Source organism: Caulobacter segnis ATCC 21756 (assembly GCF_000092285.1).
Classification (GTDB): Bacteria; Pseudomonadota; Alphaproteobacteria; order Caulobacterales; family Caulobacteraceae; genus Caulobacter; species Caulobacter segnis.
Map to the genome: position 1 here is coordinate 1,169,253 of NC_014100.1, position 224,352 is coordinate 1,393,604.

A 224,352-nucleotide genomic window follows, 5' to 3' on the forward strand; every position below is an offset into this window, starting at 1 on the left:
GGTTCTCGGCCACGCCCAGGCGCACCGTGTGGGCCGAGTTCCAGAACGCGCCATCCAGGGCCGCCACGTCATTGGTCATCAGCGCCGTCTCATAGGCGTCGACCAGGGCCGTCACCTCGGCCAGGACGGCGGGGTCGTTGACGATCATGCGAAGGCTTCCGGCGGATGGGCGGCGACGACGCCGGCGCGCTGCAGGCGCAGGGCCGCGGCGAAGGCCAGGTCCTCGCGCCAGGGCGGGGCGATGATCTGCACGCCGATCGGCAACTGGCCCGGACGGTTCACCGGCGCGGCGACCACCGGCAGGCCGATATAGCTGATCGGCTGGGTGAAGGCGCCGAGGTTCTTGCGGACGGACACCGGAACGCCGTCCATCTCCATGGTCGCCTGGCCGATCGGCGGGGCGGGGCAGACCGAGGCCGGGGCCAGCAGCACGTCGTAGCGCTGGAAGACCTTGGCGACTTCATCGCGGAAAATGGTGCGATAGCGCCGAGCGGCCTCGGCGACGCCTTGCGGCAGCAGGGCGCCGGCCAGCAGGCGGTCGCGCACGGCCGGGTCATAGTCCATGGCGCGGACGGCCAGGTCGTCGTGGTGCAGCTCGCCACCCTCGAAGGCGGTCAGGCAGAAGGCGGCGGCGCGGGCGGCCTGGGCGCCGGACAGGATGACGTCAGTGTCGGCCGATAGCGCCTGGGCGACCCGATCCAGCGCCGCCAGCACGTCCGGGAACGCGCCTTGCTGGAACCAGCCGCCCAGGACGCCGACGCGCAGCGGCTGTTCGGCCAGCGCATCGAGACGGCCGGTCAGCGGCTCGGCCTCGCGCACGCAGATCGGATCGCCCTCGCGATCGGGCCCCTGCAGCACGTCATAGGCCAGGGCCAGCTCCTCGACCGAGCGGGCGAAGGGGCCCACGTGGTCCAGGCTCTCGACGAACGGGAAGACGCCCTGGCGCGACAGGCGGCCGTAGGTGGGCTTCAGGCCGAAGACGCCGCACAGGCCGGCGGGAATGCGGATCGAGCCGTTGGTGTCCGAGCCCAGGGTCAGCGGGACAAGGCCCGCCGCCACGGCCGCCGCCGAGCCGCCGGAAGAGCCGCCCGCGATCCGCGTCGGATCGTGCGGGTTGCGCACCGGGCCGTCGTGGGCGTTCTCGGTGACGAAGCCGTAGGCGAACTCGTCCATGTTCAGCGCGCCGACCAGGATCGCGCCGGCGGCGGTCAGGCGCTGAACCAGGGTGGCGTCGCGCGTCGGCGGGGCGGCTTCACGGCGGATCTTCGAGCCGGCAAGGGTCGGCAGGCTCTCGATGTCGAACAGGTTCTTCACGGCGAACGGCACGCCCGCCAGGGCGCCGAGCGGCTGCCCGGCGGCGCGGGCCGCGTCGACCGCGTCGGCAGCCGCCAGGGCGCGTTCGGCGGACACGGCGGTGAAGGCGTTGAGCGCGCCATCCCGCTTCTCGATCGACGCCAGGGTGGCCTCGGTGATCGCGCGCGCGGTCACGTCGCCGTCGCGGACCTGGGCCGCGATGTCGAAGGCGCTGAGGAAGCTCACGGCTGGAACGGCTCCGGCGCCGCGCCGGCCGCCTCGCCGAGCGCCGCCACGAACAGGCGGGTCTGGGATTGCAGCAGGGCGATATTGTCGATCACGGCGGGCAGGGCCTCGGTCGGAAGCGACAGACCGCGCTCGGCGGCGCGGGCCGTCGTCCAAGGCGCGATTTCGGCCTCGGCAAGGTCGAGGAAGGCCTGTGTTTCCGCGTCGAGCGCCATCCGGCCAAGCTCCATAAGTAAGAAAAAACTTCATACACCCGGGTTCGCCGGGCGCGCCAGTCCCGGCGGCGCCCGCGTCCGCGATCGCCCAAGCCCGCGCCACTTTGGCCCGCGCGTCGCTCGCTGCAAGGGCAGGGCGGCCTGATCTTGCCCGCGCGCGCCTTCGAAACCTTGGGATCGGCCGCGAGCCAGCGCCAGATGAACTTGTAATAGAAGGCTTACTTGATGGCGCATCACCGACTGGCCTCGGCCCCCGACACGATCCGTTTCGGCATGTTCGACGCGGCCTTCGATCCCGTGCTGACGGTGGCGTCGGGCGACAGCGTCACTTTCGAGTGCGTGTCGGGCGGCGTCGAGGTCATGCCGCCGGCCGGCTCGCCCTACGCGGTGCCGCCGGCCCTGCAGGCGATCCATGACAGCAAGCCCGAGCGGATCGGCCCGCACATTCTCACGGGCCCCGTCGCCATCGCCGGCGCCGAGCCCGGCGACACGCTGGAGGTCCGGATCGAGGCCATCGAGCCGAACAACGACTGGGGCTACTGCGCCGTGCGACCGCTGGCCGGCACGATCCCCGAGGACTTCCCCGAGCGCTATGTCAGCCACATCGCCGTCGACCGGACCCGCGGCGTCTGCAAGCCCGAGTGGGGGCCTGAGCTGCCGCTGGCGCCGTTCTTCGGCACCATGGGCGTGGCCCCGCCCGCGCGCTACGGGCGTCTCTCCAGCCGCGAACCGCGCGAGCACGGCGGCAACATGGACAACAAGGAGCTGGTCGCCGGCTCGACCCTCTATCTGCCGGTCTGGGTTCCTGGCGCGAACTTCTCGGTCGGCGACGGCCACGGCCGCCAGGGTGACGGCGAGGTCTGCGTCAACGCGCTGGAGATGGGCCTGACCGGGACCTTCACCTTCGTGCTGCATAGGGCTTCCGACATCGGCGCCTTCGCCTGGCCCCGCGCCGAGACGCCCACGCATTACATCCTGATGGGCTTCAACGAGGATCTCGACCTGGCCATGAAGCAGGCTCTACGGCAGACCATCGACTTCATCACGGCCCGCTCTTCCCTGACCCGCGTGCAGGCCTACCAGTTCTGCTCGCTAGCCGTGGACTTCCGCGTCACCCAGACCGTCAACGGCGAAAAGGGCGTCCATGCGCTGCTGAAGAAGGGGCTGCTGTTCTGAGGGCAATGAGCGCTGCCGCAACCTCTCGTAAGCGTCTACGTTGACCCTCAGCGCGAGGATCGCGCCTTGGGAGGCCAACGCATGAGAATGATCCTGCCCGTGGTGGCGCTACTCGCAGTCGCCGCCTGCTCGCCGTCCGCCGACGACAAGAAGGCCGCCGAGCCGCCGCTGGTCGCCGCGCCGCCCGCGGCCGCCGCGCTCAAGCCGCCCAAGGCCAACATCCCGGCCGGCGACTATGTGCTGGACAAGTCGCACGCCACCCTGGTGTTCCGGGTCAGCCATCTGGGCTTCTCGCACTACACCGCGGCCTTCGCGACCTTCGACGCCAAGCTCCGGTTCGACCAGAACAACGCCGTCGCCAGCGCGGTCGAGGCGACGATCGATCCAAAATCACTGACCCTGCCGTCGCCGCCGGCAGGCTTCCTGGCCGAGCTGATCGGGCCGCAGTGGCTCAACACCGGGACCTATCCGTCCATCACCTTCCGCTCGACCAAGGTCGAGGTCACCGGCCCCGACACCGGCAAGGTCATCGGCGACCTGACGCTGCATGGCGTCACCAAGCCCGTCACCTTGGACGTGACCTACAACGGCGGCTATGTCGGCCATCCGATGGACCCGCACGCGCGCGTTGGCTTCTCGGCCAAGGGCGTCTTCAAGCGCTCGGACTTCGGGATCGCCTATGGCGTTCCAGCGCCCGGTACGACCATGGGCGTCGGCGACGAGGTTGAGGTCCAGATCGAGGCCGAGTTTACGGGGCCGCCGCTGGTCAACGCTCCGCCGACGTCGGCGCCGGCGGCCCAGTAGCTAGCGCGCGCCGCGCGTCAGATAGCCTTCCAGCAGCGCCAGGGCGTGGTCGAGCCGCGCCTTGCGCCACTCGGGCGCGGACATGTCCGTATCCAGCGTCGCCGACAGCGAATAGCCGTTGGCCAGGTGGAAGCGGCTCATGGCCGCGATGGTGACGTAGATCTGCACGGGGTCGAGGTCTGGGCCGAAAACGCCCTGGTCCTGGCCGCTCTTGATCAGGCGCTCGATCGTCCGACGCAGGGGGAAGGCGGTCTCGGTCACCACGCGCGACTGCGAGGCGAACTTGCCGTGTTGCAGGTTCTCGTTGCGCAGCAAGCCCTCGAACTTCGGATTCTTCTCGAAGTAGTCGAAGGTGAAGCGCTGCAGCTCGAGGAAGCCCTCCAGCGGCTTGTCGAAGTCGATCTTCAGCTCGGCCTCGCGCGCCCGCAGGTCCATGTAGGCGCTTTCGAGGACGGCCATGTACAGGCCCTTCTTGTCCCCGAAGTAGTGGTACAGCATCCGGATGTTGCACTTGGCGGCCTTGACGATCTTCTCGATCCGGGCCCCCGCGAAGCCGGCTTGGGCGAACTCCCTGAGGGCCGCGGCGAGGATCGCCTTACGGGTCCGCTCGGCGTTACGCTTGCGCGGAGCGGTCTCGCTCTCGGCCTTGGCGGTGGCATCCAGCACGGCGTCGGTCACGGGGTCTTGGCTCCCTGCTTGATCCAGGCGCCCAGCTGGGCGCGCTCCTCTTCGGTCATGCCGGTCTCGTTGCCAAGGGGCATGCTGGTCGAGAGGACCGCGCGTTCGTTGATTTTCGGTGCGTAGGTCTGGATATGCGCAGGGGTGTCGAACGCCGCGCCCAAAGGTGGGGCGGAAAAGCCGGGATGGGTGGGCGTGGCGGCGTGGCACGCCACGCAATGCTTCTGGATGATTCCCTCGGCCACCGAGAAGGGAACCTCGCCGCTGACCTCGACCTTGTCCTTGGGCTTCATCGAGGCGATCGCCGTGGCGCCGAAGATCAGCAGCGCGCCGACAAACAACAGCTCGTGCCGGATCTTCCCGAAGTGACGCTGGATGAAGAAGTAGCGGATCGCGATCGCGCCGGCGCTGATCAGGGCCAGCAGCAGCCAGGCCTTCGGGTGACCCGAGATCGCCGGATAGTGGTTGCTGATCATGATGAAGATGACCGGCAGGGTCATGTGGGTGTTGTGCACCGACCGCTGCTTGCCCATCGCGCCCAGGCGCGGATCGACGGGGCGGCCGGCCAGCATGTCGGCGACGATCTTGCGCTGGTTGGGGATGATGACCAGGAAGACGTTCCCGACCATGCAGGTGCCGATGATCGCGCCGACGTGGATAAAGGCGCCGCGATCGGAGAACAGCTGGGTCAAGGCCCAGGTCGCGGCGGTCAGGATCGAAAACCAGACCACGCCGAACAGCTTGCCGCTCTTGCCCAGCGGCGAGCGGCACAGGGCTTCGTAGGTCGCCAGACCGCCGAAGATGAAGGCCAGGCCCACGCCGATCGCCTGGGCTTGGGTGAAGGCGTGCTTGGCCGGATCGATCAGATAGACGCCGGCCTGCCAGTAGTAGAGCACCGTCAGCAGCGCGAAGCCCGACAGCCAGGTGGTGTAGGCTTCCCATTTAAACCAGTGCAGGTGCTCGGGCATGTGGGCCGGCGCGACCATGTACTTTTGCGAGTGGTAGAAGCCGCCGCCGTGCACGGCCCACAGCTCGCCCTTCACGCCGTCCTTGGGCGGGTTCGGGTCGCGCAGATTGTTGTCCAACCAGACGAAATAGAAGGATGCGCCGATCCAGGCCACGCCCGCGATCACGTGCAGCCAGCGCAGCGCCATGCCGGCCCATCCAGCGAAATCGTAGTCCATCAGATCTTCACCGCGTCGAGCAGTCTAAGCTTGGAGATCAGGCCGATCTGGGTGATCGCCTCGGCGATCTCGGCCGTCTCGTCGTTGGCTAGCCGCGCCTGCATGGCGGCCAGAATCGAGGCCTTGTCGTTCAGGCGCACGCAGATGATGAACGGGAAGCCGAAGCGCTCCCGATAGGCGGCGTTGAGGTCGTGGAAGCGCGCGAACTCCTCGGGCGTCAGCCGGTCCAAGCCCGCGCTGGCCTGCTCGGCGTTGCTCTCGGCCGTCAGCTGCTTGGCGATCGCCGCCTTGCTGGCCAGTTCCGGGTGCGCGCGGATCAGGGCCAGCTTGTCGGCGCTGGTCGCGGCGTTGAGCACCGCCATCATCGCGTCGTGCAGCGCCTCGACGCTGGCGAAGGGGCGGTCGCTCCAGGCGCGCTCGACCACCCAGGGCGAGAGCTCGAAGGCGAACCCCAGGGCGGTGGTGAAGCCGGTCTGGTTCATGCTGTTCAGCCGAGCCAGGGTCAGGGGCGGGGCGCCGCTCATGTCTTGCTCCCCTCATACGGATGCTCGATAATCCAGTGCCGCGCGATGTCGATGCGCCGGGCCACCCAGACGCGGTCGTGGTTCGTCACGTGCTCCAGGAAACGCCGCAGGGCGCCGATGCGGCCGGGCTTGCCGACCACGCGGCAGTGCAGGCCCACGCTCATCATCTTCGGCGAGGTCTCGCCCTCCAGATAGAGGGCGTCGAAGGCGTCGCGCAGATAGGTGAAGAATTGCTCGCCGGTGTTGAAGCCCTGCGCGGCCGTGAAGCGCATGTCGTTGGCTTCCAGCGTGTAGGGCACGATCAGCTGCGGCCGGCCGTGCTGGTCGTCCCAGTAGGGCAGGTCGTCGGCGTAGCTGTCGGCGTCGTAGACGAAGCCGCCTTCCTGGGCGACCAGCCGCGCGGTGTTGGGGCTGGTGCGGCCCTGGTACCAGCCCAGCGGGCGCTCGCCGGTCAGGCGCGTCTGGATCTCGATGGCCCGCTGGATGTGCTCCAGCTCCTGGTCGGGCGTGAAGTGCTGGTAGTCGATCCAACGATAGCCGTGGCTGGCGATCTCCCAGCCGGACTTCATCATCGCCTCGACGGCGTCGGGATGGCGCTCCATGGCCTGGGCGACGCCGAAGACGGTCAGCGGCAGGCGGAACTCGTCGAAGAGGCGCCGGATGCGCCAGAAGCCGGCGCGCGAACCGTATTCGTAGAGGCTCTCCATCGACATGTGCCGCATGCCCTGGATGGGTTGGGCGCCGACCATCTCCGAGAGGAAGAACTCGCTGACCGGATCGCCGTGCAGGACCGAGCGCTCGGCGCCTTCCTCGTAGTTCAGGACGAACTGCACGGCGACGCGGGCGTGGTTGGGCCATCGCGCGTGCGGCGGATGCTCGCCGTAGCCGATGAGATCGCGGGGGTAGGACGCAGTCATGCCTTCTGCCCCCTCTGGGGGCGGACGACCGCGCGCAGCGCGGTCAGGTGGGGGCGAGTAGGGGGATTTCGCTCAACGCTTGCCCCCTCCGCGCCTTCGGCGCTCCTCCCCCGGAGGGGGAAGAAGGTGTTCGCCAGCCCGCTCATCCGTACACCTTCGCCGCCGCGTCGACGCCGGCGCCGGCCGGGGCGCCGAAGCCTTCCCAGCGCAGCACCGCCTCGAGGGCCGCCAGGGTCTGCAGGACCGCGTGCTTGCGGGCGTTCACGCCCATGGTCCCGATGCGCCAGATCTTGCCGGTCAGGGGACCGAAAGCCGAGCCGATCTCGATCTCGAAGTCAGTGCGCATCCGCGCCTTCACGCGGTCGTAGTCGACGCCTTCGGGGACCCAGACGCCGGTGACGTTGGTCATCTTGTGAGCCTTGTCGCCGTAGATCGACAGGCCCATGGCCTCCAGGCCCGCGGTCATGGCCGCGCCGGCCTTGGCGTGGCGATCGAAGCGCGCCGGCAGCCCTTCCTCCAGCACTAGCCGGGCGCATTCGCGGGCCGCGAACAGCATGGGCGCGCACTCGGTGTGGTGGTTCAGGCGCTTCTCGGACCAGTAGTCCATGATCATGGCCAGGTCGAAGTAGTTCGAGGCGATGCGGCGTCCGTTTCCGGCCGCGCCGCCGGTTCCGGCCAGACCCTTCTCGACGTGACGACGCGAGAAGATGTGCTCGGCGGCCTGGTCGCTGATCGTGATCGGGGCCGAGCCCGACGGGCCGCCCAGACACTTCTGCAGGCCGGCCGTGACGATGTCGGCGCCCCAGGCGTCGACGGGGACGTCCATGCCCGACAGGGTGGCGGTCGCGTCGACATACATCAGCGCCCCGTGCGCGCGGCAGATCGCGCCGATCTGGTCCAGCGGCTGGGCCATGGTGGTCGAGGTGTCGCCATGGACGCAGGCCACCAGCCGCGGCTTCACGCGCTTGACGGCGTCCTCGACGGCCTGCGGATCGACGACGGTTCCCCAGGGGGCCTCGACGAAGGTGACCTTGGCGTCGCAGCGCTCGGCGATCTCGGCCAGCAGCAGACCGAAGCGCCCGGCGTTGACCACCACGACATCATCCCCGGGCTGAAGCGTCGAGACCAAGGCCGCCTCGATGCCGGCGCGCGAGGTGCCGTCGATCGTGAAGGTCCAGCGGTTCTTCGTCTGGAAGACGCCGCGATAGAGGGCCATGACCTCATTCATGTAGCCGGTGAACTCGGGGTCGAACTGGCCCAACAGCTGCACCGACATGGCCCGCAGCACGCGCGGGTGCACGTTGATCGGGCCTGGCCCCATCAGCAGGCGGGCGGGGTGGTCGAGCTCGTGAAAAGTATCGGTCATGCGCGTTCGCGTCGTTCTAGCTTGTCGATGAAGGTGAGCATGGCGCGGGCGGCCAAGGCGCAGTCGGCCTCGGTCACGGCCTCGGCCGGGTTGTGGCTGATCCCGCCCTCGCAGCGGATGAACAGCATGGCGGTGGGGCAGAGATCGGCCATCACCATGGCGTCGTGACCCGCGCCACTGGGCAGGCGACGGGCCGGTAGGGAAAGGTCGCTCAGCGCCTCTTCCAAGATGCCGATCAGCGAAGGATCGCAAGGACTCTCGGCCAGGGCCTGCATCAGGTGGATCTCGGCCTTGAGGTCGCGCGCCGTCGCGATCGCATGGATCTCGGCGCAGATGGCGTCGACGGCCGCGTCGCGCGTCGCCGAGGTCTCGGCGCGGATGTCCATCGAGAACTCGACCGCGCCAGGAATGACGTTAAAGGCGCCGGGCAGGGCGGTGATCCGGCCGACCGTGCCGACCAGGCCGTCGGTCCCGGCGCGGCAGATGCGCTCGAGGGCCAGCAAGCATTCGGCGGCGGCGGGGCCGGGGTCCTTGCGCAGGGCCATCGGCGTCGTGCCCGCGTGGCCGGCCGTCCCGACGATCTTGACCATGATGCGCTTCTGAGCGGCGATGGCGGTGACCACGCCCAGCGCCAGGCCTTCGGCCTCCAGCACCGGGCCCTGTTCGATGTGCGCCTCGAGGAAGGCCAGGACCTCCTCGGGTTTCCTGGCCGCGCTTGCGATCCCGGCCGGATCGCCGCCGAACGCCGCCAGGGCTTCGGCGACGGAGACGCCCTCGGCGTCGCGCATCTCCAGGGCGGAGGCGTCCAGCGTGCCGGCGATCGCGCGGCTGCAGCTCATCGAGGCCGGGAAACGCGAGCCCTCCTCGTCGCCGAACGCGATGACCTCGACCGCGAACGGCAGGCGGCGGCCGGCGCGATGCAGCGCCTCGACCACGTCGATCCCCAGCATGACGCCCAGCGGTCCGTCATAGCGCCCGCCGTTGCGGACGCTGTCGATATGCGAGCCGATAATCAGCGCCTTGGCGCCCGTCGCCTCGCCCTCGTAGCGGCCGATCAGGTTGGCGGCGGCGTCGCGGCGCACGCTCATGCCGGCTTGCCGCATCCAGTCTTCGAGCGCGGACAGGGCGGCGGCGTGGGCGGGGGTCAGGAACCGACGCGTTAGCTGTCCATCGACCTCGCTATAGGGCGGAACGCCCAGCAGGTCGCAGCGCGCCTTGGCCCTCGCGCCGATGTCGAAACCCTCGGTCAAGTCCGCCTTGGCCTCCATCCCTAAGCTCTAGCAGGCTGCGCCCACCGCTTCTTCGCGACAAGCGCTTCCGGCGCGACGATCTCGCCCAGGCGCCCGCGCGCGCGCCATGTCGAGCGAACGGCGCCTCTTCATAAGTCATAATTTGCTTACTTACGGAAGAGCGGCGGCGCTTAGGCCTCGCCGGCCGCCAGGGCCAGGCGGCGACGCGGGAAGGCTTCCGGCAGTTCGTCGCGCAGGAAGGCCATCATCTTCTCGCGCACTTCGCAACGCAGGTCGAAGGTGGTGGGCGCGTTGCGCGCGCTGACCAGGCAGCGCACCTCCATCACCTCGGCGGTCAGGTCGGTGACGGCCAGGTTGACCACCTTGCCGTCCCAGCGAGGCGAGGCCTTGGCGATCTCTTCCAGCTTGGCGCGCAGGCGGTCGACGGGCGCGGCGGGGTCGACATAGAGCATGGCCGTGCCGATCAGGGCCGCGCTCTCGCGAGTCCAGTTCTGGAAAGGGTTCTGGATGAAATAGTTGAGCGGCAGCACCATGCGTCGCCAGTCCCACAGACGCACGACGACATAGGTGGCGTTGATCTCCTCGATGTTCCCCCATTCCTTCTCGACGATGACGGCGTCGTCGATGCGGATCGGCTGGGTGACGGCGATCTGGATGCCGGCGATCAGATTGGTCAGCAGGGGCTGCAGGGCCAGGCCAACGATAATGCTGGCCGCGCCGCCGGCCGCCAGCAGGCTGACACCCCATTGCCGGACGCCCGGGATGGTCATCAACGCCAAGGCCAGGGTGACGATGCCGACGAGGATGGCGACCGCCCGCCGCAGAATCCGCACCTGCGTCACGTGCTTGCGGGCCAGGAGGTTGTCTTCGACGTCGACCTTGAAGCCGCGCAGATAGAGGGCGGCGCCGATGTCCAGGGCGGTCAGGCACATCCAGCCCAGCAGCAGGATGAACAGCACCAGCAACAGGTGTCGCGCGGCGTCGGCTTGGCCGCCGGTGAGCGGCGCGGCCGAGACCGCGGGGCCCAGCGCCGCCACGATGATCGCCAGTCGGGTGGGCCGGCGGGTGCGGGCGATCAGGGCCTGCCAGAAGACCTCGCGTTTGGAGAGGGTTCGCCGGACCAGACCCACCGCAAGCGCGTGGAGCAGGAGGGCCAGCAGCAGGGCGACGGCGATCAGGGTCAGGCTGACGAGCCACGGCGGGGCCCAGCCGGCCATCGCGGCCGACGCCGCGAGCCAGGAGAAGAGGTCTTGCATGCCTGGGCGAACGCGTATCGCCCGGCATGGCTCCCCAATAACTAGCGGGCCAGCACCCAGCGCGCCGCCGCGAAGCCCGCGCTGGCCGAGACGGTGGTGATGAAGGTTCCCCAGGCCATGTCGATCAGGGTGATGGTCGTGGACCACGTCTTCATCGTCGCCTGGTTGGTCAGGTCATAGGTGGCGTAGGCCACGAGGCCGAAAACCGCCGCATGGACCAGCAGACGCCGCCAGCCGCCCTCGCGCAGAGCCGGCAGGACGGCCAGCACGACGATACCCGCCACATAGAGCAGATAGAAGGCGACCGCCGGCGGCAGGGACGGCTTCTCGGCCAGCAGCTCGCCGATACGCGGCTGGTAGACGCGCGGGCTCATCTGAGTCAGCCAGACGGCGTCCAGCGCCAGCATGGTGAGGGCCGTCCCGAGATAGGCGGCGGCGATCTTGATCATTGTCCGCTCTCCTGGGCGACGGGACGCATGCGGTAGTGGCTGACCCCCCATTCCTCGCCACAGCGGTGGCCGAAGAGGCCGGCCGTGGCCAGGAAGAACAGTCGCCAGCGGCGACGCCAGACGCTCGCGTAAGGGCCGTAGACCGAGGCGAGGATCGGATCGATCGTCGCGCGGCGGGCGTCGAAATTCTCCAGCCACTGCCGGGCGGTGCGGGCGTAGTGCTCGCCGTTCCAGCGCCAGTCGATCTCGACCTTGAACAGGTCGGGAAACTGTCGCGGCAGGTCGTGGCTGGGCATGACCCCGCCGCTGAAGAAGTACTGGGCGATCCAGTCCGCCGGATCGTCGACCTCGAAGCGGTAGGGCGTGTTCCTGTGCGTGAACACATGCAGGAACAGCAGGCCGTCGGGCTTCAGCCAGTCGCGCACCCGAGTCAGCAGGGCGCGCCAGTTGGACATGTGCTCGAACATCTCGACCGAGACCACGCGGTCGAAGCGCTGGTCGGTCTGGAAGTCGTTCATGTCGGCGGTGACGACGGTCAGGTTGCCGAGGCCCCGCGCCGCCGCCCGCGCCTCGATGAAGGCGCGTTGCGTCGCCGAGTTCGAGACCGAGGTGATCTGGGCGTTCGGATAGCGCGCGGCCATCCACAGCGACAGCGAGCCCCAGCCGCAGCCCAGCTCCAGGATGGCCTGGCCGTCGCGCAGGTCGGCGTGCTCGGCGGTTTCGCGCAAGGCGGCCGCTTCGCCCTCGGCCAGGGTGGTCGCGCCGGGCGGGTACAGGCCGCTGGAATATTTCAGGTTCGGGCCCAGCACCGCTTCGAAGAACGGCGCGGGCAGTTCGTAGTGCTGGGCGTTGGCGGCGTCGGTGTGGGTCGCGATCGGCCGCGCCTCCATCTCGCGCGCGAAGGCGGCCGAGGCGTTCGAAGGAGCCTTGCCCAGCCGGCGGCGGGCGTCGCCCACCAGGAAGTCGATCGCCGCGCGCGAGACCGCGTCCGGCATGGGCGCGTCCTCGAACGCGTGGATCGCCGCCTTCACCAAGCTCATGGACCCGTTCTCCCTCGCTAGCCTCAACAGCTACGAAGCAAGAACGCCGGTGGATGGGTCCGGGTGGCGATCCTTTGCGCGCGTCTTACGCCCCGCGCCAGGCGTCGAGATCCTTTAGCGCGCGCAGGCTCATCAACCGCTTCTTGGCGCGGCCGCGTTCCTTCAGCGGGATCTTCTTGCCGTCCTCGTCGACCTTCGGCGTTTCGAGCGGCGGCAGCAGGCCGTAGTTGATGTTCATCGGCTGGAAGCTGCCGGGGCCGACGCCCGCGTCCAGATGGCCGCCGGTGATGTGTTCGACCAGAGCGCCCAGGGCGGTGGTCGGCGGCGGCGCGTCGATGGGCGCGCCCTTGCGGTCGGCGGCGGCGAAGCGGCCGGTGAGCAGGCCCATGGCCGCGCTCTCGACATAGCCCTCGACGCCGGTGACTTGGCCGGCGAAGCGCAGGCGCGGCTGGGCCTTCATCCGCAGCGACTTGTCCAGCAGCTTGGGCGAATTGATGAAGGTGTTGCGGTGCAGGCCGCCCAGGCGCGCGAACTGGGCGTTCTCCAGGCCCGGGATCATGCGGAAGGTCTCGGCCTGGACGCCGTGCTTCAGCTTGGTCTGGAAGCCGACCATGTTCCACAGCGTGCCCAGGGCGTTGTCCTGGCGCAGCTGGACGATGGCGTAGGCCTTGACCAGCGGGTCGCGCGGGTTGGTCAAGCCGACGGGCTTCATGGGGCCGTGGCGCAGGGTCTCGCGACCCCGTTCGGCCATCACCTCGATCGGCAGGCAGCCGTCGAAATAGGGGACGTTCTCCCACTCCTTGAACTCGGATTTGGGGCCGGCCAGCAGGGCGTCGATGAAGGCCTCGTACTGGTCCTTGGTCATCGGGCAGTTGATGTAGGCGGCCGCGTCGCCGCCGGGGCCTTCCTTGTCGTAGCGCGACTGGCGCCAGGCGACGTCCATGTTGATCGAGTCGAAGTGGATGATCGGCGCGATGGCGTCGAAGAAGGACAGCTGGCCTTCGCCCGTCAGATCCAGGATCGCCTGAGCCAGGGCGGGCGAGGTGAGCGGGCCGGTGGCGACGACCACATTGTCCCACTCGGCCGGCGGCAGGCCGGCGATCTCCTCGCGGACGATCGTGACCAGCGGGTGCTGGGAAAGACGCCGGGTGACCTCGGCCGAGAATCCGTCGCGATCGACGGCCAGGGCGCCGCCGGCCGGCACCTGGTGCTGGTCGGCGCAGGCCATGATCAGGCTGTCCAGCTTGCGCATCTCGGCGTGCAGCAGGCCCACGGCGTTGAACTGCCAGTCGTCCGAGCGGAAAGAGTTGGAACACACCATCTCGGCCAGGCCGTCGGTCTGGTGGGCGTCGGTGACGACTTTGCCAGTGGCGTCGTCCTTGCGCATCTCGTGCAGGATCACCGGCACGCCGCTCTGGGCGATTTGCCAGGCGGCCTCGGAGCCGGCCAGGCCCCCGCCGACGACGTGCACAGGCTCAAAGGGGACGGGCTGGGAGGTCGAATTCGTGGTCATGGCGCGCCCTATACCCCTGGCTGTCGCTTGGCGAAACCTCGTGTAGGCTGATGGTTCGTGGCGCGTGGTTCGCGCGTGGGCCAGCCCGGGGAGGGGACATGGCGAGATTTGCGGTGGGCGAGGCGGCGACGTCGGGCTTTGGCGTGGTCGTGCGGCATCCCCTGGCCGTGGGCGGGTGGGCCCTGGCCTTGGTGGTCGGCCTGATCATCCCGGCCGTGGTGGGTCTTTTCTGGCTGGGGCCGGACTTCGCGCGCCTGATCCAGCTGGCCATGACCCAGAAGGGCGGCGCACCAGATCCGGAAATGATGAACGAGTTCGTGCGGGCGCAATCGGGGATGACCGCCCTGAACCTGCTTTACTGGCTGTGGTCCTCGTTCGTCCGCGCCGTCCTCTGCGGGGCGGTTTTCCGCGCCGTGCTCATGCCGGAGGCGTCCGCCTGGGCCTTCCTGCGGATCAGCGGGCGCGAGCTGTGGCTCACCTTGCTGTTCGTCGTCGAACAGGTTCTGGCGATGATCGTGGTCTTCATCGTCGCCCTGCTGATCGTCATCCTGACGGCGGTGGTGGCGGTCAGCGGCGGGGATCAGGGAAAGATGACGGCGATCATCGTGGCCTGTTCGGCCACGGCGGTGGCGGCCGGCGTCATGATCTGGGTCGCGCTGCGGCTCTCCCTCGCCGCCCCGATGACCTTCGCCGACGCCCAGTTCCGGCTGTTCGAGTCCTGGACGCTGACGCGCGGCCAGGGCTGGCGGCTGCTGGGCATGACGGTGCTGATCGTCATCTTCATCCTGCTGATGGAGATGCTGGTGGGCGCGGCGGCCTTCGGGGCCATCGTGGCGGCGGGCGGCTCGTTGGAGGTGATCCGGGGGCCGGGCGCGCTGGAGGCCTTCCTGTCCAGACCCCCGATCGCGTTGATCACCGACTTGTGGCCCTGGCTTCTGGGCTTCAGCGCTCTGGCCGCCGTGTTCAGCGCGGTGCTGCAGACGGTGTTCTGGGCGCCATGGGCCACGGCGCACAAGGCCTTGACCGAAGAGGCCTAGCAACGCATCGCCACGGACACGCCAAGCCCTTACATTGTCGGGGACCGCGTTGACTCGCCGGCGGGCGGCGCGGAAGGGAAACTTGATCTGATGACGGACGGATCGGCGAGCGTCGGAGGCTTGCTGAAGGCGGGATTTTCCAGGATGGGCGCCGCTCAGGCCTCGTGCTGGGGGGCTCTGGTCGTGGCGATCGCCCTGACGGTTTCCACGAACATCCTGCCGCCGGGGCTTCGCCTGCCGGCCGTCCTGCTGGCCGCGGTGATCGCCCAAGGCGCGCTGTTCCGCCACGCGTTCGGCCGCGCCTCGGGCCTGAAGGGCTTGCGGTGGGGGCGCGACGAGTGGCGGCTGCTGGGCGCCCATCTGATGGTGCTGGGCCTGTTCCTGCTGATCGGCTCGATCTTGCTGATCGTGATCGGCGCGATCGCCTTGGGCGTCGCCCGGGTCAGCGCGCCTCAGCTGGACGCCAGCTCCGCCCAAGCGTGGCGAGACGCGCTGGCCAACGCCGGTCCGGCCGGCCTCGTCGCCGGCTTGGCGCCGCTGGCGGCGTTGGCGATCCTGATCTGGCTGGGCTTGCGTCTGTCGTTCATGGCGCCGGCCACGGTCGCCGAGTCGGGCGTCCGCGTGCTCAGCGCCTTCCCGCTGACCAGGGGCAAGGTCCCAGCCTTGCTGGTTCCGGGGATCTTGGGGCTGCCGATGGCGGCGAGCCTGATCCATGGCTTCGCGCCGCCACAGGGGGTCGTCTTCACGGCGGGCTCCGCTACGATCGCCTATCTGTTGCTGGCGCCGGCCTGGTCCGGCGCGCTGGCCCATCTCTACCGCCAAAGCGCGGTCACGCAGGACGCCTAGATGTCTGTTCGCCCTACCGACGCGGCTCTCGAAGGCCTTCGCACCATGCGGCGCAAGCCGCTGACGGTGTTGGCCTGGGCGGCGTTCTCGCTGGTCATGCTGCCGATCCTGGGCCTGATCGCCAAGATCGTGCTGGGCGAGGAGGGACGCACCGCCCTGGCCGGCCGGGTCGGCTCGGCCGATCCGCGCGAGCTGCTCGACCTGGTCACCCATCTGGGCGGCGCCATGGTGTTGCTGGTCGCCCTGGCTCTGGTGCTGGGCGCGGTGCTGCAGGCGGCGATCATCCGCTCGGTGCTCGAACCGAGCAACGACCGCCTGGCCTATCTGCGCCTGGGCCGCGAAGAGGTTCAGCTGCTGATCGTGTCGCTGATCACCTGGGCGGCCGCCCTGGGCGTCACGGTCATCCCGTCGGGCGCGGTGGTGTTGGGCGCGGCGCTGCTGTCGGGCGCGGCGGCCGGCTGGTTCGCGACCTTGGGGGCGCTGGCGGTCATCGGCCTGTCGATGTGGGTCGCCGTGCGCCTGTCCCTGCTGGGCCCGCACGCCTTCTCGCACCACCACATCGACGTCCGCGCCGCCTGGATCCAGACCCACGGGCAGTTCCTCCGCCTGCTGGCGATGTTCGGCATGACGATCGTGCTGGGCGCGATCGTCTCGATCATCGGCGCCACGATCTCGGGCGTGCTCGGAAACCTGATGAGCGGCGGCATCGATCCCGCCGACGGCGGCGTCGTCGCCAGCCATCCGGGGCTGATACTGACCCTGCTGGCCAACATGCTGCTGGCCCCGATTTTCCTGACGTTGCAGACGGTGATCCTGGTCTCGGCGCCCGCCAAGGCCTTCGCCCACCTGAACCAGGACGAGATCGAGGCGGGCCTGCACGACTAGCCCCAGGGGCCGGCCCCAATCAGGCCGAGGCGCTGGGCCGCGCCGCCATGCGTTCGCGCCAGGCCAACACGTTTCGCGCCTCGCCGGGCGTGGACAGGCCGATGAAGTCGGCGAAGTCGAGCGTGGTCTGGCCCACGATGTCGGCCATCGTATAGGCCTCGCCGGCCAGGTGCGGGCGCCCGTCCGACAGCTCGCGGTCGAGCCACAACAGGGTCTTGTCGACGGCCTCGCGGTTCGACTCGCCAAACTCGCGGTGCTGCTTCAAGAGATGCGCCGTGAACGGATGAGCATGGCGCCAGAACATGCCGATCGGGACCATCAGGCGCAGCTCGATCCGGCGCGTCCACATCTCGACCTGCGCCTGCTCCAACGGCGAGACGCCGAACAGCGGCGGCGTCGGATGAAGCGCCTCGAAGTAACGGCAGATGGCGACGGTCTCGCTGATCGTGGTCCCGTCGTCGAGCTCCAGCACCGGCACCTGGCCCAGGCTGTTGCGGGCCAGATGCTCGGGCTGGCGATGCCCGCCCTGGCGCAGGCCGATATGGACCTCGGGAACCTTGAGCCCCTTCTCGGCCAGGAAGATCCGCACCCGTCGCGGATTGGGCGCGGGCATGGCCTCGCCATAGAGCTTCATCACGGCCTCCCTCAATCTTGTTTTCAAACGAATGTTAGAGGCGGGCGCGGTGTGATCGCAAGGTCGCGCGAAAAAGCCCTTCTCGGCCCTGTCGAAGCGGCGCGAACCTTGTTAGGGCTAGGGCCAGTCCGCAAAGCAAGAGTACGACATGTCCAGGTTCTCGGCCTCTGACGCCGCCTTCTCCGGTTTTCGACTGGTGCGGGAGAACTTGAAGGCCATCGCCATCTGGGCGGCGGTCATGACCGTGCTGTCGATCATTTCCAACGTGCTGGCGATCCAGTTCTTCGGGCCCAAGCTCGAGGCCCTGATGTCCTACGTTTCCGACAACGCCAATCCTGATCCGGAGGAGTTCTTCCGGCGGGCCGCGGACCTGACGCCGCTGATGCTGTGGTCGCTGCCGTACAGCCTGGTCGTCAACGGCGTGATCTTCGCGGCGCTCAATCGCCTGGTGCTGCGGCCCCAGGACAGCCGTTTCGCCTATCTGCGCCTCGGCAAGCAGGAGCTGCGCCAGGCGGCGGTCTGGGTTCTGACCAGCCTGATCCTGATGGGCGTGCTGTTCGTCGGCTCGCTGGTCTCGGGCTTCCTGGCCGCGCTGGGCGGTCCGACAGGCGCGTTCCTGGGGCTGTTGGGGATGGCCGGCTCGGCCTGCGCGGTCGTCTATCTGGCGGTCCGGCTGTCGTTCGCCCCGGCGGTCACGTTCGAGACCGACAAGGTCACGATCTTCAAATCGCTGCCCGAGACCAAGGGCATCTTCTGGTCGCTGCTCGGCGCCTATCTGCTGGCGGTGGTGATGAGCATCATCGTCGTTCTGCTGATCTGGACGATCGTTTCGGCCGTCGGGCTCATCGCCTCGGGCGACCTGTCGGCGACGGGCAAGATGCTGCGGGCCGACACCAGTTCGCTGCAGGCCTATTTCACCCCGGCCGGCATCGTCCAGGCGCTGTTCTCGGGCCTCATCTCGATCCTGACGACGCTGATTGTCTTCGGCCCCGCGCCGACCATCTATCGCGAGCTGAAGGGCGGCGCGCCCAGCGCGACGCCCGGCGGCGGCTGGTAGGGGCGCGGCGGACAAACCCACGCCTTCCTCGCCCTCGTGGCGAGGACCCATGGCCGGGCAAGGTTCCGTGCATGAGAAAGGGCGCTGCCAGTTTTTGGCGCGCGCCCCCCGCTTCTCGGCACGAGCTGAACCCTGGACCCTAGGCGCAAGGCCTAGGGCGGCGAAGACCGCTTAAGCCCTCTTCGCCGCCTTCTTCAGCTCGGCCACTCGCGCCTTGCGGCGCTCTTCGTGGCGATCCAGCAGCTCCTTCAGGTAGCGGCCGGTCCAGCTGGCCTCGACCTTGGCCACATCCTGGGGCGAGCCGACCGCGACGATCTCACCGCCGCCGTCACCGCCTTCGGGGCCGAAGTCGAGCAGCCAGTCGGCCGTCTTCACGACGTCGAGGTTATGCTCGATGACGACCACGGTGTTGCCCTGGTCGGCCAGCTCGTGCAGCACCTCGAGCAGCTTCTTGGTGTCCTCGAAGTGCAGGCCGGTGGTCGGCTCGTCGAGGATGTACAGCGTGCGACCGGTGGCGCGCCGCGACAGCTCCTTGGACAGCTTCACGCGCTGGGCCTCGCCGCCCGACAAGGTCGTGGCCTGCTGGCCGACCTTGATGTAGCTGAGGCCGACGCGCTTGAGCGTCTCCATCTTGTCGCGGATCGGCGGCACGGCCTTGAAGAAGTCGGCGGCCTCCTCGACGGTCATGTCCAGGACATCGGCGATCGTCTTGCCCTTGAACAGCACGTCCAGGGTCTCGCGGTTGTAGCGCTTGCCCTTGCAGACGTCGCAGGTGACGTAGACGTCCGGCAGGAAGTGCATCTCGATCTTGATGACGCCGTCGCCCTGGCAGGCCTCGCAGCGGCCGCCCTTGACGTTGAAGCTGAAGCGACCGGGGCCATAGCCGCGCGCCTTGCTCTCGGGCAGGCCCGCGAACCAGTCGCGGATCGGGCCGAAGGCGCCGGTATAGGTCGCCGGGTTCGAGCGCGGGGTGCGGCCGATCGGCGACTGGTCGATGTCGATGACCTTGTCGAAGTGCTCCAGCCCCTCGATCCGCTCGTGCGGGGCGGGGGCGTCGCTGGCGTTGTTCAGCCGGCGGGCGGCCGCCTTGTAGAGCGTCTCGATCGTGAAGGTCGACTTGCCGCCGCCCGACACGCCGGTGATGCAGGTGAACGTGCCGACCGGGATCTCCGCCGTGACGCCCTTGAGGTTATTGCCCGTCGCGCCGACGACCTTCAGCACCTTCTTCTTGCTGATCGGACGGCGTTGTTCCGGCACCTCGATCTCGCGCACGCCGGTCAGGTACTGGCCGGTGACGCTGTTGGGGTTGGCCATGATCTGCTCGGGGGTGCCCTGGGCGACGATCTCGCCGCCGTGGACGCCGGCGGCCGGCCCCATGTCGATGACGTAGTCGGCGGTCAGGATCGCCTCTTCGTCGTGCTCGACGACCAGCACCGAGTTGCCGAGGTCCCGCAGGCCCTGCAGCGAGGTCAGCAGACGGGTGTTGTCGCGCTGGTGCAGGCCGATCGACGGCTCGTCCAGCACGTAGAGCACGCCGGTCAGGCCCGAGCCGATCTGGCTGGCCAGGCGGATGCGCTGGCTCTCGCCGCCCGACAGAGTGCCCGAGCCGCGCGAGAGGTTCAGATAGTCCAGGCCCACGTCGACCAGGAACCGCAGGCGATCGTTGATCTCCTTCAGGATCCGCCGGGCGATCTCCATCTGCTTGTCGGTCAGCTTGCCCTCGAGGGCGGTGAACCAGTCGCGGGCCGGGCGGATCGCGAGGTTCGAGACCTCGGCGATGTCCTTGGCGTCGATCTTGACGGCCAGGGCCTCGGGCTTCAGGCGCTTGCCGTGGCAGGTCTCGCACGGGGTGTCGGACTGGTAGCGGCCCAGCTCTTCACGGACCCACGAGCTGTCCGTCTCGCGCCAGCGGCGCTCCAGGTTCGGCAGCACGCCCTCGAAGGGCTTCTCGACCTCGTACTTCCGGGCGTTGTCGTCATAGACGAACTTGATCTTGGTCCCGCGCGAGCCGTTCAGGACCACGTCCTTGGCGTCTGGCGACAGCTTGTGCCACGGCTCGTCCATCGAGAAGCCGTAGTGCCGGGCCAGGGCCTGCAGGGTCTGGGTGTAGAGCGGTGAAGGACCTTTCGCCCAAGGCGCGACGGCGCCCTTGTGCAGGCTCTTATCCTTGTCGGGGATGACGAGGTCGGCGTCGAAGGCCAGCTTCGCGCCCAGGCCGTCGCAGGCCGGGCAGGCGCCCGCCGGATTGTTGAACGAGAACAGCCGCGGCTCGATCTCGGCGATCGTGAAGCCGCTGACCGGGCAGGCGAAGCGTTCCGAGAACAGTATGCGGCGCGGCTCCTTCTCGCCCTCCTCGATGGTGGCGAACTCGGCCACGGCCAGACCGTCGGCCAGGCGCAGGGCCTGTTCGATGGAGTCGGCCAGGCGCTGCTCCATGTCGGGCTTGGTCACCACGCGGTCCACGACCACGTCGATGTCGTGCTTGAACTTCTTGTCGAGCGCCGGGGCGTCCTCGATCGGATAGAACTCGCCGTCGATCTTCAGCCGCTGGAAGCCGGCCTTCTGCCACTCGGCGATCTCCTTCCGGTACTCGCCCTTGCGGTCGCGAACGACGGGGGCCAGCAGGTAGAGGCGCGTGCCTTCGGGCAGGGCGGTGATCTTGTCGACCATCTGGCTGATGGTCTGGCTCTCGATCGGCAGGCCGGTGGCGGGCGAGTAGGGGACCCCGACCCGCGCCCACAGCAGGCGCATGTAGTCGTGGATCTCGGTCACCGTGCCGACGGTCGAGCGCGGATTGCGGCTGGTGGTCTTCTGCTCGATCGAGATCGCGGGCGACAGACCCTCGATCAGGTCGACGTCCGGCTTGCTCATCAGCTCCAGGAACTGGCGCGCGTAGGCCGACAGGCTCTCCACGTAGCGGCGCTGCCCCTCGGCGTAGATCGTGTCGAAAGCGAGCGAAGACTTCCCCGAGCCCGACAGGCCGGTCAGCACGACCAGCTCGCCACGGGGGATGTCGACGCTGACGTCCTTGAGATTGTGCTCACGGGCGCCGCGAACGCGGATGAAGTTCAGTTGCTCGGCCATGTTTTCCGGAACGTTGGGCCGCCCAGTTGGTGGCGGCGCAGCGGCTATATGTAGGGCTCGAACTGCGAATTAACACAAGAACAAGATGCGAACAAATGTCGCGCACGCGAGGCCAAGCTTCTGCTGACAGCGGATGTCAGCAGTGGGGCTGGCCAATAAGGCGCCCTTCGCCATGGGATCGCCGCGAAAGCGACGCCATCGACCCGCGTTCTCCCCGTCAGCTTGGCCGGAGGGGCGGGGATGGCGCGGGGGAAGTGGTCCAGGCGCTGGGTCGCCCTCTCGGGCGGCGTGCTGATCAACGCCCTGATCCTAGGCGCGCTGCTGATGATCGAAGGCTCGCCGCCGCTGGTGGAAGAGGCGCCGGTGATCATCCTGGAGCTTGAACATCCTCGGAAGCGGACCCCGCCGCCGCGGAGCCGCGCGGCGGCTGGCGCGCGGTCGGCGGCGCGAGTGCCCTCAAGGTCTACGGTCTCGGAGGGTGAAGGGCGGCCCGCCGCCGTCGACCCCGCCTTGTCGCCCGCGCTTTCCGTCGATCCCGAGTGGCGCGTCGATCCCGAGGCCGTCGATCGCTGGCGGCTGCTGGAGGGTAATCCGGCCATGGGCGCCGGACGCTTTCGCCGCGCCTGCCTCGGCCAGACCAGCGAGCATATGACGCCGGAGGAGAAGGATGCTTGCCACGAGGCCTGGGGGAAAAGGCCAGACAAGCGCCCGTCGCCGACATTCATCGGCCCGATCGACGAGCGGAAGTGGGAGGTCCACCAGTTCGGCCCCCGAAGGCCATCCACTTCGGCCGACGACAAGCGTCGGCGTCGCGACCTCTGCCGAGCCTACGACCGGATGCGCAAGGCTGATCCGTCGACATTGACCGTGCTACGCCAGGGCGCTTGCCCATGACTTGGGCGTTCGGACTTCCTAAACCCTGTTTGGAAGCGGGTTCTTCAAGGACCGGTGCGCTACAGCTCCATCTTGGGTCGAGTTGTGGCCCGCCGGAGAGGGACTGGAGCCATGGCCAAGAAAGAGGCCGCAAGCGCCAATCAGGAAGCCAAGCACTACGCGTTCAACGCCCTCCGTCCCCCCAAGCCGCGCTCCGTGGTCATCGATGGACTGGTGTTCGTCAGCGGCGTTGGGGCGCTGGTTTGGGTGCTGTGCGGCATGGCGCCCAACTAGAGGCGCTCTCGCCGCGGGGGCGGCGCGATCGGGGTCACGTGATCTGTCCCGCGACACCAGGTCGCGGTCCTGCGGCGGACGCCCTCACGACAGCGATGTTGGAACGACAGACGTCGCCGAACGCCAAAATTATTCGAATGGAATCAAGGCTATAAGCTTTTGATGAGCTCGGCGCCCGGCGAGGAAGAGCGCCTCCGAGGAGTACGGCGTTGACCCAGCCTGGGGGCGTTCGCTTTTGCTCAACCTTCTTTCGAAGCCGCCTGTTCAGCGTGATTTCTGAAAACGTTTGCGATCGGGCCTGGGGTTCGAGGCCGTCGGAAACACGCTCGTCATGTCGCAGGACTCCGCCAAACAAGACGCTAAGCGCGAGGCGTTCAAGGCTCTGAACACCGCCAAGCCGCGTTCGGTCATTATCGATGGGCTGGTGTTCCTGGGCGGCGTCGGGTCGCTGCTCTGGGTCCTGCGCAACATGACGCCCTAGGCTGGCGCCGGCTCAGCTTGCCGAACGCCGGCCGCGGCCGTACTAACCTCGCCATCCCACCGATGGAGGCTCCCATGATCAGCAAGACGGAAGACCGCTTCGTCCTTCCCGTTTCCCTGACCGTGGGGTCGCATGTCCTTCGTCACCCTGGATTCCGTTTCTGCCGCCACGCCTGACGGCCGGCTTCTCTTCGAAAACCTGGATCTTTCCATCGAGGCCGAGCGCATCGGCCTGGTGGGGCGCAACGGCGCGGGCAAATCCACCTTGCTGGCGCTGATCGCCGGCGGCCGTGCGCCCGCTGGTGGAACGATCGCAAGGGCTGGCGCGGTCGCGATGCTGGACCAGTCGCCCGATCTCGCGTCCGCGCGGCTCGTCGACCTGCTGGGCGTCGGCGAAGCGTGGGGCCGACTGGCGCGCATCGAGCGCGGCGAAGGCGACGAGGCCGACCTCGCCGAGGCGGAGTGGGATCTGCCCGCGCGGCTTGAGCAGGCGCTTACCGATGTCGGCTTGAGCGGCCTCGACCTCGAACGGCCAGCGATCGCGCTGTCGGGGGGGCAGGCGACCCGCGCCGGCCTCGCACGCCTGCTGATCGCCCGGCCGGACGTGCTGCTGCTGGACGAGCCGACCAACAATCTCGACGCCGAAGCGCGAGATCTGGTGGGCCGGATCCTGTCGCGCTGGCGCGGCGGGGCGGTGGTGGTCAGCCATGACCGATCCCTGCTGCGCGGCATGGATCGGATCGTCGAGCTCTCAGCCCTGGGCGCGCGGTCCTATGGCGGCGGCTACGACCTCTACGCCGAGCGCAAGGCCCTGGAGGCCGACGCCGCGCGGCGCGATCTCGACCACGCCGAGCGCGAGGTTCGCCGCGTGGCGCGCGAGGCCCAGGTCGCCCGCGAGCGCAAGGACCGCCGCGACGCGAACGGCCGCCGGTTCGCCGACCGGGGCGGGACGCCGAGAATCCTGCTGGGGATGATGGCCGAGCGAGCTGAGACCAGCGGCGCCAAGGAGGGAAAGCTGGCGAGCAAACTGGCGGCCCAGGCCCAAGAAGCCCGGGCCGCCGCCGACGCGCGGGTGGAGCGGGCGCGCGCCTTGGGCTTCGAACTGCCGTCGAGCGGCCTGCCGGATGGCCGCGTGGTCCTGGCGTTCGACGCGGTGCGCTTTGCCTGGCCCGACGGACGGCCTGTGATCGACGATCTTTCCTTCAGGATGATCGGGCCGGAGCGCCTGGCGGTCTCGGGGGCGAACGGCGGCGGCAAGACGACCTTGATCCGCCTGGCGACTGGCCAACTGGCGCCGAGCACGGGGGAGGTTCGGCTGCAGGTTCCAGTCGCCCTGCTGGATCAGCGCGCGGCCCTGCTGCACGACGACCAGACGATCCTGGAGAACTTCCGTCGCCTGAACCCCGGCGCCAGCGTCAACGACGCTCACGCGGCCCTGGCGCGGTTCCTGTTCCGCAACGCCGCCGCCCTGCAGGTCGCCGGTACGCTCAGCGGGGGAGAGCGCCTGCGGGCCGCCCTGGCTTGCGCGCTGTGCGCGGCCACGCCGCCGCAACTGCTGATCCTCGACGAGCCGACCAATCACCTCGATCTGGAGTCCTTGCAGGCGGTCGAGGCGGCGCTGGCCGGCTATGACGGCGCCTTGCTGGTGGTCAGCCACGACGAGGACTTCCTGGCGGCGATCGGTGTCGAGCGGCGGCTTACGCTGAAAAGCCCGTGACGCGCCGCTCAGAGTTCGCTACCTCTATGTGACCGGTAACATTGGGCGCGACCCGATGATCCGAACGCAGGGCGAGGACGAGATGGATGAGCGTCGGGACCACCCGCTGAGGGTGACATTGAGCGAGCTGATGCATCTGCGGGCGTTGCCGTTGGACGGCGCGCCGGTCCGGTTGCGCCAGTGGGTCTTCCTGGTGGAGCCTTCCGATCGTGACGCCGAGGCCGCCTTCGTCGGCCTGTTCGCGCCGGGGCAGGACGCCGCGCTGGGGCGCGCCGTGGTGGTCGGCGAGGACGGCGGCTGGCTCTGGGAGCGGCATCAGGAGTTCTCGACCTGGACCTGGTTCGCCTATGGCGCGCTGGGCGACGCGCTCGGCTTCCAGCCCGAGGCGGACGAGCGCTTCTTCTGGCTGCATGGCGCGCCCGGGCAGGTGTTCCGGGGCGTCGAGATCTCGGTCGGGGCCGCCGGCGAGCCACCGCCCAGCGACGCCGCGCTCAGCCGCCACATCGACCTGCGCCGCTGCGTCTCGTGCGAGGTGTTCGACGGCGCGGCGCGGATCTGGACGGACTTCCGTCTGCGCGAGGGCGGAGCGGGCCGCATCCACGTCCATAACCTGGGCCTGGCCAATGACGAGGTCTCGCGTCTGGTTCAGACGCTGCTCGAGATCGGCAACTACCGGAAGCTGGCCCTTTTGGGCTTCGCGCCAGCCCGCGAGACGCTGGCCTGGCTGGACGGCGCCGAGGCGCGGCTGGCGGCGATCACCGGCGACCTGGCGGCCGGCCAAGACAGCCAGGGCGTACTCGACCACCTCTTGGCGCTGTCCGCCGAGGTCGAGGCCCGCGCGGCGACCAGCCGCTTCCGCCGGGGCGCGACGGAGTCCTACCACCAGCTGACGCTCGACCGGCTGGAGGCCCTGCGCGAGCGGCGGCTGCCGGGCCATTCGACCATGAGCGAGTTCATCGCCCGGCGTCTCCTGCCGGCCATGCGCACGCGGGAGGCGGCGGACCGACGGCTGGACGACCTGTCCCAGCGGGTGGCGCGTTGCGGCGATCTGCTGCGCGCCAAGCTGGGCCTGGCCCAGGACCGCCAGAACCAGGAGACCCTGCGCGGCATGGACGCCAGCCTGCAGCTGCAGACCAAGCTGCAGGGCCTAGTCGAGGGGCTGTCGATCTTCGCCGTCGGCTACTACGTGCTGGGGCTCTTGGGCTACCTGCTGAAGCCCTGGCTGCACGGGTGGCCGGGCGGCGAGTGGGTGTTGGCGGCCCTGGTCCCGCTGGTGCTGATCGCGGTCGCGGCCAGTCTGCATCGCCGCAAGAAGCGCTTGATCGAAGACGAGCGGTCCTAGGCCGCCTATAGGACGGCATGGACCTTGAGGCCTTCATCCAGGCGAACCTGCCCGTCGAGGCTGTCCCGGGCGTTCCGGAGGTCCGCCTTCACCGGGCCGGTCCGCGCAGCGGGCTGATGCGCCTGGCCGACGCCGATCCCGATTTCGGCTCGCCGTACTGGGCGCGATGCTGGGGCGGGGGCCTCGCGCTGGCGCGGCATGTGCTGGACCATCCGCGGAGTGTCGCCGGCAAGCGCGTGCTGGATCTCGGCGCCGGCTCTGGGCTGGTCGCGATCGCGGCGATGAAGGCCGGGGCGGCGCAGGCGCAGGCCGTCGATGTCGACCTCTACGCGGTCGCCGCCACCCGCCTCAACGCCCAGGCCAATGAGGTTGTCGTGGAAGCGCGGCTGGCGGACCTGACCCAAGGCGCGCCGCCGGCCGATATCGACCTGATGCTGGTCGGGGATCTCTTCTACGACGTCGACTTGGCCCGCAGCATCCTGCCGTTCCTGGAGCGCTGCGTGGCGGCGGGCGTGGCGGTGCTGATCGGCGATCCCTGGCGGGCGTCCCTGCCGACGGAGCGCCTGACCGTCGTGGCTCGGTATCCGGTCGCCGATTTCGGCGATCCCGGCGGCGTGCTGCGCGACGCCGCCGTCTTCTCGCTTCTGGCCTAGGCCCGACGGTTCAGGGTGATCGCCGCGCCCATGGCCGGACGGTCGTTGACCATGCCGCCGGCGCCGTAGGTGGTGGCCGGAGCGGCGCGCTGGTTGGCGATCTCCTCGGCCACGGCGCGAACCAGGCCTTCGGTGACGGTGCGGGCGGCCTCGACCGCGCGCGCCTGACGGGCGAGGACGGCGTCAAAGGCCTCGGTGGCGCGCTTCAGGCGCTGGCGCAGTTCCAGGCGGGCGGACTCGATCAGGACGACGTTGGCGCGCACGCGCATCGACTCGTGACGGTAGACATTGGCCAGCTTGGCGGTTTCTTCGACATATCGCGCGGCCTCATGCGGGCGGCGGTTTTCGAAGGCCTGGGCTTCCTTGGCGATCAGGTCGGTGAGGCGCTCGGTCAGCAGGATCAGCTGGTTGACGCGATCGTCGGCGTCGATGGCGGCGATGGCCATGGCGGTTACTCCTTGAGACCTTGAAGCTTCAGCATTTCGCGTTCGACGGTGGGGGCCAGGCCGATCCCGCCCGCCCGGGTCACCTGCTTGGCCATCGCTTCGGCCATGACCGACTTGAACATCTCCTCGCCCTGGCCGCCGCCGAACGGCTCGGAGGTCTTCACGCCCTCGAACATCTGCTGCATCATCACCGACAGGAACGAGGCCTCGAAGTTCTGGGCCGTCTCCTTGATCTTGCCGCGCTTGGCCAGCTCGGCGGACGAGGCGGCCGTCGACTTGGCGGCGGCGGAAAGCGTGGCGACGTCGGGCGTGACGGACGACAGGGAGAAGGCGCTCATCACATGACCTCGATATCGGCTTGCAGGGCCCCGGCGGCCTTCACGGCCTGCAGGATCGAGATCATGTCGCGCGGCGTGACGCCTAGGGCGTTCAGGCCGCCGACCAGGCTCTTCAGCGAGGGCGAACCGCCCAGGGTGATCAGCTTCTTGCCCTTTTCTTCCTCGACGCTGACGGCCGACTGCGGCACGACGGCGGTCTGGCCCTGGCTGAACGGCGCGGGTTGGCTGACCGCGGGGCTTTCCTGGACCGTGATCGTCAGGTTGCCCTGGGCGATCGCCACCTGGCTGATGCGGACGTCGTCGCCCATGACGATGACGCCGGCGACTTCGTCGATCACCACCTTGGCTGGGAAGTCGGGCTCGACTTCAAGGTTCTCGATGTTGGTCACGAAGCTGATCATGTCCATGCCGGGCGGGGCGCGGACGGCGACGATGGTCGGGTTCTGCGCCTGAGCGCAGTTGGGGAACTTCTTGTTGACGGCGTCGGCGATCCGGCGAGCGGTCGTGAAGTCCGGATTGCGCAGGGTCATGCGCAGGATGTCCATGTTGACCATCTGGAAGCCGGTCTCGCGCTCGATGATGCCGCCCGAAGCGATGCGACCCGCGGTCGGCACGCCCTTGGTGACCGAGCTGCCCGAGGCGCCGCCCGCCGAGACCGAGCCGGTCTGCACCGTGCCTTGGGCGACCGCGTAGGTCTGGCCGTCCGCGCCTTGCAGGCTGGTGACCAGCAGGGTGCCGCCCAGCAGGCTCTTGGCGTCGCCCAGGGCCGAGACGGTGACGTCCAGCTTCGAGCCGGCGGCCGAGAAGGGCGGCAGGCTGGCCGTCACCATGACGGTGGCGGTGTTCTTGGTGTTCAGGGTCGCGTCGCGGACGTTGACGCCCTGGCGCTCCAGCATCGCCTCGAGGCTCTGCTTGGTCATCGGCGCGTTGCGCAGGGAGTCGCCGCTGCCGTTCAGGCCGACGACGACGCCGTAGCCGACGAGCTGGTTTTCGCGGACGCCCTCGAAGGCGACGATGTCCTTGATGCGCGACTTGGCGAAGGCCGGCGCCGCCACGAGGGCGGAGGCGGCGACCAGGGCGGTCAGAACCGGGCGAAGAACGGTGCGAAAGAATGAACGCGGCATGGCAGTCCCGTTGCGGGGAGACGTCCCCGGGCCCCTCCATGCCAGAACCGGGCCAGTTTCAAGGTGTTGTGACTCAAGGGATTCTTGGCGCGGGCGAGGTCCAGCCGGCGCCTCGCGGCAGATTCTGCCCGGCATTAACCATACTTCAAGCGCGCAAACCGACTATGATTGTGCGACGAGACAAGTGACTCGCGTGTCTGAGCTTTTGGAGCTTGTCGGATGAAGGTTTCCAGCACGGGGGGCGTGGGTGCGACGGGTCCGTCGCGGGCCAAGTCCTCTGGCGGCGCTTCGAGCTTCTCCCTGCCATCGGTCAACGCCGCCAGCGGCGCGGCCAGCACCGCCTCGGTGGGCGGGCTGGCGGGCGTGGGTTCGGTCGACGCGCTCCTGGCGCTGCAGGCCGCCGGCGCGGTCGGCGATCCGCTTGAGCGCAAGAAGCGCGCGGTGCGCCGCGCCGACCACATCCTCGATATCCTGGGCGAGGTGCGGATCGCGCTGATCGACGGCGACATCTCGCACGCGACGCTGAACAACCTCCAGCGCGCGATCCGCGAGCAGCGGGACAAGACCGACGACCCGCGACTCGAGGGCGTGCTCAACGAGATCGAGACCCGCGCCGCCGTCGAGCTGGCCAAGCTCCAGGTCAGGGGCGGCTGAGATGGCGGGGGCCGGGCGCGCAAATGATCGGCGGTCCCGCAGCGCTTGTCGTTCCCGCGCGTTTTACATCTGTCCATGCCGTCGTTCGGCGCGTTCGCGGGAAGGGTTTTTCGCCCTTCATGCGAGGTTCATTGAACGCGGCTCACCTTTTGGTATAAGCACCCGGCCTTTAAGGGCTGAGTTCATTGGGGCGTGAGGCGTTAATGCAGACGGCCACTGTTCTAGTCGAGAAGTCCGATTACCGTCCTTCCGAGGACGAACCGTTCATGAATGACCGGCAGCTTGAGTATTTCAAGAACAAGTTGCTGGCCTGGAAGGAAGAGATCCTCCGCGAATCTCGCGAGACGGTGACCCATCTCCAGAAGGAAACCGAGAACCACGCCGATCTCGCCGATCGCGCGTCCTCGGAAACTGACCGAGCCCTTGAGCTCCGCACCCGCGACCGCCAACGAAAGCTGATCTCCAAGATCGACCAGGCCTTGCGCCGAGTCGAAGACGGCTCCTATGGCTACTGCGAGGAGACCGGCGAGCCGATCGGCCTCGCCCGCCTGGAAGCCCGTCCGACGGCGACCATGAGCGTGGAAGCCCAGGAGCGTCACGAGCGCCGCGAACGCGTCCACCGCGACGACTAAGCGCCCGCTTCGGCGACTATGTGTTTTCGAGCGGCCTCGGGGGAGACCCCGGGGCCGCTTTTGTTTGGTGGGCGGAAGGTCAGCTTTCGACCCCGAATAGACGATGGGAAGGTCCGCTATCTGGCGACCGCCGCCGTGTTTTCTAGTATCGGTGTAGTCTCCGAACTCAGGGCGGGAGTTCACCGGGACCGATAATTGCTCGCGGTGGCAATCTAAGGGTCTGGATTGGCGCCTGTGCCGATGGCTGCGCGCGAGCCTTCTCTAATACGGCTACGCTCTACTTGCGTACCGCGCGCGCCTCGGTTCCGTTAACGTAAAAGATCATCGCTTTAGCTGGCTCTGGTCCCGCGTCAAAGGTGATCCGCGCATCGACACCATGGATGTAGAAGCGGTCCAGGGCCTCAGCGAGGATGTTGGCGGGCGGAGCGCCATCGACTTCCAGCAAGATACCGTCCTCGTCTTCACCGACGGTAACCTTGCGACCATCCGATAGAACATAGATTCCGAAGTAGCGTTGGGTCTGCTCGCGCGTCAGGTTGATCGGCGAAGGATGTCTAATGGGCTGTGCGCGCGGGAGCAGGAATGGAACGGCCGCCGGCATCGCAAGCGGATAGTACGAGATATGGGTCTCGTCTTCGAAGGGCTTGGTCTTCAGTATCAGGCGCTCTGGCGCGCTCGATAGCGCGGCTGAGATCTTCTCCCCGCCGTCGACCATGTAGGCCTCTTCCTTGGCGCCCCAGGTGACGAACACCTTGCGGCCCGGCGCTCGGGCGGCGACGGTCTTTAAGCGATCGACCACGGTCGGGTCGGCCCAAAGGGAGGGGCTGGCGATCAGATAGCCGGAAAACGCTTCGGGATTGTCGGCCAGCATGTTCGCTGTGAAGATCCCCGATAGCGAATGACCAAACAGCACTGCGGATTTGGGGTCGAGCGGATAGCGCGTCTCCATGAGAGGCTTGAGCTCCTCAAGAAGGAAGGCCCTGAACATTGCTCCGCCGCCGCCCTTGGCGATCGTGCCGTCCGGGCGGGTTCCGGGCGCGAACAGAAGATCACGCTCGCGAGTGGACGGACTGCCGGGCGGATAGCCAATGGCAATCACATAGGCCGGAGCCATTGTGCCGGCGCCACCCAACAACCACCCCGTAGGTCCGGCGATGTCGTACCCGCCGTCCAACACATAAATAGCTGGGGCGGTCTGGCCCGGCAGGATCGGCGGCGTGCCGGGCGCGGTAATCTGGACCTGGAAGTCGCGGCCCGCCCGCTCGGAGTGCACAATCAATTGCACCGCGCGCCTCTGCGGCGCAGGGCCCTCGGAAACAACCTTGAGAGTGGGCGCACCTGCGAGGGCGGGGAAAGCAAGCGCAAGGGCGACGAGAGTAACTAGGCCGTTTCGGATGCTCATTTCTGACCTTTAGGCTGCCAACACGCACACTGGATTACAGATGTAATTCAATGTCAACCGCGCCTTGCATCTCTCTCGATAAGCAATCGCCGTGTAGTTCGTGGATGATGGTTCGATGACCCCTAACCACCCATAGCCGACCTCGATCAACCAATGACGGATCGGCCTACCACAGCGTCTTGGCCGCCCGCTCGGCCCAGCCCGCGTCATAGGCCTCGCCGCCGACCTCGCCGGCGGTGAAGGCCGCCAGCATGGCGCCGGGGGAGGGCAGGGTCTTCGGGTCGATCTGGCTCTCGGCCTTCCAGAGGCCCGAGCGCACGATGGCCCGGGCGCATTGGAAATAGGCCTCCTCGACGGTGATGATCGTGACGGTGCGCGGCGGCTTGCCATCGACGGCGAAGCTTTCGAGCAGGTCGGGATCGGCGCTCAGCCTGGCGCGGCCATTGACGCGGAAGGTCGTGCCCGAGCCGGGGATCAGGAACAGCAGCGCCACGCGCGGGTCGCGGACGATGTTGCGCAGGGTGTCGAGGCGGTTGTTGCCGCGTCGGTCGGGCAGCATCAGGGTCTTGGGATCGGCGATGCGGACGAAGCCGGGCAGGTCGCCGCGCGGGCTGCAGTCCAGGCCTTCCGGACCCACGGTGGCCAGGGCGACGAACGGCGAGGCCTGGATCAGGGCCGCGTAGTGCGGGGTGACATGGTCGCTGACCTTGACGGTCGAGGCCGGCAGAGGCTCGGGCTGATACAGCGCCTCCAAGGCCTCGATCGTGGTGATGTCCATCGCGCGTCCTCCCCGGTCAGACCTTACGGGCGGTGCGGGCGAGCGGCAAATCAGCGCGTGAAGGCGCGGGCGCAGGCTTCGGCCAGATGGCGCGGGGAAATGGGCTTGTCGACAATCGGCTTGAAGCGACCGCGCAACTGGTCGGCGTTACCGGTGACATAGACGACCGGGATATGGCCGAGCTGGCTTTGGATCGCCTCGACCGCCTCGACGCCGGTCCCGCCGACAATACGATAGTCCGCGGTGATCAAGTCCGGAGGATGAGCGACCGCCATGGCCAAGGCGTCGGCCGGACTATCGGCGATGTCGAAACTGGTGAAGCCTTGCTCGGCAAGAAGAGCCTCAACCTCGAAGGCCACGAGGATTTCATCCTCGATGATCAATACATGTCGGGCCTTTGCGTGCACGGTCATTGCCGCTGCTTTCTATCGAGTCCCACGACATATCAATGACGACCCGCCCTCGCGCGCCAGTCGCGTTTTCGTGATCGCGAATAACGCAGGAGTTGAGTGACTTCCAGCCCGAGGCTGCGCGCGCGGACAAACCGCGCTATGGAACGCCAAACAGATAAGATCCGCAGGAGCGCCTTCGTCGATGTCCCAGCCCTTGATCCTGACCGAGAAGCGCGGCCACGTCGCCATTCTCACCCTGAACCGTCCCGACGCGATGAACGCCCTGGGCGCGCCGGGCGACGGCGACCAGGTGGCGGCGGCCTGCGAGGCGATCAACGACGACCAGGAGATCCGCTGCGTGATCCTGACGGGCGCGGGCAAGGCCTTCTCGGCCGGCGGCGACGTCAAGGCGATGAAGGCCCGCGAGGGCGCCTTCGCCGGCAACGGCGTGGCCGTGCGCGACGGCTATCGCAAGAACATCCATCGCATCGTGCGGGCCATCTACGGCCTGGAGGTCCCCTCGATCGCGGCGGTCAATGGCGCGGCGATCGGCTTGGGCTGCGACGTGGCCTGCATGACCGACATCCGCATCGCCGCCGACACAGCCAAGTTCGGCGTCACCTTCCTGAAGCTGGGTTTGATCCCCGGTGACGGCGGCGCCTGGCTGATGCCGCGCACGATCGGGATGAGCCGCGCGGCCGAGCTCTTGTTCACCGGCGATGTGATCGACGCGGCCAAGGCGGCCGAGTGGGGGCTGGTCAGCAAGGCCGTGCCGGCCGCGACCCTGATGGACGAGGCCATGGCCCTGGCCGAGCGGATCGCCCAGCAGCCGCCGCACGCCCTGCGCATGGCCAAGAGTCTGCTCAAGCACGGCCAGACCGCCAGCTACGACACCCTGATGGAGATGAGCGCCGCCGCCCAGGCCATCGCTCACCACACGCAGGACCACATGGAAGGCGTCGAGGCGATCCTCGAAAAGCGCGCGCCTCAGTTCAAGGGCGCTTGAGCATGGGCAAGGAAGCTAGCGGCGTCTGGGGCCAGCTCTCCGAAGGCGAGAGCGAGGGCAAGTTGTTGTGGGAGCCGCCGAAGCTGATCTTCCGCGGCGCCTATCGCGGCATCTACCAGGGCCACGCCCTGAAGAACGTCCGGACCGAGGGCGACGATCTGGTGCTCAGCGACGGCACGCGCTTCACGCTGGAGCCCGGCCAGGCCGAAAAGTGGGTCCACGCCATCCTCAATCCCCCGTCGCGCCTCGACAAGCTGGGCGTGAAGCCGGGCATGACGGTGGTGATCGACGGCGTCGAGGACGAGGCGTTCCTCGAGGAGCTGGGCGCGCGCGTCGAGCCGGTCGAGGCCGAGGAGGGGATCGACATCCTGTTCCTGGCCGCCGAGGACCTGGCCGACCTCGACCGTATGGACGACTGGAAGGGCGCGCTGGCCGACAAGGGCGCGATCTGGGTGGTCGCCCAGAAGGGCAAGGGCGCGCCGCTGAAGGACGTCGAAATCCTGGAGGCCGTGCGTGGGCTGGGCTTCACGGACACCAAGGTGTGCGCGTTCTCGCGGACCCATACGGCGCTGCGGTTCGTGAAGCGCAAGGGCGGGTAGGGCCGTTCATCGCGCGGCGGCGGGCGGACGGTTGGGGTGTCGATCTCAACGTCCGCTTTCGACCCAGAGCGGACCGTTCAAACGTCCGCTATCAGGCGCATGAGTCTAAGACCGCCCACGGCAGAGGCGCCAAGCATGATGCTCGGCCGTAGGGCGATCACCCCGCCTAGCCGCCCTGGACCACTTCCGGCAGCGACTTGCCGTCGACGCCATGGCCTCGCCGCGAGCCGCAGGCATAGGTGGCGATCGCTCGAGCTCGCGCATCGGTACGCCTCACGGCCTCGTTGCTAGTGCGGACATAGGCGAAGTTCCGGTCATACTGTCTCGTGAGCACGATCTGCTCGCCGGTCTTCGAGCAATTGATCCGGGACGTGATCTCGGTGTAGTCCGACTTGTCATCCGGCCAGACGAAGTACTGAAGCTCGACCTTGTCGCCGACCCGATTGATCGAGTTGAGGTTCACTGCGACGGTCTGGCGGACGCCGGGGGCTGGGCCGCCGAGGCGGACGGCGTCGCCGCCCGTCATCCAGGCTTCCGGCGGATAGGCTCCGCCGTCGCGCTTGCTGCTGGCCGGCGCCTGCTGCGGGAGGGGCTTCACCTGGAGGAGCCCCCAGTTCTGCTTCGGCCATTCCTGCGCGAAGGCTGGAGCGGCGAACGAGAGCACAGCCATCAAGACGACGAGCAATTTCATGCGGAGCTCTTTCCTCAAGCGTGACGAGAAGCCTATTCCTGCCACCTGAGGTAATCAACGGCTCCGTGGCGTCACCGCCTGAACGCGGTGCCGACGGCCGATCCCACAGGGACTGAGGTCCGACAACCACCCATCACGGACCATTGGCGCTTCCGCTTCCTTCGCTCGCCGGTAGCGAACGCCCTCATTCCAGGGCGGGAACGAGCGCGTGTTGCGAGGCCGCCAGCAGTCGCTTCCGTTCGGCCTCGCCGCGGTACAGGAAGTCATACGGCAGGCCCAGCCGGACGCTGGCCTGGCAGGGCGGCGAGGTCTTGATCGCGATCCGGTCGGCCAGCTTGCCGGCGGCCTTCAGCGCCAGGCCATCAGCCAGCGTCAGGTCATAGTCGCGCCCGAGCGACAGCTTGCGCCGCACCATCGGCGGCAGCAGCGAGACCGAGGCTCGCGCCAGGGCGCGATGCAGGATCTTCGGGGCCGCCGGCGCGGCCTTGCCCGACTGGATGATCCCCAAGAACTCTTCGACGATCGGGTGGGGCTCGAAACGCGGCGCGAGCTTTTCCATCATCGCCATGAAGTCCGCCTGGGAGCTCGGCGAATAGCGCACGCCGTAGAGCCGGGCGATCGGGTGAGCCTCGCGGTAGAACTGCGTCTTCTCGGCCTCGCTCAGCGGCGTGACGAAGCGGTCATAGGCGTTCAGGAAGCCATAGGCGGCCGTGGCGCTGACCCAGTCCAGCAGTTCGGGATCCAGCGCGCGATAGGCCTCGCCCTTCGGCGTGTCGCCGGACACCCGCGCGTGCATGTTGGTCACGCCCTGGATGACCCGTCGCGCCGCGGCCTGCGGGCCGTAGACCCCGACCATGGCGGCGATCCCGGTGCGCTTGGAGCGTCCGATCGGATCGGCCTTGTAGGTCGAGTGGTCCCAGACGCCCGAGCGGATCCGGGCGTCGGCGAATTCCAGCAGCACGGCCGCGACGCCGCCGACCGCCAGGGCGATGGGGTTCTTGTAGACGCGCCAATGGACCGAGCTTGGCTCCAGATAGGCGGGCGCGCCCGGCGGGTTGGCGTAGTCGATCTTCCAGCCCAGGTACGAGGATGGTTCGGCCATGCGCGATCTCCTTCAAGGAAGAACGTCGGCGTGGGCGATCATCGCCGCAACCTGTCAGATCCGATAGGGAAACTAGGCTGCGGCCTTCAGGGTTGCGGCGCCGGCGCCCGTCTTGCGGCCGAATTCCATGATCCCGTCGTCGACCTTGCCAAAGCGCAGGGTCATCAGGTCGAGGGCGTAGTTCTGATGCGCCTTCCACGGCGCCTTGGGGCCCTGCTTGGGGAACATGCCGATGGAGCGCGTCACATAGCCGGACGAGAAGTCCAGCCAGGGGGCGATGGCCATGTTCGGGTCGTCGACCCGCGGCACGCAGTAGTCCGCATGCGTGCGGTCCAGATGCTTGAGCAGGCGGCAGACATACTCGCTGGTCAGGTCCGCCTTCAGCGTCCAGCTGGCGTTGGTGTAGCCGAACGCGGACGCGAGGTTGGGCGCGTCGCTGAACATCATGCCCTTGTAGCTGAACGCCTTGGAAAGCTCGGCGACCTTGCCGTCGACCACGACCTCCATGCCCCCCAGCAGTTGCAGCTGCAGGCCCGTGGCGGTGACGACGACGTCGGCCTTCAGGGTCTTGCCGGACTTCAGAAGGATCCCGTCCTCGGTGAAGGTCTCGATCTGGTCGGTGACGACCGAGCTCTGGCCAGCCTTGATCGAGTCGAAGAGGTCGGCGTCCGGCACCAGGCACAGGCGCTGGTCCCAGGGATTGTACTTGGGCGTGAAGTGGGTGGCGATGTCGTAGTCGGGGCCCAGGTGGTCGCGGACCAGGTCCAGCAGCCGTTCCTTCATCTTCTCCGGCCGCTTGCGGGCCAGGTTGAAGAACAAGAGCTGCATCAGGACGTTCTTCCAGCGCGTGAGGCCGTAGGCGGTCATGGCGGGCAGCTTGGTCCGCAGCCAGTTGGCCAGGCCGTCCTCGGCCGGGCGCGAGACCACGTAGGTCGGCGAGCGCTGCAGCATCACGACGTGCGCGGCGGTCTTGGCCATCTCCGGCACCAGGGTCACGGCGGTGGCGCCGCTGCCGATCACCACGACCTGCTTGTCGGCGTAGTCGAGATCCTCGGGCCAATGCTGCGGGTGGACGATGCGGCCCTTGAAGCGCTCGGTCCCCGCGAAGTCCGGCGTATAGCCCGCCGAGTAGCGGTAGTAGCCCGAGCACATGTAGAGGAAGCCGCAGCTGAACGTGACGATCTGGCCGTCGTGCTCGGCCTCGACGGTCCAGGTGGCGGTCTCGGTGGACCAGCTGGCCCGCTTGACCTTGTGCTGGAAGCGGATGTGGCGGTCGACGTCGTTCTCGCGCGCGGTCTCGCGGACATAGTTCAGGATCGAGGGGCCGTCGGCGATCGCCTTGGCCGCCTTCCACGGCTTGAAGCTGTAGCCAAGCGTGTACATGTCGCTGTCGGAGCGGATGCCGGGATAGCGGAACAGGTCCCAGGTGCCGCCGATCGCCTCGCGCCCTTCCAGGATCGCGAAGGTCTTGCCCGGGCAGTGCTTGCGCAGGTGGTAGGCCGCGCCGATCCCCGAGAGGCCGGCGCCGACGATCAGCACATCCACGTGTTCCATCAGATTTCCGCCCCGCTTCGACGCCCGACGGTTGATCCGCCGTGGCGATAGGTGAACATTGTTCAGGAACAAAACGACCGTTTTGACCGAACGTCAACCGCGATAGCGCCCCAACATGAGCGTCGCGCGGGTTTTGATTGCGGACGGAGGCGGCGAAGGCTTAAGCGGTAGTCCTATGTCTCTTCGCGACTTCGGTGTTCTGGTCCTGATCTGCCTGGCTTGGGCCGGCAGCAACATCGTCTCGAAGCTGGTCGTGGCGCACTGGGGCGTGCCGCCGCTTTATTACGCGGCCGTGCGCTTCGCGCTGGTCGCGGCGATCACCCTGCCTTGGCTGCTTCCCGCGCCGAGGCCCACCTGGCGAATGGTGCTGGTGGGCCTGCTGATGGGCGGCGGCAATTTCGCGCTGCTGTTCATGGGGCTGACGACCGCATCGCCCTCGGCGGCGGCGGTGGTGATCCAGCTGGGCGTGCCGTTCACGACGGTGCTGTCGGTGCTGATGCTGGGCGAGCGCATCCGCTGGCGGCGGGGACTGGGCATCGCGCTCACCCTGCTGGGCGCGGTGGTGGTGATGTGGAGCCCGCATGGCTTCGAGCTCTCGCCGGGTCTCTGGCTGATCGTCGCGGCCGCGTTCACCGGCTCGCTGGGCGCGGTGATGATGAAGCAGATCGAGGGCGTCAAACCGCTGCAGTTCCAGGCTTGGGTCGGCTTTTCGTCCTTGTGGCCGCTTGGGCTGATGAGCGCGCTGTTGGAGCCGGGGCAGGTCGCCGCGGGCCTCCACGCCGGCTGGCCGTTCCTGGGCGCGGTGGTGTTTTCGGCCCTGGTGGTTTCGGTCCTGGCCCATACGGCCTATTACGGGCTGATCCAGCGCTACGAGGCCAACCTGATCGCGCCGCTGACCCTTATGACGCCGCTCTTCACGATCGGCATGGGCGTGGTGGTCACCCATGACCACTTCGATCTGCGGATGGGGATCGGCGCGGCCCTGGCGTTGCTCGGCGTTCTGATCATCGCGCTTCGGCGGAATCAGGTCATGCCGCTGTTGATGTCGATCCGGAACCGCGTCCAATGAGCCTGTCCCTTATCGAGGCCCCGTCGCCCAACTTCGACGCCCGCAAGGCGGTGCCGGACATGATCGTCCTGCACTATACGGGCATGGAGACCGGCGAGGGCGCGATCGAGCGGCTGCGCGATCCCGAGGCCAAGGTCTCGGCGCACTACTGCGTCGAGGAAGACGGCCGGATTTTTCGCCTTGTCCCCGAGGAACGGCGCGCCTGGCACGCCGGCGCGGCCTTCTGGAAGGGCGTCAAGGACATCAACTCGGCGTCGATCGGCGTCGAGATCGTCAATCCCGGCCACGAGTTCGGCTATCGTCCGTTCCCCGAGGCCCAGATCGCATCGGTGATCAACCTGCTGGCCGACGTGCGCTCGCGCTGGATGATCCCCGACAGCCGCATCCTCGGGCACTCCGACGTCGCGCCCGCCCGCAAGGTCGATCCGGGCGAGCTCTTCCCGTGGAAGCGCCTGGCCGAGAGCGGCCACGGCCTGTGGATCGAGCCGCCGCCGTCGCCCGGCGCGCCGCTGGGCCAGGGCGAGGAGGGGACCGGCGTCTTCGCGCTGCAGGCGGGTCTGACGCGCCTCGGCTTCGACTGCGCCCCGACCGGCAAGTACGACGAATGGACCACGACCGTGGTCGCCGCCTTCCAGCGCCACTGGCTGCAGAGCCGCTTCGACGGCATCGCCGATGGGGAGACCCGGGCGCGCCTGGTCGGCCTGCTGCGCGCGGCGGCCGACTGATGCATCCGGTGCCGGCTTTCCACGTCGAGGATCGCGCGGTCCTGCTGGACTTCCTGCGCGCCCATCCGTTCGTCACCATCGCCGCCAGCGTCGGCGGCCGGCCGATGGTCTCCCAGTCGCCGGTGGTGATCCGCGAGCTGGACGGCGAGATCGCGCTCGACTTCCACCTGTCGCGCGGGAACGTCCTGACGCCGCACCTGACGCAGGGCTTCCGCGCGGTGATCCTGGCCACCGGCCTCGACGCCTATGTCAGCCCCGACTGGTACGAGAGCCCCGACCAGGTCCCGACCTGGAACTACCAGTCGCTCGAGGCCGAGGGCTCGGTCGCGCCGCTGAACGAGGCCGAGCTGATCGCCTTGCTCGACGACCTGTCGGCCCAGGAAGAGGCGCGGCTTCTGCCCAAGAAGCCGTGGACCCGGGACAAGATGAAGGCCGGCAAGTTCGAGGCCCTGCTGCGCGGCATCATGGGCGGGCGCTTGTTCGTCGAACGCCTGGAGGGGACCTTCAAGCTCTCGCAGAACAAGAGCGACGCGGACCGCCTGGGCGCGGCGAACGGGCTGGGCGATCATCCGATCGCCAAGCTGATGCGGGATCTACCCTAAACCCTCCCCCTCTTGGGGGCGTTGGAGCGCCCCCTCCGTCTCGTCGCGTATCAGCGCCGATCCACCTCCCCCGCGATGCGAGGGAGGATGAGCGGCGTCCTCCTCACCCGTGCAACGGGGGAGGTGGCGCGGCGCGAAGCGCCGTGACGGAGGGGGCGCTCGGCGGTGCGGGTCCCCCACCCTGAGAGGATGTTTGTTGACGTTTGGAAGACACCCCGTCAAACACCGTCCCGGACCAGATGGTCGGGCGGTCGCGTCGTCTTCGGACGCCGAGGAAAGTCCGGGCTCCACGGTGACAAGGCGGTGGGTAACGCCCACCGGGAGCGATCCTAGGGATAGCGCCACAGAAAGCAAACCGCCTTCCTTTCGAGGACGGTAAGGGTGAAAGGGTGGGGTAAGAGCCCACCGCGGACCTGGTGACAGGGACGGCATGGCAAGCCCCGCCTGGAGCAAGACCGAATAGGGACCCCGCGCCGACCTCGCGTCGGATAGGCCGTCACTGGCCGAGAGGGTCCGGGTAGGTCGCGAGAGCCGTCCAGCAATGGCCGGCCTAGAGGAATGATCGTCGCCGTCTCTTCCTTTTTCGGAAGGGGGAGGCGGAACAGAACCCGGCTTACAGATCATCTGGTCCATTTTCACGGAGGCGGGAGCGCCCCCTCCGTCTCGCCGCGCATCGCGGCGATCCACCTCCCCCGCCAGCGGGGGAGGATGAGCGGCTTCCTCCTCACCCGTGCAACGGGGGAGGTGGCGCGCGGCGCAGCCGCGTGGCGGAGGGGGCGCTCTTCCTGCCTCACAACGGGCTCAACTGACGCCGCGCGGGCCGTCCACTGAACAGTTCTGTGTATGTTCTGTTGATTAACTTCCTCGCCCAGTGGAGCGGTGGTCGGACACCTTTGAAATCTCGATGAAATGGCATTCGGTGTCATTGTGTCCCAATTCATCCCATGTTAACCCAATTGCGTCGGGGCGATGTGGCGGGTCGCCGACCGACGTGGATCTGGCGGGGTTCAGCTTCGTGTTTCTCTCGACCTTCGAGAAACAGCTCGACAGCAAGCGGCGCATCGTTGTGCCGCAGGAATTCCGCGCGGCCGTGTCCGGCCTGTTCGACGGCATTTTCTGCTTTCCCTCGATCGAGGCCGACTGCTTGGAGGCGGGCGGCAAGGCCCTGTTCGACCGCTACACCGGCGTGATCGAGGAGCTGCCGTTCGGCGATCCGATCCGTTCGGCGCTGGAAACCAGCGTCCTGGGCGGCATGGCCAAGCTGTCGTTTGATACGGCTGGTCGCATTACCTTGCCCGACCATTTGTGCGAAATGTGCGGCCTCACGGATTGGGTCGCTGTCGTCGGTATGGGTGAGCGTTTTCAGATTTGGTCCCGCGAGGCCTTCCAGGCCCATCGCGCGACGCAGCGCGACATGGCGCGCGAAGGCCTGGCCGCTCTGCGCGCCCAGCAGCGGGCCGCCCGCCTGGGCGTCGTGTCGTGAGCGCCGCGCCGCACATCTCGGTCCTGCTCGATGAGGTGGTCGAGGCGCTGGGCGCCGGCCCAGGCGACGTCGTCGTGGACGGCACCTTCGGCGCGGGCGGCTATACGCGCGCGGTGCTGGCTACCGGCGCCAGCGTCATCGGCTTCGACCGCGACCCGACCGTCCAGCGCTTCACCGAGGGCCTGCCCGCCGACCGCTTCCGCCTGATCCAGGCGCGCTTCTCCGAGATGCTCGACGAGCTGGGCCCGGAGTCGGTCGATGGCGTGATGCTGGATCTGGGCGTCTCGTCGATGCAGCTGGACCAGGCCGAGCGCGGCTTTTCCTTCATGCGCGACGGGCCGCTGGACATGCGGATGGGCGATACGGGGCCGACCGCCGCCGATCTCGTGAACACCCTGGATCACGCCGAGCTTGCCAGGATCCTCTACGTCTATGGCGAGGAACACGCCTCGCGCCGCATCGCCAGCTTCATCCTCCGCCGTCGCGAAGAGCGCCCGTTCGAGCGCACCCTGGACCTGGCCGAGGTGATCGAGCGGGCCGTCGGCGGCCGCAAGGGCGCGAAGGTTCACCCGGCCACGCGCTCGTTTCAGGGCCTGCGCATCGCGGTCAATGACGAGCTGGGCGAGCTGGAGGCGGGCCTCGCCGCCGCCGAGAGAGTGCTCAAGCCGGGCGGCCGCTTGGTCGTCGTGACCTTCCACTCGCTGGAGGACCGGATCGTCAAGGCGTTCCTGGCCGAGCGCGCGGGCCGCACGCCCGGCGGTTCGCGCCACGCGCCGCCGGTGCAGGCGGGCGCCCAGCCCAGCTTCCAGCTGATCTCGAACAAGGCGATCGCGCCGGGCGAGGCCGAGCTGGCCGCCAATCCGCGCGCGCGCTCGTCCAAGCTGCGCGCGGCCGTGCGCACGGAAGCTCCCGTCTGGGAGGCCGCCGCATGAGCTTCATGGAGCTCTTCAATCGCCGGGTGCGCGGCTTTCGGGTCGTCGAGGTCGTCGGTCTCGGCATCCTGCTGAGCCTGGTGACGGGCGTCTATCTGGCCAAGACCTTCGCCGGCCGCGAGCGCCAGGAGATCGCCCGCATCGAGCAGGAGATCCAGGAAGAGGCGGTCCGCAAGCGTCTGCTCGAGGCCGAGGTCGCCCACCTGGAGCAGCCGCGCCGCATCGAGCAGCTGGCGCAGATGATGCAGCTGCAGCCCATCGCGGCCGATCACGAGATCACCGAGGACGCGCTGATCGACGTCGCGCGTCGCCGCGAACTGCCGCGCGCGCCGGTCACGGCCGCGCCCGAGGCGACCGACGCCCTGGCGGCCGATGCGCCCGAGCCGCTGCCGGACGACGCGCCGCCGCCGCCTCCGCCGGGAGGTCCGCAATGAGCCTCTCCAACCTCGGACCCGGCGGTTTCCATTCCCCCGCCTGGCGGTGGCTGGTCGAGCGTGTCTGGCGTCTGGAGCATGCGTTCGAGCGCTCGCGCGCGGCGGCCAAGCCGCAGGACGACACCCGCATCCGCATCTTCCTGGTGATGGTGTTCTTCGGGCTGTGCTTCGTGGGCGTGGCGCTGGGCGCCGGCTGGTCGGCGCTGTTCTCCAACGCGGGGCGTGGCAACGGCTATCTGCAAGGCGCGGAGGGCGCGCGGGGCGATCTGGTCGATCGCAACGGTAAGCTGCTGGCCGTCGACCTTGCCCACTACGCCCTCTATGTCGACCCGCGCGAGGTCTGGGACGCCAAGGAAACCCGCCGGGCGTTGGGCCGCGCCCTGCCGCAGGTGCCGGCCAAGCGCCTGGACAAGATCGTGTTTCGGCGACCACCGCACCTTCGTCGTCGGCGGTCTGACGCCGGACGAGAAGGACGCCATCTTCAACCTCGGCCTGCCCGGCATTTCGTTCGAGGAGCAGGAGCGGCGGATGTATCCGCTGGGCCCGACGGCCGCGCATCTGGTCGGTTTCGTCGACAGCGGCGGCAAGGGTCTGGCCGGCGCCGAGCGCGCCCTGGACGATCCGATCCGCAAGGCCGTGGGCGGCGAGAGCGGTCCGGTCCGGCTGTCGATCGACGTGCGCGTGCAGGCCGCGCTCGAGGACGAACTGCGCAAGGCCGCCGCCGAATTCACGCCCAAGGGCGCCGTTGGCCTGGTGACCAACGTCCAGACCGGCGAGATCCTGGGTCTGGCCAGCCTGCCTGACTTCGACGCCAACAAGGCCGGCCAGGCGACCGACGCCGAGCGCCTGAACCGCGCCGCCGCTTCGGTCTACGAGATGGGCTCGACCTTCAAGGCGTTCACGGTCGCGATCGGCCTGGACACCGGCGTGGCGACCCCGGCCTCGACCTTCGACGCGCGCGAGCCGTTCAAGCTGGGCTACCGCACGATCCACGACTACCACGCCGCCAAGGCGATCCTGACCCTGGTCGAGGTGTTCAAGCACTCGTCGAACATCGGCACGGCCATGCTGGCCGAGAAGATCGGCGGCGAGCGGCTGTCGCGCTACTTCACGGCCCTGGGCCTGACCAAGCCGGCCCAGGTCGAGCTGATGGAGTCGGCCCGTCCGCTGACGCCGCGCAAGTGGGACATGGACGCGGTGGCCTCCACCTCGTTTGGCCACGGCATGAACGTCAGCCCGCTGGCCCTGGCCCAGGCGATGGGCGCCCTGCTGAACGGCGGCAAGATGCTGCCCCTGACCATCAAGAAGATGCCCGACGGCGTACGTCCGGAGGGCAAGCGTGTGCTCTCGGAGGCCACCTCGGCCGAGATGCTGAAGATCATGCGCGCCAACGTCATTCCGGGCGAAGGCGGCAGCGGCGGCAAGGCCGATGTGCCCGGCCTGTCGGTCGGCGGCAAGACCGGCACCGGCGAGAAGTACGACCCCTCGATCCGCGGCTACAACCACCAACGCCAGGTCTCGTCGTTCGCGGCGGTGTTCCCGACCGAGGGGCCGCTGGAGGGCGACCGCTACTTCGTCCTGATCCTGATGGACGAGCCGCACGGGACGGCCGCCTCGGCGGGCTTCTCGACCGGCGGCTGGGTCGGCGCGCCACCGGCCGGCAAGGTCATCGACCGCATCGCGCCGTTCCTCGGCGTGCAGAGAAAGCCCGAGCTGGTCACGATCGCCAGCCAACCCAAGAACGCCGCTCCGGAGGCGGGCCTATGACCAAGCGCTTGTCGGACCTGTTCAATCGTCCTTTCGCGAATGACTCGGTGATCGCCGGCGTCACCGCCGACAGCCGCAAGGTCACCGCCGGCTGGCTGTTCGCCGCCCTGCCGGGGACCAAGGTCGACGGCCGCGACTTCGCCGAGGGCGCGGTCGCCAAGGGCGCCGCCGCCATCCTGGCGCCCGAGGGCGGTCTCGAAGGGCTGGGCGTTCCAGTGGTGCGCTCGGAAGACGCCCGTCGCGCCTACGCCCTGGCCTCGGCCGCTTTCTGGGGCAAGCAGCCGGCCATGTGCGTCGCCGTCACCGGCACCAACGGCAAGACCTCGGTCGCCGGCTTCTGCCGCCAGATCTTTGCCCAGCTGGGCCACAAGGCCGCCAGCATGGGCACCCTGGGCGTGGTGGTCAGCGAGGCGGGCCAGCCCGACCAGCAGCTGACCCCGCCGGGCCTGACCACGCCGGACGCCGGCGACGTCGCCGAGATGATCGCGCGTTTGGCCGACATGGGCGTCACCCACCTGGCGCTGGAGGCCAGCTCGCACGGCGTCGATCAGCGCCGCGTCGACGGCGTGAAGCTGAAGGCCGCCGCCTTCACCAACTTCACCCAGGACCACCTCGACTATCACGGCTCGATGGAGGCCTACCGCGCCGCCAAGCTGCGCCTGTTCGACACCCTGACGCCCGCGGGCGCGACGGCGGTGCTGAACGCCGACAGCGAGGCCTTCCCGACCTTCGCCTCGACCGCCGTGACCTCGGGCCAGAGCGTGTTCTCGGTCGGCGAGGACGGGCAGGGGCTGCGTCTGATCTCGCGGACGCCGACGCCGGCCGGCCAGGATCTGGTGGTCGAGGCGCAAGGCCGGACCTACGACATCCGCCTGCCGCTGGCCGGCGCCTTCCAGGCCTCGAACGTGCTGGTCGCGGCCGGCCTGTGCGTCGCCGCCGGCGAGGACGTTGGCAAGGTGCTGAAGGCCCTGGAGAACCTCGAGGGCGCCGCCGGGCGTCTTCAACGTGTCGGCCGTGGGCCGCATGGGGGCGAGGCCTATGTCGACTACGCCCACACGCCCGACGGCCTGCAGACGGTGCTCGAAGCCCTGCGCCCGCACACGCGCGGCAAGCTGATCGCCGTCTTCGGTGCGGGCGGCGATCGCGACCGGGGCAAGCGTCCCCTGATGGGCGCGATCGGCGCGAAGCTCGCGGACATCGCCATCGTCACCGACGACAATCCGCGCTCGGAAGATCCGGCCTCGATCCGCGCCGCCATTCTCGAAGCCGCCCCCGGCGCGCGCGAGATCGGCGACCGTCGCGCCGCCATCCGCGCGGCCGTCGACCTGCTGGCCGAGGGCGATGTCCTGGTCGTCGCCGGCAAGGGCCACGAGCAGGGCCAGATCGTCGCCGGAGTCGTCCATCCGTTCGACGACGTCGCCGAGACCCTCGCGGCCCTGGAGGGCGTCGATGCCTGAGGCTCTCTGGACCGCTGACGAGATCGCCCAGGCGGTCGGCGGCCAGGTCGCCGGCGACTTCGCCGCGACCGGCGTCTCGATCGACACCCGCTCGGTGGAGCAGGGCGACCTGTTCGTGCCGCTGGTCGGCGCGCGCGACGGCCATGACTTCGTTCCGCAAGCCGTGGCCAACGGCGCCGCCGGCGTCCTGGCGGCCCAGCCGGTGGACGCCCCGGCGGTGATGGTCGAGGACACCTTCAAGGCGCTGGAAGCCCTGGGCGTCGCCGCTCGCGAGCGCGCGCCCCGGTGCAAGCGCGGCGCGGTGACCGGCTCGGTCGGCAAGACCAGCGTCACCCGCGCGGTCGAGGCGGGCCTGCGCCTGGCCGGCAAGGCTCATGCCTCGGTGAAGAGCTACAACAACCATATCGGCGTGCCGCTCACCCTGGCCCGCATGCCGCGCGACACCGAGCGGGCGGTGTTCGAGATCGGCATGAACCACGCCGACGAGATCACGCCCTTGTCGAGCTTCGTCCAGCCGCACGCGGTGGCGATCACCACCGTCGGCCCGGTGCACATCGAGAACTTCCCGGACGGCGAGGCGGGCGTCGCCCGCGCCAAGGCCGAGATCTTCGCGGGCCTCATGCCCGGTGGAATCGCGGTGCTGAACGCCGACAACCGCTGGTTCGACTATCTGAAGGGCGAGGCGGAAAAGGTCGGCGCGACGGTCTGGAGCTTCGGCGAGGCGCAGGGCGCGACCGCGCGGCTGACGGGCTTCACCGTGGAAGGCGAGCGGGCCGTGGTCTCGGTCGACCTGCGCGGCGAGACCCTGACCTTCCCGATCCGCCAGACCGGCGTCCACTGGGGCCCCAACAGCCTGTGCGTGCTGCTGATGCTGGAAGCGCTGGACGTGCCGCGCGAGACGGCGCTGGCGGCGCTGGCGGCGTTCGCGCCGATCGAGGGGCGCGGGGCCGAGAAGACCGTCCAAATTGGCGGCGGCGCCTTCACCCTGGTCGACGAGAGCTACAACGCCAATCCGGTCTCGATGCAGGCCGCCTTGAAGACGCTGGGCGCGCGCAAGGTCGCCGGACGCCGGATCGTCGTGCTGACCGACATGCTCGAATTGGGCGAGGACTCCGCGCGGTTTCACGCCGAGCTTGCAGAGCCGATCGCGGCTGCAAACGTTGACATGGTTTTTCTCGCGGGCGTCCACATGAAATCACTGTGGGAGGCGCTTCCGCCGACTCGGCGAGGCGGCTACGCGGTGGTTACTGAAAAGTTAACGGCGGAGCTGGCGGGGGCGATCCGGCCCGGCGACGTGGTGATGGTGAAGGGGTCGAACGGCTCTAGGGCCGGCGTCCTCGCCGGCGCCTTGGCGGCGCTCGACCTTGGGGAACGGGTCTGATGTTGTACTTCCTGTATGAATGGCTGGCGCGCTCGCAAGAGCACGTACCCATGCTTAACCTGTTGAAGTACCTGACCTTCCGGTCCGGCATGGCCATGCTGACGGCTTATATCGTCGCGGTGGCGATGGGCTCGCGCTTCATCCGCTGGATGAAGACCAAGCAGGGCAAGGGCCAGCCGATCCGCACCGACGGCATCGCCCGCCATGTCACCGAAAAGGCCGGCACGCCCACCATGGGCGGCTTCATGATCCTGGCCGGCCTGTTCGTCGGCGCCCTGCTGTGGGCCGACCTGCGCAACGTCCACGTCTGGGTCGTGCTGCTGGTCACCGGCAGCTACGGCGTGCTGGGCTTCATGGACGACTACGCCAAGGTCACCAAGCAGACCACGGCCGGCCTCTCCAGCGTCCAGAAGCTGATCGCCCAGTTCATCGTCGCCATCGCGGCCACCGTCATTCTGATCCTGTTCGCGCCGAAGTCGCCGATGACGCCGGGCATGGAGACCAGCGTGGTCTTCCCGATCTTCAAGGCGCTGGTGATCAATCTGGGCTGGTTCTACGTGGCCTTCGCCGCGATCACGATCGCCGGCTTTTCCAATGCGGTAAACCTGACGGATGGGCTCGATGGCCTGGCCATCGTGCCGGTGATGTTCGCCGCCTCGACCTTCGGCCTGATCGCCTACCTGGTCGGCAACTACAAGTTCGCCGACTATCTGAACCTCCACTTCGCGCCGGGCGTCGGCGAGCTGGCGGTGCTGTGCGGCGCGATCATCGGCGGGGGCATGGGCTTCCTCTGGTACAACGCGCCCCCCGCCAAGATCTTCATGGGCGACACCGGCTCGCTGGCCCTGGGCGGAGCGCTGGGCGCGATCGCCGTCTGCGCCAAGCACGAGCTGGTCCTGGGCATCGTCGGCGGCCTGTTCGTGGCGGAGGCGCTGAGCGTCATGATCCAGGTCGCCTACTTCAAGAAGACCGGCAAGCGGGTCTTCCTGATGGCGCCGATCCATCACCACTTCGAGAAGCTGGGCTGGGCCGAGTCCACCGTCGTGATCCGTTTCTGGATCGTGTCGATGATCCTGGCCTTCGTCGGCCTCGCCACCCTGAAGCTACGGTAAGGGAGGCGCGTCGATGATCCCGGTCCGTGGTTTCGAAGGCAAGACCGTCGCGGTGTTCGGCCTGGGCCGCACCGGGCTCACGGCGGCGCGCGCCTTGATCGCGGGCGGGGCCAAGGTCGCCCTATGGGACGAGAAGGTCGCCAGCCGCGAGGCCGCCGCCGCCGAGGGCTTCCCGGTCGTCGACCTCGAGACCGCCGACTGGCGCCAGTTCGCCGCCCTGATGCTGTCGCCGGGCGTGCCGCTGACTCATCCCAAGCCCCACTGGACCGTCCAGAAGGCCAAGGCCGCCGGCGTCGAGATCCTGGGCGACATCGAGCTCTTCGCCCGCACGGTCGCCGCCGCCCCGGTCCACAAGCGCCCGAAGATCATCGCCATCACCGGCACCAACGGCAAGTCGACGACCACCGCCCTGATCGGCCACCTGTGCGCCTCGGCCGGCCGCGACACGCGGATCGGCGGCAATATCGGCCAGGGGGTGCTGGGCCTGGAGGACATGCACGGCGGCGCGGTCTACGTGCTGGAGCTGTCGTCCTACCAGCTGGACCTGACCTCCAGCCTGCACCCGGACGCCGTGGTGCTGCTGAACATCTCGCCCGATCACCTGGACCGCCACGGCGGCATGGACGGCTACATCGCCGCCAAGCGCCGGATCTTCCTGAACCAGGGCAAGGGCGACACCGCGATCATCGGCGTCGACGATCCCTGGTGCCAGCAGATCTGCACCGAGATCACCGCCGCCAACCGCCGCACCATCTGGCCGATCAGCGCCGGCAAGGCGATGGGCCGGGGGGTCTACGCCCTGCAGGGCGTGCTCTATGACGCCACCGGCGAACGCGTAGTCGAGGTCGCCGATCTCCTGCGCGCCCGCAGCCTGCCAGGCCGCCACAACTGGCAGAACGCCGCCGCCGCCTACGCCGCCGCCCGCGCCATCGGCATTCCGATGCAGGACGCCGTCGACGGCCTGATGACCTTCCCGGGCCTCGCGCACCGGATGGAGACGGTCGGCAAGATCGGCAAGGTCCGCTTCGTCAACGACAGCAAGGCCACCAACGCCGACGCGGCGCGGCAGGCCATGTCCAGCTATCCGAAGTTCTACTGGATCGCCGGCGGCGTCGCCAAGGCCGGCGGCATCGACGACCTGAAGGACCTGTTTCCGCGCGTCGCCAAGGCCTATCTGATCGGCGAGGCGGCCGAGCCGTTCTCCTGGACCCTGGCCGGCAAGGCCGAAGTCGCCATGAGCGGCACGCTGGAGCGGGCCGTCAGCCAAGCCTATGCCGACGCCGCCGCCAGCGACGAGGAGGCTATCGTCCTGCTGTCGCCCGCCTGCGCCTCCTTCGACCAGTTCAGCGACTTCGAGGCGCGGGGCGAGGCGTTCCGCGCCGCGGTCAACGGCCTGGTCGGCGGCGGCAAGGCCGCTGTGGCCTAGACGATCATGAGCGAGCCGGCGGAGACGACCAAGCCCGATCCCGCCGCCGCCTCCCGTCCCTGGCGTCGGGTGCTGCGCACCGCGCTGACCGAGCGCGCCGCCTTTCGCGACGCCCGCCGTCAGGCCTTGCCGTGGCTCGCCTGGCTGCGTCGCCGCACCCGTTCGTCGGAGCTGTGGCTGATCGCGGTGGCCACGGTCGTGGGGTCGACCGCCGGCGCTCTGGCGGTGCTGCTGGAAAAGCTCGCGCATTCCACGCAGGTCTGGCTGTTCGCCTTCGATCCGAATGAGCGCCTGTCGGCCCAGGCCATGGTCGAGCCCTGGCGCCTGCTGGCCATTCCCCTGGGCGGCCTGCTGTTGGGCCTGTTCACCGCCCTGGTGCTGCGCTTTCGTCCCAGTCCCGCCGTCGACCCGGTGGAAGCCAACGCCCTGCACGGCGGGCGGCTGTCGATCCGCGACAGCGCCTTCATCTGTGGCCAGACCCTGATCTCCAACGGCTGCGGCGCCTCGGTGGGCCTGGAAGCCGCCTACGCCCAGGCCGGCGGCGCGGCGGCCTCGTGGGTGGGGCAGAAGCTGAGCCTGCGGCGCGGCGACCTGCGGATCCTGGTCGGCGCCGGCGCGGGCGCGGCCATCGCCGCGGCGTTCGGCGCGCCGCTGACCGGCGCCTTCTACGCGTTCGAGATCGTCATCGGCGCCTATACCGTCGCCAACATCGCGCCCGTCGCGGCGGCCGCCCTGGCCGGCGTGCTGGTCGCCAAGGCGCTAGGCTCCACGCCCTATCTGATCAAGACCTCGGTCGTCGCGATCAGTTCGTGGACCGACTACCTGATCTACGGCCTGCTGGGCCTGGTCGCGGCGCTGTTCGGCGTGGCCTTGATGCGCGCCGTGGCGGTCGCCGACCGCTGGGTCGCCAAGGCCGCGCCACCCCGCTGGGCGCGACCGGCGATCGGCGGTCTCGCATTGGCCGCCATGGCGATGGTCACGCCCCAGACCCTGTCGGGCGGCCACGGGGCGCTGCACCTGGATCTCAACGGCGACCTGCCGCTGAAGCTTCTCCTGATGCTGATCCTGATGAAGTCCGTGGCCTCGATCATCTCGCTCAGCTTCGGCTTCCGGGGCGGTCTCTTCTTCGCGGCCCTGTTCCTGGGCGCGCTGATGGGGCAGTCCTTCTCGGACCTCGTGAACCTGGTGGCCGGGGAGGGGCGGCTGGATCCTATCGCCGCCTCGCTGGTCGGCATGGGCGCGCTGGGCGTGGCCATCGTCGGCGGCCCCTTCACCATGTCGTTCCTGGTGCTGGAGGCTACGGGCGACTTCACGATCACCGCCGCCACCCTGGCCGCGTCGCTGATCGCCAGCGCCGTGGTGCGCGAGACCTTCGGCTATTCGTTCTCGACCTGGCGGCTGCACCTGCGCGGCGAGACCATCCGCAGCGCCCACGACGTCAGCTGGATGCGCAACCTGACGGCCGGCAAGATGATGCGTCGCGACGTCAAGACCGTCCCCGCCGCCACCAGCCTGGCCGAGTTCCGCCGCCGCTTCCCGCTAGGCTCGACCAAACGCGCCGTCCTGACCGGCGAGACGGGGCGCTACGCCGGGATCGTCGCCACGGCGGCGGTCTACGCCCAGCCGCCGGAAAGCGAGGCGCCGCTCGCCTCCCTGGCCGCCAACGCCGACATCGCCCTGGCGCCCGAACTGTCGATCAAGGCGATCATGACCGCCTTCGACGAAACCGGCGCGGACGAGCTGGCCGTCGTCGACGAGGCCGGCGAGGTCATCGGCCTGATCACCGAAGCCCATGTCACGCGGCGCTACGCCGAAGAGCTGGAGAAGGCGCGGCGGGAGCTGACGGGCGATACGGGGTAGGGGCGGGCGCGCGACGCCTGTTCTCCGCACACTCGTGCAAGCGCAGAGTTAGACCCGTGGCGGCGCGGCGCCTTGCGATGCTAAAGGCGAACGTTATCCTTGCTCCACGCTCTAACCAAAGAGGGAACTGGCGACGCCATGAGCGAGGAGCTCCCCACCTTGAAGAGCGCAGACATTCCCGCTGGGAAGAACGAGGCGGCGTCCCGCGCGGAACTGGCGGAACCCGCGCTCGCCTATGATTACTTCAAGAGCATGGCCTCGATTAGCGTGGCGACGCTGGGCGGCATTCTGACCCTTGGAGGAACGGTCTTTGGCGCGCGGATCGCTCCCTGGCAGATGGGGATATCGGCGCTGGCCGTGGCGCTCTCCGGCTTGCTCGCCCTGCAGGCCCAGACGGACATTATGCAGCTCCGCCAGGGCGTGAAGCCGCCACTCAACAGTTCGCGCGCGGCGCTTCGGCTGGTTCCGGCGTTGTTCGGCTTGGGTCTCGGAATCTTCCTGGCGTTCTTGCTGCTGTCCTACTTCGCGCCTGGCGTCGCCGCTCGGCTACGATGAGAGGCTCCTTATCCATGACTAAAGAGAGAGTGAACTAGCCCAGCGGCATGAACGCGTCCGCCTTGTCGAGGGACGACAAGGGCGCGTCGATCGCGCAGCGCAAGCCTTCGGCCCGATAGTCGAGCGAGACGGTTCCGGCCAATTCGCCGGGCAGGGCGGTTTGGACGATGCGCGAGCCAAAGCCGCGGCGTTCAGGCGGTTGCACGGGCGGACCACCGCTCTCACGCCATTCGATATGCAGATGATCCTCGGGCTCGATCGTCCAGGTAACGTCCACATGGCCTGCGGCCGCCGACAGGGCGCCGTACTTCAGCGCGTTGATCGCCAGTTCGTGGAAGGCCAGGGCCATGATCACGGCCGTCTTGGGCGAGACCTTCAGGTCGGGACCCGTCACGGTCAGCTGGGCCGGGTTCGAGCGGTAGGGGGTCACCGAGCCGTCGACGATCTGGCGCAGGCTGGCGGCCGACCAGTTCTGGTCGGTGAGCACGTTGTGGGTCGCGGCGATCGCCATCAGCCGGCCCTCCAGCGCGTCGCGCACGGCGCCGTCGACCCCGGCGTTGCGCAGGGACTGCTTGGTGATCGACTGGATGGTGGCCAGGGTGTTCTTGACCCGATGGTTCAGCTCGTTGACCAGCAGCTGGCGATGGCGTTCGGCCAGGCGCGCGCTGGTCACGTCGCGCGAGGTCGCCAGGACGCGCACGACCCTGCCGTCCACCAGAATGGGCGAGACCATGGTCTCCCACCATCGCGGCGCGCCTTTGGCGGTCGGGTTGTAGGCGCGGAAGGCCACCGCGCGGCCCTCTAGCGCGGCCTGGAGCGCCGTCTCGACCGCGGCGCGACTTTCCGCGTGCCACATGTCCGGCCAGTAGCGATCACGGTTGTGGGCCTCGAAGTCATCGATTTCCAGCAGCTGCTTGCCGCGGGTGTTCATGTATTCGATGCGACCGGCGGGGCTAATGACGCGAATGCAATCCTGGCTGGCCTCGACGACGCTCAGGAAATACGCGCCGACGCCTTCGAGAACCGTTTCGTCAGAGTCGCCGTCCGCCACAGATCGCTCCCCCTATGGGGGGCATGATTACCTTCCCGTGTGGGAATTCAAGCGAAGCCTTGTCCGGATGTTCGCCGGAGCAAGGCCCCACCCTCTAGGCGTCGCTGCTCGACGCGTCCTCGTCAGAGGCGGGCGGTCGCTTGGCGGCCGCCTTCTCCGCGGCCTTGGCGGCCTTCTGGCGCTCGCGCTCCTTGCGCTCGAAATCGTAGTTCGGCTTGCGCGCCATGGATCACCTCGCCTTGCGGGCGGCGTAGCGCGCGTCGCGCTTGGCCTTGGCTTCGGCGGCCGAGAGAGCCTTGCGTTCCTTGCGCTCGCCACGCTTGGCCGCGAGGCTGTCCGCCGCGAGGGCGACTTCGGCGTCGATCACGGCCTGGGCCGCGTCGGCGACCGACTGACGGCGGGCGGTGCGGGCTTCGTTCCGCTCCTGCCGAACGCGGGTCAGTTCGGCCGCGCGCAGGGTGTCGCGCTCATCGAAGCGCGGGTCGGTGTTGGTTGGGCGCGGCTTGAACTTGGCCAGCAGCGCGGCCTTGGCGGCGGCGGCAGTCTTCTGCCGTTGCGAATGGTCGATGTCTTGCGATGAAAGCATGAGCTCTTTCTTGGGAGCGAACGGAATTCGTTCGTCATTTCGGGGCGGGCCTGAAAAAAGCGCGCCACACGTTTTAGAAAAATAACATACAATCGCGTCGTGATCTAATTGTTTGGTCTGTCGCGACCAATATACCGCTCCCTTGAGGCGGTGATTTCTGATTTATATTTTATGAAATTTCGTCCGAACGGTGTAGAAAAAGACCTCCAATTGTGAGGTTTTTATTTATGGCGCTGACCAAGACACCCAAGCTGCCGCGTACGGGGCAGGGCGCGTTGGGGCTGGCGGGCGAAGAGCAGGCGGTGGCTTTCTCGGTTCTGTTCGCCGACGGCCAAACCGCCAAAAAGGGCGGCAAGGGCAGCGTGATGGCGGAGCCCGATCTGTTGCGGCGGGCCTTCCGGGCCGGCGAATGCCGGCTGACCCTCGACGACGGCGTCGTCCTTCGGGTCGCGGTGATCGCCCACACCGAAGGCGGCGACACCGCCTATTTCGAGTTGCGGTAGGGCGGGGAGCGCGCGAGCCTCCCATCTATCCGCGCTTTTCCACCGCATGGCCGTGGTCAAGCAAGGTTTGATTAACCCTGCGGTCCGAGTCTCCGCGCATGGCCTCCAACGCGACACACGCCTTCGCCCGCACCGACCGCACCGCGCTCGGCCTGTGGTGGTGGACGACGGACCGCTGGCTGCTGGGCGCGACCGCCATCCTGGCGACGTTGGGCATGCTGCTGTCGTTCGCCTCGAGCCCGGCGGCCGCCCAGCGCATCGGCATCGACGACCAGTTCCACTTCGCGATCCGGATGTGCTTCTTCGCCAGCGCCTCGTCGGTGCTGATGCTGGTCGTGTCGATGCTGTCGCCCAAGGGCATCCGCCGCGCGGCGTTCTTCATCTATATCGGCGCGATCGCGATCATGATCGCCCTGCCGTTCGTCGGGCACAACGCCAAGGGCGCGACCCGCTGGCTGCAGTTCGGCGGCTTCACCCTGCAGCCTTCCGAGTTCATGAAGCCGGCGCTGATCGTGCTGGTCTCGTGGATGTTCGCCGAAGGCCAGAAGGGCGAGGGGGTGCCGGGCGTCTCGATCGCCTTCCTGCTCTATTTCATCGCCGTGGCCCTGCTCTTGGTGCAGCCCGACGTCGGCCAGACGGTGCTGATCACGATTGCGTTCGGCGCGGCCTTCTGGATGGCCGGCGTGCCGATCTCGTGGATCATGGGACTGGGCGGCGTCGCGATCGCGGGGCTTTGCTCGACCTATTTCCTGTTCGACCACGTCCATGCGCGGGTGCAGAAGTTCCTCAGCCCCGACCAGGCCGACACCCATCAGATCACCCGCGCCGCCGAGGCCATCCGGGCCGGCGGCCTGTTCGGCCGGGGGCCGGGCGAGGGGGTGATGAAGCGCCACGTGCCCGACCTGCACACCGACTTCATCTATTCGGTCGCCGCCGAGGAATATGGGCTGGTGTTTTCCTGGGCCCTGATCGCGCTGTTCGCCTTTGTCGTGGTGCGCGGCCTTTACAAGGCCATGAAGCTGAACGACCCGTTCGAACAGGTCGCGGCCGCCGGTCTTTTCGTTCTTTTGGGGCAGCAGGCCATCATCAATATCGCGGTGAACTTGAACATGATCCCGACCAAGGGCATGACGCTGCCGTTCATCAGTTACGGGGGCTCTTCGATGCTCGCGATGGGTTTGACGCTGGGCATGGCCCTGGCCTTGGTGCGCAAGCGTCCCGGCGCTTACGGCGTGACGGGCGAACTCGCCCCTCAGGGCGCCTACGCCTGACATGAGCAAGCTGGCTGTCGTCGCCGCCGGGGGAACCGGCGGACACCTGTTTCCCGCCCAGGCCCTGGCCGAGGCGCTCGCCGCGCGCGGCTGGCGGATCGTCCTGGCCACCGACGAGCGCGGCGCGCTCTACGCCGACAAGTTCCCGGCCCAGGAGCGCCTGGCCCTGTCGGCCGCCACCGCCAAGGCCAATGACCCGCTGGGCATGGTCAAGGCCGGCTTCGTGGTGCTTCAAGGCGTGATGGAGGCCCGGGCGGCGTTCAAGCGCCTGGACCCGGCCGTCGTCGTCGGCTTCGGCGGCTATCCTGCTCTGCCGGCCCTTCTGGGCGCGCTCAGCCAGGGGCGGCGCACCGTTATTCATGAACAGAACGCGGTGCTGGGCCGCGTCAACCGCTTCCTGGCGCCGCGCGTCGACGAAGTGGCGTGCGCCTTCCCGATCCTGGAGATGGCCAAGCCGGGCGTGAAGGCCCGCGCGCACGTGGTCGGCAACCCGGTTCGTCCGCCCGTGCGCGAGCTCTACGACACGCCGTATCTGCCGCCGGAAGTGCAGCTGCGCGTTCTGGTCACTGGCGGCAGCCAGGGCGCGCGCCTGCTCTCCGAGCTGATCCCCGAGGCGGTGGCCAAGCTGCCCGAGGACCTGCGCTCGCGGCTGAAGGTCTTCCAGCAGGCGCGGCCCGAGAGCATGGAGCAGGCCCGCAAGACCTATCGCAACGCCATGGTCGATTGCGAGGTCGCGCCGTTCTTCCGCGACATGGCCGGCTATCTGCGCCAGTCGCACCTGGTGATCGGCCGTTCGGGCGCCTCGACCTGCACCGAGCTGGCGGTCGCGGGGCGCCCGTCGATCCTGGTGCCGCTGAAGATCGCCGCCGACGACCACCAGCGCTTCAACGCCAAGCTCCTGGAGGAGGCGGGCGGCGCGGCCGTGTGTCTCGAAGACGAGCTGACCGTCGACGCCATGGCCGGCGCCCTGAACGCCCTGCTCAAGGATCCGGAGCGTCTGGGGCGGATGGCGGCCGGGGCGCGGTCGGTGGCCAAGCCCGACGCGGCCGAGGCGTTGGCGGACCTGGTGGAGCGCACGGCGCGCTAGGCCGTCTCGGGCGCGGGCGGCTTAATCTTAACGCCCCCGCGCCGTTCACTATATTCGCGAACAATTAACCGCGATGCTTGGCCGTTCATTAGCTCTTCTCTGCGACAAAGCGCCCATCAGTTTGGTTCGCCGAAACAAAGGGATGGGCGCCTTATGAAATTCTCGATCGCGATCGCCGCGGGTCTCGCTGGCAGCTTCTTCGTCGCTCAGGCCGCTTCGGCCGCCGGCGGTTTCGAAGACCAAATGGGCCGCTGCCTGCAGCAGTTCGCCAACACCCGCGATGCGGCCCAGGTCATGCTGGAGTGCAACGCCGTGGACGGCAAGCTGTCGGACTGCAAGGTCGTCGACAACAGCGCCGGCGGCAAGGGCTTCGACAAGGCCGCCATGTGCATCGCCGAGAAGCTGCCGATGGGCGCCAAGACCGGCACCGTGAAGGTTCCGTTCCGCTTCCCGGGCGGCGCGTAAGCTTCGCTTAGGTTTCGAGACTAAAAGAGCCCCTGCCGGTCCGCCGGCGGGGGCTTTTTCGTGTTCAGGGCTCGGCGCCCGTCTCGATCAGCGGCCGCCCGAGCCTCACGGCCTGCTCGACGCTGGCCGCCACCGGAACCGTCGCGAACGGTTTCCAGCCATCGCAGACCACCTTGGCCACGGCCTCGTCCGCGCTTCCCGCCGGCAGGGGCTGGGCCGGACGCTGGTCGCCGGTCAGCGGGCCTTCGCGCCCGCCCGCCCGGATGCTGGAAAAGCCGGCGTGGGCTATGGTGCGAGCGTCGCAGTCGATGACCTCGTGACGCCAGCCGCCCCAGAATTCCTCCGCGCCCGCCTTGAAGCCGCCCTCGGCGACCTGCAGCACGCGAAGCTTGGCCACGCGTCCCGTCCGCTTGACGCTTCCCAGGTCGACGAAGGTGGCGAAGCGGCCGACGTCGGCCAGCCGCAGCTCAAGCGGGGCTGACGGGGAGGCTGTCTGGGCCATCGCCGGCCCCGTCCACAAAGTGATGGCCAACAGGGCGTTTCGCGCCGCGCGGAATTGGTCTAATCGGCTCGTCATGATCCAGCGTCGACGCCCCGTCCCCTTCGAACTCGGCCCCGTGCACTTCATCGGCATCGGCGGCATTGGCATGTCCGGCATCGCCGAGATCATGCTGCGTATCGGCTACACCGTTCAGGGCAGCGACGCCAAGGCCAGCGCCAACACCGAACGGCTCGAGAAGCTCGGCGCGCGCATCTTCATCGGCCATGACGCCGCCCACGTCGAGGGCGCCTCGGCGATCGTCTATTCGACGGCCGTGAAGGCCGATAACCCGGAGATGGTCGCCGGCCGCGACAAGCGCCTGCCCTTGGTGCGCCGCGCCGAGATGCTGGCCGAGCTGATGCGCCTGCAGTTCTCGATCGCGGTGGGCGGCACGCACGGCAAGACCACCACCACCTCGATGGTCGCCACCCTGCTGGACGCCGGCGGAATGGACCCCACCGTCGTCAACGGCGGCATCATCAACGCCTACGGCACCAACGCCAAGGTCGGCGAGGGCGACTGGATCGTCGTCGAGGCCGACGAAAGCGACGGCTCGTTCCTGCGCCTGAAGTCGACGGTGGCGATCGTCACCAACATCGACGCCGAGCACCTGGATCACTGGGGCGACTTCGAGGCCGTGAAGAAGGGCTTCCAGGACTTCATCCAGAACATCCCGTTCTACGGCTTCGCCGCCGTCTGCACCGACCATCCGGAAGTGCAGGCCCTGACCTCGCGGATCGAGAACCGGCGCCTGGTCACCTACGGCACCAACCCGCAGGCCGAGGTGCGGGTCTCCAACATCGAGATGGGCCCGGACGGCGCCAAGTTCGACATCGTCGTCTCGCCGCGCGACGGCGAGGTCGTCCGCTACGACGGCCTGAAGATGCCGATGGCCGGCCATCACAACGTGCTGAACGCCACCGCCGCCGTGGCCGTGGCGCGCGAACTGGGCGTGGACGCCGAGTCGATCGCCAAGGGCCTGGCCGGCTTTGGCGGGGTCAAGCGCCGCTTCACCACGACCGGCGTCGCCAACGGGATTCGCGTCGTCGACGACTACGGCCACCACCCGGTCGAGATCGCGGCCGTGCTGAAGGCCGCGCGCGCGGTGACGCAAGGCAAGGTGATCGCCGTGGTCCAGCCGCACCGCTACACGCGCCTGCGCGACCTGATGACCGAGTTCAGCTCGTGCTTCAATGACGCCGACACGGTGATCGTGGCGGATGTCTACACCGCCGGCGAGCAGCCGATCGAGGGCGTCAATCGCGACGCGCTGGTCGAGGGGCTCAAGAAGTTCGGCCACCGCCGCGCCCTGCCGCTGGAAAGCCCCACGGCCCTGCCGCGCCTGATCGCCGCCGAGGCGACCAGCGGCGACCTCGTCGTCCTGCTCGGCGCCGGCGACATCACCACCTGGGCCTACGCCCTGCCGGGCCAGTTGGAAGCGCTGTCCAAGTGAGCTGGAAGACCCATCTCCCGACCGTCCGCGGCAAGCTGCTGATCGACGAGGCCCTGGCGCCGTTCACCTGGTTCCGGGTCGGCGGCCCGGCCGACGTGGTGTTCCTGCCGGCCGACGAGCAGGACCTGTCGGACTTCCTGAAGGCGCTGGATCCCGCCGTGCCGGTCATGGCGATCGGCGTCGGTTCGAACCTGCTGGTCCGCGACGGCGGCGTCGACGGCGTGATCATCCGCCTCGGCAAGGGTTTCAACACGGTCGAGCCCCTGGGCGACAACCGCATCAAGGCCGGCAGCGCCGTGCCGGACGCCATCCTGGCCCGCAAGGCGGCGGAGGCGGGGATCGCGGGGCTGGAGTTTTACGCCGGCATTCCGGGCACGATCGGCGGCGCGGTGATCATGAACGCCGGCTGCTACGGCTCCGAGACCGTCAATGTGGTCAAGTCGGTCCGGGTCATGGACCGTGCTGGCGTCGTCCGCGAGCTGGCGGTCGAGGACCTGCACTACACCTATCGCCACAGCGCCCTGCAGGACGGCGAGACCGTGATCGTGCTGGACGCCGTGTTCGAGGGAACCGCTGACGAACCTGAGGCGATCAAGGCCCGCATGGCCGAAATCACCGCCCGCCGCGAGACCACCCAGCCGATCCGCGAAAAGACTGGCGGCTCGACCTTCAAGAACCCGCCGGGCCACTCGTCGTGGAAGCTGGTGGACGAGGCCGGCTGGCGCGGGAAGCTGTTTGGCGGCGCGATGTTTTCGCCCCTCCACAGCAACTTCCTGATCAACACTGGCGAGGCGACGGCGGCGGACCTTGAGGGGCTGGGCGAGGCGGTCCGCGCCGACGTGAAGGCCAAGACCGGCGTCCAGCTGGACTGGGAAATCAAGCGGATCGGACGGACGGGGTAGGGATTTAGTTCCTCCCCCGCGATGCGGGGGAGGTGGCCCAGAGGGCCGGAGGGGGCTAGCGTGGCCGACTTCCAGTTCGCCCCCTCCGTCGCTCCGCGACACCTCCCCCGTGTCACGGGGGAGGAACTTCACGAGCGTTCGCAGCGCTCTATCATCCGCGTATCCGGAATCGAACTGAGCGATTTCAACGACTTATCATTTTTACACGCCGCTCTGTGATCCGCGTTGAAACCCGTTCCATACTGATCTCACCCGATAGCGCGGAAGGGACGTCCGGCCGGCGATCGTGACGGCTGTCGGGGGTGGTCGAGCGGGACTCTAGGTTCGGGCTGAAATCGCCCGGACGGTCCGGGGACCGGGGTCGCCAGCCCCGGCCCGCCCGCCGGGGGCCTCTTTCGGAAGCGGGTTAAAACCCCGCGCGTCGAAGGCTCACCGGATAACGATCGCGCGGAGCGTCTAGGCTTCGTCGAAACGGTAACACCTCTATCCTCATCCGGACGAATGTCCGGGCGCTCCGCATCCCCTTCCAAACCTTCAGCGGCCCGCCGCGTGAAGCGGGAAAGTCGTGCGACTGCTCAGTTCCTGAGCTTGCAGCCTCTCTAGCGCACGTCGGCCCATTGCTGACTCCCCGTGGCGCGAACGGGTGCTATGACTGCCGCGTCATTGGGGAGAGTTCTTGCTCATGTATCGTCGCTTGCTGGCCGCTTCGGCCGTTTTCGCCCTCCTGTCGGGCGCCGCCCACGCTCAAGACGTCCGCACCGCCGAAGCGCTGCGTGACAAGGCGCTGCTGGACCGCACCGCCTGGGACATCACCGAGGACCTGACCACCAGCATCGGCCCGCGCGTCGTGGGCTCGCCGGCCATGGAGCGCGCCAAGGACTGGGCCGTCGCCAAGTTCAAGGCCCTGGGCTTCACCAACATCAAGGTCGAGGAATTCGCCAAGCCGTCCTGGACGCGCGGCGAGGAGAGCGCCCAGCTGGTCGCGCCCTATCCGATGAAGCTGGACATCGTGGGCCTGGGCCGCACCGTGTCGACCCCGCCCGGCGGCATCGAGGCCGAGGTCGCTCTGTTCCGCACCTACGCCGAGATGATCGCCGCCCCCGAGGGCTCGCTGAAGGGCAAGATCGCCGTCATCACCCAGCCGATGGTCAAGGCCCAGGACGGCTCGGGCTATGGCGTGGCGGGGATCTCGCGCCGCGCCGGTCCGGTCGAGGCGGCCAAGCGCGGGGCCGTGGCCCTGCTGATCCGCTCGGTCTCGACCTCGGACTCCACCGTCCCCCACACCGGCATGACCGCCTTCGGCGACCAGGTCGTCACCATTCCGGCCGCCGCCATGGGCGTGCCCGAGGCCGAGCAGCTGGAGCGCCTGGCCAAGAAGGGCCCGCTGCGCATCAAGCTGAAGCTGGCCTCGACCACCGATCCCAACGACGTGGCCTGGAACATCTCGGGCGACATCAAGGGCTCGGAAAAGCCCGACGAGGTGATCGTCATCGGCGGCCACCTGGACAGCTGGGACGTCGGCACCGGCGCGCTCGACGACGCCACCGGCATCGGCATCACCACGGCCGCGGCCAAGCTGATCGGCGACCTGCCCAAGCATCCCAAGCGCACGATCCGCGTCGTGATGTGGGGCTCGGAGGAGAGTGGCGGTTCGTCGGAAGCCTATCTGGCCGCGCACAAGGACGAGGTCTCCAAGATCGTCCTGGCCGGCGAAAGCGACAGCGGCGCCGACCGCATCTATTCGCTGAAGCTGCCGGCCGGCGCGGCCAAGCATCCGATCGCCACCACGGCGGCCAATGTGCTGGCTCCGCTGAAGATCTATGTGAACCAGCAGCCGGCCGCACACGGCGGCGCCGACATCGCCGGCCTGGAGTCGGCGGGCGTGCCGTCGATCGAGCTGGAGCAGGACGCCAGCCGGTACTTCGACTACCACCACACCGCCGACGACACCTTGAACAAGGTCGATCCGCTCCAACTGGCCCAGAACGTCGCGGCCTGGACCAGCCTGATCTACCTGGTCGCCGACAGCGACATCGACTTCCGCGCGCTGAAGCCGGCGGGGGCGGCGGCGACGCACTAAGCATCCACAAACCTTGGCTCTCCCTTCCCCCTTGATGGGGGAAGGGCAGGGATGGGGGTGTTGGCACGGCCTGTCCGCCTCTCTAGGAAGGGCGGTAAGGCGTCCGACGCGGCGCGATCACCCCCACCCAACCCTCCCCCATCAAGGGGGAGGGCTCATTAGAGCGCCAAATGACCCAGCAGCCCCTCTCTGGCCGCCACATCGCCGTCCTGCTGGGCGGGCCCTCGTCGGAACGCAAGGTCAGCCTGGTCTCGGGCGCCGAATGCGCCGACGCGCTGGAGCGGCTGGGGGCCAAGGTCACGCGGATCGACGCGGGGCCCGACATCGCCCAGGTGCTGACGGCGGCCAAGCCCGACCTCGTCTTCAACGCCCTGCACGGCGAATGGGGCGAGGACGGCTGCGTCCAGGGCGTGCTCGAGACGCTGAAGCTGCCCTACACCCACTCCGGCGTCCTGGCCTCGGCCCTGGCGATGGACAAGGCCAAGGCCAAGGCGGTGCTGGCGGCGGCCGGCGTCGTCGTCCCCGGCGGCGGCCTGTTCAACCGCCACGATGTGGCCCGCGACCACGTCCTGCCGCCGCCCTATGTGGTCAAGCCGAACGCCGAGGGCTCCTCGGTCGGCGTGTTCATCGTCAAGGAAGGCGCCAACCGTCCTCCGGAAGAAGTCGGCGCGCCGTCGTGGACCTTCGGCGAGGAGGTGATGGTCGAGCCGTACATCCGCGGGCTTGAGCTGGCCGTCGCCGTCATGGGTGAGGCGAATGGTCCCAGAGCCCTCGCGGTCACCGATATTCGTGCATCCACAGGTTTTTATGACTACGAGGCCAAGTACTCGGAGGGCGGCTCGATCCACGTCCTGCCCGCCCCAATCCCTGATGGCGTAAGGGATCGCGCCATGCGGATGGCCGAGTTGGCCCATACCGCTCTTGGTTGTCGAAGTGTGACTCGGTCCGACCTTCGTTATGACGACATTAACGACATTCTGGTCCTTCTAGAGGTCAATACGCAGCCCGGCATGACTCCGACCTCGCTCGCCCCTGAGCAGGCCGCCCACGTCGGGATTCCGTTTGATCAGTTGGTTCTATGGATCGTGGAGGACGCTTATGCCCGCCGTAACGCGGGGGGGACCGCCTAAGCCTAGGCGACCCCGGGCCGAAGCGCCCGCAAGTCCGAGCAAGGGTCGGGCCGCGCCGCGAGGCGCGCAGCCGGCCGCCAAGCTGCACGCCGCCAAGGGCGTGGGCCTCTCGCCCACTGTCGCCCTCGGTGTCGCGGGCGCCGCCTTGGGTCTCGGACTGGTGGTGATGTTGGCCACAGGGCACCGCGCCGAACGTATCGGCGCGGCGATGGCGCATGGCGTCGATGGCGCGTTCGCCTCCGCCGGGTTCAAGCTGAAGACGGTCCACATCCGCGGGGCGTCCTCGACGGCCCAGGCCGACATCCTGAAGGCCTCGGGCCTTTATCTCGACCAGCCGACGCTGGGCATGGACCTGGCGGGCGTCCGCCAGCGCGTGCAGGGCGTGGGCTGGGTCAAGGACGTCCAGGTCGTGCGGATGCTGCCCGACACCGTGCTGATCTCCGTCCAGGAGCGACCGGCGCTGGCGGTCTGGCAGAACCAGGGCCGGATGAAGGTGATCGACGCCGAGGGGCGGGTGATCAACGAAGCCGACCCCGCGCGCTTCCCCCAGCTGCCGCTGGTGGTGGGGCAGGGCGCCGACCAGGCCGCGGGCCTGATCCTGCCGGCGGTGGCCTCGCGTCCCCGCCTGCGCGATCGGCTCGAGGCGCTGGTGCGGGTGGACGACCGACGTTGGGATCTTCGTCTGAAGGACGGGTCGCTGATCCAGCTTCCGGCCATTGACGAAGAATCCGCGCTGATTCAATTGGATCAGCTCGACCAGCGGCAGAGAATCCTGGACATGGGTTTCGCGCGGATCGATCTGCGCGACCCCGAAATGGTGGCTGTGAGACCTCGCGACGCGGCGCTGCCTGGGCAGCTCGCGGCCGGCGGGGCGTAATGGACTTGATGGGCTGAGGTGACGATAGCGATGTCGCGAATGGAGGACCGGAAACAGGCTCGCGAGGGCCTGAAGGCGACGCTTGTGCGCCAGCCCGCCATCGCGGCCGTCGATCTGGGCGCGTCGAAGGTGACGTGCTTCATCATGAAGCCCGACGGCATCCACCGCGAGCACCGCACCCTGACGACCTCGGGCGTCGGCTATGTCCAGTCGCGCGGCGTGCGCGGCGGCGCGATCGTTAACCTCGACGAAGCCGCCCAGGCCATCGCCCAGGCTGTCGAGCGCGCCGAGACCGTGGCCGGCGTCAACGTCCAGGGCGTCAGCGTCTGCACGGCCGGCGGCCAGCTGGCCAGCCACCGCGTCCACGCCCAGGTCTCGCTGGGCGCTCGCCCGATCTCGGACGGCGACCTGTCGCGCGCCATCGCCTCGGCCCTGGCCCAGGTGCGCATTCCCGGCCGCAAGCCCATCCACCTGCTGCCGATCGCCTGGTCGGTCGACGGCCAGCGCGGCATTCGCGACCCGCGCGCCATGTTCGGCCGCTCGCTGGGGCTCGAACTCTTGGTCGTCTCGGTCAACGAGAACATCTTCCACACCCTGGCCCACTGCGTCGAACGCGCCCACCTGTCCTTCGAAGGCATCGTCGCCGCGCCGTTCGCCTCGGCCCTGGCGGCCCTGGAAGAGGACGAGATGGACCTGGGCGCCGTCTGCATCGATATGGGCGGCGGCTCGACCTCGGTGGCGGTGTTCAACAACGGCGCGCTCTGCCACGTCGACAGCCTGGCCGTCGGCGGCGGGCACGTGACCCAGGACATCGCGCGCGGCCTGCAGACCTCGGTCGTCGGCGCCGAGCGCATCAAGACCCTGCACGGCAGCGCCATCGCCTCGGCCAACGAGGACCGCGAAATGATCGAGGCGCCGCCGCGCGGCGACGATCCGGGCGCGGGTCCGGTGATCGCGCCGCGCTCCCTGCTGAAGGGCATCATCCAGCCGCGCGTCGAGGAGACGCTGGAGCTGCTGCGCGAGCGCCTGAAGGCTTCCGGCGCGCCGGTCGAGCCGGGCGCGGGCATCGTGCTGACGGGCGGCGCCAGCCAGCTGGCCGGCGTGCGGGAAGTGGCCGTGCGGGTCTTCGACCGTCCGGTGCGCCTGGGCCGTCCGCGCCGGGTGCCGCACTTGGCCGACGCCGCCTCGGGCCCGGCCTTCTGCGCGGCCGCCGGCACGCTGCACCGCACCGCCTTCGGGCCGCGCGAGGCCGTGTCCTCCAAGGCCCTGGCCGGCGGCGTCGCCCGCAAGCGCCCTCTGGATCCTAACGCCAGCCCGATTTCGCGCGCCGCGGCTTGGCTGCGCGACAACCTCTAGACTGGGGCGCGGCCAAGGTCTCAAACCTTAAGCGTGATTAACTCTACTGTTTAACTTTAAAGGGCCCTCCGAGCATCTCGGATGGGCCTTTTTGCTGCTCTAAACAGCCGATATTGGTCAGATCAGACAGTCAGCGTCGTTCGGTCGCACGCGCCTGTGGATAGTGTCGGAAGCCTTGGTTCCCTTGGACTTTCTGTTGATAGACCACAATTTATCCCACGGCCGCGCTCGACCAGACCCCGACTCAGATTATGCAGTTAACTGCCGATTAACGATGGTGGTTGTTCTGTTAACACGATCGTCGAGGCGCTCCCCGGCGATTGGTGTCGCCGAGGTCTAATTTGACGATTTCGGCGTAAGGACGCGAGGGTCCCATGGCTATTTCTCTTTCCGCGCCGCGTACGACCGAGCTGAAGCCGCGCATCGTGGTCTTTGGTGTTGGCGGCGCTGGCGGCAACGCCGTGAACAACATGATCGAGGCGGGCCTCGAGGGTGTTGAGTTCGTGGTGGCCAACACCGACGCGCAACAGCTGCAGTTCGCCAAGACCGATCGGCGGATCCAGCTGGGCGTGCAAGTGACGCAAGGCCTGGGCGCCGGCGCGCACCCGGAAGTGGGCATGAGCGCCGCGGAGGAGTCCTTCCCCGAGATCGGCGAGCACCTCGACGGCGCGCACATGGTGTTCATCACCGCTGGCATGGGCGGCGGCACCGGCACCGGCGCGGCTCCGATCATCGCCAAGTGCGCCCGTGAGCGCGGCATCCTGACCGTCGGCGTCGTGACCAAGCCCTTCCACTTCGAAGGCCGTCACCGCATGCGCCTGGCCGACAGCGGCATCCAGGAGCTGCAGCGCTACGTCGACACCCTCATCGTCATTCCGAACCAGAACCTGTTCCGCGTCGCCAACGAGCGCACGACCTTCGCCGAAGCCTTCGGCATGGCCGACCAGGTGCTGCACTCGGGCGTCCGCTCGATCACCGATCTGATGGTCCTGCCGGGCCTGATCAACCTCGACTTCGCCGACGTCCGCACGGTCATGACCGAGATGGGCAAGGCGATGATGGGCACCGGCGAGGGCACCGGCGAAGACCGCGCCCTGATGGCCGCTCAGAACGCCATCGCCAACCCGCTGCTGGACGAAGTCTCGCTGAAGGGCGCCAAGGCCGTGCTGGTCAACGTGACCGGCGGCATGGACATGACCCTGCTGGAAGTCGACGAGGCCGCCAACGCGATCTCGGACCAGGTCGACCCGGAAGCCAACATCATCTTCGGCGCGGCCTTCGATCCGTCGCTGGAAGGCGTGATCCGCGTGTCGGTGGTCGCCACCGGCATGGACGGCGCCTCGATCGCCCAGATCGAGCCCAAGCCGGTCACCCGCAACACCACCACCCAGCCGCTGATCGCCGACACCACCCGTCCGGCCCCGCAGCCCGAGCCGGCGCGTCCGACCGCCCGCTACGAAGCGGCCCGTCCGGCCGAGCGTCCCTCGACGGCGTTCTCGTCGGCCTTCGCCCCGGTGCCCGAACCGGCCCCGGCGCCCGAGCCCGAGATCGTCATGTCGGCGCCGCAGGCCGAGCCTGAAGCCGAGCTCTACTACGACGAACCGGTCGCCGAAGAGCCGCGTGTCGCCCAGCCGGCCGCCCGTCAGGTGAACCGCATCGTCGACCCGCTGGTCGACGAAGTCGCCGAGGAGCCGCTGTTTCCCGAGAGCAACTTCTACGAAGAGCGTCGCCCGCAAAAGCAAGGCGGCTGGCTCTCGATGTTCGGTGGCGGTCGCCAGCGCTACGAGCAGCAGCCTTCGGCTCCGCAGCCGCAGGCCCGCACCACGCAGAGCGCTCGCCCGCAGCTGACGCCGGTGGAAGCGCCTCAGGCCGACGACGGTGAGGACCTTGAAATCCCGTCCTTCCTGCGCCGACTGGCCAATTGAAAAGCGGACCCCAAACGGGGACCTAAATGACGAAACGCCCGGAGGAAACTCCGGGGCGTTTTGCGTTACGAAGCTTGGCGCGCTTTGATGTTATAAGATAACATTTCTATTGAGGCGGCTTTGGCGAAGCGCTAGTGGTGTTACATTGTAACGCAAGAGGCGCGCGTGACCGTCCCAGCTTCCAGGCCATTCGGCCGCATCGATCGTCGTCTGCCCGTCACGGTCCTTTCGGGCTTCCTGGGCGCGGGCAAGACCACCTTGCTGAACCACGTGCTGGCCAACCGCGAGGGCAAGAAGGTCGCGGTCATCGTCAACGACATGAGCGAGGTGAACATCGACGCGGCCCTGGTCGCCGAGGGCGGGGCCGACCTGTCGCGCACCGACGAGACCCTGGTCGAGATGTCGAACGGCTGCATCTGCTGCACCTTGCGCGATGATCTCCTCAAGGAAGTGCGCCGCCTGGCCGCCGAGCGGCGCTTCGACTACCTGCTGATCGAGTCCACCGGCGTCTCCGAGCCGATGCCGGTCGCCGCGACCTTCGACTTCCGGGACGAGGCGGATCAGAGCCTTTCGGATGTGGCGCGCCTGGACACCATGGTCACGGTGGTGGACGCCTTCAACTTCCTCCGCGACTACGGTTCGCGCGACAGCCTGGCCGATCGCGGCGAGACGGCGGGGGAGGGCGACGAGCGCACGGTCGTGGACCTGCTGGTCGAGCAGATCGAGTTCGCCGACGTCATCGTGCTGAACAAGGCCGACCTCGTGTCGGCCGACGACCTGGGCCGGCTTGAGGCGATCATCGCCACCTTCAATCCGCAGGCGCGGATCGTCCGGTCCGAGCGCGGCGCGGTCGCCCTGGACGATGTTCTGGACACCGGCTTGTTCGACCCCGTCCGGGCCGAGGGCGCGGCGGGCTGGCAGAAGGCGTTGATGGGCGAGGTGCTGCCCGAGACCGAGGAATACGGCATCAGCCACTTCGTCTACCGCGCGTCCAAGCCGTTCCATCCCGAAAAGCTCAAGGTCTGGCTGGATAGCGAATGGCCAGGCGTCATCCGCTCCAAGGGCTTTCTGTGGCTGGCCACCCGCTACGACCGCGTCGGCGGCTGGAGCCAGGCCGGCGCGGTCACGCAGCTTGGCCCGCATGGCCGTTGGTGGGCCAGCGCGCCGGAGGCGTACTGGCCAGAAGACTCGGCCTGGCGCGCGGCGATCCAGAAGGTTTGGAGACCGGTCCACGGCGACCGTCGCCAGGAGATCGTGCTGATCGGCCAGAACATGGATCGCGAAGCGCTGACCCAGGGCTTCGACGCCTGCCTGCTGTCCGACCTGCAGTTCGGCTTTGGTCCCAAGGCCTGGGCCAAGCTGCCGGACCCGTTTCCCGCATGGGGTTGAGGCCCGACAAAAGCCTGGCCGAAGAGGACTTCCAGGATCCGTCGGCGGCCTGGGTGGCGCAGCGGTTCGGCGTCAGCCTGGAAGAGGCCGAATGGGTGCTGGTCCTTTACCGGTTCCAGGCGCTGTATCCGGAGGGGCCAGAGCCTGGACGCTTCTATTGCGAAGCGCTCTAGCTCGGCCCCGCCGAGAGGTCTTTTAGGCGAAGGCCGCCGCGCGAGCCTTTGCGTTCTGGAACGCGCCTGTGGCGCCGAAATAGATCGCGCCCGCCAGCAGCACGGCCGTGGTCGCGACGCTGGCTTCGGGGCCAAAGGCGCCGCCGGTCAGCCACCAAGGCGCTCCAGCGTTGGGCGCCAGGTCGACGACTAGGCTCTGGACCGGAATGCGTCCGCCGCTGACCTCAAGGCCAAAGCCGACGCCCAGCAGCCAGTTCCAGGCGGTGTGCCAGGCGCAGACGCCCCACAGCGAGCCTTCCTTGATCGCATAGAGGCTGATCATCACGGCGAACAGGACCAGATTGGCCAGGGCCAGCACCAGCTCCTTGGATGGATCGATGTTACCACCATGCATGAGGGCGAACAGCGCGGCGTTGATGACGATGGCGGCGACGAGACCATGGCGAGACGCCACCAGCTGCATGAGCCAGCCGCGCATCAGCAGTTCCTCTGTCGCGCCCTGGATCATGAAGCCCCCGAACAGGGCCAGGATCGGCAGGAACAGCAGGGGCGAGGGCGCGGTCCAGACGCCATGTCCCTCGATGCGGTAGCCCCCCGTCAGCCAGATCAGCGCGATGACGCAGCACAGAAAGCCCACGCCGACCGCCAGTCCGCGGACATAGCGGCGCAGGGCTTGTCCGTTCAGCCCCAGGACCGTAGGCGGCCGACGCTCGAACAGCCGGACCCACGCGAGCAGCAGAATCGACGTTACGCCGAAGCCGACCAGCTGAATGACGAGAGGGAGCCACTGGGTCTCAAGATCGGCCTTGTGGAAGCCCATCGGCTTCAGCACGCCGAAGATCGTGACCAGTTGGCCCAGGATAAAGAATAGAAGAATGAGAGGCACGGCCGCCGCCGTCCACGTACGGCGATGCGCGGGCTCTCTCGGCCCGTAGAGTTCAATACGTTTCAACTTCGCCCCGATAGATTTGCTAAGCGCCTGTAATGGGCGCTCCCCTGAGCTTTTTTATTGGCCAAAATGGCTTGAGCGTACTTAAATATTTCTCATGAAGGCCAACTCATCCTTCCCGGAAGAGGTGGCGGATCGAGCCGAAGGCCGTTTGCGGGCCTTGGGCTATGTCGACGGACCGGGTGACAAAGAACCACCCGCCAGCGCCGCGGCCCGAGGCCGATCCCTAGTCGATCTTCACGAAGGGCGTCGAACCGCCGGTGACCTTCGGCAGCTCGCCATTCCACTTCTCGATGGCCAGTTGCTGAAGGACCTGCGGGTTGGCGCGCAGCGCTTCGCCCTTGATGCGGATGGCCTCGGCTTCGCCGCGCGCCTTGGCGATCGCGGCGTTGGCTAGCGCCGTTTCCTTGGCTTCCAGCGCCTTGGCGGCCAGGGCTTCCTGCTCAAGCTGGGTCTTGGCCTGCATCTGCTGGATGATGGCGTTCGGGTAGCGGATCGAGCCGATCCAATCCAACTGGCTGATATTGACCCCGTGACGGGCCCATTTGCCAGCGACGCGAGCGTAGGCCTTCTGGATCACCATCTGGCGACCGCCGCTGTAAAGCGTTTCCACCCCGACCTTCTCGGCCTCGGCCGCGACGGCCGAGCGTACGTCGTTGCGGATCGGTCCATCCAGCAACTGGTCGAAGGACAGGCGATAGGTCTGATAGAGGTTCGGGGCCGAGGCCGGATTGACTTGCAGGGTCACCGAGATGTCCGCCGTCATCGGCAGGCCGGTGTTGTCCGAGAAGGTGATCTCCTCGTTCTCGTTGCCGCGTTCATCAGCCTCGCGGGTGTAGCTGTAGGTGCGCTGGATCACCGGGTACTGGATGATCCGCTCGCCGATCCCGCGCAGGTACCAGCGGGCGGGCAGCGGGTCGGGCGCAACCCCCGCCGAGGCCCCGAGGGTGCGGATCTTCACCCCGACATTGCCGGGTTCCACCGTCGTGCTGTGGGTGACGACCGCGCACGAGCCGAGGAGCAACAGCAGCGCCGCCGACGTCCAGATCATGACCTGCCGTCCAGCCATCTGGAGCGACGGCTTCGACGGTTTGCTGGGCGGAAGGGCGAAAGGGCTGTCGGGCATGCGGCATCCTCGCGTGAAATCTTGCGCCCAATGGTAGAGCTGCAAGCGGCGCGGCGCGCAAGGCGCCTCTCCCCAGGATCGGCCAAATCGGCTAGTCCGTCACTTTATGCCAATTTTGGCGGGATGGCGGTCACGATGAAGCTCGCGGCGCGCCGATCGTAAGATCCTCCAGATCCTGCAGGAGGACGGCAAGATCTCGAACGTAGACTTGGCCGAGCGGGTCGGGCTGTCGCCCAGCCCGTGCCTCCGGCGGGTCAAGCAGCTTGAGGCTTCGGGCCTGATCAGCGGCTATGTCGCGCTGCTGGATCGGCGCAAGGCCAAGCTGGACGTGCTGGCCTATGTCGAGGTGCAGGTCGATCGCCACAGCGAGGAGGCGGCCGAAGCGTTCAAGCAGGCGGTCTTGCGCGAGCCCGAAGTGGTCGGCTGCTATGTCATGACCGGCGGCTACGACTACCTGCTGAAGGTCGCCGTTCCCAATCTCGACGCCTATGCCGACTTCACGATGAAGCGCCTCTTGAAGATGCCGGCGGGGTGAAGGACATCCGCTCCTCGTTCGTGCTCGACACGCTGAAGGATTCCACGGCCCTGCCGCTGGACTATCTCGACTGATCACTTTGATGAAGATCAAGCGGCATAATTGGCATGATATGACCTGAATCGGGTTTAATCGGGTCATGATTGCCACGTTCTGACTTCGGTTCCGCGATAAGCTGCCGCCTCTCATTGTTTGGAGCGGCCGCATGTTGGTTCTGGATCGCAAGCCCGTCATTCAGGCCCCCGCGTCGCCGGTGCGCCCCGCTCTCGACGGGATCCAAGCCTACAAGTCCGGCATGACCCTGGCCGAGGCGGGGCGTCGCACCGGACGGTCCCAGTTCTCTAAGCTAGCCAGCAACGAGAACCTGTTGGGCGCCAGCCCGAAAGTCGCCGCCGCGGTGGCGGCCGCGATCGCCGAGCCCGAGCTCTATCCGGACCCCTATTGCGAGACGCTGCGCGCCGCGATCGGCGGACGTCTGGGCGTCGATCCCGCGCGCGTCGTGGTCTCTCCGGGCTCCGAAGCCCTGATCGACTATCTGTTCCGCGCGGTGCTGCACCCCGGCGATGCGATCCTGTTCTCCAGCCCGACCTTCCCGGCCTATGACATCTTCGCCCGCTGCGCCGAGGCCAGGATCGTCGACGTGCCGCGCCTGGCCAACTTCGACCTCGACGTGCCGGCCTTCAAGGCGGCCGCCGCTCAAGGTCCGAAACTGCTGGTCCTGTGCACGCCCAACAATCCGACCGGGAACGCGCTGACCGCCTCGGACATCGAAGAGATCCTGTCGGTCACGCCGCGCTCGACCCTCGTCTTCGTCGACGAGGCCTATCGCGAGTACCACGAGGCCTTCGACACCTTCGCCCTGCTGGACGCCTGGGGCGGCCCCTGGGTGTCGGCCCGCACCTTCTCCAAGGCCTATGGCCTGGCCGGCATGCGCGTCGGCTATGGGATCGCCTCGTCGGCCGAGCTCGTCGGCTATCTCGACCGCCTGCGGCCGGCCTTCAACGTCACCGCCGTCAGCCAGGCCGCGGCGCTGGCCGCCTGGGACGACCAGGCGCATCTGGCCCGCACCGTCGCCCTGACCATCGCCGAGCGCGGCCGGATCGAGGCGGCGCTGGACGACCTGGGCGTCGAGCATACCCGCAGCGAGGCCAATTTCGTCTTCCTGCGCGCGCCCGCTGGCCCTGACGCGACCGCCGCGCGTTTGTTGCAGGAAGGCCTGATCATCCGCCCGACGCCGGTCGCCGGCGGCTGGGTCCGGATCACCATCGGCCGCCCGGCCGACAACGACGCCCTGATCGCCGCCCTGCCGGCGGCGCTGGCGCGATAACAACAAAGAACTCTAGGGAGACCGCTCATGACCCTCGTCACCGACCAGAACCCCCTGGGCCTCGACGGCTTCGAGTTCGTCGAGTTCACCAGCCCCGATCCGGCGGCCATGAAGGCGCTGATCGAGCAACTCGGCTTCGTGCCCGCCAGCAAGCATCCGACCAAGGCCGCGACCCGCTACAAGCAGGGCCGCATCAACCTGATCGTCAACGAGGAGCAGGCCGGCCAAGTCGCCGACTTCCGCGCCGAGCACGGTCCGTCGGCCAACGGCATGGCCTTCCGCGTCGAGAACGCCGAGCGCGCCTACGCCGACGCGATCAAGCGCGGCGCCAAGCCCGCCGACGCCAGCCGCTCGCTGCTGGGCGAAGGCGCCAAGGTGCTGGAAGGCATTGGCGGTTCCTTGCTCTATCTGATCGACCGCTATGGCGACGCCGGCACGATCTATGACAGCTGGGAGCAGGTTCCGGGCGCGGCCCTGGCCGAGGCCAAGAACAATGTCGGCCTCGACCTGCTGGACCACCTGACCCACAACGTGAAGCGTGGCCAGATGCGCACCTGGTCGACCTTCTACAACCAGGTCTTCGGCTTCGAGGAGCAGAAGTACTTCGACATCAAGGGCCAGGCGACGGGCCTGTTCAGCCAGGCGATGATCGCGCCCGACAAGGCCATCCGCATCCCGCTGAACGAGAGCCAGGACGACAAGAGCCAGATCGAGGAGTTCATCCGCCAGTACAATGGCGAGGGCATCCAGCACCTGGCCCTGACCACCGACAATATCTACGACACCGTCGAGAAGCTGCGCGCCCGGGGCGTGAAGCTGCAGGACACGATCGAGACCTATTACGAACTGGTCGACAAGCGCGTGCCCGGCCACGGCGAGGACCTGGAGCGCCTGCGCAAGAACCGCATCCTGATCGACGGCGCCGTCGGCGAGGAAGGCCTGCTGCTGCAGATCTTCACCGAGAACCTGTTCGGCCCGATCTTCTTCGAGATCATTCAGCGCAAGGGTAACGAGGGCTTCGGCAACGGCAACTTCCAGGCCCTGTTCGAGAGCATCGAGCTCGATCAGATCCGCCGTGGGGTGATCACGGTCGAGGCTTGAGGCGAGGGCATGGACGGCGCTTCGGCGCCGTCCCACTATCCCGATCTCCCCGGCGAAGGCCGGGGCCCAGGTGACACCCACGAACCGCCCAGGATGAATCTGGGTCCCGGCCTTCGCCGGGAAAGTCGGGGTGGGGGAGGACGCAGGTGAGCAGCACCGAAACGCTCAAGTACCAAACCGGCTTCGGCTCCTATTTCGAGACCGAGGCGCATCCCGGCGCCCTGCCGGTGGGGCAGAACTCGCCGCAGAAGGTCCCGTTCGGCCTCTATGCCGAGCAGTTGTCCGGCTCGGCCTTCACCGCGCCGCGTCATGAGAACCGCCGCAGCTGGCTGTACCGCCTGCGGCCGAGCGCCGGCCACGGGCCTTACACGCCCTATGCGCAGGACAAGCTGGTCTCGGCCTTCGGCGGGCCGGTGACGCCCAACCGGCTGCGTTGGGACCCGCTGGAGATCCCGGCGCAGCCGACGGACTTCGTCGACGGCCTTGTGACGCTGGCCGGGAACGCCGACGCCGCGACGCTGTCGGGCATCGGCGTGCACATCTATCTGGCCAACGCCTCGATGCGGAACCGGGTGTTCTACGACGCGGACGGCGAGCTGCTGATCGTGCCGCAGCAGGGCGTGCTGACCCTGGTCACCGAGTTCGGCGTGCTGATCGCCGGCCCCGGCCATATCGCCGTGATCCCGCGCGGCGTTCGCTTCCGGGTCGAGGTCGACGGACCGTCACGGGGCTATGTCTGCGAGAACTACGGCGCGGCCTTCCGCCTGCCGGAGCTCGGGCCCATCGGCGCCAACGGCCTGGCCAACCCGCGCGACTTCGAGACCCCCGTGGCGGCCTTCGAGGACGTGGATGCGCCGACGGAGGTGATCCAGAAGTTCCAGGGCGCGCTGTGGGCGGCCGAATGGGACCACAGCCCGCTGGACGTCGTGGCCTGGCACGGCAATCTCGCGCCGTACCGCTACGACCTCTCGCGGTTCAACACGATCAACACGGTCAGCTTCGACCATCCCGATCCGTCGATCTTCACCGTGCTGACCTCGCCCAGCGACACGCCGGGCGTGGCCAACTGCGACTTCGTGATCTTCCCGCCGCGCTGGATAGTGGCCGAGCACACCTTCCGCCCGCCGTGGTTCCACCGCAACGTGATGAGCGAGTTCATGGGGCTGGTGCACGGCGCCTACGACGCCAAGGCGGGCGGCTTCGTTCCTGGGGGCGCGTCCCTGCACAACTGCATGAGCGACCACGGCCCCGACGTGGCCAGCCACCGCAAGGCCACGGAAGCCGAACTGGCCCCCCACAAGATCGACGGGACCATGGCCTTCATGTTCGAGAGCCGCTGGGTGATCCGGCCGACCAAGTTCGCGCTGGAGACTTCGGCGCTTCAGGACGACTATGACGCCTGCTGGTCGGGCTTCCCCAAGGCTCGCTTGCCGTAACAACAACAAGAAGGAAGCGCCGATGAAGCTCGCGTCTCTCAAGGGCGGCCGCGACGGCCGGCTCGTGGTGGTGTCCAACGACTTGGCCTGGTTCACCGACGCAGGCACGGTCGCGCCGACGCTGCAGGCCGCGCTCGACGATTGGGAGCGTTGCGAGCCGCTGCTGCGCGGCCTGGCCGAGAGCCTCGAGCATGGCGCCGTGCCGCGCGAGCGCTTCCACGAGCACGATGCGGCCAGCCCCCTGCCGCGCGCCTATCAGTGGGTGGACGGCTCGGCCTATGTGAACCACGTGCAACTGGTCCGTAAAGCGCGCGGGGCCGAGATGCCCGAGAGCTTCTGGACCGATCCCCTGATGTACCAGGGCGCGTCGGACGGGTTTCTCTGCCCCCGTGATCCGATCCCGCTGGCCGACGCCAGCTGGGGCTGCGACCTTGAAGGGGAGGTGGCGGTGATCACCGGCGACGTGCCGCTGGGCGCCAGCCGCGAAGAGGCTCTGGCGGCCATTCGCCTCGTCATGCTGTGCAACGACGTCTCCCTGCGCAACCTGATCCCGGCTGAGCTGGCCAAGGGTTTCGGCTTCCTGCAGTCCAAGCCCGCCAGCGCCTTCTCGCCGGTGGCGGTGTCGCCCGACGTGCTGGGCGCCGCCTGGAAGGACGGCAAGCTGCACGGCGCCTTGCTGGTCGAGCTGGACGGCAAGGACTTCGGACGCGCCGACGCCGGCGTCGACATGACCTTCGATTTCGGGACCCTCGTGGCGCACGCGGCCAAGACGCGTTCGCTCTGCGCCGGCACGATCGTGGGCTCGGGCACGGTGTCGAACCGCGACGCCGACGGTGGTCCGGGCAAGCCGATCAGCGAAGGGGGGCTGGGCTATTCGTGCCTGGCCGAGGTTCGCACCGTCGAGACCCTCCTGCATGGCGCGCCCAAGACGCCCTTCCTGCTGGGCGGCGACACAGTCCGGATCGAGATGAAGGACGCCAAGGGGCATTCGGTCTTCGGCGCCATCGAGCAGACGGTCGAGCGGATTTGACGGACGAAAGCGCCGCCGCCGTTGGCCGGGTCTGGTCGACGCCGGCGGGGGTGAACCTCGGCCCGCTGGAGCTGATCGCCGACGGCGGCGCGCGCAACTACGTGCTGCAGATTGGCGAAAAGCGCTTCCACGGCTTCGTGGTCCGCAAGGGCGAGGCGGTGTTCGGCTATGTCGATCGCTGCCCCCACGCCGGCCTGCCTCTCGCGCAACAGCTGGACCACTACCTGACGCCCGACGGGGGACTGATCACCTGTTCGTGGCACGGCGCGGTGTTCACGGTGGAGGAGGGCGCCTGCGTCGGCGGGCCGTGCGTGGGGGCGAAGCTCACGCCTTGGCCCGTCCAGGCGCAGGAGGGACGAATTTACACCGCCTAGGGGGTGTCGCCGATCAGCACCTCCCCGCGCGGATTTCCGGACGCGGGAGCCATGGTCGGATTGCCCGGATAGCGCTTGCCGTTAAAGCGCAACCGCGCCTCGTGAGGCTGCGCGCCGCCGCCGGAGACGAAGACGCCGATGTCGCGCCAGCCTCGCGTGGCGCTCGCCAACCGCCGGACCGGAAGCTGTGTCACGCTGGCCCTCAGCACGATCTGGTAGCGTCCCTTCCTGGGCGAGAGGACGTAGAGGTTGCAGCCGCCGCTCCCGCAGGTCTCTCGTCCCGTGGCGTAGACAAAGATCTCTGGTCTGTGGTCGCCGTTCAGGTCGGCCTGAGCGGCCTGATAGGTCTCCACCTTCAGGACGTCCCGGACATAGCTGCGCGCCGCGGCCGGAAGCGACGGTGAGCCTGACGAAAGAAGCGCGAGGGCGACGAAGGCGATCATGGGCCCATGATAGGCCGGTCGCTACATCAGCCAAGGACGCTTCGCCCCCGACTGGAAAAAAGAACGGCCGCCTTCCAGGAGGAGAAGGCGGCCGAGTCATTGGGAGGAAACGCCCGAAACGGGCTGAATTCCATATAGCTGTTTGAAGCGCCGCCGACAACGTTGTCAGGGAAATTATTTCGCATAGCAGTGAAATAGTGGCGTCGCGCCAGACGCCGCTGTGGCGCGTCTGGCGCGACGCCGCGCAAGCCTACTTCTTCTTGGCGGCCTGGGCCTCGATCTCGACCAGCATGCCGTCTTGGACCAGCGCCGTGATCTGGCTGGTGATGCGGGCGGGCTTGTTGGGCTGGGTCGCGGTGCCGAAGTAGGTCTTGTAGCCTTCCATCATGCCGGCGAAGTCCATCTTGCCGCCCTTGGCCGGGTCGCCGACCAGCAGGACGCGCATCATCACGACGTCGGCCATGGTCGCGCCTTGGCTCTTAAGCGCGGCCTCGATGCGGCCCAGCACGCCGAGCGTTTGGGTCTTGGTGTCGCCGAACTTGGCGACACCCGTGGCCTTGTCGTCGATGACCGGCGGGGTCATGCCCGAGACGTAGATGGTGTCATAGCCCGCCGGCACGGTGACGACGCTGGCGATTGGCGACTTGGGGTCGCCACCACGGACGATCTCTTGCGCGTGGGCGGCGCCGGTGAGGGCGCAGAGGCCGGCGGCGAGGGCGATCAGGCGTTTCATGGTTCTTCTCCCTTGGGTGAGGTCAGTGGGCCTGCAAGCCACGAGCGTTGGCTTGCGCCTTGGCGGCGGCGCGGGCGGCGGAGACTTCGGCGGGCTTGACGCCCGGCGCCTTGTTGCTCCAGGACGAGCGAACATAGGTCAGGATGGCCGCCAGATCGGCGTCGGACAGGTCGTCCTTGAAGGCCGGCATGCCTGCGCGGCCGTTCAGCACCGTGGTGATCACCACCTTGGGCGGCCCCTTCACGAGCGGCGCGCCGTCCAGCGGCGGGAAGGCGCCCTTGACGCCCTTGCCGTTGGCCTGGTGACAGGCCGAGCAGTTGTCCATGAACAGGGACTTGCCGTCGGCGGACGCGATCGCCGGAGCGGCGAGGCCGCCGACGAGCGCCAGGGCGGCGAGACGATAGGCGAAAGTCATGCGTTTCCCCGGTACTTTCCTAAGCTTGCTGGACGCGGGCGTGGATCTTGGCGATCTGCTGCCAGGCCGACTCGATGGCGCCGGCCTGCCATCCGCCTAGGTAGCTCATGTGCTCGCCGGCCAGATAGAGGCGGCCGTCTGGTTCGCAGAGCACCGGATAGGCTTCCTTGCGTCCGGTCGGGCTCCATTCGGCCCAGCCGCCCAGGTTGTGCTCCGCCAGGTGCCAGCAGAAGGAGAAGGCGTTTTCGTAGTTCTCGGCGTATTCGGGGAAGACCTTCTGGCCCGCCGCGACGGCGTAGGCCGCGCGGTCGGCGGGGCTTTTGGCGCTGATCCGGGCCGCCTCGCCACCGAACATGTAGAAGCCCAGCAGCACGCCTTTCTGACCCTGCCAGCCGTAGGAGGGCAGGGTGATCGAGTTGATGGGCATGTCGGTATAGACGTGGCCGCCGTAGATGTGGTGCTTCTCCTCCCAGAAGCGCGACTTCATCTGCAGGCCGATCTTGTTGACCGGCGCGTAGGCGACGCCCGCCATCGCCGCCTTGAACGGCGCGGAGGCGTCGAGGTCGATCTGCTTCAGGACGCTGAGCGGGATGGTGCAAAGGCAATAGTCGGCGGTGACCTCGCCGGTCTTGCCGTCGGCCCCCTTGAACGAGACCGTCACGCCGCTGGGCGACTGCTTGATCTTCTCGACCACGGTCGAGTAGCGGATCATCGACCCGACGTGCTTCTCGAAGCCCTTGGCGATCTGGTCCATGCCGCCGATCGGCTGCAGCATCGTGCGTTGTTGCTCATAGCCAGTGACCGAGCTCAGCACCCGCCAGGCGTTGCTGTCGAGCACATCCTTGAAGGCGAACGGCGGTAGCTCCTTGCCGGGACCGGGATCGACGCCCGCGCCCGGGTGCACCGAGAAGCCGCGGCCTTCGGTGCCCTTGTAGGTCAGGTCCGACTTCGACAGGCGGCCTTCGTTGACGAGGTAGGCGATGAATTTCTCGCGATCCAGGCCCGACAGCGGCGCGTCGAGTTGTCCTTGGCTGGCGGCCTTGGCGACCACCTCGGCGGTGTAGCCGCGGATGTCGGCGGCGATCTCGCCCTTGCGCACCGGCTTGCCGGCCAGCGCCCCGGCACCCTTCTCGAAATAGACGTAGGAGGCGTCGTTGTCGTTGACGAAGCTTTCCAGCGGCACGCCGAACGCCTTGGTGTAGTGCAGGGTCGAGCGGTGGTGGTACGGAATCCGCCACGGGCCGTGGTTGATATAGTGCCCGTCGTCGAACTCGCAGGTCTGGGTGTTGCCGATCAGGTCGGTGTGCTTGAAGCCCTTGCGCGCGGTCTGGCAGCGGCCGCCGGCGAACGAACGCGCCTCCAGCACCTGCACTTGATAGCCGGCCTTGCTGAGCTCGTAGGCGGCGGTCATGCCGGCGAGGCCGGCGCCCAGGATGACGACTTTGGTGTTCTTGGCGCCGCCGGTCAGTTCGGGCGGCAGCTCGGTCGCGGAGGCCTGGGAGAAGCCGAGGGCCTCCATGCCCGACAGCACCAGCGACATGCCGCCGACCGCGGCGAGACTCTCGAAGAAACGCCGACGCGTGAGAACGCCACTCGCCGTTACAGCATCCAAACCGCTCATTACACCCCGCCCTTATTGTTGGCCGGACAGCGACCCTACGCCCGGCTTCGCCCAGCCGCGCGGACCAGAACGGAGGGTATCTCCAAATCCAGGCCTGCGCGGCGCAATCCGTTTTCAGTCGATACGGGGGCTGACATGTTAGACGCCTGACCATTGGGCGCCTGGAGCAGGCTTTGAGCGATCGGTGGGCGTGGTGGAGAGATCGTCCCTGACGTGCCGAATCCTTGTTTTTCTCGCGCGCCCGCGCTGCTCATGGGAGCTTCATGACCTCTTCTGATCCCCGCCTTCACCTTCGCCTCGCCCGGCCCGACGATATGCCGGTTTTGTCCGCCCTGATGGATCGCGCGATCGGCGAACTCTTGTCCGCCTTTCTGCCGCCGGAGGGTGTCGCCGCGTCCTACGAGGTGATGGGCCTAGATACTCAATTGATCGCGGACGGCACCTATTTCGTCGTGGAGGACGGGGAAGCCATCGCGGGATGCGGCGGTTGGAGCCGGCGCGCGACCTTGTTCGGCGGCGATCATTCCGCCGGTCGCGACGCGGCGCTGCTCGACCCCGCCAGCGACGCCGCGCGGGTCCGGGCGATGTACACCCACCCCGACCATACCCGCAAAGGCGTGGGGCGGATGATCCTCGACGCCTGCGAAGCGGCGGCGCGGGCCGAAGGGTTCTCACGCGCCGAGATGGCGGCCACGATGGGGGGCGTGCCGCTCTATCGCGCCTGCGGCTACCAGGACATCGAACCGTTCGAGGCCGAGACGTCGAGCGGCTACCGCGTGCCGCTGATCCGGATGGGCAAGGCGCTCTAGGGCGAGGCGCAGTCCCAAGCAAAAGGGCCGGGGAAACACCCCGGCCCTTTCTTTTTGGTCGATTGTTGACCTTAGAACGTCGCGGACAGCTTGGCGTACCAGAAGCCGCCCTGCCAATCGACGATCGAGTCCGACCGGTAGACGCGGCCGTTGGTGGCCGACTCGCCGGTCTTGTCGACATCGGGATAGTTGGCGAACAGGTTCCGCGCGCCGATCGCGACCGAGTAGTTCTCGGTGGCCTGGTACGACAGTTCCAGGTCGAAGAACGTCTCCGGATCCCACTTCTGGACGATCGGGTTGGCGACGCTGAACATGTTCTTGTACGGACCCCAGATGTTCAGGCGGCCGGTGGCCTTGAACTTGTCGATCTGGTGCGTGGCCGAGATGACCGAACGCCAGCGCGGCTGGGCGTGCTCGAAGTCGTAGACCCCTTCGGCGTCGAAGAAGGTGTAGGTGACGCCCGAGGTGCTCGCCGCCGGCGGGTTGATCTTGTCGACCTTGAACTTGTTGTAGTTGCCGCTGACCGTGAAGTTGGTCGTCTGGCCGTTTTCCCAGGCCTTGCGGTAGGTCGCCACGACGTCGACGCCGGTGGTCGTCGAGTCGAAGGCGTTCTGGAAGAACTGGACCTGACCGATGGTGTCGGCGCCCGGGATGCTGGCGGCCAGCAGGGCGGTGCGGATGGCCGGCGTCACGGTGATCGGGGTCGTGGCGTAGAACTGATCCTCGATCTTGATGCTGTAGAAGTCGACCGTGAGGCTGAGGTTCTCCAGCGGGGTGGCGGTGAAGCCCGCCGCGATGTTGAACGACTTCTCAGGCTTCAGCTCCTTGGCGCCCATGTACTTGGCGACCGGATTGGTCGCCGGGAACAGGCCCGAGGCGATGATCGCGCCGTTCTCGACACGGGTGGAGACGTTGGTGGTGAAGGCCTGGCCGGGCGTGGGTGCGCGGAAGCCCGTGCCGATCGAGGCGCGGACGCCGAACATCGGCGACACTTGATATTGAGTCGCGGCCTTGCCGTTCCAGGTGCTGCCGAAGTCCGAGAAGTGCTCGCCGCGAACCGCCAGGTCCAGGAACCACTCGTCGGTGATGTTGGCTGAGGTTTCCAGGTAGCCGGCGTAAGAGTCGCGCGTCAGCTTGCCCGAGTACTGCGGCGTGTTGCCGGGGAAGCCGTTCGACCCCACGGCCAGGGCGTTGTAGACGGGGTCGATCCCCGCGAAGCCGTCCGTGGCGTCTGACTTGTAGTTGGCGCAGTTCAGGCCAGCGGTGACCGGCAGAGCCGCGCCGGCGGCCGTGGCCGTGTGGGTCGTGGCGTCGCAGAATTTGAAGGGATCGGGCGTGGCCCAGGCGCCGGCGATATAGGACGGCTTGTCGCCCTCCTCGATCTCGTAGCCTTCCTTGCGGTATTCGGCGCCGAAGTTGATGGTCACCGGGTCCTTGAAGCCCAGGCCCGCCCAGTCGTAGGCGAAGTCGGCGTTGACCGCCGTTTCCGACGAGATCAGCGCGCCGTCATAGAACTTCTTCGGCGACAACGGACCCATCGACGGGTTGACCGTGTCCCAGATCGAATAGGCGATCTTGTCGTTGCCGTAGCGGGCCGACAGGTCGTAGCTCAGGCCCGAGCTCATCTTGCCCTTGAAGCCGCCGGTGGCGCTGTAGTCGGTGACGTCGCCGCCGAACATCGGGGTGAAGCCGGCCGGGAAGATCGAGCTGAACAGGAAGGTCGAGCCATCCTGCAGACGGATCGGCGTGGCGTTCACCGCGTTGCTGACCGGCGGACGATAGTTGAAGTACTCGACCGCGCTGCTCTTCGAGTAGTTGCCGAAGGCGTAGACCGAGAGATTTTCGGAGAACTCATAGCCCGCGTTTACGACCGCGCGGGTGGCTTCGGCGTCGGGCTGGCCCCACTTCTGCACGTAGTCGGTGATCAGAGCGCCATACGACGGGTTGGCGGCCGCATAGCTGGTCACGCAGAAGCCGGCCGACTGGTTCGGGATGCCAGCGTTGCAGTACTGGCGACCGCGGTTGACCTGATTCTGGCTGGTGTACTCGACCGTGGTGTTGATGAAGCCCTTTTCGCCGATCGGCAGGCCGAGGTTGCCGGTGACCAGCACGTCCTCGCCATCGCCCAGGTAGAACTGGCCGTATTGGGCGGTCAGCGAACCGCCGCTGGGGCTGTCCTTCAGCTGGAAATCGATCACGCCGGCGATGGCGTCCGAACCATATTGAGCGCCCGCGCCGTCACGGGTGACGACCACGTTCTTGAGGGCGGAGGCGGGAATGGTGGCGGCGTCCGGCGCTTGGGCGCCCGTACCGCCGATGGTCACCAGCGCCGAACGGTGGCGGCGCTTGGAGTTGACCATGAACAGGGTCTTATCGGTCGGCAGGCCGCGCAGGCTGGCGGGGCGGATGAAGGTGGCGCCGTCCGAAATCGGCTCACGGGCCAGGGTGTAGGACGGGACCAGCGTCTTCAGGATGTCGTTGGTGTCCGTGAAGGTCGACGCCTTGATGTCGCTTTCGCTGAAAGAGTCTACCGGCACCGCCGAGTCCAGAACGGTCCGGGGTTTGCCGCGCGCGGTGACGACGACGACGTCTAGTTCGGTGTCCGGTGCGGCGGCTGGCGGCGTGGTCGCGGCGTCGGCGGCGAAAGCCTCTGAGTATCCAAAAGTAACCGACAAGGCGGAAATACCCGCCAACAGTGCGGGTTTAATACGCCGATTCATAAACTACCCCCTCATTCTGTTTATTGACGTGCTTAGATTCCCTTTTCCATGGCGTTTTTCTCCCGACGATTATGTTTTTTGACGCGGGCACTCGAAAACATCGGCAACTGGCCGATCTATTCATTGGGGGTGGAAGTTTCGGCGTTCGGCAATGCGGGGGCGGCCGGAAAGCGCGATAACCGCGCCGACGCCCAGTGGGCGCCGTTTTGCGCGGCGGTCGATCTCGGATTTTAGGCAGAACGGCGTTTTCGTTCGTGGTCGGAAATCACGCGGAGCGTGTCCTTCGCGCCATGTTCACGCGCAGAGGCGCATCGGTTCGGCCATCTCGTCGGTCTCTTCGGTCTCAAACAGATCGAAGGCCTCTTCCCAGGCGGTGAGGCGGGAATCGCGCAGGTCCGCGTCGTCGGTGACGCGCACGATCTGGTCTTCGCGGTCGTTCCAGACGAGGCCGATGTCGGTGACACGCTCGGCGTCGCGCCCCAACAGCAGGAAGATGTCCGCCTTGGCGGCGCGTTCGTGGCTGATCCGGCGCAGGGTGCGGCCGCCGCCGAGATCGCGGTGGATGTCGGCGTAGTCGAGCACGGCCGAGATCATGGCGGCGTTGACGGGGGCGATGGCCCAGGGGGAACAGGCGAAGCGCGACATCAAGGGCTCCTTGGAGAGGTCTCCAATCTCGACGTTCGAAGAATGTCCGCGCGCTGCGACAGAAACGGTCGTATAAGCTCGCGCATGCGACACGAGAAAGCCACCCGCCTTTTAGACCTGGCCCGAATGCTGGCCGGATCCGCCGAAGGGCTGACCCTCGATGAGATGGCCGAGGCCCTGGGCGTCGGCCGGCGCACGGCCGAGCGGATGCGCGACGCGGTTTGGGCGGCCTTTCCCCAGATGGAGGCGATCGACGATCCGCCGACCAAGCGCTTCCGCATTCCCTCGGGCCTGGACGGCGTGTTCCAGACGCCGACCGCCGAGGAGCTGGCGGCCCTGCGCACGGCGGCCGACGGCTACAAGGCCTCCGGCGCCGAAACGCGCGCGGCCTCGCTCTACGCCCTTGAGGCGAAGCTGCTGGCGGCCCTGCGGGGCTCGGCGCGCCGCCGTGTCGCGCCGGACGTCGAGGCCCTGGTGCAGGCCGAGACCATCGCCGTCCACGCCGGGCCCCGGCCGTTCGAGGACGCGGCGGTGCTGTCGGCCATCCGCAACGCCATCAAGGGGCTCCAGGCCCTGTCTTTCCGCTACGAAGGCGGCAGCACGCCAGGCCGCGTGCGCGAGGTGACGCCGTTGGGCGTCCTGTTCGGCCGAAGCAACTATCTGGTAGCTTTGGAGGGCAAGGGCGGCAAGCCGCGGTCATGGCGCCTGGACCGGATGAGCGACCTGAAGGTGCTCGACAAGCCGGCCTCGCCGCCGGAGGACTTTTCGCTACAGGCCTTCGCCGACGAGAGTTTCGGCATCTATCACGACGAGATCCAGGACGTGGTGCTGCGCATCAACAAGAGCCGCGCCGAGGACGCCCTGCGCTGGCGCTTCCACGCCACCCAGAAGGTGGCGCAGGAGGCGGACGGCTCGGTGCTGGTGACCTTCCGCGCCGGCGGCATGCGAGAGCTCTCCTGGCACCTCTTCACCTGGGGCGGCGACATCGAGATCGTCGCACCCCAGGCGCTGAAGGACATGATGGTCCAGGAGCTGCGCGAGGCTGGCCGCGCGCACGGGGCGTGGTAGGGAACGCGATGAACTACCGCCATGCCTTCCACGCCGGCAACTTCGCCGACCTTCACAAGCACACGATCCTGCTGGCCATTCTGTCGGCCTTGCAGGGCGAGAGCGAGGCGCTGGCGGTCATCGACACTCACGCGGGCGCGGGGGCGTATGATCTCTCCGGCGAAATGGCGCGACGCTCGGGCGAGGCCCAGGCGGGAATTTTCCAGCTGAAGGCGGCGGCCGATGCGCCGGCGGTCTTCGGGCCGCTGCTGCAGGCGGTGCTCAAGATCAACAGCGGCCAACCCGGCGATCTCTATCCCGGCTCGCCGCTTTTGATCGCCCGGGCGCTGCGCAAAGGCGACCGCTACGCCGGTTGCGAGCTTCGGCCCGATGACGCGATCCTTCTAAGCAAGACGCTGGCGCCCTACGCCAACGCCAAAGCCCTCGAGGCGGATGGCTTCTCCACCGCCGCCGTCCAGGCGGGCAGGGGCGGGCGGGCCTTCGTGCTCATCGACCCGCCGTTCGAGCGGCCGGACGACTATGCGCGGATCGCCGAGACCTCGCGGGCCGTCCTGAAGCGCGCGTCGGACGCGGTCCTCGCCATCTGGCTGCCGCTCAAGGACCTCGAGACCTTCGACGCCTTCCTGCGCGCGATGGAAACTGTCACGGGCGACCTGTTAGTCGCCGAACTTCGTCTGCGGCCCTTGACGGATCCCATGAAGATGAACGGCAGCGCGATGGTGATGATCGGCGCGCCAGCCAGCGTCGATACGGCCGCGGTCGAGGCTGGAGACTGGCTGGCCTCGCGGCTGGGCGAGCCGGGCGGCCGCTCGCGCGTCTGGCGGGCTTGAGTTGAGGCTTAAGGCGGCTCCCAGTCTTGGTGAAGCCCTGCCGGTCTGGCTGAAGATCGGCTTGCTGGGTTTTGGCGGCCCCGCCGGCCAGATCGCCCTCCTGCACAAAGAGATCGTTGAGACGCGCGACTGGGTCGACGAGGACGAGTTCGCGCGGGCCCTGAGCTTCTGCATGCTTTTGCCTGGCCCCGAAGCTCAGCAACTGGCGACCTGGCTCGGCTGGCGGCTGCACGGGATCCGAGGGGGCGTGGCCGCGGGGCTGCTGTTCGTGCTGCCCGGCCTGCTGGTCATGCTGGGACTGTCGGCGCTGTATGTCGCGCACGGCCGGTCTGACTGGGCCGCGCCTGTGCTGCTGGGCCTTAAAGCGGCGGTGGTCGCGCTGGTGCTTCAAGCTCTGTTGAAGATCGGCAAGCGGGCCGTGAAGGACCGGCTCTCGGCTTTTGTCTGCGCCGCGGCCTTCGTCCTCCTGGCCTTCACCGCCGCGCCGTTCCCGCTGGTGGTGCTGGGCGCGGGCGCCCTGGGCTGGTTGACGGCCGGGAATGGCGAAGAGGCGATCGCGGATGCGTCGAGACCCGCGACGGGACGGCCGCGCACGGCGCTGGTCTGCCTGGCGCTATGGCTCGCGCCCATCGGCTTGGCGTGGCTGCTGGCGCCGGGCTCGGCCCTGGCCTGGATGGGCTTGGCTTTCGGAGGCCTGGCGGCGATCAGCTTCGGCGGCGCCTATGCGGCGCTGGCCTACCTGGGGCAGGCGGCCTCGGCGTTCGGCTGGCTGACGACCACCCAGATGCTGGACGGCCTGGGCCTCGCCGAGACCACGCCCGGTCCGCTGATCCTCGTCTTCGTTTTCGTCGGCTTCGTCGGCGCCTATCAGACGGCCGCGCCGGAATGGGCCTGGGTCCTCGCCGTCCTGGGGGGGGTGATGGCCGCCTGGACCACCTTCGCACCGTCCTTCCTCTGGATCTTCGCCGGCGGACCACTGTTCGAACGGTGGGGGCGGAGACCGCGTCCCGCCCGCGCCCTGGCCCTGATCTCGGCCGCGGCCGTCGGCGTGATCGGGCAACTGGCCCTTTGGTTCGCCCTGCACCTGATGTTTCGTTCAGGCCATACGCTGGAAGCCGGGCCGCTCAGGCTGATGCTGCCCGACCCGGCGAGCCTGGACTACGCCGCTCTCGGACTCACGGCTCTGGCGCTAGCTCTGCTGAGCCGGTTGCCGATGCTGGCCATGATCGCGGTCATGATCGTCGCCGGCGTGTTGTTGAAGGCTGTCGGATTTAGTTGACGTAACGTTATTATTTTTGCGCTTGCGAACGAGGTTTCTGTGTTATGCTGCGACGCACAAAATCGCGGTAGCCAGGAGCGTCCCCATGGTTTCCTCGCCCTCCTTCTTTTCTGAATTCCACGCCGACAAGGTCGAGCCGGAACTCGCCCCGCGCGTGGCGGTGGGCGCCATCTCGCCGCTTTGGCTGATGTTCGGCGGCGCGGCGGCCGCTGGCGCGGCCTACTGGTGGTGGGCGTCTCGCTGGCGCGAGGCGGTGAACCTGGAAGCCATCTTGGCTCTGGCGCCCGAGCCGGTCGCGCCCGCAACGGAAGCGCAAGAGGCCCTGGAGGCCGCTCCCGAGCCGGTCGTCGAGGCCGTGACGGAGATGGCGGAGACGGCGGAGGTTATGATTGACGCGACGGAGGCGGCGGTCGAGACGCTCGCCCAAGCGTCGGACGCCGTGGTCGAGGTCGCCAACGACGCGGCGCTGGAAGTCGCCGAGCAAGCCATCGAGACCATCGGTGAAGCCGAGAAGGAAGTCGAACGTCTCGCTGCTGAAGTGCTGGCCGACGCGCCTGTGGTCGACGCGCCTGTGGCCGACACGCCTGTGGCCGCGCCGGTCTTGGCCGAGCCGTCCGCCATCGTCGAAACGGTTGAGGCCGTCGGCGACGACTTGACCCGCCTGGTCGGGGTTGGTCCGAAGCTGGCCGCGTCGCTGGCGGAATTGGGCTTCACGACCTTCAGCCAGATCGCCGCCTGGACGCCTGAAGAGCTCGCCGAGATTGACCTGAAGCTGGGCCTGAAGGGGCGCGCCGAACGCGACGCTTGGATCGCCCAGGCCAAGCGGTTCGCGGCCGCGACGGAACCTGCCGCCGTTTAGCGCTCGGCCGGGCGTCGCCGCTCCATCAGCAGGATCGGCGAGCCGCGGTAGCTGGCGTGAGTCTTCACGCGGAAGCCGACCTTCGTCGCTAAGGCGATAGAGGGCGCGTTCTCGACGTTGATGATGCAGGGCACCACCTCCGGGGCGATGGCCTGGTCGATCCACGCGAGACCCGCGCGCACCGCCTCGGCGCCGAAGCCCTGGCCATGCGACCAGGCCGCCAGCACCCAGCCCATCTCGGGTAGGCCGTAGAGGCTTGGCTCCAGTTCGCGCCGAAGGTCCGCGAAGCCGACTTCTCCAACATAGCGCCCCGTGGACGTCTCGCGCACAGCCCAGTAGCCATAGCCCAGCACATCCCACAGCCCGCGCGCGCGCATTAGGCGCGTCCAGCTTTCCTCCTCGGTGAAGGGGCGCCCTCCCACGTGGCGAGTCACCAGCGGATCGGCCCACATGGCGCGACTGTCCTCAAAATCGGCCAGGATCGGCGGTGTCAGGGTCAGGCGCGGGGTGGTCAGGGTGGGTGCGGACATCGTCGGAGGGGTTTGCGGATCGGACGCGTAGCAAGCTACACGGACGGGCCTTTCAGGGAAGACCCCATGACCTCTCCCGCAGACGCCATCGCCGCCCGCCGCAAGCTGACCAACAAGCTGATCGCCGCCAAGGACGCCGCGCGCCTCAAACCTTTCTTCGACCCGCGCGTCACGCTGATCGCCGGCGACGGCTCTCTGTTGCTGGGCGTCGAAGACGTGCTCGCGGCGTTCGCGGGCCAGTTCGCGGAGAAGGGCTTCGTGGCCTATGTTCGCACCACCGAGGACATCGCGCTCAACGCCGACGGCACGCGCGCCGCCGAGCGCGGTCGTTGGATGGGATCGTGGAAGGACGCGCCCGAGCAGTCGGGGACCTATCTGGCCACCTGGAAGAAGGTCACCGGCCAATGGGTGATCGAGAATGAGCTGTTCGTGACGCTGGCGTGACCAGCGAGGCTGGACGCGGCTTGATGACTCGGAATTAATTTCGCCGCACTGGGCGGCGGCCTTACGCCTTCGTCCTCGAAATTGGTTCTGGGGAGGAAAAGCCTTGCTCAATCGCCGTCAAATGATGTTCGCCTCCGCCGCCGCGGGGTTCGCCGCGACCGGTGGTCTGCCGTCCTTGGCCCTGGCTCGCGAGGGCGAGGTCGCCAAGCTGAACGCCTTCTTCGACGAGGCCATGGCGCTGCAGCTGCGCCAGTCTCCCGAGACGGCCACCGGTCTTGGCCTCGACAGCGGCGACCTGGCCTGGACCAAGGGGCTGCTGAGCGACCGCTCGTTCAGCGCCATCGAGGCCGGCGCGGCCACAACCAGCAAGCAACTGGCCGCCCTGCGCGCGATCGACCGCCGCGCCCTCAACGGCATGGACGCCGTGAACTACGACACGGTCGAGTTCGTGCTGTCCGTCCAGGACGAAGGCAACAAGAAGTTCACCTACGCGGGCGGTGGCTCCGGCGCGCCGTACGCGCTGAGCCAGTTGACCGGCAGCTACCAGTACATGCCGGACTTCCTCGACACCCAGCACAGCATCGAGACCAAGGCCGACGCCGACGCCTATCTGTCGCGGATGGAGGGTTTCGCGCGCCTGATGGACCAGGAGACGGCGATCGCCAAGCGCGACATCGCCGATGGCGTGATCCCGCCTGACTTCATTATCGACAAGACCCTGATCCAGATGCGCGCCTTCGCCGGCACGCCGACGGCGGAAGCGCCGCTGGTCAAGTCGATCGCGCGCCGGACCAAGGAGAAGAACATCGCCGGCGACTGGGCCGGCGAGGCGTCGAAGATCTACGAGAACTCGGTGCTGCCGGCGCTGAAGCGCCAGATCGCGCTGATGGAGAGCATCCGGCCCAAGGCGACGCACGACGCGGGCGTCTGGCGGCTGAAGGACGGGGCGGACTACTACGCTCTCTCGCTGAAGAACTACACGACCGCCACCCTGACTCCCGACGAGATCCACCAGCTGGGTCTGGACATGGTCAAGTCGATCGAGGCCGAGGCCGACAAGCTGTTCAAGAAGATCGGCATGAGCCAGGGCACGGTCGGCGACCGGATGCGCAAGCTGGGTGAGGACTTCTACCCGAACACCGACGAGGCCAAGGAACAGCTGATCCGTGACCTCAACGAAAAGGCCAAGTGGATCGAAAAGCAGCTGCCGGCCTATTTCGGCCAACTGCCCAAGGCGCAGCTGGAGATCCGTCGTGTGCCCAAGGCCATCGAGGCCGGCGCGCCGGGCGGGTACTACAACTCGCCCTCGTTGGATGGAAAGCGTCCGGGGATCTACTGGATCAACCTGCGCGACACCAAGGAGCAGGCCAAGTACACCCTGACCACGCTGACGGTCCACGAGGGCGTTCCTGGCCACCACCTCCAGCTGTCGCTGTCCAACGAGGCCAAGGGCCTGCCCATGATCCGCAAGATCATCGGCTTCTCGGGCTACGCCGAGGGCTGGGCGCTCTATTCCGAGCAGCTGGCCGTCGAGATGGGTATCTACAAGAACGACCCGCGCGGCCAGATCGGCATGCTGCACGACGCCTTGTTCCGCGCCGTGCGCCTGGTGGTCGACACGGGCATGCACCACAAGAAATGGAGCCGCGAGCAGGCCATCAAGTACATGGCCGAGACCATGGGCGACGAGGAAAGCGGCGCGACCACCGAGATCGAGCGCTACGTCGTATGGCCGGGCCAGGCCTGCAGCTACATGATCGGCAAGATCGTCTGGCTGCGCGCGCGGGCCAAGGCTCAAAAGGCGCTTGGCAAGAAGTTCGACATCCGTGAGTTCCACGATGCGGGTCTGCTGTCGGGCATGACGCCGCTGACCGTGCTCGAGCGGGTCGTCGACAACTACATCGTCGCCAAGGGCGGCAAGGCCTAGGGCCGTTCGGCGCTCCTCCTCCTTTGGGGGAGGAGCGTTCTTCTACCCCCAGCTCTCCGACGCGCCGGCGCGTCGCGCCATGGCGCGCACCGGCGCGCTGGTCCGCAAGGCCGGAGCGGGCTTCTCGGCGGCCTTGCCGTAGAGCCAGCCTTGAGCGAAGTCGACGCCGGCGTTGCGAACGATGTCCTCGACTTCCGGCGTCTCGACCATCTCGGCCACGGTGCGGATTTTCAGATCCCGGCACATCTGCACGAGATGGCGGACCATGGCCCCGTCGCGGCTGTTGTCGGCCAGTTCGCGGACATAGCGGCCGTCGATCTTCACGATGTCCAGGTTCAGCTGCTGCAGATAGGCGAACGAGGCCGAACCGGCGCCGAAGTCGTCCAGACAGACCATCGAGCCCATGGACCGCAGCGCCTGGATGTTCTGGTTGGCGTAGGGCAGATCGTCGATCGCCGAGGTCTCGGTGATCTCGAAGATCAGGCGGCCCTTGACCGCGTCGAAGCGGGCCAGCAGGCGGTCGATGTGGTCGACGAAGGTCTCGCTGACGATCGTGCGGCCCGAAATGTTCACCGCCAGCTTCAGCTTGCCTTCGTAGTCGTTGGCCAGGCGCTTGATCACCTGTTCCACCACGACCTTGTCGAGTTCCTCGATCAGGTCGAACTCCTCGGCCATGCGGATCATGGCGAAGGGACTGGCGCCGTCCTCGAACCGCACCAGCGCCTCGTGGTGGTGGGCCTGGCCGGTCGCCAGCGCCACCACCGGCTGGAAGGCGAGGTTGAAGCGCCTTTGGGTGATGACCGCGCTCAGGGCTCCGGCCTGGGCCAGGGTGCGCTTGACCGAGCGGTTCATCGCGTCGGTCAGATTGGCGGGCGGGCCATCCTTCAGCCCTGCGCGCAGGAAGTCGTCCAGCGCGTAGCGTAGCGCCCGCAGGGCCCGCGAGGGCGGCGCGCTGTTCTCCAGCGGCACGACGTGGGCGGTGGCCTCGGCGCTGACGATGCGGCTCAGGCGTTTGAGCATGTTGTCAGATTGATCGTCGCGCGAGCGCACCAGGGCGAAACGGTCCTGCGACAGCTGCGTGGCGGCCGAGCCGCCGTGGGACTCCGCGCGCACAGCGCCCGCGACCCGAACATCCAGCTCGGCGGCTTCGCTGGGCGACAGGCCGTCACGCATGGCCCCGAGCCCGGCGAACTCCACCATCGCCAGCTCCAGCTCCATGCCGGTGGCGCGGGCGGCTTCGAACAGGCCCTTGGCGATGTCGTCGAACGACTCGCGCGGCTGAAGCTCGCCCGGCTTCAGCGCCGGGGCGGACGCCTGGGCGACGGTCACGGCGCAGGAGATGCGGCCTTCGTTCTCGGGGAGGGCGCGGAGAATGACCCCGACATACCGCGTTTCATCGTCGGCCAGGCGTACGACAATGGGGCCGCGGCGTTGGCCGTCTTCAGCGGACGCCAGCACGGCGTCCATCAAGGGGCGGTCATCCGGATGGAACAGGCTGCTCCAGGTCGCGCCCGTCAAGGCGGCCTCGCTTCTGCCCATGATCCGTTGGGCGGCGCCCAGAACGAGGCGCACCTGGCCGTCACGCAGCTCCACGAGGAGATCGGCGCTGGCGAACGCAAGGCCCAAGAGGCGACGTGGATCGATCGACAAAGCGGCCTTCTCCAGGATTGAAGGCAAGCTTCCACAATTGGCTTAAGGAGCAGTTGCCATCCCTGGGTTCAGCGCCTCGAGCCCAGCCCATTTTTCCACCGCCAGACGCATACGTCAGAAACGGACGTTTCTATGTGTGAGAACATCTTGCGAACATGGAACAAAGGCGGTACGCATTAAGGGTGTTCCACAGGTCGTTGAGACAGGGCGCTGTAAGCGCCGGGCGACCCACTGGAATCATGGGATAGAGGGCGGATCAACAATGACCAGTCAGGCGGCTTTGAAACTCGTGGCCAAGGAAGAAGGCGATAAGCAACGCGCGCTAGAGGCGGCTCTCGCCCAGATCGACCGCGCGTTCGGCAAGGGCTCGGTGATGAAGCTGGGCGAAAAGGGCAAGGTCGAGATGGAGTCTGTCTCCACCGGCTCGCTCGGCCTGGACATCGCGCTCGGCATTGGCGGCCTGCCCAAGGGGCGGATCATCGAGGTCTATGGCCCGGAAAGCTCGGGCAAGACCACCCTGGCCCTGCACGTCGTGGCCGAGGTCCAGAAGGCCGGCGGCACCGCCGCCTTCGTCGACGCCGAGCACGCGCTGGACCCGTCCTATGCGCACAAGCTTGGCGTCAACCTCGATAGCCTGCTGGTGTCGCAGCCCGACAACGGCGAGCAGGCGCTGGAGATCACCGATACCCTGGTGCGTTCGGGCGCTGTCGACATCGTCGTGATCGACTCGGTGGCGGCCTTGACGCCGAAGGCCGAAATCGAAGGCGAGATGGGCGACAGCCTGCCGGGCCTTCAGGCGCGTTTGATGAGCCAGGCGCTGCGCAAGCTGACCGCCTCGATCAACAAGGCCAACACCATCGTCATCTTCATCAACCAGATCCGTCACAAGATCGGGGTGATGTACGGCAGCCCGGAGACGACCACGGGCGGCAACGCGCTGAAGTTCTACGCCTCGGTGCGCCTGGACATCCGCCGCACTGGCTCGGTGAAGGTCCGGGACGAGATCATCGGCAACAACGTCCGCGTGAAGGTCGTCAAGAACAAGGTGGCCCCGCCGTTCCGCGAGGTCGAGTTCGACATCATGTACGGCGAGGGCATCTCCAAGCTGGGCGAGGTGATCGACCTGGGCGTCAAGGCCGGCATCATCGAGAAGGCCGGCTCATGGTTCTCGTACGGCAGCCAGCGCATCGGCCAGGGCCGCGACAACGTCCGCGAGTTCCTGAAGAACAATCCGGACATCGCCAGCAGCATCGAGGCGGCGGTCCGCAAATCGTCGCAGAAGATCGAGGAAGAGCTTCTGGTCGGCGGCCCTGAGGAGGGCGACGAGGAATAGGTCTCGCCCGTTAAAACCAGACATTGGAGCGTTGCAATCCATTGGATCAACGCTCCAGGGTTTCGCGGCCTTCGCTCCCAGCCACGGGCGGTCCCCGCCTTCAACACGCCCGCGGCGCCACCGCCGCGACGGCCGCGATCAGGCCGCCTGGACCCCATGCCAGGCGGCCTACTCTTTTGGAGGGGCGAAGTTAAAGCGCGACGTCCCAGGAGTGGGCGCTGGCAATTTGAAATATGCCGGACGAGCGGTGATTTATGCGCCGCGTTTCCACCAACCCGTGGCTGCTCGCTTGACGACGAAGGGGCCAAGTCTCTGGATGTGGCCGTATTCGCGTTTCGGGAGGGACCTTCTTGGCTGCTCTGCTTTTCGCCTTGGCGCTCGCGAGCGCGCCAAAGCCTCCGTGTCCGGACGCCAGGACCACGGTCGAGGTCAACGAATGTCTGAACGAAACGCTCAGGGGGTTCGACGGCGAAATGAAGCGCTATTACGAAGCGGCGGTGAAACGGTTAGCGACCGAACAGCGCCCGCCCGCCGATGACGCCCTTTCCGGCCTAGTTCGCGCGCAGGAGGCCTGGCGGGCCTACAGCGACGCCGAATGTGGCGCCGTCTACGACTATTGGCGGGAAGGGACCATCCGAACCAGCTTCGAGCTGCAATGCAGCATCCGCCAGACGCGCTTGCGGACCTTTTCGCTGTGGCGAGACTGGCTGACCTATCCCGACAGCACGCCCCCGATCTTGCCTCGCCCGGATTTCACCGATCTCGTGTCCGAGGGGGATCGCTGATCCTCCAAGACGGGTCTGGGACCGAGGTCTTGTCGCTCACGATGAGCGCCCCATTTCCCGAGTCGGTTTCCCCTTCGCTAAAAACCGCGCTATGCAGCGCGCGACTCCCGGCCGCTCGCCGGACGCTTAAGACTTGAGACGCTCATGCCCAGCTTGAACGAGATCCGCAGCACCTTCCTCGACTACTTCGGCAAGGCCGACCACGCCGTGGTCCCGTCCGCGCCGCTGGTGCCGCAGAACGATCCGACTCTGCTGTTCGTCAACGCCGGCATGGTGCCGTTCAAGAACGTGTTCACCGGCGCCGAGACCCCGGCCCATCCGCGCGCGGCCAGCTCGCAAAAGTGCGTCCGCGCCGGCGGCAAGCACAACGACCTCGACAACGTCGGCTACACCGCCCGCCACCACACCTTCTTCGAGATGCTGGGCAACTTCTCGTTCGGCGACTACTTCAAGGAACAGGCGATCCACCACGCCTGGACCCTGCTGACCGGCGAGTTCAAGCTGCCGAAGGAAAAGCTGCTGGTCACGGTCTACCACACCGATGACGAGGCGGCGGACCTGTGGAAGAAGATCGCCGGTCTGTCCGACGATCGCATCATCCGGATTCCGACCAGCGACAACTTCTGGTCCATGGGCGACACCGGCCCCTGCGGCCCGTGCTCGGAAATCTTCTACGACCATGGCCCCTCGATCGCCGGCGGCCCTCCGGGCAGCCCCGATGAAGACGGCGACCGCTTCATCGAGATCTGGAACCTCGTGTTCATGCAGTTCGAGCAGCTGGCCGGCGGCGATCGCGTGTCGCTGCCCAAGCCCTCGATCGACACTGGCATGGGCCTGGAGCGGGTCGCGGCCGTGCTGCAGGGCGTGCACAACAACTACGACGTGGACCTGTTCAAGGCCCTGATCGCCGCCAGCGTCGAGCTGACGGGCGTCAAGGCCGAGGGAGACCAGGCTCCGTCGCACCGCGTGATCGCCGACCACCTGCGCTCGTCCTCGTTCCTGCTGGCCGATGGCGTCTCGCCCTCGAACGAAGGTCGCGGTTACGTGCTGCGCCGGATCATGCGCCGCGCGATGCGCCACGCCTACCTGCTGGGCGCGCAGGAGCCCCTGATGCACCGCTTGGCCCCGACCCTGGTCGCCGAGATGGGGCAGGCCTATCCGGAACTGCGCCGCGCCGAGGCCTCGATCGTCGAGACCCTGCGCCAGGAGGAAGAGCGCTTCCGCACGACGCTCGGCCGCGGCATGGGTCTGCTGGACGAGGCGACCGCCAACCTTTCGGCGGGTGGCGTGCTGGACGGCGAGACCGCCTTCAAGCTCTACGACACCTACGGCTTCCCGCTGGACCTGACCCAGGACGCCGTCCGCGCCAAGGGCCTGACCGTCGACACCGACGGCTTCGACGCCGCCATGCAGAAGCAGCGCGAGATGGCGCGCGCCAACTGGGCGGGCTCGGGCCAGCAGGGGGCGGCCGCCGCTTGGTTCGCGATCAAGGAAAAGAACGGCGCCACGGACTTTGTCGGCTACGAGACCACCGAGACCACCGGCGTGGTCCAGGCGATCGTCGTGGACGGCGCCGAGGTCCAAAGCGCGACCGGCGGTACGACCGTCGAGGTCCTGCTGGACCGCACCAGCTTCTACGCCGAAAGCGGCGGCCAGGCCGGCGACCAGGGCGCGCTTGAGGCCAACGGCCGCGAGAACCGCGTCATCGACACCCAGAAGCAGGCCGGCGAGCTGCACGTTCACCGCGTCGAGCTGTCGGGCGAGCTGAAGGTCGGCGACAAGGTCGTGGTCTCGGTCGACGCCGATCGCCGTCAAACGACCCGCTCCAACCACTCGGCCGCGCACTTGGTCCACGCCGCCCTGCACCATGTGCTGGGCCCGCACGTCGCCCAGAAGGGCCAGATGGTCGACGGCGAGCGCATGCGTTTCGACTTCAGCCACGGCGGCCCGCTGACGCCGGAAGAGCTCGACAAGATCGAGGCCGAGGTCAATGCGGTGATCCGCCAGAACGTCCCGGCCGAGACCAAGGAAATGGCCCCGCAGGAGGCCATCGAGGCCGGCGCGGTGGCGCTGTTCGGCGAAAAGTACGGCGATAGCGTCCGCGTGCTGACCCTGGGCAAGTCGCTGACCGACGAGTCCAAGGCCTATTCGGTCGAGCTGTGCGGCGGCACCCACGTGTCCCGCACCGGTGACATCGCTCTGTTCAAGATCGTCTCGGAGCAGGGCGTCGCCGCCGGCGTGCGCCGTATCGAGGCCCTGACCGGCGAAGCGGCCCGTCGCTTCCTGCTGGATCAGGCGGGTGTCGCCAAGTCGCTGGCCGACCAGTTCAAGACCCCGGTCGCCGAGGTGGCCCAGCGCGTCGACGCCCTGATCGCCGACCGCAAGCGGCTCGAGAAGGAACTGGCCGAGGCCAAGAAGCAGCTCGCCCTGGGCGGCGGCGGCGCGGCCTCGGGTCCCGAGGACGTCAATGGCGTGGCCCTGATCGCTCGCGTCTTGGACGGCGTCGGCGGCAAGGAGCTGCGCGGCGTGGCCGAGGAGTTCAAGAAGCAGCTGACCTCGGGCGTCGTCGCCCTGGTCGGCACCTCCGACGGCAAGGCCGCCGTGACGGTGGCCGTCACCGCCGACCTGACCGGCAAGTTCAGCGCCGCCGATCTGGCCAAGGCCGCCGTGATCGCCATGGGCGGCCAGGGCGCCGGCGGCAAGGCCGACTTCGCCCAAGGCGGCGCGCCCGACGACAGCAAGGCTGATGAAGGCCTCGCGGCCGTCAAGGCGGCGCTGGCCGGCTGATCCGGCGGGATCGAGACCAGAACGAAGGGGGCGCCTCCAAGCGCCCCCTTTTTCATGCCGCTTTTCGGATCAGGATTTGAAGAACGCCGACAGCTTGTTGCCGTCCGGATCGCGGACGTAGGCGAGGTAATATCCCTCGCCATAGGCGGGGCGCGGGCCGGGCGGCCCCGCGCAAGCGCCGCCATGGGCCAAGGCGGCGGCGTGGAACGCGTCGACCTGGGCCTCGGTTTGGGCGGTCAGCCCCACCATGATCCCGTTGCCGGCCTTGGCGGGCAGGCCATTTTCCGGGCTGCAGATCAGGATGGTGGCATGCTCCGGATCCGGCCCGTAGCCGATCCAATGGTCCTGTCGCCAAAGCCGCGTGTGTCCCAGCGCGCCTAGAACGGCGTCGTAAAAGGCCCCAGCGCGGTCGGTGTCGCTGGCGCCGATCGTGATGTAGCTGATCATCGGGCGTCCTCCTGGCGAAACGCTAGATCGAAGCCTCGGCCAATTGTGTCAGCAGCGTCGCTGGGTCGGCGCCGCGGGATATTCGCGACGAAGCCTGTCCTCTTGACGGGCGCCCAGTTCAGGCCTCAAGTGAGTTACAATTGTAATCTTGGGGTTGGCGATGTCTTCACCGATATCGACATGGCGGCTGGCGATGGTGGGCCTGATCCTGACGCTCGGCGGCTGCGAGCGCGAAGTCGCCAGGACACAGCTCAATTTCGCGCCGCCATCCCTGTGGCGCGTCGCCGTGGTTGAGGACTCCGGCGGCCGATCGGCGGCCGTTGACGTCTGCGCCAATCCGGAACTGATCGCCTCGTTCGCCCGCGTCGAACCGCGCATCAACGGCTTGCCATGCGAGCTCGTGGGCAAGCCCGCCAAGGCCAGCGCCAATGAACGCATCGCGCGCTGCGAAGCCGGCGGCGCGCGTTACGGCCTTTACGTCACGACGACACGGCAGGCGTCCGACGATTTCACGGTCCGTTTCGCGCTTCAGCCGCTGCAAGACTCCGGCGGCAAAATCGTCCAGGCGCGACGCTACCAGCGGCTGGGAGCTTGTCCGGCGGGATGGTCCGCGGGCGACCAGGGGCCGCCAGGCGGGCGCGCGACCTCGAACCTGTTGAGCGGTCACGCTTTGGCCGTCCGATAGCTCAGCGGCGCGTCCGACCCACGCGCGCCTTGCGCTTCTTCCACCAGATCACGACGCCCGTGACGCTGAGCGCGGCGACGACGAGGCCCGTGAACGAGATCAGAATCCGCCCGGGCAGGCCCAGGATGCGGCCCGAGTGCAGTGGGAACTGGGCCTGGACGAAGATGTCGGCGGCGGTCCCGACCCACGGCAGACGCTGACCCGCGAACTGGCCCGTCTGGCCATCATAGTAGAGATAGGGCGGGCCGACGCCGGCCGCGCCATGATCCCCGCCGGGCTCGAAGAAACCGACTCCGTAGATCCCATAGGCCGGGGAATAGAAGGCCCCGCCCGCCGGCGTGCTCCAGCCGCGCGACCTGGCCTCCGCCTTGGCCGTTTCGATGATCTCGGCATAGCCGCGCTGGGCGATGATCGGCTGGTCCAGCGGCGCCGGCGCGCGCAGCTCGAACGGACCCGGCGTGGTCTTCGAGACCTTGGACAAGACCGGGTAGAACACCTCGCTGTAGAGATTCAGCGAGAAGGCGGTGAAGGCCACCGTGAACAGCACGCCCCACAGCCACAGGCCGAAGGCGCGGTGGATGTCGAAATTGATCCGATAGGCGCTGGCCTTGGTCTTGATCTGCCAGGCCGGCTTCCAGCGGCTCCAGAAGCTCTTGCCGCTCTTGACCGATGCGCGGGAGGGCAGGGTCAGATAGAAGCCGACGAAGCAGTCCAGCGTCCAGATGACGGCGATGACGCCCATCAGCCAGACGCCCCAGCGGTCGATCCCCCACATGGCCGGGATGTGCAGGCTGTAGTGCAGCACGTAGAGGAACGAGACCAGCGTCTCGCTGGTGATCGGCCAGGCAGCGCCCCACTGGCGACGGCCCTGCTCGTCGCCGGTGGCCGGATCGACGAAGACTTGATTGTAGCCCGGCTCGAACAGCTTGCCGGTGGCGGGGTTTCGCTTGGGCTCGACGCCGAAGGCGTAGGCCTCGCCCGGCTCGGGCGTCAGGGGGATGTAGGTGACCTGGACACGTGGGTCTCGCGCCTCGATCCGCTTGGCCAGCTCCAGCGGCGGCAGGCTGGGGCCCGCCGTGCGCGCGTGGGTCAGGTGCGGATTGAGCAAGTCATCCAGCTCGTGGTCCCACGAGATGATCGCCCCCGTCACGCCCGAGATGAACAGAAACCCGGCGATGGCCAGGCCGCCCCACCGATGCAGGAAGCCCAGGAATGGCCGCACAGCCGGTCGGAACAGCGTCCGACCGGTCTTGCTGGCGAGCTTAGGTGGGGTCCGCGCGTCCATCGTCCCGGCCCTAGAACGCGTAGTCCAGTCGGACGGACACGCTGCGCGGCGCGGCGTAGTAGGACTGGGCCCACATCAGGCTGGTCAGATAGGTCTTGTCAGTGGCGTTCTTGACGTTGAGCGTCGCGCGCACCTTTTCGGTCACGTCGATCCCGGCCATCAGGTCGAGCACGGCATAGGCCTTCTGCTCGAGCAGAGCGACGTCCTGGCTCTGGATGTCGTCCTGCCAGCGAAGCTGGGCGCCCAGGGTCAGGTTGCGAACCGACGGGATGGTGTAGGTCGTCGAGGCTTTCAGTGTCTTGCGCGGCAGGTAGGTGCGGGCCTTGTTTCCGTCGCCGTCCTTGATCGACAGGTCCGTCCAGCCGAGGCTGACGCGCCATTGGGCGTTGATCGCGCCGACGGCCTCCAGCTCATAGCCTTTCGCCTTGGTGTCGACCCCGGCGTAGTAGCTCTGCAGCGTGTCGGTGAAGGTGCCGGCGTATTCGGCGAGGTTGGCCTGGCGGGACGTGAAGACCGCGCCGGTCACATACAGCCGGCCGTCGAACCACTCGCTTTTCACCCCGGCCTCGTAGGCCTTGCCGTGCGCGGCGGCCAAGGTCTCGTGGTTGACGTCGACTTCCGACTGCGGATTGAAGATGTCGGTGTAGCTGGCGTACAGCGAGACGTTCTGGTTCAGATCGTAGACCGCCCCGACATAGGGGCTGACCTTCTCCTCATCCCGCCGCGCATCGACGCCGTACGAGAAGCCCTTCGATTTCAGCTTCAGCGCATTGAAGCCCACGACCGCCTTCAGCTTGTCGCTGAGGCTGAGATGCGTCGCGGCGTAGAAGCGGGCCTGGCGGTCCACCTGGTCGGCGGCGAGATAGGCGTCGGGGAAGGTCGGTTCGGCGGGCTGCACGCCCGCCCAGGTCCCGACCGGCCCATAGACGATCGTCTCATCCGAGAAGGCTTCGTACTCATGCCCGTGCGAGCGTGAGACCTGGCCGCCGACCACCAACTGGTGCGTGCGCCCGAACAGCTGGAAGGGGCCCGCGGCGTAGGCGTCGAGGATGGCGCTTTCGTAGATCGACGGGTAGACGCCGGCCATGCCCTGCACGCCGAGCCCCGTGGTCTTGTCCGGCGCGCCGTAGGCGTAGAGCAGCTTGGCGTTTTCCTCGAAGCGCTTGAGCGTGCCGATCGTCTTGATCTGCCAGCCGTTGTCGAGGCGCCAGGCCAACTCGCCAAAGCCGGTCTGGTCCTTGACGTTCCAGTGCGTCCAGTCGGCCGAGGTCGAGGCCGAGCGCGGGTAGTTGATCCGCGTTCCGTCGCTGTAGGTCAGGGGCAGGGCGCCCCAGTTGTTGCCGCGCGCGCGGTTGTCCTGCATCGACCAGCCGACGGTGGCCGTGAGCTTCGGCGTGGCGTCCCAGGCCAGCAGGGCGCCATAGACGTTCCGGTTGACGCCGTAGTGGTCGAGATAGCTGTCCTTGTCCTCATTGGCGTAGATCACGCGGCCAGCGAGCGTGCCCGAGGCGTTCAACGGGCCCGACACATCGGCCTCGAGCCGGTAGTCGTTCCAGGAGCCGTACTGCAGCGCGCCGCTGGCCTGGAAGGTGTTGGTCGGGCGCTTGCGGACGTAGTTGATGGTCGCCGACGGGTTACCGGCGCCGGTCATCATGCTGTTGGCGCCGCGTACGGCCTCGGCCCGCTCGAACAGCACCGTGTCGAGATCGCCGAACTGAATGCCCCAGATCAGCGGCAGGCCGATGCCGTCGACCTGGAAGTTGGTGATGTCGAAGCCGCGCGAGTTGTAATAGGTGCGATCTGTCTCGACCCGTTCGACATTCACCCCGGTGATCTGGGCCAGCAGTTGGTTCACGTCGGTCAAGGCGAAGTCCTTGATCCGGTCCTGATTGATCAAGGTCACGGACTGAGGGGTTTCACGCAGGCTCATATCCAGACCCGCGACGGCCGACGTGCGCGTGCGCGCGCCGGTGATCACAACCCGGTCGACCTGATTGGTGTCCGCGGCGTCCAATCCGACTTCCTCGGCGAGCGCGAAGCTCGAAACGCCGACGCAGGCCAGCGCGGCCCCGCCGAGCAAGAGGGCGCGGAAAGTCGGCGACATGGAAAACCTCAATGCAAACGATAATGACTCGCAAAGTCATCTATCGGCCGGGTCTCGCGGTGTCAAACCAGCTCGGCCCTTAAGGCGTTGCGGTTGGAACCAGCAGCAACACCGCGATGGCGAGGGTCAGGAGCGCGGCGGCGGTGGTCAGGGCAACGATGCGCGCCGCGCCGCGCGCGAAAACGTCATAGGCGCGGGTCTGGATGAAGGCGCTGACCGCCGTAGGCGCGGCCGCCAGCAAGGTCGCCCCGGCGCGGAAGGCCGGCGGCGCGGACGTCAGGCCGATGGCGAACCAGGCCAGAAGCGGAAACAGGGCGAGCTTGGCGACCGCCGCCGTGGCGATTGGGACGTTGTGCGGCGCGGCTTCGCCCTCGGCTTCGCGAAGGCCCAGCGCCGCGCCGAGCGCGACGAGGCCGACGGGGCTGCCCGACGCGGCGGCCAACCCAAGGGCGCGGTCCAGCGCCTCGGGGGGCTTCAGGTCGAGCAGGGCCAGGGCGGCTCCGGCCAGGGCGGCCGCGACGACGGGATTGCGGAACGCTTGCAAGATCGAGCGCCACACCGACCGTCCGGCGGCCCAGCCCAGCAACCCTACACCCGCGGCCGAGAGGATCACGAAGTCCACCGCGACCACGCCGGCCACCAGACGTGCGGTCTCGGCGCCCATGACGGCCGCGGTGATCGGCAAGGTCAGGAACGCGCTGTTGCCGACCCCGCTGGTGATCGCCGCGCCGGCCTGTTCGGCCTTCGTCCATCTCAGCGTTCGGCCCAGGATGACGACCGTCGCAATGACCGCGAGGCCGGCGACGGCACAGGCCGCCAAACCGGCGGCGAGCTCTGGCGTCGGACGGCCCACGCGCGACAAGGAGTGGATCAGCAGGGCGGGAAAGCCGATCCAGTACACATAGATCGACAGCCCTCGCGCCTGGTGAGCGTCCAGCAGGCGCAGACGGGTCAGCGCCAGTCCCGCCCCGACCAGCAGGAAGAAGGGCCAGACCCGAACCAGAACGTCCGTAACAATAGCGATCAAGACCAGAACCTCGGGCGGATGCTCAGCCTTGGCGCTCGTTGGCCGGCAGGCGGATGTGGACCAGCTTCCAGGTGAACAGCGCTCGGCGTTCGAACGTGAACACCGTCAGCTTGCCGCGCGCCTCCGGCCGCTTGACCGCGATGCGAACGCGGTTCGGGTCCCAATAGGCGATCGTGGGGTGAGGGCCCTTCAGGGCTTGCTTGATCGCATCGGAAGACGATGGCTCCGCCGGCGCCACGTTCGGCGCATAGCCGCGCGTCAAGGCGTTGAAGCCGGACACCGTCAGATAGCGGTCGACCCTGGGTTCGGGTGGCGCGATCGGCTCCACCGCCTTCTTGAAGACGCCCAATGGGTCGCGCCAGATCGAGGGGTTTTCCGGCTTGGCGGCGGGCGCATCGACGACCAACTGGGCCGTCAGGCCGCGGCGCACAGCGGGGAAATCGACCAGTTCGCCGATCGCCTGCACATCCTCGTACTGGGCGGCGGACTTGAGCGCCCGGAACGCGAACCAGGGCGCGGAGACGAACGCGGCGGCGAACACGAAGATCGCCAGCACGATCAGATCCCAGATCCGCTTCTGCAGGGTCATGAGGCCTCCGGAGGTCCAGTGGGGTAGATCAAGCCTTCGCTCGATCGTCCAGAACGAAAAACGCCCCCGGAGCTTGTCCGGGGGCGCCTTTGTCGGCGTCTTCGCTGGAAGCGAAGGTTAGGCGACGGCCATGGCCTTCTTCAGGTTCTCGTCGATCTTGTCGAGGAAGCCTTCGGTGGTCAGCCAGCCTTGCTTGTCACCGACCAGCAGAGCCAGGTCCTTGGTCATGTAGCCGCTCTCGACGGTGTCGACGCAGACCTTCTCAAGGGTGGCGGCGAAGTTGGCCAGTTCGGTGTTGTTGTCGAGCTTGGCGCGGTGGGCCAGGCCACGGGTCCAGGCGAAGATCGAGGCGATCGAGTTGGTCGAGGTGCTCTCGCCCTTCTGATGCTGACGGTAGTGGCGGGTGACCGTGCCGTGGGCGGCTTCGGCTTCCACCGTCTTGCCGTCCGGCGTCATCAGCACCGAGGTCATCAGGCCGAGCGACCCGAAGCCCTGGGCGACGATGTCCGACTGCACGTCGCCGTCGTAGTTCTTGCAAGCCCAGACGTAGCCGCCCGACCACTTCAGCGCCGAGGCGACCATGTCGTCGATCAGGCGGTGCTCGTAGTGGATGCCCAGGGCCTTGAACTTCTCGGCGTACTCGGCGTCGTAGACCTCTTGGAAGATGTCCTTGAAGCGACCGTCATAGGCCTTGAGGATCGTGTTCTTGGTCGACAGGTAGACCGGGTACTTGCGGTTCAGGCCATAGGCGAACGAGGCGTGGGCGAACTCGCGGATCGACTCGTCGAGGTTGTACATCGCCATGGCGACGCCCGAGCCCGGGGCCTTGAACACTTCGTGCTCGATGGTCTGGCCGTCTTCGCCGACGAACTTGATCGTCAGGGTGCCCTTGCCGGGGAACAGGAAGTCGGTGGCGCGGTACTGGTCGCCAAAGGCGTGGCGGCCGACGATGATCGGCTGGGTCCAGCCCGGCACCAGGCGCGGCACGTTCTGGCAGATGATCGGTTCACGGAAGATCACGCCGCCCAGGATGTTGCGGATCGTGCCGTTCGGCGACTTCCACATCTTCTTGAGATTGAATTCCTTCACGCGGGCTTCGTCCGGCGTGATGGTGGCGCACTTGACGGCCACGCCGTGCTTCTTGGTGGCGTTGGCGGCGTCGATCGTCACCTGGTCGTCGGTGGCGTCGCGATTTTCAACCGAAAGGTCGTAGTAATCCAGTTCCAGGTCCAGGTACGGGAAGATCAGCTTATCCTTGATGAGCTTCCAGATGATCCGGGTCATTTCGTCCCCGTCCATGTCGACGACGGGATTGGCGACTTTGATCTTGGCCATTGCGGGGCAGTTCCTCTGGCGGTGGCGCGCCTGGAGCGGCCTGGCGCACAGGGCCAGGACGCGGCGCGGACCGGGTCGCTATAGACTGTTGCGTGGCGAGGGAAAAGCGGATCGGTTGGACGTCTGGCCTCGGCGATGAGCTCGGGGCCGCTGTTTTGGGTGTTCTTCCGTGGGGGCGCGGAGCGAGCGCCGAGTGCGAAGAGCGTGCTTGGTAGGTTGGGCGTTTGGATTTTGGTGAATGACCGATCCGCGGCGTCGGATCGGTGCGGGGGCGTGTTTGAACGGCAGCGCAACAACGAATGGTCAGGTGACAAGGCCCTTGGCGCGGCGCCTGCTGACCATGGTGGCGATGTTGTCCATCGCCGTCACGGGCGTCGCCACGGCGGCCGCATTCGTCTTCGTGCGCGAGAGCGCGGCCGACTCCCAGACCCGTCATCTGGCCGCCTATGTGGGCGAACGCGTCAAGACCGAGGACCGCCTGTTCTCCGACCTCGTGAAGGTTCATGACGCGGCGGGGGAGGCCCTGACCCGACGGCTAGCCCAGAGGGAGGACGCTCGTAAGCTAGCGAGGTTTGACACTCTGTTTCCGGACTACGGTGACGGCACGCGTCGCTCGGCGCCGGGATTGTTCGATGGCGCGCGGATCGGTGAGCAGTACGTCTACGGCGTCGGGGCCTTTCTTCCCCGCGCCGCCACGTTGACGGTCGCCGACAAGGCGCTCATCGTCTCGGCCTTGGAGGTCGTGGCCGCCACCGGGGAAGCCCAGCTCCGCCACTACGACAACTTCTATTTCTTCACGCCGGACTCGCGGCTGGTGATGTTCGGGCCCAAGCGCGCCGACAAGCTCCAGTTCTATCGGCGTGACGCGCCTCCCGACCTCAGCATCGCCTCCGAGGAGATGACGCTCCTGACGTTGCCGGAGAATAATCCCGATGGCGTGATGAAGTGCACCAAGCTTCGGCGGCTGATCTCGGATCCGTCGGGCCGCAGGCTCAACGCGGCCTGCATGACGCCCTTCTACCGGGACGGCCGCTTCGTCGGCGCGTTCGGATCGAGCTTGTCGCTGGATTCCTATCTGCTGCGCGCGGTCGGCGACGCCTTGCCTGGCGGCCGCAACATGATCGTCGCCGACAACGGCGAGCTGATCGCCGCGCAGGCCGTTTCCCGCAAGGGCATGGTCGACGCCGCCGCCCTGCGGCGGTTCGAGACCGAAAGCGATCTCAAGCGGCTGATGCAGCACATCCGGGCGCAGGACCGGGACGTGGGAACTGTGCTTTCCCCGAAGGGCGACCGGCTGGTGGCTTATGGCCGGCTGATCGAGCCTGGCTGGTGGTTCCTGATGACCTTCCCGTCGGGCGATATTGTCTGGTCTTCGCTGAAGACCGCTTCCTGGGTGCTGCTATTCGGTTTCCTGGGCGTGCTCGCTCAGGTTCTGTTGCTGTATCGCCTGACGAACCAGATGGTGGTCGCGCCGCTGCATCACCTGGCCGAAGCTCAAAGACTGGGCGATCCGGCGGCGGCCGCGCCGATCGAGGCGCGCGAGGACGAAATCGGCGTGCTGGCGCGCTCGCTGCGCGGCCAGAGGGACCGTAACGAGGAGCTCTTGCGGTCGCTGGAGGAGCGCGTGGCCGAGCGCACGGCGGAGCTCCAGAGCGCGAACCAGGCCAAGTCGGTCTTCTTGGCCAATATGAGCCATGAGCTGCGCACGCCGCTCAACGGCGTCATCGCCATCAGCGATCGCTTGGCCGAGGAAAGGGATCCCGCGGTGCGTCGCGAGCTCGCGGCGGTGGTTTCATCTTCCGGACGACTACTGGAGCAGGTGCTCAGCGACATCTTGGATGTGTCCAAGATCGAGGCGGGCGAGTTCCAACTCACCCCCGAGCCGTTCGACCTGGCGCGTCTTGTCCAGGGCATGGCCGAACTGCACGCCGCCGCCGCCCAGGCCAAGGCGCTGACCTTCCGCTGGTCGGTCGAGCCGGAGGCGGCGGGAACCTACGAGGGGGATTCGGGACGGATCAGCCAAATCCTCTCGAACCTGCTGGCCAACGCCGTGAAGTTCACCGACGACGGCGAGGTGGCCCTTGAGGTTGATCGGAGCGACGAAGGCGTGCGTTTCGTTGTGCGCGACACCGGGGTCGGGTTTGACGCGTCGGTGCGCGAGCGCTTGTTCAAGCGCTTCGTCCAGGCCGACCAGTCGATCACCCGTCAGTACGGCGGCACGGGGCTTGGCCTGTCCATCTGCGCCGCCCTCACCGACAAGATGGGCGGGCGCATCACCGCCGACGGCGCGCCGGGCGAGGGCGCGCGTTTCGAGGTCGTCCTCCCTCTGCAGCGCTGCGCGGAGCTTCCGGCCGAAGCCGAGGAAGAGGCCGCCGAAACGGTGTCGCTGGAGGGCTTGCGCGTCTTGGTCGCCGAGGACCATCCGACCAATCGCAAGGTCGTGGAGATCGTGCTGGAGCCGTTCGGCGTGGACATGACCCTGGTGGCCGACGGGGAGGCGGCGCTGGCGGCGCTGGATGAAAAGCCGTTCGACGCAGTGTTGATGGACATGCAGATGCCCGTCATGGACGGCCTTTCCGCCACGCGGGCCATCCGCGCGCGGGAGGCCGCCTCGGGCGCGCGTCCGATGCTGGTGATCATGCTGACCGCCAACGCCATGGAAGAGCACATCGCCGCCGCCGAGGCCGCTGGCGCGGACCTGCATCTCGCCAAGCCCCTGCATCCGGCGCAGCTGATCGAGGCCCTGGCGCGCGCCCGGCGGACCTAGAACGACTTCAGCACCGTCCGGCCGGCCTCGGTGATGATCGCCTCGCGCGCGGCGACGTCGGTCGTCGAGCGAGTCAGGAAAACCGCCAGGGCGATGCGCCGACCGTCCTTCAGCTCGATCAGGGCGACCGCATGGCTCTCGGCGACCACGCCGAGGTCGGGACGGGCCGATCCCGCCGCCTGCCAGATCTTGGCGCCTTCAGGCAGGGCGGACGCCAGATAGCCGGGATCGTTTCCGAGAAGCAGGCGGGGGTCCGCGCTCGCGAAGGCTTCGCGCGTGTTGAAGGTTTCCAGGAGCCGAACAACGCCCACAGGCGTGGTCGTGTCGCGTGGATCAGCCGCACGCTGGCGCGCGGCCGTCGCGCGTTTATCGGCGGAGACGCTCGCGAGCGCGCGCCGCCAGGCGGTCTCGCCCCTCCAGTCGGCGCGGAACGAGGCCATGCCCATCGTATCGGTCTCCACCTGTCGGCGATAACGATCCACGGAAACGCCGCGTAGTTGTCTTACGTCCAGCCACCCGTTGACGGCGCCTGGACCGCCTATGCGCTTCGTCAGAAGATCGAGGGCTGTGTTGTCGCCGGTTCGCGCCAGCGCCTCCAGTTCGGCCACGGTGTAGGATTCTCGGCCGGGCCACGCGTCGGCCACCGCGCTGGGCGGTGGCGAGAGGTCGACGTCGCGGGCATCGATCTGCTCGTTCAGGTCCAAGCGGCCGGCCGCCCGCTCCGCCATCACCGCCGCCAGGACGGGGACGCGGGCGGCCCCGCCCAGCACGAACGCGCGATCGCCATTGAAGCCCCAGATCTGACGCGTCCCCAAGTCTTCCGCCGCGACGCCCAGCACCGCCGGCTCGGCTCGCGCCGCGATGGGCAGGATGGCTTTCTGAAGGCCCTTGGGATCCATCGCCGGCTCTTCCTGACCCAGCATTGGTTTCTGCCCACAGGCGGCGAGCAGAGGCAGGGCGGCGAGGGCGGTCAGGAAGGCGCGACGGGACATCCCCGCTAAACGCGGCCATGGCGGTTCGGCTGCCTGCCCTCTTGCGTCCAGGGCTCTGTCGGCGGCAAAGGGTGCGGATGACCGACGAAAACCCGTCCGCCTCGGCGCAACCCGCGCCGCCCTGCGTGATCCTCAACGAACCCCAGCTGGCCGAGAACATCGGCTCGGTCGCGCGGGTCATGGCCAATTTCGGCCTCTATGACCTGCGGCTCGTGCGGCCGCGGGACGGCTGGCCGCAGGAGCGCGCCTGGGCCAGCGCGTCGGGCGCCAACTGGCCGCTCGACGACGCCAAGGTGTTCGACAGCCTGGAAGCGGCGATCGCCGACCTCAAGCTGGTCTACGCCACCACGGCTCGTCCGCGCGAGACGCGGCTGCCCGTTTACACGCCGCGTGAAAGCGCCGGCCATCTGGCCGAGGAGGTCGCTCAAGGCCGCAAGGTCGGCCTGCTGTTCGGGGGCGAGCGCGCCGGTCTGGAGACCCACGACATCGCCCTTTGCCAAGCCATCGTCTCGATCCCGATCGACGAGCGTTTCCGCTCGCTGAACCTGGCCCAGGCGGTGTCGATCAACGCCTACGAATGGAAGATGACCCAGGATGATCGGCCCTGGAAGAAGTTCGAACTCAATGTCGAGGAGCCCGCCGACCAGGCGACGCTGCTGGGTCTCTACGAGCATCTCGAGGACGAACTCGACAAGGCCGGCTTCTATCATCCGCCCGAGAAGAAGCCGTCGATGGTCCGCAACCTGCGTGTCCCGCTGGCCCGGGCTCGACTGACCGACCAGGAGGTTCGCACCTTCCGGGGCGTGATCACCGCGCTCAGCAAGGGGCGCGGCCGCGTGCTGGCCAAGCTGGCCGAGAAGGCGGCCAAGAAGCCGGCTCCTTAAGGACAGGATCCGGCGGCGGATTTGACCTGGATCATCCGCCGCCGGATCGCCGAGGCGCAAGCTGCCGTCAGTGGTTAGCAAGGAGCCTCTCCATGAACCCAGACGCCATCACCCTCGTCGTCGTCGCCGACGGCCGTCGCGCCCGCCTTCTGGAGCAGCCGCGCATCGACGGCCCGCTTCATGACCGTCCCGAATGGCTGGCGGACGTGAAGGAACATCACGACCATGCCGCCCCCAGCCACATCACCCATTCGGGCGACGCCCGGGACCGGGCCGAAAAGGCGTTCCTGACGGGCCTCGCCAAGCGGCTGGAAGGCCTCGCCGCCAAGCATCACTTCGACCAAGTCGTGCTGATCGCGCCGCCGCGCGCGCTGGGCCATCTGCGCGAAGCCCTGTCGCCGGGCCTGCTTAAGAAGGTCGTCGGCTCGGATCCGCACGAGCGGGTCGACGCCACCATCATCACGCTGGAAGCCGCGGTGCACGCCGCGCGCTACGCCCACGCGGCCTGATACGCGCCCGGCGGCTCCCCGGGAGCGGTAGACGGGAGGCGGGCGGCCTTGCGCCGCTCGCTTTTCCCGCGTTCACTCTTCCGAACAAGTGTTTGCGGGAGGGGGCCATGAACCGTCGAAAGCTGCTGGCCTTGGCCGGCGCAGCGAGTTTCGCGCCGGGTCTTCAGGCTCACGCCGCCGCGCCGACGAACGCGACGGCGGCGCAAGACGCTTACCTCTACGCCCTGCCGCTGATCGAGATGGCGACCACCCGCGCGCGGATGCTGAAAGCGCCGGGCGCCGCCATCAACAAGTTGGACCACACGCGGACCCTGGCGGACCACACGTCCCGGCGCGTGACCACGCCCAACAACGACACCCTCTACTCCTGGACTTTCCTGGACCTGACGTGGGGACCCGCGACCCTGACCATCCCGCCGATGGGCGAGCGCTACTACTCGGTGGCGGTGATGGACATGTTCACCAACAACAACGTGGTGCTGGGGACGCGCACGATCGGCGGGGAGGGCGGGACCTTCACGCTGGTTGGGCCGGGGCAGGTTGCGAGCGGACCCAATCCGACCCGCATCGCCACGCCGCATGCGTGGCTGCTGCTGCGGGTGCTGACCGACGGTGGCGAAGACCTCGCCGCCGCGCACAAGGCGCAGGACGGTTTCCAGCTGAAGGGTCCGACAGCCGCGCCCGTGCCGACCTACGCCACGCGGGACGCCGCGCCAGACGCCTATTTCGCCTCGGCTCGAGCGCTTCTGGCCAGCGATCCGGCTCCCCCGAGCGACTTACGGCTCCTGCGCCGCACGGCTCCGTTCCTGGGCGCGGGCCCCTTCGACCCGGCTGTGGCGGCCGATGGCGTCGAAGAAGCGCGGCTGATCACCATGTTCGCCAAGGGGCGGCAGACGTTCACTGGCGGCTGGGCCTATCCGCGTCCCAATCTCGGCGACTACGGCCAGGACTATCTCTATCGCGCCATCGTCGCCCTGCAGGGGCTGGGCGCGCTACCGGTGGCCGAAGCGATGTACATGAAGGCGGCCGGCGATGACGGGGCGGGGACCTTCATCGGCGACGGCCTCTACCGGCTGAGCCTGCCCGCGCGCTTGCCGCTGGACGGCTTCTGGTCGCTGTCGATGTACGAGGCCACGAAGGACGGGCAGTTCTTCTTCACCGACAATCCGCTGGGCCGCTACACGATCGGCGATCGCACGCGGGGGCTGAAGCGCAACGCCGACGGTTCGCTGGACATCTGGATCGGCCGGACCGATCCCGGCGGCGAACGCTCGGCCAACTGGCTGCCAGCGCCTAAGGCCGGACCGTTCGCCATGTATCTGCGCGCCTATCTGCCCAGGGCCGAACTGCTGGACGGTCGCTTCCGCCTGCCGCCCGTCGTCAAGGCCTGATCGGGGCTCGACCCGGACGGCGCGCGGCGGCAAAGTCGCGCCGACTCGCTGTTGAGGAGACCTGCCGATGAAAACCCGCGCCGCCGTTGCTTTCGAAGCCAAGAAGCCGCTGGAGATCGTCGAGGTCGACCTCGAAGGGCCCAAGGCCGGCGAGGTGATGGTCGAGATCAAGGCGACGGGCGTCTGCCACACCGACGCCTACACGCTGGACGGCTTCGACAGCGAGGGCATCTTCCCCTCGATCCTGGGCCACGAGGGCGCGGGCGTGGTGGTCGAGGTCGGCCCTGGGGTGACCAGCGTGGCGGTCGGCGACCACGTGATCCCGCTCTACACGCCCGAATGCCGTCAGTGCAAAAGCTGTCTGTCGGGCAAGACCAACCTGTGCACGGCGATCCGCGCCACCCAAGGCAAGGGCCTGATGCCGGACGGCACCAGCCGGTTCTCGTACAAGGGCCAGCCGATCTATCACTACATGGGCTGCTCGACCTTCTCGAACTACACGGTCCTGCCCGAGATCGCGGTCGCCAAGATCCGCCGCGACGCGCCGTTCAAGACGGCCTGCTACTGCGGCTGCGGCGTGACGACGGGCGTCGGCGCGGTCACCAACACCGCCAAGGTCGAGCCGGGCGCCAACGCCATCGTCTTCGGCCTGGGCGGCATCGGCCTGAACGTCATCCAGGGCCTGAAGCTGGTCGGCGCCAACATGATCGTCGGCGTCGACATCAATCCGGACCGCGAAGAGTGGGGCCGCAAGTTCGGCATGACCCACTTCGTCAATCCCAAGGACGTGCAGGGCGACCTCGTCCAGCACCTGGTGGCGCTGACCGACGGCGGCGCGGACTACACCTTCGACGCCACCGGCAACACCGGCGTCATGCGGACGGCTCTGGAGGCCTGCCACCGCGGCTGGGGCGAGAGCATCATCATCGGCGTGGCCGAGGCGGGGAAGGAGATCTCCACCCGTCCGTTCCAGCTGGTCACCGGACGGGTCTGGCGCGGCACGGCCTTCGGCGGCGCGCGGGGGCGCACCGACACGCCCAAGATCGTCGACTGGTACATGGACGGGAAGATCCAGATCGACCCGATGATCACCCACGTCCTGCCGCTGGAAGAGATCAACAAGGCCTTCGACCTGATGCACGCGGGCGAGAGCATCCGGACCGTGGTGACGTTCTAGCGTCAAGTTTCCTCCCCCTTGATGGGGGAGGGTAGGGTGGGGGGTGACGCTGGCGTTTGACGCCGTGCGCGTCGCCACCCTCGTAGATCACCCCCATCCCCAACCCTTCCCCCATCAAGGGGGAAGGGAGTGGAGGCAAGCCCATGACCGTAGAAACCCTCTCCACCCACCGCGTTCACGGCGGAGCGCTGCGTTACTGCCGCCACGACAGCACCAGCACCGGCACGCCGATGAAGTTCACGGTGTGGACGCCGGACGGGCAGGGGCCGTTCCCCTACCTCGTCTGGCTGTCGGGCCTGACCTGCACCGAGGACAATTTCACAGTGAAGTCGGGCGTCTACCAACACGCCGCCCGGCACGGGATCGCGATCGTCGCGCCGGACACCAGCCCTCGTGGAGAAGGCGTCGCCGACGATCCGGCGTACGACCTGGGGCAGGGGGCCGGCTTCTACGTCGACGCCACCCAGGCCCCGTGGGCGCCGCATTTCATGATGCACTCCTACGTCACCGGCGACCTGCTGGCGGCGGTCGAGGGGGCGTTCCCGCTGGACGGCGCGCGCAAGGGGATCTTCGGCCACTCGATGGGCGGCCATGGGGCCCTGACCATCGCCCTGAAGCATCCCGAGCTCTTCAAGTCGGTCAGCGCCTTCGCGCCGATCGTCTCGCCGCTGAACTGCCCCTGGGGCGACAAGGCGCTGAGCGCCTATCTGGGGCCGGATCGCGCCGCCTGGCGTCCTTACGACGCCTGCGCCCTGATCGAGGACGGCAAGGGCGCTGAGTTCGACGACATCCTGATCGACCAGGGTCTGGCCGACAACTTCCTGGAGAACCAGCTGAAGCCCGAGCTGATCGAAGCCGCCGCCGCCAAGGCCGGCCGCGAGGTCACGGTGCGGCGGCAGGCGGGCTACGACCACAGCTATTTCTTCATCAGCACCTTCATCGGCGATCACCTGGCGTTCCACGCTGCGCGGTTGTGACTCTTTCGTAATTCATCCTGGGTTCAGGCGGCGGGCGGTCCTCTCACGGTCAAGCTGACTGGAGGGGAAACCATGAAACTCGCACCGCTCGCCGCCGTTATCACCGTGGGCCTGAGCACCTCGGCCTGCGTGATCATCGACGCCGACGAGGGCCGCCACGACGTCTCTGTAACCCGAAGCGTTTCGGACGGCCTCGAGCCTCTGCAGGCCGTGCGGGTGGAGCGGGATGATCTCGTCATCCGCGTCTCGTCCAATGGCTGCACGCGCTCCGACGACTTCGCGGTCGAGAGCCAGCGCCGTGATGGCCTCACCGCCTTCACCTTCACCCGCAAACGGCCTGACATGTGCCGCGCGCTGGTCGCCGAGGGTGTCGAGCTACGCTATCCGCTGGAGACGTTCGGCGTGGCTCGCGGCGACAAGATCCGCGTGCGCAATCCACTCGCACGCCCTTAGATTGACCTCGGCGGAGCTTGGCTTAGGCTCCCGCCATGCTCCGCGCGCAACCCGACCGCCACGACGACGTCGTCAATCCGTTGAGGCCCTGGCGCTCCGCGGTGCTGATATTCCTGGCCGGTTGGGCGGTGGTGCTGGCCGACATCCTGGATCTGCCGATGCAGGGGCGCGGCGCGCGGCGTGAAGGGTTCGAGCCCGCCATCCTTTGGCTTCCCTTCCTGTGCGTGGCCGCCTACTTGGCGCTATGGATGGCCTGGAGCGCTCGCGACGGTCATTGGAAGAGGCGATCACGAGCCCTGCGCGATAGGCTCCGGGACGAGGGCGCGTCGCCCCAAGATTGACTCCCCGTCGACCTTCGATCATAAACCGCGCCTTCACGCCGCCGGCTCGCCGCGCGGCGCGATGACCTTATGACGGATTGACCCGAAGCCGCCGTTGCAATCGCACCTCTCTCGAGGGGAGCCGGCCCGGATCGTTAGAAAGAACGACTATGTCGAAGCGCCATAGCGCCAAGTACAAGATCGACCGCCGCATGGGTGAAAACCTGTGGGGCCGTCCGAAGTCCCCGGTCAACTCGCGCTCCTACGGCCCGGGCCAACACGGCCAGCGCCGCAAGAGCAAGGTTTCGGACTTCGGTCTGCAGCTGCGCGCCAAGCAAAAGCTGAAGGGTTACTACGGTAACCTGACCGAGAAGCAATTCTCGCGCACCTACGAGGAAGCCGCCCGCCGCAAGGGCAACACCTCGGAGAACCTGATCGGCCTGCTCGAATCGCGCCTGGACGCCATCGTCTATCGCGCCAAGTTCGTGCCGACCCCGTTCGCCGCGCGTCAGTTCGTCAACCACGGCCACGTCCTGGTGAACGGCAAGCGCGTCAACATCCCGTCGTACCGCTGCAAGCCGGGCGACGTGATCAGCGTTCGCGAAAAGTCGCGCAACATGGCTCTGGTTCTGGAGTCGCTGGCCTCGAACGAACGTGACTTCTGCGAGTACGTTTCGGTCGAAGCCAAGTCGATGACCGCCACCTTCGTCCGCGCTCCGGAACTGTCGGAAGTTCCGTATCCGGTGAAGATGGAACCGAACCTCGTCGTCGAATTCTACGCCTCGTAAGCGTCGGATCCGAAGCGATACGGAAAAGGCCCCGGAGCGATCCGGGGCCTTTTTTCTTTCCGCCCTCTTGAAGCCCGCCGCGTGGCTGCTTAGCTCAGTAACAGCGGGACCGGGCCCCTCTGGCGAGCGATGCAAGCGCTCGTGATGTCGGACCGCATCGGGTGTTCTCGATGTCTTGGGTCCGGCCGCCTATGCCCCCCTCCCCGAAAGGCGCCGTGCTCGGTCGAGAACACCCGATCCATCCTTTGGACCGGAGGTTCCTAAATGCCGCTTCTGATGTGCCCCAACTGCGACGGCTCCATGCAGGCCGTGCAACGCGCTGGCGTCGAGTTCGACATGTGCCCGCGTTGCCGTGGCGTGTGGCTGGATCGGGGCGAACTCGAGAAGCTGATGGCGCTGGAGCGAGAGGAGGCGCAGGCCGCCTACGGCCAGCCTCGGCCGTATAGTCGCCCCGACCACCATCACGACCACCGGCCGGACGGCTACAAGCGTCACGACGACGACCATCGCGGCGCATACGGCTATAAGAAGAAAAAGCGCTTCGACCTGTTCGACATCTTCGACTGACAGACAAACCGATGAACCACTTCAAGACCTATATGCTGCTGGCGGGCCTGACGGCTCTGTTCGCCGGCGCCGGCTACCTGATCGGCGGCCCGACCGGCATGGCGATCGCCCTGGTCCTGGCCGTGGCGATGAACGCCTTCTCGTACTGGAACGCCGACAAGATCGTGCTGCGGACCTACGGCGCCGTCGAGGTCGACGAGAGCCACCCGGAGCCGCTGATCCGCAACTACGCGAGCGACGTCGCTGAAATGGCGGCCCAGGCCGGTCTGCCACGCCCGCGCATCACGATCATCGACAGCGTCCAGCCGAACGCTTTCGCCACCGGCCGCGATCCGGCCCACGCGGCGGTCGCCGCCACCACGGGCCTGCTGTCGCTGCTCACGCGCGACGAGATCCGCGGCGTGATGGCCCACGAGCTGGCCCACGTGAAGAACCGCGACACTCTGACCATGACTGTCACGGCGACGATCGCCGGCGCGATCTCGGCCCTCGCCAACTTCGCCTTCTTCTTCGGCGGTTCGCGCGACGAGGAAGGCAATGGCGGCGGCCTTGGCGGGATGATCGGCGCGATCGCCCTGGCCATTCTGGCCCCGATCGCCGCGATGCTGGTGCAGATGGCCATCAGCCGGGCCCGCGAATACGAGGCCGACCGCGTCGGCGCTCACATCGCGGGCGACTCCGACTCGCTCGCCCGCGCTCTAGAGAAGATCGAAGCCTACGCGCGCGGCGGCTATGAGAACGTGCAGGCCGAGCGCAATCCGGCCACGGCCCACATGTTCATCATCAACCCGCTGGCCGGGAAGGGCGCGGACAGCCTCTTCTCGACCCATCCGGCCACTCGCAACCGGGTCGAGGCTTTGATGCGCCTGGGCGTGCGGCAGGGCGCGCGGCGCGCGGCGGTTCCCGTGTCGGAACCGGCGGTTCGGCCCAGCGGCCTGGGCGGTAAGGCCGGTCCCTGGGGCTAGGGCCTAGGGCGTCAGCGCGGGCAGCCGGCTATACTCCCAGGACCAGGGAGCGCCGGTCTCGCCGAGCGCGGCCTTGACCAGAGCCGGGATGACCCGCTGGCCAACGCCGCTGTTGGTCAGGATGACCACGCAGCGGCGGCCCTTTCCGACGCAGACCAGCATGTTGTCGGTGATCTCGTTGTGGCCGCCCTTCAAGAACGAAGGACCTTGAGGGCCGTCGAACACGACCACGCCGATGCCGGCCGCCAGCCCGATCTTGGCGTTGTCCGGGTTCTCCTCGGTGGTCAGGGTGGGGAATTCGTGGGCGCTCTTGATCGGTAGGCTGGGCTTGGCGAACTCGGCGCGGGCCTTGGCCGAAAGGCCCCAACCCGAGGCCATGGCGGCCGCCAGCTTGCCCATGTCGCCGATCGTGGTGTCCAGCGAGCCGGCCGCCTTGACGCTGGATCGGTCGTCGTGGGGCTCCCACTTGCCGTTCTCGTCCTGGCCGTCGGCGAGGTTTCCGGCGAAGTCGTCGCGCCAGATCATGCTGGACCGCGTCATGCCCAGCGGTTGGAACAGCCGCCGGTTCATCTCCTCGCCGACATTCAAGCCCAGGCCTTGCTCGATGACGAACTGCATCAGGTTGATGCCTTCGCCCGCATAGGCGTAGCGGCTTCCTGGCTGGAACTTGATGTCCAGCTTCTCGTCGGGATTCAGCCAGCGGAAATTCGGGAAGCCGGCCGAATGGGTCATCAGCATTCGCGGCGTGATCTCGCGCCAGCGCGGGTCGTTGGCCAGGTCTGCATAGGCCTTGTAGTCGGGCAGGGGCTTGGGAAGGTAGGTCGCGATCGGCTTGTCGAGGTCCAGTTTGCCCTCGTCGACCAGCATCATGACGTAATAGGCGAATGTCGCCTTGGTCACCGAGGCCGCGTACATCACGGTGTCCGGCGTCAGGGGATCGCCCTTGGCGTTGCGTACGCCGCGAGCCGTTACATAGGCGAGCTTGCCATTCTCGACGAGCGCCACGGCCACGCCGGGAATCTTGCCCGCATCCCTCAGTCGGTCGATCTCGGCGTCCAGTTTCCGGTCGTCCGAAGCGGCGGAGGCTGGCCCGATGGAAGCGGCGGCCAGAACGACGGCCCATCCGAGGGCCGCGAAAGCAGAACGAATGCGCACGAAGACTCACTCCAAGACTGGTCAGGCGCCCAGCGACGGGTGATCTTCAACTCAGTTCGAGTGGTTCGTACAGAGGTCGATGAGCGGGCGCATTTCACGCAGGGGTTTCATGCTCGCCGGCGCGACCTTCGCGCTGGTGGGTTGCGCGACGACGCCCCGGCTGGTTTCCGGCGAGACCTGGCCCGAGCTCGAGCCGCTGCTCATGGTCTCGCTTGGCCGTCACGCGGTGACGATCCGGATCGAAAGCCGAGGCTGCGCGGATCGCGCCAACATGGTGTTCCGGGTGGATCGCCAGGATGGCCGCGCGGTGGTCGCCTTCGCCCGGCGGCGGCTGGAGACGTGCAAGGGCCCGAGGGGCTGGGCGGACATGACGTTCAGCTATGAAGAGTTGGGCTTGAAGCGTGGCGAGCGGATCGTGATCGCCAATCCGGTCATCAGCCCTTCGGCGTGAAGCGCTCGACCATCCAGGGAAGCACCCGCGCGGGGCGCTTGGCGGCGATATCGATCAGGACCCAATCCGTGCGGCTCTGGGCGCACATCTCGCCGTCGGGGCCGTCGATGCGGACATAGCGCTCGAAGCGCGGTCCCTTCAGCTCGCCGACCCAGGTGTAGCCCGTGGCGATCTCGCCCGGCAGCAGCTCGCGGCGGTAGTCTATCTCGTGACGGCGCGCGACCCAGCTCCACGGCGCCCGCTGCTCGTCGCTGGCCCAGGCTTCCCAATGGGCGATGGCGAGGTCCTGCGCCCAGCCCAGATAGACCACGTTGTTGACGTGGCCGTTGGCGTCGATGTCCGACGCCTTGGGCTCGAAGGTCAGGGAAAAGGCGTCAGAGGGCGGGACGAACAGCCGGCTCACGCGCGTCGCCGCGCGTTGTTTTTAGAGGGTGAGCCCTCCAAGCGGCGAACCGCTATGCACTTCGCCTGAGGGCTCACGCGGATTACGCCGCGAGCACGCCTTGTTCGGCCAGGAAGGTCTTCAGCTCGCCCGACTGGAACATCTCGCGGACGATGTCGCTGCCGCCGACGAATTCGCCCTTCACATAGAGCTGGGGGATGGTCGGCCAGTCGGTGAAGGTCTTGACGCCCTGGCGCAGATCGTCGTCCTGCAAGACGTCGACGCCGACGAACGCGACGCCCAGGTGGTCGAGGATCTGCACCACGACCGACGAGAAACCGCAGCGCGGCTGATCGGGCACGCCCTTCATGAACACCACGACCGGGTTCTCGGCCACGGTCTTGGCGATGAAGTCGAGGGCGGGGGAGGTGGCGGCGTCGGTCATGGAGAAAGGATCCTTGGCGAAGGCTCTCAGCTAGGCGCCGCCGGGGGCGGGGTCAAGTGCGACCATCAAGCCCGACTGGCGGCCTTTTCACGTTCCTGAGCCGAAAAGCGGGCTAGCTCGATCTGAGCGCGGACGCCGTCAGGCAGCTCGCGATCGACGACAGACGCCAGCCGCTGGATCTCGGCGGCCCGATCGACGGTGACGCAGACCGAGGTCAGGGCCGGTTCGGTCAGGGCATAGGCGAGGCAGATCTCGTCGCTGCTCCAGCCCGGCGTGTCATCCAGGAAATCATAGCCGCCGATGTCCAGCAGCGGATCGGTGCGTCGCCGCCACAGTGAGGGGCGGGGGAGGGGCCGTCCGCCCTCACGGAGGGCCTGCGGCCAGAAATCCTCGCCAAAGACCGCCAGGCCCTGGCGCTCGGCGTCGCGGAGGCGTTGGCGTTCGGCGAGGCCCGAGGCCAGGTTGAACGGGGTGGCGACGGCGGTCAGCAGGTCGCTGCCCAGCAGAACCGGATCGATCTCGCCGCGTGTGGCGACACCTAGGCCGGGGGCGTCGTCCTTCTGGCGCAGGGCGCGCAGATCGCTCTCCAGGGCCGGAGGCAGGGACGGGCCTTGCGGATCGTTGACCAGGACGAGGTTCGTCCGGTCCAGGCCTAGCGCCGCGAACGCGGCCGTCAGCGTTTGCTCCGGCGCGCCTCGCACCCGCAAGGTGACGAACAGCTCTTGGCGCTCGACGGCGGCGAAAGCCTCTCGGGCGCCTTGCCTCAGTCCATCCATGACGCCGTCGATCTGGATGCTGTTGACGCCGCAGTCCAGCGCCGCGAGCACGAGATCGCGCGCGGCCGGGGCCTCGTGGCCCACGGCGTCGCCCAGGCGCAAGGTCAGCGCCGATATCGCCACGCCCGACTTGCCAAAGGGACGATAGCGCACGCGGGGCGGCCTAGTCGGCGGGGGCGGCGGTTTCGAGGGCCAAGGCGTGCAGGGTTCCGCCCAGCACGTCGGCCAGCGCCCTGTTGACCAACTGGTGCTGGCGCACGCGGGGCAAGCCCTTGAAGGCGGGCGAAACGATCCGCGCCTTCCAATGGTCGTTGTCGCCGGCCAGGTCTGTGAGCACGATCTCGGAATCGGGGAAGGCCGCGGTGAGGCGGGCTTCGAGCTCGGCGTGGGACATGGGCACGGCGGGAACTCCGGTCTGCGAAAGCTTTACTGGGACAGGATGTCTTAAAATCGATCGTACGTCGTCCTGGGCCCCGGGCGAGATTTAATTGAATTCGCCGCGCGGCGCACGGCATGTAAGCGCATGATCAAGCTTTCCCGCGCCCGCTCCGCTCTGCTCGCCGTCGCCATTGCCATGAGCGTTGCGCATCCCGCCTTCGCCGGGCCGGGCGATAAGGCGTTGGAGGACGTCCGCATCCTGTCGGCCGACGACATGCAGGGGCGCGCTCCTGGCACGCCGGGGTCGGAGAAGGCCAGGGCCTATATCCTCTCGCGCTTCGCCCAGCTCGGCCTTACGCCCATCGGCGAGCGGTTCGAGCAGCCGTTCACCTTCGCCAAGCGCGACGGCTCGACCGTCCAGGGCGTGAACCTGATCGCGCGCATCAGGGGTACGGAAGGCGGCAAGGCGATGGTCGTCTCGGCCCACTACGACCACCTCGGCGTCCGCGACGGCGAGATCTACAACGGCGCCGATGACAACGCCTCAGGCGTGGCCGGCCTGCTGGCCGTGGCCGAGGCGTTCAAGGCCCAGCCGCCCAAGCATGATGTGATCTTCGCGGTGGTCGACGCCGAGGAAGGCGGCCTGCGCGGCGCCCGCGCCTTCGCCGCCGCGCCCCCCGTTCCGCTGGAGACGATCGCGCTGAACGTCAATTTCGACATGCTCAGCAAGAACCCGAAGAACGAACTCTACGTCTCCGGGACCGCGCCGTTCCCGTATCTGAAGCCGATCCTGGTCAAGGTGGCGATGACCGCGCCCGTCACCCTGAAGCTGGGTCACGACACCGACGCGGAAGGCAAGGAGAACAACTGGACCAACCAGTCCGACCACTACGCTTTCGCTGAAAAGGGCCTGCCCTGGGTCTATTTCGGCGTCGAGGACCATCCCGAGTATCATAAGCCCGCCGACGACTTCGCCACGGTGCCCCAGGACTTCTTCAAGCGTTCCGTGGCGACCGTGGTCCAAGCGAGCCTGGCGCTGGAACGAGAACTGGATAGCGTCGCCAAGGCGTCCGGGCGCTAGCTTGACCCAAAGCGGGCTGACCTAGGGCGTGAGGTTGAAAATTCTCATTTCTCCCTGAACCGGCGCAGGGCATCGTGGGGTCATACGCAGGGAGGCAGAAGATCAATATCGCCGGCGTGAAGGAGCGTGTGCTCAAGGCCTTGCCGATCGTCGCCATGATCGTTGGCGCAGCGTTGGCGGCCGACTACGTTCTCAACGTTTTGATACGCGGGGCTCCGTCGGATTTCACGCCCGCGACAACCGTGATCATCGCCTCGATCGTGGCCTCGCCTCTGACCTACTGGCTGACCGGCCAACGCCTCCACCTCGAGGAGCTGCGCGACGCGCTTTCCGCCAGCCTTCAAAGCAAGCAAAAGGCGGTCGAGGAAGCCGAGGAAGCCCTCGCCAAGTATCGCGAGGTCGATCGGCTGTACCACCTCCTCGGCGACAACCTGACCGACCACGTCGCCCTTTGGAGTCCGAAGGGCGAGCGGCTCTACAGCTCTCCCAGCATCGAACGGATCTCAGGCTACAGCGCCGAGGAGTTCCTGAACCTGCCGCCGACAGCCATGGTCAGCGGACCGGACTTCAAGCGCGTCCAGAACGTGATACGCGGCCTCACCCCAGGCGGGCCGCCCGCCAGCGTCGACTATGAGTGCTTCCGCAAGGACGGGTCCGTCATGTGGCTGGAGAGCTCCTATTCGCGTTTGGGCGACGGTTCGGGCATCCTGCTGGTGACCTCGCGCGACATCACCGAACGCAAGCGGCTGGAGCTGGATATCGCCAAGGCGCTGGAGTTGGCCGAGGCGGCCTCGGCCGCCAAGTCCGACTTCCTGGCCAACATGACCCACGAGCTGCGCACGCCGCTCACCGCGATCATCGGCTTCGCCGAGGTGCTGCGTCGGTCGGGACGGCTGGACGAGACGGCCGCTCGTCAGGCGGGCCATATTCTCGACGCCAGCAACACCCTGCTCAGCGTCGTCAACGACGTGCTGGACTTCTCGCGCCTGGAGGCGGCCGGCCTGGAGCTGGACCCCGCGCCTTTCGATCCCGCCGCCATGGCCTCGTCCTGCGCCACCCTGGTCGAGGAGCGGGCGGGCGCCAAGGGCCTGGCCGTCGTCGTGGAGACCGCGGAAGCCATCGCGCCGATGAACCTGGACGGCTCCCGCCTGTCGCAGGTTCTGCTGAACTTCCTGTCCAACGCGGTGAAGTTCACCGCCCGCGGCGCGATCACGGTGCGGCTGAGCCAGGTGGTCGAGGGCGATCAGGCGGTGCTGCGCGGCGAGGTGATCGATACCGGCATCGGCATCGCGCCCGAGAACCGCGAGGCGATCTTCGACCGCTTCTCGCAGGCTGACGCGGCCGTTTCGCGACGGTTTGGCGGCACTGGCCTGGGCCTGGCCATCTCGCGCCGCATCATCGAGCATATGGGCGGCCGGATCGGCGTCGACAGCGTCGAGGGCGAGGGCTCCACCTTCTGGTTCGAGGTGCGGGGGCCTGTGGCCGACGCGCCCTCGGCCCCCACCGACATCGTCGAGCCTCTCAACGCGGAGTCCGGAGTCCGGCTGCTGCTGGTCGAGGACAACGCCGTGAACCGCGAACTGGTCCGGGCGATGCTGGAGCCGTTCGGCGTGGTCGTGGAAACCGCCAACGACGGCGTCGCCGGCGTCGAGGCCATGCGGCAAGGCGAGTTCGACCTGGTGCTGATGGACGTTCAGATGCCGGTCAAGGACGGCCTCACCGCCACCCGCGAAATTCGGGCCCTGGAAGGCGCGCGGGGCGCGGCGACGCCGATTATCGCCATGACCGCCAACGTGCTGCCCGAACAGGTCGCCAACTGCCTGGCCGCCGGCATGGACGACCACCTGGGTAAGCCGATCAGCCCGTCGAAGCTCCTGGAGGCGGTGGCGCGTTGGTCGGGCCGAAGTCACGCGGCCTAGTTGCGGGCGTCCCCTGGCGGCGCCATGGATAGACGATCTGGTTTCCAGGGATGCGCTCCTGCTTTTTGCGGAGCCAATTGCTGGGCGAGGCTGGGTGTCATGGTAAAATGCAGGCGCCGAGGCGTCGTGAGATCCACCAGTGCCCAAGAGCATAGATAAGTTCGATTGGGCCCAGACGCCGCTCGGTTCCAAGGAATCTTGGCCGGCGGCGCTCAAAACAACCTACGACATAATCATGGGGACCGATTTCGCGGCTTGCGCGACTTGGGGTCCCGAGCAGACGCTGATCTATAACGCCGCCTATATTCCGTTTCTGGGAGCCCGGCATCCGGAGGCCTTGGGCCGGCCAATTCACGAGGTCTGGTCAGACGTCTGGGACGACATCGCGCCCCTGATCCAAAAAGCCAGGGCGGGCGAGAGAGTCTACATGGAGAACATGCACCTGGTGATGACCAGGAACGGTTCTCCCGAAGACACCTACTGGACCTTCTCCTACAGCCCCTTGCGTGACGGCGATCGGGTCGAGGGCATTATCGACATCGCCATCGAAACGACGGGGCAGGTCGTGCTCGAGCGGGAACGCGCGCTGGTGATGGGCGAGACCACTCACCGGCTGAAGAATACCCTGGCCCTGGTGCAGGCCATCGCCCAGCAGACACTTCGCGACGTCCCGGACCGGGAGCGCGTTCAGGCCTTCGATGACAGGCTCCACGCCCTGGCCAGCGCCCATGACGTGCTTCTGCAACACGAGTGGAACGGCGCGGATCTGCAGGGTCTCGTTGAGACGGCCTTGGGGCGCCTGGTCGACCGCGCCCGGTTTCATGTCGAAGGGCCGCAGTTGGTGGTGAAGGCGCCGATCGCCCAGAACGTCTCGCTGCTGATCCACGAATTGGCCACCAATGCGATCAAGTACGGCGCCCTGACCCGGGCCGACGGCCGTGTGTTGGTCCGCTGGACCCGCGAGGACGGCGCTGTGTTCATGGAATGGCGCGAACGGGGAGGGCCGCCCGCCACCGCGCCCAAGCGCAAGGGTTTCGGATCCCGCCTTGTCGGCTTGGGTCTGACTGGAAATGGCGGCGTCGAAAGGGATTTCGGGCCGGAGGGTCTGACGGTTCGTCTTACGGCCCCGGTCGAGAGCCTGCTGGAGATCTAGTCCAAGGCTGGCAAGAACGCGCCCGTCCTCAGTCCACGCAGATCGCGGCGGTCGCCTTGCCGTTTTCGACCTTGGCGTAGCAACCGAACTGGCGATCGGTCTTCTGGCACTGACCGGTGACGGCGCCTTGCGGCTCGAGATTGCCTTCCAGGATGCAGGCGCCCTGGCACTGGCTCTTGTCGGTGCAGGCCTTGCCGGCGTCGGCATAGGGCGTGACGCAGGTCGGGATTTGCGCCTTGCCGACGGGCTGGATCGTCCCGCCCTTGGCCGAACAGGCGGACGCCAGGGTCTCGGCCGTCGGCGCCGTCGGCTGGGCGGTGGGCGCGCAGCCGGAGAGCAGCAGGGCGGCGAGGGCGGTCAGGGCCAGGGTACGCATACTGTCGATCCTTCCAGTCAGGCCTTGGGCGCGTTCATGTAGCCCGGCAGCCAAGCTTCGTGCGCCGCGCGCAGGGTCGCGAGCGGGATGCTGAACAGGCCTTCAGAGGCGAAGGTCTCGCCGCCGGCGACGCCAGCGACCATGGCGTGGACGCCGGCTTCCTTGGCCGCCTCCAGAACTGCGTCGGCGTCGGGCGTGGCGATCAGGTAGCGAGCCTGGTCTTCACCGAACAGGTACGGATGCGCGTGAGCTTGGCTGGTGGCGTTCAGGGCGACGCCGACCTTGCTGGCCAGGGCCACATCGGCCGCGGCGACCAGCAGGCCGCCGTCCGACAGGTCGTGGACGCCCGCGACCAGGCCCGAGCTGATCAGGCCGCGCACGAAGTCGCCATTCTTGCGCTCGGCGGCCAGGTCGACCGGCGGCGGGGCGCCGTCCTCGCGGCCCAGGATCTCGCGCAGATAGATGGAAGCGCCGAGCTCGCCGTGGGTCTCGCCGATCAGCACCAGCGTGTCGCCCTCGGCCACGTTGCCGAAGCCCGTGCGCAGGTCGTAGTCCTCGAGCAGGCCCACGGCGCCGACGGTCGGGGTTGGCGGAATGGCGACGCCGTTGGTCTCGTTGTAGAGGCTGACGTTGCCCGACACGACCGGGAAGTCCAGCGCGCGGCAGGCCTCGGCCATGCCGTCGGTGGCCCGGACGATCTGGCCCATGGTCTCGGGCTTTTCGGGGCTGCCGAAGTTCAGGTTGTCGGTGATGGCGATCGGCAGGGCGCCGGCGGCCGTCAGGTTGCGCCAAGCCTCGGCGACCGCCTGCTTGCCGCCCTCGTACGGGTCGGCCTGGACGTAGCGCGGAGTGCAGTCGCTGGTGACCGCGATGGCCTTGCCGCTGTCGTGGATGCGCACGATGCCCGCGTCGCAGCCGGTGGCGCTGTCTTCCAGCGTGTCGGCCATGACGTGACGGTCGTACTGCTCCCACAGCCAGCGCTTGGAGGCCATGTCGGGGCAGCCGACGACCTTCAGCACCGCTTGCGTCCAATCGATCGGGGCCGGGATGCTCCCCGGGTCGAGGCGTGGGTCGAGCTTGGGCTGGACCCAGGGACGGTCATACAGCGGCGCATCGTCGAACAACGGGGCCAGCGGCACGTCGCAAACGGTCTCGCCGTGGTGCTTCAGCACCAGCCGGCCGGTGTCCGTCGTGTAGCCGATGACGGCGGCGTCCAGGCCCCATTTCTCGAAGATGGCGTGGCCGTCCTGCTCGCGGCCGGGCTTCAGAACCGCCAGCATGCGCTCCTGGCTTTCCGACAGCATCATCTCGTAGGCGCTCATGCCTTCTTCGCGCTGAGGAACCATGTCCATGTTCAGCTCGATGCCGACGCCGCCCTTGCCGGCCATCTCGACCGACGAGGACGTCAAGCCCGCCGCGCCCATGTCCTGGATGGCGGCGACCGCGCCGGTGGCCATCAGCTCCAGCGTCGCCTCGATCAGCAACTTTTCGGCGAAGGGGTCGCCGACTTGCACGGTCGGACGCTTCTCCTCGGAGTCCTCCGAGAACTCGGCCGAGGACATGGTCGCGCCGTGGATGCCGTCGCGGCCGGTCTTGGAGCCGAAATAGACGACCGCCAGGCCCGGGCCCGGGGCGGCCGAGTAGAAGATGCTGTCGGCCTTGGCCAGGCCCACGCACATGGCGTTGACCAGGATGTTGCCGTTGTAGCCCTTGTGGAAATTGGTCTCGCCCGCGACGGTCGGCACGCCGACGCAGTTGCCGTAGCCGGCGATGCCGGCGACCACGCCGTCGACCAGGCGCTTGGTCTTGGGATGGTCGGGCTCACCGAAGCGCAGGGCGTTCAACAGCGCGATCGGCCGCGCGCCCATCGTGAAGACGTCGCGCATGATGCCGCCCACGCCCGTCGCCGCGCCCTGGTAGGGCTCGATATACGAGGGGTGGTTGTGGCTTTCCATCTTGAAGATGATCGCGTCGCCGTCGCCGATATCGATCACGCCGGCGTTCTCGCCCGGGCCGCAGATCACGCGCGGACCGCTGATCGGGAACTTCTTCAGCTGGTTCTTCGAGGACTTGTACGAGCAGTGCTCGGACCACATCACCGAAAAGACGCCCAGCTCCACCAGGTTGGGCTCGCGGCCCAGACGCTTCAGAACGACGTCGTACTCGGCGGGTTTCAGGCCGAACTCGGCGGCCAATTCGGCCATGGGCTTTTGGGGCGTGCTCATGGACGCGGGGTCTAGCGGATTCCAAGAGCCCTGTCAGCGGCGGAGGTCCCGCAAACCGGGCGCGCCTAGAGGCCAAATTCGACCCACAGCGGATAATGGTCCGAAATCCGCCAGGACAACTCGGTGCGGTTCAGGTCTTTCAGCACCACGCCCTGAAAGTTCACGCCGCCCGCCTGGCGGTACTTCAGCGACAAATAGGGCCTGCCCCTCACGGTCTCGAACCAGGCGATCTGGTCGAAGAAGCTCTTTAGATCGGGGGTGTCCAGCGATGACGACAGGGTCCGCGGCACCTTCAGCAAGCCTGGCGCCGGCGTGAGACCCGTGGACGTGAAGGCTTGCCACAACGGATCTCCGTGGCGGTCGATGTTGAAGTCGCCCATGGCGATCAGGTTGTGGCCGAAGTCGTCCTCCTGTTCGGCCCACTGGCGCAGCCACTTGGCGATGCCGGTCAGTTCGGCGACGCGATCCTGGCTGGCCGCGCCATAGATCACATGCAGCGTGACCAGCACGACAGTCTGTTCGCCGGCCTGAAAGCCGACCGCGTAGGGCGTGCGGACGAACTGACGCTGAAAAGCGTTGGCGGGCGAGGAGAACGGTGTGTCGATGTCCTCGGGCACCACCAGTTCGCAGGCCAGGCCCGAGAGCTTCACCCGCCGCGTGTCGAAGACATAGGCCAGCCTTTCGCCGTTGCCGGGCTGGCCATATGTGACGTCGGTCATGACGAAGCCGTAGTCGGGACCCAACCTCTTCAAGGTGTGGCGCAGGGCGCGAAGATTGGCCTTCACCTCCTGGATCGCGACGATGTCGAACCGAGACAGCACCTCGGCGATTAGCACGCAGGCGTGGAAGTCGCGGCGCGGAGAGTCTCCGGGCTGGCTGGCCCAGGTCTTGGTCAGGTTGCCGAAGGCGCGGATGTTCCACGTGCCGATCAGCAGATTGTCGCCGTCGGTCTTGGGGGGGATTTGCGCCAGCACGGTCGACAGCGCCGATAGGTCGTCCAGAACGACTTGGGGTGGAGGATCGGTGATCTCGGCCATGGCGATCATCCCGCTAGAGTAGAGAAGATGGTCATCCTCTCCGACAGTATTGGCAAGCGTCGTGACAAGTTCGCGACTGGCGGCTTCCCCGGGGTCTCAGAGGTTGGCGGCGCCGGAGCGCGTCATGCTGATCGCCTCTGGTTGCGCCCCCATAGATGGCGTGAATATCCGATATTTCATGAGCTTAGCTGCAATTAAGGCGGCTTGACCGGAGGAACGGGTCGACTCCGGGTTCGTTCTTTTCACGTGCGTCACGAGCGCGCTGTGAACCAAGGAGAAGCCCGATGGCTGACAACGACCGCAATCCGCAGCAGCAGCAGAACGACCAACAACGCCCGGCGCCGGGCCAGCAACAACAGCAAGGCCAGCCGCGCCAGAACGAGCAAGGCCGCAATCCAGGCGGTCAGGCCGACCAGGCAGGTCAAACCGAGGAACGGCGCGACCAGCGCTGACCTCGAAAATCTCTCCGTAGAGGAAAGGCCGGCGGTGATCCGCCGGCCTTTCTTTTTGGCTACTTGGCGTCGACCACCGGCAGCTCGATGAAGCTGGCCGTGTCGCCGGCGTGGAACACCCGCTGCGTCGCCTTCACGTAGTCGCTGGGCTTGGCGAAGAAGATGTTCGGCACGAAGGTCTGCGGGTTGCGATCGTAAAGCGGGAACCAGCTGGACTGGACCTGCACCATGATGCGGTGTCCGGGCTTGAAGGTGTAGTTCGCGGTCGGAAGGATGAACTCGTACTTCAGCGCCTTGTTCGGCGTCAGCGCCTTGGGTTGGCTGAAGCTCTCGCGATAGCGGCCGCGGAAGATGGTCATGCTCACCGGCAGCTCGTAGCCGCCTAGTTCGGTCTGGCTGGGAACCTCGTCCGGATAGATGTCGATCAGTTTCACCACCCAGTCGCTGTCCGTGCCGCTGGTCGAGGCGAACAGGTTCACCTTCGGCACGCCGGCGATCTTCAGCGGCTCTTTCAGCGGCTCGGTGACGTAGGTCACGACGTCGGTGCGGCTTTCGGCGTGGCGCTGATCGGTGACCAGCCAGGCCTTCCAGCGGTCGCCGTCGGCGAACTGGACGGGGCGCTGCACATAGGGCACCGGCTTGGCCGGATCCGAGACATACTCGTCATAGGCCGCCGCGCCCTTCGTGGCCGCGGGCGCGGTGAAGGACAGGCCGCCGTTGGCGCCGAGATAGAGGTTCTTGGTCGTCTTGGCGTCCGTGCCGCCTTGCGGCCAGCTGGCGTAGCGGTTCCACTTGTTCTGGCCGGGGTCATAGATCAGGACCGGCGGGGTGTCGGCCTTGGCGGCGTCCTTCAGGTGCTGGTCGAAGAAGGGTTTCAGCACGTCGCGGCGGAACTGCAGCGCGGTGTCGCCGTCCCACTTGAACGGACCCAGGTTGTAGCCGTCGTAGTTCACCTGGCTGTGCCGCCACGGGCCCAGCACCAGGTAGTTCATGTCGTTGTTCTTGTCCTTGGACTCCAGCGCCGGGTACGAGTGAACCGCGCCCCAGATGTCCTCCTGGTCCCACAGGCCCTGGATCCACATGGTCGGCACCTTCAGCGGCGTCTTCTCCATGGTCTTGTCCAGCGCCTGCTCGCTCCAGAAGCTGTCATAGGCCGTGTGGGCGAACAGCTTCTGGGCCCAGGGCAGCTTGTCCAGGCCGTGGTTCTTGGCGTAGTCGCCGGCCGAGCCCTCGCGCAGGAAGTTGGAATAGTCGTCATAGCCCTGGCGCTGGACGCCTTCGCCCGCGCCGCGCACGGTCGTCTGGCGAGCGAAGTAGTCGAAGTTGATCTGGCGGAAGGCGCCGTACTGGAACCAGTCGTCGCCCATCCAGCCGTCGACCATCGGGCTCATGGGCGCGGCGGCCTTCAGGGCCGGGTGCGGATTGACCAGCGCCATCACGACGGTGAAGCCCTCGTAGGAGCTGCCCAGCATCCCGACCTTGCCGTTGGTCTCGGGCACGTTCTTCACCAGCCAGTCGATGGTGTCGTAGGCGTCGGTGGAGTGGTCGACCTCGGAGCTGTTCAGCGGCCCCTTCAGCGGGCGCGTCATCACGTACTCGCCCTCCGAGCCGTACTTGCCCCGGATGTCCTGGAAGACGCGGATATAGCCGCCGTCGGCCACGAACGGCTCGTCGCCCTGCGGCATGGCCGCGACCATGCGTGGGCTGTCGGCGCGGGCGGCGCGCTTGGCGGCGTTGTAGGGGGTGCGGGTCAGCATGATGGGCAGGTTCTTGCCGCCCTTGGGCACGACGATGACGGTGTAGAGCTTGGTCCCGTCGCGCATCGGCACCATCACGACGCGCTTGTCGTAGTCGTAATTGACCTTGGTCTGGACGTACTTGCCGTCGATGTCCGGCGTCATCGCCGTGATCTGGGCGTGCGCGGCGACGGCGAACACGGAAGCGGCCGCGGCGGCGAGCAAGCCGGCGCGCAAGGCGGAAACGAAACGCATGATGGGCCCTCCTACAGAGAGCGGCACCTTAGGACCGGGATTGGCGGGCTGCTACACTGTAACAGCGTCCCGGAGCCCATTTTTGTCCGAGAGCAGAGCGCCTAGGCGCTCTGGAAGATGCTGCGGAACAGCACCGCGCCGTCCTCCGAGCCGAGGTCGGCGTCGAAGGCGCGATCGGGGTGGGGCATCAGGCCCAGGACGTTGCCCTTGGCGTTGACGATGCCGGCGATGTCGCGGGCCGAGCCGTTGGGGTTTTCCTTGTAGCGGAACACCACCTGGCCTTCGCCTTCGATCCGGTCGAGGGTCTCCTCGTCGGCGAAGTAGTTGCCCTCGCCGTTGCCGACCGTCATCACCGCCTGGCGCTGTTCGCCGTAGCCGGCGGTGAAGCGGGTCTGGCCGTTGACGATATCGAGCTCGACGGGCTTGCAGACGTACTTCAGGCCGGCGTTGCGCAGCAGGGCGCCGGGCAGCAGGCCCACTTCGGTCAGCACCTGGAAGCCGTTGCAGATGCCCACGACCGCCACGCCCTTGTCGGCGGCGGCGACGACTTCCTTCATGACGGGGCTCAGCGCCGCCATGGCGCCGCAGCGCAGATAATCGCCGTAGGAGAAGCCGCCGGGCAGCACGATCAGGTCCAGGTCGTCCGGCAGCGCCGTCTCCTGGTGCCAGACCATTTCGACACGCGCCCCAGCGGAGCGCTCGATGGCGACCTTGCAGTCACGATCGCAGTTCGAACCCGGAAAAACGACGACGGCGGCTTTCATGGCGCGGGCCTGTAGCACCGTTCGGGCGGAATGTCAGTCACGTCGGACGGATATTACGCGCACTGATCCAATTCCGGCGCCACCGCCTCGCCGCTCGGGGGCGGGAAGGGCGACTTGAAGGTGAATGCGGCCGGCGTCGGGCCGTGGGCTTCCAGGTGGGCGAGCTTTTCCAGCGCCTCCTCGACGGTCGGCGTGTGGCCGGCCGGAACCCACCACAGCGTCATGTAGAGGTCCATGTGCTCGAACCACTCGCGGCGGCGGCGCATGATCTCGATGTGGCCGCTGCGATAGACGAAGGCGCCAAGGGACGGGATGTCGGTCCAGACCGAGAGGTTCGGGATGAACAGCGGGTCGTCGCCGATCGCCAGGTCCGTGGCGTTGTCGCCGTCGCCTTTCAGCCGCCAGACAAAACCGGGCGAGCCCTCGGCCAGGGCGTTGATGCGGTCGAGGTTGTCGGCGAAGTCCTTGATCATCGGATGATCGATCGGCGCCTTCAGGCGGCCGACATTGACCTGGGCCAGGTGGAACGTCTCGCTCATGAGGGTCTCCCTTCCGCTCGACGCCGAACATTGTGCTGCGAAGCTTCGAGCGGAAGGGGGCGCGGCGCGAGACCCGCCTTAAACTTTCGTCATCGCGGGAACGCCTACAGCTCGATCATGTCGAAGTCGGACTTCGGCGTTCCGCACATCGGACAGATCCAGCCGGCGGGGATGTCGGCCCAGCGGGTTCCGGGCGCGAGGCCCTCGGCGGGATCGCCCTGTTCCTCGTCGTAGATGTAGCCGCAGGTGCGGCACTGCCAGACCTTGAAGGGTTCCGCGCTCATCGCCCGCCCTCAGTGCATCTTGAAGCGGATCGGCACGGCCTTGGGGCCGCAGACGAAGTTGGCGGTCATCCGAGTGGGCGTCCCGTCCAGCTCGACGCTGTCGAGGCGGGAAAGCAGCTCTTCCCAGAGCACCCGCATCTCCATCCGCGCCAGGTGTTGGCCCAGGCAGATGTGCGCGCCGTAGCCGAAGGCGAGGTGCTTGTTGGGCGCGCGGTCGACCTTGAAGCTGAAGGGGTCCTCGAACACCGTCTCGTCGCGATTGCCGGACGGATAGGACAGGAACAACCAGTCGCCCTTGGCGATCTTCTTGCCGGCCAGTTCGGCGTCGGCCGTGGCGGTGCGCATGAAGTGCTTCACCGGCGTGACCCAGCGGATCGACTCCTCGATCAGGCCCGAGATCAGCGACGGGTCGGCCTTGACCTTGGCGAACTGCTCGGGGTTCTCGGCCAGGGCCCACAGCGCTCCGGCGGTGGTCGAGGAGGTCGTGTCGTGGCCGGCCGTGGCGGCGATGATGTAATAGCTCATCGCCTCCAGGTGCCCCATCGGCTCGCCATTGATCTTGCCATTGGCGATCAGGCTGGCCAGGTCGTCGCGCGGCTTGGCGCGGCGGTCCTCGGTGATGGCGTTGAAGTACATCATGAAGTCCATGACCACGGACTGGATGCTGTCGACGCCTTCGCCGGCGTCGGTGATCGTCTTGCCGCTGCGGTTCAGGTCCGGGTCGGCGTTGCCGAACAGCTCCTGGGTCAGTTTCAGCATGCGGGGCTCGTCGCTTTCGGGGACGCCCAGCACCTCCATGATCACGTGCAGCGGATAAAGGAACGCCACATCGCGGGCGAAATCGCAGCGGTCGCCATGCTCGGCCATCCGGTCGACGAAGCCTCGGGCGATCTCGCGGATCCGGGCCTCCAGCGCCCGCAGGTTCTGCGGCAGCAGCGCGCCTTGGGTGACCTTGCGGTAGGCGAAGTGGTCGGGGTTATCCATCTGCACCAGCGAGCGGACCAGGTGAGGAGATCCGCCCATCATCTCGCGCACCTTGCGGTCGGCCTCGATCGTGGTCAGCACCGTGGCGCGGTCGCCGTTGTGGAACAGCTCGTTCTGCCGCTCGACCTCCAGGATGTCGGCGTGGCGCGTGACGACCCAGAACGGATCGAAACCCTCGGGCTGGGCGATGTCGAGCGGAGCCTCCCTGCGTAGCCAGGCGAAGGCCTGATCGACGCGATCGCCGTCGGCGTAGGCGGTGGGGTCGACAATGTCCTTGGCGATGTCGGCGGGGATCGTCATGCAGGCCTCCTGGCTCCTCCCGAGGATGGCTCTGCGGCCATCTCAATATTTGCTTGTTGTCCAACAAATAACTAAGTTCGACAAGATGACATCGTCCCTTAAGGTTCCCGAGCGCCGCACCCAGTCCGACCGCCGACAGCAGTCGGAGGCCGAACTGCTGCGCGCCGCGGCCGAACTGATCGCCGAGCAGGGTGTGGCGGCGGCCACCTTCGAGAACATCGGGCTGCGGGCCGGCTATAGCCGAGGGCTCGTGACCCAGCGCTTCGGCTCCAAGCAGGGGCTGATCGAGGCGTTGATCGCCCGGCTGCAGGCGCGGCTCGAGGCTCAGATGGACGACCGCCGCCTCGACCAGCTCGACGGTCTGGAGGCGGTGCTGGGCTTCGTCGACGCCTTCCTGACGAACCTGTCGCGGGACGGCGAGATGCGGGCCTATTTCGTGCTGCTGGCCGGCGCCGTGGCCGACGTGTCGGAGCTGCGCGCGCCCTTCGCCCTGGCGCACAAGGGCGCCGAGGAGCGGCTGGAGGCCATGGTCCTGCGCGGCCAGGCCGAGGGCGTGATCCGCAAGGCGCTCAACGCCGACGCGGTCGCCCTGATGGTGGGGTCTTTGCTACTGGGCCTGTCGACCCAGCTGCTGATCGATCCCGGCATGGACCTGGAGCCCATCCGGGAGACCAGCCTGGCGATGCTGCGCAGCAGCTTCGCCGTTTAGGCGATATCGATGCGGTAGCTTTCGATGACGGTGTTGGCCAGCAGCTTCTCGCACATGGCCTTGACCTCGGCCTTGGCCTTTTCGGCGTCGGTCTCGGCCAGGTCGAACTCGATCACGCGGCCGACACGGGCGTCCTTGACCGAGGGCCAGCCCAGACCATGCAGGGCGTTCTCGACGGCCTTGCCCTGGACGTCGAGCACGCCGGGCTTCAGGAACACGTGGACGGTGGCTTTCACTCTAAATCTCCTCACCCGTGGAACGGGGGAGGGGGACCGCGAAGCGGTGGAGGGGGCGTCGCCCAGCCATCCATCGCATCGGGCTTTGCGCCCCCTCCGTCACGCGGCCGCGCCGCGCGCCACCTCCCCCGCGCGCGGGGGAGGATAACCCAAGCTTAGTGCACGCCGCCTTGGATGACGGTCGGCATTTCCTTCATGATCCCCAGGCGGCGGGCCACCTCGGTATAGCTCTCGATGACGTTGCCGAGATCGCGGCGGAAGCGGTCCTTGTCCAGCTTCTCGTTGGTCGCGGCGTCCCACAGACGGCAGCTGTCGGGGCTGATCTCGTCGGCCAGGATGATGCGCGAGAAGTCGCCTTCGTAGATGCGGCCGAACTCGATCTTGAAGTCCACCAGCGTGATGCCGACGCCGCTGAACAGGCCCGACAGGTAGTCGTTCACGCGCAGGGCCATGGCCATCATGTCGTCGATCTCCTGGGTCGCGGCCCAGTTGAACGCGGTGATGTGCTCCTCGGAAACCATCGGGTCGCCGAGCTTGTCGTCCTTGTAGTAGAACTCGATGATCGAGCGGGGCAGGGGCTGGCCTTCGGTCAGGCCCAGGCGCGTGGCGATCGAGCCGGCGGCGATGTTGCGCACCACGACCTCGAGCGGGACGATCTCGACTTCCTTGATGAGCTGCTCGCGCAGGTTCAAGCGGCGGATGAAGTGGTTCTGGACGCCGATCGAATTCAGGCGAGTCATGATGTACTCGCTGATCCGATTGTTGATCACGCCCTTGCCTTCCAGAACGGCCTTCTTCTGCGCGTTGAACGCGGTGGCGTCGTCCTTGAAGTACTGGATCAGGGTGCCGGGCTCGGGGCCCTCGTACAGGATCTTGGCCTTGCCTTCGTAGATCTTCTTGCGACGGGTCGTCATGGCTCTCGTCGAGGCCCTTTTTGGAAGCGCGCGCCGCCTTACCCGGAAAAACTTCCCGAGAAACGAAAAGCGCGCGCGGCGGATAGCTGCGCGCGGCTTTCGACTCAAGGCCGCTCACTAAAAAATGTCCGTCGGAACCTACCCGAATGAACGCTTACGCGCAAACAAAGGCGCGGAGTTTGGTTTATGGTGAGGCCAGAAACGCCGCCTCGGGACGATCCCGAGATTGCGGATGGAAGCGGCACGATATATGCAGCCGCCGTAGGAGCATGATAGCCGAAAGTGGACGCCGGTTTTGGCGACCATCATGCTCAAAATGTTTAGAATTAGAGCTTGCGTGGCCAGATCGATGGATTTGGCCACGCAAGCGGGCGACTTTGGGGCCTTCATGACCACCTTCGACGAACGCGAGCAGGGTTTCGAACGTAAGTTCGCGCTGGACCAGGAACTGGAATTCAAGGCGGCCGCGCGCCGCAACCGCCTTCTGGGCGAGTGGGCGGCTGGCCTGATGGGCCTGGCGACCGCCGAGGAATACGCGCGCGCCGTGGTCAAGTCCGACTTCGAACAGCCGGGCGACGACGACGTTTTCCGTAAGGTTTACGAGGACTTGAAGGGTTCTGGCGTCTCGATCGGCGAAGGCGAGGTCCGCATGAAGATGGCCGAGCTGCTGGCTCAGGCCCGCGAGCAGATCAAGGCCGGCGAATAAGCGCTCCGGTCATTCCCGGATGAATGGGCCGCCCCTCGGGGCGGCCTTTTTCATGCCCGCTCGCCGTCCGGGACAGCGTTCGATTTATTCTAAAATCACTCCAGGTTGAGCCGGGAGGCGCCACACCCGCGCAAAGCCTTGTCTCGTGCGGAATTGGTTAACGACCTTAGGCGAGCTCCGGATCAATTCGCACGTCCTGGTTGTTAGAAATCCAGATTTCCGCCCAGGTTTTATCTGGCGTCTCCACCGCGAAAGCTCAATGTGCCGGCCGGCGACCGTCAGGGTCGCTTCCAAGCAGGGAGAACGTCCAATGACTGCGGAAGTCGGTACGCTTCACACCCAAAAGACCGCCAGCGATGTGCTGGGTCTGTATTTCGTCAAGGCGGTGGTCGGCAACGCCGGCACCCCGGGCGCCCCGTTGGTCAATCTGGCGCTGTCGGTGCAGGCCGCCTCGGGTCATGTGGCCGGCATCGCGGAGATCACCCAGGCGGTGCCCGGCGGCAACCACCGGTTCCCCGTGACGGGCCAGATCTATCAGACCGGCTTTGGTCCCAACCACCAGCTGGTCTCGCTGCAGGGCGAGTTCGTCTACTCGGTCCCGCCGCCGGCGATCGGCTCGTTCCTGGCCAATTTCACCGCCGCCCTGTCTGTGGACCAGCAGTGGAACGGCTCGGGCGGCTTCAACTATGTGACGACCCACGTGGAGAACGTGCCGGTCAAGAATATCGCCTAACCTTCCCAGGCGCCTGGCCCGCGTCGTCGAAGCCGGCGGCGCGGGCTTTTTGCTTCTTCGCTATTGCGGGGGAATGGGCCCGACGAAGGGGCGAAGCTGACGCCAGGCTTGCGCCTTCTCCGCGAAGCTTCGCGCGGCGTGAGCCGGAGACGAGGAGGGCAGGGCCAGGGTCGGGATCCGCCCACCGATCAGCCGCTCGCCCAGCTTGGCCGCCGCGCCGCCGTTGAACGCCACGACTCTTAGGGCCGGCAAGGTCTGGATCAGCGCCAAAAGGTCGTTCGCCGCGGGCGCGCGAATGGCGGCGTCCAGGCTTCCTGGGCGCTGCGCCTCGGCGATGACGTCCCAGAGGCCGACGCCATGCGTCTTGAGGACGACCAGCCGGCCTTCGTAGTCCAGGGCGACAAGCGGCGAGTCCAGTACCTGCTCCATGAGGCGCCAGAAGGCGTTCCGGGGATGGCCGTAGTACTGACGCGCGGCCAGTGAAGCCTCGCCCGGGAGACTGCCCAGGATCAGGACGCGGGCGTCCGCGTCGACGACCGGCGGGAAGCCGCGCTTAACCGCCGCCATGGGGTGGATCGTTCCTCAGCCAGCCGGTGACCGTCAGGCGCAGCGCGCCGGCATAGGGCGCCACGGGCGCGACCGAATGGACGCGGGGCACGCGGAACAGGGTCAGGGTGTTGAACGCCGGCGCATAGCCGCGCTCGACATCGCCCTGGGCGTCGTGGAACAGCAATTGCCCGCCCCAGTCCGGACGCCAGCTCCGCGTCAGGCCCAGGGTGTAGGCGGCCAGGCGCTCGCCCACGCCGGTGTCGTCGTGCAGCGTCAGGAAGTCTCCAGGGCGATAGCAGGTGGCTTGGCCGTCGATCTTGGTGACGGTCGTCTCGCCCGTCACGGCCGAGCAGAAGCCGATATACGCCTCGCTGTTCAGAAACTCGGTGAGGGCGTGGATCGGATGGCCCGGATCGCGGCCGGCGATGTAGGCGTCGATCATCGGATAGCCGAGATAGACATAGGCGAAGCCGTTGCGGGCCCTGGCCGTGGCCGCGTGAAGCCGTCCCGCCACCACCTCGCCGCCCAAGGCCTGTCGGCGTTCGCGGTCCATCACGTCGGCCTTGCCCCGCTCGTCGGAGCAGATGATGTCCCAGTCGATGGTCTGTTCGAGGATGCCCGCCAGGCGGTCGACCACGGCGGGCTCGAAGACGTCCGGGATACGCGCCACGCCTTCGCGGGCGTAGGCGGCCGCGAAGGCCGCCGGATCGAGCGCCGGGTTCAGGCGCAGGATCGGCGCGTCGTCCAAGGTCTTACGCGCCCTCGCCGAAGACGCGCTTGAAGATCACGTCGACGTTCTTGGTGTGATAGCCCAGGTCGAAGAGGTCCTCGAGCTCGGCGGTCGTCAGGGCCTTGGAGACCACGGGGTCGGCCTTCAGGAAATCGAGGAACCGACCTTCGCCGCGCCAGACCTTCATGGCGTTGCCTTGCACGGCCGCATAGGCGTCCTCGCGGCTGACGTCCTTGTGGGTCAGGGCCAGCATGACGCGCTGCGAGAAAACGAGGCCGCCCAGCTTGTCCAGGTTCTTGGCCATGTTGTCGGGATAGATGTTGAAACGCTCGATGACGCCGGCCAGGCGGCGCAGGGCGAAGTCGAGGTGGATGGTGGCGTCGGGGCCGATGCCGCGCTCGACCGACGAGTGGCTGATATCGCGCTCGTGCCAGAGGGCGACGTTTTCCATGGCGGGGACCACGGCCGAGCGGACGAGGCGAGCCAGGCCGGTCAGGTTCTCGGTCAGGATCGGGTTGCGCTTGTGCGGCATGGCCGACGAGCCCTTCTGGCCCGGATCGAAGGGCTCCTCGGCTTCGAGGACTTCCGTGCGCTGCAGGTGGCGGATCTCGGTGGCCAGGCGCTCGACCGACGAGGCGACGACGCCAAGGGCCGCGAAGTAGGCCGCGTGGCGGTCGCGCGGGATGACCTGGGTCGAGACCGGCTCGACGGCCAGGCCCATCTTGTCGGCCACGTGCTGTTCGACGCGGGGATCGACATTGGCGAAGGTGCCGACGGCGCCCGAGATCGCGCAGGTGGCGATCTCGAACTTGGCCATCGCAAGTCGTTCTTTCGCCCGCTGGAACTCGGCGTAGTAGCCGGCCAGCTTCAGGCCGAAGGTGATCGGCTCGGCGTGGATGCCGTGGCTGCGCCCGACGCAGACGGTCATCTTGTGCTCGAGCGCCCGGCGCTTCAGCGCGGCCAGGACCAGGTCGACATCTTCCAGCAACAGATCCGTGGCGCGCGACAGCTGCACGGCGAAACAGGTGTCCAGCACGTCCGAGCTGGTCATGCCCTGGTGCAGGAAGCGAGCTTCCGGTCCAACGATCTCCGAGACGTGGGTCAGGAAGGCGATGACGTCATGCTTGGTGACGCGTTCGATCTCGTCGATGCGGTCGCTGTCCCAGACCGCGTCGCGGCCCTTTTCCCAGATCGTCTCGGCGGCGATCTTGGGGATAACCCCAAGCTCGGCCATGGCGTCGGCGGCGTGGGCCTCGATCTCGAACCAGATCTTGTACTTGGTCTGGCTGGACCAGATGGCGGCGGCTTCGGGGCGGGCGTAGCGGCTGATCATGCGCGGGCGTTTCGGCCCGACCGCTCCGGGAGTCAAGGGAAGAGGGTTATTACTTAGCGCGGAATAGATCCTCCCCCGCGACGCGGGGAGGTGGCCCAGAGGGTCGGAGGGGGCTAGCTCCGCCAAAGTCCAGCTTGCCCCCTCAGTCGCTCCGCGACAGCTCCCCCGCCTCGCGGGGGAGCATCTTCGATCAGGCCCCCGTCCGCTCCCGCATGTGCTTGACCAGCCCGATGGCCGCCAGGGCGTAGTGGACGCCGGCCCAGGCATAGAAGCACAGCGAGACGATGATGCCCTGCTGGGTCGACCGGGCGACCGCGCCAGCGCAGGCCATGGCCAGCTCTGGGGCGGAGCCCTTGGGCGCCACGCCGCCGGGGCATGTGGCGCCGAAGTTGACCGGGCCCGGATCGCCGAACGATCCGACCAGCGCGTGCAGGACGCCGGTGGAGCCCGGGTTGTTGAAGTTGAACTGGGCCAGGTGGTCGATCAGCCAGCCCGTGAAGACCGGTCCGCCGCCCAGGGCGATCAGGTTGAGGAAGAAGAACAGCAGGGCCGTCGCGGTGGCTCGCCGGCGCGGCTCGACCGAGTTCTGCACCACGGCGAAGGTCGGCGCGAGGTAGGTGTAGTGGAAGATGCCTGGGATCAGCAGGATCAGGGCGGTGGTCTGCCAGTTCGTCTGCAGATAGGCGCTGATATAGATCGGCGTGGCGATCAGCAGGCCGATGGCGGGCGTCAGGGCGTACCACTTGGCGCTCTTCTTGCCGGCCCAGTCGGACAGGAAGCCGCCGACAAGGGTGCCGATCCCCGCCGAGAAGCCCATGATCAGGCCCGTGATCAGCCCGACCTGCGCCAGGCCAAGACCATAGGTCCGCACGAAATAGGGCGGCACGAACGCGCCCGAGCCGTATGAGCCGAACGAGGCGATCGTCACGCCCAGCACCATGTGCAGCACCGGCCACTTGCCGAACAGCACCTTGGTCACGGCCCAGAGCTCGGAGAACTCCTGGGCCATCGAGAAGCCGGGCTTGGCGGCGGGTTCGACGACCAGGCCCTCGGCCTCGATCGGGCGCTCGACGATCTCCGAATGACCGCGCGGCGGCTCCTTGACCACCAGCTTGACGATGAGCGCCAGGAGGACGCCGGGCAGGCCGACGATGACGAAGGCCACGCGCCAGCTGAACTCCTGGGCCAGCCAGCCGCCTGCCACCGCGCCGAACATCGTGCCAAGCGGGATGCCGAACGAATAGATCGACAAGGCCGAGGCGCGCTTCTTGGGCTCGAAATAGTCGCTGATCAGCGAGTGGCTGGGCGGCGAGCAGCCGGCCTCGCCGACGCCGACGCCGAAGCGGAACAGGGCCAGCTGGGCGAAGTTGGCGGCCGCCCCGCACAAGGCGGTAAAGCCCGACCAGACCACTAGCGACACCGAGATGATGGTGACGCGGTTGTAGCGCTCGGCCAGCCGCGCGATCGGAATGCCCAGGATCGTGTAGAGCAGGGCGAAATATAGCCCCCCCAGCAAGCCCAGCTGGGGGTGTCGGTCAGCTTGAGGTCGACCTTGATGGCCTGACCGATGACGGCGATGATCGTCCGATCGATGAAGTTGAACGTGTAGGTCGCCAGCAGAAGTCCGAGGACCGCGGCCTTGTAACCGTTCGAGTAAAGCGGCCCATCGCCGCCGGACGCACGCGCGTCGGCCATCCTGACTCTCTCCCTTCAAACATTTGTTCTAATTCTTGAAGGGACTGTGACGGAGCGGAAGCCAAAGCGCCAGGGGCTAAATTCCGGCCCCCGACGCCCTTGATCTCAGGACACCATGTCGGCCGCGATCGTGCGGCGCGCGCGCCAGAACAGCCCGAACGACACCACGCCCATAAGGGCCGAGACGATCAGCGCCCAGCGAACGCCCTCGGCCGATCCCATGCCCAGCGGGCCGGCGAACAGGTCGCTCAGCAGGCCCACGCCCAGCGGGCCAAGACCCAGACCGATCAGGTTGATGATGAACAGCAGCACGGCGGCGGTCGTGGCGCGCATGGCCGGATCGACGATGCTCTGGGCGGTGGCGTAGACGGGGCCGTACCACAGGGCGCCGAGCAGGTAGTAGGGGACCAGCAGGATCAGGGCTGGAACGGCGCCGGGCAGGTTGATGGCGGCGATGTAAGCGGGAACCGCCACCAGGGACGCGAGCGCGGGGGCGATGACGTAGGCCCTGATATCCTTGGAGCCGTAGCGATCGGCGATCACCCCGCCCAGCCAGGCGCCGACGACGCCGGCCGTGCCGCCCATCAGGCCCAGCGACAGGCCCAGGAAACCGGCGGACTTCAGACCGAATTGGGCCGCGAGGCTGGCGAGCTCGGCCGTGTGGTTGCGGAAGAAGAACGACGCGGTGAACGGCGCCTGGCCATAGCCGATGAAGGCCTTGATCGCCGCGGCCAGGGCCACCAGCCAGAACGTCTTCTTGGCCATCAGCACGGCCAGCGCGGCGCCGAAGCCGATGGGCTGGGCGGCGCGGGCGGCGAGGTCGGCGGCGAGCCTTTTGCGTGGCTCGACCAGGGTGAGGGCGGCGATGATCGCGAACACCACGCCCGGCGCACCGGCGACCATGAACGCCACGCGCCATCCATAGGCGTCGGCCACCAGTCCGCCCATCGCCATGCCGACCAGCGTGCCCAGCGGAGTGCCGATCGAATAGAAGGCGATGGCGCTGGCGCGCTTCTCCTTGGGGACATAGTCGGTGATCAGCGAGTGGGCGGGCGGGGTGCAGCCGGCCTCGCCAATGCCGACGCCGATGCGGGCCAGGATCAGGTGCCAGAAGTTCTGGGCGAAGCCGCACAGCACGGTGAAGGCGCTCCAGGCGGCCACCGAGCCGGCGATGATCAGCGGCCGGTTCTTGCGTTCGGCCAGGCGCGCGATCGGGATGCCCAGCACGGTGTAGAAGATCGCGAAGGCCAGGCCCGTCATCATGCCCAGCTGCCAGTCGGCCAGGCCCAGTTCCTGCTTGATCGGTTCGGCCAGGATGTTGACCACCTGACGGTCCAGGAAATTCAGGGTGTAGATGATCAGCAGCACCCAGAGCGCGTAGCGCCGGTAGGCGGTCGACACCGGCGCGATCAGGGGCGATCCGGTGGGCGCGGCGTCCTTGGCCATGCGTCTCTCCCTCGAACATTTGTTCTAATCGTTGAGGCCACCTTAGACGCAGGCTAAGCCGAAGGGCCACCCGGCATTTGCGTCAGCGGAGGAAAGCGCCATGGAACTCGTGATCGGCACCAAGCGGTGGTCAAGCTGGTCTTTGCGTCCCTGGCTGGCGCTGAAACGGACCGGCCAATCGTTCAAGGAAATCGAGATCGAGCTGCGGCGCGGCGACGCCACGACGCATGACATCGCCGCTCATTCGCCGAGCAAGCTGGCGCCGGCCTTGAGGGATGGAGATCTTGTGGTCTGGGACTCGCTGGCGATCTGCGAGTACCTCGCCGAGAAATTCCCAGAGGCGAAGCTCTGGCCCGCAGATCCCGCGCTGCGGGCGCTGGGCCGCTCCGCCTCGGCCGAGATGCACTCGGGCTTCCAGTCGCTGCGTGGCGAGTGCCCCATGGCGCTGGACGAAGCGCCACGCAAGCTGGACATCTCCGAGGCCACCCAGAAGGACGTCCGCAAGATCGTCGAGCGCTGGAACCAGCTGCTCAAGCGTTCCGGGGGGCCGTTCCTGCTGGGTGAATGGTCGATCGCCGACGCCTTCTTCACGCCGGTGGCGACGCGCTTTCGCACCTACGCAATCCACCTGTCGGACTACGGAGACGCCGGCGCGGCCGGAGCCTACGCCGAACGGCTGCTCGAAACGCCGGAGTTCCTGGAGTGGGAAAGCGCGTCGCGGGCCGGCTGATCGACCTTAAAGGCCTTCGGGAACGCCGTTCTTGACCGGCGGCGCCTTGCAGCGGCCGGCGCGGGCCTGGACGACGTAGAACAGCGCGCGGCCTTGGGCGAAGGCGCTGTGCTCGGCCAGCGGATTGGTCGGCTGGCCGGTGGTCAGGCTGAGCGCCTGCTCGCCGCCGCCGGGCGCGGCTTGGCCCAACGAAGCCTGGTTCCACTTGCTGAGTACGGGCGCGCAGGCGGCGACCACGGCCTCGGCCACGACCTCGCCGCTGTCGCGAGAGCCGGCCAGGCTGTAGGCCCAGCGGCGCGTGCATTCGTCGACCGGCGTGGCCGGATCGGACGCGGCCATGGCGCCCGGCGCGGTCTTGAAGTCGGCGCAGATCTTGGGGTTGGCCATGCCGTCGTGGTCGCGATCTTCGCATGCGGCGAGACTCAGGGCGGCGAGGACCAGGACGGCCATCGCGGGCTTGCGGATCATCATCTGGATTTCCGTTCGATTTTAGCGGGGACAGATCTGGACGGCGCGTTGGCTCAGACGGCCTCGCTCGTCGTAATAGGAGATGGTTGCGTCGCGGCAGACGCCGCCGCTTGGGGCCGAGACCTGCTGGAAGGATCCGTTGCGGACCTCGCCGGTCGCGACGGGATTGCCCATGTGGTCGTAGTAGACCTGCCGCACCGGACGCGGCTCGCTGCGGGGCGCCGAGGCCGCGCGGGAGCCGTTATCGTAGTAGACGGTTCGCGTGCGATGGCAGCCGCTCTTGCCGATCTCGCGACCGACGAGGGCGCCACCGACGCCGCCGATCAGCAGGCCGCCGCCCCCCTTGGAGATCGCATTGCCGACCAAGGCGCCGCCCAGGCCGCCCACCACGGTTCCGGTGGTCTTGCGACTGCGGCAAGAAGCGGCGTCCGCTGAGCTGGGCGCCAAGGTGGCGGGAAGGGCGATGGCCCCGACGACCATGCCGATGATGAAGAGACGAGCCATATCTGTTCTCGTGGTGAAGGTCCCTCGACCCGCACAACGCGAATGACCGCCAGAAGGATGCGCGAAGAGTCGCCTAGGCGACCTTGTAGTCCGGCCGCACGCCCGCTTCGCGCCAATAGGCGTCGAGCCCGAGTGTCTCCGTCATGGCGGCGAACCGCGGGTCCAGTCGAAGCGCCGACGTTGAAGGAAGGAACAGGAAGCCGGTGCGCCGGTCGTCCGCGGGGGTGTAGGTCTTCTGGCGGGTGGTGAACCGTATCTCAGGCACGGTGAAACCCTTGGCGAAGAAATAGGCGTCGCAGATCTCGAACGCGATATCGATACGTCCCAGCGCCGCGGCGTATTGGATCGCGTTTTCCGCGTAGCCCGCGCCGGATCGGGCCGACGCCCGCACCAGTCCGAGCGCCGCGTCGATGTCGCTGGCGGTTCGGCTCTCCATCGCCTTGGCCACGGCGAGGATCATCTGGAAATTGTCTTCGTCGGCGCTGTCCGGGCGCGCTTCGAGGTTCGCCAGCTTGCCGAGGGCCTCGTGGGCGCGGCCAGTGTAGAGCAGCAGATGGAAGTGTGTGAACCAGACCGCGAAGTGACTGGGATACAGCGACACCGCCCGGGCCGCGGCCCGGTCGGCTTCCTCCATCCGCCCAGCCCCCCATAGGGCTTGTAGATGGCGCTGGACTCGGCCAGGTGTCGGCGCTTCCTCGGTGTTGACGGCGTCGAGGAAGTCCGCGCTCTCCCGCCAGCGGCCGACCGCGCCGAGCAGGTCGGCTAGCATCAGGCGGGCCGGCAGATGCTTGGGGTGGTCGGCGAGCACGCCCCGCAGCGCGCGCTCGTTCTCCCCCCATCGCCCCATGGCGACGCCCATCAACACCAGCGCCGTCCTCGCGTTCGGCTCGCCGGGCGCGAGATTTTCGGCGCGTCGGGCGGCCTCGCGGGCGCGCAGGGCGAAATCAGGCTGGACGCGCGGAGCTCGGGTGTGGGTGGCCGCCGCGTAGCAGAAGGCCAGCGCGCCCCAGGCCGAGGCGTCTTTGGGGCTCAGCTCCACGGCGCGTTTGAGCAAGCCGATCGCCTGGTCGTTGCCCTCCGCGGTTCCTTGTTCCAGCGCGGTGCTCGCCTGGACGACCAGCGGGCCGATGTCCGGCCCGTCCGGCGCCCCGCGCGGCCAGAGAAGAAAGCCCGCGCTGGCCGCCGCGACGACCGCGCCGCCGACAGCGACAAGCCGGCGGCGGCTGGGCTTGGCGACCTCTCGAGACGCGACGCCGCTCGGGGCGGCCCTGGCCGCCGGGCCTTCCTCGACGATCCGGTAGCCGACCTTGGTGATGGTCTCGATCCGGAAGCCGCCGATCTCCTCTGACAGTCGGCGCAGTCGGGAGATGACGCGGTTGATCGCGTCCTCGCCGACGATCCTGCCCGACCAACAGGTCAGGATGAGGTCGTCGCGCGACAAGATGGCGCCGCCCGCGGAGGCGAGGGCGACCAGCACCTGCATCACGCGGGGTTCCAGCACTGTCTCGCGGCCATCGACGGCGACCACCTGGCGCAATGAGGGACGCACCTTGGCGCCGCCAAGCATGAAGTCCGGCGCGCGCGCCAGATCGATTGGCTGAAGCGTATCCCCCAAGACTGCCCCCCGGTCCCCCTCGCGAAAGCGCCATAGCGCGGCTTGATCGGCGTTTCATCAGGCAATCATCGGTTCGGCGTCCTGTCCATCGGCGGGGCGCGCTGCGATCCCGGCCGTCGGCGCGCCAACGGTCAGGAGACACGCATGCCCATCGACATCGCCATTTCCCCGGGCAAGGTTTCAATCCCGAAGCCGTCAGGCGAGCGGCTGTTCTTCACCGCTCTGGCCGCGACCATGTTCATGGCCGTGGTGATCGGCTTTGGCCGCACCTACTACCTGCGGGCCTTTATTCCGCCGCCCGAATTCATCAAGCCCGCGACCCCGCTGGTCCACCTGCACGGGCTGCTGTTCAGCGCCTGGATCGTACTGTTCATGGTCCAGACGAGTCTCGTCGCCGCCGGACGACGAGACCTGCACATGAAGCTGGGTCTGACCGGCTTACCCATCGTTCTGTCGATGATCCTGGTGGGGACTTGGGCGGCTCTTCGGCAGGTGGATCGCTTGGCCATTCCGCTGGATCCGCTGTCCTGGCTGGCCGTGCCGATGCTGGCGGTCGTGGGCTTTGGGCTGCTGTTTCTTTCGGCCCTGGCGCTGCTTCGCAAGCCGGCGGCTCACAAGCGGCTGATGGTGCTGGGGATGGCCGCGATGATTGGCGCCGCCTTCGGACGGATCCCGGGGATGCCGTTCTTGCTAGGGGCGTTCTTGCTGCCCAACATCTACACCGTGGCGCTGATCGCCTGGGACGTCGCCCAGACGCGGCGACCGTATTTGTCCAGCGTTCTTGGCGGACTGCTGCTGTTGTTCGTGACAGTCGGCCCCCTGTTCATCTGGAAAAGCCCGGCCTGGTTGGCGACCGCTCGTTGGCTGCACGGGCTTCTATAGTCCGCGGCCAATCGTCCCGATTCACGATTAACGGCCATTTCACCACGCCTCGCGACACCGCCTTAACCAAGCCGCCCCATGCTGTATCGAAACGGGATTGGAGGGGCGGATGGCCCAGCACGTCGAGACGCTGGTGATCGGGGGCGGGCCGGCCGGCCTGACGACCGCCTACACCCTGGCCAAGGCCGGGCGGTCCGTCACCGTGCTGGAGATGGATCCGACCCAGGTGGGCGGGGTCAGCCGAACCATCGACTACAAGGGCGTGAAGTTCGATATCGGCGGCCATCGCTTCTTCTCGCGCAATCCCGAGATTCTGGACCTTTGGCGCGAGATTCTGCCCGAGGGCTTTCTCGAGCGGCCCAGGGTCTCGCGCATCTACTATCGCGGGCGCTTTTACGCCTTCCCGTTGCGGGCCTTCCAAGCGCTGACGAACCTGGGTCCGTGGATGGCGACCAAATGCCTGGCCTCGTTCGCCTGGGCCAAGGTCAAGCCGATCAAAGAGCCCGAGAGCTTCCGCGACTGGGTGCGCAACCACTTCGGCCAGACGCTGTTTTCGACCTTCTTCAAGAGCTACGCCGAGAAGGTCTGGGGCATGAGCTGCGAGGAGCTGTCGGCCGACTGGGCTCGCCAGCGCATCAAGGGCCTGGACCTGGGGGCCGCGCTGATGGACGGCGTCAGGCGCTCGCTGGGCCTCAAGCGCAAGCCGCCCGCGGCCGCTAAGAGCAAGACCCTGAACGAACGCTTCCACTATCCCCGCGAGGGCGCGGGCATGGTCTGGGAGGCCTGCGCCGAAAAAGTTACGGCGCTGGGCGGCGATATTCGCCTGGGCCGCCGCGTCGATGGCCTGCACTACGACAAGCTGGCGCGGATCTGGACCGTTTCGGTGGTCTGCGCCGATGGGCGCAAGGAGATCTACACGGCCGACAATGTGGTTTCTTCGGCCCCGGTGCGCGAACTGATGCAATCGATCAGTCCGACCCCGATGAGCGTCTTCCACGCCGGCGAGCTGATGTACCGCGATTTCCTGACGGTCGTGTTGATCGGCAAGCCGCGCAAGGCTCCGGCGGACACCTGGATCTATGTCCATGACGCCTCGGTGCAGGTCGGTCGCGTGCGCAATCTTGGCGCTTGGTCGCCGGACATGATCCCCGACGGCGTCGGGACGGCGCTAGGGCTCGAGTACTTCTGCTTCGAGGGCGACAGCCTCTGGACGCTGTCGGACGACGATCTGGTCGCCAAGGCCAAGGACGAGATCGCCCGCATCGGCTTGATGGCGGCGGGCGAGGTGCAGGACGCCTGCGTCGTCCGCCAACGCAAGGCCTATCCGGTCTATGACGAGGCCTATGCCGAGCACGTCCGGATGATCCGCCTGGATCTCAAACTGCACTATCCCGGCCTGCATCTGGTCGGCCGCAACGGCATGCATCGCTATGGCGACCAGGACCGCGCCATGATGACCGGCGTGCTGACGGCCGAGAACATCATCGCCGACGAACGCCTTCACGATGTCTGGGAGGTGGACGAGAACGCCGCCTACGATCGTCCGGCGCCGCGTGTAGAACGGGGTGCTCCGCGACGCGTCGCGGCCTGAGCCGGAGCAGTCCTAGGCGGTGATTCCCCTCGCGGGCGTCTGCTCCGGCTTTTGGCGCTTCGATTCGCCGATCAGCCGAGCGGCGCCCCAGCAGGCGAAGCACACCGCCGCGTCGGCGAGACCGACCATCGCGGCCAGCACGAAGACCCCGGAAATCACCACAACCGCCAACGCCAACATGGAAAACTCCCGCTCTCACTGACCAAGCGGGGCAGGGGGTTTTCCGTTCCTGAGAGGACCGCCAAGAGCTCAAAAAATCCGACAAATGGTTGACAACGTTGTCACGCTTCCAATGAATGGCGCGTCCGCGCAAAGACGGACTCACGAACATCGTCGCTTAGGGAGTGGTCCAGTGATTGCGGTGCTGAAGTACAATCTCGGAGGCGTTCGATGAGCGACGCCGCGATCGCAAAATCGTCGCCAAAGAGCGGCGGCGTGAAGCTGGCCATCGTCTACGTGACGTGCCTGTTCTTCATCTGGGCGCTGGTCACCAACCTGCTTGATCCGCTGCTGAAGACCATGAAGACGGTCTTCACCCTCACGCCCGTCGAAGCCAGCCTGACCGGTTTCGCCTTCTTCATCGCCTATGGCGTCATGTCGATGCCCTCGGCGGCGTTCCTGTCCAAGTTCGGTTACGCCCGCTCGGTCATGGTCGGCCTGGGCGGCATCGTGCTGGGCTGCTTCATCGCCATCGCGGCGGCCAAGTTGCACACCTTCGCCCTGGTGCTGACGGCGCTGTTCATCATGGCCTCGGGCATCACCCTTCTGCAGGTGGCGGCCAACCCGCTCATCGCCTCGATGGGCCGTCCCGAGGACAGTTCGTTCCGACTGAACCTGTCCCAGGCGTTCAACTCGCTGGGCGCGGCCTGCGGCCTGTGGTTCGGCGCCAACTTCCTGCTCAAGGGCCAGATCTTCGAGAAGGACATCACGATCACCGACGCCATGCGCGAGCAGGCCCTCGGCTTCGTGTCCAACGTCTATTTCGTGATCGGCGCGGGCCTGGCCCTGTTCATCCTGGCCATCTTCTTCGTGCGTCGCCAGATCACCGAAGCCGCTCCGAAGACCGGCCACTACGTCAACCCGCTGTCGGCCCTGTCGTCCAAGTGGGCGAACCTGGGCGCGATCGGCATCTTCCTCTATGTCGGCGCCGAGGTGGCGATCTCGCTGAACCTGCTGCTGTTCCTGGAAGAAGCGCACATTCTGAACATCCCGGCCGAGCAGGCCGGCAAGATGACCACCTTCTACATGGTCTTCGCCATGATCGGCCGCTTCGCCGGCTCGGCCCTCCTGAAGTCGTTCAAGGACTACTGGCTGCTGACCGCCGTGGCCGTGGGCGCCATCGCGCTGAGCCTGGTCGTGATCCTGACCAAGGACATGGTTCCGAGCGCCCATACCGGCGACATCAACCTGCTGCTGGCCACGGTTCCGATGACCACCGGCCTGATCCCGGCCTTCGCGGCCCTGCTGATCGGCCTGTTCAACTCGATCATGTTCCCGACCATCTTCACCCTGACCCTGCAGCGCTCGTCGGCTCCGGCCTCGGCGACCTCGGGTCTGCTGTGCATGGCCATCGTCGGCGGCGCCTTCCTGCCGCTGGCCTTCGCCAAGATCGAGGAGATGACGGGTTCGAAGTCGCTGGCCTTCATCGCTCCGCTGGTCTGCTACGTCTACGTCCTGTGGTTCGCGCTGGTGTCCAAGAACGCCCCGACCCACGAGATCGAGGACGAAGGCGTCGCCGGCGGCCACTAGGCCCAACGGAGCCGTCTCGAAGAGCCCCGGAAAGCTTCGGCTTTCCGGGGTTTCTTTTTGCCCGATCAGTTTTCCTGAAGGCGCCTATCGAAAAACCTCGATCGTAATTCCCAGTGCGCGGCACGACATTGGAGGGCCTACGAACGAAGGAACACCATGGCCGCCGTCCAACCCAAGAGCAGCCGCTTCATCAGCGGTTTCGGCGTCCAGGTCCTGGCCGCCATGGCCATTGGTCTGGGCCTTGGCCTGCTGGCGCGGCAGCTGGGACCGGCGGAAGGGCAGGCGGGCTACGCGCTGGCCGAGACCCTGCACCAGGTCGGCGCGATCTTCGTTCAGCTTCTGCGTGTCCTGGTGCCGCCGCTGGTCTTCACCGCCATCGTCGCCAGCATCGCCAACATCGCTCAAATGCAGAACGCCGCGCGCCTGGTCTGGCGCACCCTGTTCTGGTTCGCCGTGACCGCGCTGATCGCGGTGCTGATCGGCATCGCTCTCGGCCTCATCCTGCAGCCGGGCCTGCACACCACGGTCGAGGCCGCCGCCGCCAAGGCGCCCAAGACCCACGGCTCCTGGCTCGACTTCCTGACCGGCCTCGTGCCCGTCAACATCCTGGGCCTGGCCGCCTCCACCAAGATCAGCGACGCCGGCGCCGCTTCGACCTCGCTGTCGTTCAACGTGCTGCAGATCGTGGTGATCTCGCTGGTGACCGGCGTGGCGGCTCTGAAGGTCGGCGAGGCGGGCGAGGCTTTCCTGAAGTTCAACGCCTCGGCCCTGGCGATCGTGCGCAAGGTGCTCTGGTGGGTGATCCGTCTGACCCCGATCGGTACGATCGGTCTGTTCGGCAATGCCGTGGCCCAGTACGGCTGGACCACCCTGGGCCAGCTCGGCGCCTTCACCGGCGCGATCTATGTCGGCCTGGCCCTCGTGCTGCTGGTCGTCTATCCGACCATCCTGGCGCTGAACGGCCTCAATCCGATCAAGTTCTTCCAGGGCGCCTGGCCGGCGATCCAGCTGGGCTTCGTCTCGCGCTCGTCGGTCGGCACCCTGCCGGTGACCGAGGCCGTGACCGAGACCAGCCTGGGCGTGCCGCGCGCCTACGCCGCCTTCGCCGTGCCGCTGGGCTCGACGACCAAGATGGACGGCTGCGCGGCCATCTATCCGGCGATCTCGGCGATCTTCGTGGCACAGTTCTTCGGCGTGCACCTGGCCCTGTCCGACTACTTCCTGATCGTCTTCGTCTCGGTGATCGGCTCGGCCGCCACGGCGGGCCTGACCGGCGCGACGGTGATGCTGACCTTGACCCTGTCGACCTTGGGCCTGCCGCTCGAGGGCGCTGGCTTGCTGCTGGCGATCGACCCGATCCTCGACATGGGGCGCACCGCCGTGAACGTCGCCGGCCAGGCGCTGGTCCCGACCATCGTCGCCAAGCGGGAAGGGATTCTCGATCTCGAGACCTACAACGCCGCTCGCGTTCCGGCCGAGGCGGGGCTGATCGCCGCGGAATAGGCCTGACCGGTTGCGCCGGAAAGCTTTAGCGGCGAGTTTGCGCGCCTCGTAAAGCGTCCCCGGGGGATTCCATGGTTCTGAAGACGGCGAACGGCGGCCCGGAAGGGCCGAGCCGGCGTGGATTCCTGTCCTCCGCCGCCGCCCTTGCGGGTCTCGCCGTCACCGCGCCCCGCGCCTTCGCCCGAGCTTCCGATCGCGTCGAGGGCTTGCTCGCCCAGATGACGATCGAGGAGAAGGCCGGCCAGCTCTCCTGCTTCGCCGACATGATCCGGCCGCCGGTCGGCGACATGAACCCGCTGGTCAATCTTCGCAACGCCCAGACCCTGACCGCCGAGATCCAGGCTGGCCGGATCGGCGTCCTGATGAACGGCGTCGGCGCCCAGGCCGCGCTGGACACCCAAAAGGCCGCGGTCGAAGGTTCGCGGCTGAAGATCCCGCTGCTGTTCGCGGCCGACGTGATCCACGGTTTCCGCACGGTGTTCCCGATCCCGCTGGCCGAGGCCGCCAGCTTCGACCCGCACCTGGCCGAGCGCACCGCCCGCGCGGCGGCGTCGGAGGCGAGCGCGTCGGGTCTGCACTGGACCTTCGCGCCCATGGTCGATGTGGCCCGCGACCAGCGCTGGGGCCGCGTGGCCGAGGGTTCGGGCGAAGATCCTTATCTCGGCGAGGTCATGGCGGCCGCCCGGGTTCGCGGCTTCCAGGGCAAGGACCTGAAGGCTGACGACAGCATGCTGGCCACGCCCAAGCACTTCGCCGCGTACGGCGCGGTGGCGGCGGGACTGGAATACAATTCGGTCGAACTGTCCGAAGCGACCCTGCGCGAAGTCCACCTGCCGCCGTTCCAGGCCGCGTTCGCCGCCGGCGCCATGACGGTGATGTCGGCCTTCAACGACGTGAACGGCGTCCCGTCCACGGCCAACAAGCGGCTCTTGACCGACGTGCTGCGCGGGGAGTGGGGCTTCAAGGGCGTCGTGATCTCCGACTACACCTCAGACCAGGAGCTCGTCGCGCACGGCTTCGCCGCGGATGACCGCGACGCCGCGCGGCTGGCGATCCTGGCTGGCGTCGACATCAGCATGCAGAGCGGTCTCTACATCCGCTACCTGCCGGAACTGGTCGCCTCGGGCGCCGTGCCGATGGCGGTGGTCGACGCCTCGGTGCGTCGGGTCCTGGCGCTGAAGGAGGCGATCGGCCTCTTTGACAACCCCTACCGATCGTTGAATCCCGCCGCCGAGCGCGCCCGCACCGCCACGCCCGCGCTGCGCGCCCTGAGCCGGGAGGCTGGCGCGCGGTCTATCGTGCTCCTGAAGAACGATCGCGGCCTGCTGCCCTTGCCTAAGGCTGGGAAGCGCTTGGCGCTGATCGGCCCGTTCGCCGACGACCGCGACAACGTCCTGGGCGCCTGGGGGGGCTTCTTCGCCGACAAGTCCCTGAACGTCGACCTCGCCACGGGCCTGCGAGCCCAGATGGCCGATCCGGCGAGCCTGATCGTGGAGCGCGGCTCGGATATCGAGGCGCCGATCGCCGGGGGAATCGAGCGGGCGGTCGCCGTCGCCCAGGCCGCCGATGTCGTCCTGTTGGCGATCGGTGAGAGCGAGACCATGACTGGCGAGGCCAAGTCCCGCACCGACATCCGGATCCCGCCGGCCCAGCAGCGCCTGGCCGAGGCGATCGCCGCCACCGGCAAGCCGGTGGTCGTTCTGCTCCGTCATGGGCGGGCTCTCGCCCTCGAAGGCCCGGTGCGCGACGCGCCGGCGATCCTGGCGACCTGGTTTCTGGGCAGCGAGATGGGCCACGCCGTCGCCGACGTCCTGTTTGGCGGGGTCAATCCGTCCGGCCGCCTGCCGGTCAGCTTCCCGCTGGACAGCGGTCAGGAGCCGTTCTTCTACAACGGACGCACCACCGGCCGTCCCGCGCCGGCCGATCCGAACGCCCAGGAGTATAAGTCCCGCTGGCGTTCGATCCGCAACGAGGCGCTCTATCCGTTCGGCTTCGGGCTGGGTTACACGACCTTCGCCGTGTCCGATCTTCGGCTCAGCACGCAAAGGCTGGCGTGGGACGAGACGCTCCACGTGACAGCCAGAGTGCGCAACACGGGCCCGATCTATGGCGAGCACGTGCTCCAACTCTATATCCGCGACCGTGTCGCCAGCCGCACCCGGCCTGTACGCGAGCTGAAGGGCTTCCAACGCGTCTCGCTCGCACCCGGAAGCGAGCGCGAGGTCCGGTTCGAACTAAGGCGCGAAAACCTGATGTTCGTCGGTGACGGCGATCGCTGGGTCGCCGAAGCCGGCGTCTTTGATCTGTGGATCGCCAATTCGGCGACCGACGGCTTGGCGGTCAGCTTTGAGTTGCTGGCGGCCGAATAGGCGCGAGCGGCGAATCGCTTGGCGCGCTCCGAGGTGGCGAGAATGGGGCGGCGAATGTTCTACGCGGATTGAGGTTATTCGCTCGTTAGGCGAATCTGTCCGTGCGGACCGACGCCTCGTGAAGAGCCAAGTCCTCGCTATGCCTTTGTCCTGAAAGGCTTTGCGCCAATTCTTGCCTGTTGATCGGCTCGCTTTGCGGGAGGTGGCCGGGTGCGGCTTTTCGCTGCGGCGGCTTGTCTCGTTGAAAGGAGTTGGAAACGAAATATGGTTTAACCTTGCTCAGCCAGAATGGGCTTAAGCGGGACGCTGCATTGGGGGGCGTCTTTCTGTTAGCTAAAGTGACGCGCTGCGCGCGCGCGTCCGTCAGAAGGATGGATGTATGCCGGTCTCGAGCCTTTCCGCCGCTCAGATTTCAGCCCTGTCGGTCACCGCGATCCAGGGGCTGACGACGACGGACATTCAGTCCCTCAACGGAACTCAGGTCGCCGCCATCAGCGTCACCGGGATTGGCGCCCTCGCGGACACTCAGGTCGCCGCCCTTAGCGCCACGCAGGTCAAGGCGCTTACCGCGACCCAGATCCCGAAGTTCGCGGCCTCGGTGACGTTCGACGTCACTCAACTCACCCAATTCTCCAGCCAACAGGTCTCGGCCCTGACCTCGACCCAGCTGGCCGGGCTCGACACCTCCCATATCGCCGTCCTTAGCGCCACGCAGATCGGCTCGCTGTCGGCGACGAACTTCTCGGGCCTCGACGCCACCCAGGTCGGGCAACTGAGCGAGACCCAGGTCAAGGGGATTACCGCCAGCCAGGTGAAGGGGCTTTCGACCGCCGACATCGGCGAGTTGTCCGCCACTCAGGTCGGCGCGCTGGCGGGGGACCGTATCGCGGCTCTCTCGACCACCAACTTCTCGGCGCTGGATGCGACGCAGGTCGGGGCGCTTTCGACCACTCAAGTGGCGGCGCTGACGACCACGCAGGTCAAGAACCTGACCACGACCGACGTCGGCGAGCTGTCGGCCGCGCAGGTTGGCGCGCTTTCCGCCGCCCAGCTCGGGGCTCTGACATCCGCCAACTTCTCGGCCCTCAACGCCACCCAGGTGGGCGCTCTGTCGACGACCCAGGTCAAGGGCGTCACGGTCGATCAGATCAAGGGCTTGTCCACCACCGACATCGGTGAGCTTTCCGAAACCCAGGTCGGGGTCCTGAGCGCCTCTCAGATCGGCGCGTTGGTCCCCGCCCAAGTCCAGCAGCTGTCCACCAGCCAGATTTCCGTGCTGTCGGCGAGCCAGGTCGCCGCGCTGGGCGCCACGAACTTCTCGACTCTGGACGCGACGCAAGTCGGCGCGTTGAGCGAAACCCAGATCAAGGGCCTGACGACCTCGCAAATGGGCGGCCTCTCGGCCACCGACGTGGGCGAACTGAGCGCCACCCAGGTGGGGGCCCTGAGCGCGTCTCAATTGGGCGCTCTGAGCACCACGGCCTTCTCCGCCCTGGACGCGACCCAGGTGGGCGCGCTGTCGACCACCCAGATCAAGGGCGTTTCGGCGCCGCAACTCAAGAATCTGACGACCACCGACATCGGCGAGTTGTCCGCGACGCAGGTCGGGGGGCTGGCGGCCAGCCAGCTCGGCGCGTTGAGCGCCGCTAACGTCTCTAACCTCGACGCGACGCAGGTCGGGGCGCTTTCGGCCACCCAGATCAAGGGTCTGACGACGACCCAGATTCAGGGACTCACGACGACCGATATCGGTGAGCTTTCCGAGACCCAGATCGGCGCTCTGACGGTCGATCAGGTCAAGAACCTGTCGACCACCAACCTGTCGGCCCTCAGCGCCACTCAAGTGGGGTCGCTGAGCAATACGCAAATCGCCGGCCTGACGACGACCCAGGTCAAGAATCTGACGACCACCGATATCGGTGAGTTGTCGGCGACGCAGGTCGGTGCTCTGACGGCCGCGCAGGTCGGCGCTCTGACAACCGAGCAGGCCCAGGAACTGACCACGACCCAGATCGGCGGTCTATCGTCGACCCAGGTTGGGGCTCTGTCCACAACGAACGTCAGCCTGCTGAACGCGACGCAGGTCGGCGCTCTGTCGACGACCCAAGTCAAAGGCCTGACGGCCGCCCAGCTGGCCAACCTGAGCGCCACCGACATTGGCGAACTGAGCGAGACCCAGGTGGGGGCGCTGAGCGCTTCGCAAGTGGGCGCGCTGACGGCGAACGGCTTCTCGGCGCTGGACGCGACGCAAGTCGGGGCGCTGAGCGAGACCCAGGTCAAGGGGATCACCGCCACCCAGCTGAAAGGTCTGACGACCACGGACGTCGCCGAGCTGTCGACCACGCAACTGGCCGCGCTCTCGACCGCCCAACTGGGCGCTCTGACGACGACGAACTTCTCGGCGCTGGACGCCACGCAGGTCGGCGCCCTGACCACGACCCAGATCAAGGGCCTGACCTCGACGCTGGTGGGCGGCCTTTCGGCCACCGACGTCGGCGAGCTGTCGGTGACCCAGGTCGGCGCCCTGACCGCCGATCAGATCAAGTTCCTGAGCAACGCCAGCCTGTCGGCCCTGGACGCGACCCAAACCGCGGCCCTGACGCCGACGCAGGTCAAGGGTCTGACGACCACCCAGATCAGCAATCTGTCCACGACGGACGTCGGCGAGCTGTCGGCGACCCAGCTTGGCGCTTTTGGCAACACCCAGCTGGCCGCGCTGGCCATCACCAACGTCAAGGCGCTGTCGACGACGCAGCTGGGCGGCCTCAGCGCAGCCCAGATGGGCGCGTTCTCGTCCACCAACTTCTCGGCGCTGGACGCCACGCAGGTCGGCGCCCTGACCGAAACCCAGATCAAGGGCCTGACGGCCACCCAGCTGGGCGGTCTGAACGCCACCGACCTTGGTGAGCTGTCGGCGACCCAGGTCGGCGCTCTGACGCCGACCCAGGTCGGCGCGATCGCGGCCTTCTCGGCGCTGGACGCCACCCAGGTGGGCGCGCTGTCGACGACCCAGATCAAGGGCCTGACGGCGACCCAGCTGAAGGGTCTCACGACCACCGACATCGGCGAACTGACCGAGACCCAGGTCGGCGCTCTGACGCCGGCGCAAGTGGGCGCGCTGAGCACGTCGGGCCTCTCGGCGCTGGACGCCACCCAGGTTGGCGCGCTGTCGACGACCCAGATCAAGGGTCTGACGACCAGCCAGCTGTCCAACCTGACGACCACCGACATCGGTGAGTTCTCGACGACCCAGATCGCGGCCCTGACGGCCGACCAGGTCAAGTCGCTCTCGGTGGCCGGTCTCTCGGCCCTCGACGCGACCCAGGTCGGCGCCCTGACCAATTCCCAGGTCGCGGCCTTGACGACGACCCAACTGAAGGGGCTGTCGGTCACCGACGTGGGCGAGCTGACGGCGACCCAGGTCGGCGCGCTCGCGGCGGCGCAGGTCGGCGCCCTGACCTCGACCCAGGTTCAGGAACTGTCGGTCACCCAGATCGGCGGCCTGTCGGCCACCCAGATCGCGGCGATCAACACCACGAACTTCGGGGTCCTGAACGCCACCCAGATCGGCTCCCTGAGCGCCACCCAGGTCAAGGGCCTGACGGCGGGCCAGCTGGCCGGCCTCAACACCACCAACATCGCGGCTCTGTCGACGACCCAGGTGGGCGCGCTGAGCGCGTCTCAAATCGGCGGCATGGGCGCGACGGGCTTCTCGGCGCTGGACGCGACCCAAGTCGGCGCTTTGAACGAGACCCAGGTCAAGGGCCTGACGGCCACCCAGCTGAAGGGTCTGTCGACCACGGACATGGCCGAGCTGTCGACCACCCAGCTGGCCGCGCTGTCCTCCGCGCAGATCGGCGCTCTGGCGCCGGCTAACTTCTCGGCGCTGGACGCGACGCAGGTCGGCGCCCTGACCACGACGCAGGTCAAGGGCCTGACCTCGACCCAGCTCGGCGGTCTTTCGACGACGGACATCGGTGAACTGTCGGCGACGCAGGTCGGCGCCCTGACCGCGGATCAGATCAAGTATCTTTCCGCCGGCAACCTGTCCGCCCTGACGGGGACCCAGGCGGCGGCCCTGACGACCGCCCAGGTCAAGGGTCTGACGACCACCCAGATCGCCGGCCTCTCGACGACGGACGTCGGCGAGCTGTCCGACACCCAGCTGTCGGCCCTCTCGGCCCAACAGGTCGCGGCTCTGAACGTCGCCGATCTGACGGCGACCCAGATCAGCGGGCTCAGCTCGACCCTGATCGGCGCGCTCGGCTCGGCCAAGTTCTCGGCGTGGGACGCCACCCAGGTGGCCGCCCTCAGCGAAACCCAGATGAAGGGCCTGACGGCCTCGCAACTGAGCGGTCTCAGCGCCACCGACATCGGTGAGCTGTCGGCGACCCAGGTCGGCGCTCTGACGCCGACCCAGGTCGGCGCGATCGCGGCCTTCTCGGCGCTGGACGCCACCCAGGTTGGCGCGCTGTCGACGACCCAGATCAAGGGCCTGACGGCGACCCAGCTGAAGGGTCTGTTGACGACCGACATCGGCGAGCTGTCCTCGACCCAAGTCGGCGCCCTGACGCCGACCCAGGTCGGCGCGTTGAGCACGGCCGCCTTCTCGGCGCTGGACGCGACGCAGGTCGGAGCTCTGTCGACCACCCAGGTGAAGGGCCTGACCTCCACCCAGCTGTCCAACCTGACGACCACCGACATCGGTGAGTTCTCGACGACCCAGATCGCGGCCCTTACGGCCGACCAGGTCAAGTCGCTCTCGGTGACCGGCCTCTCGGCCCTGGACGCGACCCAGGCGGGCGCCCTGACCAACACCCAGGTCGCGGCGCTGACGTCGACCCAGCTGAAGGGTCTGTCGGTCACCGACGTGGGCGAGCTCTCGGCGACCCAGGTCGGCGCGTTGACGGCGCTGCAAGTCGGCGCTCTGACCACGACCCAGGTTCAAGAGTTGTCGGTCACCCAGATCGGCGGCCTGTCGGCCGCCCAGGTCGGCGCTCTGTCCACGAATGTCGCGCAGCTGAACGCGACGCAGGTCGGCGCGCTGTCGACGACCCAAGTGAAGGGCCTGACGGCGACCCAACTGGCGAACCTCGACGCCACGAACATCGGCAACCTCAGCGAGACCCAGGTGGGGGCGCTGAGCGCTTCGCAAGTGGGCGCGCTGACGGCGAACGGCTTCTCGGCGCTGGACGCGACGCAAGTCGGGGCTCTGAGCGAGACCCAGGTCAAGGGGATCACCGCCACCCAGCTGAAGGGTCTGACGACCACGGACGTCGCCGAGCTGTCGACCACGCAACTGGCCGCGCTCTCGACCGCCCAACTGGGCGCTCTGACGACGACGAACTTCTCGGCGCTGGACGCCACGCAGGTCGGCGCCCTGACCACGACCCAGATCAAGGGCCTGACCTCGACGCTGGTGGGCGGCCTTTCGGCCACCGACGTCGGCGAGCTGTCGGTGACCCAGGTCGGCGCCCTGACCGCCGATCAGATCAAGTTCCTGAGCAACGCCAGCCTGTCGGCCCTGGACGCGACCCAAACCGCGGCCCTGACGCCGACGCAGGTCAAGGGTCTGACGACCACCCAGATCAGCAATCTGTCCACGACGGACGTCGGCGAGCTGTCGGCGACCCAGCTTGGCGCTTTTGGCAACACCCAGCTGGCCGCGCTGGCCATCACCAACGTCAAGGCGCTGTCGACGACGCAGCTGGGCGGCCTCAGCGCAGCCCAGATGGGCGCGTTCTCGTCCACCAACTTCTCGGCGCTGGACGCCACGCAGGTCGGCGCCCTGACCGAAACTCAGATCAAGGGCCTGACGGCCACCCAGCTGGGCGGTCTGAACGCCACCGACCTTGGTGAGCTGTCGGCGACCCAGGTCGGCGCTCTGACGCCGACCCAGGTCGGCGCGATCGCGGCCTTCTCGGCGCTGGACGCCACCCAGGTGGGCGCGCTGTCGACGACCCAGATCAAGGGCCTGACGGCGACCCAGCTGAAGGGTCTCACGACCACCGACATCGGCGAACTGACCGAGACCCAGGTCGGCGCTCTGACGCCGGCGCAAGTGGGCGCGCTGAGCACGTCGGGCCTCTCGGCGCTGGACGCCACCCAGGTTGGCGCGCTGTCGACGACCCAGATCAAGGGTCTGACGACCAGCCAGCTGTCCAACCTGACGACCACCGACATCGGTGAGTTCTCGACGACCCAGATCGCGGCCCTGACGGCCGACCAGGTCAAGTCGCTCTCGGTGGCCGGTCTCTCGGCCCTCGACGCGACCCAGGTCGGCGCCCTGACCAACTCCCAGGTCGCGGCCTTGACGACGACCCAACTGAAGGGTCTGTCGGTCACCGACGTGGGCGAGCTGACGGCGACCCAGGTCGGCGCGCTCGCGGCGGCGCAGGTCGGCGCCCTGACCTCGACCCAGGTGCAGGAACTGTCGGTCACCCAGATCGGCGGCCTGTCGGCCACCCAGATCGCGGCGATCAACACCACGAACTTCGGGGTCCTGAACGCCACCCAGATCGGCTCCCTGACCGAAACTCAGGTCAAGGGCCTGACGGTGGGCCAGTTGGCCGGCCTCAACACCACCAACATCGCGGTCTTGGCCACGACACAGATCGGCGCTCTGAGCTCGACCCAGATCGCGGGCTTCGCACCGAGCGGCCTCTCCAACCTTGACGCCACCCAGATGGGCGCGCTGAGCACGAACCAGGTGCGTGGCCTGACGGCCACCCAGCTGAAGGGGCTGACGGCGACGGACATCGGCGAGCTGACGGAGACCCAGGTCGGCGCTCTGACGGCGCTGCAGATCGGCGCTCTGGCGCCGGCGAACCTCTCGGCGCTGAACGCCACCCAGATGGCGGCCCTGAACGAGACGCAGATCAAGGGTCTGACGACCTCGCAGATCTCGAGCCTCACCACCACCGACATCGGCGAACTGGCCAACACCCAGATCGCGGCGATGGCCGGCAGCCAGCTGGCGGCTCTGAACACCACCAACCTGTCGGCGTTGACCGCGACGCAGGTGGGGGCGATCACGACCACCCAGATCAAGAGCCTGACCGTCGACCAGGTGAAGGGCCTGTCGACGACCGACATCGGCGAACTGTCCGAGACCCAGGTCGGGGCGCTGACGAATAGCCAGGTCACGGCTCTGTCCACGGCGCAGGCGCAGCAACTGAGCGTGACCCAGGTCGGCGCCCTGAGCAGCGCGCAGTTGGGCGCTCTGACGTCCACCGCGTTCTCGAGCCTTGATGCGACCCAGGTCGGCGCTCTGTCGTCGACCCAGGTCAAGGGCCTGACGTCCACTCAGCTCGGCGGCCTGAACACCACTGACATCGGCCAGTTCGTCGATACGCAGATCGCCGCCCTGAGCATCCTGCAACTGGCGGCTCTGTCGGCGGCCAACGTCTCGGCGCTTGACGCCACCCAGACCGCGGCGCTGTCGGCGACCCAGGTTAAGGGCCTGACGTCGACCCAGCTGAAGGGCCTGTCGTCGACGGACGTCGGCGACCTGTCGTCCACCCAGCTGGGAGCTTTGACGAGCACCCAACTCGGCGCTCTCTCGACGACGGTGATCGACAGCCTGACGACCACCCAGGTCGGCCAGCTGCAGCCGAGCCAACTGAGCGGCCTGTCCGCGACGCAGCTCGACTACCTGTCGACCACCAACATCGCGAACCTGACCACCACCCAGGCCAACGCCCTGACCCAAACCCAGGTGCAAAGCCTGAACGACGCTCAGATCGCGGCCTACCTGACCGTGAGCTGATCCTGGCCGCCGCTCGCGCCAACGCGCGCGAGCGGCGATCGCTCTCAAGCGGATCGGATCGAGGTGCGCGCGGTTAGGTCGCGTCCTTCTTAAGTATCTGACTTCAAATATACTTTTGTGGTTTATGGGGTTGTGCTCGACCGGTCGCCTGTAGGGCATTGGTTGGGCCTAGAGCCTCGTGCCATGATCATGCCGCGCGACTCGCGCCGTGCTTACCCGCGCCTGTCCGTCGCTTACCGGTATCAGGAAGACTATGGCCGACCTCGACACGCTGGACCTGCTCAGCAAGCTAACCGCCGAGGGCTGTTCGCTCGGCGATTTGATCAACATGGCCGTGGAGCTGAGCCAGGCGGGCAAGCCCCAGGTGGCGGACCAGGCCTATAAGATCTGGGCGCGGTTCAACCCCGACCACCCCCAGCTATGCGTGGCGCTTTTCAATCGATCGGTGTTGCAGTCGGCGCTCGGCGACAATTCAGGCGCCGCGGCGTCTCTGGAGCAGGCGATCGCGCTGAACCCGGATTTCATGCCGGCCTATGTGAACCTGGGCGGGCTGCAGGAGAGGGCGGGGCTCGGCGAGTTGGCCATCGCCACCTGGGAGGCTGGAGCCAACCGACCCGCCACCATGAACGGCATGGCGGTCGCCTACGCCTTCACCTGCCTCAAGCAGATCGCCCGCCTGCTGGGCGACCTCCATCAGCCGGCGCGCGCCGAGATGGCGCTACAGCGCGCCGCTGACATCGATCCGCACGCCATGGACGTGATCGGTCAGCTGGTGGCCACGCGTCTGTCGCAGTGCAAGTGGCCGATCCTGGCCCCTTCAGAGCGCGTTAGCCGCGAGACCCTCCTCAGAGGCGTCAACCCGCTGTCGATCGCCGCCTATACCGACGACCCGCTCTTGCTGCTGGCGGCGGCCAACACGTTCATCGAACGCGAGGCGAAAGCCACGCCCGAACAGGTACGCGTCGATCGCCGCGACGCGCCGATCGACCTGAGCGGTCGCCGCCCCCGGATCGGCTACATCTCGTCCGATCTGCGCGATCACGCCGTCGGCTATCTGATGGCCGAGCTGTTCGAGGTGCACGACCGGGAGAAGGTCGAGGTCTTCGCCTATTATTGTGGTCCGGAGTCCAGCGACGGCTTGAACACCCGCATCCGCGCGGCGGTGGAGCACTTCATCGATATCCGCCCGATGAGCGACGACGAGGCCGCCCAGCGCATCGTCGACGACGGCATCGACATCCTGGTCGACGTCAACGGCCACACACGCGACGCCCGGACCGCCGTCTTCGCGCGCCGACCGGCGCCGATCCTGGTCAATTGGCTGGGTTATCCGGGGACGATGGGCAGCGACTATCACCACTACATCGTCGCCGACCCGTGGATCATCCCGCCGGAGATGGAGCACTACTACTCCGAGGCCGTGCGCCGAATTCCCTGCTACCAGCCCAATGATCGACGCCGAAAAGTCGAGGAGGCCTGCCCGAGCCGGGCCGATGCCGGCCTGCCCGACGACGCCTTCGTCTTCTGCTGCTTCAACGGCGTTCAGAAGATCACGCCGCACATGTTCGATCGCTGGATACAGATCCTGAAGCGCACGCCCGGCAGCGTCCTGTGGCTGCTGGACAGCAATCCGGAGGCCAACGCTCGCTTGCGCGATTCCGCCGAGGCGAAAGGCGTCGATCGCACGCGCATCGTTTTCGCGCCGAAGCTCCAGAACGCCTACCACCTGGCGCGCTACCGCCTGGCGGACCTCTTCCTGGACACCACGCCCTACGGCGCGCACACGACCGCGTCGGACGCGCTTTGGATGGCGGTGCCGGTGCTGACCTGGTCGGGCCGCAGCTTCGCCTCGCGAGTCTGCGGAAGCCTCGTCCGCAGCGCGGGTCTGCCTGAGTTGGTGGTCGACAGCGGCGAGGCCTATGTCGAGAAGGCGGTTGAGATCGGGGCCGACCGCGAGAAGGCGCAGGCCCTGCGCGCGACGCTTGAAGCCAATCGCGACACCTGCGTGCTGTTCAACATGGACCTGCTAGCGTCGAGCCTGGAGACGCTCTACGGCGAAATGATCGCCGAGTATCAGTCCGGCGGACGTCCCAGCCCCGACCTCGCCAATCTGGACGTCTATATGAGCGTGGGCCTGGAACTGGACCAGGATGAGCGTGAAATGCAGGCGGTGGACGACTACGAAGGCCTCTATCGGGCCGCTTTGGCCCGCCGTCACAAGGTCAGGTCCGTCCCGGCCGACAACAGGATCTGGACGCCGGAAGCGCGCCAAGAAGCGGTCTAAGACATGCGCGTCTTTCCGCCGATCTATCCCTGGAACGCTTTCGACAGCCGGCGTTGGATGGAGGCGTCTCGCACGCCCGTCATCCCGCGGATCCCGTCGCCGAAGAACCTCGTCGTACACGCCGATTCCGAAGAGATGCGGCATCGGCTGATGTCGGAGTTCGACCACGTCCACTTCGAGCGGGTGGGGCGTCTCGAGGGCGAATTCGTCAGCAGCGACACGGGCCTGCTGCTGTTCGACCGCGCCGGCGCCTGCCTCCAGGCGAACTTTCCTGGCGGTAGCTCCATGGCGTCGACATTGACGTTCACCGAGGCCAACCAGCCAGGTCTCTGGGACTACACCCAAACCTTGAGAGATGACTGGGACGCCCTGCCTCTGATCGAGAACGCGGCGGTCTTTAGCCACATCTACAGCGGCAACTATTATCACTTCTGCTTCGAGCTCCTGCAGAAGTTCCGGCTCATTCAAGGGTTCGACGTCAGGGTCGTGGTGATGCCATCCCCGATCTACCACAATGGCGTCTTCCGCGAGATGATCTCAAAGGCTCTGGGCGATCGCCTGCTGTTGCCGGCGTCCGAGGTGGCCCGGCTCAAGAACCCGATGCTCGTCGAGGCTTGGCAGTCCGACGAAGGCTTGCGTTGGCTGAGGGCGCTTGTCGGAAAGAGCCTGCCGGCGGAGGGGCGCCGCTACTATATCCGCCGCAACCCCCTCAAGCCCCGCCGGGGCAACAATATCGCCGAGACCGACGCCTTCCTGGCTTTCCTGGAGCGGCATGGGTTCACGACGATCGACTTCGGCAACGGCGAGCTTTCGTTGTCCGAGCAGATCGACAAACTGCAGGGGGCGTCGTTCGTGCTCGCCGCGCATGGCGCCGGACTGACCAACCTGGCCTATCTGAAGGGACCGGCCCGCATTGTCGAGGTCTTCAGCCGGGCGGTGATCTCGACCTCCTTCATCCGTGTCTCCGATGCTCTGGATCTGGAGCACCACGCGATCATCGCCGAGACGCTGGACGAGCAGGGCGACATCCTGGTCGATTGTGATCTGTTGGAAAGCCTGGTGGCCTGACGGAGAGCCGCGGACCTGTCAGTAGGACCGCGGCAGGCCGAGCACGTGCTCGGCGACATAGGCCAGGATCAGGTTCGTCGAGATCGGCGCCACCTGGTAGAGGCGCGTCTCGCGGAACTTGCGCTCGATGTCGTACTCCTCGGCGAAGCCGAAGCCGCCGTGGGTCTGCAGGCACATGTCGGCCGCCGCCCAGGAGGCCTCGGAGGCCAGCATCTTGCCGATATTGGCCTGCTCGCCGCACGGCTGGCCGGCGTCGTAGCGGGCGGCGGCGTCGTAGATGGTCAGGCGCGCGGCGTGGGCCTGGGCGTAGGCGCGGGCGATCGGGAACTGCACGCCCTGGTTCTGGCCGATCGGCCGGCCGAAGACGACGCGGCTGTTGGCGTAGTCCCGCGCCTTGCCGATCAGCCAGGCCGCGTCGCCCAGGCACTCGGCGCCGATCAGGATGCGCTCGGCGTTCATACCATCGAGGATGTAGCGGAAGCCCTTGCCTTCTTCCCCGATCAGGCTGTCGGCGGGGATGACGAGGTTGTCGAAGAACACCTCGGTCGTGGCGTGGTTCAGCATGGTGGCGATCGGCTTGATCGTCAGGCCGTTCCCCTTGGCGGCGCGCATGTCGACCAGGAAGACCGACAGGCCGTCGGCCTTGCGCGCGACCTGGTCCTTGGGCGTGGTGCGGGCCAGCAGGACCATCAGGTCGGAATGCTCGGCCCGGCTGGTCCAGACCTTCTGGCCGTTGATGACATAGGTGTCGCCGTCGCGCCGGGCGAAGGTCGAGATCGAGGTGGTGTCGGTGCCGGCCGTGGGCTCGGTGACGCCAAAGGCCTGCAGCCGGATCGAGCCGTCGGCGATCCGGGGCAGCCAGGTCTCCTTCTGCGCTCGAGAGCCATGCCGCAGGACGGTGCCCATCGTGTACATCTGGGCGTGCAGCGCGGCGGCGTTGCCGCCGCTGGCGTGGACCTCCTCCAGGATGGCGGCGGCCGCCGTCAGGCCGAGCCCGGCGCCGCCGTAGTCCTCGGGGATCAGGACGCCCAAGAGACCCGCCTGGGTCATCGCCGCCACGAACGCGGTCGGATAGGCCTTCTCGCGGTCCAGGCCGCGCCAATAGGCCGGCGGAAAATCGCGACAGAGCGCCCGCACGGTCTGGCGCAGGGCTTTGATCAATTCGGGATCGGCGAGGGCGGACATGCGGGCAGCTTCGAGGCTTGCAAGGGACTCGTCCAGCATCCCGTTAAGTCAGTGTCGGGCGCCGATGGAGGACGTTTTGCCGCGGACCCGCCGGCGGCTCTCCATTGACGCTCACCCGGCGACCCAACACCCTCAAGCGACGCGCTTCGATTCTCGGGCCCAGGAAACTCTCCATGCCGTATTCCGACACCGTCTTCGACCGCCACGTCGAGTCCCTGATCGGCCGGATGAAGCCCGCCAGCGTTCTCGACATCGGCCCGGGCGCCGGCAAGTACGGGCGGATGATCCAGTCGCTTCGCGCGGAGGGCGTTCCGATCGGTCACCTGGCCGCCATCGAGATCGACAACAGCTATATCGAGCAGTTCGGCCTGCGTGAGATCTACGACGTCATCCAGCTGGGCGACGCCACGACCCTGCCGGACGTCGGTCCGGACGCGTCGTGGGACCTGGTGATCCTGGGGGACGTCCTCGAGCATTTCCGCAAGTCGCGCGGAGTCGACCTCATCGACTATCTCTACTACCGCACCAAATATCTGCTGCTGCTGATCCCCATCGACTACGTCCAGGGCGCGTGGGAGGGGCATCACGCCGAGGCCCACATCTCGACCTGGATCCCCGAGGATTTCGCCCGCTACAAGGCGCGCTGCGTGACCTCCAACGCCGGCTCCGGATGCGAGATCATGCTCGTGCTGATCAACGGCCTCCAGGCCAAGGCCGAGACCGATCTGATCTTCGCGGACGCGGACGTGGAGATCGCTTAGGCCGCGATCGCCGGGCTTGGCCAACAGGCGGCGCAAGGCCCTCAGGGGCGTCGCAAGCGCCTTGTCTCAGGCGCTGTCGCAGCGCAGCACGTGCGGCGTCGCGCGCCCGCGGGGGCGGCTCGCGGCCGCTTGCGCGGCCCCGTCTAAGTCATTGATTTTAGAAGGAATGGTGGGTGTACAAGGATTCGAACCTTGGACCCGCTGATTAAGAGTCAGCTGCTCTACCAACTGAGCTATACACCCATTCGCGGTTCCGAAGCACTTGCGAGCCCCGGCGGCGAGGCGCGGAACATACGCAATGATTTTGGGAGCGCAAGAGCTTTTTTCATGGCCAGACGAGATATTAGCGGAGCCGTGGATTTCGCTTACCTGGAAGGGTTCGCCGCGGGGGATTCCACGGTGATCGACGAGGTGCTGGCGTTGTTCCGGGAACAGGCCGCGCTGTGGACCCCGATGCTGGATCCGGCCCATCCCGGCTGGAAGGATGCGGTCCACACCGTGAAGGGCGCGGCGCGCGGGGTGGGGGCCTTTGCGCTCGGCGAGGCCTGTGAACGCTGCGAGGCGGGCCAGGAGAGCCTGGACGGCGTGCGGACGGCCCTGGACGTCGCGCTGATGGATATCGCCGCCTACGCCCACGAACGGGCGCTGCGCTCCTTGAAGGGCTGACAATCTGACCCAGCTGTAATTGGCGCCGCGGCCAGGGTCTGGCTAGAACGGCGGTTCAGACACGAGGAGACGTCCATGCCTTCCAGCCCCTGGAGCCATCAGCGCAACGCCAGCGTCGCTGACGACATCGATTTCGAGATCAAGGGCGACGACCTGCAGTTCGTCGAGATCGAGCTCGATCCGGGGGAGAGCGCGGTGGCCGAGGCCGGCGCCTTCGTCTGGAAGGACGCCACCGTGCAGATGACCACGGTCTTCGGGGACGGCTCGGCCGACCAGGGCGGCGGCTTCATGGGCAAGCTGCTGGGCGCGGGCAAGCGTCTGGTCACGGGCGAGAGCCTGTTCACGACCGTCTTCACCCACACGGGTTCGGGCAAGGCGCGCGTGGCCTTCGCCTCGCCGACGCCGGGCTCGATCCTGCCGCTGAATCTGGCTGAGCTGGGCGGGACGCTGATCTGCCAAAAGGACAGCTTCCTGGCCGCCGCCCGCGGCGTGTCGATCGGCCTGCACTTCCAGAAGCGGATGATGACCGGCCTGTTCGGCGGCGAGGGCTTCATCATGCAGCGCCTGGAAGGCGATGGCTGGGTGTTCGTGCAGATGGGCGGCGCCCTGGTCGAGCGCGAGCTGGCGCCGGGCGAGGAGCTGCACATCGATACGGGCTGCGTGGCGGCCTATACGCCTAGCGTCGACTTCGACCTCGTCATGGCCGGCGGCGTGAAGAGCGTGCTGTTCGGCGGCGAAGGCCTGTTCTTCGCGCGCCTGCGCGGTCCGGGGAAGGTCTGGATCCAGTCGCTGCCGTTCGCGCGTCTGGCCGGCCGCATGCTGCAGGCCGCCAACCACCAGGGCGGCAACCAGGGCGAAGGCTCCATCCTGGGCGGCCTGGGGCGCATGATCGACGGGAACTGATGATCGCGTCCTTCTCCCCTTGCGGGAAAAGGTGTCAGCGAAGCTGACGGATGAGGGGTTTCTCGGCGTCGCCGCGGGACCCCTCACCCGGTCCTTCGGACCGCCCTCTCCCGCAGGGGGAGAGAGAAAGGCTTACGAGCCCTTCGTCCGGTCCCAGCTGTCGTATTCGTAGGCGATGCAGCGGTCGATCAGCGTGCGCCACACCGGTTCGGCGATCGCTTCGGAGAGGCCGGACGCGCGAGCGGCCACCTTGACCTTCTCGACCACGTCCTCGATCCGCGCCTGGTCAAAGACCTTGGAGCGGTCCGGCTTGATCCGCGCGGCCGCGTCCATGTAGCCCTGGCGCTCGGTCAGGAGTTGGACCAGGGCCCGGTCCAGGGCGTCCACGCCCTGACGCACATCGGCCATGGTCTGGCAGTCGGCGGGCGCAAGACGCGCGTCGACCGTGAGAGTCGTCGTTTTCATGGGCCTCTTAAAGCCGGTTCCGGTGACAGAAACCAGAGCCGCGAAAGGCTAAATGCCCGAGCCGTTGTCCATGGTCTGCAGAGCCGCTTCGTGCGCCTCCGCCTCGGCCTTCAGCCAGTTCACGAACGCCTTGACCTGCGGCAGGCGACCCTTCGCCTTGGGGTGGACGACGTAGTAGGCGAAGTCCACGGCGGTGGAGGCCTCGAACGGGATCACCAGGCGCCCGGCGTCCAGATCGGCCTGGGCCAGCGTGCGCTTGGCCAGCGCGATGCCGCGACCGTTCGCGGCGGCCTCGATCACCAGGCTCGACTGGTTGAAGCGGGGACCCCGCGCGCCATCGACGCCCTTGATCCCGCGCGCCGCCAGCCACATCGCCCAGTCCGGGCAGCTGTCGTCGGCGTCGGGCGAGCCGTCGTGCAGCAGGATGTGGTGAGCCAGGTCCTCCGGGCGCTCGAGGGCGTTCTGCTCCAGAAGCTCGGGGCTCGCGACCGGCACGACGGTCTCGTGCAGCAGGCGGACGACCTCAAGCCCCGGATAGCGGCCCGATCCATAGCGGATGGCCATGTCGACCTCGCCGGTGGCGAAGTCCACGACCTCCATGCCGGCCGACAGCCAGACATCGACTTGCGGATGGGCCTGCTCGAACTTGCCCAGGCGCGGCACCAGCCACTTGGCGGCGAACGAGGGTGCGGCGGTCAGGGTCAGGCGGCGGCCGTCGACGGCGGCGGTCAGCAGGCTGGCGGCCTCGGCCAGGCGGTCGAAGGCCTCGCGCAGGGCGGGCAGGGCGGTCTGGGCGGCGTCGGTCAGCAGCAGACCCTTGGGCGTGCGCTTGAACAGGGCGGCGCCGACATAGTCTTCCAGGTTCTGGATCTGCTGGCTGACCGCGCCCGGCGTCACCGACAGCTCGTCGGCGGCGCGGCTGAAGTTCAGGTGCCGCGCGGCCGCTTCGAACGCGCGCAGGGCGTTCAGGGGCGGCAGGCGGCGGCGCTCGTTGGGTCTTTCCATAGTTTTACTGAACGCCCCGGCAGAAGTCCTTGTTTGCGAATTGGCCTCTTCGGGCCGAGTTTGCAAGCGTTCGCTGGCGGATTGGCCCTTTTCGCCGGCTTACACCGTGGGGTGGCCTCCGAGGCCACCCCACTAATTTTCAAGGTTTTTGGCCGGGGTCGTCTTTAGGGGCGACCCCGTCTTGCATTCCACCGTCTTATTCCAAGTGCGCTGATAGAGGTTCTAAAACCCATGGCTCGCCAGCCGCCCCGAAACCGGAAGCCTGGCCTCGTCGTTATCGGCGGGACGCGGGCTCAGCGCGCCTTGGGCGCGGTGTGGCTGGTCGGGGCGGGCCCCGGCGATCCGGACCTCCTGACTTTTCGCGCCTTCAACGCCCTGCGCGCCGCCGATGTCGTGGTCCACGATGGCCTGGTCTCCGAAGAGATCCTGGACCTCGCGCCCAGCCGCGCGCGGCGGATCAATGTCGCCAAGCGCAAGTCGCGCCACACCCTGCCGCAGGACGACATCAACCAGCTGCTCGTGGCCCTGGCCCTCGACGGTCTGACCGTCGTGCGCCTGAAGGGCGGCGATCCGTTCCTGTTCGGCCGCGGCGGCGAGGAACTGGCCGCCTGTCGCGAGGCTGGGGTCGAGTGCCATGTGGTCCCAGGCGTCACCGCCGCCCTGGCCGCCAGCGCCAACGCCGGCGCGCCCCTGACCCATCGAGGCAGCGCCCAGGCGGTCACCTTTGTCACCGGCCATGCGGCGCACGGAGAACCGGATCTGGACTGGACCGCCCTGGCGCGTCCCAACCAGACCGTCGTCGTCTATATGGGCGTCTCGACCGCCGGCCTGATCGCCGAGCGCCTGATGGCGGCCGGCCGCGCCGGCTCGACCCTCGCCCTGATCGTCGAGAACGTCAGCCGCGCCGACGAGCGCCGGGTCCTGACCACGCTGGCCGGCCTCGCAGAAGCCGCCCAGGGCGTGAAAGGCCCCGCGCTGCTGATGGTCGGCGAGGCGATGGCCATGGCTCAAGAGAGTTCAGCCCCGCTCCGCCAAGGCGAGAGCGAGGTTTCGGAATGGCTCCCCGTCATGGCGGGGACGAGCGGAGTTACCGAGTGAAAGCGATCACCGCCAACCGCCTGATCGACGGCGAGGTCGTGTTCTGGAAGTCGGGCCAGTGGGTGGACCGCTTCGGCGACGCCCAACTGTTCGACGACCACCACGCCGCCGATGTCGAGGCCGCCGTCGCCACCGGCAAGGGCCAGCCGACCGTGGTGGTCGACGTCTATCCGATCGACCTCGTCCAGTCCGAAGGGCGCTGGGTGCCGCTCAGCTATCGCGAACGCATCCGGGCGCTCGGCCCCTCCAACGAACCCACGCACGGCAAGCAGGCCGAGGGCGGCGACGTTATCGAGGCCCTGCGCCATGCCGCGGGCGCGGCGCGCTCGACCGGCCGCGTCGATCTGATCCGCAGGAAGTAGGGCGGCATGTACCAGTACGATCTCATCGACAAGGAATTCCTGGCCGACCGCTCGGCCGAGTTCCGGAGCCAGGTCGCCCGCCGCCTCTCGGGCGAGCTGACCGAGGACCAGTTCAAGCCGCTGCGGCTGATGAACGGCCTTTATCTGCAGCTGCACGCCTACATGCTGCGGGTGGCGATCCCCTACGGCTCGCTGAACCCGACCCAGGCTCGCCGTCTGGCGCAGATCGCGCGCGACTACGACAAGGGCTACGGCCACTTCACCACGCGCCAGAACATTCAGTTCAACTGGATCAAGCTGAAGGACGCGCCGGAGATCCTGGACAAGCTGGCGGAGGTGGATCTCCACGCCATCCAGACCAGCGGCAACTGCATCCGCAACACCACCTCGGATCCCTATGCCGGCGCGACGGCCGAGGAGGTCGACGACCCGCGCGTCTGGTGCGAGGTGATCCGCCAGTGGTCGACGCTGCACCCGGAATTCTCGTTCCTGCCGCGCAAGTTCAAGATCGCCATCACCGCCTCGGCCAAGGACCGCACGGCGGCCAAGGTCCACGACATCGGCTTGCTGATGCGCAAGGGGCGTGACGGCCAGCTGGGCTTCGAGGTGATCGTCGGCGGCGGGCAGGGGCGTACGCCTTATGTCGGCCCGACCATCAAGCAGTTCCTGCCGACCGACCGGCTGCTGAGCTATCTGGAAGCGGTCCTGCGCGTCTACAACCGCCACGGACGCCGCGACAACATCTACAAGGCCCGGATCAAGATCCTGGTCGCCGCGCTGGGCGCCGAAGAGTTCGCCCGCCAGGTCGAGGAGGAGTGGAGCAAGATCGACGCGGTCCGCGCCGACCTGCCAGCCTCGGAGCTGGCCCGTATCCGCGCCGCCTTCGCCACGACGCCGTTCGAGACCCTGCCGGCCCGTTCGGAAGCCTTCGAGACCGCCAAGGCCCACGATCCGGCCTTCGCCCGCTTCGTCCGCAACAATGTCCGCGCCCACAAGCAGCCCGGCTATGCGATCGTCGAGATCTCGCTGAAGGCGCAGGAGCAGACGCCGGGCGACGCCTCGGCCGACCAGCTGGACGTCGTCGCCGATCTGGCCGAGCGCTACGGCTTCTCGGACCTGCGCGTCACCCACGCCCAGAACCTCGTCCTGCCGCACATCAAGCTGGACGATCTGCCGACCGTGTTCGCGGCGCTGCAGGCGGCCAACCTGGCGACGCCCAACATCGACCTGGTCAGCGACATCATCGCCTGCCCGGGCCTCGACTACTGCGCTCTCGCCAACGCCCGCGCGATCCCGATCGCCCAGGACATCGCCCGCCAGTTCGCCGATCTCGATCGCGCCGAGCAGGTCGGCGAGCTGAAGATCAAGATCAGCGGCTGCATCAACGCCTGCGGCCACCACCACGTGGCCCACATCGGCATCCTGGGGGTCGATAAGAAGGGCGAGGAATTCTACCAGCTGTCGCTGGGCGGCTCGGGCGCCGAAGACGCCTCGATCGGCAAGATTCTGGGCCCGGCTCTGCCGGCCGACAAGGTCGCCACCGCCGTCGACCAGCTGGTCGGCGCCTATCTCACCGTCCGGACCGACGGCGAGCGCTTCCTCGACACCTATCGCCGCGTCGGCCTCGAGCCCTTCAAGGAGGCTGTCTATGCCCAAGCTGATTGAGCTGGTTGAAGGCCAGGCGCGCTGGGTTGAGGACACGTTCGTCTTCGTGGCCGACGAGGACGCCTTGCCCGAGAGCGGCGACGTGATCCTGTCGCTGGCGCGTTTCGAAGCCGAGGGCGACGCCCTGCTGGCCTCAAACAGCCGCCGCGTCGGCGTGCGCATCGAGCCCGACCAGGAAGTCGAGGTCCTGGCCTATGATCTGCCGCGCCTCGCGGTGGTCGCCCTGGCCTTTCCGAAATATCGCGACGGCCGCGCCTACACCTCGGCCCGGCTGCTGCGCGAGCGGTTCGGTTACCAGGGCCAGGTCCGCGCCGTGGGGGACGTGCTGCAGGAGCAGGCGGGCTTCATGGTTCGCTGCGGCTTCGACGCGTTCGAGCCCGCCGACGGCGCCACGCCCGAGGTCTGGAGCAAGGCCGCCGACCGCTTCCGCCACGTCTATCAGCGGGGCGCCGACCTGCGGCCGACGGCGTTCGAGGAAAGGGCCTCCTGATGGCCTATGACCAGATCGGTGGAACCGCCGCCGGCCTCGCCGCCCGTCTGGACGCCGAGCTGCGGGAAGCTCATCCGCTGACGGTGCTGCGCGCGGCGCACGACCAGTTTGGCTCGGATCTGGCGCTGGTCTCGTCGTTCGGCGCGGAGTCGGCCGTGCTGCTGCACTTGGCCTCGCAGGTCTCGACGAGCATTCCAGTCCTGTTCCTCGACACCGGCATGCTGTTTGGCCAGACGCTGGACTACCGCAAGACTCTCGCCGCCAAGCTGGGCCTCACCGACGTCCGCGACCTGCGTCCGGCCTATGCCGATCTGGCGACCCAAGACCCCCAATCCGACTTGTGGCGCACCAGCGTCGACGCCTGCTGCAACATCCGCAAGGTGCTGCCGCTGGACCGCGCTCTGGGCGGCTTCGACGCCTGGATCACCGGGCGCAAGCGCTTCCATGGCGGCGATCGTCTGAGCCTGCCGGTGGTCGAGGCCGCCGACGGCAAGGTGAAGTTCAATCCGCTGGCCAACTGGGGCAAGGCCGAGCTCGACGCCTATGTCGCCGAGCACCAGCTGCCGGCCCATCCCCTGGTCGCCCAGGGCTACGCCTCGATCGGCTGCTGGCCCTGCACCCAGCCGTCCGAGGACGGCCGCTCGGGCCGCTGGGCGGGCCAGGAAAAGACCGAGTGCGGCATCCACGTCGCCCGCGCGCCCGGTGTCGCGCCCAACGTGGGCGGGGATATCTAGGGCGTTGCCGACAGGCGCGCGATCGCGGCCTTAGAGTCCGCGTTGTCGGGATTGAGCGTCACGGCCTTGCGGTGCAGGGCCAGGGCGTCCCCAAGCCGCCCGGCCTTCTCCAGCGCCTCGGCATAGCTGTTCCAGACATTGTCGCTGGCCGGGAACAGGGCGGCGTTTACCTTAAAGGCCTCAAGAGCAAGTGGCAGGCGGCCGTCCTCCAGCATCTTGTAGGCCAGGTTGTTGAGGTCGTTCTCGCGCAGCACATAACGCGAGGTGTCGTCGCGCAGGGTCGCCAGCCTGGCGAACGCGGCGTCGGGGCCTTGGGCGCTGAGGGTGCGGGCGTAGATGCGGGCCAGGTTCAGCGGCGCGTTCAGCGGTGGCTCGCCGTCCAGGATGCGCAGGGCCGAGAGCCCGGCCTTGTAGAGGCCTTCGCTGTTGGTGTTATCCAGCACGATCACCGTACGCTTCTCGTCGAGGGCGCGCAGGAAGATGGTCGCGCAGCCGGGCGCGCCGCCTGTGTGCCAGACGACCTTGCCATGAGTGCGATCTTTAAACACGAACCAGCCTAGCCCGTCCTCGGCCGGGCCCATGCCGCCGATGTCAAGCCAGACTGAGACGGGCTGGCCGTCGGCGAGGCGGTCGGGGGTGTAGGCGATCGCCTGGGTCTTGGGCCCCAGCAGCTTGTTGGCCCGTAGCGCCTGGTCGAACTTCAACAGGTCGCCGACAGTGGTCACCACGCCCGCCGCTCCCATGACATTGGACGGCTCGTCCTTAAGTCGGGTCCGAATGGCGGCGTAGCGGGGTTCGTAGTCGTAGGGCGCCGCGCTGGTCGAGGGATGAGCGGCGCTGACGACAGAGGTGTGGGTCATGCCGGCCGGGCGTGCGATGCGGTCGCGGACATAGGCGTCGAAGGTTTGGCCAGACACCGTCTCCACCAGCCGCGCCAGCAGCTGATAGCCGATATTGGCGTACCACCAGCGCTCACCGGGTTTGAGCTTGAAGGCGACCTTGCCGGCTTGCAGGGCCGGGACCAGGTCAGCCTGGCCCATGGGGCGCGGGGCGATGGTCTTGGCATAGGCTCGCATGGACGGCTCGAGGTCCTGGTCCGACATCCCGGAGCTGTGGCTGAGCAGTTGGCGAACCGTGATGGCGGGGTAGGGGAAGTCCTTCAGGTAGCGGGAGATCGGGGAGTCGAGATCGACCTTCCCGCGCTCGACCATCTGCAGCACGGCGGTGGCGGTGAAGACCTTGGATATCGAGGCGGTCTCGAACGCCGTGTCGAGGGTGTTGGCCTTCCCGACCTCAAAGTCAGCCTGGCCGAAGCCCTTGGCGTAGACGACCTTCCCGTCCTGCGCGACCAGCACGGCGCCGTTCAGCCGGCCCTCGGCGGCCAGGTTGTTGTAATAGGCGTCGAGCTTCTCAGTGGGAGTCTCCGCCCGGGCAGGCCCCGCCAGGACGATCGCAGCCAACAGCGCCAACATGGACAGCATGGAGCACTCCGTATATATAATCCGGTTCGGATGGTACGAATAGGTCTATCTAGGGTGCGATGCAATGCTGACCGAACTTGAGGGCGCGGTGCTGTCCGAGATCAGGGATCGCGGCCGCAGGACCGCGTTCCAGGTGCGCGGCGCCTTCAAGAGTTCGCCATCAGTGGAGTGGAGTGGTAGCGCCGGTTCGGTCTACCCCGCCATCAAGCGGCTGGAGGGGGCGGGGTTGATCAGGTCCGAGCCGCTGCCGGGCGGGCGTCGGGCCATGGCGCTGAGGGTGACCGAGGCGGGGGAGGCGGCGCTGGACGCCTGGGCCCGCGACCCGCAGCGGGCGGCGGGTGTGGGGCTCGACCCTTTCCGCCTGCGGTCTGGCATCTGGCTGACGCTGGAGCCGCAGGCCCGGCGCGCGGCGATGCGTGATGTCTCCGAGGCCATCCAGGCGAGCATCGCCGCGCACGAACGCGACCTCGCCGCCGCCGATCCGATCGAGCGGCCGCGCATGCTGCTCGCCCTGCGGCTCCAACGCCTGAGGCTCGACTGGATCGAGGAGACGCTAGCCCAGTAACTACTCCCCCGGCCGATACGTCCGCACCGCGTGCTTCTTCACGTCCTCGGGATAGAAGTAGACGTCCCGCAGGTTGCCGATCGCGTAGCGCGGCGCCTGGTCGTTGAAGTGGGGCGAGGCCGGGTCGCCGCTCTCGCCGCCGGCCGAGATGGCGCGGGCGCGGACCTTTTCGCCGAACTGCACGACCGCCACGAAGCTGTTGCCCAGCGTGCCGTAGTACTTCTTGGTCCCCGGCCAGCGCTTGGCGCCGAACGAGGCCAGCGAACCCCACTGGGCCGAGGTGAAGGGCACGGGGATGCTGGGCTTGGCGTCGTCGAACGTCTGGACGATCGACCCGTCGTTACGCTGGAAGCGGTTGATCTGGCCCCACGGCGTCTTCCAGGAGCCGAAGTCGGTGGTCAGGCGATCCGAGGCCTCGGCCAAGGCGGCCAGCTTCTCGGCGGGCGTCAGCCTGTCGGCCATGTAGTCGTAGGTGTTCAGGCCCTGGGCCTTGGCGGCCGGCGCGGGCCTTGGCCCACATCGCCTCGCCCCAGAACACGGCTAGGGAGGTCTCGGTCGAACGCGCCGACCACTTGCGGTCCCAGGCGCTCAGGGCCGCGACCTGCTGGGCGACCTTGGCCTTCAGCGGATCGCCATCGGGCGTGGCGGCATAGGCCGCTTCCAGGGTTGGGATCAGTCGGGCGAAGGCGGTCAGGTACGGGTCGTAGGCCTTCTCGATCAGGCCGCCGAGGGTCAGGTTCTTGACGTCCTTGAGCACCAGCTCGGCGTGGAGGCCGCGCGGGTTCTCGCCGGCGGTGTCCATGTACTTGGGATAGTCCGCCTTTTTCGGGCTGTAGGGCCCGGCGGCGGTCCAGGGCCAGTTGTTGGTGTTGAAGGCCCAGCCCGTGGGCGGGTTCACCGCCTGGGGGGTCTTGTCGAGCGGCGTCAGGCCCTTCCAGTCCGTCGCGGGATCGGCGCCATCCACCGGCTTCGTATAGTCGAAGCGGTCGTCGCGGATCGGGATGAACTGCGGGTGCAGATAGGCGATCTCGCCCTTGCTGTCGGCGAACAGGGTGTTGTTCGACGAGTTGGCCTTCAGCTCCGCCACCTTCATGAAGCTCTTCAGGTCGATGGCCTTGGTGCGCAGGAACGACTGCTGCAGGGCCTCCACCGGCTTGTTCATCAGGGCGATGCTGATCCACTTGCCGTCGGCCTCGCGGACGATCGGGCCGTGGTGGGTCTTGAAGACGGTGAAGCGCTTCTCGGCCATCGCGCCATCGGCGGCGCGGTAGGGGACGGCGATCACCTCGGTCTTGAGAGGGCGTAGCTCCGAGCCGTATCTGTAGAACCGCTGGCCGTCCTTCTCGACGATCGTCTCGGCGAACTCGTCGACCACGTCGACGCCGCTGGAGGTGTGCATCCAGCCGGCCTGGGCGTTGAAGCCCTGGTAGATGAAGAACTGGCCCCACGTCGTCGCGCCATAGGCGTTCAGGCCCTGGTCGCTGGAGACCTGCATCTCCGAGCGGAAAAAGAAGCTGGTGTGCGGGTTGATCAGCAGCATCGCGTGACCTTCCAGCGTGTTCTTCGGGGCGATGGCGACGCCGTTCGAGCCCTTGGGCTCCTTGAACAGCAGGCCCTTCTCGTCGGCGGTCATGGCCAGTTGGCGCTGGCCGTAGAAGCTTTCGAGCTGGGTGAGAGCCACGCGCTCGATATCGCCGCCAATGCTGCCTTCCGAGAAGCTCAGGGCCATCCAGGGCTCGAAGCGCTTGATGACCTTGGGCTTCACGGCCGGATGCGTGGCTAGGTAGTAGTTCAGCCCGTCGGCCCAGCCGATCATCAGCGCCTTCAGCCAGGCGGGGCTCTTGGCGTAGTCGGCCTTCAGCACCGCCGGATCGATGAAGAGCTTCTGGCGCAGGTCGGCCCAGATCGCCTTCTCGCCCTCCGCCTCGGCGGTGCGGCCGAGAGCGGTCATGAAGTTGGTTTCGACGCGGTTGAAGTCGTCTTCGGCCTGGGCGTAGGCCATGCCGAACACGGCGTCGGCGTCGGTCTTTCCGTGGATGTGGGCGATACCCCAGTCGTCGCGGGTGATCGAGACGGCGGCCGCGCGGGTCTTTAGGCGCGCGAGATCATCAGCGGCCCGGGCCGGTGTCGTGGCGAGGGCCGCGCCCAAGGCCAAGGCCAGAACGCTGATGGACAGATTTCGCATGATCTTCCCCGAACCGCTTCACGCGCGTGAGCCGCGATCCAAGCCGAGTTCGGAGATCAATTCCAGTCCGCACCGAGAGGGCGGACGCCAACTGCTATTGCGGCGGGCAGCCCTTGAATTCGCCGACCTTGCTGACCGACAGGCTGGAGAGGTCGATGCCGCGCAGGGTCTTCATCGACGCGGCGCCGAAGCCGCTGAACAGGTCGAGCTTCAGGCCCTTGATCGCCCCGCCGATGTCGGAGGCGTACCAGTAGCCGTCGTGCTTGCCGCCGTCCGGCATCGGCAGGCCGACGGTTTCCTTGATGAAGATGACCGTGCGGCGCGGGATCACCTTGGGATCCACGGCGACGGTGCGCATCGCGGCGACCTTGCAGCCCAGCGAGTCGAACGCCCGAATGCCTTTGGCGCCGGCGTGATACATCGTCGCCCGCATCTTGTACTCGACCGAACCGGGCAGGGCGCCGCCGCCCAGGGCCGTGCTGATCAGCTCGCCCAGCGGATCGACGCGCTGCGTCTGGGCGGACGCGGAGTCCTGCTCAGGAGCGGCGTTGGCGAGGGCGGGAGCGGCGAATGCGGAGATGACCGCGGTGGCCAAAATTCCGGCGAGCTTGCGTCGCATCGAGGGTGTCCTCTTATCGGCGTGTCTGTCGGGCGGGGTCTGGATAGTCCGATCACGGCCTCGTGACAACCCCGGACCCCACCCATCGCGGGTGCGGGTTCGCCCGATGAGCGAAAAACAGGCATGGATTCAGCGGCTTGAAACTTGGCCGTTTCCCGTCGATTTTCCCCGCTGCGACAGCCTTACGGACGGAACCCATGGCGATGCGGATCTACGGCGACTCGATTTCGGGCAACTGCCTCAAGGTGAAGTGGGTCGCCGAGCGCCTCGGCCTGGCGTTCGATTGGATCGAGACCAGCGTCCTGACGGGCGAGACGCGGACGCCGGCGTTCCTGGCGTTGAACCCGGCCGGGCAGGTCCCGCTGGTGATCCTGGACGATGGCCGACCGTTGTCGCAGTCCAACGCCATCATGCTGCATCTCGCCGAGGGATCCTCGCTGATTCCGGGCGATCCCTATGCGCGCGCCAAGATGCTGGAGTGGTTGTTTTGGGAGCAGTACAGCCACGAGCCCTATATCGCCGTGGCGCGGTTCCAGATGCTATATCTCGGCAAGCCGCCTGAAGAGCTCGAGCCGAAGCTGACGGAGAGAGGCGGGCAGGCCCTGGCCAGGCTCGAAACACAGCTGCAACAATCGCCGTTTCTGGTCGGCGAGAATGTCACGCTGGCGGACGTGGCCCTGGTCGCCTACACCCGCGTGGCGCATGAGGGCGGGTTCGACCTTGCGCTCTTCCCGGCCGTGAAGGCCTGGGTCGGGCGGACCGAAGTCGCCCTCGGCATTGTTTGATCCCGGAGTCCGTCCTTGCGTCTCTCGACCAGCCTCAAAGTTCTCGCCTTGGCCGCCGCGGTGTCCGCGCCCGCTCAGTCGGCGCTCGCCTGGGGGGCTTCGGGCCACCGGGTGGTCGGCGTCGTCGGCGCCGCGACGCTGCCGGCCGACGTACCCGCCTTCCTGCGAACGCCGCAGGCTGTGGCCACGATCGGCGAGTACGCGCGCGAGCCGGACCGCTGGAAGGGCTCGGGCAAGATTCACGATCACGACCGCGATTCAGCCCACTTCCTGGACGTCGACGATCAGGGCCTCATGTACGGCGGTCCGGCCTTCACGGTGGCGACCTTGCCGCCGACCCGCGCCGACTACGAAAAGGCCCTGCGGGCCGCCGGCGTCGACAGCTGGCAGGCGGGCTATCTGCCCTATGCGATCATCGACGGCTATCAGCAGCTGGTGAAGGACTTCACCTACTGGCGCATCCTGACCGCCGCGGTGAAGCTCGAGAAGGATCCGACCCGGCTGGCCTATTACAGGGCCGACCTGAAGCGACGCGAGGACCTGCTGCTGCGCGACCTTGGCGTCTGGGCCCACTATGTCGGCGACGGCAGCCAGCCGCTGCACCTATCGGTCCACTACAATGGTTGGGGCGACTATCCCAATCCCAACGGCTACACCCAGGCGCGCTCGACCCATTTCCAGTTCGAGGGGCCGCTGACCCAAGCCTTGGCCGACGAGGCGTCGATCAAGGCCCTGGTGCCGGCCTACAAGGCCTGCGACTGCTCGATCGAGACGCGCGTCGTGGGCTACCTGACCGACACCTGGAAGCAGGTTGAGCCGCTTTATCAACTGGAGAAGGCCGGCGGCATGATCGAGACCGATCCGCGCGCCAAGGCGTTCGTCCGGACGCGGGTCGCGGCTGGCGCGACCGCTCTGCGGAACCTCGTCGTGGACGCCTGGCGCGAAAGCGCCAACGGCAAGATCGGCTACCGTCCGGAGATCAGCGTGGCCGACGTGGAGTCGGGCAAGGCCGATCCGTGGTTCGACCTCTACGGCAAGGACTGAGGTCTTGCTGAGGTTCGGCTCGCCCCTGCCGGGGTTGTCCTACCTCGAGCGCCGCGCGGCGTTCGGGGTGGTCGAGAACGCGCTCGGTCAGATCGCGCTCGCCCAGGTGACCAAGCCCGGCAAGGCGCCGTACTTCGATCTGCCGGGCGGGGCGGTGGATGGCGAGGAGACGGAAGAACAGGCCGTGGCCCGGGAATTCGGCGAAGAGACGGGGCTGGTCGTCGAGGCGGGCCGTCTGATCGACACCGTCTCGCAGTACTTCCTGAAGTCAGACGGTCAGCCGGTCCGCAATCACGGCGGCGTCTATGTCGCCGAACTGCAGGGTGAAAACCCCGCCCTGAAGGTCGAGGACGACCATGCGCTGGTCTGGCTGGACCCGCGCGACGCTGTGGTCGCCCTACGCCACGACGCCCACGCCTGGGCGGTGGCCGCCTGGATGCGCCGAGGCTAGTAGAAGGCCAGGGTGATCTTGGCGCCGGCGCGGTTGGCCATCCGCAGATCGGCGATCTGCTTTTCCGACAACGCATCCTTCACTTCGCTCTTGAAGTCGGCCACGCAGGCGCGGGCGGCGATGGCCTTGTTGCCGTAGGAGTCGCAGACTTCGCGGGCGGCCAGATCGACGCGGCGGGCGAATTGGCGGGCGTCGGCGGGATCAGACAGCGTCAGGTCGCCAACGGGGATACGCGCGACGGGCGCGGGGCCTTCGGCGGCGTGGGCGGCGGTGAGGCCGATGATCGGGGTGGCGGCCAGGGCCAAGGCGGCGATGGCGGCGACGCGGCTGATAAGCTTGCTCATGACAGGTCCCTCTTTTCGATGTGGCCGCCCGCGGCGGTCTGTTGAGAAGAGGTGTAGTCCTGGGGTGTGCGAAACACCCGTTACGAGTGCTTCATGACGTCGAATTAAGTCTATGAAAGAAAAGTAATATTCAGGCAGGCCGGCTTACGCCGCCGCGAAGTCTCGCGCGATGCCGTGCTCGCTCTGGCGGATCGGGAGCGCGAAGCTGACCGTCGTGCCTTCGCCGGGCGTCGACGTCATCTCCAAGGCGCCGTCGTGCATGCTGATCAGCGACTTGGTCAGCGCCAAGCCAAGGCCGGTCCCCTGGGTGGTCTTGGAGAACTGACTTTCCACCTGCTCGAACGGGCGCGCCAGCCGGGCCAGATCTTCCTTGGCGATGCCGATGCCGGTGTCGGCCACCGACACCCGGACCATGTCGCCGAAAGCATCTCGCCGGACCTCGGCGGTCAGGGTGACGCTGCCCGCGCGCGGGGTGAACTTGATCGCGTTGGACAGCAGGTTCAGCAACACCTGCTTGATGGCCCGGTAGTCGGCCTCGATCTCAGGCAGGGGGGGGAAGTCGATGCGGAGGTTCAGGCCCGCGGCCTCGGCGCGGTTGCGAACCAGGCGGACGGCGTCCTCGGCGACGTCCTCCACGTGCATCGGCTCGAATTTCAGGTTCATCTTGCCGGCTTCGATCTTGGACATGTCCAAAATGTCGTTGATCAGCGCCAGCAGGTGTTGGCCGGATGAATGGATATCCTGGCTGTAGCCCTTGTAGCGTTCGTCGCCCAGCGGGCCGAACATCTCGTTCATCATGATCTCGGAGAAGCCGTTGATGGCGTTCAACGGCGTCCGCAGCTCGTGGGACATGTTGGCCAGGAACTCGCTCTTGGCCCGATTGGCGCCTTCGGCTCTCACCTTTTCGGTTTCATACTTGCGAGCAAGTTCCGCCAGCTGCTCCTGGCTACGCTCGAGGCCTGCGACGGCGTTCTGCAGCTGCTCTTGGTTGAGGCGGCGGGCTTCGTCCTGGTTCTTGATCGCCGTGATGTCGGCGGCGGTCATGACGAGGCCGCCCTCGGCGGTGCGGCGCTCGCTGATCTGGATCCAGCGACCGTCCATCAGCTCGGCTTCGCGAACCCCCTTGGCGGCGTCCGGCGCGGAATGGTCCTGCTTGATGGCGAGCGCGGCGCGGCGATTGATCTCGGCGCGCGCGGCGCCCGGCTTCAGGAGCTTGGGATCGAGCGAGAAGACGTTGCGATAGTTGCGGTTGCACATCAGCAACCGCCCGTGGCGGTCCCAGAGGACGAAGGCTTCGGAGACGCTTTCGATGGCGTCGCGCAGCCGGTTCTCGGCGGCCTGGGCGCGGGCCTGGGCGACCCGCTCCTCGGTGACGTCCAGCGCCACGCCGATGATGCGCGAATAGCCGTCCGCGTCCGCCCGGCCAAAGCCCTGGCCGCGCGCGTCGATCCAGAGCGAGCGTTGCCCCTGTCCGACCGCGGGAACGCGGAACGAGACGTCGAAGGCGCCATACAGGGCGGCGTTGGCCAGGGCTTTTCTGAGCCGCTCGCGGTGGTCCGGGGCGATGCGGTCCAAGAGGTCCTGCCCCGAGACGACACCGCCGCCGCCCCAGCCGAACATGGCCCCGGTGACGTCGGATAGGAACACCTCGTCGGCGTTCAGGTCCCATTCCCAGATGCCGCAGCGCGCCGCCTCGACCGCCAGGCGGAAGCGTTGTTCGCTGTCGATGAACTCGCGTTGCGCGGCCTCCGACTTGCGGCTCTGGACCACGAGCAGCAGGGCGAGGCCGATACCGGCGGCCAGCGGGATAAGCAGGCTGAGCGCGCTGCTTGTGGGGACGCCGCCGTCGCCGCTGCTCGGCGCCGCGAAGACAGCGGTCAGCGCCCCTTCGCCGACCGGCTTGACCGCGACGTCGAGGGGCTTGCCGTCGGACGCGCGGCCACGAAGGTCGTCGGCGGGACGTCGCAGGTCCGCCGGCTTCAGCGCGAACGCCTGCCGCACCGCCGTCGCGCCCTGGGCGCGACCGCCCTGGGCGACGATCAAGGTCCCGTCGGGGAGGGCGAGGGCGCTGCTTTCGCCGCGCGCGGGTTCTTCGATCAGGCGCGCGGCGTCGCCGCTGGCGATGAGGACGGCTTGAGTGGGACCCAGCGTCGTCGTCGTGGCCACGTACAGCCTGCCCGACGCGCCCACCGAGCCGGTCCAGATGGTCTTGCCGGAGGCCTCCGCCGCGCGGGCGGCCGCCTTCCAGTCCGCTCCGTCGTCGCGTCCGGCGACGGCCAGGATTCCAGGCGGGCCCACCACGGCCACGGCGACGGCCTCGCCGCCGGCCGCGCGCAAGGCGATCTGGGCGGCGTCCGCCGTGGCGTCGGGATCACGAGCCAGCAGATCGGCGGCGGCGGAAAGGCCCGCGCGTTGCGCGGCGAGGTTCGTCTCGACACGGCCGGCGATCAAGCCGGCCTTGGCCGCCAGGAAGGGGCCCACCGGCCGCGTGCGGCTCTGATCTTCGATCCTTTTGAGGCCGGTGGCGGTGTAGATCGCCAGCAGGAGCACCGCCGACAGGATCGCAATACGGGCGAAGGTCTGGGAAGGCGCGCGCGTACGGGGCGCCCGCGGGCTCGCGGGCGCGGTCGGTCCGGCCTTGGCCGTCCCTCCGTGTCTCGCCCCGCCTTTACCCAAACGCACGACTCCCGTGGAACACCCCGGCGAGTCACTTCGCCAGAAGGTGAATCTAGCTTAAGGGCCGTGGCGGCGTCACCGCCGAACCGTCATTTCCGCGCGGATGGGCGTATTAGTCGCAATGAATCCCGACTCTACGCTCGCGGGTTTCAGGTCAAAGACTTGGTGACGAGCTCCAGAACATTCTTGGAGAGGTCGGGATGAACGGCGATGCGCTCAAGCTCTTGCCGCATCAGCGCGCCTAGATCCGACTTGTAACGCCGCCAAGCGCCGAGGGGCTCGACCAGGCGCGCGGCGGTCATCGGGTTGAACTTGTCCACCGTCAGGATCTGGTCGGCCAGGAAGCGGTAGCCCGCGCCGCTGGGATCGTGGAACCGCGCGGGATTGAAGCTGGCGAAGGCGGACACCAAGGCGCGCAGACGGTTCGGGTTGGTCGGTTCGAAGGCGGGGTGGCGTGTCAGGGCGACCACGCGGTCCAGCACGTCCGGATTGGGATCCCGCGACTGGATCGAGAACCACTTGTCCAGCACCAGCGGCTCGGCGGCCCAGGTGTCGTAGAAGGCCGACAGGGCCTTTTCGCGCGCCTCGCCGCCGATGCAGACCAGCGGATAGAGCCCGCCGATCATGTCGGTCATGTTGCGCGAGGCCTCGTAGTGCCCAACCAGACGCGTCAGATTCTCGTCGTGCGGATCGGCCGACAGCATGTCGGCGCAGGCGTTACGTAGCGCGCGCCGCCCCGCCGCCTCCGCGCTGGGCGAGAATTCACCGCTGCTCTGCATCTCGCCGTGCAGTCGGCGCAGGAGGTCGCCGAGATGGATCGCGATGCGGATGCGCAGGGCGTCGCGCGCCTCGTGCAGGGCGAGCGGATCGGCGGGCTCCTCCGACAACAGGGTGAGGTCGGGTTCCGACGGCAGGCTGAGCAGCAGGGCCTTGAAGGCCGGCTCCGCCGCCTCGTCGACCAGCGCCTGGCCAAGCGCCTCGGCGTAGCGCTCTTCGCCCACCTCGTCGGGCGCCCCGGCGGCGCGCGCCAGGATCAGGTCGCGCGCCAGGGTCTGGCCGGCCTCCCAGCGATTGAACAGGTCCGGATCGGCGCTGAACAGCACGTAGCGGTCCGACGGACGCGCGTCCGTCGTCAGATTGACCGGAGCCGAAAAGCCGCGAAGGGCCGATAGAACGGGCGGCTGGGCGACGCCTTCCCAGCGCACGGTCATGGCGTCCTTGTCGAGCAGCACCACTTCGGTGTCGCGCAAGCTCTCGCCGCCTTGCGACAGCAGGCCGATGGCGACAGGGATCGGCAGGGGGCGTTTCGTCGGCTGGCCCGGCGTGGGCGCCGTCGACTGGCGCAGGTTCAGCGTCAGGACGCTCGCTTGGGCGTCATAGTCGCTCGTGAGGGTCACGGCCGGCGTACCGGCCTGCTCGTACCAGGCGAAGAAGTCGGAAAGGTCCTGGCCCGAGGTCTCGGTGAAGCAGGCGATGAACGCCTCGACCGTCGTCGCCTCGCCGTCGTGGCGCTCGAAGTACAGATCACAGCCCTTCCGGAACGCCTCGGCGCCCAGGATGGTCTTCAGCATGCGGATGATCTCCGAGCCCTTCTCGTAGATCGTCGCGGTGTAGAAGTTGTCGATCTTCAGATAGCTGGACGGCCGCACGGGGTGGGCCAGCGGGCCGGCGTCTTCCGCGAACTGCCGAGCGCGCAGGGCCCGCACATCCTTGATCCTCTGGACGACCGCGCCGCGCATGTCGGCGCTGAAGCTCTGGTCGCGGAAGACGGTGAAGCCTTCCTTCAGGCACAGCTGGAACCAGTCGCGGCAGGTGATGCGGTTGCCGGTCCAGTTGTGGAAGTATTCGTGGGCCACGACCGCCTCGATCCGTTCGAAGTCGGCGTCCGTCGCGGTCTCGGGATCAGCCAGCAAGAGGGAGCTGTTGAAGATGTTCAGCCCCTTGTTCTCCATGGCCCCGAAGTTGAAGTCGCGCACGGCGACAATCATGAAGAGGTCGAGGTCGTACTCGCGGCCGAACGCCTCCTCGTCCCACTTCATCGCGCGCTTGAGGCTGTCCAGCGCGTAGGTCGCGCGCGACGCCTGGCCGGGGTCGACGAAGATCTTCAGCGCCACCTCGCGGCCGCTCATCGTCACGAAGCTGTCGGTCACGACGTCGAGGTCGCCCGCGACCAGGGCGAACAGGTAGGAGGGCTTGGGGAAGGGATCGACCCACTCGGCGAAGTGACGCGCGCCGTCCAACGAGCCCTGGTCCACCAGGTTGCCGTTGCTGAGCAGATGGGGCAGGCCGCCGTCGGCCTCGATGCGCACGCTATAGCGGCTCAGCACGTCCGGGCGATCGGGGAAGTAGGTGATGGTGCGGAAGCCCTCGGCCTCGCACTGGGTGCAAAAGCGTCCGCCGGACATGTAGAGGCCGGTCAGCGCCTTGTTGGCCAAAGGATCGATCTCGACCTCGGTGGTCAGCACGAACTGGTCCGGGGTTTCCGGGACGGTCAGGTGTTCGGCGTCGACGGCGTACTGGTTGGCGCTCAGCGCCTGACCGTCGATCGTCACCGACAGCAGCTTCAGCCGCTCGCCGTTCAACACCAGGGGCGCGTCGCCGTCGCCGGTGCGGCGTATCGCCAGCTCGGCCCGGACCCGGGTCGCCGAGGGGCTCAGGTCGAAGACCAGTCGCGTGGTCTCGATCGCGAAGGGGAAAGGGCGATAATCGGCTAGCCGGATCGGCTGCGGCGTGTCGGTGCGCATGAGCCATAGCTAAGGCCGCCCGGGCTTTCGCGCCAGCGCGAGGCGCGATTACTTGGGGTGTCGCCGCAGAAAATTCGTCGGCGGGACGCTTTCGGGCGGCTCTTTCGAAGCCGGCGCGGCGGGGCGGGGCGCGGCGGCGAAGACGCCGGAGGCCCGGGGGCGCAGGTTGAGCTCCCGCTCGAGCGCGGCCATCCGCTCGGAAAGAGAGGGCGATTTGAACCCCTCCCGAGCGGTCGAATATTCGGGCCGAGAGGACGGCCGGGCCGCGGGCGTAGGCGGTTGCTCCGCCGGAGGGGCGGGCGTTGCCTTCATGCGAACGGCTTCATCGCCGTGCATGTCGCGGAACTCCAGCTCAAGGGTCGCGGCGCGACGGGCGAGGCCGCGCAGCACCTCCGGCGTCGCGGCGCCGTTGGCGACCAGCGTGATCAGGTCCTGGATCAAGGCGCGCATCTTGGGCGCCGCGGCGATCATCCGCGCTTGCGCCTCGATCCGCTCGGGATCTCGATCGTACTCGGCTCGCGGTACGCGCCAACCGCCCCAGTCCTGGGGATCGGTGTACACGACGGGATAGGTGCCCGGGTTCGGCTGCCGAGGCGCTTCGTCCGGACCGCGCCAACGGTTGGGGCCGCGCGCCACGCGCCAAGTTTCTTGGCTTGGCGGGGCCGGGGCCTCGCGCGGATCAGCGGTCAGTTCAAACGCATGAAACATGCGGCCGAGCCCGACATCGTAGGTGACGCGAACCGGTTCAGGCAAACCGCCGACCCATGCGGGGACGACGCGTTCCACGGTCGCCCAAGCGCCGACGCTGTCCACCCACACTCGCTGGTTTTTCTTGAATTGAGCCTTGGCCATGGCTTTTAGAGAATCGCGTTCTGCGAGCATGGCTCATCGACGCGCATACTGTAAGGACAAATATTACAGTAAGTAGCTAGCGCAACTCAACCTGTTGGTGTGCCGATACAACCGTATAACGACTGCTCTAACCTTGCCCGGATGAGTTCAGCGTGTCTCTCTTGTCCAAAATGTCATGAAACCGCGCAGATCCCACCCGCATACCGTCGGCTCTAAAGTCCGGCAAAAGGCGATTGCGACGCGGCCCGGCGCGCCGGCGTCGTCGCTTCCTCCCGGCCCGGCTGACAATAGACAATATTGGGCGAAGTAACGGCGAAGTCGCCCTGTCGAGCTGATGGAGGCGGGGCGTGACGCAAGGTTTGGACGTCGGCGCCGGCGGGTGCTGCATCCGAGACCGCTGCGTTGGCTGCGGGCGTTCGACTGGCCTGGCGCAAGGGGGCATGTTCAAGACCCGTCCGGACGCAACGCCCGAGGCCTTGGCCGGCGGCTGAAATTCTTGACGCCGGGGCAGGCTTTCCCTTCGCGTGAACGTCGTTCAGTGTGCTCCCGAGACCGGCCGAAAGAGCCCGGTCCAGGGAGGATCCAGTGGATTTCGACTATTCGGACGACCAGAAGTTCCTGAAGGACGAGGCGCGCAAATTCCTCGCCGCCCATTGCGATGTCAGCGTCGTGCGCGGCGTGCTCGACAAGCCCGAGCGGGCCTTCGACGAGAAGCTCTGGAAGGGCGTGGCCGAACAGGGCTGGCTGGGCGCCTGCATACCCGAAGAGTTCGGCGGCCTGGGCCTGGGGCGCGTCGAGCTCTGCGCCATCGCCGAGGAGCTGGGCCGCGCCGTGGCGCCGATCCCGTTCGCCTCGACGGTCTACGTCCTGGCCGAAGGGATCATGGCGTTCGGCTCCGACGCTCAGAAGGCCTCGATCCTGCCGCGCGTCGCCGCCGGCGAGCTGATCGGCTGCCTGGCGACGTCGGAAGGTCCGGGCGTGGTGGGGCCCGCCAGCCTGCAGTGCCGCGTCGAGGGCGGGAAGCTCTCCGGAACCAAGATCCCGGTCACCGACGGCGACGTCGCGGGCGTCGCCCTGGTTCTGGCCAGCGAGGGCGGCCGCCCCGGCCTGTTCCTGGTCGACCTGACCGGCGCGGGCGTGACGCGCGAGACGCTGAAGAGCCTCGATCCCACCCGCAGCGTCGCCAAGCTCACCTTCGCCGGCGCGGCCGCCGAGCGGGTGGGCGACGCGGGCGCGGGCTTCGAGATCGTCCAGGCGATTCTGGATCGCGCCGCCGTCCTCTTGGCCTTCGAGCAGCTGGGCGGCGCCGACCGCTGCCTGGAGATGGCGCGCGAGTACGCCCTGGGCCGCTATGCCTTCGGTCGCGTGATCGCCGGCTACCAGGCGATCAAGCACAAGCTGGCCGACATGTACGTCAAGAACGAGGTCGCCCGCTCCAATGCCTATTACGGCGCCTGGGCGCTGAACGACGACGCGCCGGAGCTGCCGATCGCGGCGTCGGCGGCGCGCATCGCCGCATCCGAGGCCTTCTGGTTCGCCAGCAAGGAGAACATCCAGGTGCACGGCGGCATGGGCTTCACCTGGGATGTCGACTGCCACCTCTACTACCGCCGTTCGCGGCAGCTCAGCCTGGTCGCCGGCGCGCCCAAGGTCTGGAAGGAACGGCTGGTCAGCCAGCTCGAACAGAAGAACGCGGCCTAAGGGAGACTGGATCATGGACTTCAACGACTCCCCGGAAGAAGCGGCCTATCGCGAGAAGGCTCGCGCCTGGCTGGCCGAGAACGCCGCCGCCCACCGCGCCAAGTGGGGCGAGGTCAAGCCGAACACGCCCGAGCATATGGCCGCCGCCAAGGACTGGCAGGCGACCAAGGCCTCGGCGGGCTATGCCTGCATCACCTGGCCCGCGGCCATCGGCGGGGGCGGCGGCACGCCGATCCAGTCGGTGATCTTCGGCCAGGAAGAGACCAAGGCCGGCCTCGGCTACGGCTACTTCACGATCGGCCTGGGCATGTGCGTGCCGACGGTCATGGCCTTCGCCGACGGCGAGACCAAGAAGCGCTTCGTCGGCCCGGCCGTGCGCGGCGAGGAGATCTGGTGCCAGCTGTTCTCCGAACCGGCCGGCGGCTCGGATGTGGCCGCGCTGCGCACCCGCGCGGTCAAGGACGGCGACGAGTGGGTGATCAACGGCCAGAAGGTCTGGACCACCGGCGCCCACTATTGCGACTACGGCATCCTGCTGACGCGGACCGATCCCGATGTGCCCAAGCACAAGGGGCTGACCATGTTCTGGATCGACATGCGCGACGCGGCGGTCGAATGCCGGCCGATCCATCAGATGTCGGGCGGGCGCGAGTTCAACGAGGTCTATTTCACTGACCTGCGCGTCAAGGACAGCCAGCGGCTGGGCGAGGTCGGCGACGGCTGGAAGGTGGCCCTGGTCACGCTGATGAACGAGCGCCTGGCGGTTGGCGGCTCGGCCGGTCCGAACTATCGCGAGATCATGAAGCTGGCCCGCGAGCTGTCGGGCGTCGCCGGTCCGGCGCTGAAGGACCAGAGCTTCCGCGACAAGCTGGCCGACTGGTACGTGCAGTCCGAAGGGCTGAAGTTCACCCGCTTCCGCACCATGACCGCCCTGTCGCGCGGCCAGACCCCGGGACCGGAAAGCTCGATCGGCAAGATCATCTCGGCCAACCAGCTACAGGAGCTGGCCAACACCGCCGTCGAGATGGAGGACCAGTACGGCGTCCTCGTCGATCCCGATCAGGCCCCGGCCGAGGCGGCGTTCCAGCAGAGTCTGATGTGGGCCCCGGGCCTGCGCATCGCTGGCGGCACGGACGAGATCCTCAAGAACATCATCGCCGAACGGGTGCTTGGCCTGCCGGGCGACGTCCGCGTCGACAAGGACGTGGCGTTCAAGGACATGCCGACGGGGCGGTAGGCTTGGTCATCGCGCCTTCACGTCGCGGGCGGCTTTCGTCAGCTGGACGAATTCCGCCCGCAGGCCTTCTGGATCCTGGCCGCGCGCGTCCTGGGCCAAGGCGGTGATCGCCGGCCAATCGAAGCCCGCCTTGAGCCAGGGATCGCCGCGCAGTTTCTGACCGTAGGCGGCGACCGCGACCGCAAACCGGGTCGATTCCGGGGCGGCGGCCAGGGTCGCGTAGCGGTCGGCGGACCCTATGGCGCGCTCGATCAGCTTCGAGGTCGACCCGCCCGGCAGCTTGTAGCGCACCTTCAAGAAGGCCAGCTCCCCGACGGGGACCTTCGACGTGGGGGACGTCTTGTCGCCGTAGCGTAGCGGGTCGGAGGAGGGGCGCGCGCCAACGGGCGTGATCTCATAGAGCGCCGTGACCGACGCCCCCGCGCCCACCTCGCCGGCGTCGACCTGGTCGTTGTTGAAGTCCTCGCGGTTCAGAAGGCGCGTCTCGTAGCCGATCAGCCGATACTCGCTGACCTGACGCGGATTGAACTCGACCTGGATCTTTACGTCGTCGGCGATCGGGAAGAGGCTGCTTTCGAAGTCGTCGCGCAGCAGCTTGCGGGCCTCGTTCAGCGTGTCGACATAGGCCGCGACCCCGTTTCCGTTCTGGGCCAGGGCCTGCATCATCGTGTCGTTGTAATTGCCCCGACCAAAGCCGTAGACCGACAGATAGACGCCGCTCTTGCGCTGATCGGCGACGAAATCCTTCAGTCGGGACGGATCGGCGATGCCGACATTGAAGTCGCCGTCCGTGATCAGGATCACGCGGTTGACGGCCTTCTTGTCGAAGTTCTGCTTGGCCAGGCCGTAGGCCAACTCCAGCCCTCGGCCGCCCGCTGTCGAGCCGCCCGCCTGCAGAGCGCCCAGGGCGCAGCGCATCTTTAGCTTCGAGCGTCCGTCCGTCGGCGCCAGCACCGCGCCCGCCGAGCCGGCATAGGCGACCATGGCGACGCGGTCCTGCGGACGCAGCTGGTCGATCAGGACATTCAGCGCCTTCTGCGCCAGCGGCAGGCGGTCGGGTCCCATCATCGACCCGGAGGTGTCGACCAGGAACACCAGGTTCAGCGGCGGGGCCTCGCTGCGGGGGGCGGCGTAGCCCTGCAGCCCGATGTGCAGGATCTGGCGCTGGCTCGACCATGGCGAAGGCGCGATGGCGACCGTCGCGCGGAAAGGCGTTTGGGCGCTGGTCGGGCGGGGATAGCCGTAGTCGAAATAGTTCACCAGCTCCTCGACCCGTATGGCGTCGCGCGGTGGGACCGCGCCATCGTTGAGGAAGCGCCGGGTGTTCGCGTAGGCGGCCGTGTCGACGTCGATCGAGAAGGTCGAGACCGGCTCCTCGGCCACGCGTTTCACCGGGTTCGAGGCCGCGCCGGGATAGCGCTCGGTGTCCATAGCTGCGGGCGCGGGCGGCGCCGCGCTGAGGGCCGGGGGCGCCATCCTGCTCACGGGGGGGATCGGCAGGGGCGGCGGAGGCGGCGGCGGCGCGGGCGGCGGCGGCGCGCCCGGTGCGGCGTGGGCCGTGATCGGGCCTGAAGGGAGACGGGCGCCCGACGTCCGGATGTCACCGCGTTCAGGCGCCGCCCGGAAACCCAGCGCGGCGCAAGTCTCTGGCGTCACCGCGCCGTCGCTAGCCTGGGGTAGCGCCGAAACAGGCCTTGGGATGGCGGTGATGAGGGAGAGCAGGCTCAGGCCCGCGACGTGGAGACCTCGACGGACCATACCTGTCTCCCTGGCTGAGCTGGTTGTCGATTACATTCGTAATATGTCTAAAGCGAGGCGGCGACCGGTCTGGATGGCGAGGCGCCCGTTACGGCGCGATCGTCTTCAGGAACGTCGGCGGCTTGCGATGGTTCGTGGCCTGTTCGTAGGCGTAGCCGAGGTTCAGCAGCAGCTTCTCGCTCCAGGCCGGGCCGATGAAGGACAGGCCGACCGGCAGGCCGGTGACGTCGCCCATCGGCACGGTCAGGTGCGGATAGCCGGCGACAGCAGGCAGGGTGGTCGAGGAGCCGCCGTAGTTGTCGCCGTTCAGCGGGTCGATGGTCCAGGCCGGACCGGTGGTCGGGGCGACGATGGCCACCGCGCCGGTGTCCTTCAGGATCTTGTCGATACCTTCGGGGCCGGCCAGGCGCTTGGAGTCCGCCAGGGCCTTCAGGTAGTCGGGATCGGTCAGACCCTTGGTCTTTTCGGCCTTCTCGAAGCTCTCCTGGCCGAACCACTCGAACTCCTTGGGGGTCGCCTTGTTGAAGGCGATCAGGTCGGCCAGCGTGCGGCTGGGGACCTTCTTGGGGTCGGTCGAGGCCAGGTAGGCGGCCATGTCGGCCTTGAGCTCGGTGTAGAGCACCACGCCCTCGGCCTTGCCGATCGGGCCTTCGTCGAAATCCTTCACGTCGACCAGGATGGCGCCTTGGGCCTGCAGTTCTTTCAGCGCGCGCTCGAACACCGCGTCGGTCTTGGGCGAGTAGCCGGTGTAGAACCGCGCGACGGCGAGCTTCACGCCCTTGAGCGCGTCCCTTGAGAGACCCTGGGCGTAGTCGGTCTTGCGGGCGTCGGCGTCCTTGGTGGCCGGGTCGGCGGGGTCGGAGCCGGCGATGATGGTCAGCACCTTGGCCGCGTCCTCGACCGTGGTGGTCATCGGGCCGGCGGTGTCCTGGCTATGGCTGATCGGCACGATGTGGGTGCGCGAGACGAGGCCGACCGTGGGCTTGAGGCCGACCAAGCCGTTGATCGCCGCCGGGCAGGTGATCGAGCCGTCGGTCTCGGTGCCGATGGCTAGGGGCGCGAGGCCCGCCGCCACCGCCGCGCCCGAGCCGCTGGACGAGCCGCAGGCGCTGCGGTCCAGGACGTAGGGGTTCCGAACCGTGCCGCCGACCGCGCTCCAGCCGCTGATCGACTTGTTGGAGCGGATATTGGCCCATTCCGACAGGTTGGCCTTGCCCAGCATGACGAGGCCCGCCTCGCGCAGGCGCTTGGCGATCGGCGCGTCGCGGCCGGTGACATTGTCCTTCAGCGCCAGCGAGCCGGCGGTGGTGGGCAGGGGATCGGCGCTTTCGATGTTGTCCTTCAAGAGGATTGGGGCGCCATGCAGGGCCGAGCGGACCTTGCCGGCCTTGCGCTCGGCGTCGAGCGTCTTGGCGTCGGCGAGGGCGTTGGGATTGGTGGCGATCACCGCATGCAGCGTCGGGTTCTTGTCCTTGATCGTCGCAAGAGCGGCCTTGGTCGCCTCTTCAGCCGATTGGGCGTTTGCGCTCGAGGCGAGCAGGGCCAGGGCGGCCGCGCCGGCCAGGCAGGCGATCTTGGTCATGGACGTTTCCCCTCGCGCGGCCGCGACTCTGACGGCCGAGGCGGGAGCATGGGGGCAAAATTCCGCCTTCGCCAAGAGGCGCGAACGTCGTTTGTCGCGATCTAGACGAACACCGCAACGTTCTGCCGCGCCAGGATCAAAGGGCGGCCCTTCGCGTCCCACAGATGCATCTCCTGGGTCGAGTAGCCATGGCCGATCGTCTCGGCCCGGCTACGCAACAGGCGCCAGCCGTCGTCGTCCGCCGCCGGGAGGCCCACCACGTCCAGCGACCAGGTCATGGTCGAGATCGGCCCGAACTGGCGGAACAGGGTCATGGCCGGCGGCGGCGGGGCGTCGCCAAGGGCGATCAGGGCCGACAGCGAGGTCGCGGCCGGATCGCGGTGGCGGATCCACAGCAGATACTCCGGCGGCTCGCCCGTGCCGGGGCGTCCGCCGCCCGCGACGCGGAAGTCGAACTGCCGGATGAAGCTGGGCGCCATGCTGGTGTCGCCCTTGTGGAACGGCTCGCACTGATCGGGCGGCGCCACGACCGGGCAGGGGACGTCCTCGTGGGCCACATGCGACTCGCGGGCCGCGCCGAAGGTCAGGGTGGCGTGGGTGGCGACGCCTTGCTCGCCGACCAGGTCCACGGCGGCGAACAGGGTCGACTTCCCCTGACGCAGCGTCCTGACCGTGATCGACAGTTCACCCGCCGCCGGGCCAACGAAGGCGAATTGGCCCGACCGCAGCGGCGGGGCTTCCGGAAAGGCCCGCTGGGCCGCCTCGACGCACAGCGCCGCCGAGAGCCCGCCATAGGTGGTGCGGCCCTGTTTCCAGTCGTCGGTGACGTGGGCGGCGAAGCCGGCGTCGGTGGCGACGACGCCGGCAAGGAGTTCGGAGTAGCTTGTCATCTGGAGAGGTTCGTTTTCTTTCGCTACGGAAGTCAACGCCCCTCCACGCGCTATTTCGCCGCCAGCGCCTCCTGCAGGCCTGGCGTGAAAGCCGCCCCGGCCTTCACTTGAGCCGTCGAGGGCTTCAAGGCGTCCCCGATCGGTTCGGAGCGCCCGCCAAGGCACCCTTTCAGGAACTGCTCGGTCACCGCGTTGAAGGCGATGTTGTTTTCAGGCCGGGCGAAGCCGTGGCCTTCGTCCGGGAACAGGACATAGGTGACGGGAATGTTCTTGGCCTGCATGGCGGCCACGATCTGGTCGGACTCGGCCTGGTTCACGCGCGGGTCGTTGGCCCCTTGGCCGATCAGCAAGGGCTTGGTGATCGCTCCCGCGCGATAGACGGGCGAGCGATCCTTGAGCAGGGCCACGCCCGCCGGCGTCGTGGGATCGCCCATGCGTTTGTAGAACTGCTGCTTGCCGGCTTCCCAGTAGGGCGGGATCGTCTTGAGCAGGGTCTCAAGGTTCGAGGGGCCGACGATGTCGACGCCGCAGGCGAAGGCCTCGGGCGTGAAGGTCAGGCCCACCAGGGTGGCGTAGCCGCCGTAGGAGCCACCCATGATCGCGGTCTGCTTTCGGGTGGTCACGCCGCTGGCGACGGCCCAGTCGACCGCGTCGATCAGGTCGTCATGCATCTTGCCGGCCCACTGCAGATTGCCGGCGTTGATGAAGTCCTTCCCGAAGCCCGTGGACGCCCGGTAGTTCACCGACAGCACCGCATAGCCTCGGTTGGCGAGCCACTGGTGGTAGCTGTGGTATCCGTAGGCGTCGCGGCCCCACGGGCCGCCGTGAACGAACAGGACCATGGGCGTGGGCTTGTCCGCCTTGCCGTCGCCATTGGCGTCCGCCCCTGGCGGCAGGGTCAGGTACGAGACCAGGGTCAGGCCGTCGCGCGCCTTGATTTCGACGGGATGCATCGGCTGGAGCGGCAGGCCTTCCAGTTCGGGGCGCGAGACGAACAGCTTGGTCAGGGCCTTGGCCTTGCGGTCATAGAGATAGGTCGCCGAAGGCGCGCTGACCGGGTCCACCGCGACGGTCCACAGATCGTCGGCGTCGGTGCGCGACGTGACGCCGATCTCGCCCTTCAACTCGCGTTGCAGGAAATCGAGATCGGCCTTCACGGCCGGATCGACGGCGGTCCAGGTGTTACGAAGATAGTTCACGGCGTAGGCTTGGACCGCGCCCGTCTTGGGATCGGCCAGGATCTGGCCGATGTCGGCCTTGGCGTCCTGCGCCACGATCTTGGTCTGGTCGCCCTCCTGAGCGACGAGGGCCGCCGTGTTTCGGCCGCGCGAGTCCAGCCAGTACAGCGTCTTGCCGTCGGTGGTGAAGCCCAACGCCGCGGTGGTCAGGGAGTCGTCCAGGCCGTAGCTGACCACCGGCGTGGCTTCGACCTTGTCGCCGGCCATGCGATAATAGTCCGCCCCGCCATCCGGGCGCGCCTTTTGCGCCAGGCGCAGGGTCAGGGTCTCGTCGGCGACGAAGCCGGCATAGCCGTCGTTCTTGAACACCAGCTTCAGGTCGCCGCTCTTGAGGTCCAGGCTGTAGACGTCGTGCCAGCGGGGATCGCGGTTGTTCAGACCCACCAGGATGCGGTCTTTGACTTCCCGGCTTATGCCCAGGATCTGGGCGCGGGTCTTTTCGAAGGGGGTGAGGGCGCGCTGAACGCCGGTGGCGACATCGACGCCATACAGCAGGAAATTCTCGTCGCCGCCCTTGTCGTTGATGAACAGGATGGACGACGAGTCCGGCGACCAGAAGAAGCTGCGGATCGGCCGCGTCTTCTCGCTGGTCAGCGGCTTGGCCTGGCTGGGATCGGACCGGGGCGCCACCCAGATGTTCATCACGCCGTCTCTCGGCGCGCCCCAGACCAGCCATTTGCCGTCCGGGCTGATCAGGCCGCGACCGCGGCTGGGATTGCCGAACAGTTTCGCCCGTTCGATCAGCGGCGTCGATGCGACCGCCTGCGCGGCCGTCTGCGAGGCCGTCTGGGCATGGGCGACTGAGGGCAGGATCGCGAGCGCCGCGACGGCGGCGAAGAACATTGTGCGCATGAGGTGCTCCCCGGATGGAGCACAACTCTGGGCGCCCGCGCAACAACGCGCAAGTTACGAACGTTTAAGTCGTCAGCGCCTGATCAATGGATCGTCGGCGACGGCTCGATCCAGGCGCCCAGGCTGCGAGCTTCGGCCTCTTCCTCGACCGCCATCTCCTCGAGAAGCACGGCGGCGAGCAGCCATTCTTCCAGATCGTCCTCGGACGCGGTCCCGTTCTCCAGGGCCTCCTTGACGGTCTCGATCAGCCATTCAACGGCGTCAGCGTGGGTCTTGCGCATGGTCTTGCCTCACAACCTGAGGACAAGAGTAATGGTTAAGACAGCCGAACGCCCTGCGACATGGGGTCGTCCCGGCGCCGCACGTCGCCGCAGGTCCCGCGCGGCCGAAACCGCGCGGGGAGGCGGAAGGGCTTACTGGCCGCCCTTCAGCTTGCGATCGAAGAAGTCGAGATGGGTCTTCAGCACGCTGAGGCCCTTGGACTTGCCGCTGCCGGCGCTGTGCCGCTCACCCGGATACAGCGCCATCTCGAACGGGATCGCCTTCTTCTGCAGCGCCGCCATGACGCGGGTGCTGTTTTCCAGGATCACGTTGTCGTCGGCCATGCCGTGCAGCAGCAGCAGGCTGCCGGGCTTCAGCTTGTCGAGGCGGGTGTTGATGTCGGCATAGGCGTAGCCGGCCTTGTTCTCGTCCGGCTTGCCCATGTAGCGCTCGGTATAGGCGGTGTCGTAGAGGCTCCACTCGGTGGGCGGCGCGCCAGCGGCCCCGGCCTTGAACGGCGTGTTCTCAGCCGTCATCAGCATCAGGGTCATGAAGCCGCCGTACGACCAGCCCATCACGCCCAGCTTGTCGGGATCGACATAGGGCAGACCGGCCAGGAACTTGGCGCCCTGCAACTGGTCCTCGACCTCGACCGTGCCCATGCGGCGATCCAGGGCGCGCATGAACTTGGCCGAGCGATTGCCGCTGCCACGATTGTCCAGCTTGAAGATCACATAGCCGGCTTCGAGATAGGTGCGCTCGGACGGGCTATGCCAGCCCTTCATCACGCGCTGGGCGTGCGGGCCGCCATAGACCGAGACGATCGCCGGATACTTCTTGGCCGGGTCGAAGTCGGTCGGCTTGAGGATCTCGTAGTGAAGGGTCTCGCCATCGGGGGCCTTCAGCGTCCCGAACTCCGGAACCGGCAGGGTCGAGGCGTACGGCCAGTAGGGGTGTCCCTCGGCCAGCTTGTTCTCCTCGATCCAGCGCACGCGCTTGCCGTCGGCCGAATACAGCGCCGTCTGGGGCGGGGTCTTGGGGTCGTCGTAGGTTCCGGCGAAGGCGCCGCCGTTCGGGGCGACCTTGACCTTCCACCAGCCGCCGGCCGCGGTCAGAGCCTTGGGCTTGCCCGGTTTGGCGTAACTGACTTCGTACAGTCGACGCTCGATCGGCGTGTCCATCGCGGCGGTGAAAAGCGCCACCTTGCGGGCTTCGTCGACGCCTTCCAGCGCCGAGACCGGCCAGTCGCCCTTGGTGATCTGAGCGATCAGCTTGCCGTCGGCGGCGTAGCGATAGAGGTGACGGTCGCCGTCCTGCTCCGACGACCACAGGAACGAGCCGTCCTTCAGCGGGTGGAAGTCGTCGGCCACCTCGATGTAGTGCGGATCAGTCTGCGTCAGGATCACGCGGCCCTTTGCCGTCGCGGCGTCGAAGGCGATCAGGTCCAGGGTCTTCTGGTCGCGCGACAAGCGCTGGACATAGACGGTCTTGCCGTCGGCCGACCAGTCGACGCGAGCCAGGTAGATGTCCTTGTTCGCGCCGAGGTCCAGTTTCCGAACCTCGCCCGAGGTCAGGTCGCGGACGAACAGTTCGACGACGGCGTTCGGGCGGCCGGCGCGCGGATAGCGCTGGTTGACGATGGTCGCGCCGCTGGGGCCGATATCGGCGCGCGGCACGATGTCGACGCCGCTCTCGTCGACGCGGGTGTAGACGATGCGGGCCTCGTCCGGGCTCCACCAGTAGCCGGTGAAGCGGTCGAGCTCTTCCTGGGCGATGAACTCTGCGGTCCCGAACGACAGGGCGTCCTTGCCGTCGGTGGTCAGGGCCGTCTCGGCGCCGCCGGTCGCCGGCTTGATATAGAGGTTCTGGTCGCGGACGTAGGAGACGTAGCCGCCCTTGGGCGAGACCTTGGCGTCCACTTCGTCGCCCGGCGTCTCGGTCAGGCGCGTGACCTTCCCGTCGGCGACGCTGTCCAGATAGAGATCGCCGTCCAGCGGCACGAGGATGAAGCGACCCTGCTTGTCCCAGCTATACTCGACGATGCCGCGGGTGGCGGCGACGCGGGCGCGTTCGCGGCGGGCCTTTTCGGCTTCCGACAGTTCCTTGGTCCCCGAGGACAGGGCCGCCGAGTCGATCAGGCGATAGGGCTCGCCGCCCTTCACGTCGGCCGCCCACAGATCCTGCACGTTGGCCGCCTCGGGCTTGCCCTTCAGGTAGGTGACTCGCTTGCCGTCCGGCGACAGCGCCACGCCCTTGGCCGTCGGACCCGACAGGCCGGGATCGGCGAAGATGCGTTCGGGGGTGAGTTTTTCCGCCATGGCTGGGGAGGAGAGGGCGAGGACGGCCGCGAGCGCCGAGAGCGAGGGTCTGATCATGGCGCGCGACGCTATGCGGGCGCGTGGCGGTTGTCAGTAGTGAAGTTGTTTCAAGCGTGAAACGGAGGGCGCGCTAGCGGCAGAAGTTTTCCAGCGCCTTCAAGTCCACCGGGTTGGGCGGAGCGGGCAGGCCCTTGGCCTTCATCGCCGTTTCCAACGTCGTGGGTTGGGGCGGCAGGCTCGGATCCATGTCTGTCTGATAGAAAGGATGCTTCTGCGCCGTCTCAAGCGTGGTGAAGCCAAAGCCCTTGTCCTGGTAGAGCTTGAACAGGCGCGGCGTCATGCGGGCGTCGAAAGCGCCGGCGTGCATCAGCAGGACATAGGGGATGTCCTGGCCGTACAGCGCCTTGGCCATGGCGCGCGAGCGGTCGGCCACGGCGGCCGCGCCGTCCAGAAAGCGCTGCTCCAACGCGGCGACGGCCGCCGTATCGCCCTTGGCCATGCAGCGCGCGTAGGGCTCGTTGAAGGCCCAGTCGTCAAAGGTCATCGTCACGCTGGCGATCTTGTAGTGGTTGGCGGCCAGCCACTGGCGCACGGCCAGGCGCTTCTCGGGCGTGTCGCCTTCCGACAGGAAGGGATAGCGCAGCCAACGCCAGTCCTTGTCGCCCATCAGGTCCTTCAGCATCGGCTCGTTCTGGGCGATCTCGGCCGTGAACTGGTCGGGCGTCAGGGCGGCGAGGTTCGGGTGCGACCAGGTGTGGTTGCCCAATGGCTGACCGGCCTCGCGCCACATCTTCAGCACGGGCGTTGAGGCGCGCTCGCGCTCGGTCTGGACGCCGTTGATGAAGCCGAACGCGGGGGCCTTGGCGTCGGCCGAGGCCTTCAGCAGGTCGGCGGCGATCTCAACCCGCGTCACGCCGGGCGGCAGGGCGCTGTGGGCGGGCAGGTCGTCCCAGGTGACGGCGATCATCGGCTTGGGCGCCGCCTGGGCGGCGGTGGCGGCCAGGGCGACGGCGATCGAGAGCACGACGCGCATGGCTCAGTTCCCGAACAGGCTGAGCGGAATGGCCTCGGCCATCGCCTTGTAACCCGCCATGTTCGGATGCAGGCCGTCATTGTCGTAGGCGGCCAGCAGGTGGGTCGGGCGGGCCGGATCGCGCAGGGCCTTGTCCCAGTCGATGACGCCGTCGAAGTTTCCAGGCGCGCGGATGAACGCGTTGATCGCCTGGCGGTCCGCCTCGCTCTCGGGACCCGGGTGGTAGTAGGCCGAGCCGCTGTAGGGCAGGATCGTCGCGCCGATCACCTTGATCCCCCGAGCCCGGGCCCGATCGATCATCTGGTGGTAGGCGGCGATCACCTGTTCGACGACGGCCTTGTGAGCCTCCGGCGTCGCGGGGGCGTCGCGGGTCAGCGTGCCCAGGTCGTTGACGCCTTCCAGAAGGACCAGATGCGTGACGCCCGGCTGGCTGAGCACGTCGCGCTCGAAGCGGGCCAGGGCGTTGGGGCCCAGGCCGTCCAGCAGCACGCGGTTACCGCCGATGCCCAGGTTCAGGACCGCGAGGTTCTTGCCTTTCAGCCGCTCGATGAGCGCGTCGGTCCAGCGCAGGTTGGTGTTGGGCTGGACGCCATAGCCGTCGGTGATGCTGTCGCCGAAAGCGACGATCGCGCCGGCCTTCTTCGCCGCCGGGATCACCTCGACGCCCGCGATCTGGAACCAGCGGTCGGCCGTCTTGGCGCCGGGAAGGTCGGCGTCCGCCACATGGTCGCCCGCCAGCACGTAGGAGGTGGCGCGCGAGCCCGGGTGGCCGGTCTGGACGTCGGGCGCCTCGACATAGCGCAGGCTGATCGCCAGGCTGGTCAGGGGGGCGACCCGCAAGTCGACGGGGTCTGACCAATAGTCGGCGCCGGCCGGGATGGTGACTTCGGCGCGGCCCGAGAAAGTAAGCGCGCGATCGGTCTCCGGCTTGATCTTCGCGCTGTCGAGCGCGGCCGAAATCGCCACGTGCGCGCCCTTGATCGTCAGGGGGCGTGTCCCGAAGGCGTTGGACAGGCGAACCCGCAGCTTGTCTCCGCCCAGGCTTAGCCGGACGACCTGGCGCAGGGTGGCGTCGCGATAATCCTCCGGGGCCAGGCTGTTCTTGGCGTCGGGCGCGAGCTGGGCGCTCGCCCAGGCGCCGACCCATCGTTGCTGGGAGTCCGCGGCCTGCGCAACCAGCGGCAGGGCCATGGCGAAGGACAAGGCCAAGCCGGCCAGCGATCGACGCGTACGCAACATCATCAGCGTTTCTCTCCCACTCCACCTGTGTGGCGGTAGCGGTAACACTGGTATGACCTCTTCAAACCGCCGTAAAGCGGCGGACGAATTTTCTCCTGGGCGCGACGCACCGCCGCATAAGAATCGCTTGCAATCGCACCCGTGTTAGCGCTAACAACAACCCGTGAGGCGCCGAGCGCCTCTGCCCTTCCTGGGCGTTTCCTCCCTATGAACTTTCAGCCCGGTCGTTTGGCCGGGCTTTTCTTTTGCGCCGAGCGGTTCGAAGATGGCGGTCCGAAACGTCGGAGACGCCTCATGCCCGTCGGCAGGTCGCCCAAGAAGACAGAAACCCTCGAGATCCGCCTGCCGCCGGAAACCAAGGCCGCGTTCATGGCGCGCTGCCAGGGCGCCCAACGCACGGCCAGCGAGGCGCTGCGCGATTTCATCGAGCAGGATCTCCGGACGCCGCGTCGCCGAAGCCTGGCCTGGCGCATCCTCGCCGCGGCGCTCGCCGGTCTCGCCGTCGGGGCGGTGGCGGCTCCGTCCCTCGCGCGTCCCTCGGGCTCGGACGCGGCGTTCCAGCGGCTGGACGCCAATCACGACGGCGTCCTCAGCCTGGACGAGTTCAAGGCGCGCTGAAGCCGCTATCGGATCGGCTGGATGAAGCGATCCCACTGAAGGTTCAGCCAGGTCCAGGGCTTGTACGCCGCCGCCGCCGGTTTCCATGAGGTCAGCACCAGCTCGGCCTTTCCGACGATGTTCTCGGCCGGCAGCAGGCCGACGCCCAGTTCGCGGGGCCAGCGGCTGTCGAGCGAGTTGTCGCGATTGTCGCCCATCATGAAGTAGCGCCCCTCGGGCACGACATAGATGTCGGTGTCGTCGCCTGCCTGCCCGGTCCCGCCGTCATAGGTGACGTACGACCGCCCGTCGGGCTGGCGCTCGCGGACCTCCAGCACTTGGCGATACGGATCGTCGTGGTCCTGGACGATGGTCATGGGCGTCTGGGACAGAGGCGTGTCGTTGACCAACACCTGGCCGCCGCGCACCTGGATCCGATCGCCGGGCAGGCCGATCACGCGCTTGATCCAGGTCTGGCTGGGATCGCGGGGCAGACGAAACACCACCACGTCCCCGCGCTTGGGCGCCCTGCCCAGGACGCGTCCGGCCGGCAGGGGCGGATTGAACGGCAGGGAGGCTCGGCTCCAGCCATAGGCGAACTTTGAAACGATGATGTAGTCGCCGACCACCAGCCCCGGCTCCATCGACGAGGACGGGATCGTGAAGGGCTGGAACAGCACGACGCGGAACGCCAGGGCGATCGCCAGGCCGGCGACGACGGTGCGTATGAGCTCCGCGACCTCGGACTTGGCGGAGCGCGAGGCGGAGGACGGGGAGGGGGAAGCGAGCGTATCGGTCATGCGGCGATGAAGGCCTCGCTGTGTCTTCCTCGCCAGCGCGATCGTGTCCGGACGCGCCGCAAATCGTGTCCGGACAAAAGAAAAGGCCGGGCGACGCGCGCCCGGCCCAAGTCATAGAGGGGAGGAAGATCGGGAGCCGAAGCCCCCGAAAGATCAGAAGCGCTTCTTCACCGACAGGTAGACCTGACGCGGCGGGGCCGGCAGGACGGTCATGGCCTCGCCGTTCGGATCGCTGTTGACGAAGCCGCCCGAACCGATGGTCGAGATGTAGTCCTTGTCGGTCAGGTTGGTGACGTTGACCTGGACTTCCAGGCCCTTGCCCCAGCCCTCTTCGGCGAAGCGATAGCCGAGGGTCAGGTCGGCCACGGTCGTCGAGGGCGCTTGGCCGCCGATGTTCTCGTAGGTGTAGTAGCGCTTGTCGGTATAGGCGACGCCCAGCTTGCCGAAGAAGCCGGCCTGGTCGAACGCGATCTCGCCCTTGAAGATGTTCTTGGGCGTGTTGACGACGGTCTTGCCCTTGGTGCGGACCGTGACCTTGCCGGTCCCGTCGACCACGTCGTCCTCGTACTTGGAGTCGTTGTAGGTGTAGGCGCCGTACAGGCTCCAGGCGTCGGTCAGGCGGTAGGTGCCGGCCAGTTCGACGCCCTTGGTCTCGACCGAGCCCACGTTCGACAGCAGGGCCGGCAGGCCCAGGATCGGCGAGGCCGTGTTGGCGGCCAGCAGGCGGTTGTCGAAGGCGACGTGATAGACGGCGGCGACGCCTTGGAAGCGTTCCGTCCGATAGCGACCGCCCAGCTCGAAGGTCTTGGAGCTTTCCGGCTTCAGCGTCTTGGCGACGTAGTCGACGACGGCCTGGTTTTGCGAGCCGAACGGACCCGCCGTGGCGGCGGAGACGAACGCGCCCATGTTCTCGGTATAGCCGCCGAACACCTCGAAGTCGGGCGAAACTTCATAGACGAAGCCGACCTGCGGCAGGAAGTTGTCCTTGCTCTCGATTTCGCCCGACAGCGGGTTGCCGGTCACGGTCTGGACGTTGTTGGTGACCTTGATCGCCTTGAAGCCGAAATTGACCTTGAAGGCGTCGGTCACCGTCCACTCGTCCTCGATGTGGCCGGTGGTGGTCTTGGTCTCGAAGCGGTACTGCCACTGGGTGAAGAACGGGTTCGACTGGAAGTCCAGCGGATCGCGCGACGGCGCGGCCGCCGTCTCGGCGTAGAAGCGGCGCGCCTGGTTGAAGTGGTTCACTTCATGCCAGAAACCGCCGCTCAGACGGTGAGCGCCCAGGTCCACCGTCAGGCCCGCGGTCAGGCCGCCGCGGTCGATGTCATACTCGGTGGTGCGGATCGACAGCGGCGCGGCGGTCGAGCCGGCGGTCCCGAAGCCGGGGCTGGCCAGGTACGGCGTGTACCACAGGCCCTGGCCCTTGTTCTTGTGCTGGTAGGCCGTGGCGTCCAGCTTCACGCGCTCGGTGATGTCGAGGTTCAGCGACGCGCCGTAGAGGTCGTCGTCACGAACACCGGCGCCGGCGTAGTAGGCGTCGTCCACCGTCGCGAACGGCGCGGGCAGGGCGGTCCCGGTCTGGTAGGCGCGCGCCGCGGCGACGGCCAAAGCCCAGTTCGGCTGGGTGTTGTCCCAGTCGCGGCCCAGGCGCTTGATCATCGCGAAGGACATGTCCTGGTAGTCCTGCTCGCGACGTTCCGAGCGGTGGTAGAAGCCGGTCAGGTCGCCGCGCTCGCCCAGCGGCATCACCAGCTTGGCGTCGTACTGGCGCTGCTTCTGCTCGCCGCCGCCCTTCCACTTGTCGGCCTTCTGGTCGGCGACCGAGACGTAGCCGCGCAGGCCGCCCAGCTGCTCGATGGCGCCGCTCTCGAAGCGGGCGAACACGCGGTGCATGTTGTCCGAGCCGCCGGTCAGGTCGAGCTCGCCGCCCAGGGTCTCCTGCGGATCGCGCGAGAAGAACTGCAGCGTGCCGCCCAGGTTCGAGGTCGAGGCCGTGCCCAGCGCGCCCGCGCCTTGGGCCAGCTCGACTCGGCTGATGTTCTCCGAGGCGACGGCGCGGCTGATATGCAGGCCGTTGTGGTTGCCGTAGCTCATGTCGCCCAGCGGCACGCCGTCGAGCGTGAAGCCCAGCTGGTTCTGGTTGAAGCCACGGATCGAGATGCGGGTCGACCACTCGTAGGCGCCGAAGGCGTCGGCCGACTGGAAGGTGACGCCCGGCAGCTTGTCGATCGCCTTCAGCGCGCTGGTGCCGGCGGCCTGAAGGCCGATGGCGTCGCTGTTCAGGGTCTGGATCTGCCGGCTTTGGCCCTGGCCGATGATGATCAGCGCGTCGACTTCGGAAGTGTCGGCGGGCGCGGCGGCGGCCGGGGCGGCGGCGTCGACCTTGTCGTCGGCGAAGGCGGGCGCGGCGGCCATGACGAGCGCCAGCGCGGCGGCGCCCAGAAGCATCTGGTTCTTTTTCATTGTCAGAATCCCCTTGTCCGATGCGGAGCAGCGTCGGCTGGGGGGATCGGCTAACAGTGGTCGGCGACGGGCGAACGACGGTTCGGTGTCGGATACTCGACAGCCGTGCGACGGAACGGTGAAGCTTGGGGGCAGGGGAATTCCCCGGCCGCGATTGCGCGAAGCGGCCCGGACCGCTATTTCAGCGGCCAATCCCCGAAACCCTCGTCCAGCGAGAACCCGAGCCCTCATGGCGCAGCAATATATTTTCCAGATGCAGGGCCTGACCAAGGCCTATCCCGGCGGCAAGAAGGTCTTCGAGAACATCTGGCTGTCGTTCTATTCCGACGCCAAGATCGGCGTCGTGGGCGTCAACGGCTCGGGTAAGTCCACCCTGCTGAAGGTCATGGCCGGCCTCGACAAGGAATTTTCGGGCGAGGCCAAGGCCGCCGACGGCATCAAGCGCGGCTACCTCCCGCAGGAGCCGGTGCTGGATCCGACCCTGGACGTCTGGGGCAACGTCATCGCCGACTGCGAAGACAAGAAGATCTTCGACAAGTACAACGCCCTGGCGGCCCAGCTCGGCGAGGAATATTCCGACGAGCTGATGGAAGAGATGACCAAGCTGCAGGAGGTCATCGACGCCCGCGACCTGTGGGACATCGACTCCAAGGTCGAGATGGCCATCGACGCCCTGCGCTGCCCGCCCAACGACGCCAATATCGAGAGCCTGTCGGGCGGTGAAAAGCGCCGCATCGCCCTGGCGCGCCTGCTGCTCAGCAAGCCAGACATGCTGCTGCTCGACGAACCGACCAACCACCTGGACGCCGAGTCGGTGGCCTGGCTGCAGCACCACCTGGAAGAGTTCCCGGGCTGCGTCATCCTGGTGACCCACGACCGCTACTTCCTGGATCAGGTCACGAAGTGGACGCTGGAGCTCGATCGCGGCAAGGGCGTCCCCTACGAGGGCAACTACTCGGGCTGGCTGGAGCAGAAGCAAAAGCGGGTCGTCCAGGAGCAGTCGGAATCGGAAGCCCGCCAGCGCGCGCTCACCCGCGAACTGGAATGGGTGCGCAGCTCGCCCAAGGCCCGTCAGTCCAAGTCGAAGGCCCGCCTGGCCTCGTACGAGGAAATGGTCGCCGCGCAGGAGAACGCCCGCGCCGCCCAGACCCAGGCCCACATCCAGATCCCGCCTGGCCCGCGCCTCGGCAACCTGGTGCTCGAGGTCAACGGCCTGGAGAAGGAGTACGGCGACAAGGTGCTGTTCAAGGACCTGTCGTTCCGCCTGCCGCCGAACGGCATCGTCGGCGTCATCGGCCCGAACGGCGCCGGCAAGTCGACCCTGTTCAAGCTGATCACCGGCCGCGAGCAGCCCGACGCCGGCACGGTCAAGGTCGGCGAGACCGTCAAGCTCTCGTACGTCGATCAGTCGCGCGACGCCCTCGACCCGAACAAGACCATCTGGGAAGAGATCAGCGGCGGCACCGACGTGATGATCGTCGGCAAGCGCGAGATCAACAGCCGCGCCTACGTGGGCTCGTTCAACTTCAAGGGCGGCGACCAACAGAAGAAGGTCGGCCTGCTGTCGGGCGGTGAGCGCAACCGCGTCCACCTCGCCAAGACCCTGGCCACCGGCGGCAACCTGCTGCTGCTCGACGAACCGACCAACGACCTGGACATCGAGACCCTGCAGGCCCTGGAAGAGGCGCTGGAAGAGTTCGCCGGCTGCGCCGTGGTCATCAGCCACGATCGCTGGTTCCTGGACCGCCTGGCGACCCACATCCTGGCCTTCGAAGGCGACAGCCACGTCGAATGGTTCGAAGGCAACTTCGAGATGTACGAGGAAGACAAGAAGCGCCGCCTGGGCGCCGACAGCCTCATTCCCAAGCGCATCAAGTTCCAGAAGTTCGCGCGGTAGAGCGAGTTTTCGAAACAAAATCTAGGGCCGCGGGCTAGCCCCGCGGCGTTTTCTTATTCGGCCCTGGTTCGGCCCTGGATGTTGTCACGATGGTTTCGTTGACCTGCCCTAAGGCCTTCTCCTAGGCTGAGTCCTGACCTTAAGGTTGAGGCTTGATTGGGACGCGTCTCGTCCCCGGGGGAGATCGTGTCGTGTCAGTGCTTGCAGATCCTAAAGCCGTTCAGGTCATTACAACCGGCGCGCTACGGGACGTGGCCGCCAGCGCCAGTGGCGCAACGATCTACGTCTCCAACGGCGAGGGGTGGGTCACGGCGTTCAATGTGACGACGGGCGACGTCACGGGGCGGTGGAAGGTCGGGGCGAACCTTTCGGGCATGGATGTCTCGCCGGACGGTCGCTACCTTGTCGTTGGCGAGGCGCAGACCAGTAACGGCGCGGCCGTGGTTCATCGCCTGGATCTGACGACCGGCGAAATAAAGGACTTCTCCTTCGTCGTCGGTCTATCGGCGAGCGGCTTCTACGACGTGGCTTGGGGCAAGGACGGCACGGTCCTGGTCACCCAGTACGCCTATCTGACCCAGGGCGCGCTGTGGACGTTGGACACGACGACAGGTCAGTTCTCGAAGGTCAGCGGCGACATCAGTCAGGGCGGCGTCCTTTCGGTCTCCGAGGATCGGAGCAAGATCCTCTACGGGTCTGACAGCGCGCAGGGCGGGTCGCTCTATGTCTATGACGTGACGACCAAGACGACGGCGACGATCCCGAACAACACCAACTATTACAACAGCGGCTATCAGGCCATCTCGGGCGCGGGTCAGATGCTGGCCCAAGCCCTATACGGCGCGGTCCGGATCTATGACTTCAGCAATAAGCTCGTCGCCGACCTAACGGCGCTCCACCCTGAAATCAAGTTCGTCACGGCCGGGGTCGAATTCAGTGCTGATGGCTCCAAGCTTTACGTGCTCGACACCCAACAGGACCGCATCCTGCAGATGTCGACCCGCGATTGGGCCATCGAGCGTTCGATCCGCCTGGGGGCTGAGGTCGGCGACAACTATGTGGGTTCTGGGGCCTATGGCGACCGGCTGACCCTGTCGGCGGATGGCAACTATCTGGTGGTGTTCTCTGGCTCGACCGTGACGTCCGTCAACGTGAAGCTTGCTTGGGACCCAGGCACCGACAAGGCCGACGTTCTGACCGGCGACGCCGGGGCCAACATCATCTACGGTTTCGGCGGCAACGACGTCATCGACGGCGGCGCGGGGAACGACAGCCTCTACGGCGATGCGGGCGACGATACCCTCATCGGCGGCTTGGGCGATGATTACCTGGACGGCGGCTACGGGATCGACACGGCCGACTACAGCGGCGCCACCGGCGCGATCAACGTCGGGCTGGGCTACTACAGCCAGGACGCGGGCGTGATGGGCCGCGACTCGCTGATCTCGATCGAGAACATCAAGGGATCGGCGTTCGCAGACTGGATCGCCGGCACCGACGGCGTGAACGTGATCACCGGCGGCGCCGGCGATGACACGATCAATGGCCGTGGCGGCGATGACGTTTTGCGCGGCGAGGCCGGCGACGACATTCTGATCGGCGGCGCCGGGGCCGACACTATCGACGGCGGCGATGGCAACGACATCTTGGCCTTCGATGATATCTACACCAGCATTCAGGTCGATCTTGGCAAGGCGGGTCCCCAGAATACCCGTGGTGACGGGGTCGACACCCTGATCAGCATCGAGGGCGTTAAAGGGACGGGCTATCGAGATATTCTGGTCGGCTCGGACGGCGCGAACACGTTCGAGGGACGCGGCGGCGATGACATTATCGATGGCAAGGGCGGGATCGACACCGCGGTCTACGACGGGAATTCAACCGACTACACGTGGACGCACAACGCCAACGGCTCGTGGACCGTAAGAGACTCCCGCGCCAATTGGACCGGTACAGACACGCTGCTGAACGTCGAGATTCTCAAGTTCAAGGACAAGAGCGTCACGCTGTCGTCCGATACGACCGCCACCGTCGGCGACGTCTATCGGCCCGATGTGGTCCAGCGCCTCGCGACGAGCAGCAGCTTTGGCTTCGACGCCACGATCAGCATCGATGGTAAGACGATCTTCTCGGCTTCGTCCGGCGGCTATGTGGACGCTTTCGACGTCGCCAGCGGCGATCTGAAAGGGCGCTGGAAATTGGGCGAGACGGCGGGCGCCCTGGACGTCTCGCCCGATGGCCGATACCTGTTCGCGGTCGGCGAGGTCAAGGAAAGCAATTCCGACCCGAACGCCTACCAGGGCATCGCCACGCTTCACCGCCTTGACCTCGTGACGGGGGCGGTGGCGGATTACACCTTGCCGGTGTCGGGAAACTTGCGAGGCTTCCAGGACGTCGCCGTAGGCGCCAACGGCGTCGTTCTTCTGACCCAAGCCGCCACCACGGGGGCGACCGCTCTGTGGACTCTGGATGTCTCGACGGGGCAATTCACCGATTCGCCCGGCTACGGCTCTAGCGGCGCGCTGACCGTCTCGGCGGACCGATCCAAGATCCTGTTCGTCCCCGGATCCATCGATAGCGCGCCGATGTACGTCTACGACGTCGCCTCCGCGTCGCTCACGCAAAAGGTCTTCGGGGGCTTCTTCAACGCGGGCATCCAGGCGATTTCGGCCACAGCGAGGCTGATGACGATGGCCGGTTACAATCAGGCTCGCGTGTTCGACCTGAACGGCAACTTCATCGTCGATCTGGCCGCGGTCCACCCCGAACTGAGCAAGTCGATCCAGGGCCTGGCCTTCAGCGCCGACGGTTCCAAGCTCTTCGTGGTCGACAAGGACATGAGCCGCATTCTTCAGCTGTCGACCAAGGACTGGTCGATCGAGCGAGGCGTCGCCATCCCTTACGAAAAGGGCGTCATCGAGTGGAATACACCCGTCACATCGATCGGGGACCGCATAACGCTGTCGTCGGACGGGCGCTATATGCTGTTGCTTCCCGGCTCGACGGTTGTGTCGATCGACCTGCAGGCCAACTGGGTTTCGGGGTCCGACAAGGCCGACGTCGTCACGGGCGACGACAGCGCCAACACCATTTTCGGATTCTCCGGCAACGACGTCATCGATGGAGGCAAAGGCGATGACATACTCTATGGCGACGGCGGCGATGACCGCCTGATCGGCGGCGAAGGGAACGACACGTTCCATGGCGGCGATGGCGTAGACACCGTCGATTACAGCACCGCGGCGGCGGCCGTGACGATCGATCTGACCCGCAGTTCGTCCCAGCAGGACACGCGAGGCGCGGGCCTCGACACCATCTGGTACGACATCGAGAATCTCATCGGCTCGAGGTTCGACGACACGCTGCGGGGCGGCTACACGGCGAACACGCTGAACGGCGGCGCCGGCGACGACACGATCTACGGAGGCGGCGGCAGCGACATCCTGCAGGGCGGCGCCGGGAACGACGTGCTGAACGGCGAGGCGGACGACGACAGCTATGACGGCGGCGACGGCTTCGACACTGTAACTTACGAGAGCGCCTCCTCAGGCGTCACGGTCGACCTGACCAAGATCGGACCGCAGAACACCCGCGGCGGCGGCGTCGAGACACTGGCCAACATCGAGTCTCTGAAGGGCTCGGCCTTTGCCGATACGCTGACCGGCGACGACGGTGCCAATACGCTGAACGGCGGGGCGGGGGCCGACTCCCTGTCCGGCGGAGGCGGCGATGATCTGCTGATCGGCGGCGCGGGCGACGATACGCTGGATGGCGGCGCGGGCGCGGATACGGTGCGCTACTACGGATGGGCTAACGATTATTCCGTGGTCACCAACACCGACGGCTCGGTGACCGTGACAGACCTGCGTGGCGGATCGCCGGATGGAGTCGATCGGCTGATCGGCCTCGAAAAGATCATTTTCCGACCAGAGCCGACCGCAGGCGAGTTGAACTATGAGTTGTCCTCCATCCTGAGGGGGTCAAGCTATGACCCCAAGATCACGGCGCTTGCCGCAAGCATTTCGAGTGACTGGGCCGCCGGAAAGCTCACTCTCGATCAGGTCACGGCAGAAGTGGTCAAGGCGGCGGGCGCCACCACGTCTGTCGCAACCCTGGCCTATGAGTTCTTCACGGGTAAGATCCCGGGGCGAGCCGGCGTCGATTATCTCGTCTCGACCTACGGCGGGAACGTCAACAATCTCAACAGCGCCTATTACCAGTCGTTCAATCTGGAGAACCGCTACATCAACTTCGCGGTGAACCTGGGGAAGGTGGGCGAGGGCAAGGATGCGTTTGCGGCCAAGTACGGAGCGCTGACGCTCTTCGACGCGACGCGCGAGGCCTACAAGACCATTTTCGGCGCGGCGCCGACCGACGCCAAGATCCACGCCATGATCGACAGCCGGGTCGACTATTTCGCGGCCTATGGCGGCGACGGCGCGAATGGGATCGGGACCAAGGCGGCGATGGTCGGCTGGCTTCTCGCCGAGGCGCAGAAGGCCGACCTCGGCGTCATGGTGAGATCCAACGACGCCTGGCTCACCGATCTCGCCGACGGCTCGGCGCCGTTCGCGATCGATATCCTTGATCCCGCCAAGGGCTACTACAAGGCCGACTTCGTCTTCGGCGGAACATGACGGCCGGGACGGCCATCGGCCGTCCCGACGCAACGGCTTACTTGGGCTCGATCGGCGACGTGGTCGACGAGGTCATGGGATCGGTCGGCGTCGCCGGTGTGGGCAGGGTCGAGCCGTTCGGCTGCGTCCCGCCATCGGTCGGCGGCGTCGAGGGCATGCTCGATCCGGACATCGGCGGGTTCACCGACGCGCCCATGGAGCTCGACGAAGAGCCCATGGTTCCCATCGACGACGAGTCCGTCGAGGAGCCGCTCATGGCGCCGCTGTTCATGGCCGGTGCGGTCGCCGAGGTGTCGGTCGACATGCCGGTCTGCGCGGTCGACGATCCCGCCCACCAGTCCTTCGTGGCGCGCGCCTTGGGCGAGGCCTTCGTATAGGCGTTGAGCTGCGAGTAGGGGATCGGCTGCTTGGGGCCGGCCGTGACGGACGACTTGGACTGGGCGAGGGCTGCGCCGCCGCCGAGCAACATCGAGAGCGCCGCTGTCGCGGCGAGCGTCTTGGTCAACATCGTGGATTCTCCGGGGTCTGGGACGACGCCTTGGAGCGCCAAGCATGCAAACGCCTGACGCGCGCGCGTGTTCACAGCCTGGCCATAAGGGCGAAACGCCAAGGTCAGGCTTGTCACCGCCTCGTGATCCGGCTTCCCTGGCGAGGGCGCCACAAGCCGCTTAGCTCTGGCTTGAAGCGAGAAAGCCGTTAGCCTCGCGACGCGTCTGATGGAGGAAACGATGCCCGACAGCGGCAAGCCGATCGACAAGCCCCACGTCCTGCTGTCGCACGAGATGCTGATGCCGCTGCAGCCGCTGCTGGAGGGCGCCTACGTGGTGCACCGCCTGTGGGACTACCCGGACCGGCTGGCCTTCCTGGAGGGGCCGGGCCTTGGCGTGAAGGCGATCGTCCACGCGGGTGAGATGCCTCTGAGTCCGGACATGCTCTCGGAAATGCCGCAACTGGGCCTGATCGCCTGTGTCAGCGTGGGTTACGACGGCGTGGACGTGCCCTGGTGCAAGGCGCACGGCATCGCCGTGACCCACTCGACCGGTCTCAACGCCGCGGACGTCGCCGACCACGCCGTGGGCCTGGTGCTGGCCGCCTGGCGCGGGATCGTCGAGGGCGACCGGCGGATCCGCGCCGGCCATTGGAGCCACGCCGAACGCATGGCGCCGCGCCACGGCCTGCGCGGCCGCAAGGCGGGGATCGTCGGCTTGGGGCATATCGGCGAGGCCGTCGCCCGACGGCTCTCGGCCTTCGAGATGAAGATCGCCTGGTGGGGGCCGCGCGCCAAGGACAGCGACTACCGCCGCGCCGACAGCCTGATGGCCCTGGCGCGCGAGAGCGACGTGCTGGTCGTCTGCGCGCGGCCGGACTCCGAGAACCGTCATATGATCGACCAGGCCGTGATCGAGGCTGTTGGCGCGCAGGGACTGATCGTCAATGTCGCGCGCGGCGCGCTGATCGACGAGGACGCCCTGATCGCGGCGCTGAAATCCGGCGCCCTGGGCATGGCCGCGCTGGATGTCTTCGAGCACGAGCCGACGCCGGCCGCGCGCTGGGAAGGCGTCCCGCACGTGGTGCTGACGCCGCACACGGCCGGCGCGACGCTGGACAGCATCCCGGCCATGGTCAACCTGACCCTGGAAAACCTGCGCCGCTATTTCCACGGCGAGCCGCTGGCGACGCCGGTGGCGGCCTAGGGGGGGCTTAACCTTGTTTGGTCAGGTCTGCTTAACGCTTCCAACCCAGGTTGCTGCGAAGCACCAAGGGAAGCCGCCATGCAGGTCTCGGCCGTCAACGTCGCCAGCTATACGCCCAGGGCGAAGCCCGCCACGGACTCCAGTCCGCCTCCGGCGCCTGTCGCGGATTTGACTCAGTTGGCGGTGGCGCAGACGAACGTCAAAATGGCGGCGGCGGCAGGCGCGGCTCTTGGCCAGGTCACTGCCGAACTCAGCGGAACACTGGTCAACATCTCGGCCTGAGGCCCAGGCTGCCTCCGCGCGCTCCGCAAAGGATCGCCAACGCGCCAGCCCCTGATAGGGTGTGGATGGGCAAGCGTGGAGAAATCGACCGATGGCCAAGGTTCTCGGATTGGGCGGGGTGTTCTTCAAGGCCGAGGATCCCAAGGCCGTACGAGACTGGTACGCGCGTGTGCTGGGGTTCGAGGTTCACGACTGGGGCGGCGCGCTGTTCGAAGCGCCCAAGGGCAGCCAGGCGACCTGGTCGCCGTTCGCCGCCGACACCGACTATTTCGCGCCGTCCGCCTCGCCGTTCATGATCAATTTCATTGTCGATGATATTGATGGCGTTCTCGCGCGCGCCGCCGCCGAGGGTGTCGAGCCGTTGGGCCGGCAGGACGAAGGCTATGGGCGGTTCGCCTGGCTGATGGACCCGGCCGGGGTGAAAATCGAGCTTTGGGAGGCCGCCAAGGCCGAGCCAGGGGCATAAATTCCTCTTGCCAAAACGGACATAAAGATATCTTTATGTCCCCATGAAGTTGAACGCCGAACAGGTCGTTGAGATCTTGCGCGCCGCCGGCGAGTCCACGCGTCTGCGGCTGCTGGCCCTGCTGGCGGCCGAGGAGCTGTCGGTGCTGGAGCTGTGCCGCATCCTCGACCAGAGCCAGCCGCGCGTGTCGCGTCACCTGAAGCTTCTGGCGGAGGCCGGCCTCGTCGAGCGGTTCCCGGACGGCGCCTGGGTGTTCTATCGCCTGGCCGCCAAGTCGCCCGGCCGGTTCCTGGTCGAGCAGGCGCTGGATCTGATCGACGACGCCGATCCCGTCATCCGCCTGGACGCCGACAAGCTGGCCGCCGTGCGCGCCGAGCGTTCGATGGACGCTCAGGCCTATTTCGCCCGCAACGCCGCGCGCTGGAACGAGATCCGTTCGCTGTACGTCGACGAGGCCGAGGTCGAGGCCGCGATCCTGCGCGCGACACCGGCGAGGGGCCGTTCGACGAGATGGTCGACCTGGGCGCGGGCGCGGGGCGCATGCTGACCTTGCTAGGCAAGCGCGCCAGCAACGCCCTGGGTCTGGATCTCTCCCAGCAGATGCTGAACATCGCGCGCGACGAGGTCTCCAAGGCGGGCCTCGCCAGCTGCGAGCTGCGCCACGGCGACATCTTCCGGACCGGCCTGCCGGGCGGTTGCGCCGACCTCGTCACCGTTCACCAGGTGCTGCACTATCTGTCCGACCCCGCCAACGCCGTGGCCGAGGCCGCGCGCCTGGTCGCGCCCGGCGGCCTCTTGCTGATCGCCGACTTCGCCCCGCACGACCACGAGTTCCTGCGCGAGGTCCACCAGCATCGCCGCCTGGGCTTCGAGGACAGCGAGATCGTTCCGTGGCTGCGCGCCGCCGGCCTCCAGCTCGAGAACAATATCGCCCTGCCGCCCTCCACGGGCGAGGGCCTGACCGTCAAGATCTGGACCGCGCGCCGGCCCCAGAGCGTCGCCGCCGAAAGGACCGCCGCATGACCCTTCCGCCCACCCGCCGCGTGATCGGTCCCGTCGCCCGCGCCGGCGAGCGGAGTCAAAACCAGAACGGGGGTCGCCCGCGCGTCTCGTTCGAGTTCTTCCCGCCCAAGACGCCGCAGATGGAAGAGAGCCTGTGGCAGGCGATCACCCGCCTGGCGCCGCTAGACCCCGCCTTCGTCTCGGTCACCTATGGCGCCGGCGGCTCGACGCGCGAGCGCACCCACCGGACGGTCAAGCGCATCCTGGACGAGACGAGCCTCAAGCCCGCCGCCCACCTGACCTGCGTCGGCGCCTCGCGCGCCGAGGTCGACGAGGTGATCCGCGACTACTGGGACATCGGCGTCCGCCACATCGTTTCGCTGCGCGGCGACCCGCCTCCGGGCGAGGGCGGCATCGGCGGCGTCTACGTCCCGCGCGAGGACGGCTACGCCAACGCCACCGAACTGACCAAGGCCGTGCGCGCGATCGGGCCGTTCGAGGTGCTGGTCGGGGTCTATCCGGAAAAGCATCCGGAGAGCCCGTCGCTGGAGCACGACATCGACGTCTTGAAGCAGAAGGTCGACGCCGGCGCGACGCTGGGCATCAGCCAGTTCTTCTTCGATCTCGACGCCTTCCTGCGCTATGTCGACAAGGTCCGCGCGGCCGGGATCACGATCCCGATCGTGCCCGGGATCATGCCGGTGACCAACTTCACCGGTCTGAAGAAGATGGCCGCCGCCTGCCAGACCACCATTCCCGGCTGGCTGGCCAACCTGTTCGACGGGCTGGAGAACGACGCCGAGACCCGCCGCCTGATCGCCTGCTCGGTGGCCACCGAGATGTGCGCCAAGCTGCAGGAACAGGGCTTCGAGGACTTCCACTTCTACACCCTGAACCGCGCGGATCTGGTCTACGCCATCTGCCGCGTGCTGGGCCTGCGCGAGGTTTCGCCCGCCGCTTCCGAGGTCGCCGCATGACGCTGCTAGCGCCCCCTCCGTCTCGTCGCGTATCCGCGCCGATCCACCTACCCCGTTGCTCGGGGGAGGATGCAACCGTTTCCTCCTCACCCGCGAAGCGGGGGGTGTGGCGCGATGCGAAGCATCGTGTCGGAGGGGGCGCTCTGGCCGCGCTGGCGACGCTGCTCCTGGCGCTCGCGCCCGCGGCCCACGCCGACATGCCCGCCAACTGGACCAAGCCGACCAAACCCTACCGCGTGGTCGGCAACATCTATTACGTGGGCACCGAGGGGATCTCGTCCTGGCTGATCACCTCATCCGAGGGCCATGTCATCCTGGACGGCGGCCCCAACGCCGAGACTGGCAAGCAGATCGAGCGCAACATCGCCTCGCTGGGCTTCCAGCTGGCCGATGTGAAGTTCCTGATCAACACCCACGCCCACTACGACCACGCGGGGGGCCTGGCGCAACTGAAGGCCGACATCCCGGCCGCCAAGCTGTGGATCTCGCGGGGCGACGAGCCGGCGATCGAGCAGGGCCACCACATCGGCGACAATGAGAACGGCCCGACCCCGATGCCGGCGGTGAAGGTCGATCGCGCGTTCGGCGACGGTCAGAAGCTGAAGCTGGGCGAGACGAGCCTCGTCGCCCACCTGACGCCCGGCCACACCATCGGCTGCACCACCTGGACGACGGCGGTGATCGAGAAGGGGCGGCCGCTGAACGTGACCTTCCCGTGCTCGCTGTCGGTGGCCGGCAACATGCTGGTCGGCAACAAGGGCCACAAGACGATCGTCGCCGACTATCGCGCCAGCTTCGCGACGATGCGGGCCATTCCGACCGACGTCGTGCTGCCCAGCCACGAGGAGCAGGGCGACCTCTTGGCCAAGCGTCAGAAGCAGCTGCGCGGCGATCCGAACGCCTTCGTCGATCCGACCGAGATGGGGCGGTTCGTCGACGGCTACGAGGCCGCTTTCAACAAGGGGCTGGCGCGCCAGCAGGGCGTTGGAGGCGCGCAATGAGAGCGCCCCCTCCGTCTCGTCGCTACGCGCCGATCCACCTCCCCCGTCGCACGGGGGAGGATGCAACTGTTTCCTCCTCACCCGCAAAGCGGGGGAGGTGGCGCGCCGCGGATACGCGGCGTGACGGAGGGGGCGCTTGCGCCTCGGAGTTCTGCCGATGACCGACCTGTCCATCCGCGCGAACCGCGTCGCCGCGCTCAAGGCCGCCGCCAAGGAGCGTATCCTCATTCTCGACGGCTCCTGGGGCGTGATGTTCCAGAAGAAGGGCCTGACCGAGGCCGACTACCGCGCCGACCGCTTCGCCGCCCACGACGGCCAGATGAAGGGCAACAACGACATCCTGTGCCTGACCCGGCCGGATCTCGTGGCCGAGCTGCACGACGCCTATTTCTCGGCCGGCGCCGACATCTCCGAGACCAACACCTTCTCGGGCACCACGATCGCCCAGGCGGACTATCACCTGTCGGCCCAGGACGTTTGGGACATCAACCTCGAGGGCGCAAGGATCGGTCGCTCGGTGGCCGATCGCTGGAACGCCGAGAACCCGGAGCGCCCGAAGTTCATCGCCGGCTCGATCGGGCCGCTGAACGTCATGCTGTCGATGTCGTCGGACGTGAACGATCCCGGCGCGCGCAAGGTGACCTTCGACCAGGTCTACGAGGCCTATCGCCAGCAGGTGGACGCGCTCTACCAGGGCGGGGTCGACCTCTTCCTGATCGAGACGATCACCGACACCCTGAACTGCAAGGCCGCGATCAAGGCGATCCTGGACTGGCGCGACGAGGGCCACGAGGAGCTGCCGATCTGGATCAGCGGCACCATCACCGACCGCTCGGGCCGCACCTTGTCGGGCCAGACGGCCGAGGCCTTCTGGAACAGCGTCAAGCACGCCAAGCCGTTCGCGGTGGGCTTCAACTGCGCCCTGGGCGCTGATTTGATGCGCCCGCACATCGCCGAGATGGCCCGCGTCGCCGACACTCTGGTCGCGGCCTACCCGAACGCCGGCCTGCCCAACGCCATGGGCCAGTACGACGAGGAGCCGCACCAGACCGGCCACGCCCTGCACGAATGGGCCAAGGACGGCCTGGTCAACATCCTGGGCGGCTGCTGCGGCACGACGCCGGACCACATCCGCCACGTCGCCGACGAAGTGCGCGGCGTGAAGCCCCGCCAGATCCCCGAGCGCCCCAAGGCCATGCGCCTGGCGGGCCTCGAACCGTTCGAGTTGGCTTAGAGTTTCGCGTCCCTTCTCTCTCCCTTCCCCTTTGATGGGGAAGGGGTAGGGGATGGGGTGACAGCGCTTCAGACTAGGACGCCGTGGTCGGGACAGGCCGCCGCGTCACCCCACCCCACCCCCTCCCCGTCAAGGGGAGGGGACAGAGCTATCTGGACTTCCCGCCTATGAGACCCGTCTTCGTCAACATCGGTGAGCGCACCAACGTCACCGGCTCGGCCAAGTTCAAGAAGCTGATCGTCGAGGGGAACTATCCCGAGGCGCTGTCGGTCGCGCGCCAGCAGGTCGAGGCCGGCGCCCAGGTCATCGACGTCAACATGGACGAGGGCCTGCTGGATAGCCAGCAGGCCATGGTCACCTTCCTGAACCTGATGGCCGCCGAGCCCGACATCGCCCGCGTGCCGGTGATGATCGACAGCTCCAAGTGGGAGGTGATCGAGGCCGGTCTGAAGTGCGTCCAGGGTAAGGCGATCGTCAATTCGATCAGCCTGAAGGAAGGCGAGGAGAAGTTCCTCCAGCAGGCCAAGCTGTGCCTGCGCTACGGCGCGGCGGTGGTGGTCATGGCCTTCGACGAGGTCGGTCAGGCCGACACCGAAAAGCGCAAGGTCGAGATCTGCGAGCGGGCCTACAACACCCTGGTCGACAAGGTCGGCTTCCCGCCCGAGGACATCATCTTCGACCCCAATATCTTCGCCGTGGCGACGGGGATCGAGGAGCACGACAACTACGCCGTCGACTTCATCGAGGCCACGCGCCGCATCAAGCAGATGCTGCCCTACGCGCGGGTGTCTGGCGGGGTGTCGAACGTCTCGTTCAGCTTCCGCGGCAACGAGCCGGTGCGCCGGGCGATCCACTCGGTGTTCCTGTACCACGCCATCAACGCCGGCATGGACATGGGCATCGTCAACGCCGGCGACCTGCCGGTCTATGACGACATCGATCCGGCCCTGCGCGAGGCGGTCGAGGACGTGATCCTCAACCGTCCGCAGCGTGATCCGAACCAGACCAACACCGAACGCCTGGTCGAGATGGCCCCCCGCTACAAGGGCGAGAAGGGCCAGCAGCAGGTCGCCAACCTGGCGTGGCGCGAGGGCACGGTGAACGAGCGCCTGACCCACGCGCTTGTCCACGGCATCACCGAATTCATCGAGGCCGACACCGAGGAGGCGCGTCTCGCCGCCGAGCGTCCGCTGCACGTGATCGAGGGCCCGCTGATGGACGGCATGAACGTCGTCGGCGACCTGTTCGGCGCGGGCAAGATGTTCCTGCCGCAGGTCGTGAAGTCGGCCCGCGTCATGAAGCAGGCCGTGGCCTGGCTGATGCCGTTCATGGAGGCCGAGAAGGAAGGCCAGGTCCGCCAGGCCGCCGGCAAGGTGCTGATGGCGACCGTCAAGGGCGACGTCCACGACATCGGCAAGAACATCGTCGGCGTCGTGCTGCAGTGTAACAACTACGAGGTCATCGACCTGGGCGTCATGGTGCCCGCCGACCGCATCCTGGACGAGGCCAAGAAGCACAAGGTCGACATGATCGGCCTGTCGGGCCTGATCACCCCGTCTCTGGACGAGATGGTGTTCGTGGCCGCCGAGATGGAGCGCCAGGGCTTCGACATTCCGCTGCTGATCGGCGGCGCCACCACCAGCCGCACCCATACGGCGGTCAAGATCGAGCCGGCCTATCGTCGGGGTCCGACGACCTATGTCGTCGACGCCAGCCGCGCGGTCGGCGTGGTCTCGGGCCTGCTGTCGGAAGGCGAGCGCGACCGGATCATCGCCGAGACCCGCGCCGACTACGTCAAGGTCCGCGAGCAGTACGCGCGCGGCCAGAGCAACAAGGCCCGGGCCTCGATCCAGGAGGCCCGCAAGCGCGCCTTCGCCATCGACTGGAAGGGCTACACGCCGCCGAAACCCGCCTTCATCGGTACACGGACCTTCGAGCCGTCGCTGGCGGAACTCGTGCCGTTCATCGACTGGTCGCCGTTCTTCGCCAGCTGGGAGCTGATTGGCCGCTTCCCGCAGATCCTGGAGGACGACGTGGTCGGCCAGGCCGCCACCGACCTCTATCGCGACGCCCGCGCCATGCTGGACAAGGTGGTCGCCGAGAAGTGGTTCGGCGCCAAGGGCGTGATCGGCTTCTGGCCGGCCCAGGCCCAGGGCGACGACATCGTGCTCTACACCGACGACACGCGCACGGCCGAGTTCTCGCGCCTGCACACCCTGCGCCAGCAGATGGACAAGGGCGAAGGCAAGCAGAACGTCGCCCTGTCGGACTTCGTCGCGCCGATCGGGCAGGGCGCGGACTATGTCGGCGGCTTCGCGGTCACGGCCGGCCATGGCGAGGACGAGATCGTCAAGCGCTTCAAGGACGCCGGCGACGACTACAACGCCATCATGGCCTCGGCACTGGCCGACCGCCTGGCCGAAGCCTTCGCCGAGTGGCTGCACTACAAGGCCCGCGTCGAGCTCTGGGGCTACGCCCCCGACGAGGCGGCCGACACCGAGGTGATGATCGCCGAGAAGTACCAGGGCATCCGCCCGGCGCCCGGCTATCCCGCCCAGCCCGACCACACCGAGAAGGGCACGCTGTTCAAGCTGCTCGACGCCGAGGCGGCCACCGGCCTGCAACTGACCGAGAGCTACGCCATGACCCCCGGCGCGGCGGTCTCGGGTCTCTATTTCAGCCATCCGCAGGCGCACTATTTCGGCGTCGGCAAGATCGACGCCGACCAGGTCGAGGACTACGCCCGCCGCAAGGGCTGGGACCTGGCCACGGCCGAGCGCTGGCTCTCGCCGATCCTGAACTACGACCCGCTGGCCCGGGCGCGCGGCGCGGCGGCTTAAGGATCGAAAATCCTCCCCCCAGAGGGGGAGGATTGCGAACCGTGATATCCGAACGCATGCTCCTCCCAACGGATAACGGGAGGGGACGACATGGAACGCTCGGGCGTCAGCCGGCGGGCGCTGGGGGCTCTGGCCCTGGGCGGCGCGGCCATGGGGCTGTCGGGGTGCGAGGGGCCGGGCGAGACCGACCTCAACCCCAAGAGTCGCCAGTTTCCCAAGGACTTCGTTTGGGGCGTCGCCACGGCCGCCTTCCAAACCGAGGGCTCCCAGACCGCCGACGGGCGCGGGCCCAGCGTCTGGGACCTGTTTGAGAAGGTCCCTGGTCACGTCAAGGACGGTTCGGACGCCACGGTCGCCACCGACAGCTATCGCCGCTTCCAGGAGGACGTCGACCTGATCGCCGGGGCGAGCCTCGACGCCTACCGCTTCTCGATCAGCTGGTCGCGCGTCCTGCCGGCCGGCGAGGGGGCGGTGAACGCGGCGGGGCTGGACCACTATTCGCGGCTGGTCGACGCCTTGCTGGCCAAGGGCGTCACGCCCTACGCCACGCTGTTTCACTGGGACTTGCCGCAAGGCCTTCAGGACAAGGGCGGCTGGAAGAACCGCGACACCGCCCAGCGCCTGGCCGACTACGCCCACGCGGTGGTCGAGCGTCTCGGCGACAGGCTCAAGAACTACATCGTCCTGAACGAGGCCGCGGTGCACGCCGTCTTCGGCCACGTCTTGGGCGAGCACGCGCCGGGACTGAAGGACGACAAGCTGCTCGGCCCGGTGATCCACCACATGAACCTCGGCCAGGGGCTGGCCATGCAGGCCCTGCGGGCGGGCGGCAAGGACCTCAAGGTCGGCACCACCATGGCGCTGCAGCCTTGCCGTCCGGCCGGCGGTCCGTGGGCGATCTGGAACCGGCTGGCGTCCGACGGGCTCGACGCGCTGTGGAACGGCGCTTGGCTCGATCCTCTGTTCAAGGGGACCTATCCGAAGGCGATGGACGACTTTCTGGTGGGCGTCGTGCGCGACGGCGACCTCGCCAACATCCGTCAGCCGGTCGATTTCCTGGGCGTGAACTACTACGCCCCGGCCTATGTGCGGCTGGATCTGAACGCGCCCGGCAAGATCGCCCAGGCCGCGCCGCCGAAGGGCGCCGAACTGGACGCCTTCGGCCGTCACATCGATCCGTCAGGTCTGTTCGAGGTGCTGAACCGCGTCCGCCGCGACTATGGCGCGCCGCCCATGCTGGTCACCGAGAACGGCTGCTCGGACCCGTTCGGCCCGGGGCCGGGTATCCTCGACGACCAGTTCCGCATCACCTATCTGCGCCGCCACCTGCAAGCCGTGCTGGCGGCGCGCGAGGCCGGCTGCGACGTGCGCGGCTATTTCGAGTGGACCCTGATCGACAACTTCGAATGGGACCTCGGCTACACCTCGAAGTTCGGCCTGGTGGCGATGGACCGCGCGACGGGCGTGCGAACGCCAAAGGCCTCGTACCGGTGGTTCAAGGCCTTGGCGGAGAGCGGGGTGTTGGCGAGCTGACAGATCCTCCCCCGCGCCGCGGGGGAGGTGGCCCAGAGGGCCGGAGGGGGCTAGCGCCGCGTTCGCCGAGCTCGCCCCCTCAGTCGCTTCGCGACAGCTCCCCCGCATCGCGGGGAAGCAACAATCAATTCGGCTTGCAGATCAGCACGTCGCGGCCGCCGCGCTTGGCGGGGAGCAGGCTGCCGGCGCAGGGAACCGGATTGACGGGATCGACGATGATCTCGCCGCCGCCGATCGGCGGGAGCTTCTTGGCCGGCGCGGCCGCCGGCTTGGCCTTCGGCATGGCGGTCGTCGCCGCGGGCGTGGCGGCCGCTGGCTTCGGAGC

The 224,352-nt window shown here is 67.5% G+C and carries 202 protein-coding genes, 1 tRNA gene, 1 other RNA gene and 7 pseudogenes (2 of these 211 running past the window's edge); 119 read left to right on the top strand and 92 right to left on the bottom strand.

Annotated features, from left to right (window positions below; genetic code table 11):
• The 3 genes in view from hpxZ to CSEG_RS05465 are tightly spaced (each overlapping or abutting the next) and all read right to left on the bottom strand, a layout consistent with a single transcriptional unit that may run on beyond the window.
• Positions 1 to 148, bottom strand: partial view of an oxalurate catabolism protein HpxZ gene (gene hpxZ / locus CSEG_RS05455; protein WP_013078251.1) — the beginning only. The gene continues 269 nt to the left of window position 1, outside the view; the window shows 148 of its 417 coding nt (coding positions 1–148); its start codon is at positions 146 to 148; its stop codon lies beyond the left edge, outside the window.
• Positions 145 to 1,539 carry an AtzE family amidohydrolase gene (locus CSEG_RS05460; RefSeq protein WP_013078252.1) on the bottom strand — a complete coding sequence of 465 codons (1,395 nt, stop codon included), beginning with the start codon at positions 1,537 to 1,539 and terminating at the stop codon, positions 145 to 147. Before CSEG_RS05460 ends, hpxZ begins: the two co-directional genes overlap by 4 nt.
• On the bottom strand, positions 1,536 to 1,754 hold the full coding sequence (locus CSEG_RS05465; protein ID WP_013078253.1) for a hypothetical protein: 219 nt from the start codon (positions 1,752 to 1,754) through the stop codon (positions 1,536 to 1,538). The genes CSEG_RS05460 and CSEG_RS05465 overlap by 4 nt, the downstream gene beginning before the upstream one ends.
• Positions 1,755 to 1,976: 222 nt before the next feature.
• Here CSEG_RS05465 and CSEG_RS05470 point away from each other — a divergent pair, with 222 nt between their 5' ends.
• Both CSEG_RS05470 and CSEG_RS05475 read left to right on the top strand, forming a co-directional pair.
• Positions 1,977 to 2,930 (top strand): acetamidase/formamidase family protein, encoded by a 954-nt coding sequence (locus CSEG_RS05470; RefSeq protein ID WP_167535116.1) that lies wholly within the window; start codon positions 1,977 to 1,979, stop codon positions 2,928 to 2,930.
• 81 nt (positions 2,931 to 3,011) lie between these two features.
• Positions 3,012 to 3,734 (top strand): YceI family protein, encoded by a 723-nt coding sequence (locus CSEG_RS05475; RefSeq protein WP_013078255.1) that lies wholly within the window; start codon positions 3,012 to 3,014, stop codon positions 3,732 to 3,734.
• On the opposite strand, the gene CSEG_RS05480 is transcribed toward CSEG_RS05475, so the two are convergent.
• The 10 genes from CSEG_RS05480 to trmFO all read right to left on the bottom strand — a co-directional run bounded on the left by CSEG_RS05480 (position 3,735) and on the right by trmFO (position 13,911).
• Positions 3,735 to 4,412, bottom strand: a complete 678-nt coding sequence (locus tag CSEG_RS05480; RefSeq protein ID WP_013078256.1) for a TetR family transcriptional regulator — start codon at positions 4,410 to 4,412, stop codon at positions 3,735 to 3,737.
• On the bottom strand, positions 4,409 to 5,596 hold the full coding sequence (locus CSEG_RS05485) for a urate hydroxylase PuuD (protein WP_013078257.1): 1,188 nt from the start codon (positions 5,594 to 5,596) through the stop codon (positions 4,409 to 4,411). Before CSEG_RS05485 ends, CSEG_RS05480 begins: the two co-directional genes overlap by 4 nt.
• Positions 5,596 to 6,120, bottom strand: a complete 525-nt coding sequence (gene uraD, locus CSEG_RS05490) for a 2-oxo-4-hydroxy-4-carboxy-5-ureidoimidazoline decarboxylase (RefSeq protein WP_013078258.1) — start codon at positions 6,118 to 6,120, stop codon at positions 5,596 to 5,598. The genes CSEG_RS05485 and uraD overlap by 1 nt, the downstream gene beginning before the upstream one ends.
• The gene (gene puuE / locus CSEG_RS05495; RefSeq protein WP_013078259.1) at positions 6,117 to 7,037 is read right to left on the bottom strand and encodes an allantoinase PuuE; all 921 of its coding nucleotides are present in this window, start codon (positions 7,035 to 7,037) and stop codon (positions 6,117 to 6,119) included. Before puuE ends, uraD begins: the two co-directional genes overlap by 4 nt.
• A gap of 142 nt (positions 7,038 to 7,179) precedes the next feature.
• Positions 7,180 to 8,403 (bottom strand): pyridoxal-phosphate-dependent aminotransferase family protein, encoded by a 1,224-nt coding sequence (locus tag CSEG_RS05500; protein ID WP_013078261.1) that lies wholly within the window; start codon positions 8,401 to 8,403, stop codon positions 7,180 to 7,182.
• Entirely contained in the window at positions 8,400 to 9,653 is a 1,254-nt protein-coding gene (locus tag CSEG_RS05505; RefSeq protein WP_041538489.1) for an allantoate amidohydrolase, read from the bottom strand. The genes CSEG_RS05500 and CSEG_RS05505 overlap by 4 nt, the downstream gene beginning before the upstream one ends.
• A gap of 170 nt (positions 9,654 to 9,823) precedes the next feature.
• On the bottom strand, positions 9,824 to 10,909 hold the full coding sequence (locus tag CSEG_RS05510; RefSeq protein WP_013078263.1) for a mechanosensitive ion channel family protein: 1,086 nt from the start codon (positions 10,907 to 10,909) through the stop codon (positions 9,824 to 9,826).
• Between the two features lie 41 nt (positions 10,910 to 10,950).
• Positions 10,951 to 11,358 carry a DUF2177 family protein gene (locus CSEG_RS05515; protein WP_013078264.1) on the bottom strand — a complete coding sequence of 136 codons (408 nt, stop codon included), beginning with the start codon at positions 11,356 to 11,358 and terminating at the stop codon, positions 10,951 to 10,953.
• Positions 11,355 to 12,398, bottom strand: a complete 1,044-nt coding sequence (locus CSEG_RS05520; protein WP_013078265.1) for an SAM-dependent methyltransferase — start codon at positions 12,396 to 12,398, stop codon at positions 11,355 to 11,357. Before CSEG_RS05520 ends, CSEG_RS05515 begins: the two co-directional genes overlap by 4 nt.
• Positions 12,399 to 12,483: 85 nt before the next feature.
• A complete protein-coding gene (gene trmFO / locus CSEG_RS05525) occupies positions 12,484 to 13,911 on the bottom strand; it encodes a methylenetetrahydrofolate--tRNA-(uracil(54)-C(5))-methyltransferase (FADH(2)-oxidizing) TrmFO (RefSeq protein ID WP_013078266.1) in 1,428 nt (475 codons plus the stop codon).
• Between the two features lie 98 nt (positions 13,912 to 14,009).
• On the opposite strand from trmFO, the gene CSEG_RS05530 reads away from it, so the two are divergent.
• The 3 genes from CSEG_RS05530 to CSEG_RS05540 all read left to right on the top strand — a co-directional run bounded on the left by CSEG_RS05530 (position 14,010) and on the right by CSEG_RS05540 (position 16,679).
• Entirely contained in the window at positions 14,010 to 14,948 is a 939-nt protein-coding gene (locus CSEG_RS05530) for a hypothetical protein (protein WP_013078267.1), read from the top strand.
• Positions 14,949 to 15,038: 90 nt separating this feature from the next.
• The gene (locus CSEG_RS05535; protein ID WP_013078268.1) at positions 15,039 to 15,794 is read left to right on the top strand and encodes a hypothetical protein; all 756 of its coding nucleotides are present in this window, start codon (positions 15,039 to 15,041) and stop codon (positions 15,792 to 15,794) included.
• Complete coding sequence (locus CSEG_RS05540; protein ID WP_013078269.1) at positions 15,795 to 16,679, top strand: hypothetical protein; 885 nt, start codon at positions 15,795 to 15,797, stop codon at positions 16,677 to 16,679.
• Positions 16,680 to 16,698: 19 nt separating this feature from the next.
• Here CSEG_RS05540 and CSEG_RS05545 read toward each other — a convergent pair whose 3' ends face one another.
• Positions 16,699 to 17,313, bottom strand: a complete 615-nt coding sequence (locus tag CSEG_RS05545; protein ID WP_013078270.1) for a glutathione S-transferase family protein — start codon at positions 17,311 to 17,313, stop codon at positions 16,699 to 16,701.
• 148 nt (positions 17,314 to 17,461) lie between these two features.
• On the opposite strand from CSEG_RS05545, the gene CSEG_RS05550 reads away from it, so the two are divergent.
• The gene (locus CSEG_RS05550) at positions 17,462 to 18,370 is read left to right on the top strand and encodes a hypothetical protein (protein WP_013078271.1); all 909 of its coding nucleotides are present in this window, start codon (positions 17,462 to 17,464) and stop codon (positions 18,368 to 18,370) included.
• Positions 18,371 to 18,541: 171 nt separating this feature from the next.
• Here the strand turns inward: CSEG_RS05550 and uvrA are convergent, their stop codons facing one another.
• Positions 18,542 to 21,454, bottom strand: a complete 2,913-nt coding sequence (gene uvrA / locus CSEG_RS05555) for an excinuclease ABC subunit UvrA (RefSeq protein WP_013078272.1) — start codon at positions 21,452 to 21,454, stop codon at positions 18,542 to 18,544.
• Positions 21,455 to 21,694: 240 nt separating this feature from the next.
• Between uvrA and CSEG_RS05560 the strand changes: the two genes are divergently transcribed.
• The 7 genes from CSEG_RS05560 (at position 21,695) to CSEG_RS05585 (ending at position 26,813) form a co-directional block, all read left to right on the top strand.
• A complete protein-coding gene (locus CSEG_RS05560) occupies positions 21,695 to 22,348 on the top strand; it encodes a hypothetical protein (RefSeq protein ID WP_013078273.1) in 654 nt (217 codons plus the stop codon).
• A 111-nt stretch (positions 22,349 to 22,459) separates the two neighbouring features.
• Positions 22,460 to 22,621 (top strand): hypothetical protein, encoded by a 162-nt coding sequence (locus CSEG_RS22825; RefSeq protein ID WP_013078274.1) that lies wholly within the window; start codon positions 22,460 to 22,462, stop codon positions 22,619 to 22,621.
• Positions 22,622 to 22,952: 331 nt separating this feature from the next.
• Entirely contained in the window at positions 22,953 to 23,102 is a 150-nt protein-coding gene (locus CSEG_RS22830; protein WP_013078275.1) for a hypothetical protein, read from the top strand.
• A 62-nt stretch (positions 23,103 to 23,164) separates the two neighbouring features.
• Positions 23,165 to 23,278: a hypothetical protein gene (locus CSEG_RS22480; RefSeq protein ID WP_106907078.1), complete on the top strand. Its 114-nt coding sequence runs from the start codon at positions 23,165 to 23,167 to the stop codon at positions 23,276 to 23,278.
• On the top strand, positions 23,235 to 24,818 hold the full coding sequence (locus tag CSEG_RS05575; protein WP_013078276.1) for an ABC-F family ATP-binding cassette domain-containing protein: 1,584 nt from the start codon (positions 23,235 to 23,237) through the stop codon (positions 24,816 to 24,818). The genes CSEG_RS22480 and CSEG_RS05575 overlap by 44 nt, the downstream gene beginning before the upstream one ends.
• A 55-nt stretch (positions 24,819 to 24,873) precedes the next feature.
• Positions 24,874 to 26,160 (top strand): DUF3422 domain-containing protein, encoded by a 1,287-nt coding sequence (locus CSEG_RS05580; protein ID WP_083778354.1) that lies wholly within the window; start codon positions 24,874 to 24,876, stop codon positions 26,158 to 26,160.
• 17 nt (positions 26,161 to 26,177) lie between these two features.
• Entirely contained in the window at positions 26,178 to 26,813 is a 636-nt protein-coding gene (locus CSEG_RS05585; RefSeq protein WP_013078278.1) for a class I SAM-dependent methyltransferase, read from the top strand.
• Here CSEG_RS05585 and CSEG_RS05590 read toward each other — a convergent pair.
• The 3 genes from CSEG_RS05590 to CSEG_RS05600 are packed head-to-tail and all read right to left on the bottom strand — an operon-like array spanning position 26,810 to position 28,721.
• Positions 26,810 to 27,259: a hypothetical protein gene (locus CSEG_RS05590; protein ID WP_013078279.1), complete on the bottom strand. Its 450-nt coding sequence runs from the start codon at positions 27,257 to 27,259 to the stop codon at positions 26,810 to 26,812. The two genes, CSEG_RS05585 and CSEG_RS05590, sit on opposite strands and share 4 nt — an antisense overlap.
• Before the next feature lie 5 nt (positions 27,260 to 27,264).
• Entirely contained in the window at positions 27,265 to 27,597 is a 333-nt protein-coding gene (locus CSEG_RS05595; protein ID WP_013078280.1) for a rod-binding protein, read from the bottom strand.
• Entirely contained in the window at positions 27,597 to 28,721 is a 1,125-nt protein-coding gene (locus tag CSEG_RS05600) for a flagellar basal body P-ring protein FlgI (protein ID WP_013078281.1), read from the bottom strand. Before CSEG_RS05600 ends, CSEG_RS05595 begins: the two co-directional genes overlap by 1 nt.
• Before the next feature lie 219 nt (positions 28,722 to 28,940).
• Here CSEG_RS05600 and fliX point away from each other — a divergent pair, with 219 nt between their 5' ends.
• Complete coding sequence (gene fliX / locus CSEG_RS05605; RefSeq protein ID WP_013078282.1) at positions 28,941 to 29,375, top strand: flagellar assembly regulator FliX; 435 nt, start codon at positions 28,941 to 28,943, stop codon at positions 29,373 to 29,375.
• A 203-nt stretch (positions 29,376 to 29,578) separates the two neighbouring features.
• A complete protein-coding gene (dksA, locus tag CSEG_RS05610) occupies positions 29,579 to 30,007 on the top strand; it encodes an RNA polymerase-binding protein DksA (RefSeq protein WP_013078283.1) in 429 nt (142 codons plus the stop codon).
• A 277-nt stretch (positions 30,008 to 30,284) separates the two neighbouring features.
• Here the strand turns inward: dksA and CSEG_RS05615 are convergent, their stop codons facing one another.
• The 3 genes from CSEG_RS05615 to CSEG_RS05625 form a co-directional block, all read right to left on the bottom strand.
• A complete protein-coding gene (locus CSEG_RS05615) occupies positions 30,285 to 31,409 on the bottom strand; it encodes an alpha/beta hydrolase (protein ID WP_083778355.1) in 1,125 nt (374 codons plus the stop codon).
• A gap of 166 nt (positions 31,410 to 31,575) precedes the next feature.
• Positions 31,576 to 32,187 (bottom strand): pyridoxamine 5'-phosphate oxidase family protein, encoded by a 612-nt coding sequence (locus tag CSEG_RS05620; RefSeq protein ID WP_013078285.1) that lies wholly within the window; start codon positions 32,185 to 32,187, stop codon positions 31,576 to 31,578.
• Positions 32,188 to 32,237: 50 nt separating this feature from the next.
• Positions 32,238 to 32,600, bottom strand: coding sequence for a response regulator (locus CSEG_RS05625; RefSeq protein WP_013078286.1), 363 nt, complete (start codon positions 32,598 to 32,600; stop codon positions 32,238 to 32,240).
• Between the two features lie 181 nt (positions 32,601 to 32,781).
• On the opposite strand from CSEG_RS05625, the gene CSEG_RS05630 reads away from it, so the two are divergent.
• Positions 32,782 to 33,585 carry a crotonase/enoyl-CoA hydratase family protein gene (locus CSEG_RS05630; protein WP_013078287.1) on the top strand — a complete coding sequence of 268 codons (804 nt, stop codon included), beginning with the start codon at positions 32,782 to 32,784 and terminating at the stop codon, positions 33,583 to 33,585.
• A gap of 2 nt (positions 33,586 to 33,587) precedes the next feature.
• Complete coding sequence (locus CSEG_RS05635; protein ID WP_013078288.1) at positions 33,588 to 34,184, top strand: DUF3052 family protein; 597 nt, start codon at positions 33,588 to 33,590, stop codon at positions 34,182 to 34,184.
• A gap of 166 nt (positions 34,185 to 34,350) precedes the next feature.
• Here the strand turns inward: CSEG_RS05635 and CSEG_RS05640 are convergent, their stop codons facing one another.
• The 3 genes from CSEG_RS05640 to CSEG_RS05650 all read right to left on the bottom strand — a co-directional run bounded on the left by CSEG_RS05640 (position 34,351) and on the right by CSEG_RS05650 (position 37,531).
• Positions 34,351 to 34,875: a hypothetical protein gene (locus CSEG_RS05640; protein WP_013078289.1), complete on the bottom strand. Its 525-nt coding sequence runs from the start codon at positions 34,873 to 34,875 to the stop codon at positions 34,351 to 34,353.
• A 184-nt stretch (positions 34,876 to 35,059) separates the two neighbouring features.
• Positions 35,060 to 35,977, bottom strand: coding sequence for an oxygenase MpaB family protein (locus CSEG_RS05645; RefSeq protein ID WP_013078290.1), 918 nt, complete (start codon positions 35,975 to 35,977; stop codon positions 35,060 to 35,062).
• 72 nt (positions 35,978 to 36,049) lie between these two features.
• Entirely contained in the window at positions 36,050 to 37,531 is a 1,482-nt protein-coding gene (locus CSEG_RS05650) for a flavin-containing monooxygenase (protein WP_013078291.1), read from the bottom strand.
• Between the two features lie 175 nt (positions 37,532 to 37,706).
• On the opposite strand from CSEG_RS05650, the gene CSEG_RS05655 reads away from it, so the two are divergent.
• The 3 genes from CSEG_RS05655 to CSEG_RS05665 are packed head-to-tail and all read left to right on the top strand — an operon-like array spanning position 37,707 to position 39,927.
• Positions 37,707 to 38,600, top strand: coding sequence for a DMT family transporter (locus CSEG_RS05655; RefSeq protein WP_013078292.1), 894 nt, complete (start codon positions 37,707 to 37,709; stop codon positions 38,598 to 38,600).
• On the top strand, positions 38,597 to 39,325 hold the full coding sequence (locus CSEG_RS05660; RefSeq protein ID WP_013078293.1) for an N-acetylmuramoyl-L-alanine amidase: 729 nt from the start codon (positions 38,597 to 38,599) through the stop codon (positions 39,323 to 39,325). Before CSEG_RS05655 ends, CSEG_RS05660 begins: the two co-directional genes overlap by 4 nt.
• Positions 39,325 to 39,927, top strand: a complete 603-nt coding sequence (locus CSEG_RS05665) for an FMN-binding negative transcriptional regulator (protein WP_013078294.1) — start codon at positions 39,325 to 39,327, stop codon at positions 39,925 to 39,927. Before CSEG_RS05660 ends, CSEG_RS05665 begins: the two co-directional genes overlap by 1 nt.
• An 83-nt stretch (positions 39,928 to 40,010) precedes the next feature.
• On the opposite strand, the pseudogene CSEG_RS23730 reads toward CSEG_RS05665, so the two are convergent.
• Positions 40,011 to 40,091 (bottom strand): annotated as a pseudogene (locus tag CSEG_RS23730) (hypothetical protein); the annotation flags it as partial.
• 71 nt (positions 40,092 to 40,162) lie between these two features.
• Here CSEG_RS23730 and rnpB point away from each other — a divergent pair.
• The 12 genes and pseudogenes from rnpB (at position 40,163) to CSEG_RS05715 (ending at position 52,334) form a co-directional block, all read left to right on the top strand.
• An RNA gene (gene rnpB / locus CSEG_RS21740) (RNase P RNA component class A) lies at positions 40,163 to 40,559 on the top strand.
• Between the two features lie 16 nt (positions 40,560 to 40,575).
• Positions 40,576 to 40,786: pseudogene (locus CSEG_RS23220) on the top strand (hypothetical protein); the annotation flags it as partial.
• A gap of 156 nt (positions 40,787 to 40,942) precedes the next feature.
• Positions 40,943 to 41,410, top strand: coding sequence for a division/cell wall cluster transcriptional repressor MraZ (locus tag CSEG_RS05670; protein WP_041538490.1), 468 nt, complete (start codon positions 40,943 to 40,945; stop codon positions 41,408 to 41,410).
• Complete coding sequence (gene rsmH, locus CSEG_RS05675; protein ID WP_013078296.1) at positions 41,407 to 42,342, top strand: 16S rRNA (cytosine(1402)-N(4))-methyltransferase RsmH; 936 nt, start codon at positions 41,407 to 41,409, stop codon at positions 42,340 to 42,342. Before CSEG_RS05670 ends, rsmH begins: the two co-directional genes overlap by 4 nt.
• A complete protein-coding gene (gene ftsL, locus CSEG_RS05680; RefSeq protein WP_013078297.1) occupies positions 42,339 to 42,776 on the top strand; it encodes a cell division protein FtsL in 438 nt (145 codons plus the stop codon). The genes rsmH and ftsL overlap by 4 nt, the downstream gene beginning before the upstream one ends.
• Positions 42,773 to 44,543, top strand: a pseudogene (locus CSEG_RS05685) (peptidoglycan D,D-transpeptidase FtsI family protein). The gene ftsL and the pseudogene CSEG_RS05685 overlap by 4 nt, the downstream one beginning before the upstream one ends.
• Complete coding sequence (locus CSEG_RS05690; protein ID WP_013078298.1) at positions 44,540 to 46,000, top strand: UDP-N-acetylmuramoyl-L-alanyl-D-glutamate--2,6-diaminopimelate ligase; 1,461 nt, start codon at positions 44,540 to 44,542, stop codon at positions 45,998 to 46,000. The pseudogene CSEG_RS05685 and the gene CSEG_RS05690 overlap by 4 nt, the downstream one beginning before the upstream one ends.
• Positions 45,993 to 47,381 (top strand): UDP-N-acetylmuramoyl-tripeptide--D-alanyl-D-alanine ligase, encoded by a 1,389-nt coding sequence (locus CSEG_RS05695; RefSeq protein ID WP_013078299.1) that lies wholly within the window; start codon positions 45,993 to 45,995, stop codon positions 47,379 to 47,381. The genes CSEG_RS05690 and CSEG_RS05695 overlap by 8 nt, the downstream gene beginning before the upstream one ends.
• A complete protein-coding gene (gene mraY, locus CSEG_RS05700; RefSeq protein WP_013078300.1) occupies positions 47,381 to 48,493 on the top strand; it encodes a phospho-N-acetylmuramoyl-pentapeptide-transferase in 1,113 nt (370 codons plus the stop codon). The genes CSEG_RS05695 and mraY overlap by 1 nt, the downstream gene beginning before the upstream one ends.
• Before the next feature lie 13 nt (positions 48,494 to 48,506).
• Positions 48,507 to 49,919 carry a UDP-N-acetylmuramoyl-L-alanine--D-glutamate ligase gene (gene murD / locus CSEG_RS05705; protein ID WP_013078301.1) on the top strand — a complete coding sequence of 471 codons (1,413 nt, stop codon included), beginning with the start codon at positions 48,507 to 48,509 and terminating at the stop codon, positions 49,917 to 49,919.
• Between the two features lie 6 nt (positions 49,920 to 49,925).
• Positions 49,926 to 51,779, top strand: coding sequence for a chloride channel protein (locus tag CSEG_RS05710; protein ID WP_013078302.1), 1,854 nt, complete (start codon positions 49,926 to 49,928; stop codon positions 51,777 to 51,779).
• Positions 51,780 to 51,917: 138 nt separating this feature from the next.
• The gene (locus CSEG_RS05715; RefSeq protein WP_013078303.1) at positions 51,918 to 52,334 is read left to right on the top strand and encodes a hypothetical protein; all 417 of its coding nucleotides are present in this window, start codon (positions 51,918 to 51,920) and stop codon (positions 52,332 to 52,334) included.
• A gap of 34 nt (positions 52,335 to 52,368) precedes the next feature.
• Here the strand turns inward: CSEG_RS05715 and CSEG_RS05720 are convergent, their stop codons facing one another.
• The 3 genes from CSEG_RS05720 to CSEG_RS05725 all read right to left on the bottom strand — a co-directional run bounded on the left by CSEG_RS05720 (position 52,369) and on the right by CSEG_RS05725 (position 53,971).
• Positions 52,369 to 53,385: a sensor histidine kinase gene (locus tag CSEG_RS05720; RefSeq protein ID WP_013078304.1), complete on the bottom strand. Its 1,017-nt coding sequence runs from the start codon at positions 53,383 to 53,385 to the stop codon at positions 52,369 to 52,371.
• Positions 53,386 to 53,479: 94 nt separating this feature from the next.
• On the bottom strand, positions 53,480 to 53,611 hold the full coding sequence (locus CSEG_RS23530) for a hypothetical protein (RefSeq protein ID WP_013078305.1): 132 nt from the start codon (positions 53,609 to 53,611) through the stop codon (positions 53,480 to 53,482).
• A 3-nt stretch (positions 53,612 to 53,614) separates the two neighbouring features.
• Positions 53,615 to 53,971: a DUF6481 family protein gene (locus CSEG_RS05725; protein ID WP_013078306.1), complete on the bottom strand. Its 357-nt coding sequence runs from the start codon at positions 53,969 to 53,971 to the stop codon at positions 53,615 to 53,617.
• 227 nt (positions 53,972 to 54,198) lie between these two features.
• Here CSEG_RS05725 and CSEG_RS05730 point away from each other — a divergent pair, with 227 nt between their 5' ends.
• From CSEG_RS05730 to CSEG_RS05745, 4 genes are all read left to right on the top strand, one after another.
• Positions 54,199 to 54,474, top strand: a complete 276-nt coding sequence (locus CSEG_RS05730; protein ID WP_013078307.1) for a hypothetical protein — start codon at positions 54,199 to 54,201, stop codon at positions 54,472 to 54,474.
• Between the two features lie 98 nt (positions 54,475 to 54,572).
• The gene (gene ftsW / locus CSEG_RS05735; protein WP_013078308.1) at positions 54,573 to 55,745 is read left to right on the top strand and encodes a putative lipid II flippase FtsW; all 1,173 of its coding nucleotides are present in this window, start codon (positions 54,573 to 54,575) and stop codon (positions 55,743 to 55,745) included.
• Position 55,746: 1 nt separating this feature from the next.
• Complete coding sequence (gene murG / locus CSEG_RS05740; RefSeq protein ID WP_013078309.1) at positions 55,747 to 56,832, top strand: undecaprenyldiphospho-muramoylpentapeptide beta-N-acetylglucosaminyltransferase; 1,086 nt, start codon at positions 55,747 to 55,749, stop codon at positions 56,830 to 56,832.
• Between the two features lie 153 nt (positions 56,833 to 56,985).
• On the top strand, positions 56,986 to 57,297 hold the full coding sequence (locus CSEG_RS05745) for an energy transducer TonB (protein ID WP_013078310.1): 312 nt from the start codon (positions 56,986 to 56,988) through the stop codon (positions 57,295 to 57,297).
• A gap of 64 nt (positions 57,298 to 57,361) precedes the next feature.
• Here CSEG_RS05745 and CSEG_RS05750 read toward each other — a convergent pair whose 3' ends face one another.
• Positions 57,362 to 57,874, bottom strand: coding sequence for a surface-adhesin E family protein (locus CSEG_RS05750; RefSeq protein WP_041538212.1), 513 nt, complete (start codon positions 57,872 to 57,874; stop codon positions 57,362 to 57,364).
• Here CSEG_RS05750 and murC point away from each other — a divergent pair.
• The 9 genes from murC to CSEG_RS05795 all read left to right on the top strand — a co-directional run bounded on the left by murC (position 57,873) and on the right by CSEG_RS05795 (position 69,123).
• Positions 57,873 to 59,291, top strand: coding sequence for a UDP-N-acetylmuramate--L-alanine ligase (murC, locus tag CSEG_RS05755; RefSeq protein WP_013078312.1), 1,419 nt, complete (start codon positions 57,873 to 57,875; stop codon positions 59,289 to 59,291). The two genes, CSEG_RS05750 and murC, sit on opposite strands and share 2 nt — an antisense overlap.
• Positions 59,288 to 60,193 (top strand): UDP-N-acetylmuramate dehydrogenase, encoded by a 906-nt coding sequence (gene murB, locus CSEG_RS05760; protein WP_013078313.1) that lies wholly within the window; start codon positions 59,288 to 59,290, stop codon positions 60,191 to 60,193. Before murC ends, murB begins: the two co-directional genes overlap by 4 nt.
• A 676-nt stretch (positions 60,194 to 60,869) precedes the next feature.
• Positions 60,870 to 62,273 (top strand): M28 family peptidase, encoded by a 1,404-nt coding sequence (locus CSEG_RS05765; RefSeq protein ID WP_041538213.1) that lies wholly within the window; start codon positions 60,870 to 60,872, stop codon positions 62,271 to 62,273.
• Positions 62,274 to 62,443: 170 nt separating this feature from the next.
• Positions 62,444 to 63,403, top strand: coding sequence for a D-alanine--D-alanine ligase (locus CSEG_RS05770; RefSeq protein ID WP_013078315.1), 960 nt, complete (start codon positions 62,444 to 62,446; stop codon positions 63,401 to 63,403).
• A complete protein-coding gene (ftsQ, locus tag CSEG_RS05775) occupies positions 63,372 to 64,280 on the top strand; it encodes a cell division protein FtsQ (RefSeq protein ID WP_013078316.1) in 909 nt (302 codons plus the stop codon). Before CSEG_RS05770 ends, ftsQ begins: the two co-directional genes overlap by 32 nt.
• Before the next feature lie 30 nt (positions 64,281 to 64,310).
• On the top strand, positions 64,311 to 65,636 hold the full coding sequence (gene ftsA, locus CSEG_RS05780) for a cell division protein FtsA (protein WP_013078317.1): 1,326 nt from the start codon (positions 64,311 to 64,313) through the stop codon (positions 65,634 to 65,636).
• Between the two features lie 374 nt (positions 65,637 to 66,010).
• Entirely contained in the window at positions 66,011 to 67,561 is a 1,551-nt protein-coding gene (gene ftsZ / locus CSEG_RS05785; protein WP_013078318.1) for a cell division protein FtsZ, read from the top strand.
• A gap of 165 nt (positions 67,562 to 67,726) precedes the next feature.
• On the top strand, positions 67,727 to 68,950 hold the full coding sequence (gene zigA, locus CSEG_RS05790) for a zinc metallochaperone GTPase ZigA (RefSeq protein WP_013078319.1): 1,224 nt from the start codon (positions 67,727 to 67,729) through the stop codon (positions 68,948 to 68,950).
• Entirely contained in the window at positions 68,941 to 69,123 is a 183-nt protein-coding gene (locus CSEG_RS05795) for a hypothetical protein (protein WP_013078320.1), read from the top strand. Before zigA ends, CSEG_RS05795 begins: the two co-directional genes overlap by 10 nt.
• 22 nt (positions 69,124 to 69,145) lie before the next feature.
• Here CSEG_RS05795 and CSEG_RS05800 read toward each other — a convergent pair whose 3' ends face one another.
• Together CSEG_RS05800 and CSEG_RS05805 are read right to left on the bottom strand one after the other, a co-directional pair.
• Positions 69,146 to 70,075: a CPBP family intramembrane glutamic endopeptidase gene (locus CSEG_RS05800; RefSeq protein WP_013078321.1), complete on the bottom strand. Its 930-nt coding sequence runs from the start codon at positions 70,073 to 70,075 to the stop codon at positions 69,146 to 69,148.
• Positions 70,076 to 70,298: 223 nt separating this feature from the next.
• Positions 70,299 to 71,141 (bottom strand): SPFH domain-containing protein, encoded by an 843-nt coding sequence (locus CSEG_RS05805; protein ID WP_407642853.1) that lies wholly within the window; start codon positions 71,139 to 71,141, stop codon positions 70,299 to 70,301.
• Between the two features lie 265 nt (positions 71,142 to 71,406).
• Here CSEG_RS05805 and CSEG_RS05810 point away from each other — a divergent pair, with 265 nt between their 5' ends.
• The 6 genes from CSEG_RS05810 to CSEG_RS05835 all read left to right on the top strand — a co-directional run bounded on the left by CSEG_RS05810 (position 71,407) and on the right by CSEG_RS05835 (position 77,001).
• Positions 71,407 to 71,733, top strand: a complete 327-nt coding sequence (locus tag CSEG_RS05810) for an Lrp/AsnC family transcriptional regulator (RefSeq protein WP_244264924.1) — start codon at positions 71,407 to 71,409, stop codon at positions 71,731 to 71,733.
• 205 nt (positions 71,734 to 71,938) lie between these two features.
• Positions 71,939 to 73,060: a histidinol-phosphate transaminase gene (gene hisC, locus CSEG_RS05815; protein WP_013078323.1), complete on the top strand. Its 1,122-nt coding sequence runs from the start codon at positions 71,939 to 71,941 to the stop codon at positions 73,058 to 73,060.
• A 27-nt stretch (positions 73,061 to 73,087) separates the two neighbouring features.
• Positions 73,088 to 74,161, top strand: a complete 1,074-nt coding sequence (gene hppD, locus CSEG_RS05820; protein WP_013078324.1) for a 4-hydroxyphenylpyruvate dioxygenase — start codon at positions 73,088 to 73,090, stop codon at positions 74,159 to 74,161.
• A 146-nt stretch (positions 74,162 to 74,307) separates the two neighbouring features.
• Positions 74,308 to 75,597: a homogentisate 1,2-dioxygenase gene (hmgA, locus tag CSEG_RS05825; protein WP_013078325.1), complete on the top strand. Its 1,290-nt coding sequence runs from the start codon at positions 74,308 to 74,310 to the stop codon at positions 75,595 to 75,597.
• 22 nt (positions 75,598 to 75,619) lie between these two features.
• The gene (locus tag CSEG_RS05830) at positions 75,620 to 76,627 is read left to right on the top strand and encodes a fumarylacetoacetate hydrolase family protein (RefSeq protein WP_013078326.1); all 1,008 of its coding nucleotides are present in this window, start codon (positions 75,620 to 75,622) and stop codon (positions 76,625 to 76,627) included.
• On the top strand, positions 76,624 to 77,001 hold the full coding sequence (locus CSEG_RS05835; RefSeq protein WP_013078327.1) for a Rieske (2Fe-2S) protein: 378 nt from the start codon (positions 76,624 to 76,626) through the stop codon (positions 76,999 to 77,001). Before CSEG_RS05830 ends, CSEG_RS05835 begins: the two co-directional genes overlap by 4 nt.
• Here CSEG_RS05835 and CSEG_RS05840 read toward each other — a convergent pair.
• The 4 genes from CSEG_RS05840 to CSEG_RS05855 all read right to left on the bottom strand — a co-directional run bounded on the left by CSEG_RS05840 (position 76,998) and on the right by CSEG_RS05855 (position 80,213).
• Positions 76,998 to 77,444 (bottom strand): hypothetical protein, encoded by a 447-nt coding sequence (locus CSEG_RS05840; protein ID WP_013078328.1) that lies wholly within the window; start codon positions 77,442 to 77,444, stop codon positions 76,998 to 77,000. The genes CSEG_RS05835 and CSEG_RS05840 overlap by 4 nt on opposite strands.
• 250 nt (positions 77,445 to 77,694) lie before the next feature.
• Positions 77,695 to 78,177 (bottom strand): RidA family protein, encoded by a 483-nt coding sequence (locus tag CSEG_RS05845; protein ID WP_013078329.1) that lies wholly within the window; start codon positions 78,175 to 78,177, stop codon positions 77,695 to 77,697.
• 22 nt (positions 78,178 to 78,199) lie between these two features.
• The gene (locus tag CSEG_RS05850; protein ID WP_013078330.1) at positions 78,200 to 78,592 is read right to left on the bottom strand and encodes a c-type cytochrome; all 393 of its coding nucleotides are present in this window, start codon (positions 78,590 to 78,592) and stop codon (positions 78,200 to 78,202) included.
• Positions 78,593 to 78,611: 19 nt separating this feature from the next.
• Complete coding sequence (locus CSEG_RS05855) at positions 78,612 to 80,213, bottom strand: flavin monoamine oxidase family protein (RefSeq protein WP_013078331.1); 1,602 nt, start codon at positions 80,211 to 80,213, stop codon at positions 78,612 to 78,614.
• A gap of 263 nt (positions 80,214 to 80,476) precedes the next feature.
• On the opposite strand from CSEG_RS05855, the gene CSEG_RS05860 reads away from it, so the two are divergent.
• Entirely contained in the window at positions 80,477 to 81,022 is a 546-nt protein-coding gene (locus CSEG_RS05860; protein WP_013078332.1) for a GNAT family N-acetyltransferase, read from the top strand.
• 71 nt (positions 81,023 to 81,093) lie between these two features.
• Here CSEG_RS05860 and CSEG_RS05865 read toward each other — a convergent pair whose 3' ends face one another.
• Complete coding sequence (locus tag CSEG_RS05865) at positions 81,094 to 83,742, bottom strand: TonB-dependent receptor plug domain-containing protein (protein ID WP_013078333.1); 2,649 nt, start codon at positions 83,740 to 83,742, stop codon at positions 81,094 to 81,096.
• Between the two features lie 48 nt (positions 83,743 to 83,790).
• Between CSEG_RS05865 and CSEG_RS22485 the strand changes: the two genes are divergently transcribed.
• Positions 83,791 to 83,976 carry a hypothetical protein gene (locus tag CSEG_RS22485; RefSeq protein WP_157038971.1) on the top strand — a complete coding sequence of 62 codons (186 nt, stop codon included), beginning with the start codon at positions 83,791 to 83,793 and terminating at the stop codon, positions 83,974 to 83,976.
• A gap of 60 nt (positions 83,977 to 84,036) precedes the next feature.
• Here the strand turns inward: CSEG_RS22485 and CSEG_RS05870 are convergent, their stop codons facing one another.
• On the bottom strand, positions 84,037 to 84,387 hold the full coding sequence (locus CSEG_RS05870; RefSeq protein WP_013078334.1) for a hypothetical protein: 351 nt from the start codon (positions 84,385 to 84,387) through the stop codon (positions 84,037 to 84,039).
• 84 nt (positions 84,388 to 84,471) lie between these two features.
• Between CSEG_RS05870 and CSEG_RS05875 the strand changes: the two genes are divergently transcribed.
• The 4 genes from CSEG_RS05875 to phaH all read left to right on the top strand — a co-directional run bounded on the left by CSEG_RS05875 (position 84,472) and on the right by phaH (position 88,423).
• Entirely contained in the window at positions 84,472 to 85,455 is a 984-nt protein-coding gene (locus tag CSEG_RS05875; RefSeq protein WP_013078335.1) for a helix-turn-helix transcriptional regulator, read from the top strand.
• An 8-nt stretch (positions 85,456 to 85,463) separates the two neighbouring features.
• Positions 85,464 to 86,285 (top strand): 23S rRNA (adenine(2030)-N(6))-methyltransferase RlmJ, encoded by an 822-nt coding sequence (rlmJ, locus tag CSEG_RS05880; protein ID WP_013078336.1) that lies wholly within the window; start codon positions 85,464 to 85,466, stop codon positions 86,283 to 86,285.
• A gap of 1 nt (position 86,286) precedes the next feature.
• A complete protein-coding gene (chrA, locus tag CSEG_RS05885; protein ID WP_013078337.1) occupies positions 86,287 to 87,564 on the top strand; it encodes a chromate efflux transporter in 1,278 nt (425 codons plus the stop codon).
• An 85-nt stretch (positions 87,565 to 87,649) separates the two neighbouring features.
• Positions 87,650 to 88,423, top strand: a complete 774-nt coding sequence (phaH, locus tag CSEG_RS05890) for a phasin PhaH (RefSeq protein WP_013078338.1) — start codon at positions 87,650 to 87,652, stop codon at positions 88,421 to 88,423.
• On the opposite strand, the gene CSEG_RS05895 is transcribed toward phaH, so the two are convergent.
• Positions 88,420 to 88,953, bottom strand: coding sequence for a GNAT family N-acetyltransferase (locus CSEG_RS05895; protein ID WP_013078339.1), 534 nt, complete (start codon positions 88,951 to 88,953; stop codon positions 88,420 to 88,422). The genes phaH and CSEG_RS05895 overlap by 4 nt on opposite strands.
• A 66-nt stretch (positions 88,954 to 89,019) precedes the next feature.
• Here CSEG_RS05895 and CSEG_RS05900 point away from each other — a divergent pair, with 66 nt between their 5' ends.
• Complete coding sequence (locus CSEG_RS05900; RefSeq protein ID WP_013078340.1) at positions 89,020 to 89,397, top strand: nuclear transport factor 2 family protein; 378 nt, start codon at positions 89,020 to 89,022, stop codon at positions 89,395 to 89,397.
• 103 nt (positions 89,398 to 89,500) lie between these two features.
• Positions 89,501 to 91,324 (top strand): DUF885 domain-containing protein, encoded by a 1,824-nt coding sequence (locus tag CSEG_RS05905; protein WP_013078341.1) that lies wholly within the window; start codon positions 89,501 to 89,503, stop codon positions 91,322 to 91,324.
• Positions 91,325 to 91,366: 42 nt separating this feature from the next.
• Here the strand turns inward: CSEG_RS05905 and CSEG_RS05910 are convergent, their stop codons facing one another.
• On the bottom strand, positions 91,367 to 92,974 hold the full coding sequence (locus tag CSEG_RS05910) for an EAL domain-containing protein (protein WP_013078342.1): 1,608 nt from the start codon (positions 92,972 to 92,974) through the stop codon (positions 91,367 to 91,369).
• A gap of 262 nt (positions 92,975 to 93,236) precedes the next feature.
• On the opposite strand from CSEG_RS05910, the gene recA reads away from it, so the two are divergent.
• The 3 genes from recA to alaS all read left to right on the top strand — a co-directional run bounded on the left by recA (position 93,237) and on the right by alaS (position 97,879).
• Positions 93,237 to 94,307, top strand: coding sequence for a recombinase RecA (gene recA / locus CSEG_RS05915; RefSeq protein WP_013078343.1), 1,071 nt, complete (start codon positions 93,237 to 93,239; stop codon positions 94,305 to 94,307).
• Between the two features lie 350 nt (positions 94,308 to 94,657).
• Complete coding sequence (locus tag CSEG_RS05920; protein WP_013078344.1) at positions 94,658 to 95,092, top strand: lysozyme inhibitor LprI family protein; 435 nt, start codon at positions 94,658 to 94,660, stop codon at positions 95,090 to 95,092.
• Positions 95,093 to 95,236: 144 nt separating this feature from the next.
• The gene (alaS, locus tag CSEG_RS05925; protein WP_013078345.1) at positions 95,237 to 97,879 is read left to right on the top strand and encodes an alanine--tRNA ligase; all 2,643 of its coding nucleotides are present in this window, start codon (positions 95,237 to 95,239) and stop codon (positions 97,877 to 97,879) included.
• A 69-nt stretch (positions 97,880 to 97,948) separates the two neighbouring features.
• Here the strand turns inward: alaS and CSEG_RS05930 are convergent, their stop codons facing one another.
• Positions 97,949 to 98,326, bottom strand: coding sequence for a VOC family protein (locus CSEG_RS05930; RefSeq protein ID WP_013078346.1), 378 nt, complete (start codon positions 98,324 to 98,326; stop codon positions 97,949 to 97,951).
• 160 nt (positions 98,327 to 98,486) lie between these two features.
• On the opposite strand from CSEG_RS05930, the gene CSEG_RS05935 reads away from it, so the two are divergent.
• On the top strand, positions 98,487 to 99,011 hold the full coding sequence (locus tag CSEG_RS05935) for a hypothetical protein (RefSeq protein WP_157038972.1): 525 nt from the start codon (positions 98,487 to 98,489) through the stop codon (positions 99,009 to 99,011).
• Between the two features lies 1 nt (position 99,012).
• Here CSEG_RS05935 and CSEG_RS05940 read toward each other — a convergent pair whose 3' ends face one another.
• The 5 genes from CSEG_RS05940 to CSEG_RS05960 form a co-directional block, all read right to left on the bottom strand.
• A complete protein-coding gene (locus tag CSEG_RS05940) occupies positions 99,013 to 100,296 on the bottom strand; it encodes a PepSY-associated TM helix domain-containing protein (RefSeq protein ID WP_013078348.1) in 1,284 nt (427 codons plus the stop codon).
• A gap of 10 nt (positions 100,297 to 100,306) precedes the next feature.
• Positions 100,307 to 102,400, bottom strand: coding sequence for a TonB-dependent siderophore receptor (locus tag CSEG_RS05945; RefSeq protein ID WP_013078349.1), 2,094 nt, complete (start codon positions 102,398 to 102,400; stop codon positions 100,307 to 100,309).
• A gap of 79 nt (positions 102,401 to 102,479) precedes the next feature.
• Positions 102,480 to 103,427: an AEC family transporter gene (locus tag CSEG_RS05950; RefSeq protein ID WP_013078350.1), complete on the bottom strand. Its 948-nt coding sequence runs from the start codon at positions 103,425 to 103,427 to the stop codon at positions 102,480 to 102,482.
• Positions 103,428 to 103,449: 22 nt separating this feature from the next.
• Positions 103,450 to 104,016: a DUF2939 domain-containing protein gene (locus CSEG_RS05955; protein WP_013078351.1), complete on the bottom strand. Its 567-nt coding sequence runs from the start codon at positions 104,014 to 104,016 to the stop codon at positions 103,450 to 103,452.
• A 117-nt stretch (positions 104,017 to 104,133) separates the two neighbouring features.
• The gene (locus CSEG_RS05960) at positions 104,134 to 105,351 is read right to left on the bottom strand and encodes an NADP-dependent isocitrate dehydrogenase (protein WP_013078352.1); all 1,218 of its coding nucleotides are present in this window, start codon (positions 105,349 to 105,351) and stop codon (positions 104,134 to 104,136) included.
• Between the two features lie 238 nt (positions 105,352 to 105,589).
• Between CSEG_RS05960 and CSEG_RS05965 the strand changes: the two genes are divergently transcribed.
• Positions 105,590 to 108,118: an ATP-binding protein gene (locus CSEG_RS05965; protein WP_041538216.1), complete on the top strand. Its 2,529-nt coding sequence runs from the start codon at positions 105,590 to 105,592 to the stop codon at positions 108,116 to 108,118.
• Here CSEG_RS05965 and CSEG_RS05970 read toward each other — a convergent pair.
• Positions 108,115 to 109,110 (bottom strand): serine hydrolase, encoded by a 996-nt coding sequence (locus CSEG_RS05970; protein ID WP_013078354.1) that lies wholly within the window; start codon positions 109,108 to 109,110, stop codon positions 108,115 to 108,117. The genes CSEG_RS05965 and CSEG_RS05970 overlap by 4 nt on opposite strands.
• Positions 109,111 to 109,187: 77 nt before the next feature.
• Between CSEG_RS05970 and CSEG_RS05975 the strand changes: the two genes are divergently transcribed.
• The 10 genes from CSEG_RS05975 to htpX all read left to right on the top strand — a co-directional run bounded on the left by CSEG_RS05975 (position 109,188) and on the right by htpX (position 117,141).
• On the top strand, positions 109,188 to 109,994 hold the full coding sequence (locus tag CSEG_RS05975; RefSeq protein ID WP_013078355.1) for an RNA methyltransferase: 807 nt from the start codon (positions 109,188 to 109,190) through the stop codon (positions 109,992 to 109,994).
• Positions 109,995 to 110,086: 92 nt separating this feature from the next.
• Positions 110,087 to 110,503: a host attachment protein gene (locus tag CSEG_RS05980; protein ID WP_013078356.1), complete on the top strand. Its 417-nt coding sequence runs from the start codon at positions 110,087 to 110,089 to the stop codon at positions 110,501 to 110,503.
• A gap of 107 nt (positions 110,504 to 110,610) precedes the next feature.
• Positions 110,611 to 111,894, top strand: a complete 1,284-nt coding sequence (locus tag CSEG_RS05985; RefSeq protein ID WP_013078357.1) for a DUF1254 domain-containing protein — start codon at positions 110,611 to 110,613, stop codon at positions 111,892 to 111,894.
• A gap of 67 nt (positions 111,895 to 111,961) precedes the next feature.
• Positions 111,962 to 113,071: an S-(hydroxymethyl)glutathione dehydrogenase/class III alcohol dehydrogenase gene (locus CSEG_RS05990; protein WP_013078358.1), complete on the top strand. Its 1,110-nt coding sequence runs from the start codon at positions 111,962 to 111,964 to the stop codon at positions 113,069 to 113,071.
• 143 nt (positions 113,072 to 113,214) lie between these two features.
• The gene (gene fghA, locus CSEG_RS05995) at positions 113,215 to 114,048 is read left to right on the top strand and encodes an S-formylglutathione hydrolase (RefSeq protein WP_013078359.1); all 834 of its coding nucleotides are present in this window, start codon (positions 113,215 to 113,217) and stop codon (positions 114,046 to 114,048) included.
• Between the two features lie 72 nt (positions 114,049 to 114,120).
• Complete coding sequence (locus CSEG_RS06000) at positions 114,121 to 114,501, top strand: hypothetical protein (RefSeq protein WP_013078360.1); 381 nt, start codon at positions 114,121 to 114,123, stop codon at positions 114,499 to 114,501.
• Between the two features lie 35 nt (positions 114,502 to 114,536).
• Complete coding sequence (locus CSEG_RS06005; RefSeq protein ID WP_013078361.1) at positions 114,537 to 114,842, top strand: hypothetical protein; 306 nt, start codon at positions 114,537 to 114,539, stop codon at positions 114,840 to 114,842.
• 149 nt (positions 114,843 to 114,991) lie between these two features.
• Positions 114,992 to 115,609 (top strand): 30S ribosomal protein S4, encoded by a 618-nt coding sequence (gene rpsD / locus CSEG_RS06010; RefSeq protein ID WP_013078362.1) that lies wholly within the window; start codon positions 114,992 to 114,994, stop codon positions 115,607 to 115,609.
• A gap of 264 nt (positions 115,610 to 115,873) precedes the next feature.
• Entirely contained in the window at positions 115,874 to 116,176 is a 303-nt protein-coding gene (locus CSEG_RS06015) for a TFIIB-type zinc ribbon-containing protein (RefSeq protein ID WP_013078363.1), read from the top strand.
• Between the two features lie 11 nt (positions 116,177 to 116,187).
• The gene (gene htpX / locus CSEG_RS06020) at positions 116,188 to 117,141 is read left to right on the top strand and encodes a zinc metalloprotease HtpX (RefSeq protein WP_013078364.1); all 954 of its coding nucleotides are present in this window, start codon (positions 116,188 to 116,190) and stop codon (positions 117,139 to 117,141) included.
• Positions 117,142 to 117,144: 3 nt separating this feature from the next.
• Here htpX and CSEG_RS06025 read toward each other — a convergent pair whose 3' ends face one another.
• Positions 117,145 to 118,296 (bottom strand): serine hydrolase domain-containing protein, encoded by a 1,152-nt coding sequence (locus tag CSEG_RS06025; protein ID WP_013078365.1) that lies wholly within the window; start codon positions 118,294 to 118,296, stop codon positions 117,145 to 117,147.
• 109 nt (positions 118,297 to 118,405) lie between these two features.
• Here CSEG_RS06025 and CSEG_RS06030 point away from each other — a divergent pair, with 109 nt between their 5' ends.
• Positions 118,406 to 118,747 (top strand): hypothetical protein, encoded by a 342-nt coding sequence (locus tag CSEG_RS06030; RefSeq protein ID WP_013078366.1) that lies wholly within the window; start codon positions 118,406 to 118,408, stop codon positions 118,745 to 118,747.
• Here the strand turns inward: CSEG_RS06030 and CSEG_RS06035 are convergent.
• From CSEG_RS06035 to CSEG_RS06050, 4 genes are all read right to left on the bottom strand, one after another.
• On the bottom strand, positions 118,731 to 119,150 hold the full coding sequence (locus CSEG_RS06035) for an acyl-CoA thioesterase (RefSeq protein ID WP_013078367.1): 420 nt from the start codon (positions 119,148 to 119,150) through the stop codon (positions 118,731 to 118,733). The genes CSEG_RS06030 and CSEG_RS06035 overlap by 17 nt on opposite strands.
• A gap of 82 nt (positions 119,151 to 119,232) precedes the next feature.
• Positions 119,233 to 119,574, bottom strand: a complete 342-nt coding sequence (gene grxD / locus CSEG_RS06040) for a Grx4 family monothiol glutaredoxin (RefSeq protein WP_013078368.1) — start codon at positions 119,572 to 119,574, stop codon at positions 119,233 to 119,235.
• A 65-nt stretch (positions 119,575 to 119,639) separates the two neighbouring features.
• Positions 119,640 to 120,503 carry an aldo-keto reductase family protein gene (locus tag CSEG_RS06045; protein ID WP_013078369.1) on the bottom strand — a complete coding sequence of 288 codons (864 nt, stop codon included), beginning with the start codon at positions 120,501 to 120,503 and terminating at the stop codon, positions 119,640 to 119,642.
• Positions 120,504 to 120,513: 10 nt separating this feature from the next.
• Positions 120,514 to 120,750, bottom strand: coding sequence for a BolA/IbaG family iron-sulfur metabolism protein (locus CSEG_RS06050; protein WP_013078370.1), 237 nt, complete (start codon positions 120,748 to 120,750; stop codon positions 120,514 to 120,516).
• A gap of 174 nt (positions 120,751 to 120,924) precedes the next feature.
• Here CSEG_RS06050 and CSEG_RS06055 point away from each other — a divergent pair, with 174 nt between their 5' ends.
• From CSEG_RS06055 to CSEG_RS06065, 3 genes are all read left to right on the top strand, one after another.
• On the top strand, positions 120,925 to 121,809 hold the full coding sequence (locus CSEG_RS06055) for a M20/M25/M40 family metallo-hydrolase (protein ID WP_407642854.1): 885 nt from the start codon (positions 120,925 to 120,927) through the stop codon (positions 121,807 to 121,809).
• 74 nt (positions 121,810 to 121,883) lie between these two features.
• Entirely contained in the window at positions 121,884 to 123,728 is a 1,845-nt protein-coding gene (locus tag CSEG_RS06060) for a PAS domain-containing hybrid sensor histidine kinase/response regulator (protein ID WP_013078372.1), read from the top strand.
• A gap of 235 nt (positions 123,729 to 123,963) precedes the next feature.
• On the top strand, positions 123,964 to 124,881 hold the full coding sequence (locus CSEG_RS06065) for a sensor histidine kinase (RefSeq protein ID WP_157038973.1): 918 nt from the start codon (positions 123,964 to 123,966) through the stop codon (positions 124,879 to 124,881).
• 28 nt (positions 124,882 to 124,909) lie between these two features.
• Here CSEG_RS06065 and CSEG_RS06070 read toward each other — a convergent pair whose 3' ends face one another.
• The 3 genes from CSEG_RS06070 to CSEG_RS06080 form a co-directional block, all read right to left on the bottom strand.
• Positions 124,910 to 125,257: a hypothetical protein gene (locus CSEG_RS06070; RefSeq protein ID WP_013078374.1), complete on the bottom strand. Its 348-nt coding sequence runs from the start codon at positions 125,255 to 125,257 to the stop codon at positions 124,910 to 124,912.
• Between the two features lie 17 nt (positions 125,258 to 125,274).
• On the bottom strand, positions 125,275 to 127,482 hold the full coding sequence (gene purL, locus CSEG_RS06075; protein ID WP_013078375.1) for a phosphoribosylformylglycinamidine synthase subunit PurL: 2,208 nt from the start codon (positions 127,480 to 127,482) through the stop codon (positions 125,275 to 125,277).
• A gap of 65 nt (positions 127,483 to 127,547) precedes the next feature.
• Positions 127,548 to 128,519, bottom strand: a complete 972-nt coding sequence (locus tag CSEG_RS06080; RefSeq protein ID WP_013078376.1) for an endonuclease/exonuclease/phosphatase family protein — start codon at positions 128,517 to 128,519, stop codon at positions 127,548 to 127,550.
• A 284-nt stretch (positions 128,520 to 128,803) separates the two neighbouring features.
• On the opposite strand from CSEG_RS06080, the gene CSEG_RS22835 reads away from it, so the two are divergent.
• Positions 128,804 to 128,971 (top strand): hypothetical protein, encoded by a 168-nt coding sequence (locus tag CSEG_RS22835; protein ID WP_013078377.1) that lies wholly within the window; start codon positions 128,804 to 128,806, stop codon positions 128,969 to 128,971.
• A 59-nt stretch (positions 128,972 to 129,030) separates the two neighbouring features.
• On the opposite strand, the gene CSEG_RS06085 is transcribed toward CSEG_RS22835, so the two are convergent.
• The 5 genes from CSEG_RS06085 to CSEG_RS06105 form a co-directional block, all read right to left on the bottom strand.
• Complete coding sequence (locus tag CSEG_RS06085; protein ID WP_013078378.1) at positions 129,031 to 130,962, bottom strand: CocE/NonD family hydrolase; 1,932 nt, start codon at positions 130,960 to 130,962, stop codon at positions 129,031 to 129,033.
• 101 nt (positions 130,963 to 131,063) lie between these two features.
• Entirely contained in the window at positions 131,064 to 131,726 is a 663-nt protein-coding gene (gene purQ, locus CSEG_RS06090) for a phosphoribosylformylglycinamidine synthase subunit PurQ (protein WP_013078379.1), read from the bottom strand.
• 53 nt (positions 131,727 to 131,779) lie between these two features.
• Positions 131,780 to 132,265: a DUF3291 domain-containing protein gene (locus CSEG_RS06095; protein WP_013078380.1), complete on the bottom strand. Its 486-nt coding sequence runs from the start codon at positions 132,263 to 132,265 to the stop codon at positions 131,780 to 131,782.
• A 104-nt stretch (positions 132,266 to 132,369) separates the two neighbouring features.
• Positions 132,370 to 132,549, bottom strand: a complete 180-nt coding sequence (locus CSEG_RS06100; protein ID WP_013078381.1) for a rubredoxin — start codon at positions 132,547 to 132,549, stop codon at positions 132,370 to 132,372.
• A 9-nt stretch (positions 132,550 to 132,558) separates the two neighbouring features.
• Entirely contained in the window at positions 132,559 to 133,833 is a 1,275-nt protein-coding gene (locus tag CSEG_RS06105; RefSeq protein ID WP_013078382.1) for a cytochrome P450, read from the bottom strand.
• A gap of 85 nt (positions 133,834 to 133,918) precedes the next feature.
• Here CSEG_RS06105 and CSEG_RS06110 point away from each other — a divergent pair, with 85 nt between their 5' ends.
• On the top strand, positions 133,919 to 134,542 hold the full coding sequence (locus CSEG_RS06110) for a TetR/AcrR family transcriptional regulator (RefSeq protein ID WP_013078383.1): 624 nt from the start codon (positions 133,919 to 133,921) through the stop codon (positions 134,540 to 134,542).
• Here CSEG_RS06110 and purS read toward each other — a convergent pair.
• The gene (purS, locus tag CSEG_RS06115) at positions 134,539 to 134,778 is read right to left on the bottom strand and encodes a phosphoribosylformylglycinamidine synthase subunit PurS (RefSeq protein ID WP_013078384.1); all 240 of its coding nucleotides are present in this window, start codon (positions 134,776 to 134,778) and stop codon (positions 134,539 to 134,541) included. The genes CSEG_RS06110 and purS overlap by 4 nt on opposite strands.
• Positions 134,779 to 134,933: 155 nt before the next feature.
• Positions 134,934 to 135,692 carry a phosphoribosylaminoimidazolesuccinocarboxamide synthase gene (purC, locus tag CSEG_RS06120; RefSeq protein ID WP_013078385.1) on the bottom strand — a complete coding sequence of 253 codons (759 nt, stop codon included), beginning with the start codon at positions 135,690 to 135,692 and terminating at the stop codon, positions 134,934 to 134,936.
• A 388-nt stretch (positions 135,693 to 136,080) separates the two neighbouring features.
• Between purC and CSEG_RS06125 the strand changes: the two genes are divergently transcribed.
• Together CSEG_RS06125 and CSEG_RS06130 are read left to right on the top strand one after the other, a co-directional pair.
• Positions 136,081 to 136,398, top strand: a complete 318-nt coding sequence (locus CSEG_RS06125) for a DUF1476 domain-containing protein (protein ID WP_041538493.1) — start codon at positions 136,081 to 136,083, stop codon at positions 136,396 to 136,398.
• A gap of 310 nt (positions 136,399 to 136,708) precedes the next feature.
• Positions 136,709 to 137,131, top strand: coding sequence for a DUF1842 domain-containing protein (locus tag CSEG_RS06130; RefSeq protein WP_013078387.1), 423 nt, complete (start codon positions 136,709 to 136,711; stop codon positions 137,129 to 137,131).
• 60 nt (positions 137,132 to 137,191) lie between these two features.
• Here the strand turns inward: CSEG_RS06130 and CSEG_RS06135 are convergent, their stop codons facing one another.
• From CSEG_RS06135 to CSEG_RS06155, 5 genes and pseudogenes are all read right to left on the bottom strand, one after another.
• On the bottom strand, positions 137,192 to 137,698 hold the full coding sequence (locus CSEG_RS06135; RefSeq protein ID WP_013078388.1) for a DNA-deoxyinosine glycosylase: 507 nt from the start codon (positions 137,696 to 137,698) through the stop codon (positions 137,192 to 137,194).
• Complete coding sequence (locus tag CSEG_RS06140) at positions 137,685 to 138,428, bottom strand: 2OG-Fe(II) oxygenase family protein (protein WP_013078389.1); 744 nt, start codon at positions 138,426 to 138,428, stop codon at positions 137,685 to 137,687. Before CSEG_RS06140 ends, CSEG_RS06135 begins: the two co-directional genes overlap by 14 nt.
• 4 nt (positions 138,429 to 138,432) lie before the next feature.
• The gene (gene purB, locus CSEG_RS06145) at positions 138,433 to 139,743 is read right to left on the bottom strand and encodes an adenylosuccinate lyase (protein ID WP_013078390.1); all 1,311 of its coding nucleotides are present in this window, start codon (positions 139,741 to 139,743) and stop codon (positions 138,433 to 138,435) included.
• Positions 139,744 to 139,933: 190 nt separating this feature from the next.
• Positions 139,934 to 141,438: pseudogene (locus tag CSEG_RS06150) on the bottom strand (spinster family MFS transporter).
• A gap of 105 nt (positions 141,439 to 141,543) precedes the next feature.
• A complete protein-coding gene (locus tag CSEG_RS06155; protein ID WP_013078391.1) occupies positions 141,544 to 142,884 on the bottom strand; it encodes a spinster family MFS transporter in 1,341 nt (446 codons plus the stop codon).
• 100 nt (positions 142,885 to 142,984) lie between these two features.
• Between CSEG_RS06155 and CSEG_RS06160 the strand changes: the two genes are divergently transcribed.
• Positions 142,985 to 143,614 (top strand): glutathione S-transferase family protein, encoded by a 630-nt coding sequence (locus CSEG_RS06160; RefSeq protein ID WP_013078392.1) that lies wholly within the window; start codon positions 142,985 to 142,987, stop codon positions 143,612 to 143,614.
• A gap of 6 nt (positions 143,615 to 143,620) precedes the next feature.
• Here the strand turns inward: CSEG_RS06160 and CSEG_RS06165 are convergent, their stop codons facing one another.
• The 3 genes from CSEG_RS06165 to CSEG_RS21470 form a co-directional block, all read right to left on the bottom strand.
• Complete coding sequence (locus tag CSEG_RS06165) at positions 143,621 to 144,085, bottom strand: hypothetical protein (protein WP_013078393.1); 465 nt, start codon at positions 144,083 to 144,085, stop codon at positions 143,621 to 143,623.
• A gap of 18 nt (positions 144,086 to 144,103) precedes the next feature.
• A complete protein-coding gene (locus tag CSEG_RS06170) occupies positions 144,104 to 144,586 on the bottom strand; it encodes a hypothetical protein (protein ID WP_013078394.1) in 483 nt (160 codons plus the stop codon).
• A gap of 73 nt (positions 144,587 to 144,659) precedes the next feature.
• A complete protein-coding gene (locus tag CSEG_RS21470; RefSeq protein ID WP_013078395.1) occupies positions 144,660 to 146,201 on the bottom strand; it encodes a winged helix-turn-helix domain-containing protein in 1,542 nt (513 codons plus the stop codon).
• A gap of 144 nt (positions 146,202 to 146,345) precedes the next feature.
• On the opposite strand from CSEG_RS21470, the gene CSEG_RS06180 reads away from it, so the two are divergent.
• The gene (locus tag CSEG_RS06180) at positions 146,346 to 147,083 is read left to right on the top strand and encodes a hypothetical protein (protein WP_013078396.1); all 738 of its coding nucleotides are present in this window, start codon (positions 146,346 to 146,348) and stop codon (positions 147,081 to 147,083) included.
• Positions 147,084 to 147,192: 109 nt separating this feature from the next.
• Positions 147,193 to 148,674, top strand: coding sequence for an NAD(P)/FAD-dependent oxidoreductase (locus tag CSEG_RS06185; protein ID WP_013078397.1), 1,482 nt, complete (start codon positions 147,193 to 147,195; stop codon positions 148,672 to 148,674).
• 12 nt (positions 148,675 to 148,686) lie between these two features.
• Here the strand turns inward: CSEG_RS06185 and CSEG_RS22490 are convergent, their stop codons facing one another.
• Positions 148,687 to 148,854: a hypothetical protein gene (locus tag CSEG_RS22490; protein WP_013078398.1), complete on the bottom strand. Its 168-nt coding sequence runs from the start codon at positions 148,852 to 148,854 to the stop codon at positions 148,687 to 148,689.
• Positions 148,855 to 149,064: 210 nt separating this feature from the next.
• Between CSEG_RS22490 and CSEG_RS06190 the strand changes: the two genes are divergently transcribed.
• From CSEG_RS06190 to CSEG_RS06215, 6 genes are all read left to right on the top strand, one after another.
• Positions 149,065 to 150,423, top strand: a complete 1,359-nt coding sequence (locus tag CSEG_RS06190; RefSeq protein ID WP_013078399.1) for a sugar MFS transporter — start codon at positions 149,065 to 149,067, stop codon at positions 150,421 to 150,423.
• A gap of 156 nt (positions 150,424 to 150,579) precedes the next feature.
• Positions 150,580 to 151,926 carry a dicarboxylate/amino acid:cation symporter gene (locus CSEG_RS06195; protein ID WP_013078400.1) on the top strand — a complete coding sequence of 449 codons (1,347 nt, stop codon included), beginning with the start codon at positions 150,580 to 150,582 and terminating at the stop codon, positions 151,924 to 151,926.
• A 71-nt stretch (positions 151,927 to 151,997) separates the two neighbouring features.
• The gene (locus CSEG_RS06200; protein WP_013078401.1) at positions 151,998 to 154,295 is read left to right on the top strand and encodes a glycoside hydrolase family 3 N-terminal domain-containing protein; all 2,298 of its coding nucleotides are present in this window, start codon (positions 151,998 to 152,000) and stop codon (positions 154,293 to 154,295) included.
• 379 nt (positions 154,296 to 154,674) lie between these two features.
• Positions 154,675 to 162,063, top strand: a complete 7,389-nt coding sequence (locus tag CSEG_RS06205; protein WP_013078402.1) for a hypothetical protein — start codon at positions 154,675 to 154,677, stop codon at positions 162,061 to 162,063.
• 253 nt (positions 162,064 to 162,316) lie between these two features.
• A complete protein-coding gene (locus CSEG_RS06210) occupies positions 162,317 to 164,347 on the top strand; it encodes an O-linked N-acetylglucosamine transferase family protein (RefSeq protein ID WP_013078403.1) in 2,031 nt (676 codons plus the stop codon).
• A 3-nt stretch (positions 164,348 to 164,350) separates the two neighbouring features.
• Entirely contained in the window at positions 164,351 to 165,415 is a 1,065-nt protein-coding gene (locus tag CSEG_RS06215; protein WP_013078404.1) for a glycosyltransferase family 61 protein, read from the top strand.
• Between the two features lie 18 nt (positions 165,416 to 165,433).
• Here CSEG_RS06215 and CSEG_RS06220 read toward each other — a convergent pair whose 3' ends face one another.
• On the bottom strand, positions 165,434 to 166,600 hold the full coding sequence (locus CSEG_RS06220) for an acyl-CoA dehydrogenase family protein (RefSeq protein WP_013078405.1): 1,167 nt from the start codon (positions 166,598 to 166,600) through the stop codon (positions 165,434 to 165,436).
• 173 nt (positions 166,601 to 166,773) lie between these two features.
• On the opposite strand from CSEG_RS06220, the gene CSEG_RS21475 reads away from it, so the two are divergent.
• A complete protein-coding gene (locus CSEG_RS21475; protein ID WP_013078406.1) occupies positions 166,774 to 167,361 on the top strand; it encodes a methyltransferase domain-containing protein in 588 nt (195 codons plus the stop codon).
• A gap of 167 nt (positions 167,362 to 167,528) precedes the next feature.
• Here CSEG_RS21475 and CSEG_RS06230 read toward each other — a convergent pair.
• Positions 167,529 to 167,604, bottom strand: a tRNA-Lys gene (locus CSEG_RS06230).
• 84 nt (positions 167,605 to 167,688) lie between these two features.
• Between CSEG_RS06230 and CSEG_RS06235 the strand changes: the two genes are divergently transcribed.
• Together CSEG_RS06235 and CSEG_RS06240 are read left to right on the top strand one after the other, a co-directional pair.
• The gene (locus tag CSEG_RS06235) at positions 167,689 to 168,027 is read left to right on the top strand and encodes an Hpt domain-containing protein (RefSeq protein WP_013078407.1); all 339 of its coding nucleotides are present in this window, start codon (positions 167,689 to 167,691) and stop codon (positions 168,025 to 168,027) included.
• Positions 168,028 to 168,102: 75 nt separating this feature from the next.
• Positions 168,103 to 168,930, top strand: coding sequence for a TIGR00266 family protein (locus CSEG_RS06240; RefSeq protein WP_013078408.1), 828 nt, complete (start codon positions 168,103 to 168,105; stop codon positions 168,928 to 168,930).
• Positions 168,931 to 169,062: 132 nt separating this feature from the next.
• On the opposite strand, the gene CSEG_RS06245 is transcribed toward CSEG_RS06240, so the two are convergent.
• Together CSEG_RS06245 and gcvA are read right to left on the bottom strand one after the other, a co-directional pair.
• Entirely contained in the window at positions 169,063 to 169,395 is a 333-nt protein-coding gene (locus tag CSEG_RS06245) for a chorismate mutase (RefSeq protein WP_013078409.1), read from the bottom strand.
• Positions 169,396 to 169,443: 48 nt separating this feature from the next.
• Positions 169,444 to 170,400: a transcriptional regulator GcvA gene (gcvA, locus tag CSEG_RS06250; RefSeq protein ID WP_013078410.1), complete on the bottom strand. Its 957-nt coding sequence runs from the start codon at positions 170,398 to 170,400 to the stop codon at positions 169,444 to 169,446.
• 231 nt (positions 170,401 to 170,631) lie between these two features.
• Here gcvA and cobA point away from each other — a divergent pair, with 231 nt between their 5' ends.
• The 5 genes from cobA to CSEG_RS06275 are packed head-to-tail and all read left to right on the top strand — an operon-like array spanning position 170,632 to position 174,749.
• Positions 170,632 to 171,498 carry a uroporphyrinogen-III C-methyltransferase gene (gene cobA, locus CSEG_RS06255; RefSeq protein ID WP_013078411.1) on the top strand — a complete coding sequence of 289 codons (867 nt, stop codon included), beginning with the start codon at positions 170,632 to 170,634 and terminating at the stop codon, positions 171,496 to 171,498.
• A complete protein-coding gene (locus CSEG_RS06260; protein WP_013078412.1) occupies positions 171,495 to 171,860 on the top strand; it encodes a DUF2849 domain-containing protein in 366 nt (121 codons plus the stop codon). Before cobA ends, CSEG_RS06260 begins: the two co-directional genes overlap by 4 nt.
• A 6-nt stretch (positions 171,861 to 171,866) precedes the next feature.
• Positions 171,867 to 173,525: a nitrite/sulfite reductase gene (locus tag CSEG_RS06265; protein ID WP_013078413.1), complete on the top strand. Its 1,659-nt coding sequence runs from the start codon at positions 171,867 to 171,869 to the stop codon at positions 173,523 to 173,525.
• On the top strand, positions 173,509 to 174,015 hold the full coding sequence (locus tag CSEG_RS06270) for a DUF934 domain-containing protein (protein ID WP_013078414.1): 507 nt from the start codon (positions 173,509 to 173,511) through the stop codon (positions 174,013 to 174,015). The genes CSEG_RS06265 and CSEG_RS06270 overlap by 17 nt, the downstream gene beginning before the upstream one ends.
• Entirely contained in the window at positions 174,015 to 174,749 is a 735-nt protein-coding gene (locus tag CSEG_RS06275) for a phosphoadenylyl-sulfate reductase (RefSeq protein WP_013078415.1), read from the top strand. Before CSEG_RS06270 ends, CSEG_RS06275 begins: the two co-directional genes overlap by 1 nt.
• Here CSEG_RS06275 and CSEG_RS06280 read toward each other — a convergent pair.
• Entirely contained in the window at positions 174,746 to 176,230 is a 1,485-nt protein-coding gene (locus tag CSEG_RS06280; protein WP_013078416.1) for a serine hydrolase domain-containing protein, read from the bottom strand. The two genes, CSEG_RS06275 and CSEG_RS06280, sit on opposite strands and share 4 nt — an antisense overlap.
• A 64-nt stretch (positions 176,231 to 176,294) precedes the next feature.
• Between CSEG_RS06280 and CSEG_RS06285 the strand changes: the two genes are divergently transcribed.
• Complete coding sequence (locus CSEG_RS06285; protein ID WP_013078417.1) at positions 176,295 to 176,795, top strand: PadR family transcriptional regulator; 501 nt, start codon at positions 176,295 to 176,297, stop codon at positions 176,793 to 176,795.
• On the opposite strand, the pseudogene CSEG_RS06290 reads toward CSEG_RS06285, so the two are convergent.
• Positions 176,796 to 178,980 (bottom strand): annotated as a pseudogene (locus CSEG_RS06290) (acylase). It lies immediately after the preceding gene.
• A 94-nt stretch (positions 178,981 to 179,074) separates the two neighbouring features.
• Positions 179,075 to 179,599: a 3D domain-containing protein gene (locus CSEG_RS06295; protein ID WP_013078418.1), complete on the bottom strand. Its 525-nt coding sequence runs from the start codon at positions 179,597 to 179,599 to the stop codon at positions 179,075 to 179,077.
• Positions 179,600 to 179,796: 197 nt separating this feature from the next.
• Between CSEG_RS06295 and CSEG_RS06300 the strand changes: the two genes are divergently transcribed.
• Genes CSEG_RS06300 through CSEG_RS06310 form a run of 3 tightly spaced genes read left to right on the top strand, consistent with a single transcriptional unit; the run spans position 179,797 to position 181,879 of the window.
• A complete protein-coding gene (locus CSEG_RS06300) occupies positions 179,797 to 180,384 on the top strand; it encodes a glutathione S-transferase family protein (RefSeq protein WP_013078419.1) in 588 nt (195 codons plus the stop codon).
• A 15-nt stretch (positions 180,385 to 180,399) separates the two neighbouring features.
• On the top strand, positions 180,400 to 181,428 hold the full coding sequence (locus CSEG_RS06305) for a phospholipase C/P1 nuclease family protein (RefSeq protein ID WP_013078420.1): 1,029 nt from the start codon (positions 180,400 to 180,402) through the stop codon (positions 181,426 to 181,428).
• A 4-nt stretch (positions 181,429 to 181,432) separates the two neighbouring features.
• Positions 181,433 to 181,879 carry an NUDIX domain-containing protein gene (locus tag CSEG_RS06310; RefSeq protein ID WP_013078421.1) on the top strand — a complete coding sequence of 149 codons (447 nt, stop codon included), beginning with the start codon at positions 181,433 to 181,435 and terminating at the stop codon, positions 181,877 to 181,879.
• Here CSEG_RS06310 and CSEG_RS06315 read toward each other — a convergent pair.
• The 4 genes from CSEG_RS06315 to CSEG_RS22970 all read right to left on the bottom strand — a co-directional run bounded on the left by CSEG_RS06315 (position 181,876) and on the right by CSEG_RS22970 (position 188,495).
• Entirely contained in the window at positions 181,876 to 182,223 is a 348-nt protein-coding gene (locus CSEG_RS06315; RefSeq protein WP_013078422.1) for a UrcA family protein, read from the bottom strand. The genes CSEG_RS06310 and CSEG_RS06315 overlap by 4 nt on opposite strands.
• Positions 182,224 to 182,367: 144 nt before the next feature.
• The gene (gene pleC / locus CSEG_RS06320) at positions 182,368 to 184,899 is read right to left on the bottom strand and encodes a cell cycle histidine kinase PleC (protein WP_013078423.1); all 2,532 of its coding nucleotides are present in this window, start codon (positions 184,897 to 184,899) and stop codon (positions 182,368 to 182,370) included.
• Between the two features lie 149 nt (positions 184,900 to 185,048).
• The gene (gene pepN, locus CSEG_RS06325; protein WP_013078424.1) at positions 185,049 to 187,643 is read right to left on the bottom strand and encodes an aminopeptidase N; all 2,595 of its coding nucleotides are present in this window, start codon (positions 187,641 to 187,643) and stop codon (positions 185,049 to 185,051) included.
• Between the two features lie 48 nt (positions 187,644 to 187,691).
• Positions 187,692 to 188,495, bottom strand: a complete 804-nt coding sequence (locus CSEG_RS22970; RefSeq protein ID WP_193852713.1) for a hypothetical protein — start codon at positions 188,493 to 188,495, stop codon at positions 187,692 to 187,694.
• Between the two features lie 347 nt (positions 188,496 to 188,842).
• On the opposite strand from CSEG_RS22970, the gene CSEG_RS22495 reads away from it, so the two are divergent.
• The 3 genes from CSEG_RS22495 to CSEG_RS06340 all read left to right on the top strand — a co-directional run bounded on the left by CSEG_RS22495 (position 188,843) and on the right by CSEG_RS06340 (position 191,433).
• Positions 188,843 to 188,986, top strand: coding sequence for a hypothetical protein (locus tag CSEG_RS22495; protein ID WP_157038974.1), 144 nt, complete (start codon positions 188,843 to 188,845; stop codon positions 188,984 to 188,986).
• Between the two features lie 94 nt (positions 188,987 to 189,080).
• Positions 189,081 to 190,196, top strand: a complete 1,116-nt coding sequence (locus CSEG_RS06335; RefSeq protein ID WP_013078426.1) for an acyl-CoA dehydrogenase family protein — start codon at positions 189,081 to 189,083, stop codon at positions 190,194 to 190,196.
• Positions 190,197 to 190,209: 13 nt separating this feature from the next.
• Positions 190,210 to 191,433, top strand: coding sequence for an acyl-CoA dehydrogenase family protein (locus CSEG_RS06340; RefSeq protein ID WP_013078427.1), 1,224 nt, complete (start codon positions 190,210 to 190,212; stop codon positions 191,431 to 191,433).
• 6 nt (positions 191,434 to 191,439) lie between these two features.
• Here CSEG_RS06340 and CSEG_RS06345 read toward each other — a convergent pair whose 3' ends face one another.
• The 8 genes and pseudogenes from CSEG_RS06345 to CSEG_RS22240 all read right to left on the bottom strand — a co-directional run bounded on the left by CSEG_RS06345 (position 191,440) and on the right by CSEG_RS22240 (position 202,607).
• Positions 191,440 to 192,909 (bottom strand): vWA domain-containing protein, encoded by a 1,470-nt coding sequence (locus tag CSEG_RS06345; protein WP_227878920.1) that lies wholly within the window; start codon positions 192,907 to 192,909, stop codon positions 191,440 to 191,442.
• A 370-nt stretch (positions 192,910 to 193,279) separates the two neighbouring features.
• Positions 193,280 to 194,823, bottom strand: a pseudogene (locus CSEG_RS06350) (amidase).
• A gap of 51 nt (positions 194,824 to 194,874) precedes the next feature.
• Complete coding sequence (locus CSEG_RS06355; protein WP_041538219.1) at positions 194,875 to 195,663, bottom strand: thioesterase family protein; 789 nt, start codon at positions 195,661 to 195,663, stop codon at positions 194,875 to 194,877.
• Positions 195,664 to 195,713: 50 nt separating this feature from the next.
• On the bottom strand, positions 195,714 to 197,753 hold the full coding sequence (locus CSEG_RS06360; RefSeq protein ID WP_013078431.1) for a S9 family peptidase: 2,040 nt from the start codon (positions 197,751 to 197,753) through the stop codon (positions 195,714 to 195,716).
• A gap of 83 nt (positions 197,754 to 197,836) precedes the next feature.
• Positions 197,837 to 198,034: a hypothetical protein gene (locus tag CSEG_RS06365; RefSeq protein ID WP_013078432.1), complete on the bottom strand. Its 198-nt coding sequence runs from the start codon at positions 198,032 to 198,034 to the stop codon at positions 197,837 to 197,839.
• Positions 198,035 to 198,166: 132 nt separating this feature from the next.
• Positions 198,167 to 200,389, bottom strand: coding sequence for a S9 family peptidase (locus CSEG_RS06370; protein ID WP_013078433.1), 2,223 nt, complete (start codon positions 200,387 to 200,389; stop codon positions 198,167 to 198,169).
• 73 nt (positions 200,390 to 200,462) lie between these two features.
• Positions 200,463 to 201,365, bottom strand: a complete 903-nt coding sequence (locus tag CSEG_RS22235) for a polysaccharide deacetylase family protein (protein WP_013078434.1) — start codon at positions 201,363 to 201,365, stop codon at positions 200,463 to 200,465.
• 3 nt (positions 201,366 to 201,368) lie between these two features.
• A complete protein-coding gene (locus tag CSEG_RS22240; RefSeq protein WP_013078435.1) occupies positions 201,369 to 202,607 on the bottom strand; it encodes an SGNH/GDSL hydrolase family protein in 1,239 nt (412 codons plus the stop codon).
• A gap of 291 nt (positions 202,608 to 202,898) precedes the next feature.
• Between CSEG_RS22240 and CSEG_RS06385 the strand changes: the two genes are divergently transcribed.
• Complete coding sequence (locus tag CSEG_RS06385) at positions 202,899 to 203,222, top strand: EF-hand domain-containing protein (RefSeq protein ID WP_013078436.1); 324 nt, start codon at positions 202,899 to 202,901, stop codon at positions 203,220 to 203,222.
• 5 nt (positions 203,223 to 203,227) lie between these two features.
• On the opposite strand, the gene lepB is transcribed toward CSEG_RS06385, so the two are convergent.
• Both lepB and CSEG_RS06395 read right to left on the bottom strand, forming a co-directional pair.
• Complete coding sequence (gene lepB, locus CSEG_RS06390; RefSeq protein WP_013078437.1) at positions 203,228 to 204,001, bottom strand: signal peptidase I; 774 nt, start codon at positions 203,999 to 204,001, stop codon at positions 203,228 to 203,230.
• Positions 204,002 to 204,154: 153 nt separating this feature from the next.
• Positions 204,155 to 206,464 carry a TonB-dependent receptor gene (locus tag CSEG_RS06395; protein WP_013078438.1) on the bottom strand — a complete coding sequence of 770 codons (2,310 nt, stop codon included), beginning with the start codon at positions 206,462 to 206,464 and terminating at the stop codon, positions 204,155 to 204,157.
• Positions 206,465 to 206,693: 229 nt separating this feature from the next.
• Between CSEG_RS06395 and ettA the strand changes: the two genes are divergently transcribed.
• From ettA to CSEG_RS06455, 12 genes and pseudogenes are all read left to right on the top strand, one after another.
• A complete protein-coding gene (gene ettA, locus CSEG_RS06400) occupies positions 206,694 to 208,361 on the top strand; it encodes an energy-dependent translational throttle protein EttA (RefSeq protein ID WP_013078439.1) in 1,668 nt (555 codons plus the stop codon).
• Between the two features lie 191 nt (positions 208,362 to 208,552).
• Positions 208,553 to 212,998, top strand: coding sequence for a hemolysin-type calcium-binding region (locus tag CSEG_RS21480; protein WP_013078440.1), 4,446 nt, complete (start codon positions 208,553 to 208,555; stop codon positions 212,996 to 212,998).
• Positions 212,995 to 213,375, top strand: a complete 381-nt coding sequence (locus CSEG_RS22500) for a hypothetical protein (RefSeq protein ID WP_013078441.1) — start codon at positions 212,995 to 212,997, stop codon at positions 213,373 to 213,375. Before CSEG_RS21480 ends, CSEG_RS22500 begins: the two co-directional genes overlap by 4 nt.
• Before the next feature lie 351 nt (positions 213,376 to 213,726).
• Complete coding sequence (locus CSEG_RS06415) at positions 213,727 to 214,692, top strand: 2-hydroxyacid dehydrogenase (RefSeq protein ID WP_013078442.1); 966 nt, start codon at positions 213,727 to 213,729, stop codon at positions 214,690 to 214,692.
• A gap of 78 nt (positions 214,693 to 214,770) precedes the next feature.
• Positions 214,771 to 214,974: a hypothetical protein gene (locus CSEG_RS06420; RefSeq protein ID WP_013078443.1), complete on the top strand. Its 204-nt coding sequence runs from the start codon at positions 214,771 to 214,773 to the stop codon at positions 214,972 to 214,974.
• Positions 214,975 to 215,065: 91 nt separating this feature from the next.
• Positions 215,066 to 215,440, top strand: coding sequence for a VOC family protein (locus CSEG_RS06425; protein ID WP_013078444.1), 375 nt, complete (start codon positions 215,066 to 215,068; stop codon positions 215,438 to 215,440).
• A 43-nt stretch (positions 215,441 to 215,483) separates the two neighbouring features.
• Positions 215,484 to 216,463, top strand: a pseudogene (locus CSEG_RS06430) (metalloregulator ArsR/SmtB family transcription factor).
• Positions 216,460 to 217,419, top strand: coding sequence for a methylenetetrahydrofolate reductase [NAD(P)H] (gene metF / locus CSEG_RS06435; RefSeq protein ID WP_013078445.1), 960 nt, complete (start codon positions 216,460 to 216,462; stop codon positions 217,417 to 217,419). Before CSEG_RS06430 ends, metF begins: the two are co-directional and overlap by 4 nt.
• Positions 217,420 to 217,562: 143 nt before the next feature.
• The gene (gene blaCAU / locus CSEG_RS06440; RefSeq protein ID WP_041538501.1) at positions 217,563 to 218,420 is read left to right on the top strand and encodes a CAU/MBL1b family subclass B3 metallo-beta-lactamase; all 858 of its coding nucleotides are present in this window, start codon (positions 217,563 to 217,565) and stop codon (positions 218,418 to 218,420) included.
• A 157-nt stretch (positions 218,421 to 218,577) separates the two neighbouring features.
• A complete protein-coding gene (locus tag CSEG_RS06445) occupies positions 218,578 to 219,654 on the top strand; it encodes a homocysteine S-methyltransferase family protein (RefSeq protein WP_013078447.1) in 1,077 nt (358 codons plus the stop codon).
• A gap of 167 nt (positions 219,655 to 219,821) precedes the next feature.
• A complete protein-coding gene (metH, locus tag CSEG_RS06450; RefSeq protein WP_013078448.1) occupies positions 219,822 to 222,494 on the top strand; it encodes a methionine synthase in 2,673 nt (890 codons plus the stop codon).
• Positions 222,495 to 222,584: 90 nt separating this feature from the next.
• On the top strand, positions 222,585 to 224,027 hold the full coding sequence (locus tag CSEG_RS06455; protein ID WP_013078449.1) for a GH1 family beta-glucosidase: 1,443 nt from the start codon (positions 222,585 to 222,587) through the stop codon (positions 224,025 to 224,027).
• A gap of 124 nt (positions 224,028 to 224,151) precedes the next feature.
• On the opposite strand, the gene CSEG_RS06460 is transcribed toward CSEG_RS06455, so the two are convergent.
• Positions 224,152 to 224,352, bottom strand: the 3' portion of a protein-coding gene (locus CSEG_RS06460) for a hypothetical protein (protein WP_013078450.1). 609 nt of this gene lie beyond the right edge of the window; the window shows 201 of its 810 coding nt (coding positions 610–810); the start codon falls outside the window, past its right edge; the stop codon is at positions 224,152 to 224,154.

What these genes read in the sequence shown, in the direction of transcription:
- CSEG_RS05655 (WP_013078292.1), top strand. Translation starts at nt 37,707, where the DNA reads ATGTCTCTTCGCGACTTCGGTGTTCTGGTCCTGATCTGCCTGGCTTGG.
- hisC (WP_013078323.1), top strand. Translation starts at nt 71,939, where the DNA reads ATGTTGGTTCTGGATCGCAAGCCCGTCATTCAGGCCCCCGCGTCGCCG.
- CSEG_RS05530 (WP_013078267.1), top strand. Translation starts at nt 14,010, where the DNA reads ATGGCGAGATTTGCGGTGGGCGAGGCGGCGACGTCGGGCTTTGGCGTG.
- CSEG_RS05590 (WP_013078279.1), bottom strand. Translation starts at nt 27,259, where the DNA reads ATGGCCATCGCCGCCATCGACGCCGACGATCGCGTCAACCAGCTGATC.
- CSEG_RS05625 (WP_013078286.1), bottom strand. Translation starts at nt 32,600, where the DNA reads ATGACCGTGCACGCAAAGGCCCGACATGTATTGATCATCGAGGATGAA.
- uraD (WP_013078258.1), bottom strand. Translation starts at nt 6,120, where the DNA reads ATGAGCGGCGCCCCGCCCCTGACCCTGGCTCGGCTGAACAGCATGAAC.
- CSEG_RS06065 (WP_157038973.1), top strand. Translation starts at nt 123,964, where the DNA reads ATGGGGACCGATTTCGCGGCTTGCGCGACTTGGGGTCCCGAGCAGACG.
- CSEG_RS05650 (WP_013078291.1), bottom strand. Translation starts at nt 37,531, where the DNA reads ATGGAACACGTGGATGTGCTGATCGTCGGCGCCGGCCTCTCGGGGATC.
- CSEG_RS06370 (WP_013078433.1), bottom strand. Translation starts at nt 200,389, where the DNA reads ATGATCAGACCCTCGCTCTCGGCGCTCGCGGCCGTCCTCGCCCTCTCC.
- CSEG_RS05545 (WP_013078270.1), bottom strand. Translation starts at nt 17,313, where the DNA reads ATGAAGCTCTATGGCGAGGCCATGCCCGCGCCCAATCCGCGACGGGTG.
- CSEG_RS06270 (WP_013078414.1), top strand. Translation starts at nt 173,509, where the DNA reads ATGCCCAAGCTGATTGAGCTGGTTGAAGGCCAGGCGCGCTGGGTTGAG.
- CSEG_RS06285 (WP_013078417.1), top strand. Translation starts at nt 176,295, where the DNA reads ATGCTGACCGAACTTGAGGGCGCGGTGCTGTCCGAGATCAGGGATCGC.
- alaS (WP_013078345.1), top strand. Translation starts at nt 95,237, where the DNA reads ATGCCCAGCTTGAACGAGATCCGCAGCACCTTCCTCGACTACTTCGGC.
- rpsD (WP_013078362.1), top strand. Translation starts at nt 114,992, where the DNA reads ATGTCGAAGCGCCATAGCGCCAAGTACAAGATCGACCGCCGCATGGGT.
- CSEG_RS05695 (WP_013078299.1), top strand. Translation starts at nt 45,993, where the DNA reads ATGCCTGAGGCTCTCTGGACCGCTGACGAGATCGCCCAGGCGGTCGGC.
- CSEG_RS05595 (WP_013078280.1), bottom strand. Translation starts at nt 27,597, where the DNA reads ATGAGCGCCTTCTCCCTGTCGTCCGTCACGCCCGACGTCGCCACGCTT.
- CSEG_RS05725 (WP_013078306.1), bottom strand. Translation starts at nt 53,971, where the DNA reads ATGCTTTCATCGCAAGACATCGACCATTCGCAACGGCAGAAGACTGCC.
- CSEG_RS05660 (WP_013078293.1), top strand. Translation starts at nt 38,597, where the DNA reads ATGAGCCTGTCCCTTATCGAGGCCCCGTCGCCCAACTTCGACGCCCGC.
- CSEG_RS06095 (WP_013078380.1), bottom strand. Translation starts at nt 132,265, where the DNA reads ATGAGCGAGACGTTCCACCTGGCCCAGGTCAATGTCGGCCGCCTGAAG.
- CSEG_RS06185 (WP_013078397.1), top strand. Translation starts at nt 147,193, where the DNA reads ATGGCCCAGCACGTCGAGACGCTGGTGATCGGGGGCGGGCCGGCCGGC.
- CSEG_RS05560 (WP_013078273.1), top strand. Translation starts at nt 21,695, where the DNA reads ATGGCGCGGGGGAAGTGGTCCAGGCGCTGGGTCGCCCTCTCGGGCGGC.
- recA (WP_013078343.1), top strand. Translation starts at nt 93,237, where the DNA reads ATGACCAGTCAGGCGGCTTTGAAACTCGTGGCCAAGGAAGAAGGCGAT.
- CSEG_RS06165 (WP_013078393.1), bottom strand. Translation starts at nt 144,085, where the DNA reads ATGATGATCCGCAAGCCCGCGATGGCCGTCCTGGTCCTCGCCGCCCTG.
- CSEG_RS05850 (WP_013078330.1), bottom strand. Translation starts at nt 78,592, where the DNA reads ATGACTTTCGCCTATCGTCTCGCCGCCCTGGCGCTCGTCGGCGGCCTC.
- CSEG_RS06200 (WP_013078401.1), top strand. Translation starts at nt 151,998, where the DNA reads ATGGTTCTGAAGACGGCGAACGGCGGCCCGGAAGGGCCGAGCCGGCGT.
- metF (WP_013078445.1), top strand. Translation starts at nt 216,460, where the DNA reads ATGACCCTTCCGCCCACCCGCCGCGTGATCGGTCCCGTCGCCCGCGCC.
- CSEG_RS06205 (WP_013078402.1), top strand. Translation starts at nt 154,675, where the DNA reads ATGCCGGTCTCGAGCCTTTCCGCCGCTCAGATTTCAGCCCTGTCGGTC.
- purB (WP_013078390.1), bottom strand. Translation starts at nt 139,743, where the DNA reads ATGATCAGCCGCTACGCCCGCCCCGAAGCCGCCGCCATCTGGTCCAGC.
- CSEG_RS06340 (WP_013078427.1), top strand. Translation starts at nt 190,210, where the DNA reads ATGGACTTCAACGACTCCCCGGAAGAAGCGGCCTATCGCGAGAAGGCT.
- CSEG_RS06280 (WP_013078416.1), bottom strand. Translation starts at nt 176,230, where the DNA reads ATGCTGTCCATGTTGGCGCTGTTGGCTGCGATCGTCCTGGCGGGGCCT.
- CSEG_RS05970 (WP_013078354.1), bottom strand. Translation starts at nt 109,110, where the DNA reads ATGTCCCGTCGCGCCTTCCTGACCGCCCTCGCCGCCCTGCCTCTGCTC.
- CSEG_RS05795 (WP_013078320.1), top strand. Translation starts at nt 68,941, where the DNA reads ATGGGGTTGAGGCCCGACAAAAGCCTGGCCGAAGAGGACTTCCAGGAT.
- CSEG_RS05750 (WP_041538212.1), bottom strand. Translation starts at nt 57,874, where the DNA reads ATGACGAGCCGATTAGACCAATTCCGCGCGGCGCGAAACGCCCTGTTG.
- CSEG_RS05975 (WP_013078355.1), top strand. Translation starts at nt 109,188, where the DNA reads ATGACCGACGAAAACCCGTCCGCCTCGGCGCAACCCGCGCCGCCCTGC.
- CSEG_RS05550 (WP_013078271.1), top strand. Translation starts at nt 17,462, where the DNA reads ATGTCCAGGTTCTCGGCCTCTGACGCCGCCTTCTCCGGTTTTCGACTG.
- lepB (WP_013078437.1), bottom strand. Translation starts at nt 204,001, where the DNA reads ATGACCGATACGCTCGCTTCCCCCTCCCCGTCCTCCGCCTCGCGCTCC.
- CSEG_RS06300 (WP_013078419.1), top strand. Translation starts at nt 179,797, where the DNA reads ATGGCGATGCGGATCTACGGCGACTCGATTTCGGGCAACTGCCTCAAG.
- CSEG_RS05540 (WP_013078269.1), top strand. Translation starts at nt 15,795, where the DNA reads ATGTCTGTTCGCCCTACCGACGCGGCTCTCGAAGGCCTTCGCACCATG.
- CSEG_RS05870 (WP_013078334.1), bottom strand. Translation starts at nt 84,387, where the DNA reads ATGTCGCGCTTCGCCTGTTCCCCCTGGGCCATCGCCCCCGTCAACGCC.
- CSEG_RS05840 (WP_013078328.1), bottom strand. Translation starts at nt 77,444, where the DNA reads ATGATCGCCTTCGTCGCCCTCGCGCTTCTTTCGTCAGGCTCACCGTCG.
- purQ (WP_013078379.1), bottom strand. Translation starts at nt 131,726, where the DNA reads ATGAAAGCCGCCGTCGTCGTTTTTCCGGGTTCGAACTGCGATCGTGAC.
- CSEG_RS05575 (WP_013078276.1), top strand. Translation starts at nt 23,235, where the DNA reads ATGTCCTTCGTCACCCTGGATTCCGTTTCTGCCGCCACGCCTGACGGC.
- ftsQ (WP_013078316.1), top strand. Translation starts at nt 63,372, where the DNA reads ATGCCCGCCGTAACGCGGGGGGGACCGCCTAAGCCTAGGCGACCCCGG.
- CSEG_RS06445 (WP_013078447.1), top strand. Translation starts at nt 218,578, where the DNA reads ATGACCGACCTGTCCATCCGCGCGAACCGCGTCGCCGCGCTCAAGGCC.
- CSEG_RS06015 (WP_013078363.1), top strand. Translation starts at nt 115,874, where the DNA reads ATGCCGCTTCTGATGTGCCCCAACTGCGACGGCTCCATGCAGGCCGTG.
- CSEG_RS05730 (WP_013078307.1), top strand. Translation starts at nt 54,199, where the DNA reads ATGGCGCTGACCAAGACACCCAAGCTGCCGCGTACGGGGCAGGGCGCG.
- CSEG_RS22835 (WP_013078377.1), top strand. Translation starts at nt 128,804, where the DNA reads ATGGCTGACAACGACCGCAATCCGCAGCAGCAGCAGAACGACCAACAA.
- CSEG_RS06160 (WP_013078392.1), top strand. Translation starts at nt 142,985, where the DNA reads ATGGAACTCGTGATCGGCACCAAGCGGTGGTCAAGCTGGTCTTTGCGT.
- CSEG_RS22830 (WP_013078275.1), top strand. Translation starts at nt 22,953, where the DNA reads ATGTCGCAGGACTCCGCCAAACAAGACGCTAAGCGCGAGGCGTTCAAG.
- ftsA (WP_013078317.1), top strand. Translation starts at nt 64,311, where the DNA reads ATGTCGCGAATGGAGGACCGGAAACAGGCTCGCGAGGGCCTGAAGGCG.
- CSEG_RS05640 (WP_013078289.1), bottom strand. Translation starts at nt 34,875, where the DNA reads ATGAAATTGCTCGTCGTCTTGATGGCTGTGCTCTCGTTCGCCGCTCCA.
- CSEG_RS05830 (WP_013078326.1), top strand. Translation starts at nt 75,620, where the DNA reads ATGAAGCTCGCGTCTCTCAAGGGCGGCCGCGACGGCCGGCTCGTGGTG.
- CSEG_RS05520 (WP_013078265.1), bottom strand. Translation starts at nt 12,398, where the DNA reads ATGAGCTTGGTGAAGGCGGCGATCCACGCGTTCGAGGACGCGCCCATG.
- trmFO (WP_013078266.1), bottom strand. Translation starts at nt 13,911, where the DNA reads ATGACCACGAATTCGACCTCCCAGCCCGTCCCCTTTGAGCCTGTGCAC.
- CSEG_RS05465 (WP_013078253.1), bottom strand. Translation starts at nt 1,754, where the DNA reads ATGGCGCTCGACGCGGAAACACAGGCCTTCCTCGACCTTGCCGAGGCC.
- CSEG_RS06085 (WP_013078378.1), bottom strand. Translation starts at nt 130,962, where the DNA reads ATGCGTTTCGTTTCCGCCTTGCGCGCCGGCTTGCTCGCCGCCGCGGCC.
- CSEG_RS05955 (WP_013078351.1), bottom strand. Translation starts at nt 104,016, where the DNA reads ATGACCCTGCAGAAGCGGATCTGGGATCTGATCGTGCTGGCGATCTTC.
- CSEG_RS06220 (WP_013078405.1), bottom strand. Translation starts at nt 166,600, where the DNA reads ATGTCCGCCCTCGCCGATCCCGAATTGATCAAAGCCCTGCGCCAGACC.
- murC (WP_013078312.1), top strand. Translation starts at nt 57,873, where the DNA reads ATGATCCAGCGTCGACGCCCCGTCCCCTTCGAACTCGGCCCCGTGCAC.
- CSEG_RS05980 (WP_013078356.1), top strand. Translation starts at nt 110,087, where the DNA reads ATGAACCCAGACGCCATCACCCTCGTCGTCGTCGCCGACGGCCGTCGC.
- ftsZ (WP_013078318.1), top strand. Translation starts at nt 66,011, where the DNA reads ATGGCTATTTCTCTTTCCGCGCCGCGTACGACCGAGCTGAAGCCGCGC.
- CSEG_RS06385 (WP_013078436.1), top strand. Translation starts at nt 202,899, where the DNA reads ATGCCCGTCGGCAGGTCGCCCAAGAAGACAGAAACCCTCGAGATCCGC.
- CSEG_RS05475 (WP_013078255.1), top strand. Translation starts at nt 3,012, where the DNA reads ATGAGAATGATCCTGCCCGTGGTGGCGCTACTCGCAGTCGCCGCCTGC.
- CSEG_RS05930 (WP_013078346.1), bottom strand. Translation starts at nt 98,326, where the DNA reads ATGATCAGCTACATCACGATCGGCGCCAGCGACACCGACCGCGCTGGG.
- CSEG_RS05875 (WP_013078335.1), top strand. Translation starts at nt 84,472, where the DNA reads ATGCGACACGAGAAAGCCACCCGCCTTTTAGACCTGGCCCGAATGCTG.
- CSEG_RS06395 (WP_013078438.1), bottom strand. Translation starts at nt 206,464, where the DNA reads ATGAAAAAGAACCAGATGCTTCTGGGCGCCGCCGCGCTGGCGCTCGTC.
- murG (WP_013078309.1), top strand. Translation starts at nt 55,747, where the DNA reads ATGAGCAAGCTGGCTGTCGTCGCCGCCGGGGGAACCGGCGGACACCTG.
- gcvA (WP_013078410.1), bottom strand. Translation starts at nt 170,400, where the DNA reads ATGGAAAGACCCAACGAGCGCCGCCGCCTGCCGCCCCTGAACGCCCTG.
- CSEG_RS06195 (WP_013078400.1), top strand. Translation starts at nt 150,580, where the DNA reads ATGGCCGCCGTCCAACCCAAGAGCAGCCGCTTCATCAGCGGTTTCGGC.
- fghA (WP_013078359.1), top strand. Translation starts at nt 113,215, where the DNA reads ATGACCGTAGAAACCCTCTCCACCCACCGCGTTCACGGCGGAGCGCTG.
- CSEG_RS22825 (WP_013078274.1), top strand. Translation starts at nt 22,460, where the DNA reads ATGGCCAAGAAAGAGGCCGCAAGCGCCAATCAGGAAGCCAAGCACTAC.
- CSEG_RS05620 (WP_013078285.1), bottom strand. Translation starts at nt 32,187, where the DNA reads ATGGACATCACCACGATCGAGGCCTTGGAGGCGCTGTATCAGCCCGAG.
- CSEG_RS05580 (WP_083778354.1), top strand. Translation starts at nt 24,874, where the DNA reads ATGATCCGAACGCAGGGCGAGGACGAGATGGATGAGCGTCGGGACCAC.
- CSEG_RS06235 (WP_013078407.1), top strand. Translation starts at nt 167,689, where the DNA reads ATGGCCAGACGAGATATTAGCGGAGCCGTGGATTTCGCTTACCTGGAA.
- CSEG_RS06190 (WP_013078399.1), top strand. Translation starts at nt 149,065, where the DNA reads ATGAGCGACGCCGCGATCGCAAAATCGTCGCCAAAGAGCGGCGGCGTG.
- purL (WP_013078375.1), bottom strand. Translation starts at nt 127,482, where the DNA reads ATGAGCACGCCCCAAAAGCCCATGGCCGAATTGGCCGCCGAGTTCGGC.
- CSEG_RS05690 (WP_013078298.1), top strand. Translation starts at nt 44,540, where the DNA reads ATGACCAAGCGCTTGTCGGACCTGTTCAATCGTCCTTTCGCGAATGAC.
- CSEG_RS06345 (WP_227878920.1), bottom strand. Translation starts at nt 192,909, where the DNA reads ATGGCGCCCCCGGCCCTCAGCGCGGCGCCGCCCGCGCCCGCAGCTATG.
- CSEG_RS22970 (WP_193852713.1), bottom strand. Translation starts at nt 188,495, where the DNA reads ATGGCCAAGGCTCAATTCAAGAAAAACCAGCGAGTGTGGGTGGACAGC.
- CSEG_RS05615 (WP_083778355.1), bottom strand. Translation starts at nt 31,409, where the DNA reads ATGAGCATCCGAAACGGCCTAGTTACTCTCGTCGCCCTTGCGCTTGCT.
- CSEG_RS05900 (WP_013078340.1), top strand. Translation starts at nt 89,020, where the DNA reads ATGACCTCTCCCGCAGACGCCATCGCCGCCCGCCGCAAGCTGACCAAC.
- CSEG_RS06070 (WP_013078374.1), bottom strand. Translation starts at nt 125,257, where the DNA reads ATGCGTACCCTGGCCCTGACCGCCCTCGCCGCCCTGCTGCTCTCCGGC.
- CSEG_RS06295 (WP_013078418.1), bottom strand. Translation starts at nt 179,599, where the DNA reads ATGCGACGCAAGCTCGCCGGAATTTTGGCCACCGCGGTCATCTCCGCA.
- CSEG_RS05935 (WP_157038972.1), top strand. Translation starts at nt 98,487, where the DNA reads ATGTCTTCACCGATATCGACATGGCGGCTGGCGATGGTGGGCCTGATC.
- CSEG_RS06360 (WP_013078431.1), bottom strand. Translation starts at nt 197,753, where the DNA reads ATGCGCACAATGTTCTTCGCCGCCGTCGCGGCGCTCGCGATCCTGCCC.
- CSEG_RS05715 (WP_013078303.1), top strand. Translation starts at nt 51,918, where the DNA reads ATGAGCGAGGAGCTCCCCACCTTGAAGAGCGCAGACATTCCCGCTGGG.
- CSEG_RS21475 (WP_013078406.1), top strand. Translation starts at nt 166,774, where the DNA reads ATGCCGTATTCCGACACCGTCTTCGACCGCCACGTCGAGTCCCTGATC.
- CSEG_RS05865 (WP_013078333.1), bottom strand. Translation starts at nt 83,742, where the DNA reads ATGAATCGGCGTATTAAACCCGCACTGTTGGCGGGTATTTCCGCCTTG.
- CSEG_RS06425 (WP_013078444.1), top strand. Translation starts at nt 215,066, where the DNA reads ATGGCCAAGGTTCTCGGATTGGGCGGGGTGTTCTTCAAGGCCGAGGAT.
- CSEG_RS05485 (WP_013078257.1), bottom strand. Translation starts at nt 5,596, where the DNA reads ATGGACTACGATTTCGCTGGATGGGCCGGCATGGCGCTGCGCTGGCTG.
- CSEG_RS06030 (WP_013078366.1), top strand. Translation starts at nt 118,406, where the DNA reads ATGCTCGCCGGCGCGACCTTCGCGCTGGTGGGTTGCGCGACGACGCCC.
- CSEG_RS06420 (WP_013078443.1), top strand. Translation starts at nt 214,771, where the DNA reads ATGCAGGTCTCGGCCGTCAACGTCGCCAGCTATACGCCCAGGGCGAAG.
- CSEG_RS05665 (WP_013078294.1), top strand. Translation starts at nt 39,325, where the DNA reads ATGCATCCGGTGCCGGCTTTCCACGTCGAGGATCGCGCGGTCCTGCTG.
- CSEG_RS06265 (WP_013078413.1), top strand. Translation starts at nt 171,867, where the DNA reads ATGTACCAGTACGATCTCATCGACAAGGAATTCCTGGCCGACCGCTCG.
- rlmJ (WP_013078336.1), top strand. Translation starts at nt 85,464, where the DNA reads ATGAACTACCGCCATGCCTTCCACGCCGGCAACTTCGCCGACCTTCAC.
- CSEG_RS05855 (WP_013078331.1), bottom strand. Translation starts at nt 80,213, where the DNA reads ATGAGCGGTTTGGATGCTGTAACGGCGAGTGGCGTTCTCACGCGTCGG.
- ftsW (WP_013078308.1), top strand. Translation starts at nt 54,573, where the DNA reads ATGGCCTCCAACGCGACACACGCCTTCGCCCGCACCGACCGCACCGCG.
- CSEG_RS05940 (WP_013078348.1), bottom strand. Translation starts at nt 100,296, where the DNA reads ATGGACGCGCGGACCCCACCTAAGCTCGCCAGCAAGACCGGTCGGACG.
- CSEG_RS06245 (WP_013078409.1), bottom strand. Translation starts at nt 169,395, where the DNA reads ATGAAAACGACGACTCTCACGGTCGACGCGCGTCTTGCGCCCGCCGAC.
- CSEG_RS06000 (WP_013078360.1), top strand. Translation starts at nt 114,121, where the DNA reads ATGAAACTCGCACCGCTCGCCGCCGTTATCACCGTGGGCCTGAGCACC.
- grxD (WP_013078368.1), bottom strand. Translation starts at nt 119,574, where the DNA reads ATGACCGACGCCGCCACCTCCCCCGCCCTCGACTTCATCGCCAAGACC.
- CSEG_RS05515 (WP_013078264.1), bottom strand. Translation starts at nt 11,358, where the DNA reads ATGATCAAGATCGCCGCCGCCTATCTCGGGACGGCCCTCACCATGCTG.
- CSEG_RS06355 (WP_041538219.1), bottom strand. Translation starts at nt 195,663, where the DNA reads ATGACAAGCTACTCCGAACTCCTTGCCGGCGTCGTCGCCACCGACGCC.
- CSEG_RS05985 (WP_013078357.1), top strand. Translation starts at nt 110,611, where the DNA reads ATGAACCGTCGAAAGCTGCTGGCCTTGGCCGGCGCAGCGAGTTTCGCG.
- CSEG_RS06110 (WP_013078383.1), top strand. Translation starts at nt 133,919, where the DNA reads ATGACATCGTCCCTTAAGGTTCCCGAGCGCCGCACCCAGTCCGACCGC.
- CSEG_RS05860 (WP_013078332.1), top strand. Translation starts at nt 80,477, where the DNA reads ATGACCTCTTCTGATCCCCGCCTTCACCTTCGCCTCGCCCGGCCCGAC.
- murD (WP_013078301.1), top strand. Translation starts at nt 48,507, where the DNA reads ATGATCCCGGTCCGTGGTTTCGAAGGCAAGACCGTCGCGGTGTTCGGC.
- puuE (WP_013078259.1), bottom strand. Translation starts at nt 7,037, where the DNA reads ATGACTGCGTCCTACCCCCGCGATCTCATCGGCTACGGCGAGCATCCG.
- CSEG_RS05630 (WP_013078287.1), top strand. Translation starts at nt 32,782, where the DNA reads ATGTCCCAGCCCTTGATCCTGACCGAGAAGCGCGGCCACGTCGCCATT.
- CSEG_RS06105 (WP_013078382.1), bottom strand. Translation starts at nt 133,833, where the DNA reads ATGACGATCCCCGCCGACATCGCCAAGGACATTGTCGACCCCACCGCC.
- CSEG_RS06170 (WP_013078394.1), bottom strand. Translation starts at nt 144,586, where the DNA reads ATGGCTCGTCTCTTCATCATCGGCATGGTCGTCGGGGCCATCGCCCTT.
- fliX (WP_013078282.1), top strand. Translation starts at nt 28,941, where the DNA reads ATGAAGGTTTCCAGCACGGGGGGCGTGGGTGCGACGGGTCCGTCGCGG.
- CSEG_RS06080 (WP_013078376.1), bottom strand. Translation starts at nt 128,519, where the DNA reads ATGGCCGAGATCACCGATCCTCCACCCCAAGTCGTTCTGGACGACCTA.
- CSEG_RS05745 (WP_013078310.1), top strand. Translation starts at nt 56,986, where the DNA reads ATGAAATTCTCGATCGCGATCGCCGCGGGTCTCGCTGGCAGCTTCTTC.
- CSEG_RS05710 (WP_013078302.1), top strand. Translation starts at nt 49,926, where the DNA reads ATGAGCGAGCCGGCGGAGACGACCAAGCCCGATCCCGCCGCCGCCTCC.
- CSEG_RS06275 (WP_013078415.1), top strand. Translation starts at nt 174,015, where the DNA reads ATGGCCTATGACCAGATCGGTGGAACCGCCGCCGGCCTCGCCGCCCGT.
- CSEG_RS05600 (WP_013078281.1), bottom strand. Translation starts at nt 28,721, where the DNA reads ATGCCGCGTTCATTCTTTCGCACCGTTCTTCGCCCGGTTCTGACCGCC.
- CSEG_RS05895 (WP_013078339.1), bottom strand. Translation starts at nt 88,953, where the DNA reads ATGTCCGCACCCACCCTGACCACCCCGCGCCTGACCCTGACACCGCCG.
- CSEG_RS06215 (WP_013078404.1), top strand. Translation starts at nt 164,351, where the DNA reads ATGCGCGTCTTTCCGCCGATCTATCCCTGGAACGCTTTCGACAGCCGG.
- CSEG_RS05500 (WP_013078261.1), bottom strand. Translation starts at nt 8,403, where the DNA reads ATGACCGATACTTTTCACGAGCTCGACCACCCCGCCCGCCTGCTGATG.
- CSEG_RS06005 (WP_013078361.1), top strand. Translation starts at nt 114,537, where the DNA reads ATGCTCCGCGCGCAACCCGACCGCCACGACGACGTCGTCAATCCGTTG.
- CSEG_RS05945 (WP_013078349.1), bottom strand. Translation starts at nt 102,400, where the DNA reads ATGTCGCCGACTTTCCGCGCCCTCTTGCTCGGCGGGGCCGCGCTGGCC.
- ftsL (WP_013078297.1), top strand. Translation starts at nt 42,339, where the DNA reads ATGAGCTTCATGGAGCTCTTCAATCGCCGGGTGCGCGGCTTTCGGGTC.
- mraY (WP_013078300.1), top strand. Translation starts at nt 47,381, where the DNA reads ATGTTGTACTTCCTGTATGAATGGCTGGCGCGCTCGCAAGAGCACGTA.
- CSEG_RS05635 (WP_013078288.1), top strand. Translation starts at nt 33,588, where the DNA reads ATGGGCAAGGAAGCTAGCGGCGTCTGGGGCCAGCTCTCCGAAGGCGAG.
- CSEG_RS05585 (WP_013078278.1), top strand. Translation starts at nt 26,178, where the DNA reads ATGGACCTTGAGGCCTTCATCCAGGCGAACCTGCCCGTCGAGGCTGTC.
- CSEG_RS22480 (WP_106907078.1), top strand. Translation starts at nt 23,165, where the DNA reads ATGGAGGCTCCCATGATCAGCAAGACGGAAGACCGCTTCGTCCTTCCC.
- CSEG_RS22235 (WP_013078434.1), bottom strand. Translation starts at nt 201,365, where the DNA reads ATGCGCGTCGTGCTCTCGATCGCCGTCGCCCTGGCCGCCACCGCCGCC.
- CSEG_RS05805 (WP_407642853.1), bottom strand. Translation starts at nt 71,141, where the DNA reads ATGGCTGGACGGCAGGTCATGATCTGGACGTCGGCGGCGCTGCTGTTG.
- CSEG_RS05960 (WP_013078352.1), bottom strand. Translation starts at nt 105,351, where the DNA reads ATGGCCAAGATCAAAGTCGCCAATCCCGTCGTCGACATGGACGGGGAC.
- CSEG_RS23530 (WP_013078305.1), bottom strand. Translation starts at nt 53,611, where the DNA reads ATGGCGCGCAAGCCGAACTACGATTTCGAGCGCAAGGAGCGCGAGCGC.
- CSEG_RS22240 (WP_013078435.1), bottom strand. Translation starts at nt 202,607, where the DNA reads ATGATGTTGCGTACGCGTCGATCGCTGGCCGGCTTGGCCTTGTCCTTC.
- uvrA (WP_013078272.1), bottom strand. Translation starts at nt 21,454, where the DNA reads ATGGCCGAGCAACTGAACTTCATCCGCGTTCGCGGCGCCCGTGAGCAC.
- CSEG_RS05990 (WP_013078358.1), top strand. Translation starts at nt 111,962, where the DNA reads ATGAAAACCCGCGCCGCCGTTGCTTTCGAAGCCAAGAAGCCGCTGGAG.
- CSEG_RS22485 (WP_157038971.1), top strand. Translation starts at nt 83,791, where the DNA reads ATGGCGTTTTTCTCCCGACGATTATGTTTTTTGACGCGGGCACTCGAA.
- purC (WP_013078385.1), bottom strand. Translation starts at nt 135,692, where the DNA reads ATGACGACCCGTCGCAAGAAGATCTACGAAGGCAAGGCCAAGATCCTG.
- CSEG_RS06210 (WP_013078403.1), top strand. Translation starts at nt 162,317, where the DNA reads ATGGCCGACCTCGACACGCTGGACCTGCTCAGCAAGCTAACCGCCGAG.
- CSEG_RS06155 (WP_013078391.1), bottom strand. Translation starts at nt 142,884, where the DNA reads ATGGCCAAGGACGCCGCGCCCACCGGATCGCCCCTGATCGCGCCGGTG.
- CSEG_RS05645 (WP_013078290.1), bottom strand. Translation starts at nt 35,977, where the DNA reads ATGGCCGAACCATCCTCGTACCTGGGCTGGAAGATCGACTACGCCAAC.
- ettA (WP_013078439.1), top strand. Translation starts at nt 206,694, where the DNA reads ATGGCGCAGCAATATATTTTCCAGATGCAGGGCCTGACCAAGGCCTAT.
- phaH (WP_013078338.1), top strand. Translation starts at nt 87,650, where the DNA reads ATGGTTTCCTCGCCCTCCTTCTTTTCTGAATTCCACGCCGACAAGGTC.
- CSEG_RS06135 (WP_013078388.1), bottom strand. Translation starts at nt 137,698, where the DNA reads ATGGCGGCGGTTAAGCGCGGCTTCCCGCCGGTCGTCGACGCGGACGCC.
- CSEG_RS05510 (WP_013078263.1), bottom strand. Translation starts at nt 10,909, where the DNA reads ATGCAAGACCTCTTCTCCTGGCTCGCGGCGTCGGCCGCGATGGCCGGC.
- CSEG_RS06125 (WP_041538493.1), top strand. Translation starts at nt 136,081, where the DNA reads ATGACCACCTTCGACGAACGCGAGCAGGGTTTCGAACGTAAGTTCGCG.
- CSEG_RS22500 (WP_013078441.1), top strand. Translation starts at nt 212,995, where the DNA reads ATGACGGCCGGGACGGCCATCGGCCGTCCCGACGCAACGGCTTACTTG.
- pepN (WP_013078424.1), bottom strand. Translation starts at nt 187,643, where the DNA reads ATGCGCACCGACACGCCGCAGCCGATCCGGCTAGCCGATTATCGCCCT.
- CSEG_RS05535 (WP_013078268.1), top strand. Translation starts at nt 15,039, where the DNA reads ATGACGGACGGATCGGCGAGCGTCGGAGGCTTGCTGAAGGCGGGATTT.
- CSEG_RS05965 (WP_041538216.1), top strand. Translation starts at nt 105,590, where the DNA reads ATGACCGATCCGCGGCGTCGGATCGGTGCGGGGGCGTGTTTGAACGGC.
- CSEG_RS06315 (WP_013078422.1), bottom strand. Translation starts at nt 182,223, where the DNA reads ATGAGCAAGCTTATCAGCCGCGTCGCCGCCATCGCCGCCTTGGCCCTG.
- CSEG_RS06365 (WP_013078432.1), bottom strand. Translation starts at nt 198,034, where the DNA reads ATGCGCAAGACCCACGCTGACGCCGTTGAATGGCTGATCGAGACCGTC.
- CSEG_RS06055 (WP_407642854.1), top strand. Translation starts at nt 120,925, where the DNA reads ATGAGCGTTGCGCATCCCGCCTTCGCCGGGCCGGGCGATAAGGCGTTG.
- CSEG_RS06130 (WP_013078387.1), top strand. Translation starts at nt 136,709, where the DNA reads ATGACTGCGGAAGTCGGTACGCTTCACACCCAAAAGACCGCCAGCGAT.
- CSEG_RS06415 (WP_013078442.1), top strand. Translation starts at nt 213,727, where the DNA reads ATGCCCGACAGCGGCAAGCCGATCGACAAGCCCCACGTCCTGCTGTCG.
- CSEG_RS22490 (WP_013078398.1), bottom strand. Translation starts at nt 148,854, where the DNA reads ATGTTGGCGTTGGCGGTTGTGGTGATTTCCGGGGTCTTCGTGCTGGCC.
- CSEG_RS06240 (WP_013078408.1), top strand. Translation starts at nt 168,103, where the DNA reads ATGCCTTCCAGCCCCTGGAGCCATCAGCGCAACGCCAGCGTCGCTGAC.
- CSEG_RS06455 (WP_013078449.1), top strand. Translation starts at nt 222,585, where the DNA reads ATGGAACGCTCGGGCGTCAGCCGGCGGGCGCTGGGGGCTCTGGCCCTG.
- CSEG_RS05845 (WP_013078329.1), bottom strand. Translation starts at nt 78,177, where the DNA reads ATGAAACGCCTGATCGCCCTCGCCGCCGGCCTCTGCGCCCTCACCGGC.
- CSEG_RS06100 (WP_013078381.1), bottom strand. Translation starts at nt 132,549, where the DNA reads ATGAGCGCGGAACCCTTCAAGGTCTGGCAGTGCCGCACCTGCGGCTAC.
- htpX (WP_013078364.1), top strand. Translation starts at nt 116,188, where the DNA reads ATGAACCACTTCAAGACCTATATGCTGCTGGCGGGCCTGACGGCTCTG.
- cobA (WP_013078411.1), top strand. Translation starts at nt 170,632, where the DNA reads ATGGCTCGCCAGCCGCCCCGAAACCGGAAGCCTGGCCTCGTCGTTATC.
- hppD (WP_013078324.1), top strand. Translation starts at nt 73,088, where the DNA reads ATGACCCTCGTCACCGACCAGAACCCCCTGGGCCTCGACGGCTTCGAG.
- CSEG_RS06180 (WP_013078396.1), top strand. Translation starts at nt 146,346, where the DNA reads ATGCCCATCGACATCGCCATTTCCCCGGGCAAGGTTTCAATCCCGAAG.
- CSEG_RS05770 (WP_013078315.1), top strand. Translation starts at nt 62,444, where the DNA reads ATGACCCAGCAGCCCCTCTCTGGCCGCCACATCGCCGTCCTGCTGGGC.
- metH (WP_013078448.1), top strand. Translation starts at nt 219,822, where the DNA reads ATGAGACCCGTCTTCGTCAACATCGGTGAGCGCACCAACGTCACCGGC.
- dksA (WP_013078283.1), top strand. Translation starts at nt 29,579, where the DNA reads ATGCAGACGGCCACTGTTCTAGTCGAGAAGTCCGATTACCGTCCTTCC.